Raw genomic sequence first — 164,468 nt, forward strand, 5'->3', positions numbered from 1 at the left:
ATCGTCGAGCTGCTCTCCACGGCGAGGCAGCGGATTTTTGCGGAGGTGGGGAAGGTGATCGTGGGGCAGCTGCATGTGATTGATGAGATGCTGATCGCGCTGCTGAGCGGGGGGCATTGTTTGATTACCGGGGCGCCGGGGCTGGCGAAGACGCTGCTGATTAAAACCGTGGCGGATGTTTGTCATTTGAGCTTTCAGCGCATTCAGTTCACGCCGGATTTGATGCCATCTGACATCACGGGGACGGAGATTTTGGAGGACAGCCCGGAGGGGCGGAAGCTGGTGTTCAGCAAGGGGCCGGTGTTTGCGAACATGATCCTGGCGGATGAGATCAACCGCACGCCGCCGAAGACGCAGGCGGCGCTGCTGGAGGCGATGCAGGAGCATCAGGTGACGGTGAACGGGAAGACGATGCCGCTGCCGGAGCCGTTCTTTGTGCTGGCGACGCAGAACCCGATCGAGCAGGAGGGGACGTATCCGCTGCCAGAGGCGCAGCTGGACCGGTTCATGCTGAACATTGTGATCGACTACCTGAGCGAGGATGATGAGGTGGCGGTGGTGACGAAGACGACGGCGGGGAAGGGCGAGCCGGTGCAGCGGCTGTTCAGCGGGGAGGAGATGCTGGCGTTTCAGCAGACGGTAAGGAAGGTGCCGATCGCGGAAGATGTGGCGCGGTATGCGGTGCGGATCTCAGCAGCGTCGAGGCCGGGAAGAGATGGCGTGCCGGATTTTGTGAACCAGTGGGTGAGCTGGGGCGCGGGGACGCGTGCGAGTCAGAACCTGGTGCTGGGGGCGAAGACGCGGGTGCTTTTGCACAACCGGACGCATGTGACGGTGGAGGATATTCGGGCGATGGCGCTGCCGGTGCTGAGGCACCGTATTTTGGTGAATTACAAGGCGGAGGCGGAAGGGGTGACGGTGGAGAAGGTGATACAGAGGCTGCTGGAGCATGTGAAAGCCTAGGGAGAAAAAATGACGAATGAGTAAATCCGAATGACTAAATAAATCTGAATGCCGAATGACGAAGATGAGCGCTGGGGGTGACAAGAATTTCGATGTGGAGGAGCGCACTGCGGTGTTTGGCGAAAACGTGATCGATTTTGCCAAGGCGGTGTCACGCAACGAAGTGACCAAGCCGCTTATCTCGCAGATCGTTCGGTCGGGAACCAGCGTCGGTGCCAATTATGGAGAAGCGGATGATGCCATCTCGAACAAAGACTTCCGAAACAAGATCGCCACCTGCAAAAAGGAGTCGCGGGAAACCAAGCATTGGTGCCGCATGATTGTCCGTGCGGAGCCTGAGATGCGCGAAGCGGCCAAGCCGATCTGGCAGGAGGCCAAGGAGCTGCATCTCATTTTCTCGGCTATTCTGCGGAAAGCGCCTCCTCCCAAGTGACGAGGTTTGCCAGCGTTTCGTCATTATTTCGTCATTCGGATTTACTCATTCGTCATTTTTCAACCCGATGCCTGCTCAGACCACCACGTTTCTCGATCCTGCCGCGCTGATGCGGATCAAGTCGCTTGAGCTGCGGGCGAAGGTGGTGGTGGAGGGGCTTTGGAAGGGGATGCACCGGAGTCCTTATCATGGGTTCTCGGTGGAGTTTTCGGAGTATCGGGCGTATGTGCAGGGGGATGATCCTCGGTATATTGACTGGAAGGTGCTGGCGAGGAGTGACCGGACTTATATCAAGAAGTTTGAGGATGAGACGAACCTGCGGTGTCAGCTGGTGATTGATCACAGCAAGTCGATGGGGTTTGGATCGGCTGGCTATAAGAAGGCGGATTATGCGGCGACGCTGGCGGCGACACTGGCTTCGTTTTTGATGAAGCAGGGGGATGCGGCGGGGCTGACTATGTTTGCGGATGGGATTGAGGAGCATCTGCCGGCGCGAAACCGACCGGGGCATCTGCGGCGGATCATCACGGAGCTGGAGAGGCCGGCGAAGGCGGCGGGGACGTCGCTAGCGGTGTCGGTGGGACAGCTGGCGGAGCTGCTGAGGAAGCGGGGGATGATCTGCCTGATCACGGATCTGCTGGCGCCGGTGGAGCTTCTGGAGAAGCAGCTGGCGCTGCTGAGCGCGATGGGTCACGATTTGGTGCTGTTTCACCTGATGGACCGGGCGGAGATTGATTTCACGTTTGAGAAGTCGACGTATTTCCGGGATGCGGAGACGGGGGCGGAGCGGTTCATTGATCCGCTGCTGGTGCGTGAGAATTATCTGAAGCGGCTGCAGGCGCATCGCGAGGCGGTGCTGCAGGCGACGGAGCGGCACAATGTGGAGTATCACTTCTGCCCGACGGACCAGCCGCTGGAGGAGGTGCTCTTTGATTTTCTTTCTGCGCGGCAGAGGAAGAAGGCTTCCAAGTCTGCAGCGGCACGCATAGCCACCTAGCTCGTCATTCCCATGTCCTGGCTTTTTCCCATCTACCTTGCGGGTGCTGCGGCGATCATTGCGCCGATACTTTTGCATCTGAGACGCAAGCCGCCGCAGGACAGGGTGGAGTTTAGCACACTGATGTTTCTGGATGCGAGCACGCCGGTGCCGGTGAGCAAGAGGCGGCTGGAGAACTGGCTGCTGCTGGCGCTGCGCTGCCTGGCGCTGATCCTGCTGGCGCTGATGTTTGCGCGGCCGTTTTTGCAGGGGGAGAACTCGGTGGCGAAGTCTGCGGATCGGGCGACGCTGGTGCTGCTGGACCGCAGTGCGTCGATGCGGCGGGAGGATCTGTGGAAGCGTGGGGTGGAAGAAGCGGTGCGGCTCTTCAAAGAAGCGAAGATCACGGACCGTGTGGCGCTGGCGGTGTTTGATCGCGAACTGACGGGGGTGTGGAGTTTTGAGGAGGATCGGAACACGCCGGGGAATCGTATGGCTGCGTTGCAAAGCCGGCTGGCTGAGATGTCGCCGGGCTGGAGCGCCACGCAGCTGGACCGCTCATTGATTGCGGCGGTGCCATCGTTTGATGCGAGCACGGCGGGGCTGAAGAAGCGGATTCACCTCATCTCGGATCTGCAGGAAGGGACGCGGCTGGATGCGCTGAGGACGATCGCGTGGCCTGCGGAGCTGAGTGTGGAGGTGCATCGGCTGGAGCCTGCGACTAATGACAACTTTTCTATAGCTCTGGCTGCACGTGATGATGAGAGCGGCGCGGATGCGCTGGTGCGCGTGCGGGTGAGCAACACGCGGGATTCGGCGCTGCGGGATTTCACGCTGGCGTGGCAGGGGGCTCCAGCGGCGGGCGGGATTTCATCGCAGATGCCGCCGGGGGCTTCGCGCATTCTGGTGGCTCCGCCGAATGAGGCGAAGGCGACGACGCTGGTGCTCAGCGGTGACAGGCATGATTTTGACAACCGGCTCTTCATCGCGCCGCCGCAGCCGCGAGCAGTGCGCATTCATTTCCTGGGAGAGGAGAGCACGCGGGATGAGGCGGCGGCTCCACTGTACTACCTGGCGCGTGCGCTGCAGCCCACGGCGACGCTGGCTCCGGCGCTGACGGCAAGCCCGGCGCTGCCGAAGCAGAGTCCCGATCTGCTGGTGGTGTCGGGACCGACGCCGCCTGCTGCGATGCATGCGGGGCTGCGCGACTTTGTGAGCGGGGGCGGGTTTCTGGTAGAGGTCGTCACCTCCGCCGCCGATGCTGCTCTGCTACAAACTCTCACGGGCATACCTGGTATCACGGTCAAGGACGGTGGCGGGGAGGGGGACTACCGGATGCTGGCGGAGGTCAAGACGGAGCACCCGCTGCTCAGGCCGTTTGCGGATCCGAAGCTGCGGGACTTTACGAAGCTGCGCTTCTGGAAGCAGCGCGAGATTGAGGTCAAGGACGCAGGCGGCAAGCTGGAAACGCTGGCGAGTTTTGACAACGGGAAACCCGCGATCCTCAGCGCACGGATTGGGCAGGGGACGCTCATTGTGCTGGCGTCGGGATGGCACCCGGGAGACAGCCAGCTGGCGCTCAGCACGAAGTTTGTACCGCTGCTGTACGGCTGGCTGGCGGCGGCGGGATTCAGTCATGATTCGGCGGGTGCGCTGGTGGTGGGGGATGTGCTGCCGCTGGACAGCGGGGCTGCGCATACGGTCACGGAGCCGGATGGGAAGGTGCATGCGCTCAAGACGGGGGAGACTTTTACGGCGGCGCAGGCGGGGCTGCACCAAGTGCAGGGTGGGACGCATATGCGGTCCGTGGCGGTCAACCTGCCGCCGGACGAAGGGCGGGTGCTGCCGATGCCGCCGCAGAAGCTGGCGGAGTATGGGATCAAGCTGGCTGGCAGCGACGACAAGGCCGGGGCTGGAGAAAGTGCGGAGCAGCGGCTCACGGCCACGGATACTGAGCAGAGGCAGCAGTCGTGGTGGTATATTCTTCTGGTGCTGCTGGCTGTTCTTGTGCTGGAAACTTGGGTTGCGGGGCGAAGCGGCAGCTCAAAGTGGTCCGCACAGTCCCCTGTGCGGGACTCCGCAGCATCCCATGGCTCCGCCTAAACGAATGAGTGTTTTTGAATGCTGTGATGCCCGAACGTTTTCAATTTTTCAATCCGGTCGCGGGTGTCACCGTCACCCGGGGCAACCTGCCTCATTGGGATCAGGCTCAGTCCACCTACTTCATCACCTGGCGTACTGCGGATTCCATTCCGCGTGTGGTCTGGCAACGGTGGAGACAGGAAAGAAACAGTTGGCTGCTAGCGCACGACATCAATCCAGCGTCCAGAGACTGGCGGCTCGATTTTGAAATGCTCGACGAGGCCGCGCGGGATGATTTTCGTCAGTTTGCCCGATCTTTGGAAAGCGAGCTTGATGGTTGCCACGGTGAGTGCGCACTGCGTGATCCTCAAATTGCACGACTGGTGGCCGATGCTTTGCATCATTTTGATGGCAGCCGGTATGTGCTGGGCGATTATGTGGTCATGCCCAATCATGTGCATCTCCTGGTCGGCGGACTCGCGCGGGAAGCCATGCTCAAGCAAGTGGAGTCGTGGAAGAGATGGATGGCCATAGGGATCAATCAGACTCTTGGGCGCAGCGGGCGGTTTTGGCAGGACGAGAGTTTTGATCATCTTGTGCGCAACGAAGCTTCGTTTGAGAAGTTTCGTGCTTACATTGCCCGGAATCCTGTGATGGCCGGGCTCAAAACGGACCATTTTTTATTATGGCAGCGACCAGCAGCTTAGAAACCGAACGGGTGGGACCGTGCAAACTTAGGGGAGTGACGAACTCTTTGGACAGGCATTTGCGGGGCGGCTGGGTGTGGCGGAGCGCCGCACAGGGGACTGTGCGGACCACTTTGCTGGCGCCTGGCTCGCACGATTTCTCGTTCTTATACCGTTAATGACACTATCATGATCGCTCGCACCATTCTTGAAGCCCGGATTGCTGAGGTACGGGAGATCCTGCGCCGGGCGCGGCTGATGAGGCATCTGGCGGTGGTGCTGGTGGCGGGTATTGTGGTGCGGGGGGCGTTGCTGCTGGCGACGCTGAATGGGTTTGAGATTTCCAAGAGGGTGGACCGGTGGTCGATGCTGGGGCTGGTGGTGCTGGGACTGGTCGCGTGGATCAAGGGGCGGCGGAATGTGTGGAGTGATCGGGAGATTGCGCGCCTTATTGAGAAGCGGCATGCGAGTCTGGATGCGCTGCTGCTGACGGCGATCGAGCATGAACCGGGTGCGGATGAGCCGGCGGGTTTTTTGCATGAGAGGCTGATCGACCGCGCGCTGGCGCATGCGGCGACGCAGCCGTGGCAGGTGACGGTGGCGCAGAAGCCGTACATGCGGGCGTTGGTGGGGGCGTGCCTGGCGGTGGTGGTGTTTCTGGTCACGGAGATCGCGCTGAGGGTACAGGAGCACCGCAGCCAGATGGTGGCTGTGCAGAAGAAGACGGAGGAGCCGACGAAGCCGACGGAGTTTAAAGCGATGCTGACGCCGGGAGATACCGAGCTGGAACGCGGCATGCAGCTGATCGTGGAGGCGAGGTTCAACGGGCCGGTGCCTGCGGATGCCACGCTGGTGGTGAGCGAGGCTGACGGCCAGGAGCGTGAGCGGCTGCCAATGCGGCTGACGGTGGACGAGCAGGTGTATGGCGGGATGATTCACAAGGTGGCGCGTGATATGAAATACCACGTGGAGTTCAGCGGGCAGAAGTCGGAGGTGCACACGATCTCGGTGTTTGACTATCCGGCGCTGGTGAGCAGCGATGTGACGGTGACGCCGCCGGAGTACACGAAGCTGCCGGTGAAGGAGACGAAGAACACGAAGAAGGTGACGGCGCTCGAGGGAGCGAAAATCGTGTGGCGGATCAAGGTGAACAAGCCGCTGATCGGGAGCGGCGAGGCGGGTGGCGCGGGGCGCAAGGATGTGAGCCCCTTTGCGCCGCATCTGACGGCGGCGGAGCTTTTTGGCGAGGACAAGACGGTGATCCCGCTGACGGCTTCAGCCGGAGATGCCACGGTGCTGGAAGGCGTGATGATGGCGGAGAAGACGCTGAAGTACCGGCTGCATCTGGTGGATGAGGCGGAGAGGGGGAACAAGAATCCGCCGTGGTTTTCGGTGACGGTGCAGTCGAACCAGCTGGCGAAGATCGAGGTGGTCTTCCCGAAGCGGGATCTGCAGGTGTCGAGCCTGCAGGAACTGCCGGTGGAGGCGAAGGTGTCTGACGACCTGGGGGTGGTGAAGTCGGGGGCGGTGTTCAGCATCAACGGGAGCAGCAAGGAGATCGTGTTCAAGCATGCGGTGACCGAGCCGCTGAAGAAGCAGGATGTGCGGGCTGAGCTGGTGCTGGAGAAGGAGCACGCGGAGCCGAGGCAGCTGGTGAGCTACTACCTATGGGCGGAGGACACCGGGCCGAAGGGCGAGGTGCGGCGCAACATGAGCGACATGTTCTTTGCCGATGTGCGGCATTTTGAGGATATTTTCCGCGAGATGGAGGCGCCGCCCAGCGAGCCGGGGCAGCTGAAGGCGCAGAGCGACGAACTGGTGGACCTGGTGAAGCAGCTGGTGAACGCGACGTGGAAGATCATCCGAGACACGAACGCGGGGCGCGTGATCGAGGCGGCGGTGCCTGACATCAACGTGGTGCATCAGTCCACGGGGATCGCCCTGGAAAAGGTGAAGGAGGGGATGGAGAAGGCGGAGGATTCGCAGGTGAAGCAGTACCTGACGGAGGCGTGGAAGAGCCTGAAGGATGCCGAGGGGCCGCTGCAGCAGGCGGCGGAGGAAAAGAAGCGGTCGCCGCTGAACCAGGCGCTGACCTTTGAGCAGACGGCGCTGGAGTGGCTGCACCGTGCGCAGAGCCGCGAGCACCAGGTGGTGCGGCAGGACAAGCCGCAGAAGGGGGCCGGGCAGCAGGCCAACAAAAACCAGATCATGGACCTGGAGCTGAAGCAGAAGGAGCAGCGCTATGAGGAGGAGAAGCAGGCGACGGAGGAGCAGACCGCGGAGCAGCAGGAAAACCTGCAGGTGCTGAACCGCCTGAAGGAGCTGGCGCGGCGGCAGGAGGCGATAGCGGAGAAGATCAAGGAGCTGCAAAACCAGATGGCGAATGCGAAGACGGAGGAGGAGAAGCAGGAGCTGGAGAACCAGCTGAAGCGCCTGCAGACGGAGCAGGAGCAGCTGCTGAGCGACATCGACGACCTGAAGGAGCGCATGGAGAAGCCGGAAAACGCGCAGAACATGGCGGAGGCGAAGGAGAAGCTGGACCAGGCGCGCGAGAAGGCGATGGAGGCGGCCGAGCAGCTGAAGAATGAAAAGCTGACGGATGCCGCGAACTCGACCACCCGGGCGCAGCGTGAGCTGGAAAAGATGGGGGAGGATTTCCGGCAGAAGACCTCGAAGAAATTTGCGGAGGAGATGAAGCAGATACGCCAGCAGGCGCGTGACGCGGCGGAGAACCAGAAGAAGATCAGCGAGGCGCTGGAGAATCAGAAGGAGGCGGGATCAGACATCGAGCGGAACATGCAGAACGCTGCACAGAGCCGGCAGGTGGCGGGGCAGCAGGAGCAGGTGCAGAAGCTGCTGAACAGCATGAAGCAGCTGAGCGAGCAGGCGGAGCAAAGTGAGCCGCTGCTGCACCGCAACCTCTACGACGCCGTGCGCAAGGCGCAGACGAGTGCGCTGGAGGAAAACCTGCAGGAGGCGCAAAATCAGCTGCGGTATGGCACGCAGGCGGAGGCGAAGGATGCCGAGCGCAAGGCGGCGAATGCGGTGGAGGAGCTGAAAAAGGGCGTGGAGAAGGCGGCTGAGAGCGTGCTGGGCAACGAGAGCGAGGCGCTGCGTGTGGCGAAGAACGAGCTGGATAAGCTGATCAAGGAAGCGCAGGAGCAGGAGGCTGCGGGCAGTGAAGGTGAGAAGGGCGACAAAGGCGCCAAGACTGCGAATGCCGCCGATCCTCAAGGGCAGGGAGAGAAGACTGATCCCAAGGCTGCCGAGGGGCAGAAGGGCCAAGGCCAGGAAGGGCAGGGCCAGCAGACTGCTGAGAAGGGGATGAAAGCTGGTGAAGGTCAGAAGCCTAGAGAAGGACAGCAGGGCAAGGATGGCCAGGGCAAGGATGGCGAGGGGCAGCCCCAGATGACGATCCAGCAGGGCAAGCAGCCGGGCATGGGACAGGAGGGCCAGGAAGGCCCGGGCGCAGGCAAGGATGCGCAGACGGCGGAGAGCGGTCAGAAGCCCGGTCAGGGTGGCAAGCCGGGCGAGAAAGGCCAGGAGGGCCAGCAACCCGGAGCTGAGGGGCAAGGCCAGGGCCAGCAGCAGGCCTCTGCGCAGCAACCGAATGGCGAGCAGCCGGGACAAGGAGCTGGGAAGGAAGGCATGCAGCCTGGACAGGAAGGGCAAGGACAGGGACTGGGCGAGCAATCCGGTCAAACGGCGGACCGCAGCGGCAAGCCGGGTGAGGGGCAGCCGCAGCCGGGAGAGGGGGCGCGATCAGGCCGAGGGCAGGCGCAGCAGGCTGCCAACTCTGACATGGGCATCGGCACCACGGGGGACCGTGATTCGGACAATGACCGCAGGCGGCCGCAGATCGCGGGCGGAGCGGTGCCTGAGGCGCTGTTTTTTGAAGACGGCAAGGAGCAGCCTGACACGGGTGTCTTTACCGGCAACGGCTACGAGCAGTGGAGCGACCGGCTGCGCACGGTGGAGGAGCTGCTGGAGAACTCAGAACTGCGCAATGAAGCGGCGAAGGTGCAGGATCGCGCCCGGGCGCTGCGCATTGAGCTCAAGCGAAGCAACGAGGCGCCGCAGGTGTCGCACCTGAACACACGGATCACGCAGCCGCTGATGGAGCTGCGGGATCGGGTGGTGGAGGAGCTGTCGAAGAAGGATGCGGTCAAGAACCTGGCGCCGGTGGACCGTGATCCGGTGCCGGCGGAGTTCCGGGATCTGGTGAAGCGCTACTACCAGGAGCTGGGAGCCGGAAAGTGAGGAGGCAACCGATTGTTTGATGGAAAGCTGACTCGACGCTAAAGGGTTATTTAGCATACTTGGGCGATGGCCCTGACAGTTCTGACATTGCGAACGGGAGACGAAGAGCACCGGATCTCGTGCCCGCTGCATGCAACACTGACGCTGGGATGCGGGCCGGACTGTGAGGTGACTTTTGAGGGCGTGGGCATACAGCCGAGGCACTGTGAGATGTATCGCACCGGAGAGCGGACCTTTCAGATCATCGGGGTGCATGCTGCGGCGCAGTTCTCGGTGAACGGGGTGATCGCGAGCGAGCTGGAGGTGAATGCGCCGTTCAGGCTTGGGATCGGCGGGGAGGTGTTTGATGTGGATCTGGCTGAGGGTGAGGTGATGGCATCGCAGGAGGCGGTGGCGGGAGCGGCGGTGCCGGGGACGCGCCCGAGCCGAAGGGGCTATCTGCTGAGGCCGATCAGCCTGAAACCCAGGGCTGGTGAGCGTGTGGGCGGGGTGATTTTGGAGAGGCCTGCCGTGCCTGTGAGCGAGGTGCCTGCGCCGGTGCCGCCGACGATGCCAGCGACGCAGGCTGTGGCATGTGCGGTGGGTGCCGAGCGGGCTGTGGATGAAGAGAGGTCGCCCGTGCTGCTGCTGGCGGGGGTGATGCTGTGCGGGGCGATGGTCGCGGGGATCTTGTACTGGCCGCATCATCTGGACCATCTTGCTGATGCGAGGCCGGGCACGGTGGAGCGTGCTGAGGCTGCGCCTGAGCCGGAGAAGACAGTGAGGACGTGCGAAGACCTGATCTGGGCGGGAGCGCCCAGTCTGGCGGCGCGGGTGCTGATGCCGCTGGCGGAGCAGGGGAATGTGCATGCGATGCATGTGCTGGCGCTGGCGCTGAGGGCTGCGGGGCAGCGTGGGGAGGAGGTGGTGCAGCTGCTGCAGAGGGCCGCCGAAGGGGGGCGACGGGAAGCGCTGCGTGATTTTGTGAGCGTGATCGATGATGCGGAGAACCCGGGGCGCTGCACGGCGAAGGCTTTCAAGCAGCTGCAGATGGCGGCCAGGATGGGTGAGATGTCTGCGTGGATGCCTCTGGGAGAACGCTACGAGCACGGTGATGGCACCGCAGCGGACGTGAAGCTGGCGCTGGGGGCCTTTGAGAGGGCACGCATGGGCGGAGACAAGCGGGCTGCGGCGAAACTTTCTGCCACACAGGAGGCGCTGGAGCGTGCGGCTGCGTATGTGCGCTCGTGGAACGAGGTGTCTGTGGCGACGCTGCTGGAGCATGTGGCGGCGGGGCAGGGGAAGTTTTTCAAGCTGGACCGTCCGCCGATGGAGGTGCTGCTGCGCCAGGAGGAGGAGCTGCGCGCGAGGTGGCCGATGAGGCGGATCGGCGTGGTGGCGGGAGCTCAGGCGGAGGTGGAGACGTTTGACCGGATCAAAGTCACGCAGCCGTTTCAGTTTGAGGTGCAGCGGGGGGGACGCATCGCGAGAGGGAAAGGTGTGCTGGTGTGCACAGTGCGGCGCGATGCGGAGGGCCGCTGGCGCATTACCGATGCGAGCGATGCCATTGAGGCCGCCGAACTGCTGCCCGGGAAGGAGCAGTTTGTGAGTGCTGCGTCATTGCGCGCGTTGAGGCCTGCCTTTACGAGGGCGGAGCAGATGGAGGAGGCGCGACGGGGGATTTTAGAGCAGATGCGCGGGCTGGAGGCGACGGAGGACTTCAAGCCGGTGCTCCAGGTGCTGATGCAGGCGGTGGCAGAGTTTCCGCAGGAGACTTTCTGGCGGCCGTTTGCGGACAAGGTGTGCGACCGGATGGCGAGGCAGCTTTTCATGAGGAGCCGGTGGCTGGACGCGGCGTGGGCGGAGACGGTGCATCAACTGGCCGAGCATGGCAGTGTTTCGGCGATGCTGCTGGAGGGGCATCTTTATGCGGCGGGGTATGGGTGCGAGCGCGATCTGGCGCGGAGCGTGGCGCTGTATGAAAGGGCGTTTGAGGCGGGGAAGCGGCGGGATGCGCGCTTTTACTATGCGGAGGCGCTGTTTCAGGGACGCGGGGTGGCGCAGGACATTGAAAAGGCGGGGGAGCTGGCGCTGGCGTTCATGAGAAGGTCCAGGCATCCGCTGGAGGCGTATCTGGCGGCGCATCTGCTGTGGCGGAAGGCGGAGCATGACCCGGCGCTGTGGCAGGATGTGTATGACACGCTCTCGCGTGTGGCGGAGACCTTTCCGCCGGCCAAGAACCTGGCGGGCATGGTGCTCTTAAATCACGGGCAGACGACGAAGGAGCGCCGGACGGGTTTTGCGGCGATCAAGGCCGCGGCCGATGAGGGCGTGGTGGAGGCGATGAAGAGCCTTTCGCAGTGCTATCTTGAGGGAGTGGGCTGCGAGAAGGATCTGCATCTGGCCACTTTGTGGAAGCAGAAGGCGCTGGTGACGGAGCCGCCGAGGAGGAGGCACTACACGGAGCTTGAGGAGTGAGGGGAGATGGCATTTATGATTTACGATTTGTGATTTATGATTTCGGAAATGGGGGTGACGTGAAATCTGGAGGACGCGGAGAGACTCAGAAATTGAAATCACGGAATACACCGAATACACGGAATCGGGTAAAGGCTCTTGGTGGTATGGTGTGGTATTTGTTTGCAAAAGACAATGGCGATGGGGGCTGGGATGTGAGTGGTCATCCTGACAATGACTGACCTTTTGACGGCGCAGCCCTGACTGTGCCGGGTGTGGCTACTCGCCTGGGCGGAGGATGTCGCAGGTGATGAAGATGGCCTGGAGGATGTCTTGTTTTTCAAACTCGGGTTTGCCGGTGGGCTTGTAGAGGGAGAGGAGGCGGGCGGAGGTGGAGGGTAGGGTGATGGCGGTGGTGGTCCGGGTGGTGAAGAAGTCGGTGAGGGGAAACTCGAGGCGGTGGCCCTGGGTGTCGGTGAGGTGCTCGCGATGTTCGAGGGGAGGGGCAGTGTGGAATTCGTTGGAGAGGGTGAGTTCGACGGTGGCACCGTCGGAGCCTACGGAGGGTTCGAGCTCCAGGCGCAGGCCAACCTGCCGCATTTCCTGATTGAAGCTGATGCGTTGTTTGTCGTCGAGGCTGACATCAGCGATGAAGATGTGCTCGTTGTTCTGGGTGGATGAGGCGCGGGTGCCGGACCTGGTCTCGACGCGAGCCATGTTGAGATGCTGCACGGTGCCGGCTTTCACGGCGGTGAGGAGTTCATCGAGCTCGGCGCGGTGATTGCTTTTGCTGGAAGCCTGGGCGGCGAGCCGGCGCAGGAGCGGGCCGGGGCCCTGTAACACGTGGGCGGTGCAGGCAGTGGTGTGCCGGATGGAACCACAACCCCAACCCACATAAGCTTCCACCAGGTCGAGGTTTTCATTCGTGTTGGTGACCACCAGCCGTGTCGATGGCGGGCCGTAATAGGCGGCCGTGCCTGGGGGGAAGGTGATGCCTACGGCTTCAAGGATCTCCTTGGCTGTTTTGGGTTTCTTTTTGTCATCCGGGGTGGTGGCATCTCCTCCTGCGGAAAGAAAATCGGGAGGAACGCGATAGGAGCGGGTGTGGATTTCCTTGGCATCGCTCGCAGGCGGAGGAGGGACGAAGGAGTAAGGGGATCTGGCCACCTGTGGTATGACCTCACATTTGACAAAGGTGGCCCAGAGGACGCCGGTGTCTGGATGGCCGGCGGGAGGATTGAGCGCGAGGAGCTTGGTGCCGCCTTTGGTGAGGTTGATGCCCGTCACGATTTTGTGGACATTGAAGTCGGTGAGGGGCTGGTCAAAGGGCTGCTGAGAGGCGGGATCGCGGAGCTGCGCTTGGCGTGTGACCGGCGGCGTGGGATGGAGTTCGTGAAAACAGGTGAGCTCCACCGTGCGGCTGTCTGCGCCGACGGTGGGCTCGACCTCGATGACGGAGCCCACCCGTCGGGTGTCGAAGATGATGCTTGGATATCCCTGGCCGTCGGAGCCCTCGCTTTCGAGGTAGCAGTGCTCGTGCGCTGAATGATGAGCGGCTTTGTTGCCGGACTTGGTTTCGATAAAGGCGGACTGGATGAACCTGGCCTCTCCACGGGCGACTGCGGCTTCTACTGCGGCGAGCATGGCGGAGTCGTCGGTGGAGGCGAGTGTCTCGCGGGTGAGATCGCGCAGCAAAGGGGCGGGTGCCTCGAGGGTGTGGAAGGTGAAAGCGACTGTTTTGGGAAAGACGGCCAGGTCATGCTCCAGCATGGTGCTGATGAGCGCGATGTTGTCCGGGGTGTTCACACAGCGCAGCACGCCCTCGCGGTGTTCAAGGAAGGAGCCTGGGGGAAAGGTGGCGCCGGCTTTGGCAAAATGGGTCTGGAGAGTGGGGGGCTTCGAGAGACGCGGTGGTTCTCCAATCTCATTTTCAAACTTGGGGCGCAGGGCCTCGTCAAATACTCCGTCCGGGGCATGCATGGCGGCGAACTGCATGCCTTTGGGAATGGTTGAGGGTGATGTCACTTTGGGCTGCGGAGCGGGGAGTGCCTCAACGCGGCGGACCGTGGCGGTGAGGAACACGGCGCAGAGAAGGTCTGAGTTTTCGCGTGGTGTGCCGACTGGCCGGGTGATGCCGAGGAGTCTGGTGCCGCCACCCAGGAAGCTGACACTGGTATTGATCTGAGTGCCGGGGAGATCGGTGAGGGGAAACTCCGTGGCGTGGCCGGTGAGGGGATCGCTGATGCTGAGCTGACGCGTGGTCGGAGGTGCTGGGTAGAAATCCAGGGCGAGGGAGGTCTCGATGAAGGCGCCGTCCGTACTGACGGAGGGCTCGATCTCCCAATGCAGGCCGAGGTGGCGAGTTTCTGCGGAGATGGCGGAACGGCTCTTGGCATCGAGGGACACATTGCTGACATAGCGATGCTCGAGGCCTGCATCGAGCGTGGCGCGGGTGCCGGATTTGGTTTCGAGAAAGGCATCGCCTACGACGCGGACCTTGGAGCCGGGTTTTTGGGCGTGATCGAGCAGCAAGGCGAGCGCGGGCGCGGCATCGAGGCTGCGGGAGGCCAGGGCATTGGACTGGCGGATGAGGTCGCCAGGAGCCTCGATGATGGTGAGGGTGAAGCCGACATTGGCAGGCGCCTGCTGAGTGATCGAAGCCACAAACGCCTCGGTGATCTCGATGTTGGGCACCGAGTTTGTGACGGTGAGGAGGCTGGTGAACGGATTGAAGCTGGCACTGGCTCCCTCGGGAAAAGTGACGCCGATGGATTCGAGGATCTGCCGTGGTGTCTTGAGCTTTGGATGAGCCGGTGAATCGAGCGCTGGACTGGTGGCGGGCTCGCGTGTGGCAAAGGGATCTTTGTCTGCCGTTGATTCAGGTGACGGAGCGCTTTCGCAGGAGATGAAGTCGGGCGGGAGTTTGAATATGCGAGTGAGGAGCGCCGGCTTTTCTGCGTGTGTGATCGCGGTGCAGACGAGGGTGATCAGCAGGAAGAAGCAGCGTGCGCGGAACGACATGGCGGTGAGGTTAGTGGAAGCGGGGGAGGGATGTCGAGACGGATGAGGGGCGCTCGCAGACGGGCGGGCTGTCGCCATGCCCATCCCACGTGGAGACATGCGGTGGGAGAGAGGCTACTTGATAACGGCCGGATCTTCGAGACGCAGGATGTCGCAGGTGATGAAGATGGCTTGGAGAATGTCTTCTTTTTCGAACTCGGCTTTGCCGGTGGGCTTGTAGAGGGAGAGGAGTCGGGCGGTGCCGGAGGGGAGGGAGATTTCGGTTCGGAGCCTGGAGGTGAAGTAGTCGGTCAGAGGGAACTCAAGGGGGCGGTTCTGAAGGTCGAAGGTACGTGCGCGATGCTCGAATGGAACGGTGGTGTCGAATTCGGAGGCGATGGTGAGTTCGCTCCATTTTCCGTCTGCTGCGATGGTGGGGGTGAGTTCGATTTTGAAACCAACATTGCGGTGATCGGAGACGATTTCCGGGGCCTCGTCTTTGGTGAGGAATGCCCCTGTCAAAGTTGTGTGCTCCACGCCCTGCTTCAAGGTGGAAAAGGTGCCTGATAAGGCCTCGAAACGAGCGGTGACGAGGTGGGTTGCCTCTCCGTCTTTTACGGTGGCGAGGAGTTGGTCGAGTTCGGCCCGGTGATCTGATTTTCGGGCGGCCTGAGCGGCGAGCTGACGCAGCAGCGAGCCCGGGGCCTGGAAGATGTGTGCGGTGATGACGGCGGAGCCGGGCGTGGGCTTGCCGAATGATATTTTGGCCAGGTTGGCGGGAGTGTTTCGAACGATGAAACCGCGAAATTGCTCCAGCATACGGACGTAGGAGCCTGGGGGAAAGCTGGCACCGTATGATTCGAATGTTTGCTGAAGATTTTTTTCGCGGGATTCGGCGGTGGTTAGCACCAGCGTAATGCCTTCCTTTGAAGGCGAGGGGGGGGAAGAAGGATCGGTGCCATTAGTGTGTGCAGGTGAGCCTAGCGAGGCTGACAGCACATCTTCAAGCGTGAAATATTTCACGATCATTTTCTCAGGCTGTGAAGACGACGCGAGGGACTGAGGTGAAGAAAGCTTGGGCTGCTTGATGAGGATTGGAACCACATCGCATTTCAGAAATGTGGCCCAGAGTTTGCCGGACTGCTCACGACCAGGGGGAGGAGTGAGCGAGATGAGCTTGATGCTGCCACTGGTGAGGGAGCTGGTGGTGGAGGTTTTGTGGAAGTGAAAACCGGCGGCGGGTGTTCCTGATGAATGCTGTGAGGCGGGATGCAATTCGTGCTCGTAGGTCACATGCAGGGTTTTGCTGTCGGCACCGATGTCTGCCGTAATGTCCAACATGGAGCCAACCATGCGTCTGTCGAAGCTGAGATGGCGAGGCTGCTGGGGTTTGGATTCGGTGTTGATGACCGAGCTTTGCTCACGTGCAGACTGGCGGGTGGCGAAGCTGCCGGAACGGATGGGAAGGAAGGCGGAGTCGATGAAACTGGCCTCCCCACGCGCGGCGGCGGCCTCGATGGCGGCGAACATGGCAGAATCGTCCGCCGAGGCGAGGGTGTGGTGAGCGAGATCGCGCAGGAAGGGGGCGGGGGCCTCCAAAGTATGCAAGGTACAGGCGATGTTTTTGGATGGGTGTCTGAGCAACTGGTCGATGAGAGATGAAATGCAGGAGATGTTGTCAGGGGTGTTGACGATCCATAGCTGGTCGCCGCGCTGCTCGATGGACGAGCCCTCAGGGAAGGTGATGCCTTTTTCAGTCAGCCAGTTCTTGAGACTGGTGGGAGGTGTGGCAGGCAAAAACTCATCGAACAAACCGGCTGGTGCATCGAGAGCGGTGAATTTCATGCCGGAGGGCATGGAAGCGTTGGGGGCTGGCTGAGGCTGCGGTGGGGGGAGGGCTTCGACCGTGCGGAGTTTGGCGGTGAGAAACACGGCGCAGAGGGTGTCTGCCTTTTCCTGTGGCATGCCGAGAGGGCTGGTGACGCAGAGCAGGCTTGTGTCGCCGTCTTTGATGACGGCATCGGCGCCAAGATGGATGACCGGAATGTCGGTGAGGGGAACTTCGGGTGTGTGATCTGCACCCGGGGTGGATTCAGAAGCCACTTTCTGGGGAGCGGAAGCGGGGGTGCTCAGGGTCAGGTTGATTGCAGCTTTGATGGTGCTGCGATCTTCGCATGTAGAGGGCTCGATGGAAAGCTGCAGGCCGTTCTTGCGTGGCTTGGGCGGGGCTGAGAGGGCGATGATTCCAGCGCCGAGTGGGGAGACGTGGGCTGGGGTGTGCTCATGCACGGTTGCAACAATGGAGCGGACGCCGGACTGAGCTTCTAGGAAGGCATCGCTGATGACGCGAACGTTTGAGCCGGGCTTTTGCGCCTGTGCGAGCAGATTGCTTAATTCCTTGAAAGCGGTTGTGGATTTTGCAGCAGTGGCGGCCTGGCGGATGAGTTCGCCCGGGCCTTCGATGACGGTGACGGTGAGAGCGATATTGACGGGAGCCTCACGGTGGATGGCATCGATGAAGCCTTCGACGAGATCGAGATTGGGCTGGGTGTTGGTGACAGTGAGATGACCTGTGAGGCAATTGAAGCTGGCACTGGTTCCTTTGGAAAAATGCACGCCCGCCGATTCGAGTGTCTGCCGGGCGGTGATGGGCATGAGGGAGGAATCAGCCTTGAAGTCGGCCGAGGTAAAGGGATCGAAGGGGGCGGCCTTGGAGTTGTAGGAAAGATCGCGGTTGGAGAGGAAATCTGGCGGTACTTTGAAGGTGCGTGTGTGCAGCTCAGTCTCGAATTCTGCCGAGATGGGGACGATGAGAACAGAGTTATGTTCGACTCTGTATTTGGTTTGCGTGAGCTCGGTGACGTAGCGGATGGCTTCGGAGAGCTGCAAATTTTTGACATTCAGATTGATGGGTGAGGTGTCTGGCGTGTCATCGAGGCGAAGGATGATGTTCACGCCCTTGCTGCCTGAGGGGGCGGATGACTTGTCCAGTTCACGGCTTTGCTTGCGGAGAAATTCAATCGCCTGCTCAAGGGTGGTGTTTTCGAAGTGAACTGTGGGGAGGATGATCTCATCCATTTTTTGCATCAGGCGGGCTCGGGCATCCAGGCCAACTGGCGCAGAGACTGGGGCGGGGCTTTGAGGGGATGCTTTGTCTTTGGCTGGCTCTGCACCATGGGCCAGAGTGATGATGGCCCAAAGCAGAAGGATGCTGCGGATGCGGTGCATGCGGATGAGATGACGGGATGAGATAGCTACGGAAAGAGGCTACTTGAGAACGGTCGGATCTTCGAGACGCAGGATGTCGCAGGTGATGAAGATGGCCTGGAGGATGTCTTGTTTTTCAAACTCGGGTTTGCCGGTGGGCTTGTAGAGGGAGAGGAGGCGGGCGGAGGTGGAGGGGAGGGTGATGGCGGTGACGGTTTTGGAGGTGAAGAGGTCGGTGAGAGGAAAATCGAGGCGGCGGCCCTGGGGGGCGATGAGGTGCTCGCGGTGATCGAGGGGAGGGGCTGTGTGGTATTCGGCGGAGATGATCAGATCCACGAAGGGGCTGTCTTTGCTGGTGGTGGGTTCGAGTTCGACATTGAGGCCAATGCAGCGGGGCTCTTTTTTGAAAAGGGGCAGTCCTTTGTCATCCAGGCTGAGTTCGCAGATGTATGGGTGCTCGGAGCCTTGGTTTACGGTGGCGCGGGTGCCGGGCTTGGTTTCGAGACGGGCGGTGTCAAGGTGGAGGACGGTACCTGATTTCACTGCGGCGAGGAGTTCGTCGAGCTCTGCACGGTGGTCGCTTTTGCGGGATGCCTGGGCTGCGAGACGGCGCAGGAGGGGGCCGGGGCCTTGCAGGACGTGGGTGGTGAACGCTACAGAAAAGGGCATGGAGCTGAGAATCTTGTCCACCACTGCTGTGATCAAGGCGTGGTTCGCCAGAGTATTGCGCATGATTAACGTGGAGGTCTTTGGGTTGTATGAAACGCTGGCTCCCTCTGGAAAAGTGACTCCGAGATCTTCTAGCGGGCGGGGCGGGCGCTCTCGTCTTCGCGGAGCTTGAGTGGCTTCGATGGCAAACGGATCTCCAGATGGTGCCGGGGAAGGAGCGCCGAGGGAAATGAGGCGATGCACAAAATCTGCGGGGACACGATAGGCTCTTGTTTCCAGTGCTTCCTTTCCTGCCTGTGGAGGAATTTGGTTTGCCAGGGCCTTTTTGGGTTTGGGAAAGTGAGGCACGGTGCAGCATTGCAGAAAGGTGGCCCAGATGTGGTCTGCATGGCTGCTGCTGATGTCCTGATGCAGGGCGATGAGTCTGATTTCTCCCTCATGCATGGTGGTGTGGCTGTGGGTTTTCAGCACTCGGAAGCTGGTGCTGGGAAGCGGGATGCTTTGGCCCTGAGCAGGATCATGGGGCGGAATTGCATCAGGGACACCAACTGGGACATGCAGCTCGTGGTTGTAGGTCACATCGATGGTCCGGCCATCGGCACCTATGGTGGGTTCTATTTTCAGAAAGGATCCAAGGGGCCGGCCCTTGATGGAAATCGCGGGAGGATTTTTTTCTTTGGGCGGCGTGCGATCAAGGAAATAGCAGTCGCGTGCGGCCACATGGGTGGAGCGAGTGCCGGACTTGGTTTCGAAGAAAGAGGACTCAAGGAACGCGGCCTCGCCGCGTGCGGCGGCTGCTTCGACTTCTTTCCATTCGGCCGACTGGTCGGCGGACGTGAGTGCGGCCTGGGAGAGCTTGGGCAAACTGGATGGGGGCAGGCGGACCGTGTGGAGAGTGACGGCGACAGTTTTGGAGGCCTTCTGAACGGCAGCAGCGATCAGCATGGAGATGGAGTCGATGTTTTCCTGAGTGTTGGTTATGCGAAGGAGGTCGTTTTCCAGCTTGATCACGGAGCCTGAGGGGAAAGTGACACCTTGGTCGATGAACCAATCCCGGAGCGGTTTGGGGGTGGGGTCCATGATGGACTCAAAGAGCCCCTCTGTGATCTGGAAGGTGATGCTGGACAGGCCCTTGGGTGGCGTGGATGTGGAGTGTGTGCCGAGAGCGAGATGGTGTGGAGGATTTTCCACATAACGAACGGAGGTGGTGAGGAACACGGCCCAGAGGATGTCGTCGGTTTTCTGCGGCAGGCCGGGGGGGCGGGCAATGCCTGCCAGTTTGGTGGTGCCGCTGCTAACCAGAAGGGAGGAGGTTAGGTTCACTTTTGGTATTTCTCTCGTGGTCTCCAAGGACGTGTTGTTTGCAGGCGGGGGGCTGAGATTGGGCTCTTCTGTTTTTGCGGATAAAGGCGGGCTCAGTTCTAGGTCGAGACTGAGGTCGATGGTCTGGCCATCTGCTTGAATGGTTGGTTCGAGCTGGATGCGCAGGCCGGTGGGTTGCCTGTCAGGATCTGGCGAGACGCTGTTTGAAAGCCTGGGGGCTGATTCGGCTTCTGTGGTGGCTGAGATGCCGGATTTTGTTTCGATGAAGGTGTGGCCTGCGACTCGAACGGAGGAATCGGGCTTTTGAGCCAGATCACGCAGGGAGGTGAGTTGCTTGCTGGCATTGGCAGTCTTGGAGGCCTCGGCATTGATCTGGCGGATGAGATCGCCCGGAGCTTCGAAGATGGTCAGGCTGAAGGCGATGACTTTGGGCGGATTGTAGCAACATGACTCAGTGTATGCCTCAACCAGATCGAGATTGGGCTGGGTGTTGGTGACTCTGAGGAGGTTCGTCAGTGGATTGAAACTGGCGCTGCTGCCTTCGGGGAAGGTGATGCCTGAAGCTTCGAGGATTTGTTGCGCGGTCTTTCGTGGTATCAAGCCGGCCGAGGGGGGAGGGTTGGGCGCAGATGGTGCGAAGGGATCTGCTGGAGCATCTGAAGCCTCGCCTCCTCCGACCGAAAGAAAGTCTGGTGGTACTTTGAAGGTGCGGGTGTGCCGCTCGTGCCGGTAGGCATGCATGTCAGTGAGAACGACTCCCTGAGCCTCCACGCGGTACACCAAATTGGTGAGTTCGGCTACATAGCGCAGGGCTTCAGACAAAGGCGCTTCTTTCAAATCCAGAGTGATGCGGATCTCCTTTGGCGGAGCGGGTTCGCGAAGGGTGAGACTGACGCCTTTGGTGCCATCTGGAGCAGGTGACTTGTCCAGTTCACGGCTTTTTTTGCGGAGGAAATCCAGCGCTTGCTCAAGCGTGGCGTTTTTGAAATGAACCGAGGGGATGATGATCTCATCCATCTTTTGTATCAGCCGTGCTTTTGCATCCAAGTCCACTAGGGCGGGGGCCGGAGTAGGGCTTTGAGGGGATGCTTTGTCTTTGGCTGGCTCTGCACCATGGGCCAGAGTGATGATGGCCCAAAGCAGAAGGATGCTGCGGATGCGGTGCATGCGGATGAGATAGCTAAGGAAGGAGGTTATTTGAGAACGGCCGGATCTTCGAGACGCAGGATGTCGCAGGTGATGAAGATGGCCTGGAGGATGTCCTCTTTTTCGAACTCGGGTTTGCCGGTGGGCTTGTAGAGGGAGAGGAGGCGGGCGGAGCCGGAGGGGATGGTGATGCCGGTGGTGATCTTGGAGGTGAAGTAGTCGGTGAGGGGGCGTTCCAGTTTGCCGCCCAGGGTGTCGATCACCTCCTCCCGATGCTCGAGCGGCTCTGCGGTGTGGAATTCGATGAGCGGTGCAAGTTCCACCAGGATGCCGTCCGCGCCGACGATGGCTTCGAGTTCGATCTTGAGGCCCACGTTGCGCATCTCCTGCTTGAAGAATGGCTCGCCCTTGTCGTCCACGCTTACGCCGAAGACTGCACTGTGCTCGCGGCCCTGACGGGTGGTGGCGCGCTCTCCGGAGCGGGTCTCGATGCGTGCGGTATTGAGATGCTGCACGCTGCCTGCCTTTACAGCGGCGAGGAGTTCGTCGAGTTCGGCACGGTGGTCGCTCTTGCTCGCGGCTTGGGCAGTGAGGCGGCGCATGAGAGAGCCGGGGCCTTGGAGGATGTGAGTGATGAACACGACGTTCTTCGGAGCGGTTCTTGTGATGGACTCCACATAAGCGTCCACCAGCGCGAGGTTCTCATTGGTGTTCTTTACGAACATGATGGAGACTGCCGGATTGTAGGAAGCGGCGGCTCCTTCAGGAAAGGGAATGCCTATGCCTTCGAGGATGTATCTGGCCGTGATGCGCGGCCGTGGCTCAGGCGTTGCCGGGCCGGATGAGGAGAGAAAATCTGGCGGCACGCGGTACTGCCGGGTGTTCCAGGCTTTGGGATCGAGCTGGGGCTTGGGCTTGCCCACTGAGGCGGGGTCGGGTCGGGCTTTCGCGACTTGCGGCACGAGGTCGCATTTCAGGAAGGTGGCCCACAGCATGCCGGGCTCATTGCAGCCGGTGGGTTTGTTGAGGGCGAGGAGCTTGATGCTTCCCCTGGGCATGATGCTCCCGGTGGTGATTTTGCAGTAATGAAAGTCTTCCAGAGGCATCTCAAAAGCTTGCTTGGAGCCGGGGTTACGGAAGTGACCGCGGCGCGCCATGGGCGCGGAGGAATGCAGCTCATAGCTGTAGCTGATATGAACATCGTGGCCGTCGTTGCCCACTGTGGGCTCGATTTCGAAGACCGAGCCCACAGGGCGCATCTCAAAGGCAATGCTGGGCTGGCCCTTGTCGCTGGTGCCAAGCGCGGAAACATACTCGTGCTCGCAGGTGGCGGCGTGTGTGGCGCGGGTGCCGGGCTTGGTTTCGAGAAAGGCGGAGTCGATGATCTTTGCCTCACCACGGGAGATCGCGGCCTCCACTGCGGCCCACATTTCAGTCTGATCGCCAGAGGCTGCCGCTGCGCGGTGCGTGAGATCGCGCAGGAGGTCGGCAGGAGCCTGCACGGTATGCAGGGTGAAGGCCATGGTCTTGGGAGTGCGGCAGAGGCAGTCCTGGGTCAGAGCGGCGATACGCTCGATGTTGTCAGTGGTATTGATGACCTGCAGCACACCGCCCTCATGTGTGGCAGTGGCTCCCTTCACGGGCACGATGCCTTGGGTCTCAAACCACGGCTGCAGCGGCCCGGGCTTTTCCATCAGGCTTTCGAAAAGGTCTTCCGGGACATTGAAAGCGGCCACCATCAGTCCGGGAGGAACCTGCGCCACCTGTGCGGGAGTGACTGCTTTTGAAAAGGGAACGGGCTCTGCATGGTTTGCGGTCCCGGTGATAAAGGCGGCCCACAGGATGTCTTCTTTCTCCTGGCTGGTCCCGACGGGCTTGGTGATGCCCACGAGCTTGGTGGTGCCGCTGCTGGAGGTAACGATGGTGGTGAAGTGAGCACCGCAGATGTCGCTGGCTGGAAACTCCGCCATCTGGCCAGAGACGGGTTCGGTAAGGCTGATCTGACGCTCGAGCGGCGGCACGGGATGCAGCTCGATGCTGAGGGTGGTTCCAAGGGTGCGGTGATCGCTGCCAAGGGTCGGCTCCAGCACCAATTTTAAGCCGATCAGGCGTGTGTCCTGGGTCACGGAGGCACGGCTTTTGGCGTCCATGTTGAACTCGCTGGCATAGGAGTGTTCGCACACGGCTTCGGAGGAAGCGCAGTAGCCGGACTTGGTTTCAAGAAAGGCATCGCCAACGACGCGGACATTGGAGCCGGCGGTTTTCGCCTGCTCCAGCAGCAGGGCCAGCTCGGCGGCGGCATTGCTGCTGCGCGTGGCAGTGGCATTGGCCTGGCGGATGAGATCCCCCGGGCCTTCGATCACCGTGAGCGTGTAGGTGATCGTGGTGGGCCCCTGGACGCGAATGGAGTCTAGGAAGGCCTCTACAAGCTCAAGATTCTCTGGGGTGTTGGTGATGCTGAGGAGACCCGTGTTGGGATTGAACCTGACCATGGCCCCCTCGGGGAAGGGGATGCCTGCATGCTCAAGAATGTCCCGGGCTCTTTTGCGTGGCAGCACCGCAGCGGGCGCAGGTGGCGGCTTGTCTGAAAACGGATCACCGGGTGGCGTCAGCGTGGGGTCGCCAGGAGTGTATTCGCCACCGTAGTCGTTCGGTGTTTGGAAGACACGCGTGATCATCCCGGCCGGCTCAGCACCCAAAGTGGTGGTGAAGCCAAGGGTGAGAAGCAGGACTAGGCAACGGGCGCGGTGCATGGTGCGAGTTTACCGAAGGGGGCGGCGGGATGTCGAGAAGGATGTTTCGAGGGTGGCGGAAGTGGCTTTCGTGTGATTGGGGCGGACTTTGGTCTGGCGGGCTGGCGATGGAGTGCTGGCTGCCGCATTCGAGGGGGGTGCGCGTGAGTCAGTGAGGCCGTCGAAAGCGGCAGCGGCGCTCCTTCGTCGCTGCGCGACCGCAGTCCACCAAATGGGACGGTGGCCAGGCGGGGGGCTTTGGCGTGGGGGCACAAAAAAACGCCGCGCTTTTGAGGGCGCGGCGTTGAATTATCCAGACCAGTTGCGGCGCAACTGGGCAACTATAAGGTCTGATGGATGCGGCCGAGGGCCATGAGGATGTAGCTGGTGGTGAGGACGGGGTCGGACTCCATCCAGCGGCCTTCGGTGTTGGACCAGGAGCCGTCGCCTTTCTGGAGGCTGAGGAGTTTTTCGGTGATGTCTTTGCGCCAGTCGATGAGCTTGCCGTCCTTGGTCTTGATGTAGTCGATCCCGGCGATGCTGAGGGCCTTGCTCATGGTCTGGTAGTAGTAGTAGAGACCGGCGGCGCCGAGGCCGGGGTTTTCGTCGGGGTTGTAGTGGTTTTGGAGCCACTCGATGACGGCTTTGACGCGGGGGTCGTCTTTGTCCACGCCGGCATAGACGAAGCTGAGAAGGCCGGCGTAGCTGATGCTGCCGTAGCTGCGGAGAGCGATGCTGCCGTCGGGGTTGGTGACTTTGGCACCGCGGGTTTCGGAGGGGTTGTAGATGAAGCCACCGGCGTCGTCGGGGTCTTTGCTGACCCAGGAGGATTTGTTGCTTTCAGGGCGGTTCTGGCAGCGCTGGATGAAGTCGATGGCGGCAGCGACGTTGAGCTGAGGCTCGTTCTTGGCGGCGTCGCCTTTGTCTGCGAGGAGGGCCTGGGAGTAGTAAAGGGCTTCGAGGGCGAAGGTCAGGTTGGACATGTCTGCGTGCATGCCTTTTTCGTCGCCGTAGCCGATGCCGCCATCGAGGGGATTGTCCTGCTTGCCTTTTTCATCGAGATCCACCTGGCAGTGGACGAGGTAGCGGCGGGCCTTGAGCATGACTTCCTCGTTCTCGGGCTTGTTGTTGAGGAGGAGTGCGGTGAGGGCGAGGGCGGTGTTGTAGTTGCCACGGCCTTTGATGAAGATGCCGCCATCCGGGCGTGCCTGGGCGACGAGGAACTTGGTGGCTTTTTCGACTTCAGCGGGGACGGGGTCGCCGGGCTTGCGGTTGGGGTCGAGCATGAAGCCGATGATGGCGAGGGACGTCATGGCGACGGGCTCAGACTCACCCCACTGGCCGGTGGCGGGGTTTTGCTTGGAGCGGAGGAAGTTGAGACCACGCTCGACGCCGAGGCGGAGCTCCTGCTTGAGGGACTCGTTGCGAGAGGCCTGGGTGGCGGCCTGGGGAAATGCGGCGGTCGTTCCTAGCGCCAGGGTGAGAAGGAAGGCTGGGATTTTCATGGTACAGAGCACTGGATGTGGAAAGAGGGCGGCGTCAACGGGCAAGGGGCACCTCTTTCAGGCTGGGCGATTTCTGTCCATGCCTGAGCTGTGGTGGGCGTTTTTTGACCGCGCCGTTATTGAGTTTTTGCTCACCGCAGGGGTGCGTCGGTGGTTTGGAACTTCTAAAATCAAAAATCGATTGCTCGACAATCGTCAATCTTCTGGTTCTGAAGGCGTCGTGGCTATGCGCGATTGACGATTGATGAACAACGATTGTTGATTTTAGAAGTGTCGATCCTCCCCCTCATTCTGCGAGGCACTCACTGTTTCGCGGGGGTGATGATTAGGGTCACCTGGGTCCCTTCGGCAGGGATGTTGACGGGCATGCTGATCCAGAGGTCGTCGCGCTCGTTGCCTTTGGCGGCGGAGTTGATGATGGCGGCGCGGTCCACGTAGGTGGAGATGATGGAGCCGGTCTGCTCGGCGGCGAAGCCGGTTTCGTCGATGAAGGAGCCGTTGAAGATCCAGGTGTCGAGGTCGGGTGGCGTTTTGCGTGTCTCGATGTTCTGGATGAAGTCGGAGAGGGGGACGTTTTTGACTTTGTCGCCGTCCTTCCATTCGACGTGGATGGCGAGGCGGTTGGCGCCGGGGGTCTTGGGTTCGGTGTCCTTGGCCTTGTAGGGGCGCTCGGCTTTGGGATCGAGCTTTTCAAGGATGCCGAGGGTGGCGGGCTCGTAGCGGGCGAGGAGGAGGGCGACCTGGAGCTGGATGGGGCGGACCTTGGTTTCGAGGATGGTTTCGTGCACTTTCTCGCCGTTTTCATGGCAGAGGGCGTACTCGATAGGGAGCTTTTGATGGAGGATGGAGCAGGGGATGCGGAGCTCGCGGGTGGCGGCGGTGATCTGGATGCCGTTGAGGTCGAAGACGCCAGGGGAGACCTGCTTGACGAGCTTTTGTGCGGCTTCGAGCTGGGCTTTGGTGTCGGGCTTTGGCGTTTCGGCTTCCTGGGCGGAAATGCGGATGAGCGAGGCGAGGAGCCCCACGGAGGAGAGGAGTACGAGGCGGAGACGTGGGGCGGAAATCATGGGGAGAAGGGGGTGGAGGGCGGTTACAAAGGGGGGAGCTTGTAGGTGCCGGTGCGGAACATCTGCTCGACATTTTTTGGCATGATCACGACGGGCTGGATTTCGTAGGAGGGCTGGGGTTTGAAGGTTTTGTCTGTGCGCATTTTGGTGATGATGTGGAGGGCGAGGTCCACGAGGGCGGGCTGAACGACGGAGGCGTCGAGCTCTCCGAGGCGTACGAGGTCGAGGCCGCGCTTCTGGCCAGAAAGGCCGTCTGTGCCGACGATGAAGATGCTGTCGCGCTGACCGGCGGCTTCGGCGGCTTTGGCGGCACCGACGGCCATGGCGTCGCTCTGGGCGTAAATAGCGTCGAAATTTTTCTGAAGGCTGAAGGCTTCGGAGGTGCATTTGGCGGCTGTGTCGGTGCTCCAGTCTGCGGGGGCGTCATGGACGAGGATGATGCCGGGCTGGGTGCGGAGGCCTTCGCTGAAGCCTTCGGCGAGCTCACTGGAGGTGTAGCTGTCTGCGGAGCCGCGGAGCTGGACGACGCGGCCGGTGATTTCGGCGCGGTTTTCCTCTGCTGCCTTGCGCTTGAGGGCCTCGACCACGGTGTCTGCGGCCATGCGTCCGACGCGGCGCTGGTCGGTGAAGACGACGCTGGCGCAGCCTTCATTGAGCATGCGCTTGTCGAGGCCGATGACGGTGATGCCGTGGGTCTGGGCCTCGACGATCAGGGCGGCGAGGGCGGGGGGATCGATGGGGCTGAGGATGATGGCGGCGGGTTTGGCGGCGATGGCCTGGCGGAGCTGCTCGATCTGCTGAGTGCTGCTGCCAGCGGCGTCGCTGGTGGTGAGCTTGTAGCCCGCCTTTCTGCCGACAAGCATGGCGAGGCCGTTGCTCTGGAAGGCCTGCATGGCGATGCGGGTGTCTGGCAGGAGGAGGATGATTTCGGCGCGCTCATCTTTGGCACTGAGTCCGGTGGCGGACAGGATGGCCGGGGGAGTGCTGGCGGGTGTGGTCGGCTGGGGGGAGCTTTTTGGCGGTGCGGAATTTTGCAGCTTCTGCTTTTCCAGATCGCTGATGGCTTTTTCCACATCCGGAGCATCGGAGGGGTCGCATGCAGCGAGAGAGAGCAGCATGCCAAAGGAAAGTGCGGCGGAGCGTGGGCTGGGGAACGTCATGGTGCGGAAGTCATTGTAGGCGTCGAAATCGGAGATGCACAAGCCTTAGATGTCCACGAAATCCCTGCCTGTCTTTTGCTTGCACTCTGACGGGATTGTCACAGACTCCGCCCTCGCCGTCCGCGCCCCCTACCGAAATGAGCCATCCACTGAAGAATGCAGCAGTCTGTAGCCGGAGGTGTTGTTTGAGGACGGAAACCACCATGTGGTGACTGATTTTCGCGACTTTCTGCGAATCCCTGCTTGATGCGCAGGGTGTTTTGCTGATAAAACTTTAAAAATACAGGAACAACCACCCCGACAAAATGAAATCCCTCAGCTTGATTTTCGCATCTCTTCTCCTTGCCAATGCCGTTCAGGCGCAAGCGCCGGCGGCGGGTGACAAACTGCCCGGGGTGAAAGTGAAAATCAAAGGGGTGGAGGTGGCGGAACAGCAGACGCCGATGCTCGAGGTGAGCAACATCAAGATGAAGCGCTGGAATCCGAAGAACTGGATCGAGCTGGATGTGGAATTTGACATCAAGCTTCCGGAAGAGGCGGGTGGCAGAAAGGGCACGTATGCCTCGATGCAGCTGAACATTTATGTGGCGCTGAACCACACGACGAAGGAAGGCAAGCGTGAGGTGATCACGGGAACTCTGGATCTGGTGGACATCCCGGCGGACGAGCCCTGCCATGCGCTGGCCTACATCTCCCCCTCCACGCTCAAGTCCATCTTTCAGAAGGACTTTGTGACGGCGGCCTCCGATGTGCAGGGCTGGGGCATTGAGTTTGTGGCGGAAGGCAAGGTGGTGGCGGCGAAGTCGAGCATCGGGAACAAGCCCTGGTGGGAGAACAAGGAAACCTTTGCCATGCTGCAGGGGATGCTGCTGAACAAGCTGCAGACGCCTTTTGCGAATGTCTTTGGCGACTACGATGTGCAGGTCAAAGCCAAGTAAGCGCAGCCGTCCCGTCAGACCCTAGTTGTTCAGCGATTTTTTACCTTATCCAGCATGGCAGACCCAAACAGCATTGCAGTCATCAGTCTTGGCTCCCAGCGCGTCAGCGGAGCATTTTTCGGCAAAACGCCGGGAGGGGATCTCATCCTGAAGCGGTATGAGATCGTTGAACTGGACGGAGATCCTTCGGTGGATGTGAGCCGGCAGCCGCAGCTGAAAACGGCGCTGCAGGAGCTTGTGTCCAAGGCGAGGATCAAAGGGCAAAAGACCTGGTGCTCTGTGCCGGGGCATCCGGTTTTCAGCCGATTTGTGAAGCTGCCGCCTGTGCAGGGGGACAAGCTGTCGCAGATTGTGGAATTTGAAGCGCGGCAGAATGTGCCGTGGCAGCTGGACGAGGTCTCCTGGGACTACGAAGTGGTTTCCAAGTCTGATCTGGGCGAGATCGAAGTGGTGCTGGCGGCGATGAAGTGCGAGCCGCTGAACGAGATGCATGAGGAGGTGTCTGCCAGCGGTGTGAAGGTGGCGGGCATGGATGTGGGGCCGCTGGCGCTCTACAATGCGTTTCGCTACAGCTACCCCGATGTGGACGAGCCAGCCCTGATCGTGGACATGGGTGCACGCTCTACCAATCTGGTGTTTGTGGAGGGGGACCGCTTTTTCACACGCAACCTGCTGGTGGGCGGTGCCGCCGTGACCAACGCGATTGCGAAGGAGTTTGGGATTTCGTTTGCCGAGGCTGAGCAGCAGAAGCGCACGCAGGGCTTTGTGGCCCTGGGCGGAGCTGTGGAGGACCACCCGGACGAGGGAGTGAACGCGATGTCCAAGGTGATGCGCAACTCGATGACGAGGCTGCATGCCGAGATCATGCGCACGATCACCTTTTACCGCAGCCAGCAGGGAGGCAGCGCGCCGAAGCGGGTGTTTCTGGCGGGTGGCGGATCTGCGGCGGGCTACATTGCGGAGTTTTTCGCTGAGAAACTGAAGCTGCCGGTGGAGATCTACAACGGTCTGCGCGGTGTGCAGACCGACCGTGGAGTGAGCGCGGAGGCCGCCCAGATGGACGCGCCAGCGCTCGGAGAGCTGGTGGGGCTGGCCTTGAGAGGCATGGGCGCCTGCCCGTGTGAAATCGAGCTGGTTCCTTCGGCGCTGGCCTCGGCACGTGATGCAGCACGGCGTGCGCCTGCACTGATTCTGGCGGGTGTCTGCCTGCTGGGGGCTCTGGGAGCCTCGATTGTCTGGTTTAACAGCGCCAGGGCGGTGGTGGAAACCCGTGCGGCGACCCTGCAGGCGGAAAGCGCGCAGCTGAGCAGGCTGGCGAATGACATTCAGCGCCTGGATGCGAGACAGGAGGAACTGCGCCTGCGCAGTGCGCAGCTGGAACAGGCTGTGACAGACCGCTCCTGGTGGGCGCATCTGCTGAATGATCTGAACCAGCAGTTTGACAATGACCTGATCTGGCTGCCGGTGATCGAAGTGCTGAAGGATGGCAAGCCGATCACAAAGCCGCTGTGGGGTGGTGATGAAAACGGTGGCGGGTCTTCGTCCTCCACCTCCAGCACCACTGCGAACAACCGCAACGGTGTGCCTGCCGAGCCAGTGTACATGCTGCGCATGCGCGGCCTGTACCGCAAAAACGACAAGGGAGAGCAGAAGGTGGTGTATGACTTTGCCTCCAAGCTGGCCAAGCTGGATGCCTTTAACACGCCGGACTTTGAGACCAAGCGTGACAACTATGTGAAGGTGGACAGCGGCGTGGATGAAGAACGCTACGCCTACCACTTCGAAATCAAAATGCCTCTGCGCAATCCTCTGAAATTTCAATAAAGACTCATGGACTGGATACGTGAAAACAAACCATTGGCCGCCATTCTTGGCGTGATCGCCGTCGGCTCGCTGGCTCTTGGCTACCTGCTGTACGATGCGTGGAGCGTGTATGATGAAACCAAGGAGGGCTATCTCGGCCTGGGGAACCAGGTGGCCGGCCTGAAAGGCGCGCGGCTGGCGCCCACGAACGAAAACCTCGCTGCGAAACAGGCGGCGGTGGATGAGTACGCGAAGCTGGTGGACACCCTGGGCAAGACGGTACTGATCCTTCAGCCAAAGGTTGCTCCGATCAATGACATTGAATTCCAGGACAAGCTCAAGGCGAAGATCTCCGAAATCCGCAAGCTGGCGGGTGAGTCGAAGGTGCAGCTGCCGGCTGAGTTTGCGTTTGGCTTTGAAGACTACACGAGCACGCTGCCCAAATCTGCCGCTGCTGCCACGGAGCTTTCCGGCTATCTCGATGCGATGGAGAAGCTGATGAAGCTTTTCCTGGACTGCGGGGTGAAGGGTGTGGACCTGCTGGAGCGCTCCAAGCTGCCGGTGGAAGCTGCGACTGCGGCGAATGCGCAGGGGAACAACAATGCGGCGATGAGGGGGCAGGCTTCTGCTGAGATTTTGGAAAAACGCCAGATCTCGGCGGTGCTGACTCTGGACCAGGGGCCGCTGCAGCTGCTCGTCAGCCGCCTGACCAGCCCAAGTGACATGCCGTATTTCACGAGCCTGCGTGTGCTGCGCGTGGAGAACCAGATGCAGGATGGTCCGCTGACTTCCGAGGTCAGGCTGCCGACGCAGGAGACCAAGGTGCAGGGAAGCACTCCTGCGGCGGAAGAAGCCCCAACGGATGAGATCAAGCCGCCTGAGCCCGCCTTTCCGGATGCCATCTCCGTCTTTGGCAATGAGCTTCTGAAGGTCAGGCTTGAAATTGATCTGGTCAAATTTTTGGACGCTGCCGCAGGGATTGCGGCCCAGGCCCCTACCGGACGTTGATCTCACTTTATAAAAATCCGCAGCCTTAAAGCACCACCATGCAGAACCGACAGGGCAATTACGAAAAAACCATTTTGATCATTTCCTCCCTCCTCGCCATCGGGGTGGCCGTGTTTTTGATCCTCCAATCGCAAGGGCTCGAGGAGAGCCTGATCCTTCCGCAGGGATTCTCCAAGAACGACCTGAACGCACCCGCCAGCCAGAAGGTGGTGGATGCCACCGAGACCATGAAGAAGAAGTATTCCTGGGTCTCGCCGCTGCGGAATGGCAAGGCGGTGCCTTTGAACAAATCCGTGATGCTGGTGATGAAGGACAGCAAGCTGTTCGATCTCCTGCTGCCGGAGCCGAAGCTGCGTGAGCCGATGACGAACATCTTCCTCACCGGCGACCCGAGCAAGAGCCCGCCTGAGGCGCCGCTGCCGAACATTTTCTCCCCCAATGTGGGCGACCTGGATGCTGACAGCGACGGGTTTTCCAATCTGGAGGAATTCAACGGGAAGACCGATCCACGTGATGCGAGCTCCCTGCCGCCGCATACGAACAAGCTTTTCCTGATCAAGCGGATCAGCCACGACTACATCCTGCAACTGAAGGGCGGCAGCGACGGCACCTTCCAGATCAAGCGCCTGGCCCCCACTGTGAGCAGCGTATTCAAGCCGCTGAACGAAGAGTTTGGCTTCGACAAGGGCACCCTGCGTTTCAAGATCCTCTCCGCCGAGAAGAAAACCATCACCACCAAGTTCGGCCCGAAGGACGCCTTTGCTCTGAAGATGTACGACATGTCCACGAAGAAGGAGTTTACGCTGGAGGAGGGCACGGATGTGAACCTGGCGGAGTATGAGGCCGAGTTCGAATTCCGCTGGAAAAAGCGCCGGGTGATCCCTGGGCTGAAGGAGGGCGGGACATTCCAGCTTCCCGGCCTTGGCAAGAGCTATTACATTCTCAAACTGGAAGAAAACAAGGCTGTCATTTCCCCACTGGGAGCTGATGGCAAACCCACCAAAGAAACCATCGAAATCAAGCAGGGGTGAACGAGGCGTAATTTTCTCCCGCGCGGAAAAAATTAACTCGCCAAAGCTCGCCGTAATCTGTTAGTAATCTCTCTTTACCACTAAATATTGTCAGTTTGCCCTATGACCCATCACTCTCGTCTGGTGTTCAACCTTTCCCTTCTCGCCTTGACCGCGGCATCGCCAGCGGTCATGGCCCAGAGCCCAAGTACCGTCTCTGGAATGGCCAACCGCGAAATCGCGCGTCGCTATGCCCGCATTGAAGATGCCCGCACAGCCATGGACCGTGGCGACAAGCTGTTCAGCGAAGGGGACTACGAAGGTGCGCTCAGTGCCTACAAAAACGCCATTGATTCGCTGCCGAACGCACCTCTGACCAGTGACTGGCTGGATCTGGCCAAGCTCAAGTATGCCGACTGCAGTGTCACGGTGGCGCAGGAGCGCGCCAAGGCAGGCAATTACAAGGAAGCCCGTCAGCTGCTGGAAGGCGCGACGAGCTACGTGCCAGGGCACAAAGGCGCGCTGGTTTTCTCCAAGCAGCTGGAAGATCCTGACCGCTGGCCGCCAGGACTCACGGCTGAGCACGTGACCAATGTGGGCAAAGTGCAGTCGGGCCTTCTGCTGGGCAACAGCTCTGTTGAGCTCGGCAACTATGACGCTGCCATTGCGCAGTATCAGGACGTCCTGCGGACAGACCCCTACAACACAGCCGCCCGCCGCGGGATGGAAAATGCCGAGCGCAAGCGTGAGGCCTATTTCAAGTCTGCCTATGATCATCAGCGTGCCAAAATGCTGGCCCAGGTGACCGAGACATGGGAAGACAAGGTGCCGGTGCAGGGGCAGGCAGTGAGCTTTGAGTATGGCGTGGGCCGCAGCCCTGGCGCCTACCTGACGGAGAAAATGAACACGATCATTTTCCCAACGGTGCAGTTTGAAGGTGCCACCATTCAGGAAGCCATCGAATACCTGCGCATCAAGAGCCGTGACCTGGACACTACCCAGGACAAAAGCGGCGTCAAGGGCGTCAACATCATTCTCCGCACCGGTGACGCTCCGAGCAACGCCTCCATCAGCCTTGACCTGAAGGATGTGCCGATGTCCGAAGCTCTTCGCTATGTGACCGAGCTGGCGCAGATGAAATACAAGGTGGAAGCCCACGCCGTGCTGGTGGTGCCGCTTTCTGAAAATGCCAGTGAGCAATACACCCGCAGCTACCGTGTGCCGCCAGATTTCCTGAGCACCGGCGGTGGTGACCCAGGTGCCGGCCCAGCTCCTGCTGCCAATGCCGACCCGTTTGCAAACAACGGTGGAGCAGCTGCTCCTGGCGCAAGCAATCTGATCGCCCGCAAGACTGCACGTCAGATCCTTGAAGCCTCCGGCATTCTTTTCCCTGAAGGTGCCTCTGCTAGCTACAATCCGGCCAACTCACAGCTGGTCGTCAGAAACACCCAGCCGAACCTTGATCTGGTGGAAGCCTACGTGGAATCCATCACCAAGCTGGCTCCGAAGATGGTGGTCATCACCTCCAAGTTTGTGGAAGTCACCCAGAAGAACACCGAAGAGCTTGGCTTTGACTGGCTTCTCGGCGGAGTGGGCATCGGCAACCTTGTCATGGGCGGTGGCAGCACCGGCAATGGCAACGCATACAACGCAGCCAACTATCCTTTCCAGGCTTCGAACCTTGTCATTCCTGGCTACTACGTCGGCACGGAGCAGGTGTTCCCCAACATCCCGGTGGCTGCAGCCTTTGCGGGCTCGATCCCTCTGGGTGCCGTTCCTGGAAACAGCGTCAGCGGAGCCAATCCTAACGGTACCTCTCCCTTCCCCTACGGTGGTGGGCCGGTCACTGCCGGAAATCGCAGCGGTGGCTTTGCCATCAGCAACAGCAGCATCGACAACCTTCTGACCACAGGCTCAACGACTGCCACGACCAGCGTGGCGCCTGGGATCTTCTCCACGGCAGGCATCTTCTCCGATCCAGCCTTCCAGACCGTCCTTCGCGGCCTGAGCCAGAAGAAGGGTGTGGACCTGATGAGCGCCCCGAGCGTGACCACCAAGAGCGGTACACGTGCCACGATGGAAGTGACTCGCGAATTTATCTATCCGACCGAATTCGATCCTCCCCGTCTTCCCCAGGGTGGTGGCGGTCTGAACGTTGGTGGTGGCGGTGGTGGTGGTCAGCAGATCGCAACTCCCACGACTCCGACGGCGTTCGAAATGCGCCAGACCGGTGTCCGTCTTGAGGCTGAGCCTACCGTGGGTGCAGATGGCAACACGATCGAGCTGACGCTGGCTCCTGAAGTGGTGGAGTTCGATGGCTTCATCAACTACGGTTCTCCGATCATGTCGCCTTCGAGCCAGTCGGTTCTGCCGATTCAGCTTTCGACCGGAACGATTGGTTATGTGCCCCTGCAACAGCCAGAGCGTCTGATCACGCCTAACATCATCAACCAGCCAGTGTTCTCTGTGCGCAAGGTGACAACGGGTGTCTCGATCTGGGATGGCCAGACGGTGGCTCTCGGCGGCCTGATCCGCGAAGACGTGCAGGACGTGCAGGACAAAGTGCCGATCCTTGGCGACCTTCCCTTCGTGGGCCGCCTGTTCAAGAGCGAGTCTGAGCAGCACTACAAGCGTAACCTGATGATCTTTGTGACGGCTAACCTGATCGACCCTTCGGGCCAGCGTATCAAGCCAGCCAACGCAACCCAGGCTGCCGCTGCTGACACTGCTGCCGGCCCAGGCTCCGTCGGAACACTCCTTCCGACCGTGGCCCCAGGAAACTAAGCGTTACCACATAACAACTCCAAACCGACATCAGGCAGGATTGCGTCAAGCATCCTGCCTGATGTGTTTTTAACCACTGGCCGTTGCGCAGCGGAGGCAGAGCGGCCATTTAGAGAGATGAAATCTTGGGTGATCACTGGCGGGGCAGGATGTGGCAAAAGCTCACTGGCCAGATTGCTGCTGCAGCAGCTACCGGAGCCGAGCCGGTTCTTTTCCGCCGACCTGGCTGTGGCAGAGGTCATGAAGGAGGAGGCGACGATGCAGAAGCTCGTGGCCGCGTTTGGCACGCAGGTGCTGGTGAAGCCCGGGGAGGTGAACCGACAGTGGCTGCGTGATGTGGTCCTGCCAGATGAAGGGCTGCGCAGCAGGCTGGAGGGTGTGCTGCACCCCCCCGTTCTCGCTGCGCTGGAGTTGGCCCGAAAAGCGGCCGAGAAGGAGGGGGTGAATCTTTTCCTTGCGGAAATCCCCCTCCACTATGAGATTGGAGGCACAGTTTCAGCAGACTTTGTCATCGTGGTGGCTTCCAGCCGGTCGGTGCAAGTCAGGCGGATGATGGAAACCCGGGGACTCGACGAACAGACCGTTCAGAAGTTTCTGGAGGCCCAATGGCCCATCGAAGCCAAGGTTGAAAGAGCAGATGCCGTCATTTGGAATGATGGTTCTCTGACTTCTCTTGAAGCCCAGGTGCTGACGCTGGCAAGTCCACTCTTGCAAGCATGAACGACCTATCTACCGAATCCCCCGCCACGGTTGCGGCTACCGCCGCTCCACCCGTGCCGGAAACCATCCCTGCAGCCAATACCTCCCCGGTGAGCGCCGAGCCGCAGGCGGAATGTGCCCCAGCCGCCCAGGCTGCCGCCGAACCTGCAGAGCCGCAGAAGCCAGAAGGAGCGCAGCCGCCTTTCCCAGAGGAGGTCTCCATCAACGAACTGCAGAATGCGCCGCTTTCAGAGCTGCTGGAGCTAGCAGAGAAGGTGGGCTTCCGCCTGAATGCGAGCCGCACGAAGCACCAGCTCATCTATGACCTGTGCTCCTGGCTGGCGGAGCACAAAACGCGCCTTAAGGTGGAGGGCGTGCTGGAAATTGGCTCGGACAACTACGGCCTGATCCGATACCCGAAATACAGCTTCACCCCGCTGCCGGAAGATGTGTTTGTGCCGCTGTTTCTGGTGAGGAAATTCAACCTGCGTCCGAGCCAGAGAATTACAGGGATTGCGAAGGCACCGAAGGACCGGGACAAGTACCTGGCGATCGACCGGATCACGGAAGTCGAAGGCATCGCGATCGAAAAATGGGAGACGCCGGTGGAGTTTGACAAGCTTACGGCGACCTTTCCCAACAAGCGCATCATTCTTGAAACCGCGAAGCCCTGTGCGGTCAGCTCACGCATCCTGGACATCGTGGCGCCGCTGGGCAAAGGGCAGCGCGGGCTGATCTGCGCGCCGCCGCGTTCGGGGAAGACGGTGATCCTGAAGGACATCGCCAAATCCATAGCGCAGAACCACAAGGAGGTGACCCTGATCGTGCTGCTGCTGGACGAGCGGCCTGAGGAAGTGACCGACTTTGAGGAGACGGTGCAGGGCTGCGAGATCTACAGCTCGACGTTTGACGAGAGTCCGAAGCGGCACAGCCAGGTGGCGGAGATCGTGCGTGAGCGCGCCTGCCGTCTGGTGGAACTGAAGAAGGATGTGGTGATCCTGCTGGACAGCATCACGCGTCTGGCGCGTGGCTACAACTCCACGCAGGGCGGCAAAGGCGGGGCCTACATGGCAGGGGGCGTGGGAACGAAGGCGCTGCAAAAGCCCAAGAAATTTTTCGGGTCCGCACGCAATGTGGAGGAAGGCGGCAGCCTGACGATCATAGCCACGGCGCTGATCGAGACCGAGAGCCGCATGGACGAAGTGATCTTTGAGGAATTCAAGGGGACGGGCAACATGGAGGCCACGCTGGACCGGGAGATCTCCGAACGGCGGATCTACCCTGCGCTGCATCTGCTGAAGTCTGGCACACGGCGTGACGACCTGCTCTACCATCCTGACGAATTCCGGCGCATCACCCAGGTGCGCAAGCAGCTAGCCGCTGTCCCTGCCGTTGAAGCTCTTGAGATGCTCATCCGCAACATCAACCGCACCAGCAACAATGCGGAAATCCTTCTCATGGGCCTGAAATGAACGAGGAAGGACCAACAACGAAGGACTACGAGTTCATCGACACGCCAGCCCATCTTGAGCAGTGGATCGGCCAGATGCGGGCCTGGCTGGCTGAAAGCCCTGACAAGCGCTGCTGCCTCGACACGGAGGCGGACAGCCTGCACCACTACCATGAGAAGCTGTGCCTGCTGCAGGTGAACTGCGCGGGCAAGTACGCGCTGGTGGACCCGCTGGCGATTTCTGATGTTTCACCCCTGCTGGAGCTGCTGGATGCCCATGAGCTGTGGTTTCACGGAGCGGACTACGACCTGACGATGCTGCGCCGGACCTATGACTGGAGCCCGCGGGTGATCCGGGATACGCAGATCGCAGCGCGCCTGCTCGGGGCGAGGCAGTTTGGCCTAGCAGCGCTGGTGAAAAACGCCTTTGGACTGGAGCTGTGCAAAGCCTCCCAAAAAGCGGACTGGAGCCGCCGCCCGCTGCCGCCAAACATGCTCTCGTATGCGGTGGATGACGTGCGCTACCTGCTGCCGATCGCGGACAAGTTTGTGGCGGAGCTGAAGGAAAAGGGCCGCGAGGAGTGGTTTCACGAAAGCTGCCGCTCGCTGCAGGAAGATGTGGCTGCGAGAGACAAGGTCTCGCGTGAAGACCCCTGGCGTGTGCAGGGCTGCGGCAGGCTGCACCCCAAAGGCCTGGCGGTCCTGAAGGCGATGTGGGAATGGCGCGAGGGCATCGCCCGTGAGCGTGACACGCCCTGCTTCAAGATCATGTCCAACAAGCAGATGGTGGCCTATGCCGAGCAGTTTGAGGCCGGGCAGTCGCTGAATCCGCCGAACGGCTGGCGCCCGCGCTGGAAGAAGGAGTTTTTTGACATCGTTGTGGCGATCATGGCCTCCGCGCCTGCCGACTGGCCGCAGCGTGCCAAGAAGACGAAGGGACGCCTGAGCGACGCGCAGAGAGAGCAGATCGACAAGCTGTGTGCCTACCGTGAAAAGGTGGCGCAGGGGCTGGAGATCGAGGCCTCGCTGCTGGGATCGCGTGCCACGATTGAGGAACTCGTCATCGACGGAGATCCTGCCAGCCATCTGATGAGCTGGCAGCATGACCTGATGGCGCAGGGCCTGGAGCAGGTGCTGAGTGCGACGGAGCAGGCATAGGTAGAGGATTCGGTGGCCTATTTCCGCATCTGCAGAGGGTTTGCGGATCAGCGGTGATGCCGGGCGACGTGGGAGCGTGTGGGATCGGGACGATCCCACTCCCCCAGAGGGCTGGCAGATGGCCAGCAATGCGGGTGTCCGCACATGAGACCTGAGGCCCGTTTCATCTGTGCGTGTTCTGAGGTGCTCTCTTTGTGTTGAAAGTGCAGCGTTACTTCTGCTGCATCCAGGTGGGCAGGACGATGTCCGCGCTTTTGACGGGGGCGGTGTCGCCTTTCCAGGCGAAGCCAGCGCTTTCAAAGCTGGTGCGTTTTTCGCGCAGAAAGGCGAGCAGTCGCTGGCCGATCTGGTAGTTGGGGGAGTCTTTGCGGACGGCGAAAGGCTGCACAGCCTTGGATTTGTCCGCAGGGAGGGGGATGGCTTCGAAGTGGTCCTTGTCGTTGTTGATGTTGATGCCGTACACCACGGCGGCATCGAGAGAGCCGGTGCGCATCTGATTGACGAGGAAGTCGGCGGTGGGGACCTGGGATGAGGCGTTTTTGCTGACGCTTTCCAGGAGGTTCATGGACTTGAGAATGGAGCGGGTGAGGTAGCCGATGGTGGACTGCTCCGCATTGCACAGGCCAACGCGGAGGCCTGGGCGGGCGAGGTCTGCGAGGGTGTGGATGCCTTTGGGGTTGCCCTTGGGCACAGCGATGACGATTTCGGCCTCGGTAAGCAGGATGGCCTCGGGGAACTGCTCGGCCACGGGCGGGACGAAGCAGACATCGCAGGCATAATAGACGTCCGGGTACTTGGGATTGGTGCTGTCTCCCATGGTCTTCATGGCGGCGCAGAGGATGCCGCAGCCATTGAAGACGGTGGTCATGGTGATGCCCTCGTGAGAGGCGAATTCATGGAGGAGTTTTTCGATGGCGGGGCGGTTCACGCCGCCGCTGTAGAGGATGAGGTCGGGACGCATGGCCCATTTGTCTCCGGGTACGGCCTTGAAGCCCTGCTTTTGAAACACGGCCGCGCCTTTCTCAGGAGCGGTGAGGTAGCGGGCAAAGCGCAGCGCCTCCGCCGGATGCTGGCTGAAGGAGAGCACGGCGGCGGTGCCGGATTCGGTGTGCTTGGAAAGCTCCGGCAGCATGACGGCCTCCAGCCCTTTGAACTGCGGCACGACGGAGTCCCACACGATGGCGGCATCGACAGCACCGAGGGAGAGGTCGGCGGCGATTTCGGTGACGGTGGGTTTCATCACGGCGGCTTTGGCGGCGAGGGCATCCCAGTCCGGACCGAGGAGCTTTTTCACCACACGGCCGATGCTGGCGGCTTCGGGATTGGCGAGGGCGACTTTGATTTCGGGAGTCTTCAGTGCGGCGATGCTTTCGATGTGCTTCGGATTCCCTTTGGCCACGGCGACGACGGGCTGCTGCTTGACCAGAATGAACTCCTCACGGGTGACGCCGAGTTTTTTTGCATCGGCCAGCGCGCCGTCATCGGCGGCGATGAAGATGTCGCCCTGCTTGGCGATTTTGAGCTGGCTGAGGAGCGTGCCCGTTCCGCCGAACTGCAGGCGCACCTCGATGCCGGTTTCCTTTTGATACGCAGCGGCGATTTCTTCGACCGGCTTTTTCATGCCTGCGGCGCAGAAGACGGTGATGGGGGCGGAACTCGTCTTGGCGGATTTCAGCGCGACCCAGGCAGCACCTGCGGCAGCACCCAGGCAGATAACGGCGATCAGTTTCTTCAGCATGATGCTGCAACGTGTCAGAAGAGGAAAGCTATGCGATCAATTTCTCGATGACCTGGCCGCCGAACTGGCTGAGCTGCTTGAAGCGTCCGGCGTGGTAGAAGGTGAGCTTGTTGTCGTCCAGGCCGAGGAGGCGGAGGAGGGTGATGTGGAGATTGCGCACATGGTGCACCTCCTCCACGGCCTCCATGCCGCGGTCGTCGGTGCTGCCGATGGTGTGGCCAGCTTTGCAGCCGCCACCGGCGAGCCAGATGGTCATGGCCTTGGGATTGTGGTCGCGGCCATAGGCGGTGCCGCCGCGCACGCCGTTGTCCGGGGTGCGGCCGAATTCGCCGCACCAGACGATGAGGGTGTCGTCGAGCAGGCCGCGCTGCTTGAGGTCCTTGATGAGGGCGGCGATGGGCTGGTCCACCTGATGGATGAGATTGCCGTGGGCGCGCTCGATGTAGTCGTGGCTGTCCCAGGTGCCGGCGTAGAGCTGGACAAAGCGCACGCCTTTTTCCACGAGCTTGCGGGCGAGCAGGCACTTGCGGCCAAAGGCATCCGTGGCGTCGCTGCCAATGCCGTACATGGCCTTGGTCTTTTCGTCCTCTTTGCTGAGGTCGAGCGTCTCCGGAACCTGGGTCTGCATGCGGAAGGCGAGCTCGTAATTGTGCATGCGGGCCTGCAGCTCGTCGTGCCAGGGATGGGCCTCGGCGTGCTTGGTATTGAGCTGGGCGAGGAGGTCGAGATTGGCGCGCTGGTGAGCGGCGGAGATGCCGGGTGGGGGCTGGAGATCGAGAATCGGGGAGCCTTTCGGGCGGAGCGGGGTGCCTTGAAACTGGGCGGGGAGGTAGCCATTGCTCCAATTGGCGCTGCCGCCCTGCGGGTAGCTGATTTCTGGAAGCACGACGAAACCGGGGAGGTCCTGATTCACGGAGCCGAGGCCGTAAGTGACCCAGGAGCCGATGGCGGGATCGCCGCCGAAGCGGTTGCCGCAGTTCATTTGATACATGGCGGTGGGGTGGTTGACGGAATCCACCTGGCAGCCACGGAAGAAGCAGAGGTCATCGGCGACGGTGGAGAGGTGTTTCCAGGGCTCGCTCATCCATGCGCCGCTGTGACCGTGCTGGGCGAACTTGAAGGGAGACTTTACGTAGTAGCGCTTGCCGCTTTCCATGGCGGACTTCTGCTTTCCCTCGCGGACGAATTCCTTGAGGTGGAGTTTTTCGAGAGCGGGCTTGGGATCGAAGGTGTCGATGTGGGAGGGGCCGCCCTCCATCATGAGGAAGATGCAGCGCTTGGCCTTGGCGGGGACCTGCTGGGCCTTGGGGGCGAGAGGGCCTTGTGATTCGGATGCGAGCAGAGAGGTGAGCGCCACGCTGCCGAGCGAGGCACCGAGGCCATACACAAACTCTCGGCGTGTGGGGGCATGCAGTGCGCGTGATCCTGCACAGGGGAAGAAGTGAGGGTTCATGGCTCAGTAGAGGTAGGCAAATTCGTTGGAGTTCAGCAGGGCCAGGCAGACGTCTGCGAGTGCGCGGGTGCGGGCATCGACATCGGCGGGCTGGAGGTCGGGGACGAAGTCGGCGTAGGCGGGGAGCTTTTCCTGGAAGCTGAATTTCTCGCCGGTGTTTTCCTCCACAGCGTCACGCTTCACAGTGAGCGGCGGGGATGATTGGGGGAAGGTGAGGCCGGTTTGTTTCTTTTGCATGGCCTGCCAGTGAGCGGTGCAGGCGGCTTTTTCTTCGGCGGAGGGAGCGCGGCCGTAGGTGAGCTGGAAGATGCGGGTGATGGCATCGGGTGTCTTTTCTTGCAGCACGCGGTGTGCGAGTGCGAGGGCGCGGCTGTAGCTGGCCTGGCCATTGAAGAGGCTGAAGACCTGGGGCGTGACGGTGGAGACCTCGCGGGCTTCGCAGGAGAAGTCGGGCGCGGGCTCGTTGAAGACCTCCATGAAAGGATCGCGCAGGCCACGAATCTTGAGCGCGTAGAGGCTGCGGCGGTGGCGCTGTGCAGGCAGCGCATTCGGCACCCAGGCGGCGGCAAAGGTGCCCATGACCTGACGTGGCTGCATGGCGACCTCGATATTGATCTCGGGGCGGTTGGGTATGCCGCCGAGGGTGGGGTTCAATTCGCCGGTGATGCTGAGCATGGCATCGCGCAGCTCCTCGGCCATGAGGCGGCGGGGCTTGAAGACGGCGTAGGATTTTTCGGCGTCTTCGCGGTTCAACTTACCTTTGAACCCTGAGCTGCGCTGGTAGGCGGCGCTGGTCATGATGAGGCGGTGCATCTCTTTGATGGACCAATTCTTTTCCACCAGGGTGGCTGCGAGCCAGTCGAGCAGGGCGGGATGGGTGGGCTTTTTGCCGGTGCTGCCGAAGTTGTTGGGATTGCCCGCGATGGCCTGGCCGAAGTGCCAGAGCCAGAGGCGATTGACGATGACGCGGGTGGTGAGCGGGTTGTCGCGGCTGGCGATCCAATTTGCCAATGCGGTGCGGCGACCGGTGATGGCGTCTGGGAACTCGATGCTGCTGAGAACTGAGAGCACGCCGGGTTTGACCGGGAGTGTGGGGGAGAAGGGATCGCCCCCACCAAGGATGGCGGTTTTTTCCAGCTCGCCGTTGGCCATGGGATTTTGCGGCATGCGGATGGGCTGGTAAACGCTGACAACCTGCGGGGTGAGGCCGTCATAGACGCTGAAGGCAAAGGGCTCGTAGCGCTCCAGCTCCCACTTGAGGCGTTCGAGGCCTTTACGGGCCACGCGTTCGTTTCCGAAATCCTCGGGGGCAAAGCCGACGAGCTTGGGCGGGTATTGATCTTCGGGCAGGTTTTGCTTTTGAAGAGCGGCGCGGGCGGTTTCAAAGACGCCGGTGAAGCTGCGGCCTTTTTTCATTTTGCCACCGCCAGCGATGAAGGCGCGTGCGGAGGTCACCGCCTTGTCCCAGGCGGCGGGATCGAGCTTCTTTTCAGCATACCACTTTGCAGCATTGGCGAGCATCTTTTCATCAAGGCGGGCGAGCATGGCCAGGTGCTCGTCGCGGCGTGCCTCCAGGTATTTTTTCTCCTCAAAGCCGGTGGTGTTTTCCACGGGCAGGAAGGGAGCGGGGCGCTCCACGAGCTGGGTGGTGCCAAAGCAGGCCTGGATGGCGTAGTAGTCGTGCGTGGGGACGGGGTCGAACTTGTGATCGTGGCAGCGGGCGCACTGCAGCGAGTGGGCGAGGAAGGTCTCGCCGACGCTATTGGTGACGTCATCGAGGAAGCGCTGGCGGGCGATCTTGGCGACCTCCATGCCGGTGAGCTCCCAGGGGCCCATGCGGAGGAAGCCGGTGGCGATGAGGAGTTCGGGGTTCTGAGAGTTGCGGGCAGGAGTGCCTGCACCACTTTCCTGCATTTCATCTCCGGCGATTTGTTCTTTGATGAACTGGTCGTAGGGCTTGTCGGCATTGAAGCTGCGGACGACGTAGTCGCGGTAGCGCCAGGCGTTGCCGCGCTCGTAGTCGTTGGCAAAGCCACTGCTGTCGGCGTAGCGGGTGACATCGAGCCAGTGACGTGCCATGCGCTCGCCGTAGTGGGGGGAGTCGAGCAGGCGGTTGATTAGTTGATGGATGCTGGATGCCGGGTCTTTGCTGTAAGCGGCTGTGAATGCTTCAACTTCCTCGGGAGTGGGAGGGAGGCCGGTGAGGTCGAAGGTGGCGCGGCGGATGAAGGTGCGTGGATCGGCGGCGGGTGCGGGGTCTTTGACAGCGAGGAGGAAGTCGATGGGATGCTGGCCAGCGGGCACGGCAGGCTTTTTTACTGGCTGGTAGGCCCAGAGGCCTTCGGGCTTGTAGCGGCGGCCGGCCCATTCGGGGGAGAGTGCGCCGGAGGTTTTGACCACAATGCCGTCTTCGGCGCTCCATTTTTCGGCGTTGGCCTTGGCGATGGTGCTGCGTTTTGCCTCATCAGGCCAGGGGGCTCCGCCTTCGATCCAGTTTTTGATCCAGCCGAGCTGCTCGGCGTAGAGCTTGTCCGCCTCCTTGGGGGGCATAGGCTCCCAGTCGTCGGCGTGCTGACGAGTGGAGGCGAGGTAGAGCGGGCTGTCCTCGGGCCTGCCAGGGATGATGGATTTCTTTTCGCTCTCGCCGCCCTTCATGGCGCTCTCCTGCGTGCGCATGTCGTAGCCGCCTTTGATCTTCGTTTCGTCATTGCCGTGGCAGGCGAGGCATTTTTCCTGAAACAGCGGCCAGACGCGGCGGACGAAGAGCGCCTCGGCATCCTCGGCATGGAGGGAAGATGCGGCGAGCAGGCTGATGAAAAAGATTTGGCTCGTGGTCATTCGGGTTTGCCGTGGTCGTAGAGGTTACGGACTTCAGAAGCCTTTAATGCGGCGCTGTAGATGGCGAATTCGTCGACGGCACCGTTGAGATTGCGGATGGGGAACTGGTGGCCCTGGGTGGGCAGGCCCCAGTTGCCGATTTCGCAGGGGCCGAAAACGATGTCACGGCCGGGTTGGTGGAGTGTGGAGATTTCGCGGCCAACTTCCTGGCCATCGAAGTACTGGATGACCTCTCCGCGCGCGTTGTCATACGTGACTGCGAGATGGTGCCAGCGGCCGAGGCTGTCGGCGGTGAAGACAGGGCGGCTGAAGTACATCTGGTTTTGCTTGGCGCTCCTGGCTGCATCCGCCGGACGATACATGATGGAGAACATGAGGCTGCCGTCTTCGTAGATCTGCCAGTGGGGCTCGCCGTTGTCGTAGCCGTCGGTGAGGAGGAGGGAATTGTACTTTTTGTCCACGGAGTCGACCTTGACCCAGCAGGCGAGGGTGAGGGCGTCGTAGGTGCCGTCGAGGTTGAGCCGCACGCGGTCGCCGGGGCGCTTGAACTCCAGTGCCTCCTTTTTCTGCCAGCGGCCCTGGGTCCAGCTGGCACCGACCGCGCCACCGGCACGGCTGGGGCGGCGGGGTTCCGCGAAGTTGTTGACGAGGCGGTCCCAGCGGTCGTCCTCCCAGTGCTTGAAGGTGTAGTAGGCGATGAGGCGCGGGTCTTTGCGCGTTTCGAGCGACCACTGCTGCCATTGATCAAAGCGCTGGGTGTCGCGCTTTTGCACGAGGCCGTGAAGCTCATTGATGGAGAGGAAATCCTGCGGCGATGGGCTGGCGGTTTTAGTTGAGGAAAGGGACATGCCTTGCTTCAGACTCGCGGATGTCTGGGCATCGGTGTGGGCGATGACCTCGCCTTCGAAGACATGAACGGCGCTGGTGTTATCCTTCACATTGAGGGCGAACTCGGTGCCGAGGTCTTCGAGCTTCATGCCGGGGGCGTGCATGAGGAAGCCTTTGGCAGCAGGTGGCACATGCACACGCACGCGACCGCTGAGACAGCGCGCCTCCCAAGCGGAGAGGATTTCGATCTCGGCAGCGCCTTCGATCAAAGCGGTGGCTCCGCTATAAAACTCGATCTGCGCTAGGCCCTGGGTGAGCTTGACGGTGCCGGGCTTGAGGGTGTCGCCGCTGCGGAGTGCCGTGGCAAACTGTGCATCCATGGTCTGGCTGAGCATGGCGACGCCGTTGGAAGTGGCCTCGGTTTCCGCTGGGTGGCGGGGCCAGAAGAGGAAGGCGCAGGCGATGGCTGCAGCGGCTGCGGTGAGAGAGGGCCACCAGTGGCGAGGCTGGCGTTTGGGCGTGGTGGATTGCAGGCGGCCGGTATTGACGGCGGGCTGCTGCAGCAGGCGTGCATGCTGATCGACGAGCTCCAGGTAAAGGCGGCGTGCCTGCCAGTCGGAGCGCAGCAGGGCTTCGAGCTGCGCGTGCTGCTCGGGTGTGATCTCGCCATCGATCGCGGCATGGATGAGGGATTCGAGATTCATGTGATGCCCTCGGTTTGAAGCTGGCGCGAGACGCACTCGTGAAGGCGCTGGCGCAGCAGCTCCAGATTGCGGAAGAGGGTGCGGCGGCTGAGGGAGAAGCGGCTCATCATTTCCTCGGCACTCTGGCGCTGGGCGTAGCGGCTGGTGACGAGCTCCTGATCCTGCGGGGTGAGCTTTTGCAGACAGGCATCGAGCAGGCGCAGGCGCTCATCGAGCTGTGGCTCGATGTGGGAGCGCTCGCTGGCGAGGAGGTCCATGACGTCCTCGCTGAAGAGAAGGGGCGAGTGTGCGGATTTTTCGCGATGCTTCTGCACCTGGAGGTAGGCGAAGCGGTAGGCCCAGGGGAGGAAGGGGCGGGCGGGGTCGTACTCGGCGAATTTGCGATACAGAGCCAGGCTCGTCTCCTGCAGGATGTCGCGGGCGTCTGCCTCGCGCGGGACGAGGCTGAAGATGTAGCGAAACAACGGCTCCTGATGCTGCGTGAGCAGGAGGACGAGGGTCTCGGTGCTGGATGGAGAGTCTGGCATGGCCGCTTGGTATTCCCGGCGGGGAGGTGGGGAGTGCCAAAATTGTACCAGAAGGGTGGCCGGGGGAATACACAGAAGACGCGGAAACTGATCCGGAAGTTCTGATTTCCGTGTGTTCCGTCGGCGTGTGAGCAGGTGTTGTTGCGGTGCTGCGGGTTTGTTGCCAGTGTGTCGGAGTCGCCAGCATGAATCTCAAATCTCTCGCCCAGCATCTCGGCATTTCCGCCAGCACGGTCTCGCGTGTGATGGCGGGGCGGGGCGATGAGTTTCGAATCGCGAAGGAGACACAGAAGCACATTCTGGATGAAGCTGCGGCGATGGGCGTGCGCCCGGATGAACTGGCGCGCAGCCTGCGGCTGCAGAGCACGCGCACGCTTGGGCTGGTGATCCCGGACATCTCGAATCCGTTCTTTGCCGCGCTGGCGCGTGCGGTGGAGCGCCGTGCACGGGCGCTGGGCTACACGGTGCTGCTGGCCGACTCGCAGGAATCCGACGAGGTGGAGGCGGAGTGCATTCGCACGTTGATGGACCGTCGCATTGACGGGCTGATTCTCGCGCCGGTGGGCGGGGACAGCGCGCATTTGCAGCCGCTCATTGCCTCCAAGCTGCCGCTGACGCAGGTGGACCGTGTCTTTACGGCGCTGAAAACGGCGGCGGTGGTGGCGGACAATTTTACTGGGGCGCGAGAAGCGGTGAAGCGGCTGGTGAAGCTGGGGCACAAGCGCATCGCCTGCCTGCAGGGGCGGGAGGACAGCTCGGTTATCGTGGAGCGGGTGCGGGGGTATCGTGCGGGATTGAGCGAGGCGGGGCTGCGCTTTGAGGGGAAGTTTCTTGTGGGTGGTGAGCATTCGCAGGCCATCGCGCGTGAGCACACGCTGCGGCTGCTGGAGATGAAGCCGCGCCCGACTGCGGTGCTGGCGCTGAGCAATCAGCTGGCACTGGGCGCGCTGGAGGCGGTGCGTGAGCGGGGGCTCATCATTCCGGAGGATCTCTCGCTCATCGCCTTTGACGAACAGCCGTGGGCCACGCTGCTTTCGCCACCGCTGACGACGCTGGCGCAGCCGGTGGAGGACATGGGCACGGTGTCGGTGGACCGCCTCTGCGAGCTGATCAAGCGAGGCGGAAAGCCATCCCGGAAGGCGCTGACGACGCTGCCGGTGCGGCTGATTGAGCGCGCGTCCATCGGGACCAAGAAGAAAGATTGACCGAAAGTATTCCTTCTGCACAATCGTTTGCGCAAAATTGCCAATTTCCAACCATGAAATGCCTCGTTCCACTTCTCCTCGCCAGTCTCGCGCTGCTTTCCTGCAAGCCGGCGGGCGGACCTGCCAGCTCGACTGCCACTGGAAAACCCAAGGTGGCGCTGGTGATGAAGTCGCTGGCGAATGAGTTTTTTCAAACCATGGCCGAAGGCGCAAAGAAGCACCAGTCGGCGCATGCGGCGGACTACGAGCTGACCGTGAACGGCATCAAGAACGAGACGGATCTCGCTGAGCAGGTGGGGCTGGTGGACCAGATGGTGTCGCAGGGCGTGCAGGCCATTGTCATTGCACCGGCGGACTCCAAGGCACTGGTGACGGTGCTGAAACGTGCGAAGGCGGCGGGCGTGCTCATCATTAACATCGACAACAAGCTGGACGCCGACGCGCTGAAGCAGGCGGGGTTGAACATTCCCTTTGTGGGACCGGACAACCGCGCTGGTGCGAAGGCGGTGGCGGAGGTGCTGGCAAAGAAGCTCAAGGCAGGGGATGAGGTGGCGATCATCGAAGGTGTGACGACGGCCTTTAACGGACAGCAGCGCAAGGCGGGCTTTGAAGATGCGATGAATGCGGCGGGCATGAAGATCGTGGCAACGCAAAGCGGGCAGTGGGAGATGGAGAAGGCGAATGGCGTGGCGGCGGGCATCCTGGCGGCGAATTCGAATGTGAAGGCGCTGCTGTGCGCGAATGACAACATGGCGCTGGGTGCGGCGGCTGCGGTGCAGTCTGCGGGCAAGACGGGGCAGGTGCAGATCGTGGGCTTTGACAACATCGCCGCGCTCAAACCGCTGCTGGCGGATGGCCGTGTGCTGGCCACCTGCGACCAGCATGGGGATCAGCTCGCGGTGTTTGGCATCGAGGCGGCGCTCAAGGTTTTGAAGGACAAAACGGAGCCTGCGGACCAGCAGACACCGGTGGATGTGATCGCGAAGTGAACTCGCGTTTTTGATCATGCGCCGCTTCACCGACTTCTTCATCCTCATGGGCGTGCTGACGGCCATGATCGGGCTGTTTGGCGTGCTGCGGGAGAGTTTCCTTAGCCTGGGTACGCTGGGCACGGTGGCGAATCGCATTCCGGCGCTGGCGCTGGTGGCCACGGGGATGACGCTGGTGATGGTGACAGGCGGCATTGATCTCTCGGTGGGTTCGCTGCTGGGTTTTTGCGGTGCTGTGGCGGGTGTGCTGATGGCGGACATGCACTGGGGGCTGATGATGGCAGTGACGAGCTGCGTGGCTGTGGGAGCTCTGCTCGGTGGCACGACGGGGGCGGTGAGCGTGAAGCTGCGGCTGCCGTCTTTTATCGTCTCGCTGGGCATGCTGGAGATCGCGCGTGGGCTGGCGTTTTTGACGACGAACTCGCAGACGAAGTACATTGGCGCGGACATCGAGGCGCTGGGCGCGCCGTTTGGCGGGCTGGTGATTTCGCCTGCGTTTGTGATCAGCCTGCTGGTGGTGGCGGCGGGGCAGGTGATGCTCTCGCAAATGGCGTTGGGGCGGCACTTGATCGCCATCGGTGCGAACCGTGAGGCGGCGCTGGTTTCGGGGCTGCCGGTGGATCGTCCGCGGATCTTTGCGCATGCACTGCTGGGCGCGCTGACCGGACTGGCGGCGGTGTTTAACTGCTCGCGTCTTGGCTCGGCGGACCCGAATGCGGGCACGGGTTTTGAGCTGGGGGCGATCGCTGCGGTGGTCGTGGGTGGCACGAGCCTGATGGGCGGGCGTGGCTCTGTGGTGAAGAGCTTCATGGGCGTGCTCATCATCGCCACGCTGGAGGCCGGACTGATTCAGGTGGGTGCGACGGAGCCGGTGAAGCGTGTGGTGACCGGGCTGGTCATCGTGGCTGCGGTGCTGGCGGATACCTGGAGGAGAAAATGATCTGCATGAAATCGATTGTTCTTTTATTGCTTCTTGGTGCGTCGGCTTTCGCTGAAAAGCCGCGCATCATCTTTGACACCGACATCACCGGAGATGTGGATGATGTGCTGGCGCTGACGATGTGCCACACGCTGGCGGATCGCGGCGCGTGTGAGTTTCTCGGGGTGACGATCTCGAAGGACAATCCGCTGACGGCGAGTTTTGTGGATGCGCAGAACACGTTTTACGGAAGGCCGGACCTGCCGATTGGGGTGACGCGTGATGCTGCGGCGCAGAAGCGGCCGAGCAGTTATTTGAAGCTGGCGCATTCACCGGACTATCCGCATGATTTGAAAAAGAATGAGGACGCGTGTGAGGCGGTGGACCTGCTGCGCGAGCTGCTGGCGAAACAGCCGGACGGGAGTGTTTCGATCATCAGCGTGGGCATCGCCTCAAACATGGCGAACCTGCTCAAATCGAAGGCGGATGCGCATTCGCCGCTGGATGGACCGGCGCTGATCCGGAAGAAGGTGAAGATGCTTTCAATCATGGCGGGAGCGTTCGCTTTCTGCAATCGGACGAACTACCACCTGGAGGCGAACGTGATCAATGGCATCGGCTTCATGCAGACGGTGGCGAAGGAGTGGCCGGAGGAGGTGACGGTTTACTGGAGCGGGTATGAGATCGGCGAGGCGCTGCCATTTCCACGGGCGAGCATCGCGCAGGATTTTGGCTACATGCCGCACCACATCGTGAAGGAGGCCTACCTGCTGCACAGCGGGCCGGCGCATGACCGGCCGTGCTGGGATGAGAGCAGCGTGCTGCAGGCGGTGTTTCCTGAGCGCGGCTTTTTTGGTCTCTCTGACGCAGGCCGCGTGAGCGTGGGCGCTGACGGCTTCACCAAATTCACGCCGCCTGGCAAGGATGCCAAGGGCGGCAAGCGCGACCGCTTTCTCACGATGACATCGGTGCAGCAGGCGCGTGCGCTGGAGGCCATTGTTCAAACCACCGTCCAACCACCCAAGAAATGATGAAACGACTGCTCACTCTCCTTTTCTGCACGCTGTGCGGCCTGTCCCAAGCGGCGCCGGTGAAGCTCATCTTTGACACCGACATGGGCAATGATGTCGATGACCTCATGGCGCTGGCGATGATCCACAACCTGCAAAAACGCGGTGCGTGCGAACTGCTGGCGGTGACGATCACGAAAGACCATCCGCAGGCGGCGGCGTTTGTGGATGCGGTGAACACGCTCTACGGCTATCCGGACATCCCGATCGGCGTGGTGCGTGATGGAGCGGCGAAGGAGGCTGGGAAGTTCAATCTGCTGGCGGATGAAAAGAACGCCGATGGCAGCCTGAGGTATCCGCATGATCTCAAGAGCGGGGCGGATGCACCGGATGCGGTGGGCCTGATCAAGGACATCCTGTCGAAGCAGCCGGACAGCAGCGTGGTGATCGCGCAGGTGGGCTTCTTTACCAATCTGTCGCGTCTGCTGGATGACCCGGGCGGGAAAGAATTGGTCGCGAAAAAGGTGAAGGTGCTGAGCATCATGGCAGGTGCGTTTCAGACGGTGCAGTGGGACACGCGGCACCTGGAGTACAACGTGAAGCTGGATGTGCCTGCAGCGCAGAAGCTGGCCAAGGAGTGGCCTACCCAGGTGGTGTGGAGCGGGTATGAGATCGGTGTAGCGGCGGCGTTTCCGCATGTGGTGATCGAACAGGATCTCGACTACATCCCGCATCATCCGCTGAAGGAGGCGTATTATTTGTACAATCCGCCGCCGCATGACCGCCCGACTTGGGACCCGACATCGGTGCTGTATGCGGTGCTGCCGGAGCGCGGCTACTTTGATCTCTCGCCGCCGGGGACGGTCATTGTGGAAGATGATTCGGCCACGCTCTTCCGTGCCAACAAAAAGGGCAAAGGCAATCACCGCTTTTTGGTCATGAGCCCGGAGCAGGCGTCACGTGTGCGCGAGGCGATCGTGCAGCTCAGCGTGGAACCACCCCCCGCCGCGAAGAAGTGATGTCAGCACAGCGCCCCAGGATTGTCGTCGTCGGCTCGCTGAATGTGGACCACACGCTGCGTGTGCCGCATATTCCCGCGCCGGGGGAAACGCTGACGTCCAGCAGCATGCTGACATGCTTTGGCGGCAAGGGGGCGAACCAGGCCGTGGCGGCTGCGCGCGCGGGCGGGGCGGTGAGCATGATCGGCTGCGTGGGGCAGGATGACTTTGGGGCGCGGTATGTCGAGACGTTGGAGAGCGAAGGCATTGATACGACGGGCGTTTTGCGTTCGGCGCTGCCCACGGGCTCGGCTTTCATTGCCGTGGATGATCGTGGGGAGAACTCGATCATCGTGAATGCGGGTGCGAACCATGCGATCACGCCGGAGGACATCGACCGCCATGCAGAGCTAATCCGCGCTGCGGATGCGCTGCTGCTGCAACTGGAGTGTCCGCTGGCGGTGGTGCAGAAGGCGGCAGAGATCGCGAGAGAGGCTGGTGTGCGTGTGGTTTTGAATCCATCTCCGTTGAATACTGAGTATCTCGCGGCGCGGTTCGTGGTGGACACGCTGATCGTGAATGAGGGGGAAGCGGAGCAGATCACCACTGGCCAAAGTTTGCATGAAGCGATGTGTCGGCATCTCATCATCACACGTGGCGCGGAGAGCACGCTGAGCATCACGGAGGATGGTGTGGAGGAGTTCGCGCCGCCGCAGGTGACGCCTGTGGATACGGTGGGGGCGGGGGATACGTTTGCGGGGGCGTTTGCCGTGGCGAGCAGCGAGGGCAGAGTAGATGCGATTCCGTTCGCGAATGCGGCGGGTGCGCTGGCGACGCTGAAGCCGGGTGCGCAGCCGGCGATTCCGTTGCGCGGTGAGATTGAGGCATTCGGGCAGCCGCAGATGTGAGGAAAGAGGGGCGCGCTGCCTCCTACTGAGGATACGCTGCATCTCCGGGCGGGGGCCTCCTGTCTGCAGGCTTACCCTTCGACGGGGCATGGAGCGGCTGCGCTGATGGAGCCGTGGTTTTTTCCACGGTTTTCACCTCCACGTTCATCTGGCTCAGTGTCAGCGGTGCGCCCTCGGGGCGGTTTTCAAGGTTCTGCGCCGGGTCGTAGAGGTCCAGGCCCACGCTTTGCAGCATCCTACGGGCTTGGTCAGGCTGGTATTTTGTGGCACCGGCTATTTTCAACGTCCTGAGGCTGCCGTCCGGCTGCTGCACGTGCAGGGTGGGCTCGTAAACGACGCCGACACGAATGCCCTCCTCCGGATGCGGCTCCAGGTTGGCACGCTTGAAGACCGAGAAGTCCACATGCGAACCATACGGCACATGACGCGCCTGCTCGTGAGAGCCGATGCTGCTGAAGGCATTTTTTTCCGGGTGGTGCAAAATACCGTGCACATCCCGGTAGTAGCTGTGCGTGCGCTTGATGAGACCCTCGTTTTTCATGACCTCGTCCATCCAGGCCAGCGAGGTGCCTGCCATGTCGTTTGAGTCCTCATACCCGCCGCCGATGTCTGAATGTGCGCCGGGGAACCACACTTCGTAGACCTTGCATGAGGGATCGATCGGCGGGCCGACGATCAGCGGGTGGAACTGGCTGCGCTTCTCATCGAGGCTCAGCGCGTGCACGGTGAGCCGGATGTTTGGGTAGGGGCGCACCTTGTAGCGCTGCGGCCTGCCGGGGATGACTTCGCCATCGTTGCGCAGCTTGGTAAAGGGAAGCCCGGGCACTGTGTCCCAGATGCCCAGCAGCTGGATCGTGGGATCGTGAAACAGCCAGCCCTGGCAGAAGGGCTCTGCGTGCAGCCTGGCCTGGTTGGCCTTCAGGGTGTCATTCCAAACCTTCAGCGGGATGCTCTTCCCATCCTTGGGAGCGGGGTCGGTGAGGTGCAGGGCGCAGTAGTCATACACGGCGGTGGAGAGCGCCTTGAGCTTCTTCTCACGCAGCTTGTTCTGCGGCACGTCCTGGGTGAAGAGGTGCGAGGCGTCCGGCAGCCCGCAGTGCGCCATCATGCCCGCCAGCATGCGCGCCTCAAAGGCCCCGCGGCTGAAGCCAAAGATGTGGATCTTGTCCTTTGCGCCCGCATTCCAGTAGCGTGCCAGGAAAGCGTACGCATCGATCACGCGGTCCTTGATCCCCCAGCCAAAGGCCTTGCCCGTCAGAGTGCGCACACCCACGCCCTCCACGTAGATGCAGGGTGAGTGCGGGTCCTCCGCCACCGCCTGCTGCTCAAAGCTCCGCCGCACATTCGTGCGCGCCTGCCAGTTGTTGGATGTGCCGTCAAAGAAGACATTGATCTGCTTGGGCTCGTTCTGCTCCTCCGGGGCGTAGCGTCGGGGCGTGGCCGGGTTGGGCGCATACTGCACATTAAAGCGGTAGAGCTGGCAGCCTGTGAGAGACACTGCGACCAGCGCCGCCGCCATGCCTGCCATCAGGTGGGTGCGGCATGCCCTGTCAGAAAGATTTTTGAAAATCATGCGCCGTTTGTCCCGGGGAATGCCGGAGATGTCAACTCATTGCTGGGAGAGCTGATTTTTCAACGGCTCCGTGTCAGCCAGCCCAGACAGGCGAAATCCAAAGCTAAATCATTCGCAGCCGGTTTCCATAGGCTGCCGGGGCTTCTGCCTTTTGTGGATTACCTACGTCTCTGAACATTGACCATAAATTATTATGTAAAAATGATTCCCTGGAATTTTTGCGTTTACTTTCTCGTCTTGCAGAAATAAGACATGGTTAAAACAAGTCTTAACTTAAGACGTAAACTTATGCCTAAATACTGGATGATCAGCAACCGGCTCTTCCGCCAGGGGCAGCCAACTCACGAGATCGGCAAAGTGAGCTACTGGACCACCGACGACGACAAGGCGGACACCATCGACAAATGGACCTCCGTTTCCGCCGCCGCCTTTGAGACACAGCTCAAGCAGGCCGCGCTGGCTTTTCCCCTCGTCTCGCAGGCCACGGCCGCCGCCTTTACCGCGCAGAGCGGCCAGCCGGCGGATGCCATGCCCATGCTCAGCCAGATGGCCGCGCACCAGGAGCAGAAGCACGTGGGCTTCTTCATTCACGGCTACAACAATGGCTTTACCGACGCTGCCCAGCGCTACCAGCAGCTCACGCGGGACATCTACGCCGGACCGGACGGCCTCGGCCTCTGCATCTCCTTTGACTGGCCCTCCCTCGGCAGCATCCTCGGCTATCTGCCGGACCGCGACCATGCCCAGGCCTGCGCCGCCGATTTTACCGACATCCTGAGCCGCCTGCACGACTGGCTGCTGATCAAGCAGAAGGATGCGCAGAACGACCCAGCGGATGCCTGCCGCGCGAAGATCTCCATCATCGCTCACAGCATGGGCAATTTCCTCCTGCACCGTGCCATGGGCGCGTGCTGGAAGCGGCAGAACCAGCCACTGGCTGTCTCCCTGGTGAACCAGATCCTCATGGTGGCCGCCGATGTGGACAACGACCTCTTTGAGCCCGGCTGCCAGGACAGCGCAGATGGGGCCGCTCTCGCCAATCTCACCTACCGTGTCACCGCCCTGTACACCGGACGCGACAGCGTGCTGGGCGCGTCGTCCGGGCTCAAGCACTTTGGCACCCGCCGCCTGGGCCGCAGCGGTCTGGCCGTGCGCCCGCCTACCGACAGCGTCAGCGGCCGTGTGGACAATGTGTGGGACGTGGACTGCTCCACCTTCTTCCCTGCGCAGTATGACAGCATCCCGCTCATCGACGGCATCCCGATCCACGGCGCGTACTTTGTGTATCCGGGCACCGTCACGCTCATGAAGGAGATTCTCAAAGGCATAGACCGCAGCGCCCTCGATGCCCGTGGCCTGCTCAAAGGAAACGCCTGGCCCCAGAAGTAGCTCCTCACACGCCCAGCGTCCACGCCATGCGCGAGGACGGGGAAAAAATCAGATCACCGACCTCACACACACCAAGATACCATGAAAAAGCCACTGCCCATCGCTGTGCTCGTCCTCATTGCAGGCGCGCTCTTTTACTTCCGGTACTCCGCCGGACACATCATCGCCACAGGCACGCCAGTGGAGAACTCCAAGGACAACGCGATCAATCTGGAGCAGGGCTGGTCCGTCCGCACGCAGCAGGCCTACTACTTCACCAATCAGGGCTCGCGCATTCTGCCGTATGAATGGTTTCTCGCGCTCGAAATGCCCGACAGCCAGGCCCTTTTCCGAGGTGATGACAACATGCGCGCCCTGCGCTACCTGCCCACCGGCCCCGACTCCAAATGGAACCCCGACGGGCTCCCCGTCGGCTTTGTGCGCGGGGTCGATGAAAAGAAGCAGGCCTGGCTCGGCATGACCTGCGCGGCGTGCCACACCGGCCAGATCGCCTACAACGGCACGACCATCCGCATCGATGGCGGGCAGACCATCGCCGATGTGGACGCCTTTGACCTCAACCTGGTGGCCGCGATGAAAAAGACCGCCGAGGACGAGGAGAAATTCACCCGGTTTGCCACCGCCGTGCTGGGCCAAAGCGCAACGACCGAGGGCAAGACCGCGCTGCGCGACGCCCTCAAAAAGCGCACCGCCGCACTCAACGACCGCAATGTGGCCAACCACTACCAGAGCCCCAACATGCCCCAGTACGGCTACGGTCGCACAGACGCCATCGGCCAGATCTTCAACAAGGTGCTCGTCCACATGAACAACATGCCGGACAACGCCCTGGCCTCAGACGCCCCGGTTAGCTACCCGTTCCTCTGGGGCACCCACCAGTCTGACGTGGTGCAGTGGACCGGCTTTGCCCCGAATGGCCCGCTGAACATCGGCTCCCTCATCCGCAACGGCGGCGAAGTCCTGGGTGTGTATGGAGAGATGGAGATCCCCGACGACAAACAAGCCCACAAATACAAGTCCTCCATCATCGTCGAAAACATCGGCCTTCTGGAGCAGTGGGTCGCCACTCTGCGCTCTCCGCAGTGGCCGGAGAAAATCCTTCCGCCCATCGACAAGGCTCTCGCTGAAAAAGGCCGCGTCCATTACGACAAGCACTGCGCTTCCTGCCACGCCGTCGTCACCCGCGAAAACGAAGGCATGAACTACAAGTCCGTCCTCGTGGACATCGAGAAAGTCGGCACGGACTCCCGCGAGTACGACAACATGATCAAGCTGCGCAAGGCTGGCAAATTCGCCGGGCGCAAGCAGGCTGGCGTCGTGGGCAATGAAATCCCAGCGGAAACGAACGGCCTCGATCCCCTCATCAACTCCGTCGTCGGCGGCCTGCTGGAACACCCGCTGGAGTCCATCAAGGCCAACATCACCATCGCCAAGGGAGAGATCACGGCGGAGACCATCGACGCTGCGGCCAAGAGCTATGTGCCCGGCGCACCGGGAGAGGACAACACCAGCGTGCTTGACCGCATTTTTGCCGACTTCAACCAGCGCCGGGAAAACCTCCGCACCAATCCCGTGGTCAACACGAGCCTGCCCATGGCGCCCAAGAAGTACAAGGCGCGTCCGCTCACCGGCATCTGGGCCACACCGCCCTACCTGCACAACGGCTCCGTCCCCAACCTCAAGGAAATGCTGCTCCCCGCCGCACAGCGCTCCAAGACCTTCCACCTCGGCACCCGCGAGTATGACCCCGTGAACGCAGGCTACAAGGACATGCCCGAATTTGACGGCAAGCCCTCCTTCACCTTTGACACAGCCCTCCCGGGCAATTCCAACGCCGGCCACGAATATGGCACAGCCGAACTCAACGACGACCAGCGCAAAGAACTGCTCGAATACCTCAAGAGTCTCTGAGGCAGCGGGGCAGGGGCAAAGCTCAAAAATAAAAGCTCAAAGATAAACACCACCGCTCCGCCCATCCATCATGGCGTGGTCCGCACACTGCGTGTGCGGACTCCAGCGCCCTCAACAGCTCAACCATCCAGCGCCCCACCCCAATTTTCAGTTCTCAGTTTTCAATTCGCAGTTTGCAGTCCCGCACGCTCCCGCATTCACCCATCGCCCGCGCATTGATCGAGCAGGAGGACGAGGACGAATCCAGAACGACGAGCCACACCGCCCCCCACTTATACTCTCACGCGCTCCTATGAAACTCAAGCCCGCCACCGCACTCACCCTCGCCGCCGCCGCCTGCGTCGTCTCCTGCTCCATCGTAGCTCCCATTGACCGCCTGCATCCCAAGGGCTCGCAGGCCTTCCTCAAAGACTACGACCGCCAGTGGCTGGAGGTGCTCAAGCTCAAGACTCTCTTCAGCTGGCTGCAGGACAACTCCATCGAGACCTTCAAGGAGATGCGCGCCCATCGGCCCACCATCACCACCGCACCTGTGCCCACCAAGGCCGGGCTCAAGTTCACCTCCACGGTGCTCGTCGCCAACCGCAAGGACGTCGTCGAAGTGCTCGACAACTGGGACACCTTCAGCGTGCGCCTGTATGGCTCCAAGATGGACGACTGCATGGGGGCCTTCATGCTTGGGCGGGATCACACACGCTACAACCTCGTGGAGAAGCCCTACATGCGGCATCTTATGTCGCCTGCCGACTTCCCGCGCATCAGGAGCCAGGTCGTCTCCCTCGCGCACAAGGCCATCGCCGAAGGTACGCAGACCACCACGGACAAGAGCGGCAAGGCCATCGGCCGCATCGAGATCGTGAACAAAGTGGCCCGTCGCGTGCCCATCCTGCTCACCGGCACCTATGGCGGCTTCCCCGGGCCGGACGAGGCATCGATGTTCCGTTGGTCACGCGCCACGCAGGCCGACTTCTTTAAAAACATCAAGGCCGAGCCTCCCATCCACGCCGATGCCATCCGCGCCGGCCACGAGATGACCGCCTACATCGGCGGCCTCATTCAGGAGAAACGCGTGCTCCTCACCAAGAACCCCGGTGCTGAGGACACCATCCTCGCGCGCATGCTCAAAGAAGGCACCAACAAGGTCCAGGGCATCACGGACGACCGCATGATCATCCTCACCGCCGGCCTGCTGATCGGTGCCGGAGAGACCACCCAGGCCGCCGTGTGCAAATGCCTCGCCGAGCTTTTCACCCGCCCCACGGAACTGCAGGGCGCCATCAAGGCCGCACGCGAAAACAACGACGACCTCCTCGGCCGCTATGTCTGGGAGGCCCTGCGCTTCCGCCCGGGCAACTCCGTCCTCCCACGCTACGCCGAGCAGGACTACGTCCTGGCCAAAGGCACCCCGCGCGAAACCAAGATCGCCAAAGGCTCACTCGTGCTGGCTGGGACGCAGTCCGCCATGTTTGACGAGACCTTTGTCAAAAATCCCGAGGAGTTCCGCCTCGACCGTCCGCAGAGCATGTACATGATCCTCGGCTACGGCTGGCACCGCTGCCTGGGAGACCACATCAGCCTCATCCAGGTGCCGCAGATCATCAAAGCCCTGCTGCTCAAGAAAAACCTCCGCCCGGCTCCTGGCAAAGACGGCGAGATCAATCAAAAAGGCGGCCCATTCCCAGAGCAGTACATCCTCGAATACGACCTAGACTAAAGCAGCCCAACTGATGTGCGGCTGGAACCACCTCCCTGAATCATTCCTCCGCACCTCATTGTTTTCCGGCCAACCACCACGGAGCAGCCAGCTTCCGCTTCATGATCTGGGACGAGTTTGAGCGGGTGGACGACACCTGTCCATCCACACACTCTCCACCACCTGCACACCTTATGGACCTTTACGCCTCTGCCTTCAAAATCTGCAATTTCTATGTTGCGCCCTTCTGGCTTAGCATGGTCTTTCTCCCACGCTGGAAAGGCACCGAGAAGCTCATGCGCCCGCTGTGGCCCATCTTTCTCATCTGCCTGCCCTATGCGCTGCTGAACATCCCGTACTACCTCACCAACCTGCCCATTTTCGCGCGCGGAAACTTTGTCGAGATCACCAAGCTCTTCGCCGATCCCCACTGCGTTGCGCTCGCGTGGATTCACTTCCTGGGAGTCGATCTCTTCGTCGGCCGCTGGATCCACTTTGACAGTCTGGAACGTGGCTACAACCGCTGGCTCGTCGCGCCCTGCCTGCTGCTCACCCTGTTGGTCGGTCCCACGGGCACCTGCGCCTACCTGCTTCTGCGTGCACTCAAAGCTCCATCGGCGCCTTCGCAGGCTGTCTGATAACAAGGGGGGCTTTTACGCCAGCATCTGCTTGATCACGTGGCCTTCGACGTTGGTGAGGCGGCGCTGGACGCCGTTGTGTTCGAAGGTGAGGCGCTCGTGATCGAGGCCGAGGAGGTGCAGTATTGTGGCGTTGAAGTCGTAGAGGGGATGGATGTCCTTCACGGCTTTCTGGCCGAGGTCATCGCACTCGCCTGTGCTGACGCCGGGCTTCACGCCTGCGCCGGTCATCCAGCAGGTGAAGCCATCGGGATTGTGGTCGCGTCCTTTGGCGCCTTTTTGGAAGAAGGGCATGCGGCCGAATTCGGTGCACCAGACGACGAGGGTATCGTCGAGCAGACCTCGGGCTTTGAGGTCGCGAATGAGCGCAGCGGCGGGCTGGTCGAGGATGGAGGCGTGAACGTCATACTGCTCCTTGAGGGCGTTGTGGCCGTCCCAGTTGAGCTTGCCGCCGCTGGCGTAGGCTCCGTTGAAAAGCTGCACAAAGCGCACGCCTTTTTCGATGAGGCGGCGGGCGAGGATGCAGTTTTTGGCAAAGGCGGCTTTGTCGGCGTTTTGGGTGTCGTCGGCTCCGTAGAGCTTGAGGATTTGCGCAGGCTCGGTGCTAATGTCGCTGATTTCTGGGACGCTGAGCTGCATGCGCGCAGCGAGCTCGTAGCTGGCGATGCGTGCGGCGAGTTTGCCATCGCCGGGATGGGCGGCGAGGTGGCGGGCATTCATGCGCTGAAGCAGGGAGCGTGCGGCCTGATCTGAAGCGGGAGTGATGCCGGGGGCGGCGAGGTGGCGCACGGGGGCCTTGGAGCTCATCGTGGTGCCTTGAAAGGCGGCGGGGAGAAAGCCGGGACCCCAGTTGTTGGCACCGTTTTGCGGCACGCCGCGAGGATCGGGGATGGCGACGTAGGAGGGCAGATCCTGGTTCTCGCTGCCGAGCGCGTAGGTGGTCCAGGCGCCGAGGGAGGGAAAGCCGTCGAGGTTGAAGCCAGTGGAGAGGAAGTTTTCGGCGGGGCCGTGGGTGTTGGACTTGCTGGTGAGCGAATGGACGAAGGCGATGTCGTCGGTGAGCTCCGCGAGATGCGGGATCATGTCGCTGACCCATTTGCCGGTCTGGCCGCGCTGGCGGAAGGTGTATTGCGGGCGGGCGAGATTGCCAGCGGGCCCTTGGAAGGTGACGGCGGGTCCGCCAGGGAGAGGCTTGTCGTCCCACTTGATGAGCTCGGGCTTGTAGTCCCAGGTTTCGAGCTGGCTGACGGCACCCGCGCAGAAGATGACGACGACGTTTTTGGCCTTCGCAGGGAAATGCGGCTGGCGTGGGGCGTAGGGGCGCGCGGGGTCGATGATGGGGCCGTTTGACTGAGCTGCCAGCAGGCCATCGAGGCCGAGGAGGTTGGTCAATGCGACCGAGCCGAGAGCCGTGGCGCTGCTGGAGAGAAAGCGGCGGCGGTCGAGCAGGTGATGGCCTGCAGGGGAGAGGTGTTCGGCGTGGGGGCTCATGGCACAAAGAGAAACTCGTTGCTGTTGAAGAGGGCGCGGCAGAGGGCGGTGAGGCCGTGTTCGCGGACGAGAGGCGTGGTGTCGGCGAGTTCCTCGGGAGTGGGCACGCGACTGAAGGCGAGGCGGTAGGCGTGGGTGATTTGATTTGCGAGATCGGGACCGGCTTCTTTTTTGGCGCGTTCAGCAAAGGCGGTGCTTTGCACGAGGGTGAAGCGGCTGTTGAAGAGATTGAGGGCCTGGATGGGCGTGGTGCTTTCGATGCGGCGGGCGGTGCTCTGGCCGGCATCCGGGCAGTCAAAGGCGCCGAAGACGGTTTCGGGCTCGCGGCGTACCTTGTGCGCGTAGATCATGCGGCGCTCGTTTTCCGGGGTGAAGGTCTCAATGGGATCAAAGCCGCTGAGGCCGCCGCGCTGGTCGAAGAAGTTGAAGCCACGACCGAACATTTTCAGGTTCAGGCGACCGCTGACGGCGAGCATGGAGTCGCGAATGGATTCGGCTTCGATGCGGCGGGAAGGATAGCGCCAGAGGTAGCGGACGTCGGCGTCGAGAAGGGGGCCTTCATTTATGATTTTTGATTTATGATTTATGATTTTGTCTTGAGGCGCGCTGGCTGATGGAGGCGTTGCCAAGTCGTGAGTCTGACTTGATTGCCCATAGGTCTCTGAGAGCATGATCAGCCGGTGCATGTGCTTCACGCTCCAGCCGCTGCGGATGAATTCGGCGGCGAGCCAGTCGAGGAGTTCGGGGTGGGTGGGCTTCATGCCCATGTGGCCGAAGTCGCTGGCGGTCTGCACGAGGCCGGTGCCGAAGTGGCCCTGCCAGATGCGGTTGACCATGACGCGCGCGGTGAGCGGGTTTTGCGGGCTGGCGATCCAGTCGGCGAGCGCGCGGCGGCGCTGCTGCTCAGCGCTTTCTTTGGGCAGCGTCAATTGGCCGAGGGAGCTGAGCACGGCAGGAGTCACGGATTCCTTGGGCTGCTCGGGATCGCCGCGATTGAGGAGGTGGATGTCGTCGGGGGCGCGGAAGGTGCCGGCGAAGGCTTTCTGGGCGTTTTGTGCCTGAGCGATTTTTTTCTCGGCGGCGGCCTTTTCCTGGATCAGCGGTTTGGCGCGTTTGGTTTCTTCGGCGGTGAGGCCGCTGAGGGTGGGCTTGGTTTTCTTGTTCTGATTTTTGGGGTCAAACTTCTGGCGGTCGCTGGCATCGGCCACGGTGTGCCAGGTGCCGGTGGCATCAGATATTTCAATCTGGTAGTCGGTGGGGAGGCGGTCGGTGAACCTGCCTTCGCGGTCGCGGCCCCAGACGACGCGCTCGATGGTTTGCTCCTGCGGAAACTCCAGCTCCACCCAGCCCTGGCCAGGCTTGTTGGAGAGCCAGCTGCGCGAGTTGCCGTAGCGACCGTCGTTGAGAAAGCGCAGCTCGTGGCGCTCGGCCACGCCGATGTCGCCGGAGGATTTGCGCTGGGTGCCGAGGGTGGCGAGGGCAACGTTTTCTCCGGCGGTGTTGAAGACTTCCAGCTCATCGATGCAGGGCTCCAGATTGGTGGTGGCCTTGATGGTGAAGCGCACACGTTTTGTTTTCACCGGAGGAAAGCGGTCGGCGTTTTCGCGGGCATTGATCATGGGGCGCTCGGTCCCGGATTTGGCAAGAGGCACAAAGCGGGCGAGTTCTTTGTCGATCTCTGCGAGGCGTGCCTTGAGCTTCTTTTCCTCGGCGCGTGCGGCCTCGGCCTCGGGCGTGTGCAGGTCGCGGTCGGCGTATTCGACACCGGCAACAAAGGCCTGCATGGCGTAGTAGTCTTTGGCGGTGATGGGATCGAATTTGTGATCGTGGCAGCGCGCGCAGCCGATGCTGAGGCCGAGGAAGGTCTGGCCGAGATTCACCACGATCTCGTCAATGGAGTCCTGGCGTGCGAGGCGCTTGGAGGCATCGTCTTTGCCGATCTGGCCGGGCAGCAGGACGGAGGCGGTGACGAGGAAGCCGGTGGCGGCGTCCTGGCCCATGGCATCGCCGACGATCTGTTCTTTGATGAAGCGGTCGTAGGGCGTGTCGTAGTTGAAGGAGCGGATGACGTAGTCGCGGTAGGGCCAGGCGTTGGGGCGCTCGGTGTTTACCTCAAAGCCGTGAGTGTCGGCGTAGCGCACCACGTCGAGCCAGTGCTGGGCCCAGCGTTCGCCGTAGCGCTCGCTTTGGAGGAGGCGATCGACGAGATGCTGGATGCTGGATGCTCGATCCTGGATGAACTCTTTTTCGAAGGCGGTGGTTTCTTCGGGTGTTGGGGGCAGGCCGGTGAGATCGAAGGTGATGCGGCGGATGAGTGAGACGGGATCGGCGGGCGGGGAGCGGCGCAGATGCTTTTCGGCGAGCTTGGCGTCGATGAATTTATCGATGCTTTGCGCAGAACTTGAAACTTGGATGGGTTTGAAGGACCAGTGATCGAGGCGGTTTTCGAGTTTGGCGAGGTCGATGCCGTCGGGCCATGGGGCGCCTTCGTTGATCCAGGTGGTGAGAGTTTCGATCTCTTTGGAGGAGATTTTGCCTTTGGGTGGCATGAGCTCGTCTTCATCGTCGGTGATGATGAAGTGGATGAGGGGACTGTCCTTGGCCTTGCCGGAGATGATGTCGGGGGCGTGCTTGTCGCCGCCTTTGAAGGCTTCTGATTTGATGTCGAGCCGCAGGCCGGACTTCTGCTTTTTCTCGCCGTGGCAGCTGTAGCAGTGCTGCTGGAAAATGGGGCGTACATCGCGCACGAAATCGACGGCGGCGGCGAGAGCGGAGGAGGCGAGCAGGAATGAGAGGGCGAGCTTCATCAGCGGTAGGGATTGCCAGCGGCGTGGAGGGCGTGGATTTCGGCGTCGGTCATGGCGCGGCCCAGCAGGAGCAGCTCGTCCACGCGGCCGCTGAGCTTGCGGTCCTGCTGGTTCCAGTTGCCGATCTGCGCGGGGCCCAGACGCGCGGGGGGGGCGGTCTGCAGGCGGGTTTCGCTGTCGAACTGGCCGTTGAGGTAAAAGCGCGCGGTTTTCTGCGCGGAGTCATAGACAGCGGCGAGGTGAACCCAGCGGCCCTGCTCCGGCAGCACGCCCGTGCGGGAGTCGGGGTGGCCCTGGCGCTCGATGGAGCCTGGGGCAAGCACATTGCCGATGAGCGCGAGGCGCATGGTGGTGTCGCGATTGATGATCCAGTGCACCTGGCCGGGGTTGTTCTGGCTCCAGCCATCGGTGTGCAGCAGGGACTGGTAGGGAGCGCCGAGGCGGTCGATGCGGACCCAGGCGGCGAGCGTGAGCTGTGGCCAGTCGCGGCCGCCGCCGACATCGAGCTTCAAATGATCGCCCACATTCACAAACTCCGGCGCGTGAGAGCCCGGCCAGCGGCCCTGCACGCGGCGGTACACACCGGGCAGTTCCTCGGCGGATTCAAAGTCGAGCAGCGCGATGAGCGCGGGATCTTTGCGCAAAGCTGCGAGCGCACCCTCTGCCTGGGCACGCTGACCGGCGGCGAGGCCTGCGGTGAGGCCGGGCATTTCATCGGGCTGGATGAAGGCGGCGGAGCGCAGCTCGCGTGCGGTGCTGGCACCTGCGGCGAAGGTCACGGCATCGCCGCCGCGCAGGCTTTGCCTGTCATGCGCGCCGGAGGCCTTGGTGATGACCTCGCCCTGAAACACATGCACCTCCGCCGCGCCGCTGGTGGGCACGTCCACACCGAAGCGGGTGCCCAGATCCACGGCGTCTCCGGAAGGCGTGATGACGGTGAAGCCTTTCGCTGTGGGTGGCACATCGGCTGCCAAACGACCGCGCTTCATATGCAGACGCTGCGCGGACTCAAAATAGAACTCCGCCGGGGCCTCGATGACGATGCGAGCGCCGCGTGCGGTGACGAGTGAGACGCTGCCTGCGCGGATGTCGTGAGTTTCGCCACGCAGTTCCGCGCCATCGGCCAGCTCCTGCACACCGGCGGCTTTGGACACGGTGGCGTAGGTGCTGTGGGCCTGCTGCCAGAACCAGGCACCGAGCAGCAGGGAGATGCACGCTGCGGCGGCGGTGATCCAGCGGGGGGAAGCGGTGAGCCAGCGCGCAGGCTTTGGCCGCGCCGCCTTGGGTGTGGAGGTCCAATCTGCAGCCAGCGCCGCGAGAGCGGAGTCCACGTTGAGAAGTTCGGCGAATTCGCGGCGGGCTTCCGCGTCTGCCAGCAGCAGGGCATTGAGCTGCTGCATCTGCGGCGGGGTGATGCTGCCGCTGAGGTAGGCGGCCATGAGCTCTGCCTTCATGAGGCCACCTCCTCTGCCAAAACGCGGCGGATGCAGTCCAGCAGCTTCTGCCGCATGCGGTGCAGCCACTGGTAAAAACCGGGCACGCTGCGGCCGCTTCCTTGGGCCACTTCCTGGATACTGGACTCGGGCTGGTAGGCCTGCATGAGGAGGCCGCGCTGCTCTGCGGGCACCTTTTGCATGCAGTGCTCCAGGGCCTCGCGCTGGCGCTCCAGCACGGGCTCCAGGGCGGTGGTCTCCTCCGCGATCTTGGAGACGACTTCTTCATCCAGCACCAGGCGGTCGCGCCCGCGATCTCTCAGCCAGGCCAAGACCTCGTAGCGTGCCACGCCAAAGGCCCAGGGCTTGAAGTCTGCGCCTTCGGCCAGGGTGTCGAATTTCTCCCACAGCACGACGCTGATCTCCTGCATGATGTCGTCCGCGTCCGCGCGTGCGGGGACCAGCCGGCGCACATGGGCGCGTAGGGCGGGCTCGTGCGCGGTGAAGCTGCGCAGAAAGCGGCGGTGGCGTTCGTGTTCGGTGGGAGACATGCGGTGGGCATGGTTCTATCTCCACCAGACGCGAGCTTTTTACGCTCGAACGTGTTTTTTTTGCAGAACGGTGTGGCAGAACTGCAGGAGCTTGTCGCCGCTGTGCTCCCAGAGGAAGTCGCGATTGATGCGGGCGAAGGCGTTTTCGGCGATGGTTTTGCGCAGGGCGGGATCGTCCAGCAGGCGGAGAATGGCGGCGCTGAGAGCGGGGGCGTCATCGGCGAGGAGGAGCTCGCGCTCGTCTTCGAGATACAGTCCCTCCGCCCCGATGGTGGTGCTGACCACGGGCACGCCTGCTCCCATGGATTCGAGAATTTTGTGCCTGACGCCGCTCCCGGCCCGCAGCGGCACCACCTGCACGGTGCACTCGCGCAGGAGGGGCAGCACGGCAGGGACGGTGCCGGTGATTTCGATGCCCGTATGCGAGGCGGCGAGCTGGTAGAAGGAGGGCGGCGGCTTGTGCCCGATGACGCGGAAACGCACGTCAGGGCGTGTCTTGCGGACGAGGGGCAGCACCTCCTGCATGAACCAGATGGCGGCGTCGGTGTTGGGCGGCCAGTTCATGGCGCCCACAAAAGCGATCCAAGGGGCGGGCTGCTGCTGGAGGACGGCAGGCGGGGGCTCGCTCTGGCTGGGAGGGGTGCCGGGGAGTACACTGCCCAGCACATGCGGGAGGCGGAAGACCTCGCGGTAGCAGTCGGCGTCGTAGGTGGAGTTGGTCAGCACGGCGTCAAAGAGCTGGCAGAGCCGCGGCTCCTGCCGCCGCATGCGGCGGGTCATCTCCTGGTAGAAGAGCCACATGAAGGGATTGCGCTGGAGCTGCGTCATGCGCTTCCAGATGCTGGCCTCCACATTGTGCTGGAGCAGGATGGAGGGCACGCGGCGTTCTGCTTTCCAGCCTTCAAAAGCAGGCGCCACGACCAGCTCATCTGCAATAACGAGGTCAAACTGGCCGCTCAGCACGCGCTCCCGCACGCGCTGCTTGAACTCCGCGTTTTCAAAGAAGGCGTGGATGAAGGGCCTGCGCGAGGCGAAGAGATTGCGCAGCACCGGCCCGATGTAATGCAAGAAGCGGCGCGGCGACCAGTCGCCCAGAAGCCGGGCATGGACGCACTCCAGCTTGTGCGCATAGGGCACGGAGTCCGGCGTCTCTTGCTCCTCGCGGCGGAGCTCCAGGGCATGCACATGGCAGTGCTTTACCAGATGCATGAGCAGGTGGTAGGAGTAGATGACCCCGCCGGAGGTCAGTGGCAGGCAGCCCCCGGCGCGAATCCATAAAATGCGGAGACGAGCGGGGCCTGGCGAGGAGAGCGGGGGCATGGGAGTCCCTATCAAGACACACGATCAGGTAAAGCGGGCTTCCAAAGGGGAGAGACAAAATTTTTACTTCCCGAAGTATAAAGAAAGGTTTATTATCAAGGAATTACGCCTTTGAGGTGTTCATCTGTCACGCCCAGCGCATGCCGCCTTTTGTCATTCAAGAACGTTATTCAGGTCGCAGAAACGACCTCTCGCCGCTGATGGAGTGCGATGAACTGCTGCGGGGAATGATCGCCAGCGGAGGGCCGGTGCCCAATGACTATGCGCATGTGAACCGCGCCCTGCGGCATCTGGGAGATGCGGTGCGCGCCGGGCTTGTGTCCCGAGAAGATGTGCTCAGCTACGCGCACGACATCACCAGCCGCCACCTGGAGGGCACCATGCAGGCCCGGGCGCTGGGGAAGAAATACGGCTACAGCGGCGACTTTGAGATCATCGAGGCCATCTACACGCTGCAGATCGCGCAGGAGCCGCATCTGAGGCGGTGGGACCTGTATTTCCACTCCCAGGCGGCCCCGAATGCGGTGCGCAACCGCAAGGCCTACTTTCATCAGCTGCTGCATTCGCACTCCGCCGGGCGCACCAAGGTGCCGCTGAATGTGCTGAACGTGGCCAGCGGTCCGGCCCGGGACGTGCGTGAGTGGGTGCTGGACAATCCCGAGTGCGAGGTGTTTTTCGACTGCGTGGACGCCGAGATCCACGCCATCGAGCGGGCGAAGAAGCTGTGCGCGCCCTTTGGCAAGCGGGTGGAGTTTTACCACCGCAATGTGCTGCGCTTTCTGCCTGCCAGGGGGTATGAGCTGGTGTGGTCTGCCGGGCTGTTTGACTACCTCACGGACCGCACGTTTGTGTTTCTGCTCAAGGCGCTGATGGCCGTGACGAAACGCGGCGGTGAGGTGGTGGTGGGGAATTTCTCCGACTACAACCCCAGCCGCGACTACATGGAGCTGCTGGGAGACTGGGTGCTGCACCACCGCACGCGGGACCACCTGCGTGCCCTGGCGCTGGAGGCGGGGGCGGCTGCGGACTCCATCGAGGTGATGTGGGAGCCGGAAGGCGTGAACCTGTTTTTGCATATCCGGCGGTAAAGGGGGGGCTGACCGAAGCTGCTGCGGCAGGAAACAATGTCATCAAATCGGGCTGGGCACCGTCTGCCGGAATCAGACCAACCAGAAGAACGCGATGGCGATGCCGGTCGGCAGCAGGGCGCCGAGGAAGAGCCGCAGGGGGCTGATGCCTTCGTTGCTGAAGGCTTTGGAGCTTTGCAGGATGCCGATGCCGGCGGGATTGGGCGCATTGGCGATGACGGTGAGGCCGCCGCCTGTGACGGCTCCGGCAACGAGGGCATACTGGAGCTTTGGCGAGATGCCTTCGACGAGGGAGCCGAGATAAGTCAGGGCGGCATTGTCGGTGAGGGCGGTGAGACCGGTGGCACCGAAGTACATGCTGGCACCATCGAGCCCGGCAATGAGGGGCTGAAGCCACCAGGACTGCAGCGAGCCGAGCGTGACCAGTCCGGCGAGGAAGTAGCCGACGAGGAGGCCTTCACGCAGGCGCAACTGGTCCTGGTATTCCTGCGTGGCGCTGACGATGCCGAGGAAAAGCATGAACACGCCAAAAAAGACGTCCGGATGATGTGCAAATAGGACGACGAGGGCCAGGAAGACGACATGCAGGGCTGTGAGCCATGCGGGCAGGGGGCGCACGGGCTGCTCCAGCACTGCCACACGTCCCAGCTCGGCACGGTAGATAAAGGTGACAAGCGCGGTGGCGACGATGCAACTGGCGATGGCGCGCCAGCCAAAGTGGGAGAGCATGAACCAGGTGTCCCACTGCCACTTGGAAGCGACCATGAGCACAGGTGGCGCGGCAAAGTGCGTGAGGGTGCCGCCGATGGAGATGTTGACGAACAGCAGGCCGAGCGTGGCATAGGCGAGGCCCGGGCCGATGCCGCAGTCGAAGTAACGGCGCTTGAGGAGGATGGCGATCAGCGTCATGGCCGCAGGCTCGGTGATGAAGGAACCAAGCAAGGTGCCGAAGGACAGGGCGGCGAAGTAGTAGGCCACGCTGGTCTTTAATGGCAGCAGGCGTGCGAGGCCAGTGATGCAAGCCTCCGCCAGCTGCACCACAGGGCGTGTGGCCGCCACGACCATGACGACGAAGACAAACTTGGGCTCCGTGAAATTCAGCCCGTCGATGTATGCCACGGCGTCATGAAGGGAGTGCTTCATGGCGATGATTCCGGCGAAGAGCGCCGCTCCCCAAAGGCCGAAGACCACCTCGGTCTCGGCCAGGAAATGGAGGATATTCTCCATGATGGAGCCTTCCGGATACCGCGCGGCCCAGTGGGCGAAGCGCTTGACTGCAAAAGTATGCAGAACAGCGAGGGCAAAGAGTGAGGTGGCGAGGATTTCGACGTGGGTAGCGGTCATGCTGTGGGTCTTTCAGGCTTTGGCAGATGAGGGCAAACAAGCAGTAACTGGCGCAACCGGTTTTGTCGTACATTACTGCGCAATGGGCGGCAGACGGGACGGCTGGACTGCCGGGAGCTTTATGATTTGTGAACGTGCCGCCAACCGCATAAGCTGGACAGGTGACCATGTGGATGACTTTTCCAAAAACAGCGCCGGTCAGGTGGATGGCGGCCTTTCTTTGCCTAGCGATGGCCAATGCCAAGGCGCAGCCGACGGCGGCAGCAACCGGGGGAAATGGGCGCTCTGAGGTCGCGCTGAGCGCACTGGCCGAATCGTTTCGGCAGGTGGACGAGGAGATGAAGGCTGTGCGTGCGCTGCTGAAGGCGAAGCTGCCCGAGGATGAAGAGACCAGACTGCAAGAGCGGGCGCTGGGGCTTAGCGCCAAGCGGGAAGCCCTGATGAAGGATCTGGAGCGGGTGGCGACGGGAGTCGAGCCGCAAACATTTGCCGCGCCTGAGGGGCTGGAACTGAACCTGCAGCAGGAGACGCGTGAGCTGCTGCTGCCCATCATCCAGGAGCTCAGGCAGCTCACCGCTTCGCCACGGGAGGTGGAAGGTTTGCGCCGGCAACTGGCGGCCTTGCAGCAGCGTCAGCAACTGGCCAGCACGGCGCAGAAAAATCTGGAGGGGCAGATGAAGCTGGCGACGGACCCGACTCTCAAACCGCTGCTGGGTGAGCTGCTGATACAGTGGAAGAAACGGCAGAATGACGTGGAGACGGAGCTGGCCGTGGCCGAGTTTAAGCTGGAGGAGCTGGAGGTGAAACGCGGCGGCACGCTCGGGACACTGAGGGATGTGGCTGCGGGCTTTGTCCGGCAACGCGGAAGAAACCTGATGCTGGCCTGCTTGATCAGCCTGCTGATTTTTGGAGGCATGCGCCTGCTCTGGAGGCGCCTGAGCAGGCTGCCCGCACTGAAGCGCAAGAACCGCTCATTCAGTGTACGCGTCGCGGCGGTGGGCTATCATGGCCTGAGCCTGCTGCTCTCGGTGTTTGCGGTGCTGCTGGTTTTTTACCTGGCGGGCGACTGGGTGCTGCTGGGGCTGGCGGTGATGTTCCTCATCGGCATAGCTTGGACGGGAAAGCAGACGCTGCCGGTGGTCTATGAGCAGGTGAAACTGCTGCTGAATCTGGGCTCTGTGCGAGAGGGAGAGCGGGTGGTTTACAACGGGCTGCCATGGGAGGTGCGGAGCGTGGGTGTCTTTTCAGAGCTGCGCAACCCGGCGCTGGACGGCGGGCACATCCGGCTGCCGCTGCGTGAGCTGACGACGCTGGTCTCCCGGCCTGACGAGGATGAGTCCTGGTTTCCGTGTGCGACCGATGAATGGGTGTGCCTGAGCGATGGCACGCACGGCAAAGTGGTGACGCAAACTCCGGACTGGGTGCAACTGGTGCTGCTGGGGGGCAGCCGCCGCACGTACCCGACCCAGATGTTTCTGAAGCTGTGCCCGGAAAATCTCACGAAGAGCTTCCGTGTCCGCACCATCTTCGGCATTGATTACCGCCATCAGGGCATCAGCACCACCGAGGTGCCGCAGAAGCTCAGGGCGCACCTTGAGCGCGAACTGCGCAGCCTCATCGGCGTGGAGCATCTCAAAAACGTGAGCGTGGAGCTGTCTGAGGCGGGAAAATCTTCGCTGAACTACACGGTTCTTGCAGATTTTTCAGGCGAGGTGGCGCAGCGGTACTCCTCGCTGAAACGTGCGATCCAGAGACTGTGTGTGGACGCCTGCAATCTGAACAGCTGGAATCTGCCGTACAACCAGCTCACGCTGCACAAGGGAGAGCCTGCCTTGGCATGAAAAAGCTGCTCCCACCCGCTGGGCGCTCGTGCGGCTATGGCTCGCCTCTGGCCGGATTTTCCAGCGCCGGGGCCAGAGGCAGCCAGGCGGCGGCGACCCAGTCGAGATACTGGGTGCCACGAAACTGCTTCTTGTAATCATACACGCTGGGCTCGCGGGTGGCGTAGCCGGGGTAGAGCCAGCGGAGCCCCGCCTCCCGGCAGTGCCGGATCTCCAGCAGCAGGGTGTAGATGCCGAGGCTGCGTTTGGAGCATTCGGGCTCAAAGATGCCGTAGATGCTGGAGGCGGCCTGCTGGCCGACGTCGAAAAAACTGGCGGCGATGAGCCGGTGGCCGTCAAACACGCGGAGCATGCGGCACTCGCAGGGGCCGTGGGCGGGGTCTGGGCCGAGAAAGGTTTCGAGGGTTTCCGGGATGTTGTGGGTGAAGCGCTGCTTGTGCCGCTGGAAGAGGGCGCGCAGCTCCGGGTCGAGGGCGGCGGGGGAGATCTCGGTGCGGAGGCCGGTGTTCTTGCTGAGCACACGGCGCTGGCTTTTGCTGAAGGAGCAGGACTCCAGATGGATGCGCAGGGGCGTGATGGTCTGCAGCCCGCCAGCGGGGGCCAGTTGGGTGCTGTAGCGAAAGAAGTAACGGCCAAAATGCCGCCAGCCTGCCGCCCACACCTGGTCCATGACTTCCGCAGGAACGGAATCGCAGATGAATGCATCGTCGAGTGCTGGCGTCATAGGAGGTCTCAATAATCCATTCGCGCAGATTGACAATCCCACGCGCGCCCGCACACTCCAAATCTGGCAGCCCCACACGCCCATGAACCTCCTCCAGCGCATCGAACGCGTTTTCTTCTGGCTCTCCTCAGCCTCCTCCGACAACCTCGATGACTGCCCGGCATGGGAGCGGCGGAAGTATGTGGCCTTTGGCGCGACGGTGCTGGTGCCCTCCACCTTTGCCATCATCGCCTGCGCGTATGCGCTGAGCACGCTCACGGACAACTGGATGATCATCGCGCCGGTGTCGCTGGTGTGGTCCTTCATCATCCTGACGGTGGACCGCGCGCTGCTGGCCACGTACCGCGCCTACCAGTCCATCTTCCGCAAGGCGGCGCAGTTTTCCCTGCGCATGGTGGTGGCGGCGCTGATGGGCATCACGATTTCCCACCCCCTGACGCTGCTGCTGTTTAAAGACACGATCACCTCCGTGGTGGAAAAGCACCGGCAGGGCGAGATCGAGGCCGCACGTGAAACCGCCAAGCAGCAGAAGGCCGCCGTGGAGGCACGGCTGGTGACGCTGGAGACAGACATCGCCAAACAGCGCGAGAACTGGAATGCGACCTTCAATGCGAAGTTTCTGGATGAGAACGGCAAGCCGGTGGAGAAGCCTCTGACGGAGGACGAGAAGGCGGCGAAGGCGGAACGTGAAGGCAAGATCGCCGAGGCGGTGGCGCCGGGCAAGGAACGCCTGACCAAGCTGGATGCCGAGATGGCCAAGCTGAGCCAGGACTACCAGAAGATCGCTGAAGAGCTGAACCACTGGCAGACGGAGTTTGAGCGCGAGGTGAACGGGCAGCGCAGCGGCATCATCGGCCTTGGGCCGCGTGCGAAGAGCATCCAGGAAGACCAGCTGACATGGCGGCGTGCGGAGAGCGCCCGCCTGAGCGGTGTGCTGGACACGATGACGAAAAACCGCGTGGTGCTGGTGGCGGAGATCAAGGCCGCTGAAGACGGCGTCAATGCCGCACTGGACGCCAAAGCACTGGAGGAAGCCGCACGCAACAAGGCGGAGCAGGACCGCATCACCGCGCTGAAGCAGAAGGTGCAGACGGAGCAGGCGGACCAGTTTGTGTCCCAGCAGAACGCCATCCGCGAGACGCTCAAGACGCAGATTGACGCGCTGCTGCTGCAGCAGAAGAACCTGCATGCGGAGATCGGCCAGCTGATCAAGGACGAGGACACGCGCATCTCCGGTATCCGCGCGGAGCCGAGGCGGGACATCCTGACGCAGACGCTGGCGCTGCACGAGCTCTTTGAGCAGGGGGCCGAGGGCGGCAGGTTTGCGCTGGTGGCGTATCTGGTGCTGACGCTGCTCTTCATGCTGGTGGACACTATCCCGCTGATCGTGAAGTTCTTCTCCAAGCCCGGCCCCTACGACACGCTGCTGGACCGTGAGGAGCGCCTCTACGATGGCGAGCGCAAGGCCTACCTGGAGGGCTTCAGCCGCCAGATGAAGGAGCTGAGCGAGAGCAAGGTGCTGAACCTCACGAGGAACAAGCCGCTGGAGCGCGCGCTCGTCACCGGTGTGGACGGTGCACGCTCCGCCAAGGAGTTCCTCGTTTATCTCATGGATCTGGAGCGTGAGTTTGAGGAGAAAAACCGCGTGGCGCGCGAGCTGGCTGCCAAGAGCGGAGTCTCCCACACGGCGGAGGTGCTGGAGGAGATGTCCCGCAATTTCTACGCCGACCTGCGCGAGCGCATGCAGACCTACTTCAGCGACGAAGACCGCCGCCGCAGGACTACCCCGGCCTCGGGCCGTGCGTGAGGTGGATTCACCTGCTGTGCCGATGAAGAGCTACCGACACTCGCCTATCGTGCATTTGATCGGTCCTGGTTTTCCGATTTTCATGGGCTGGATGATTTACCGGGTGAGTGCCGAGCCGGTGTTTCGCGGCGGCACGGAAGGGCGCGTTGCCTTCGCCGTGGTCTGTACTGTGCTGGCACTGTTTGTCGGATGGCTTTATTGGAGGACGGGGCTCAATCGCTATCAGGTGACAGATGAGGGGCTCGTGGTCTCACGCCTGCGGTCAAGCCGGCTGATCCCGTGGGGGGATATTGATGAGATGGTCTGGAACCGTCTCGCGCATTGTGTTTTCATCAAGGGGAAGGGCCGGACGCTGGTGTTTACCTCCAGCGACCAGTTTGATGATCTGCCCGAACTTATGGATGAAATATCGTGCCGTTCCCAATGCAAACTCAGCCCGAACCTTCAAGGCGTGCTGAAGTCATGAGGCCGACGGCGTGACAGAAGACTGCATGCCGTGGAGGAGCGGGCGGGACATAGGCTCGGACGCGGACTGGCAGAGGTGAGTGCCTGTGCACTTGGCCAGCAAGAGCTGGCGTGGTTTGTGCGTAGGTATGTGCAGTGATGAAAACCCCGTCTCCATTGCCGTATTTCAGCCGTCGTGAGATGCTGCGCAGCTCCTGCGCGGGCTTTGGCTATCTGGCGTTGCAAGGTGTTCTGGGACTGGAAGCTGCCAAAGCGGCAGTGGTGGACCCGCTGGCACCGAAGCAGCCGCATTTTCCGGCCCGGGCCAAGCGCGTGATCTTTCTGCTGATGAAGGGCGGTCCCTCGCAGGTGGACACCTTTGACCCGAAGCCGCTGCTGGACCGTGACAACGGCAAGCCGCCGCCTTTTGCGCTGCCTCGCGTGAAATTTGCGGAGACGGGCAATCTGCTGCGCTCTCCATGGAAGTTCCGCCAGTATGGCCAGAGCGGCCTGCCTGTGAGCGATCTTTTTCCCCATGTGGCGAAGCATGTGGACGACCTCTGCGTCATCCGCTCCATGCACGGCACGAATCCGGCGCACGGCGGCGCTCTGCTTAAGCTGCACACCGGCAGCGACACCTTTGTGCGGCCGAGCCTTGGCTCCTGGGTGAGCTACGGTCTGGGCACGGAAAATACCGACCTGCCGGCCTTCATCACCATCTGCCCGACGCTGGCACACGGTGGTGTGAACAACTGGGGCTCCGCCTTCCTGCCTGCGCACTGCCAGGGGACACCGCTGGGAAATGCCAGCATCCCTGCCGAGCAGGCGGTGGTGCGACATATTCACAACAAGATGGTCTCCCCGGAGATGCAGCGCGCGCAGCTGGATCTCGTGTCTCAGATGAACCACTCGCACCTGGAGCAGGCAGGGGCGAATGCGGCGCTGGAGGCACGCATCAACTCCTTTGAGCTGGCCTACCGCATGCAGTCCACCATGCCTGAGCTGCAGGACATTTCGGGCGAGACGGAGGCCACGCGCAAGATGTACGGCCTCGATGACCCGGTGACGGCGAATTTTGGCCGCCAGTGCCTGATGGCGCGGCGCTTTGCCGAGCGCGGCGTGCGCTTTGTGCAAGTGACGCACAGCGACAGCTTTGTGCAGTGGGACCAGCACAGCGATCTGCTCAAGGGGCACACGAAAAACGCGGCGGAAGTGGACAAACCCATCGCGGGCCTGCTGGCTGATCTGAAGTCCCGCGGGCTGCTGGATGACACGCTGGTGGTGTGGGGCGGCGAATTTGGCCGCACGCCGGTGGCGCAGGGCAGCGATGGCCGCGACCACAATCCGCACGGCTTTACCATGTGGCTGGCCGGTGGCGGCAGCAAACCGGGCACGGCCTATGGCGCCACGGACGACTACGGCTATTACGCCGCTGTGGATAAGGTACATATTCACGACCTGCATGCGACGATCCTGCACCTGCTGGGGCTGGATCATTTGAAACTTACCTACCGTTACGCCGGGCGTGATTTCCGGCTCACGGATGTGGCGGGGGAAGTGGTGAAGGGTGTGATGGCGTGAGAGGTTTCTGCTTCTCGCAGGCTTCCTTTCACGCCTCAATTGGGGCCGCTGCACTGAGCACATCGAGGGGTCACGGCTGTTCCAGCACCACCCGGAAGCCGATGCCGCTCAAGTCTTCTGGGCGGCGGCCCTGGCGGGCGCCGGCCCTCAGCATGTAGCGTGCGTTGAAGTAATAGTTTCCGCCGCGGGTCACGCGCACATCGCGCTTGGAGTTGTACCAGTCTTCACACCATTCGGCCACGTTGCCGCCCATGTCGTAGAGGCCAAGTTTGTTGGGCTTGTAGCTCATGACGGGCGCGGTGTCGGCGAAGCCGTCGTCGTAGTTTTCCTGGTCAGGCTGATGCCAGATGAGATGGTGCTTGAGGTAGCTGAGGTCGGCGTAGTTGCCCGCCCCGGCTGGAAGCGGCCAGTCGGTGCCCCAGGGGTAGATCTCCGCCACCGCTCTGTTGAGTTCCTCCGGGTTGCTGTCCTTGCCACGCTTTTCCTTGGCACCCATGCCGACGGCCTGGCTCCATTCCTCGTCTGTGGGCAGGCGGTACTTTTTGCCCTCCTTTTGGCTTAGCCAGACGCAGAAGGCGCTGGCTTCGTCCCAGTTGGTCATCACGGGATGGTCTTCCCAGCCCCACAGGGCGCGGACGTCATACCGGAGCCGTTTGGGGTGTGCCGGAGGAGTGGCTGCGATGTAGGGGGCAAAATCCTGGAAGCGGGTTTCATGCACGCACATGTGGATCTTGGTGCCGGGCACGGGGAGAAAGACCATGCCGAGGCTGTTCACTTTGGTGCCGGGCAGGTTGGTGGGGGCGGTGGTCTTCATGGTGGTGGGCAGCCGCGCCGGGACCTCGCGCCCGAGAGCGGCCAGCTTGCAGCCGAGGTCATAGGCTTCCTCCTGCTTCGTGGGCTTGCGGGGCGGGCCCAGGTCTCCGGGCTGGATCGTCAGCACCTGGCCGGGCTTGAGCTCGAGTTTTTTTCCTGCGCTCACTTCCTCCACGGTGAGGCTACCCTCAAAGACGCCCACGGTGCAGGCTCCCACGCTGGGTTCTCCTTCTTTGAGCTGGAGACCCTGGCTGTCCGTCATGAAAAAACGCCCGCCCAGGGTGGTGCACACCACGTTGGCTGTGGGCACGCCTTCTCCTGAGTTTGACTTGAACTTGTTTTTGAAGCGGAACACTGCGCCGCCTTTCTTGGCCATTTCTGCCGCATTGATGCTGAGGAAGAGCGTGGGCGTGCCGCTGATGTGGCGGTCGAAGGTGATCGTCATGCCATTCTCACCGGCCACAGGGAGGCGCAGGGAGGCACCGGAGCTGAGCACGCAGCCGCCTACTCCGGGCAGTGATACCACAGCATGGCTGGCGCTGGTATAGCCCACATCCAGCCGCGTGCCGGGGCTGAGGTGGGCTGGCTGAAACGGCTGCCCGGCAGCCGGCTCTGGCAACACGGTGGAGGTGCCACTGGTGTCCGTCTTGCCGGTGGTGATGCGGCCGCGAAATGAGGTGATGATGATCTCCGGCAGGGAGAGCACGGTCTGTGCTCCGGCGGATACCGGGAGGATGAGGCTGGCCAGGGCGAGTGACCGGAAGAGAGTGGGGAGTGTGGGTGGGGTGGGCATGGTGAGGTTCTTGGATCTTGGTTTTTGGTTCTTGGGCATGCGTGGCACAGGGTTACGGGGGGCAGGTGTTGGCTCCCCTGCCTTGCGCGTGGGTTTACTTTTCCAGGACGATGCGGAAGCCGCGGTCGGCTTCGCCGCTGTAGATGTTTTCCAGCCGTCGGGAGCTCAGCAGGAAGTCCTGGTCATTGTGCAGGAAGGATGCGCCGCGCAGGGCGAAGTTTTCCCGCGGTCCGCCTTGAGCGTCCACGGTGGCTGGAAGGGAGACCCATTCCCACACATTGCCGCCGAGATCGTACAGGCCGACGGCATTGGCGGTGTAGCTTTGTACGGGGGCGGTGGTGGGGTAGCCATCCTCGTAGCGTGGGAGGTAGGGGTCTTTCGGGCGCAGGCGGTGGTAGCTTTCGTCGCTGTAGTTGCCTGCGCCGCGCGGGGGAGGCCACTCGCTGCCCCAGGGGAAGCGGGGGGCGGGCTTCTTGGCATCCGGCCCGGTGGCGGGGCGTGCGGTGACTGCGGCGGTCCATTCCGCATCCGTGGGCAGGCGGTAGGTGCGGCCTTCCTTCAGGCTCAGCCAGGTGCAGAAGGACTGCGCGTTTTCGGGAGTGACGTGGACCACCGGGTGGTCTGGCGCGGGCCCGCCGAGGGAGTGCCCGCCGTAGGTCTGATTGGTCCAAGGAGCGGAGGAGCTGAGACGCCGTGTGTTGGCGTACGTCATGAAATCACGGAAGCGTGTCTCATGGGTGCAGAACTGCACCTTCGTGCCGGGGACGTCTACAAAGGTCATGCCGAGGCTGTTGACGAAGACGACGGGGCCGACCTTCCGGCTTGGAGGAGGTGGGGCTGTGGCAGGGGCAGAAGCGGTAGCCGGGGATGCGGGGGGCGGAGTTGCGGTTACGACAGGGGCTGACCTGGCCTGGGCTGCGCCGAGCATGCGTGCCTGGTTCTGGCTTTCGTCTGAAAGCGTGTGCAGCATCACGATGGTTTCCTTGCCTGAGATGCTGAACACGACTCTGTCCTGCTCCAGCCGCACAAATGCCGCCCGCATTTTGCTGCCTGCGCGGTCTGTCCATAGCTGGGGCGTGGTCGGGGAGGTGGCAGCGGATGGAGCGGCTGGGGCTGGCAGCGACCGCCACTCAAGATCCTTAAATTCAAAGGAGGTGGCGGGGTACAGGGCCACCACATGCCCCGGCAGCGTGATGCCGCGTGACTCCTTCATGAGCCTGCCACCCACCCATAGCTCCAGGCGGTCTGCCCAAGAGCGCAGCTCCAGCTCAAAGTCCTGCCCGGCAGGTACCTCGAGCACAGGCGGGGGGCCGTCGGTCTTGGGCTGGTCGCCTCTGGGCTGGAGCAGGCCGTTGATGACAGACACATTTTCGATCCACCGGGCGAAAATGCGTGTCGTGTTGGTATGCGTAGCATCCAACCCAAGGGTGAAGAGGTGGCCGTAGATGCCCTGCTCTGCAGTCTGGCCCCAGTGGGAGACGAGCTGCATCTCACGGGTACGAGCACGCATCCGCAGCGCCACATTTGGGCCTTCGATGACGGGCATGAAACCGTTCTGCATCACCTTCCAACCCGGTGTGGTGGAGTCGGTGATTTTCAGGTGCTGGATGATCTCCGGCTTGTCTGCGAGAAGAGAGCGCCACAGTCCGCCGGTGTCCATCTTGACGGGAGCGGTTGGCGGGGGCGTGGTGGACGCCGGCTGCCAGACGCGCAGACGCCGGAACCAGACCTCAAGGCCGGGCCCGGGGGTGCCCATGAAGAGGTTCAGCCCATGCGGGCTGGGGAGGCCGGTGGTGTCTGCATCTGCCACATGGAGCCCGTTGACAAACACACGCAGGCGACTGCCCACAGCCTCCATCCGCAGGGTGTCCCAGGCGTCTGCACCGGCGGGGTGGGCCGTGGTGACGGTGGGGGGCACGATGAATTTTTCGTCGTAGCGGAACACGTCCACCCGACCTTGGGAAGTCATGCCGACGCCGATCCACGGCATCTTCTGTGGGACGTGCAGCCCGATGCCCCATTTGCCATTCGCGGAGCGTGGCATGCGGAACTCTGCCTCGCAGACGAAGTCGGTCATTCTCAACTGGCTGAGCAGGGGCAGGCCGGGCCACCAGATGGCTTTGTCCATGGCCGTCATGCGGTAGCTTTGATCCTGCCACTTCATTTCGAGATGGGGGGACTTGGCATCGCGGAAGTGGGGCAGCGGCTGGGCGAAGTCGGCCTCCACCACGAGTTCCATGCCCGTGGTGGATGCAGGCAGTGGCGCAGATCCGGCCGGAGCAGCACCAGCAGGTGTGGCAGAAACCGCACCCGCAGGTGTGAGCTGCCGCCATTCAAGATCCTTGAACTCAAAAGGGAGAGCGGGATACAGCGCCAGCACCTTCCCCGGCAGGCTGATGTCACGCACCGCCTTGACCAGTTTGCCATCCACTAAAAGCTCCAGGCGGTCGTCCCAGGAGCGCAGCTCCAACTCATAGTCCTTTCCAATCACCACATCGAAGGCGGACGGCGGGCCGTCTGGCTGGGCGCGAATGTTGGGGGTGGGCTGCACCACTCCGTTTACAGAGGAGACTCTGTCGATCCAGCCCCCGAGCAGGCGGGTCATGGTTTCCGATGGCCGCTCCGGCGCCAGGCTGAGAAGGTGGCCATGGATGCCCTTTTCTGGAGTCTCGCTCCAGTGGGATACGAATTGGATGTAACGGCCCCGCGCGCGCAGCCGCAGCGCCACATTGCTGCCTTCGATGACGGGCATGAAGCCTTGCTGCATCATCTTCCACCCTGGAGTGGCGGGGGAGTCTCTGATGTCCAGACGCTCGATGATCTGCGGTTTTTCCTGCAGCAGCGGACGCCATGGGCCGGCGCCCGCTATCTCGCGGGAGGTTGCCGCGAGGGCAGGCACAGCAAGCACTTTGGGTTCAGGCAGCGGGGGCTGCACATCCGAGAGATGCCCCTCGCCCACATCCAGATATTCCAGCTTTTCCACAGTCATCCCGCCGAACAGCCGCACGCCCACGTGACCGCTCTCATACATGTCATCAAAGCCATGTGCTGCCAACACACCGTCTTTGAGAAGAGTGTATTCATGGCCGTCCACACGCAGCTCGATCTCAAACGGTGGCGGGTGGGCTGCCGCCACTCCTTGCGCGAAGGTGATGCTGCCCCCGTTGGCAATGGAGAGGACAGCCACCCCTCGAAACGCAGAGCCCTTCACGTGATGCAAATGATCCCGGTGGCGGACCATCATGTAGGGACAGTTTTCTCCGGTGCCGGAGATGCGTGCGCGCAACACGCCGTTTTTGTGCATGGTCTTGGTGTAGATCTCCACGCCGCTTTGCACTTTGTAGCGGGGGTTCTGATCGCCAGGGTTGGGCGGCATCAAGACCAAGCCGCTTGGTCGATCTGCCGACGCATCGAACTCCATGAGCTTGGTGGGATCGTCTCCGAGCAGATTGATCCACTGGGGCTGTGGCTTGGGCGCTGCCGCGGTCTTGCTGGCAGGGGCAGTTTCCCAAGGACGCTTCCCTACCAGCCATGCGCCCGTGGCGAGCAGGGCGACCAGCATGACCCAGAGCAGAGGGGAGCTCTTTTTTTCCTTTTCCCGATGCAGGGGGATGGTGGGACCTGCTGGCACCTGGGGCCGCTGAGGGCGGTAGGGCTGGCCGCTGGGGCGCTGGGGGCGTGCCTGGGTATCCAGCGCTGGGGGTGGTTTTACGTCATTCTCCTGCGCCTTCGTCACCGGTTGGGTGAGTAGGGCATCGAGATCATGCCGCATGTCCTGCGTGTTGGCGTAGCGCAGTTCGCGGTCTTCCCGCAGGGCCTTGGCGACGATGCCGTCATAGCGTGGGTCCAGGCCGGGGATCTGCATGGAAGGCAGCTCAAACATGCCCTGCGGCAGCTTGCCGGTGAGCATCTGGTAGAGCATGACGCCCACGGCATAGATGTCCGCCCGGTGGTCCACGCCTGCGCCGAGCATGAGCGCCTCCGGTGCCATGTAGTAGAGAGTGCCCATGGCCATGCCGCTCTGCGTGAGACCGGCCTTGTCCTCCTGCACCATCTTGGCGAGGCCGAAGTCTGCCACCTTTACCACACCGTTGTAGCCGATCATGATGTTGGCCGGCTTGATGTCGCGATGGACGATGCCGCGCTCATGCGCGTAGGAGAGTGCATCGCACACATGCGCGGTGATGGCCATGGCTTCGTTCGAGTGCAGGCGGCCGTTCGCGGCCATCATGCGGGCCACATCCGTGCCTTCGATGAACTCCATCACAATGTAGAGCAGTCCGTCTGAGGTCTCCCCGGAATCATACACGGCCACGATGCCCGGGTGGCTGAGGCGGGCCATGGCGCGCGCCTCGTTCTTGAAGCGCTCGGCGAAGCTGGCATCTGCCGAATCGAGATCGTGAGAGAGGATTTTGATGGCAACCGCGCGGTCCAGAGACTTCTGCCTGCCCTGATACACCGCGCCCATGCCGCCCCGGCCCAGCATGCGGGTGATCTCATACTGTGGGAGCAGCTTTGACAAATCGTCTGCCTGGGGCGGCTCCCAGCGTTTCTTTGGCTCGGTGGGAGTCTTTGCCTCCGTGGGCTTCATGGCCTCCTGCAGCAGGCACGCCGGGCACAGGCCGTTGGTGCCGTCTTCGGGCACCTCGGCCTGGCATTGCGGGCAGGTTCTGTGGGAGGGGGCAAAATGATCGCTCATGCCTGGAACTGACGATTTGGCCAAAAACAGTTGCCTCAAAACACGAAAATTTTTTTTGCGCAAATCGCGTGCCGCATTTTCATGCGTCTCATCTCATCCCGGACGCAGTGTGGCCAGCAGCACGGCCATCTCCTCCTCCACCGAGCCGCCCTCATTCAAAGTCGCCGCGATCTGAAGCTTGAGCAGTGTGCGGAAGCGGGAACGCAGCCGGCGGATCTGCGACTTCAATGAATTGAGGTTCATCCCGAGTTCCACGGCCAGCGCGCCCTGGTCTCCATGATCCGCGTCGCCGGTGAGCCAGGGCTGCAGTTTGTCAAATTCCAGCGCCCGGCCTTCAGCCGCGCATTCCTGCCGCAACCCTTCCAGAGTGAGACCCAGCAGCGTCAGCGCCCACTGGCGGTCAAACGCGGCGTCTGGGGAAGGCTGCGTGGCATCCGCCACGGCCCGTGTTTCATCATTTTCCAATGCTGACCACGTCAGGCCGCCGCCGCGCTTGATGCTCTGCCCCAAAGCGCGGTGATTTGAAAGGAAGTGTTTCACCGCCCCCAGAAGGTAGGAGCGGAACCTGCCGCGCTGGCGATCTGCCGCCAGCGGTGTTTCGCTGCCCAGCAGGTAGGCGAAGAACGCATGGCTTGCCTCACGCGCGGCGTCGGCATCGCGCAGCTCGCACCGCAGCCATGACACCACCGGCTCATAGTAAGCATCGCAGAGGTCCGCCAATGCGCGTTTGCCATCTTCAGAATCCGCCTGCGCCCGGCACACGTGAGACCACCGCGTGGTATGAAAACAGAACGACGTCTGAGGCGGGCTGTGCGGACGTGACAAAGGAAGGCTCATCAACGCCGATGATGGCAGACAGTTTTATCGAAACAACCTCAACCCGCCGTTGAAAAGTCGCAGGAGACTCTTTGACCAGATCTCGAAAAGCCTGGCTTCTCAAACGGGCCTGTTCTGCGCATCTGATGCGCCGTTCCTGCGTTGGTCCGTGTTCCTGGCTCCACGGGTGCCCTGCATGTGGCGGTGACACCGGATGCAGCACACGGGACAGGTGCGGTCCATTACTACTGAATGAAGAAGAACTGCCTCGTGTTCAGCACGGTCCAGAGGACGTCGCCGCGGTCGGTGGAGTCGGCGTTGTCGGCGATGGGCTTGAGGAGGGCTTTTTCCTCGGGGGTGGCTTTGCGGCTGAGAAGGCTGAGGTAAACGGTGTCAATAACCGACTCGGGGCCTTCGGCTTTGGCCTTGTCCATGGCACGAGCGATGACGGTGTAACGGTTCATCAGGTTGCTGAAGACCTTGCCGTTGAGCAGCATGAGGGCCTGGCCCACGCTGGCGTCATCATTGGCATTTTCCACGAGTTCGCGGTCGCTTTGGCCGAATTCGCGCAGGAAGTGGCCGTTGGGTGCAGGGCTGCGCAGGTCGGCGGCGCGGAGCATGTAGGTGTCGCGGAAGTTTTCCCAGGCCACGAGGGAGGTCTTTTCATTCTTGTCGTCCACGTCGAAGCGCTGGGCATCGGCGGCATAGCGGGCTTTGGCCTGCTCGTTGAGCTTGGCGCGGCGCTGCTTGGACAGGATGGCGAGCGCCTCGTCCATGCCGAGGTCTTCACCGTCCTTTTTCAGCTTGAGCACGGCGGCCACTTCCTTGGCAAAGTCTTCGTCCTTGGTGAATTCATCCAGCTTGCCTTCGCGGGCCAGCTCGGCAAAGCGCTTGAAGCCGGCGTCATAGACCACGGCGTCCACGGCTTCGTCGATGTGCTTGCGCTGGTTTTTGATGAGATCCCGGGCCTTGCGGATGGCGGCCTCGTCCTTGGACTTGGTGGCGGCCTCCATGCTTTCCTGGGCGGCACGGACTTCGGCTGCCAGTTCCTTTTGCTTCTGGGCCACTTTGATGGTGCATTCCTGCAGTTGCTGAGGGGAGAGGCTGTTGAGGGCGCGGTCCAGCCACTCGATGCGGCGCAGAGCTACCTCGGCCTCCACCTTGGTGGCGATGCTGGGCTGGTCGGCGTTGGGTTTGTAGAGGGCCACCATGCTGTCCCAGATCTGCTCGGCGCTCATGCGGCGGAGGAGGGGGCCGGGGAAGTTGTAGATCTCGCCGAGTTCGACGTCCTTGGTGTAGGCCTCGCGCTGGTAGGCCTGGGAGTTCAGGATGGCACGGATGACCGCCTTCATGTCGTAGTTGGCCGCCTTCATCGTGTCTTCCAGGAAGGTCATGAGCGCGGGATTGCTCGGCACGGTGCTGTCGGTGATTTCATCGACGGGCTCGATGATGCCCTGGCCCATGAGCTTTTTCCACAGGCGGTTGGCAATAACTGTGGTGAAGCGCGGGTTGTCCCTGCTGGTCATCCAGCTGGCGTAGGAGTCCACGGGCTTGACGCCGTCCTTCACGATCTTGCCGTCCTTGCTGAAGGAGGCGGGGATGACGGGGGCGACTTTCTGCTTGGGCTTGGCGTCGGTGTACTGGTAGTCGTGCGGCAGCGTCAGGGGCTTTTTGTCCGTCTGATCGAGGACGGCATTGTAACGCAGCGGGCGTAAGATTTCGGTCATGGCGCGGCCCACATCCTTGCGCTCGATGCCCGCGGGCAGGGGGAATTTGGAGACGGCGCCGCCGTAGCGGTTGGCCTTGTTTTTAGCGGCACCGCCGCCGTAGATGGCCTGGGCCAGCAGCGGGTTGGTGAGGCCGTTAGTGCTGGTCATCCCGTAGGTGTGGGAGGCCATCTGGTAGTAGTCCATCTGGGTCCACTTGTCGAAGGGGTGGTTGTGGCACTGGGCGCAGACCATGCTGGTGCCGAGGAAGATCTGGGTGGTCACGGCCATGTTATCCAGCGGCATGTTGTAGTCGCGGATGTAGAAGCCGATGGCGCCGTTCTCATAGGACTTGCCGTCGGCGGTCACGACCTCGCGCACCATCTGGTCGTAGGGCTTGTTGTCGCGCAGGCTGTCCTTCAGCCACCTGGAGTAGCCGTAGAAGGCGGGCAGGCTCTGGCCACCGCCGACCATCTGGCTCTTCATGCGGAGGATGTCGGCCCAGTAGTTGTAGAAATTCTGCACGTAGCCGTCGCTGGCGAGGAGCTTCTCGATGAGCTTGGCGCGCTTGTCGGCGTCGCTGCTTTTAAGAAACTCGATGGTTTCATGCAGGGTGGGGATGCGGCCGACCACATCCAGATAAACACGGCGCACAAAGACCTCGTCGCTGGCGGGCTTGTTGGGCTGGATTTTTTCCTTGGCCAGCTTGGCGTTGACGAGTTCGTCGATTTTGGCTGCGGTGGCCTGGAGGTCGGGGGCGGCCTGGGCCATGAGGGCGGAGGCGGCGAGCGATGCGAGGATGGCGCAGAGGGGATTCAGCTTCATGTGAATGGACAGTGGGGGATGGCGCGATAACGAGCTGCTTGCGGGGGTCTTTCAGCTTCTGCGCTATTCCTGAGTGCATTTCGCAGAGATTGACGGATTTTAGCTTTGACAATCCATGGTCCTTTCCGACAGAATCAGATATTCTATGAAATTGCTCCTGCCCCTTGTTCTACTCTCGACTCTTGCTTCCTGCACAGCCACGAAGAATCTGGTGAACGATCCGCGTCCCTCTTCTGTGCTGCCCTGCCGTGATGCACGTTATGTGAACCGGGGCCTTGGCTACGTCGGACAGGGAGTGGGTCAGGCTGAAACCAGCACGATGGACATCGTCGATGACGGCAGCAATTTCGTTGGCAAGGTGAGCGATCGCCAGGCCAGAGACTACACCAACATCGGCATGGATGCGGCATACCGCACGGACGATGTGGCTTTCCGCGAAACCAACCGCTATGCAGACTACGGCATGGACACTGTGGATGACGGAGCCAACTTTGGTGCCCGCGCGATCCGCCGCTGGCCCGGAGTGGTCACCGGAGTCATGCAGCGTGGCATGATTTCCACCAAGAAAGTCTATCAGAGTGCCATGTACTCCTACGGTGAAACCGTCAGCCGTGGTCTTTTCGGTGCTGTGGACATCATCACCCCACCGGAGCCAAAGCCCTACATGGTGGGCAGCCTGAATGATTTGAGCCCCGGTTATGCTCTTCCAGGATCCAGCTGGCATTGCCGCCTGCCTCAGCTCCCAGTGGAGCCCGAGCAGGAGCAGACTGCAGGCAAGAACCCCAAGAATCCGGTCACGGCTTCCAAGTAAAAGCACTGATTTCCCTGCGGGAGCGACTGCGAAGTCGCTCCCGTTTTTTTTTTAACCCCATGCCGTTGAAGACTTTGTTTTTTGACGCAGCCGGCACACTGATCCGGCCTGCGGAGCCCGTGGGACAAACGTACGCGCAGCATGCACGGAAGCATGGGCTGATGGCGGAAGAGGGGGCCATCATGCAGGCCTTTCGCGCGGTTTGGAAGGAGACTGCGCCGCCGCTGCACCCAGAGGGGCTGCCGCCGGAGGATGATGACCGCTGCTGGTGGCGCACGCTGGTGGGGAATGTGTTTGGCCGTGTGCTGGGCAAGCCGCCGGGGGAGGATGTGCTGGACAGGCTTTTTGACGAGCTTTACCGGCACTATGCCCAGCCTGAAGCCTGGAGTGTGTTTGATGATGCGGTTCCCGCCCTGGAAAAGCTCGCGCAAGACCACCGCATGCTGGTGCTGTCGAATTTCGACCGCCGGCTGCGCAACATCCTGGCAGGGCATGACCTGCAGCGCTTTTTTGGACAGATCATCATCTCAAGCGAGGTCGGGGCAGCCAAGCCGCATGCGCGTATGTTCCAGGCTGCGCTGACCGCCGCTGGCTGCCTGCCCCATGAAGCGTTGCACATCGGGGATGACGTCCAATGTGATTTAGGAGGGGCGCAAAGCTGCGAAATCCGGGCATATCATGTGAAACGGCCTGAGATGGGGCTCGACGGGCTGGTGCAAAAAGTCCGCTCCGGGGCATATTCAGGCTTGCGCTAAGCCCACATATGAATACATACCGGCCCCCGATTTGGGAATGCGCAGGTAGCTCAGCGGTAGAGCAGTTGGCTTTTAACCAATTGGTCGAGGGTTCGATCCCCTCCCTGCGCACCACTTCAACAAGAAGTGGTTATTACAGCTCCCAGGTAAATGGGGCTCGCTGGGAAACACAATGGAAGCCGGTGAGGCAGGGCACAGCCACCGTTTCTGCAAATGCGATTTATGGACACTTGTGGACATGCTGGCTGAGATGCAGTCGATGGATTTGCGCATCGTGAGAACTCCAGAGCCGAAGAGCCAAGCGAAGTGAAACGGCCCGGGAACACGGGAGCATTTCATTGAGTCCTTCCCATGGATTTCACGGCGGACGACCTTACTGCGTAAGCAGGCGAACGATGGAGGTGGAGGGGGGGGCGTACGCCTCGGCTTTTTTAATCATTTGAAGGGCGGCTTATTTCAGTAATAATCTTTCCCATATTACCTTATTGGCAGTTCATAAATTCACTGCTAAGTCGGCTGCTGGCCACGCATGAGCATTTCCGCATCGCAGCCTGCTTCCCATGATGTTTTTCTACCTACGGTGTGGAGCATGGTTCGACTCGCCGTGTTGCCGAACTTTAGGAACTCATGACAGCCAGCGCCTGATTTTGTTCCACCCAATTGCATCCGCCCGTCACCCATTGCGAAGCAGTTCCATGCAACCCTCAAATCTTCATCCCATGAGCCCCCGTTCCTCCCAAAGTCCCACCGTCAGAGTGTGTCCTGCTGTCCATTCTCTGGCTCTCGTCATTCATGCCATGATTCTGCTTGGTTCCGCCGCCATGGCAGCAACACCAGACATCGTAGGCACCTGGCGGAAATCCGACCGGTCAATTGTCGAATTCAAACCTGACGGCAGCGTCATGACAGGCACGGCTCCCGTCGGCAGGTGGGAGCGCCTGCGCGATTCCCCCAAATACGTGCTGCGTTTCAATGGTGCCAGCACCCGGGAGTTCTACTACGTGACAACGGGACGGCACAAGCGCCAGCTGACGCTTGAGCTGCCAAGCATAGGAACACGCACCAACCTGGACCGGGTGGACAACGGCCCCACCATCAATCCAGATGCTCCAGATGAAAGGGAGGCCATGGAGTTGGAGTACACCGAAGCCTTGGCTTCGATTGCACGGACCAGCGAAGCCCTCGGCAGGGCACAGGCGGAGGCCGCTGAAGCTTGGCAAAAACATTATTACGCCCGATCCATTGGCAGGATCAGTGGGTGGATCCCCATCGCACAACGGAAAGAAGCCGAAGCCAAAGGGTTGGAGAGCAGTCTCCACCAACAGCGCGAAAGCCTCAAAAAAATGGCGGTAAATCTGGGCAAACCCATCCCGCCGGAGGCATCCGCAAGCAACTCTCCAGCGCCAGCCGGCCAGTTTCAACCTGGCCAGCCAACTCAGGGGCGCATGCCCGTGCCTTCGAATCAGCGTCGGCCGGGCCAGCCGTCACAGAACCAGATGCCATACAATGTGATACCGCCTCAGCCTGGCCAGCCACAAATCCCGATGGTTCCAGTGGTGCGTCCTCCATTCATTACGAATTAGATTGGGAAAGTTCGTTTTCTCCGATGCCGGACAAAACCTTTCCTCCCTCTCATCTGGAGATTTCCCTGCTGGCCGCCGCCGAGACCGTAGGGCATTACTACCTTGAGCGGCCGGGGGTAGCAAGGGAGCGGGGTACCGTGGGCGGCAGGTGAGTCTGGGAAAGCGCCCGGCTACCATTTGAGATCTAGTGGCTGACTGTCGGCCATGTCCAGTGAGGAAAAGTTCTGCACGAATGGTTCGAAGTTTTCAGAGCATTTGATTCCGCCCCATGAACCCACATGACTGACGAAGACTTTTCTGCCTAAGCCGCCGATCCTTTGTCTGGCAACAATGTCAGCGACGCCATACAGAGCCAGCTCTGACTGGCGCTGCAAACAAGAATGATGACCGGTGAAACTTGAGGAGGTGCGATGCCGTTTACGGCTGCTCATGAAAAACGCTTTTGCTGCTGCCCACGTTTTACTGTTTGCCTCTGCTGCTTGGGCAGGTGACTGGAACCAGTGGCGTGGGCCGGATCGCAATGGGGTTTCACAGGACACGAGTCCGATTGCGGATGCTTTTCCAACTGAAGGGCTGAAAAAAGTCTGGGAGAGCGAGTTCATCCCCAGCAACGAGTATGGAGGCCATGGCAGCCCGGTGGTGAGCGGGGAGAAGGTGTTCATCAGTGTGGTGTGGCATGAGCGAGTGCCCTCTGAAACGCGTGAGATCGACACCGAGGTGATGCAGTCGCTGAACTACCGCGGCACTTCGCCCGAACTGGAAAAGAAGCTGGAGGAGGCGCGCCTCAACCTGCCCAAGCTGCGCGGGGAGAAATTTGATGAATGGGTGAACCAGTGGCGCAAGGACAACCTGAGCGAGAAGGAGGAGATCAACATTGGCTCCTGGGTGGCAAGCCGCTTCAAAGCGGGTAAAAACGCGATTGCCCTGGAGTGGCTGGGCAAGATGAACAGCCGCCAGGGCAAGCCGTTTGCCAGTGCGGCGGCGTTTGGCAAGTGGCTGGATGACGAGGGCTTTCCGGCGGACGTGAAGGAGAAAATGATCGCCCTGGTGCCGAACACCGTGAAGGTGGCGCAGGATGTGATCCTCTGCTTGGATCTCGCGACCGGGAAGCAGGTCTGGAAATACGCCCAGCCGGGGAAGCCGAGCGGACGCCAGTCCTCCAGCACGTGTGCGGTGGTGGATGGCAAGGTGTATGCCGCATGCAGCTCTGAGCTGCTCTGTGTGAATGAGGCTGATGGCAGGCTGGCATGGTCGGCTCCGCTGTCTGTGAAGGGGCCGGCCGCGTCGCCACTGGTGATGGGAGACCGTGTGTACATGGCCGCCGGTGGGACCTGCGCCTTTTCGAAAGCGGATGGCAAGCTGCTGTGGGAGCAGAAGGAGGCCAAAGGTTTGATCGCGAGTCCCACGTGGTGGGCACCGACGAGCGGTACACCTGTGCTGGTGATCAATGGCAACAATGCGCTCTATGGTCTTGACCCCGAGACTGGTGGCGTGAAATGGAAGGCGGAAGGCGGCAGCCAGAGCACGCCGGTGGCGAGCGGCGACTGGCTGGTGCTCTACAGCGGCACGGAGGGAGTGGGGCTGCGCGCCTACAAAATGCAGCCGGACGGCACGCCAAAAACTGCATGGTCCCATTTCTGGGTGACGCGCCGCTATACTGGCAGCCCGATCATTTACGAGGGCAGCGTGTACCACTGCTGTGGTGAGAAGCATCAGTGCATCGACCTCGAAACCGGAGCGGTGAAGTGGGTGGCAAACGAGATCAACAGCACCATTACCTCTCCGCTGCTGGCTGACGGCAAGCTGCTGGTCTATGAAAACAACGGCACCCATGTGCGGATGGTGAAGGCCACCAACACCGCCTACGAGCAGCTGGGCCGTGCCAAAACAGACGCCTTGGGCTGCTCCTCGCCTGCCATCGCCAACGGCAGGCTGATCGTGAGGCAGAAGGACAAACTCGTGTGCTTTGACCTGAGGCCGGTGAAATAAGCGGGCCGGGGCCTGAGCGGCCAATTTTAAAGCGGTGCGGGCGATGTGCCTTTGGGGCTGAAGATGATGATGTAGTTGTCCGGATAGACGTCGAAGCCGTACTCCAGACCCGCCTCAATGATCAGCAGCTTGAGGGCACGGAAGGTTTCGAACGAATCTGGATAGACGCTGAGACTGACGTAGCCCCCCCAGTGCTTGTAGCTGGCGAGGAGCTTGCGCACCGTCGCTGTGTCTGACACGGGAATGCCTTCGGATTTTTTGGGGATGGCTTCGAATTCCTCGTCTTTTTTTATGATGCGCGTGAGGCCGGGAAATTTCTCTCCCGCCGAATCTATCAGCGGGTACAGAGCGCCGTATTTGAGCAGGATGTTCATGGCCGACTTGGTGATCGCCCGCTCTTTGGGGAAGCGGACATGCTCGGTGTGCTTTTCATCCTCGGCGGCCATCCTGCTGCGGAGGTTCTGCATCTGAGCGGCGAGGTCGCGGGCTTTTTTTTCCGCAGCCTCCTTTCTGGCTTTGGCATCTTGGTGGCGTTCGTCCAGGGACCTGACCTCTGCGCGCAGTTTCGAGAGGTCACCAGCGGGATCTTTGGAGGTGCCTGAGGCGGCCTGCATCTGAGCAGACTTGTCATTGCGCAGCCTGTCCAGAGCGGCCTGGAGTTCGTTGCGCTCCTGCACGAGGGTCTGCAACTTGTCCTTGCCAGAGTCCTTCATTTTCAGGTTGAGCTTCTGGAGGCCTGCGAGTTCGCTTTTCGCAGCTTCGAGCCGTTCGGCCAGGAGCCGGCCCTGGGCTCCTGACATCTCCGCTGGGATGGCTGGGCTGGGTGGATGCTGATGGGTCAGGAGCGCGAGAAGGCAGGAGATGAGAATGATGCTGCCAAACACATTGCACAGAGTGTCGAGAAGCAGGTCGAGGCTTTGGTCCGAATGAGGGCGCAGTTTTCTCATGGGCTGTTACTCCTTGGCTTCAGCGGCCTCCAACTGGATGTTTTCCGGGATGAGATCGTAGCCGATTTCATAGCCCGCCCCACGGACCTTCCGGGTGACGTCCTCAAACTGCAGGGCCCCCGAGGGTTTGAAATAGAGGACGATGTAATGCTGCGCGGGGGCAAAGGCGGCCAAGGCCTGCATCAGGACCGTGAGCGTGTCCGCGTTTTTTGGCTTCGAGCCGTCAAAGAGCTGGATGAGGAAACCCGCCTTGTCGGTGACGACGAGGACAGGCTCTTTGTTGGTGGTGCTCTTCTCCGGAATGAGGCGGAGCACATTATGCCGGTCGTAGCTCTGCTGCAGGCGGCTCTGCATTTTTTTGATTTCGCTCTCCACCGCGGCCAGTTTTGACTCTGCCTCGGCGGCGGCCTTGGTGCTGTCCGGGAGCTGCTTTTTGAGCGAGTCGATGGCGGTCAGCAGCTTTTGCTTTTCGATACGGATCTCTCTTTCCAAGGGGGACTCGCCGGCGTTTTTTTGGGAGGGATCCGGCTGCGAGGATGGAGCGAGCCGCTCGATGGAGCGTTTCAGCTCATCAATCATGCGCATGACAGTTTCCTCCGTTTCGTTGGGGCTGAGCACGACGGCGGCGGCCTGCTGCTTGAGCTTCACGATTTCAGCGAGCGTGCTCTTCAGGGTGACTGAGAGCTCCGCATGGGGGTCTGCATCGCTGCTGACGCCGATGACGGTGTCGAGATTCAGCGCCAGAAAAATGGTGATGATGATGAGAAAGCCGGTGGTGCCCGTGATCACGTCCTGAAACGCGAAGAAACTCACGGCGCTGCCACTGGATTTGCTGAAACGGCCTCTCATACGGATGGGACTCAGGTGGTCTGGAGACGGAGTTTACCGGCGACCTGCCTGCTGCAGACGTCATTGCAGTTGTCCAGGAACTGGGATTCAAGGGACTGCATGAAACTGACGATGAGCTGCAGGATGAAAGCGCAGACCAAGGCGACCAGCGTGGTCTCGAACGCAGTCGCAAGCCCGGTGGTGACTGTTTTCAGGGAGGCGCGGATGGCGACGAGGTCACCGCCTGCCTGCAGGGTGTCGGTGAAGGCACCGATGGCCTGGCTGAGGCCGAGAACGGTGCCGATGAAACCCAGGACGGGAATGCCCCACATGAAACCCTGGATGATGCCGTAGCTGGAGGCGATCTGGGCTTCGTCATTTTCCGCCTGCACCTTGAGGATGGCGGCCACGTCAGCGGTGTGGCCGATGTTGTGGAGGTTGGCGAGCGCGAGGTCGATGCGGTTGAAGAGGACGAAGTTGTGAGGGTTGTCCACGAGCATGCACATGTGGTCGCGGACCTCACGTGCGGTGGCGGAGGTCAGCACAAACCCGGGCTCCTGCGGCATGACGGAGAGGCCAAAGGCCTTCTGCTGGAAGACGAGCTTGCGCCACTTGATGAAGAGCATGGACAGCGCCCAGAAGAAGAGAAGCATGGTGGGGTAGGGGCAGGGGCCGCGCTCAAGAAACATGGCGGCAAACCACTGCGTCTGCGGCCACTTCTGCTGCATCAGGATGATCAGGGTGTAGAAGGCGGCGGTCAGCAGCAGGGCGAGGATCAATGACAGCACATTGCCCGGACTGGTGAAGCGCCCGCCGTGAAAGCCAAGCCTGCGCTCAATGTCCGAGCGCGACCAGTCGAGAGATTTTCGTGGGTCCTGAAAGGGATTGCCGGACGGAATGGCCGTGGAACTTGATGGCGGGACCTGGGGCGTGCTCATGGGGGTGGATTGGGTTGAGGGCTGGTCGCTGAAGTTGATACGGTCATTTGTCCATCGTGAAAGAAATCGGCTTGATGCCGAAATTGCGTTCTTCCTCTATTGAAACAAGCCTGAACCGGACGTCTGACTGGCTTTGCAGCGTGCGGGCGTTTGCCTGAATGGTTGAAATGCCTACGTCCACGGCCTTGCCAAAAGTTTTGTAGGAGGCGTCATACTCCTTAAACTTGTCCTGGTTTGGCAGATAACCCAAATTTTTGACTTCTGTGATCTCATTATCTCCGAGCATGGTGGTCTCCAGACCGACTGGCAGGGCGGCACTGTCCGGTGTCAGGTCGAAAGCGAGGAAGCAGTGCCCGGGGATGATCACGAGATAAGAATTGATCCCGATCTTCTGAAGTACTGAGGCCATGAGTACCGAGCCGTCCACGCAGTTGGCCTGATGGTCGTTGATCGACTGGTCCAAAAAACGGACACTCTGACTGATCACTGTGTCGCCCGGGGTTGTGGCAGCAACATTGCTGTATTTGATCCCGCGGCGCTGCAGTGCGTTCCAAATGGCCCAAACCTGAAGAAAGACCTGTTTGGGATTCTCAGAGAGATAACCGTCGAACTGGTCCACAATGTGGCACTCGAGAGCCTCTTTGAGTATTTCCTGAACCTGCGGGTGGTTCTCATTGACGTAGGCTGCAAACAGGAAAGAGAGGCTGGTCATGTTCTTGCCCGATTTGTCTCTCGTGACGTAGAGCGGGCAGTCATTGATGGATCTCAGCGTGTAGATTTCGGTGGCCTCCGGAAGGGGAGTGCCATCCACGGAGACTGAGAAGATGACATTGATCGGACGCTGCTGGAGGGCTTTTCTCAGAGCTTCGTAGTCCCAGATAACCTTGGGTCTGATCATTGCACGGCCATGCTGGCCCAATGTGGTTACAGTGCCCTGCCATTTGCCTGACTTCATCAGGCCGTCTGATGTGATCTCGACACTGACCTGGGCCCCCTTGTTCAACCCAGAGATTTCTACGCCCAGCCAGCTGTTCTCATCGCCATAGATGGGGATCTCGCTTTTCCGTATTTGTGCGTCATCCTCGGTTTTCTTGTCTTCTGCGGACTGCTCGTCACCGTTCCAGTCCACACCAGCGGTGGACAAGAGTGCGCTTGGGAAAATTTCTTTTCCTGTGAAGGAGAACGGCTTGAACTTCTTTTCTGCGGGCTTTTCCTCGGGCTGGGTTTCGGCGGTGTGCGTGCTGCCCGAGGAACTGCCCGAACGTGTGGGCGCTGTGACTGACATGTAAATGAACACAACGCCCAGCAGCAGGCAGACGGTGGAGGAGAGGATGACGGCGGGCCAAAACCAGACGGGCTTTGGCGCTTTGCCTCCTGTGGCAAAGGCGGGGAGTGTGGGGACGGCCTTGCCCATGGGCGGCGGTGGCGGCACGGCTGAATGCAGCTCCGGCCGGGGCAGCGAATTTGAGCCTGGATGCTCAAAAGCCGGCTGCGGCGGAGCGGACTGTGACACAGGTGTGCGGGCGAGCAGGGGGCGCTGCTGTTCCAGAAAATCCCGGAGCACGAGCCGTCTGCCGTTGACCTGGATCTTGTACAAGGTGTGCAGATCACCTGAGACGAGCCCGGCCTCGATGTCGTCATACGAGAGGCCGGACTTCACGGTACCGCGCCACTCCAGCGAATAAGTTGCTTCGTTCATATCAGGGATGCGTTAGGAAGAGGGATTTGCCAGGAAGCGGTTTGAGATCGAGTCCATGGGCGGAGAGAGCATCTTGGTATTGCTTGAGCAGTGCGCGCCGGTCGGTGGTGACGAAGAACACCGGGCTTAAGGGCATGGAGTCGGGAGCTTGGATGGCTTTGGGGTTGTCTGCCGCGGCTTTGCCGGCGTCAGGATTGGCGACAAGGAGCGGTTTGCTGCCTTCCCGGCCGAGCACCCAAAGCTCGCCTGCGGAGCGTCCCTGAGGGTTGAGGACCAGGGACAGGTCCGTCTCGACGTAGCCAGCGAACTTCAGTCCGGCGGAAGTGGCTGCGCGAAGGTAGTTCCGATGAGCAAGCGCCTCCCGCAGATAGGAGCGCTCCTTCAATGTTTTGAAAAAGGTGGCCAAGGTGGCCTGCCATTTCTCCCGCATGGCAGGAACGAGCCAGTCCTCGCTGCGCAGAGAGGTGGTGCCGAGGATCTGGTGCAGGGAATGAAAATCCTGCTGCAAGGACGGGCAGCAGTGCAAACCCCACGCATGCGGGCGCAGACGCAGCAGGTCTTCAAACTTGAGCATGACGTATGCTTTGGCAATGGGGCTGCCGAGGGTGTCTTGGGCAAGCTTGTCACAGACCTCCAGGAGAGGCTTGAGCACGCGATCCCCTTTTTCATCGCTGATGCGGCCTACGTCCAAAGCGTTCATAAACTCGCTCGTCTGGCTGAGCCGGCTGGTGATCAAGGCGTCTCCCTGGTACTCGCCTGCTTCTCCTGCACGGGTGAAACTTTGCTGCACGAAGAGCACTGCGGTCTGCTCCAGGTCTGGTGCGTAGAATTTGGCGCTCCAACGTTTGGAGCCTCCAATGACAGTCTCCTCGGGCTTTCCCATGGACCACAGTGTGGAGCCCGTTTTTTTGCTGGAGTAATGGGTGACGTTGCTCTCGAAAATGTTGTTTAAATTTTCGTTGTGCAAAAGTGACATGATCACTTTCAACTCGGCTTCGAGCAGTGTGTCCGGCGCCATGTAGGAGCCGGATTTGTCATCGAGGACGGCCTGAAGCACCTCAAGGTCGCCGCCCGTGAAGAGCGCCGCCTGGAAGATCTTTTCTGTCGGCAGAGTGTCCAGCATTTTGAGCGAAGGGGTGGCTTCTGCAAATTTGACGGTCTGCCATTTGGCGACGGCTTTGCGGTAGTCGTCCAGCGAGGCTGCGGCGGCTGTCTCCCTGCGAATGGTGGCAAAGCTGCGAAGGTCTTCCTGGTAGGTGCTGAGCCGTTGGCGCAGAGTGCGAATTCGTGTCTCAAGATCTGCCGGGAAAGCGAGTGCAGGCACCTCGGGTTTGAGGAGGGCTTCGAGTGGCAGCAGCTCCTTGTCGATGGTGGTGCAACTGGCGCTGACACTGGACGCCAGTTTTTCGTGTGAAAGCTCCGCAGAGCCGCGCTTTTCGAGCTTTGCCAGGGTGGCTGAAGAGCTGGTGGTGAGCTTTTTCAGCACGGCTGCAAGGTGAAGATCAACCTTGGTCTTGAGTGCCGCGAAGCGGTTTTTCGGCTCGGTGGCCACGTCTCCTCCGAGTTGTTTGACCAGCGCGTCCGCATCGTTGAGCTGCCTGACGAGCTGGGTGGCGGTCAGTTTGGTCTGTTCCCCTTGGAATGAATTTTCCAGCGCGAGCAGAGCTTCGGCGGCCTGTTTGCCAGTGATGCGGGTTTTGGCGGCCCAAGAGCTGACATCTTCGATTTTGGCCAGCAGGTAGGGCCAGCGGAGCAGGAGCGCTTCTTCAGTGCGGAGTTTTTTGATCAGGTTTTCTGCCGCGCTGTAGTTTTCCCTGGCCTGGTATGAGGCGAGCTCCTGGGTGAGCGACCATGCTTTCCAGGCGTGCAGAGTGACGGCGGAAATGCAGCCCAGAAGGACCAGTGCCGCAGCGGCCAGGGAGATGCTGCCCAGGCGCTTGGTGCGTTGCATTTGCTCCAGCCGGGTCCGCAGCTCCTGGCCTGCTGCGCGCAGGCGCTGCAGGGATTCGGTGGCGACGGGGAGCTGATAGGCTTCCAGCTCCTTCCAGCGCTTGACGAAACTTTCGTCCTTGCCGGCTATCTCCTCAAAAGTGACACCCGAGCCGGTGAGCAGGCGGGTTTCCACATCGTCCACAAAGGCGAGGAAACTTTTGAGCGAGAGGTCAAAGCTGCGCTGCTTTTGATTGGCGGCCTTTTCCTTCTGATGGAAGCCGGTGAGTTCATCCAGGACGGCCTTCTGTGCTGCATCTGAGGGGGAGAGCTGGTGCTCTTTGAACATGGCGTCCAAGACGCCGAGCATCTGCCCCAGCTGGCGCCATTGGCCATCGGCCTTGAGCTTCTGCATGCTGAGCAGCATGTCCGGCACCCGGGTCTCAGCCTGCCTGCGGCGGAGAGACTGGCGGATGTTGTCTCCCTGCTCGAAGACATCGAGACGCTCCAGCTTGGAGGCAGGGGCCACAGCCTTAATGTCTTCGGTGAGCGTGGCGATGCGTTCTTCGTCATCTGTTTTGAGCGCCTCACGCAGCAGGTCGATTTTTTCTTGCAGCGCCTTGTTCTCCAGCCGCTGAAGTTCCTTGCGGGCGTTGTCGTCCTGCGGGTTGAGCTTGAGGATGGTTTTGACGATGCGCAGTGACTTTGAGTCATCGCGTGAGAGCACCGCCGCGCGAAAGTCTTTGTAGAGGGGGTGATTCGCAGAGATGCCGCGGGTGTAGAGGGCCTCCAGCTCCTGAATGATGCGGAGGTCCACGCGTGGCGCCACCTTCAGCCCGTGAGTGTCGCAGTAGATCTGCCAGTTTTTTTCTTCACCGAAGCTCACGGATGCCGCGAGATCGAGCAGAGGAGGGTCTTCTTCCGCCACCTGGAGGGCCTGGTAGTCGCTGCCTTTTTTAAGCATGGCCGAGACGAGGTCCAGACGCCGCTCCACGTCCGAGCAGAGCTGAGCGTAAATGAGGGCTGCCTCCTCCACGGCGGATGGCGGGACCTCCTCTTTGAGGGCGGAGCGTATGGCCTCGATGGCTTGAGAGAGAGATTTCACGGATTTGTAAGCTTCAGTGGAGAAGGGCTGGCTGGCGGGACCACATTCAGACGGCAAAGCTCAATCTGGTTCGGCTGTTCCAGAGCCAGGATGAAATTTCCTGGCAGGAGATCAAAATGCGGGGGGGCGTTCCCTTCGAGGCTTTGCAACTGTGTCTGCAATGCCTGCAGTTGGTTTTCCTTTTCAGCTTTGCTCTTCTCGTAGCGGTCTCTTTTTTCGGTTTTTATTTTCAGAGATTCCTTGCTGCTCTCATTTTCCGCCAAGTATTCAATGTCCTTTGCAATTCCAGCCTCAAGCACTTTGATCTTGTTCTCGATCTCCTTCCTGCTCACCACGGAACCGTTTTGGATTACCGGGGGGATGACTTGGAATGAAGAATCTCCCGTAGATTTCAGAGTGAAAAACTTCTTCTGGTTTGCGGGGCCGTCATGCCTCAGGGCATAGCGCAGTTCCTGCTGCCCCACAAAGTGCAAACGGCTGAGGAAACCTGGGGGGAGTTTTAGCGTTACGGCGGCGGCATTGATGACCGTGCTTTCAATTGCCTGTGTCAGCATGGGACGGGAAGAGGCGCTGCTGATTGGGATCAGTCGCAGATCAAACAGCACTTTTACTCCGTCCTTGCTGCGCGCCACAATCCTGACTCCATCGGGAGACTTGCGAAGTTCTTCAGGGAAGGCGGTCAGCATGCCGTCCTTTGAGAAGGCGATCATCTGAGTCAGTTGCGCAAGCAAGGTTGGGGAGAACTTGAGCTTCTCGCTGTCATCTGAGCTGACGCCCATCCACTTCTTCAATTCACCCTCTTTGGGCTGGGGTTTTCCATCAGGGGGCGGATGTCTTTCCCATGCGGTGCCGACGAACAGTTGCATGTCCGGCGACACTTGAAGTCCGTCGATTTTACCCGCCGGTTCTTCACTGGGCTGCAGCAGATAAAGATAGATGCCGTTTGTGGCAGAGACCGCGTCGGCATCTTCGATCACGATGGCTGGTTCCGGCGCTTTTTGAGCGGGCTTGTCGTCTGTTTTGACCGCCATCCTGGGCGCGTTTTTGCTGGTATGCGGCTGCTTTTTCTCGGCGACCCAGGCGCGCAGCCATTCCGGCAAGGAGGCGTCGGAGGCGGCTGTTTGCGCAGCGGCGTCGGAGCTGGCGACGGGATTCTCCAGTTCACCCCAAAGCTTCAGCCATTGCAGAGCTTCGAGAGCCGAGCTGTTCTGCGGGGCACCGGGAAGCGCAAATACCTTGGCCCAGCTCGGGCGGGAATCATGTGCGGGCTTGGCGCTGCGCAGCGCATCCCTGGCGGCGGTCATCAGTGACTGCAGCACATCCTCGCCAGGCGGGGGGAGGTCTTTAAGGCTGAGGAATGTGGACAGCCGGTTCCATGTGGAGGTGCGTGACTGCTGCCATTTGTGGTAGGCCTCGAGAATGCCCTGCGCCGTGACGGTGGCCTGGCCGGATTGCAAATCTGCCCAGGGGTTGACATGCAATGCAGTCCATTCAGCCAGCCGTTTTTTGAGATCTTCGAGATCATCCTGCGTTTGCGCAGGCAAGGGGAGCTCGGTTGGAGAGCCCGGCTGTTGCAGCGCCTGCTGCATGCCGCGGAAGAAATTTTCGTGGGACTTCAGCAGTGCCTCTCCTTCACCCAGGTCTGTCTGCTCTTCGAGCAGGCGGCGTGTTTCGCTAAGGATGAGCTGGTGATTTTGCCAGGTGCTGTCGATCTTTTGCTCATACTCCGCGCGAGCCTGAACCTTCAGGTTTCTCTGCCGCAGCAATGCGCCCAGAACGACAACGATCATGATGGAGGCAATGATGAGCGAGATGCCGATGAAGCTCCTGTTTGATTTCGCGGCTTTGCGACGTGGCTCCGGCGACCAACTGCCCATGGAGCTGATGGGGGCGGGCGCTGCAGGAGACGAAGGCAACGGCGCAGGGACCGAAGCCACCATGGGGTGAGCGGGTGCAGGCGTTCCGTGATTCACGGTCTCGATGAGAGGCGGCGGCGCCTGTTTTTTCGGCGGCTCTGGCAGCGTGGCGGGAGCGGTGAGATCAAGCACGAGACGGCTGGTGGTCTCCACCTGCGTGCGCATGGGGGAAGCGGATGTGAGCGCCACCCAGCGGAAGTCGGCGACATCGTCATTGGGTTCCAGGCATGTGGTGAAGCGGGTCTGCCAGGCCTGTGATGGCTCCACCAGCAGCGACTCGCGGAACAGCTCCAGAGTATTAATGCCAGGAGGTGTGATGAGATAGCAGCCCTTCAGCGCCTCACGGGACCACAGGATGCCTGCGGATGCGGGATTGCCGGTGACGGAGGCCCATGCATTGGAGGCCGAGGGGGTGAAGGACGCGAGGTTGATTTCTTCAGAGGGATCGAGGTAGCGAGGCCCTTCGCTCCATGAGGAGCGCCATGGCATGGCGAGCAGCACATCCGCCGGTGTCAGTCCTGCGGACGCCAGAGCGCGAATTTCGCGAGGTTCAGCGATGAGATGGTGGGCGATGTGATTGGTGCGGCCGGTGTAGTCCGAGCCGGCGTCCTGCAGGCAGCTGAGCACATGGTAGGTGGAGGAACCCAGAATCAGGATGCGGTGGGTGTGGACGATGCGCCGGGGATCGTGACCCGGAAGCCGTGCAAACTGGCTGAAGCGCTCCACCGAGGCGGCGAGCATGCCGCTGACGGCGCGATGTCTGGCCACGGTGCCGAAGCCTGTACGGCCAGCTTCGAGAAGGCGTGGGGCGCTGGTGTAGATGAGCTGCCAGGCCATGGGGTCAGTTTGCGGGGGTGGAGGGGATCATTTCAGGCGTGGCCTGCGCGAGCACCCAGAGCGTGGGTGCCTCCACATGGCGGGGATTGAGCTGCTTGGGGTCCGGGCCGATACGGGGAGTGCCGTCCCTGTCCAAAAACTCCACGGGTGAGGAGCCCAGAGGGCTGACGGCGAAATAGCAGACATTGGATGAAATGGCCTCCGCATTGGCCACGATGGAAGGGCAGATGCGCACCATGAGTGTGCGCACGCGGGTGGAGTTTGCCCTGATGTTGTCGAGTCTTACGGTGCCATCCTGAATGACCGGGAGCAGCGGTTCATCCCCCAGCAGGGACGACCAGGTGTCATATTTGCCCACCATGACTGCCAAAGGGGTGGAGACACGCTGGCGGGAGTCGAGGCCGAGCAGGCTTTTGATGCGGACTTCGGTTTCAGCGAGGATGACATCCTGCTGGTCGATGCGGTGGGTCTTGATCTGAGGATCTGTGACACCCTTCATCATGGCCCGGAACTCGGTGTTGTGCAGAGGATCAAAGAGGAAGAAAATGCCGGAGGCTACCGCGATGTGCTGGGCGCCTGGTGAATCGGCGCTGTTGCGAGTGGGCTCGAAATGCTCGCCCGCATTGTCGTAAAAGACCATGGAGAAGCCATTGTCCGGTGTCGAAGGGTGGGAGAGCTTGAAGATGAAGGGCTTTGGCAGGCGCACTTTGCGCCCCTGGCGGGGCAGGGTCTCGTAGAGCGCACCTTCAAGATCGGTCTTGGCCAGGAAGGCATCTTCTGGAGACGAGGATGAAAACAGCTGGGTCTTCATCTGAGTGAGGATGACGTTCTCCGAGGGGTCGGCATCGCGGAAGGTGATGCCAAAATTTTGAAACAGGGTGCTTTGCAGGATTTTGATCAGCACGCTGAGGTAGTAGGACTTGCCTGAGGAGGGGGCACCCACAATGGAGAAGATGTGATGGGGCAGGTCGAGGAAGCCCGGGGGGAGCTTGCGGCGGCAGTGGGGGCAGGCGAGGTCCGAGGTGGCGAGGCCCATGGCATCGAGGGCCTGGCCGCGGTCGTTGAAGCGCGTGGCGTGAAAGCGCTGCATGGCTTCGTCGCCGAGCATGGGGTCGCCACGCAGGCTGCTGTGGATGGCGATGTTCATGGCATCTCCACGGTCGAATTTGAACCAGCAGATCGGGCAGGTGAACTCGCCATATTCGCTGTTTACCTCTGCTGCTTCAGCGGCAGGTGCAGAAGAGCGTGACTGGACTGGCGCAGGTTCGGCAAGAGAATCAGGGGCAGAGCTGTAGCGGTCATACCACGCAGATTTTTCAGCCGGCGGTGTCATGGGAGGCGGTATTTTGAGGATCTCCATGGCGTCGTGCACATAGAAGCCCATCTGCTCCATGCCGTTTGGAATGAGGACGAGCCGCTTGCGGGCATTGGCGGAAAACTGGGCCAGCCAGGTCTTCAGAAACTCCGGGCCGAAGGGGCCGTTCCAGTCATGCTGCTCGCTGTTGTAAACGAACCATGAGTTGTCATTTCCCAGGGACATCCAGGTGCCCGGCTGAGGACTGTACTTGAAAGCCAGGAGCTGCCCGCCGCCCTTTACGGTGTGCTCTTCTCCAGGCATGGACCTGAAAAACGTCGTTTCAGTACCGTTCACGAGTGCCGGGCAGCTGAATTGGAAATCTATGCAGTCGCCGGTTTTTGTGACCTTGCACAGCACCTGAGGACATTGCGGCGAGCTGACTTTGAGGTCTGAGTGAGGTCCGGCACCGATCACAAAAGTGTCTCCATCAAATCTGGAACGATCTCCGGTGATACAGTTCAGTATGCAAAGAGAGCTGTGGTTGCCGTTCATGCTTGCCTGTTGCGTCATTGGTGGGGAATAATTAAAAAAATGAACCCGTGAAATTAAATGTTACTTTGGATTTTTGCTTAGAAAAGTCTGAGTTTTCAGGCGGGTCGGATTCATTTCGAATTTAACTGCCAGCGGTCACCGGGTGGCCGGGGCTTTGAGATGGCGGTCAAAAAAGGCCAGCATGAGCTGTTCGGTTTTTTCAGGGGGAACGCCTTTGAGGCCGTGGCCAGCACCCTCAAAGCCTATGAGCTCGGCTTCGACAGCGGCAGATTTGAGTTTGTCCACGATCCAGGTGGCCTGCTCATAGGCGACGTATTCATCCGCCGTACCGTGCAGGCAGAGGGTGGGGGCGGCGGCCGGGGTGACCCAATAAAGAGGGCTGGCGATGATGTGCTCGCGGCGCTTGGTGCTCAGGTCACCGCCCAAAAAGAGGGGCAGAACCTCCTTGGCGTCGACGCTTTTGTCGTAGCTTTTGGTGAAGTCGCTGGGGCCATAAAAATTGACGACGCAGCTGACGGCGCTGCTTTGATCCAGATTCCCGGCGCCTTCAAACTGAGGGAGACCTGCGGTGACGCCAAGAAACTGGGCCAGATGACCACCCGCCGAGCCGCCCATGGCACCGATGCGGGCGGGGTCCACGTGATATTTGGTGGCATTTGCACGCAGCCAGCGCACGGCTGCTTTGCAGTCATGGACTGCTGCCGGGAACGGGTAGGCTGGAGCCAGCCGGTAGGTGACGGTGATGGCGACGTAGCCGTGCTGGGCGAGGGTCAGCAGGAGCTTGTCGTAAGCCTCACGTTTGCCGGCGCGGAAGCCGCCACCGTGGATGCAGATGATGGCGGGGAATGGGCCCTGGCCTTCTTTGGGCTGAGAAAGGTTTATCTGGAGGTGCTGATCGTCAGGATTGGAAAACTCGATGCCCCGGGTGAAGGTGACGTTGTCCGGGATGGCGAGGTCGGCGCCCGGGAGTGAGACGGTGAGCAGCAGAGTGAGTAGGATGTGGCGCATGAGTTGGATAGGATCAGGGGGGAATGTGGGTGGAGCTAACGCCTCTTGCATGCGGGGAGTTTCAAGAGTGGCGGCAGGCGGGTGCGGCTGTGAAGAAACCTTTTTAAGGCCCGGGTGTTACAAGAGGTGATTGGTGCATCACCCCCTCATGAAGATCCTGACCTTCCCACTTCTGTTGCTTGTGCCTACGGGCCTGCGTGCCGCCGACGGCGCCGAGGCTGCGCATGCGGGCATCACCCCGGAGCAGATGCAGTTTTTTGAGAAGAACATCCGGCCAGTGCTGGTGCAGTCCTGCTACAAATGCCATTCGGCGGAGTCGGCGAAGGTCAAAGGAGGGCTCACGCTCGACACCAAGCAGGCGACCCTGCTGGGAGGCGAGTCCGGACACCCGGGGGTGACTCCGGGGGACGCCACGCAGAGCAGCGTGTATGAGGCGATGACTTGGAAAAACGAGGACATGCAGATGCCGCCGAAGCAGAAGCTGCCGGATGAGGTGATCGCAAACTTCAGGAAGTGGATTGAGATGGGGGCACCAGATCCGCGTGAGAGCAAGGTCGTGAATGCAAGCGGTGGCAAGCGTGTGATCGACATGGATGAAGGCCGCAAGCACTGGGCATTTCAAAAGCCGGTCAAGCATGGGCCGCCGGCGGTGAAGACGGAAGACTGGGCAAAAACGGAGATCGACCAGTTTGTGCTGGCAGGGATGGAAGCCAAGGGGCTGCACCCGGTGCGAGATGCGGACCGGCCGACGCTGATCCGCCGCATTGCGTTTGATCTGACGGGGCTGCCGCCGACGCCGGATGAGGTGAAGGCTTTTGTGGCTGATCCATCACCGGAGGCGGTGAAGCGAGTCATCGACATGTATCTGGACTCCGAGCGCTATGGCGAACGCTGGGCGCGGCACTGGCTGGATGTGGCGCGGTATGCAGAGAGCAGCGGCAAGGAGGTGAACGTGCTCTACCCGCATGCATGGCGCTACCGCGACTATGTGATCGAGTCGTTCAAAAAGGACAAGCCCTACGACCAGTTTCTGAAGGAGCAGATTGCGGGTGACCTGCTGAAGTTTGACGGCAAGCGCGATCAGGCAAACAAGATCGTGGCGACGGGATTTCTGGCGATCGGCCCCAAAGGGCACAACAACCGCGACCGGCGCCAGTTCGCGATGGATGTGGTGGATGAGCAGATCGACGCGATGTCGCAGTCAATGCTGGGCCTGACGCTGGCCTGCGCACGCTGCCACGACCACAAGTTTGATCCAGTGACGCAGCGCGACTACTACGCGCTGGCGGGCATCTTTCTGAGCAGCGAGACCTTGTTTGGCACCTATGAGCAGCTGCAGAACAACAACACGGCGGGGCTGATCGAGCTGGATCGCAACTCCGGGCAGACGGCGGCGCTGGCGAAAATTTCGACGGCAGAGGTGGCCGAGCTGAAAGGCAGCTACCAGAAAGCGAAAACCGCCGCTGAGGAGGCCCAGCGTGAAATATTTGCCATGCGGCAGCAGGACCGTGAGAAAGCGGGGGCAGCAAGCTTTTTGCGCATTCGCGGGGCGCGTGACCGGGCGGAGGAGGTGAAGGCGGATGTGGACCTTTTTTATGAGGATGGCACACCCCGCACGCTGGCGATGGGAGTGCTGGACCGCAAGACTCCCTATGACAGCCCGGTGCTGATCCGCGGTGACATCAAGCAGCCGGGAGATGTGGTGCCACGCGGACTGGTGGAGGTGCTCTGCGCCAAGGGGGAGCCTCTGAACATCAGCCCGCAAAGCGGCAGCGGCAGGCTGGACCTGGCGTTCTGGATTGCCTCGAAGGAAAATCCGCTGACGGCCCGAGTGATGGCCAACCGCGTGTGGTTGAAACTGATGGGAAGCGGCATTGTGCCCACGCCGGACAACTTTGGCGTGATGGGACAGAAGCCGTCGCATCCGGAACTGCTGGACTATCTGGCAGTCACCTTCATGGACAACGGCTGGTCGGTGAAGAAGCTGATCCGTGAGATCATGATGAGCCGGGCTTACCAGATGGGATCCGGCTATGATGCGGCGAACTATGCCGCCGATCCTGACAACAAGTACCACTGGCGCATGAACCAGCGCAGGCTGGAGGCTGAGGCGATCCGAGATGCGATGCTCGCCGTGGGGGGCACGCTCAACCTCTATCCGGTGGATGGTTCTCCTGTGGCACGCGCAGGTGAAGGCAGGCAGGGACTGATCTCCATCTTCCGTGGCGAGCTGACGAGCAAGGCGTACAACTTCCGCTCGATCTACATCCCGATCATCCGGGACCAGATTCCTGAAATGCTTTCGGTGTTTGACTACCCGGATGCGAGCCTGGTCAATGGCGACCGGGACACGACCAACGTGCCTTCGCAAAGTTTGTACCTGATGAACAATCCGCAGGTGCAGAACGCGGCGGATGCGTTTGCCGCGCGTCTCGTCAAGCACCCTGGCACGTCTGCCGAGCGGCTGAGCTACGCTTATGAGCTGGCATTTGGCCGGCAGCCCACGGCGCAGGAAAAGACGGCGATCAGCAATTTCTGGATGCGCTTTCCACAGCAGATTGCCAAGGGGGGCGGCAACAGCCGGGAGGCGAAGGAGCAGGCGGAGTTTGCCGCGCTTTCCGCCTTCTGCCAGAGCCTGATCGCCAGTGCCGAGTTTCGCTATCTTAACTAAAAACCACCTCAGCTATTTCCAAGGCATGAACACGAATCCTTTCTCCAGGCGCGAGTTTTTGAAGACCGGCTCCAACGGCTTTGGCTACCTGGCCTTTGCTGCGCTGGCGCAGCAGCAGGCTCTGCGTGCGAACCCGCAGTCAGCGGCCGGGCCGCTGGCACCGAAGGCGCCCCATTTCGCGCAGCGTGCGAAGCATGTGATCTTTCTCTGCATGCAGGGGGCTCCTTCGCATGTGGACACATTTGACTACAAGCCGAAGCTGACAGCGGACAACGGCAAGGGAGCGCCCTCTGCGGCGGGACGTTATGGCACGGCGAAGCTGATGGGATCGCCGTGGAAGTTCAACCGGCAGGGGAAGAGCGGCCTGTATATTTCGGAGCTTTTTTCCCATTTGGGCAAGCATGCGGATGAGATGTGCATTTTGAATTCGATGGCCACGGATCTGCCGGCGCATCCGCAGGCGTTCTCGCAGCTGCACACCGGCACGACGCAGTTTGTGCGCCCTTCGCTGGGATCATGGGCCTTGTACGGGCTCGGCACGATGAATGAGAACCTGCCGGGATTCATCACCGTGAATCCCCCGGGAAATGCGACGCGCACCTACGGCAGCGCGTTTCTGCCCGCGATCTATCAGGGTACGAAGATCGGTGGCAACGGTTTTCCGGGCGGGGGCGCTGCGGCACGTCGGTTTGGCGGCATGGACCAGCAGGCGTCTGTGGCGAACATCAAGAACAGCCGCTTCAGCACGGAAGAGCAGCGCACGCAGCTGGACCTGGTGCAGGCGCTCAACAAATCCCGCCTGCAGATGGACGGTGGAGTGAGCCCGGAAGTGGAGGGGGTCATTGAGTCATATGAGCTGGCCTTCCGCATGCAGGCGGAGGTGCCGAGGGTGATGGACCTCAGCAAGGAGACGGCGGCGACGAAGGCGCTTTATGGCATCGATGAGCAGGAGACGGACACGTTTGGAAAGCAGTGCCTCATGGCGCGCAAATTTGTGGAGGCTGGCGTGCGGTTCATTGAACTCACGAATGGCAACTGGGACCAGCACTTCAATCTGAAGGCGTCGCTGGAGCGCAACACGGGGGCGATTGACAAGCCGATCGCCGGATTGCTGACGGATCTGAAGCAGCGAGGGCTGCTGAAGGACACGCTGGTGATCTGGGGCGGGGAATTTGGGCGTACTCCGCACAGCCAGGGGGAGGACGGCCGTGACCATAACAACAAGGGCTTTTCCATGTGGATGGCCGGCGGCGGGGTCAAAGGAGGCATGAATTACGGCATGACTGACGACTACGGCTATGAGGCAGTGCTCAACAAGATGCACATTCACGACTGGCATGCCACGGTGCTGGCGCTGCTGGGCCTTGATCACGAGCGGCTTACCTACCGGTATGCGGGCCGTGACTTCCGCCTGACAGACGTTTACGGCACGGTGGCGAAGGAGATCATGGCATGAGCGAATTGGCCTCCAGTGTGACGCATGCGTTGCATCTGGCGTGATCCGTCTTATCAATGGCGCTGAGAATGGGAAATAGCGCCTCAGCATCTGCCTCGAAGGTGTCCTCCAGCCAAGTGCTGGAAGCGTCCTCCTGCGGAGCGATCGATGCAGAAACGATGCAACGCCTTGAGGCGATGATCGAGTCGAATCTGCCGGAAGAGCTGCGCGGGAGCGCCGTGGGGCTGCTGCGTGCAGTGGCCGGCAAGGTCGCCGTACCGGGGCATTTTGATGCGTTCTGCTGCCAGGCGTTTTCCAAGCCGGAGTGGGCGGCGGCGGGGAGTGTGCTGATCGCGGAGCTGTTTGAGCAGGACGAGGACCAGCTCGCAGAACTCGCGCGCATCCCCGATCTGGTGATCGAGATGGGAAGCGGTGAGGTCAATGTGACATGCATGGTGGCGTCCCGGTGGGCTGCACGTGGGGAGACGCACCGCCTATCCAGGCTCGCCGATGCGATCGTGGCCTCGCATGCCTCCAGAAATGCCTGTGCTGTGGATGTGATGCTGGCGCTGGCGGCCACACTGGCGGTGACGCGGTTCTCACGGGCAGAGCAGCTTTATAACGCCGCCCAGCCGCTGGCAGGGGAGGAGCACAAGGAAGCCCTGGCGGACGCCAAGCGCTGGCTGGCCGCCGGGCGCGTGGTGTGCAGCGTGGCGCAGGATGAGCGTGATTTCTGGGATGTGCGGCTGCGCAAACCCAAGACCGTGTGGACGTGGAAGACGAAGGCCGAGCTGGAGGCGCTGGAGCATCTGTCTGAATGCCTGACGCCGGACACAGAGGGGGCTGATCTGTTCAAGTCGGTGCTGCCCGAGTGCTGGTGGGTGCTGGCGCTGAAGTATGCCCAGCAGCATGAAAAGCTCGCGCATGTGAGCCAGAAGCTGACGGCTTCGAAACCGGACCATGGTGTGGCTCCGAAGGCTGTGCCTGAGCCATTGCCGGCTGCCGGGAGGCCCACCAAGGAATTCCTTCCGCATCCGCAGGCGGGACTGCTGGCCCGTTTCATTGTGCCATGGTTCTGCGGGTGTCTGGCCATGCTGCTCACGGTGCTGGTGCCGGTGCTGGTGCTGCCCAGAGAATTTGCGATTGGCATTCTGGACACTCTCAAGCCAGCGGCACAGCCACTCTCGACACCCGCCGAGCTGGAGGCATGGAGGAAGCAGGAGCTTCAAAAAAAAGCCGCTGAGATGAAGCCCTTTGAAGCCCAGCATGCACTGGCGAAAAAGGGGGGGTGGAGCGAAAACGAAAAGGTCCTTTCAGGAAAGAGCGAGGAACTGCCGTTCGATAGCCAGCAGTACATGAACCTTCTGGTGTGGCTGCATCTGGACCCGCCAGAGAACGAGGACGTGCGCCTGCGAGTGTGCAAGCTGCTTCTTGAACGGGTGAAGGGCGATGCCATTGCTCTCTGGGAGCTGCTGGCGTATCCCGGCTCCGCCAACGCCAAAGAGATCAAAGTGACGGCACGGAATGCATTGGCCGAGAAAGGCCTTAGCTGGAGCGAGGAGGAGAAAAAACGGCTCGGAGTCATTGCCGGAAACGGTCCTGAGGCTGAAAAGGCCGTGCCTGCTGCTGGCGGCAAAAAGTAAGTTTGGACGGTTTGTGACCGACTCAGATATGAGTTTTGGAGGCGCTAAGCATTCTCTTTTGTGTGCTCAGTTGGTATCCTTTGAGCTTCTGGAGAATGGCTGGGGAGAGCCATGATTTTGATGACCCCGTGGTTGAAAAGTGGGTCGCTTGTTAATAAAATCACTATATTTTTCACAATAGACTTTGCATTTTTGAGCCGCAACCCTTATAAATTAGAGTGTGCATATGAGGCTTTGTCCTGCTATTTCGAGTGGGCATGACTTCATACTGTAGTTCATTAACTTGTTATGATTGAAGAGCTTCAGCAATTTGGCAGCCTTTCTGTGGCACACCGCACCGGTGGTGCGCCGGTTGAGTTGGTGCGTTCCAAAGATGAGGTGGTTTTTCTGGCTTTCGACAATCGGATTCATCGACTGGTGGAACTTCATGTGCTGCGCGGCGGAAGCAGCCTGGATGCGGCGATGAAAAAGTCGGCCTTTGAACGTGCCCGGCAGGCTTCTGAGATCCGCGGGCATGCTTTCATGCGCATTCTGGAAGTGGGGGAGGACCAGGGGCTGGTCTATTACACGAGCAATCTGAATGATGGTGAGTTCGTCGAGCACTACACCCAGAGACGTGGCGCGGTGACGCCTGCGACTGCGCTGGCGTTGGTGTATCAGCTGCTGGATGACCTGCTGCAGTTGCAGGGATTTGAGCGCTTGGTTTCGCGCATGCACCTGGACCGCGTGCTTGTCACGACTCTGGAGGACACATTTTTGCAGCTCCGTGTGTTTGATTACGGGCTTTCGCAGATGGACGCGGGCACCGAGGTCCAGAGCGGCGGGCGGCTGGTGGTGGAGGCCAGCCGGCTGATTTTCCTGCTGCTCACGGGGCAGCCCTATGCCGGTGAAAATCCGGACCGGTTTCCTGCATTGACGCAGCTGCCGATGGGGCTGCGCACGGCCGTGAGGGGGGCTCTTACCGACCCGGTCAATGCGCCGACCTCGATCGAAAAGCTGCGTGATGATGTGCGCGAGGCCTTCAGCGCACTTTCGAGCAACATCAAGGCACGCAATTTCCGCAAGCACCTGGTGGTGAGCTCTTCGCTGCTGCCGCAGTCACAGCTTCAGGAACTGCTGCTGGAGGATGTGCCGGTCGAAACCATTCTGGGGACGCGCTTTCGTGTCGAGGATGTGGAGCATGCAAGACGCTACCCGTTTTCGATACCTGCGATCAACACAAAGCTCGGGCAGGAAGTCACGGTGCATCTGCTGCCGCCTTCGAGAATCGTGGACAAGTCCCGTTACGAAGCGGTGCCTTTGCAAATGTGGCGTTTCAATCCTGAACGGCACCCCAACATCCTGCGCTCCCTGAGCCTGTGGGAAAGCCCTGACTGGACTTTCCTGACAGAGGAACGCGAGCCCGGCTTTGCGCTCAGCCGGCTCATGGCGGAGCGCATTACGCTGAATCCTGCGGAGGTGACGGTGCTGATGAGGCAGATCCGCGCAGGGCTGGACCAGGCGGTGGAGTGCGGTGTGCAACGTGTGGACCTGCACCCCTCCAACATCCTGCTGCGAGTGGGCAAAAATGGCCCGCTGCTTTCACGTGAACTGGAAAGGCTGATGCAGAAACGTCTGGATGCGTGGCCTTCGTTTGTGGTGAAGCTGCGCCCGCACATGACCATGCGCAGCCTGTATGAACCGCTGCTGGTGGACATGGACCTTGCCGAAGGCCAGCTGGAGGAAGAACACCTGCAGAACCGTGACTTCCGCCACCGCTCCTTTGTGGCGCTTGCGGGCTACTTGCTGACTGGGGAGCGTCTGGGCGCAGGCGTGCCGATGTTTCCTGAAGCCATCCCTGAAGCCGCGGCCGCCTATGTGCGTGAGTGTCTGGAACTGACCCGTCGTGCGGGCAAGACTCCCAGCCCGGGGGATTTCATAGACAAGTTCGAAGGGCTGCTGTCTGCGCCAACGGTGGATCTTGCGACACGACTGCGTGGCGGCCGCACAGTGGCGCTGGAGGAAATGGAGAGCGTGGGATCCGTCTCTGACTTCGAAGATGACTGGAATACGAATGAGGCTGGAGGCCAGGCCTCGGCGCCGGAAGTCATCTCCCCCATCAGGCGCGGGATCAAAACGCATGACTTCAATACGCTGCTGCAGCCAAAGCGCAGCCTGCCCTGGGGAGCCATGGCTGCTGCCGCGGTCGTGGTGCTGGGCTTCGGCGCATGGATTTTCACGGGGAGCAAGAATGAGCCAGGTGTTGTTGCGCAGTCAGCGATGCCCGCCTCCGCCAAAGTCGAAGGATCTGCAGCAGATAAAGGCGACAGTGTGCCGCCGGTCGTGGCGAAGGTGAAGGCCATTGAGAGCCAACCTGCTGCTGTCCAAACTCAGGCCGTCAGGCCAGAAACTGCTCCTGTCTCAGCCAAGCCGGTGAAGGCTGTTGCAGTCATGAAACAGGCTGTGCCGAATCCTGCGCTGAAGCCTGCGCCAGCCGTAGCGGATGCGGCCCCCAGCCAGCCGGTGAAACCTGCGCTGGCTGAGGTGAAGGCTGAGCCGAATCCTTTGATGAAGCCTGCGCCTGCTGTCGCAGATACGGCGCCTAGCCAGCCGGTGAAACCTGTGCTGGCGGAGGTGAAAGCTGAGCCGAATCCTTTGATGAAGCCTGCGCCTGCTGTCGCAGATGCGGCACCTGGCCAGCCGGTGAAACCTGTGCTGGCGGAGGTGAAAGCTGAAACGAATCCTGTGGTGAAGCCTGCGCCTGCTGTCGCAGATGCGGCACCTAGCCAGCCGGTGAAACCTGCGCTGGCTGAGGTGAAAGCTGAAACGAATCCTGTGGTGAAGCCTGCGCCTGCTGTCGCAGATGCGGCCCCCAGCCTTCCGGTGAAACCTGTTTCGGCAGAGGTTAAGGCTGCGCCGAATTTAACAGTCAAGCCATCGTCGGCTGTTGTTGCCACTGCTTCAGAGGTTCCTGCGCCGTCTCCGAAGGCCCCTGCGGTAGGGGATAAAGTAAAGGCGATGGAAAAAGCAGTGGCCGAGAAGCCTGCAAGCACAGCCGTGAAAACGGTGGCTGCGACTGCAGAGACGCAGCTTGTGAATGCTCCCATCACCATTCGGCGTGCGATTCTTCCCTCCAAGGAAGAGATTGACCGCATGAAGCAAGGGCAGGTGGGAAACAGAACAGGGGAGCTTCCTTCGATTTACACAGCTTCACCGCTGAAGCCGAAACGCTAAGGACCGCTGTGAACTCAGCTTTCTGTTTTGCTGTCAAAGCGCTGGGCGGTGGAGCGCAGTTTTGGCTGGCCGGAACGCTCTAAACGTCTCTCAAGGGACTGCGAACGCCTGGCCTCGACTCTGACTGGCATGCACTGGCTGGCCTTCGCCGCTCTCTGCGCTCTTCTCTATTTGGCAAAAATGAACGACAGCCAAGGCGTTCTGCCACGCTGCTGTTCGACAAAAATTTTGTGATGGCGGCCTGATGTGAGGGCTCTCCCTCGTGAAGCACGGATGATCACAAGGGGAGCTTTGCATTTTGCAATGCGGTCAGACGCCAGTTCTTCAGTAAAGCTCCACTGGTGAGCGTTTGCCATCCTCGACGCTGAGATTCTTGGCTGCTTCCTCGCCGAGAGTGTCGACACGGAGCTGCCAGATGTCCCGGTTGATGGCTGCGAAGCGGTCGAGATCAAACTTATCAGGCTTTACGAGGCGCTTTTTGGTTTTCTCGATCCGTGTCAAGGCATCGTGAAGCGCTGGTGCTTCGACGCCTTCCAGATGCTGGCGGGCGAGTTCGACCATTTCGACGCGGTGGCAGATCATGACGAGGTCATTGCCGGCGCGAACGGCTTCCTGGATGGCCTGCTCAAAGGTGACTTCATTCAAAATGGCTCCCATGTCGAGGTCGTCGGTCATGGCCAGACCGTCGAAAGCGTATTGATGGCGGAGGAGCTTGGTCACGATGTTGTAGCTCAGGCTGGCCGGCCAGCGACCACGATCAGGATCGTAGGCGGTGTAGTTGCTATGGCAGGTCATCACGGAGTCGAGCTCGGGCAGCAGTGCGGAGTAGGGGAGGAGTTCGCTGCGCTCCATTTCTTCACGGCTTTTGGTGATGACAGGGAGGAACTCATGCGGATCACACTCGGCCGGGCCGTAGCCGGGGAAGTGCTTGCCGCAGCTGAGGATGCCTTCTGCGCGCATGGCGCGGTTGAAGATTCCGGCATTGTCGATGACCTGCTGCGGGTCGCGACCGTAGGTGCGGCCTTTGAGTGAGTTGTCTGCCGCGTCGTCGTACGAGATGTCGAGGACCGGGCAGAGATCGAGATTGAAACCGAAGAGGCGGAGGATCTGGCCGGTGAGCTTGCCGTGGCGCTTGATGAGGGCGGGGTCTCCTTTGTCACGCAGAGACTGGGCGTTTGGAGGTTCCTCTCCAATGAGGCGGAGGCGGGAGACTCGGCCTCCTTCCTGGTCGATGGTGATGAAAGGTTCGACGGTGGAGATGTCGCGCAGGTCATCGATGAGTTTGCGAAGCTGCGTGGGGGACTGGATGTTACGCCCGAACAAAATGAAGCCACCGGGCTGGAGTTTTTTAAGCCGAGCGGCGGTTTCCGGGGTGAGTTCGGCACCGGGAACACCCATGAGGAGAAGCTGGCCAAGGTCTTGTGAGGTAGGCATGGTGGAGATGTTCAGTTGATTAGTGGAAGGGCGAAAGTGACAGATGGGGTGTCAAGACTCGTTTTGCTAAAATTTTGAGAACAATTGTGGATTTTAGGCTCTCACAATTGCGACTCAGCGGTTTCTTTTTGCAAAAGAAGGGTGGGCAGGTTGACGGGAGGGACAAAACTTTTTAACATGGGCGTGTCTGTGAGGCAACTCGCAGGCCACGTTTGCAAGCTTCCTCAGCTAACGCATTTCGTGCCAATCGGTCCTCCATCGTTGTTGGTTGCTGGATCGCCAATGGAACCCCCCGGCTCCGCATGCCGGGGGGTTCTCTGTTTCTGAGTGATGCCGTCCGCGCATTGTGAGCAACTCTGTGATTAGCGTGTGAGCAACTCAATGAGCTCACGGATGGCTCAGCTGACGGGCCCATTGAATGGCCCGCAGCATGCCGGTGGCTTTGTTGATCGTTTCCTGGTACTCCGCAGCAGGGACAGAGTCTGCGACGACGCCAGCTCCCGCCTGTACATAAGCTTTGCCATCTTTGACGACGCAGGTGCGCAGGGCGATGCAGGAGTCGAGGTTGCCATCGAAGCCGAAGTAACCCACCGCGCCGGCATAAGCGCAGCGCTTGCTCTTCTCACACTCGTTGATGATCTCCATGGCGCGCACTTTGGGAGAGCCGCTGACAGTGCCGGCGGGAAAGGTGGCACGCATGACGTCGTAGGCGGTCTTGTCGTCGCGCAGGTGGCCGTCCACATTGGAGACGATGTGCATGACGTGAGAATAGCGTTCGATGATCATCAGGTCGCTGACACGGACGGTGCCATAGTCGGCGACACGTCCGACGTCATTGCGTGCGAGATCGACGAGCATGATGTGTTCGGCGCGTTCCTTGGGATCGTTGAGAAGCTCTTCGGCCAGCGCATTGTCCTCTGCGGTGGTCTTGCCCCTCCAGCGGGTGCCTGCGATGGGCCGGATGTCGATGCGGCCGTTCATGCACTTCACATGCACCTCAGGCGAGCTGCCGACGAGCGCAAAGCCCTGGGGGAAGTCGAGGCAGAACATGTAGGGGCTGGGGTTCACATGCCGCAGGGCGCGGAAGAGGTCCAGTGTGGAGCCGGTGTACTCCGTTTCGAAACGCTGGGAGGGCACGCCTTGGAAGATGTCCCCGGCGCCGATGTACTCCTTCATCTTGAGCACCATCGACTCGTATTCTTCCTGCGTGGTGTTGCTCACGGGCGGTGGCAGCTGCCCCACAGGTGCAAAAGTTTGCAGAGGCCTTGCGGCCAGCGGCTTCTCCAGCTTGGCGATGACCTCCGCAATCTGCTGGCGAGCCCAGTCATAGGCTTCTTCCAGCGTGGCATGCTCATCGGTGTGGACATTGGCCACGATGGAGAGGCGGCGGGTGCGGTGGTCAAACACCAGCACGGTGTCCGTGACCATGAAGACCATGTCTGGCAGGCCCAGCTCATCCTTGGGAGGGGGCGGCAGTGTCGGCTCGAAGAAGCGGACCATGTCATAGGCCAGGTAGCCGACGGCGCCGCCGTGGAAGACAGGCAGAGGCTGTGCTTCGAGCGGTGTGAAGGGCTTCATCAGCTCCTGCAGTTCTGTCAGAGGATCGCCCGCAGTGGTGTAGCTGCGCTTTTTGCCACGCTCCTCGATTTCGATTTCACGACCACGTGCGGTGAAGATGATGCGGGGGGAGCTGCCAAGCAGCGAGTAGCGGCCGGAGTGCTGGGTGAGCTCCGCAGACTCCAGCAGGAAAGCGCAGCGGCCGTCATGGATCTTTTGGAAAGCGGAGAGCGGGGTTTCGTAGTCGGCGGCGAGTTCCGCCATCACCGGTACGAGATTGCCCTGCTGCGCGAGCGTCTGGAAGGTGGCGAAGTCGGGCTGAAGATGGAGCTGTGGCATGCGGGGCGTGAAACGAGCGCGCATTCTGGACGCGGATTCGCATTGTGGCAATGGCGCTTCAAAGCACGGCGCGCATGGCGGCCAGGAGCTCGCCGTAGTCGTCGAAGGGCTTGAACTGCGGGAACTGCGTCTGGATGCTGGCCGGAGCGTGGAAGAAGAAGCCGACGTCTGCCTCGCCGAGCATGGTGGTGTCGTTGAAGGAGTCGCCGGCGGCGATCACGCGGTAGTTCAGCGCCTTGAAGGCGGCCACGGATTTCTGCTTTTGATTGGGCTGGCGCAGCTTGTAGTCCAGGATGCGGCCGTCTGGCGCGACGTCCAGCTGATGGCAGAAGATCGTGGGCCAGTCGAGCTGGCGCATGAGCGGCTGGGCAAACTCCGCGAAGGTGTCGCTGAGGATGATGACCTGGGTGGTGGAGCGCAGCTCATCCAGGAAGGCCTTGGCACCTTCCAGGGGAGAGAGGGTGCTGATCACCTGCTGGATGTCAGGAAGCTTGAGGCCGTGCTCATCGAGGATCTTGAGGCGGCTTTTCATGAGGACGTCGTAGTCGGGCTCGTCCCGGGTGGTGCGGCGGAGTTCGGGGATGCCGGTTTTCTCTGCAAAGGCGATCCAGATTTCGGGGACGAGAACGCCTTCGAGGTCGAGGGTGACGATGGTCTGCTGCTTCATGCGGAGGGATGTCATGCACGGGGCGCCGGTGCAGTAAAGCGGTGATCTGCAAAAAAGGCATGCTGAGAGGCAAGCGATGAGGAGAAGCAAAGAGGCATCTGGCGTTTGTTTAACCATGAAAATCGAAAATGAAGTCACTCGAGATGCCGCGCAGCTGGTGGCGAAGTGCCGCAGCGCCGTGCTGGCCACATCCGATGCCGAGGGGCATCCGCACTCTGCCTGGATGACCACGCAGGTGACCACGGACCTGGAAGAAATCATCTCGATCACGGCTCCGAATTCGCAGAAGGCCGCGATCCTGCGCGCGAATCCGCAGGCAGAGTGGATGTTTGCCTCCCCCTCCATGGAGACGATCGTGTATCTCTCCGGACACACGCGGCTGATCGAGGGCGACGCGGCGAAGCGCTACTGGGACCAGATGCCCGGAAAATCCAAGGCCTACTACCGCAAGTACTGCGAGACGGAGGACTATCACAAATTTGCCGTCATCCGCACGGATGTGAGCAAAGTCGTGCTGTGCAAGCCTTATGCTTACACCAAGTCCGTGCTGTGGGACAAGTCGGCGACGGCGGCCGCGTAGCAGGCTCAGCCAGCGGCCGGGCGGGGGGTCTCCACTGCTTCGCACTTCTCACGCCAGCCGGGGAAATTCCACGAATTGGGAAATCCTTCGCACTGAGCGGGCTTGACGGGCTGGATGCGGCATACGTTCACACCTTCCAGGAAAAGGCATTCGCCATTGGGCTTGTCGATGATGCTGAGGCCGGTGCGGTTGGCGTTCAGCCGTGTGCATTGTTCGACGAACTCGGCACGGGGCATTTCGAGGTATGCGGCGATGCTGGTGATCTCATCCTCTGTGACGCGTACATCTCCCGGCCAGCGGCAGCAGTTGCCGCAGCGCTGGCAGGCATACCAGGGGGCGGAGGTGTCAAGCGTGGAGGCGGTGTTCATGAAAAGTATTCTGTTCGCGCATTGCTGCGCGGGAGGCATATTTCGTGCGATGAACTGGTTCATGCAACGAAGGTTTGAACAACGCCGCCCATGGCAGCGGAGGGAGTGGCTGTCGAGATGAAGCTGCATCTGCTGCCGAGCATTACCCTGCTGCCCCCACCGCATGAGAAGGCGGATGACACGCAGATCATCGAAGACTGGGCCCGCGGTCTGGACTGGGTCAAATGGCTGCTGGGCAGCGTGCGCGCCCGTGTGGAGGTGCTGATGGTGGAGGAGCCTGCGGAGTGGGACCACTTTGCGCAACATCTGCTGCGCGAGGCTGTGGGGCCTGCGCTCAAAGCCGCCTGGCTGTGTGCGCGTGCGAACGATCTTGAAGGGCTTGCCGGCGCGGCGGAGCAGCTTTCAGCCCAGCTCCCAGCCGGGGCGTGCCAGCGCAGCCTGCAGGCCGGGGCTGTGCTGCTGAAATCGACCAAGCATGCCCGCTATCAGGGGGTGCTTGGCCGTTTGCGAGAGGCTGTGGACCAAGGCCGGTGCTGCAGCCATATTGCCGTCGTCTGGGCCACCGTAGGTCACTTTTTTCAGCTCAGTCTCACCAATGTGATCGCCGAGTATCTGCGGCTGGAGTGGGACATGGCCGCGCGAGACACCACCGCCCAGCTGCCGTATGCAGGAAAGTCCGGTATAGCCGGACTCACCAGCCAGGTGATGCGAGACACCACCACACAGGGGGAGCTGCGGGTGGTGGATGCATGAGAGCAGATGGCGGGTCAGAACTTCACGGTCACGCCCAGGTTTGCGCCGAAGCCTGGTTCGTTGGAGCCTGAACCATGGTAGCGGTAGGTTTGGTCCAGCAGGTTGTCGAGGGAGGCTGTCAGGATGAGGTTTTGGGTGACGGAGTAGCCGCCGCGCAGGGTGAGGACGCAGAATGAAGAGGTCCCATTTGGCGGGATTCTCTGGGTGTCGAGCTGGTCTGAGGTGTTCATGCGTCCCGCTTCGCCATAGGTCAGGCAGACAAATTCTGACCAGAAACGGCTGTCGGTGGTCTGCCAGCGCACGCCGGCATAGCCGACGAGAGGGGAGATTTTGCCCAGGGGCTCGCGGCGTTTCTGGGTCGTCGTGCCGATGAACTGATCCGCCTCACCTTCCACCCAGGCCACATGGCCAAAGACGCTCCAGTGCCTGTCGATCTGCCAGCGGGTGGAAAATTCAATGCCCTGCATGTAGCCGTCGCCGCCGTTGGCCTTGGTGTCCTGGAGCGGTACGGCGGTGGAGCGCCGGATGATCAGGTTGTCCAGCTTGGTGTAAAAGTAGCCAAAGGTGGCGGAGAGCGTTTCTGTGTGTGCCTTGAGGCCGATCTCGTAGGTCAGGTATTTTTCCGGGGAGAGGTCGGTGGCGGGTGTTTCTTTGCGTCCGGCGAGAGCGATGTCGAAGCGGGAAAGGTCGGAGAGATTGGGGGCACGGAAAGCCTGTGAAACACCGCCGTAGAGCGAGTAGCGGTCCTGCTCGTCGAGATCGACGACGAAGCGCAGGCTGCCTGAGAAGTTGTTCCAGCTGTTCTGATAGGACTGCTGTGCCAGCGTGATTGGATTTTGGAAGCTGCCGAGCCTGGCGGTGGCATGGGTGAAGCGTTCTCCGACGAAGATGTGCAGGCGGTCTCCGATCTCGATGGTGTCCTGGATGTGGACGCCGAGCAGACTGTAGGTGGAGTTGTCCGCCACGGCTCCCTGGTAAGGATTGTCCGTGGCGTGTGACTGCACAAAGTCCTCATAGAAGTCGACCCCATAAACAAGGGTGCCGATAGGGGAGTCGCTGGTGAACTGGAGGTCGGCCCCCAGGGTGCTGAGGTCCACTTTGTTGTAGGAGCGTGTGCCACCTCCGGTGACCCGGTATTGATTCTCTCCAGCCGTCTGCAGCGAAATGGTGAGGCTGGCGTCGTCGATCAAGCTGTTTAGGTCCTTGCCTGCCAGACGCACGTAGGAAAGGCTGCGCTCCTGGTCAAAGAGGCGCACGCGGTCAGTGCCCACGGCGGTGCCTTCAAAGGAGACCCCGGAGGTGGTGGAGTGTGTGCGCCACACATCATTCTGGCGCACCTGCTGATGGACGGCGGTGAAAGTCCACTGGTCATCCAGTGCCACATCCAGCCGCACATCAAAGGCCCATTGATCGTAACCAGTGTGTGGCTGCCGGCGTCCGCTGCCGTCCGTGACGTTGCCAAACTGGCTCAGGGTGACGCCTGCATGCAGGCCCCATTTCTGCCCCTCGCCAATGCTGGTTTCCAGATGCTCCACATTGCTGTGCTCTGCCGTGGAATAGCGGTAGTCTGCGCGGCCATGGGAGAAGAAGCCGCCTTCGGCTTCACTCAGATAGCCGGAGCCCTTGGTGAAGGCATTCACGGTGCCGCCGATGGCGTCGCTGCCATACTGCACGGATCCCTGGGAGGGCAGGACCTCCACCTTGTCGAGCCCGTATTGGTCGATGGTGTTCCAGTACTGGTTCGGCCCGTCGCGAAAGGTGGAGTTGTTGAAGCGGATGCCGTCCACCATCATCAGATTGCGGAAACCGGTGAAACCGCGGATGTAGGGGGAGCCCTGGCCGTTTGAAGTCTTCTGAATGGCCACGCCGGCGGTTTCTCTCAGGGCTTCGGGGAAGGTGCGAGTGAGGCGCTCCTCCATCTGCTTTTTGTCGAGGGTTTTTATCGCCGCAGGCACCTGGGAAAGCGGGGTGGCGCTACGTGTGGCGGTGATCACCACCTCGGGTATGTCGGTGGTCTTCTGGGGCTTTTGCTTCTTATTTACCTCATTTTCAGCGGCAAAGCTGGTGGTGGTGAGGGCGAGCAGAAAGGCGGGAAAGAAACGATGCATGGCGGTTGATAGGCGGAATGCCAATCAAGCATCGGTTGCTTCCTTGTCTCGGGATAGCGAGCGTGAATCGCTGAATGGTTAAGAATGGTGCGTTTGGGTGATGGGGTGGTCGAAAAATGTCCATCAATCCAAGCTGGGAGTTCCTCGCCGATGCGGCATCAGATGATGCGGACTGCTGAGCCTGCTTTTGATGTCACCGGCTGACCCACGGGCTACGGGGAGGCCTCTTGCCGCCTTATTTTCCGAACAGACCTTTCACACCTTCTTTCAGGCCGCCCGTGTTGAGCTTGGCAGCGCCGCCTTGCAGCATGTTTTTGAGTGCACCGCTGGCGCTGGCTTTCGCGGCCTCGGTATTCAGTTCGCGGAGGACGAGCGCTGTTAACTCTGCAGGAGTGATGCCTTCAGACCCGGAGCCGAGATTGGTGAGGCGGATCTCTGGCAGCGTGATTTTTGCGTCTGCGCCAGGGACGATCCCCGCTGCGCTGGCGCTGAGTCGGGCCCCCGTGATGAGCAGTTCGTTGATCTGCAGCTTGATGGTCTTTTTGTCCTTGCTGCCGGCTGGCGGAGCGGCGGCTGCCGGGGATGTGCCAGCGCCCGCCGGAGCGGTCTGCTGAGCGACAAAGCTTTTGGCATTGTCCGCTATGTGCTTGAGGTTTGTCCCGCCCAGACCGGCTTCGAGATTGATCTCCGGGTCGGTGATGCGGATGTGCTGGATCACGACTTTCTCCCTGCTGACGCTGTTGGTGTCCAGCGCGACCTCGGTGCGGCCAATGCGCATGGCATACGGGCCGGTGAAGCCTTTGGGATTGCCAATTTCGAAGCCTTCGATGATACCGCTGCCGGAGAAGGGGGAGAGTTTGACACTCTGCACAGACACGCTGGTCTGCACGACCGGGGGCGTCCCCTTTTCAATGCCGAAACGGACCAAGTTCCCGAGCTGGGACCAGCCAAACCACAGACCGGCACCAATGAGAAGCACGAGAACGATGACGATGCGGATGATCCATTTCATATGGTTGCCAGCATTCACAGGAGCTGCCGCCCTGTAAAGCATCAAAACACGTCAGTTAACCGGTGCGACCCAGCAAGCTGCTGCAAAGAAAACAGGATGGTGATATGGAGATCAGCCTTCGGTGAACTGACCGAGAGCGCGGAATTTCTGATAGCGCTGCTCCAGCAGCTGGGTGGTGGGAACGGCATTGAGCTCCTTGAGGGTGGCGAGCACGGCCTCTTTGAGCGCGCTTGCAGCAGCGAAATGGTCGTTGTGCGCACCTCCCAGGGGTTCGGGGATGATGCCGTCGATGATGCCGAGCTTGGAGAGATCCTGGGCGCTGAGCTTGAGTGCCGAAGCCGCTTCAGGAGCGTGTTCACGGTGTTTCCAAAGGATGGCGGCACAGCCTTCAGGACTGATGACGGAATAGTAGGCGTTTTCCATCATGAGCACCTTGTCTGCGATGCCGATGCCCAGAGCTCCTCCGCTGCCGCCTTCACCGATGACGATGGCGATGACAGGAGTGCGAAGGGTCATCATTTCGCGCAGGTTGAAGGCGATGGCCTCGGCGATGTTACGCTCTTCCGCACCGATACCCGGGAAAGCTCCCGGGGTGTCGATCAGGGTGACGATGGGCAGGCTGAACTTTTCTGCCATGCGCATGAGGCGGAGGGCTTTGCGATAGCCTTCGGGGTGGGCGCTGCCGAAGTTGCGCAGCAGGTTTTCCTTGGTGTCCCGGCCTTTCTGGTGGCCGAGGATGGCGACACGCTGGCCGCCGATGGTGGCAAAGCCTGCGGGCATGGCATTGTCATCGCCGATGTGGCGGTCTCCGTGAAGCTCGACGAACTCATCGCAGATGTGCTTCACGTAATCGAGCATGAAGGGACGGCCGATGTGGCGGGAAATCTGCACTCGCTGCCAGGGGGAGAGATTGGCGTGGATATCGCGCTGCAGGTTTTCGGCCTTGGCTTCAAGGTCGGCGATCTGCTGGGCCAGCTTGTCGCTGGGCTTGGCGGCGTGCTTTTTTCTGGCATCCTCGATCTCTTCGCGGATTTTGACGATGGGCTTTTCGAATTCCAAAACTTGTTTCATGGCGGTCTGTAGGGAGAAGGGGATGAGAGGGATTATCTCACGAGGCTCAACTTTGACCCTTTGCGAACGAGCGCAAAGAGTTCTTCGATGTCTTCGCGGGCGAGGAAAATGCCGGTCTCCGCAGCAGGGGAGGGGGCAGGGGGAGGCATGGCGGAGGGGGAAGCGGCTTTTTTTGAGTTTGGAGCTTTGGGCTCCTCCACGGGCTGTGCGCGTGCGACGGGGGGCGTGCGAATGATGATGCCGGTTTTTGTGGTGGCGAACCATTTCTCTGCGTCCACGTAGTTGGGGTCTGTGGAGAGCACGGGCTTGCCGTCAAAGATGGAGTTTTTTCCCGCGACGGTCATTTCCACCGGCAGCCGCATGCCAGGCGGGAGCCGAATGTCTTTTGCGTTATAGACTTTGAAGAGGTACTCTTTGTCTCCGACTTTGCGCAGCAGCATGAGCTGTTTTTTCGCGAAGCTGACGCCGAGGTGGAAATCCATCGGGATGATGGTGAGGTGATCGCCGGGGTGAAGATTGAAGCTCATCAAGCCGCTGGAGCGGATGATGGAGTCCACGGTGGTGTCGAACTTGGTGGCGATGAAATTCAGGGAATTGCCCGGCTGGACGATGTAGTCCTTTTTCCCCGCCGTGGAGTTGGCGGAGTAGAGCTGGTCCATGTTGATCTCCCCGATGATGCGCATGGCCTCAGGGCAGGTCTTGGAGTCCGGGAACTGCTGGCAGAGCTTGTAGAGAGCGTCGCGGCCTTCGTCGATTTTGCCCTGCTGGATGAGCTCGATCGCAGCTTCGAACCGACGGATGCCGGGGTCGATGCGAGGGCGGTCTGTGGCTTTCATGGAGGCGATGTCATGCTCCACCTGGCTCTCCTTGAGCAGGATGTTCATGTAAACCCAGTACCCCATCGCCAGCGTGCCCGCCACCAAGCCGACGGTGATGAGGAAAATCAGCAGTTTGATCTGGGTTTTTGCCATTGCGTGAGCCTACAAACGACCGCTCAACCCAGCAGGCCGCGGCGTTTGAAATCGAAGAGGTTGATGTTCTGGGACTTTTCGATCATCTCGACGGTGAATTTCAGAAGGCAGATCTCCCAGGTGTCGTCCACGCCCTGAATGACGGCCCGCATGGGATTGCCGGAGGTGCGGATGTTGTCCAGCAGCTTGCCGGTAACATGCTCCATGGGCTCATGGATGATCTGCTCGCTGATGTCTCCTTTGCGGAATTTGAAGCCGTATTTGAGGATGGCCAGCTTGTGGAGGTTTTCCCGCAGGAATTCGCCAAAACCGGCGGCTTCGGGGCCAAAGCCTTCGAAGTCAAACTGGCCGGGCATTTCCGGACGCAGGATGAGGGGCTTCTCGGCCTCGATGCGGCCTTCGCGCACGCGCACGGCGCCGACGGTGTCCATGAGTTCAGTGACGATCTGAAACTCGAAATGGGTGCTGCCGAAGGTGTCGATGCGGCGGTCCGGCTCATGGAGCACCTGGGTGTTTTCCAGGGCGTATTGAATGTCGAACTCGGTAGGCATGTCTTGGGGGTGGCGCAGACTAAGCTGCTTCCACGCTGGGGCCAGTGATTTCTTGGGGTCTGGACGAAGACGAAAACGGGCCGGATTCCGCCGGGCATGAAGGCTGCCGGGACAGCGGAACAGGCCAACGGCGGCCTCAGTTGGTGAGGGATAATCAAAAACATGCTTAGCAGAGGATGTGTGGGTCTTTGTCCCGTCCTTGATGAAACGACGCAAAAGTGAGCATTTGGACGAAAGGCCATGCAGGTTGACAGGCCATGAGCGGGCACTATCTAAACGAAAACCAACCTCATGATTCGTGACTTAGCGCCATCCCCCGGCGTTCGTCGGCGTGATCTCCGTAGCATATCGCTTTCTTTGTTTGCCGCACTGCTGGCATTTCCACTGAGTGCTGCGGATTTCAGCTGGACGGGCGCGACCAGTTCTGACTTTGCTGTTGGCACCAACTGGTCGGGGGGGGCTGCGCCTTCGCCGACGGGTGGTGACACGGCTTCTCCGGTGCCCTGGCGGCTGAATGTGCAGGGAGCGCAGACGCTGGTCTATGCGGCTGCGCAGGGGCACACGGTGCTTAGCGGCGGCTCTCTGGGCCGTTCGTTGTTCATTGCGAACGGTGCCAACGGAGCGATGTCGATCACAGGTGGCATCTTTGAAAGCACGAGTTCGGCTCCTGACGGAATGGTCAACGGGACGAATGCGGTGGGGGTGCTCAGCATCGACGGCGGCATCTACCGCAAGATCACAGGCACGGGAAGCGCATCCACCTTTGCGGTGTTTTACGGCGGCTTGGGCAACACCCAGGCAACCCTGGACATCAACAGCGGTTCGTTTGAAGTGACGACGTTGGATCTGCAAAACAATACCGGCAGTTCCACCCAGGCGGCTGGTGTCTATGAGTCGGTGGTCAATCTCGACGGCGGCACTCTGTCGGTGGGCTCCATTGTGCGAAGTGTAACCTCTGTGGGCATTGATGCGGCGCTGAATTTCAACGGCGGCACGCTGCAGGCGCGGCAGGACAACACCTTGTTTCTGGCGAATCTCGGCCAGTTCACCGCGAATGTGCAGGCAGGCGGGGCGATCATCGACACGCAGAGTTTCAATGTCGTCATCGCGGCGCCGCTGGTGCATGACGTGGCGCTGGGGAGCACGCTGGATGGTGGACTGACGAAGGTGGGCAGCGGCACGCTCACGCTTGCTGGTGCCAGCACCTACACTGGCGGCACGTTCATCAAAAATGGAAAGCTGATCCTGAGCTCTGGAAATGACCGCCTGCCTACCGGGACGGTGGTGACGCTGGGCGATGGCTCCACCAATGACAGTGGCGTGCTGAAGCTCGACTCGAACAGTCAGACGCTCGCCGGACTGCTGACAGCGGGGACGGGGACCGGCAACAGCGTGATCAACGGCAACGCCATTGCTGCCACGCTGACGCTCAATGTCAGCGGCACGAACACTTTTGGCGGCGTGCTGGGCGGGGCTGGTCTGAATGAAAACAATTTTGGCCTGACGAAGACCGGGGCGGGGGTGCTGACGCTCTCGGGCACCAACACCTACACCGGGGCGACGAACATCCTGGCGGGTACCCTGCGGGCTGGTGCGGCGGGCGCTGGCACGGTGTTTGGCGTCAGCTCTGCTGTGACTCTGGCCAATGTGGCGGGTGCCGTGCTGGATCTGAACGGCTTTAACCAGGCGGTGGGTTCGCTGGCAGGCGGCGGAATCACGGGCGGCGAGGTGACTCTGGGCAGTGCCACGCTGACCCTCGGGGGAAGCAATGCCAGCACGGTTTTTGCCGGAGTCATCAGCGGTGCGGGCGGTGCTTTGATCAAGACCGGCACTGGCACGCTGACGCTTTCCGGCACGAACACTTACACCGGGCTCACCACCGTGAGTGCCGGGGTGCTCACGGTGGGCAGCAACACGGCGCTGGGGGGCACCTCAGCCGGGACGAGCGTGGCCACGGGCGCGACGCTCTCGCTGGCGAACGGCATCAAGGTGACGGGAGAGACGGTGGGAATCTCTGGCAGCGGGGGCAACAGCATGGGGGTGCTGCAGGCAGTGACAGGTGGCGCGGCGGAATGGGCAGGCGTGGTGACGCTGGAGTCTGCCGGCGCGCGATTGGGCGCACAGGCAGGCGGTGTGCTGACTGTCAGCGGGGGCATTCAGAATGGTGCCGCAAGCGCTCTGGCCATTTCCGGAGAGGCCGGCACGGGCACGGTGATCATCAGCGGGACGGGAAACACCTACACCGGGATTACCCAGATCATCCGCGGCATGCTGAAACTCGGCAGTGCCAATGCGCTGCCGACGACGACGGTGCTGGATGTGGACTCCGTAGCGGCTGCAGGAGTGAATGACGACGCCACCTTTAATCTGAACGGCTTCAACCAAACTGTCGCCGGGTTGCAGCGGAGCGGTGCAAGCTTTGGCACGGGAGGCAGCTACATCACCAACAGCGGCAGCGCGGCGGCCACGCTCACAGTTTCAGGGACCAGTGTGACCACATACAGCGGCGTCATTCAAAATGGTGCTGGCGTAGTGAATCTGACTCTGGGCGGTGGCGGAAGCCTGACTCTTTCGGGAGCCAACACCTACACAGGGCTTACGACTTTGTCGGGCTCGAACACGGAACTCGTGGTGGCCAGCAACACCGCGCTGGGCGGGACTGCAGGCGGCACGACGGTCGGGGCTCTGTCCCGCGTGGTGCTGGCCAACGGCGTCGTGGTGACGGGGGAGACGATCACCATCACCAGCACCGGGGGTAACAATAATGGAGCGCTGCAAACTGCGGTAAACGCCACAGCCGAGTGGGCCGGGAATGTCATAGTCACGGGGACTGACGCGCGCATTGGGAGCGGTGTCGGTGGCACGCTGACGGTGTCTGGCGTCATCAGCGGCACCGCCCCGATCCTTTTCGGCCGTGCTGACACCTCGACGACGATCCTGAAGGCGGTGAACACCTACACGGGTGACACCCAGCTTTTCAGCAATGGGGGGGCAGGCTCGTCCCTCATCATCGCGGTGGACAATGCGATCAATGCCGCGAGCCGCCTGACCGTGATCAGCAGCACTCAGGCGACCAAGTCGATAACGCTGGATCTCAGCGGCCATGTGCTGACACTGCGTGCGCTGGACACCTCCGCCTTCCATGCCTCCGGCGCAGTTTTGTCCGTGGCCAACAACGCCACCGGCACCGCGTCCACGCTGACGATTTCGGACCCGGCCGCGAACACCACTTATTTTGCCGGCATCTTGAAGGATGGCAGCAGTGGTGCGGGCGGGCTTTCGCTGGTGAAGGGCGGTGCGAGCACGCAGGTGCTCATCGCTGCCAACACCTACACCGGCACCACGACTGTCAATGGCGGCACCCTTCAGGTGGGCGCTGCGGTCTCGACCTACGGTGCCAGCGGTTCGCTGGCCTCGACCAGTTTTTTCCTCAATGGCGGCATCTTCATGATCGACAACACGGGTGCCAGCAACAGCAACAACAACCGGCTGGCAGACACGGCTGACTTTGCCTTCAAAGGCGGCTCCTTTGTTTACAAAGGTTCGGATCAGGCGGGCACAAACTCGAGCGAGAGCCTGCGCAACCTCACGCTGAACTCCGGGCTGAAAACGCTCAGCGTGATCTATGGCGGAACCAACACGGCCACGCTGAATGCCAATCAGATCAGCCGGCTGGCGCAGGGCGGGCTGCTGCTGGTGAATGGTGTGAATCTGGGCATGAATGCGACCAGCACGTCCAGCGTGGCTCGGGTCTTTTTCACTGTCGTGCCGGATCTGGTGGGTGGCACAGACGCGCTTTCGACGGGCATCAATTCGGGGGCGCAGAACACACGCATCGTGCCCTATCTGCTGGGAGAGGCGTCGTTGCTCACCGGCGGTCTGGGCACGGCGACGGGAACGCCGAACACCTTTATGACGTACAGTGCCACGACGGGGCTGCGTCCGCTGAATCCCATCGATGAATTTACGCTGAATGCGATCGTGGCCGGGAACAACACGCGAGTCACCGCCGCCACGTCTGTCAACGCATCGGCTGCGATCAATTCGCTGATTCTCGACGGCGGCAGTATCACTGTGGCCTCCGGGCAGACACTGAAAGTGAGCAGCGGTGCCATTCTTTTCACTTCGGGCAACGGCGTGGGCATCAATGGCGGGACCCTCGACTTTGGCACCCGAGAGGGACTCATCACGATCAATTCCGTGGGCAACACGTTCATCAGCTCTGTGGTCACGGGCAGCGCCGGAGTCACCTATTCCGGCAGCGGCACCCTGGTCCTGGCGACGCAGATGAACACCTACACAGGCAATACGATGCTGCAGGTCGCACTGGTGATTCCGCAGTCCAGCTCAACCGGCCCGGCGGCTGCGCCGACGGGCGGTCCGTTCGGGCAGGGGACGGTGATTTTCAACGGCTCCTCCATCCGCGCCACAACGTCGTATGCCATCACGATCGGCAATAACATTCAGCTGAGCGCGGACACCACGGTGATAACCAGCGGGACGGCCAGCCAGGACAAGGTGCTCACGTTTACCGGAAATGTGACGCTGGCGGGTGGCTCACGCACGCTGACGCAAAACTCGGGTGCGAACACGGTCTTCACCGGCAGCATTGGTGATGGCGGAAACAATCTGGGACTGACCATCGCGGGCAGCGGCACCAGCGCGGTGGTGCTGTCTGGCACGAGCACTTACACGGGTGCTACCCAGGTCAATGGCAGCACGCTGCAGGTGGGCAGCAATGGCACAGGCACCTCGGGCACAGGGGCTGTGACGGTGGCCAGCGGTGCGACGCTGGCAGGCTCCGGCGTGGTGCAGGGAGCGACGGTGCTGAGGGCGGGGTCGGTGCTGCAGCCCGGTGATGTGACGACGGGGGGCACTGCGAGCACGACTGTGACCAGCAACAACACGCTGACCTTTACGGCGGCCAACACGGCGCTTACGGTGAATGACGGTGCGCAAATCCGCCTGGGTATCTCCAGCCCGACGGTGGCTGGGAATGTGATTTCCTACTCGGGCGGCCTTTTCCACTACAACGGGCACGACTACAGCAACGCGCAGGCTCTCTTCAGCAGTGAGGCGGGGGCGCTTGCGGCGTGGAATGTGGCGCCGGGCAGCGTGGGCAATCACGACTTCATCAATCTGACCGGGACGAATGCGACGCTGAGCATCGGGGACCGTGCCGGTGTCTCATGGGGGCAGGGCTCGGTGGTGGTGAACGCCAGCCTGGGCTCGGTGGCCGTCGGGCAGGTGTTCAATCTGGTCGACTGGGGCGGCGCGGCGATCAGCGGAAACTTTGACGTGGGTGGCCTGACCTTTGTGGATGCGAGCGGCAATGCCATCGCCGGAGATCTGGATCTTTCGGCGCTGGGGGCGGGGTTCGGCTGGGATGTGAGCGCCTTTCAGACCTACGGCATCATCGTCGTGGTGCCGGAGCCCGGGCGGGCGTGTTTGCTGCTGCTCGGTCTCCTAGGTCTTGTGGCGCGCAGGCGGCGCTGAGGAAAAAAGCGCACCTGCCTGGAAGAGCGCCATCCTCATCCCCACAGCAGGGGCAGGGACGTGTCCCGATAAGGAACCTTCTGCCGGACCCCTGTTGTCAGCTTGCATCGTGACGATGGGCGGACTATCGACGCAGGATGAAGCTCCCGCCCCATCTGCTCGACGAAATCATCCTCTCACTCGGAGAGGTGTTTGTGGGCAAAAGATATGCTGACAAGGTCATCGAATACACCTTTAAGCGGCATCGCAAGTGGGGCAGCCGGGACAGGCGCATCTTTGCGGAGTCCATTTATGAATGCGTGCGCTGGTGGCGGTGGTTCTGGCACCTGGCCGGACTGCCGGATGAGGAACACACGCAGCCGGAGAACATCACGCCAGAGCGTCTTTGGCGTGTGTGGGCGGCCTACTGGATCACCAACGGGCGTGATCTGCCCAAGGATGAAAACGCGCCTGAGGTGAAGCCGGGCGATGTTTTGAAGCGTGCGAAGGAGGGGGCGTCTCCGGCGATACGTGCGGCCATCCCTGACTGGCTGGACGCGCGTGGCAGCCGTGAGCTAGGGGATGCATGGCCCGCGCTGCGCGAAGCGCTGAACCAGCCTGCCGATGTCTTCATGCGTGTGAACACACTGAAAAACGACCGCCGTGCGCTGCGTGAGAAACTGGGACAGGAAGGCTATGAAACGGAGGCGGTGGAGCAGGTGCCCAGCGCGCTGCGCCTGAAGCAGCGGGCGAATTTGTTTGGCACTGCGGCTTACAAAGCGGGTTTGTTTGAGGTGCAGGATGCGGCCTCCCAACTCATCGCGCCTTTCTTGCAGCCGGAGCCGGGGATGCGGGTGATCGATGCCTGTGCCGGTGGCGGTGGCAAGGCGCTGCACCTTGCGGCACTCATGCGCAACAAGGGCCGCCTGCTGGCGATGGATGTGCATTCGTGGAAGCTGGCGGAACTGCGCAAGCGGGCTTCCCGTGCCGGTGTGGACATCATTGAGGCGAGGGAGATCGAAGGCTCCAAGACGGTGAAGCGGCTCGCTCAAAAAGCGGATCGTGTGCTGCTGGATGTGCCGTGCTCCGGCATGGGCGTGCTGCGCCGCAACCCGGACGCCAAATGGAAGCTGAGCGATGCGGAGATCGACCGCCTCATCGCCCTGCAGGCGGAGATTTTGGAGAGCTACAGCCGCATGGTCGCGCCCGGTGGCAAGCTGGTGTATGCGACGTGCAGCATCCTGCCGAGCGAGAATGAGAGGCAGGTGCAGGCCTTTCTCTCCAAGCACGGCGCGGAATGGACGCTGGAGGAAGAGCTGCACCGCACGCCGGAGACGGGCGCTTTTGACGGCTTTTATGCGGCGAGGCTGCTGCGCAATAAAGGCGAGACAAGTCCTGAGCAATCACAGCCTGCGGAAGACACCGAACCCAAGGAATAGCCAGCGGCCAGGGCTTTCGCGTCTGTTCATGCCCCGACTTCACCCAGAGGCTCTCCGGAGTGTGAATGCAGAACCGCGCGCACAAGTTTCTGCGGAGTCTGAGGTGACTTTGTTCAGCAGGGGGATTGCGTGCCGCTCAGAGGACTGAGCGGTCCACTATCCTGAGCAGGCCTTCTTAGTGGCACCCGCAGCCGCTGCCGCAGGAGCCGCCGCCGGAGGGCATGCTGCCACCACTGCTGCTGCCACCCATGATGCCGGTGCCGCCGATGGGCACGCGGCGGATGGGCTGGCCGCTGTCCGGATGCTGGGTGAGGGCGGCGTCCTTCATGCTCTGGCGGACTTCGAAGCGCTTGGTGGGCTCTCCTTCAAACTGGGGGATGGTTTCGTAAACGTAGGTGGGCATGGGGTGTTTGAGTTTCAGGTTTAAGGTTCAAAGTTTCAAGGTCCTTGCAAGGCGGGAAATAAAAACGGCGTCCCGGTGAGGGGACGCCGCGCGGGGAAAAGTGAGCGAAGGATCAGGCCTTGGCAGCTTCTTCTTCGGCGATGGTCAGGGGCTTGTAGCCGCCGATGGACTTGAAGTAGAAGAGCAGCAGGAGGTAGATCACAGCCATGCCGATGGGGAGCATGGCGTCTGTGCGCAGGAGCTTGCGGCAGCCGGCGATCTCAGCTTCGGCCATGGCCTTCTGTTCAGGGGTGCGCTTGTCTGCGGCGACGCTCTTGGCTTCTTCGAGCTTCTTGCCATCGAGTGCGGAGACGGCTTCGAACTCCAGCCACTGGCTGGGCTTCTCGGCCTTGTTGGCTTCGAGGATGGCGGTCTGGCCGTTGGCCTTCATATGCTCCGCAGTGAAGCGGTCTTTGCCATAGCCAAGGCCGGGGCCGCCGAGCTGACCGACAGAGAGCATGGCGATGCCGCCCATCATGCTGATGGCCACGGCACCGGTGCTGGGGAATCGGTCGGACACCACGGCGAGCATGGTGGGCCAGAAGAAGGTCTTGCCGATGCTGTAGATGAGCATGGCACCGAAGGCCATGCCGATGGCGGTCACGCCTGAGGCGGCATACAGGCCGGCGATGGCGAAGAGGGAGCAGACAAAGAGAATGGTGATGGGGGAGAACTTCAGCTTGTCCTCAATCCAGTGGGCGCAGAAGCGCAGGCCGAACATCATGGCCGAAGCAAAGATGAAGAGGATTTTGCCTTCAGAAGGGCTGAGGATGGTGCCGTTGATGGCTTCGATCCAGGAGTCGGTGCCGAGCTCCAGCGAGCCGATGATGGAATGGGCAAGGAAGAGCACGAAGAGCAGCCAGTGACCGATGGCAAACTTGGTGATGACCGCCACCCAGAGGAGGAAGCCTGCGCCTGCAGCCATGGAGATGTAGTTCCAGTTAGCGCTGACGAAGAAGTCAGAGCCTGTGAGGCCGCGGAGGATGTTGCCGCCCAGGGCATCGCGGGTGAAAAGATAGAGGAAGAAGCCGGCGACTGCGCCGCCGAGGATGCCGACGTCCTTCATCATCTCACCCAGGGAGAGGCCCTTGGCGGAGGCTTCGGAGCGTGGGAAGGACTGGCCGAAGAACATGAAACCGTAGATCACGGTGGGGACGAGGTAGAGGGCGAGCTGCGCCTTCCAGCTCCAGGAGGAGCCGACGGCGAGGGTGATGAGCGCGCCGAGGATCATGCCTGCAGGCCAGGAGGCGTGGAGGATGTTGAGGTAGTGTGTGCGGTTTTCAGGGAAGAGGGTGGCGACCAGGGGATTGGCCACGGCTTCCAGCGTGCCGTTTGCCAGAGAGAAGGTGAAGGTGCCGATGAAGAGGGCCAGGAAGGCGCTCTGCTGAGCCATGCCCGCAGAGGGGATGAGCGTGATGGCTGCGGAGAGGAGATGCAGCAAGAAGGCGGTGACGACGAGCTTGCCGTAGCCGATCCTGTCCACGATGACGCCGCCGATGATGATGCCGAAGCAGAAGCCGCTGAAGCCCGCCCCGCCAATGAGACCCACCTGCAGGCCGGTGAAACCGAAGAGGCTGGCCCACTGGCCTCCAATGCCGTTGCGGATGCTGAAGCCGACGCCGGCGGCAAGAATGGCCATGAAGCCGGCCCAGAGTAGTCTCATTCGATTTTTGTCGCTCATAGAGGAGTGTGTGATGTGCTGATGCGGGTGTGTTGTGTGGGTGAAAAAAACAGGGCGGCCGACCGCGAGGAAAGCCGCCCCGAAAAGAACGGTGGAGTGGTGCTAGTGGGAGGCGTTGATGTCCACTGCTTTGTAGCCTCCGCGGGACTTGAAGTAGAAGAACATGGCCAGATAGCAGGCGAGCATGAAGGTCGGGAACAGGGCCATTTTGCCCAAGGCGCTGAACTGGCCGTGCTTGGTGGCTTCGACGATGGTGGCCTTGTCGGCATCACTGGTCACGCCTGCAGCCTTGGCGGGATCGACGGCTTTGTAAGGGCCAAGCACGTAGCTCTGGTCCGTGGTGATCTGCTGCACCAGCGCCGGGTTCTTTGCGGCGATGAGCTTGGTGGTGGTGTCTTCCTGCAGGCCGCCGATGAAGGGGAAGCCAAGGATGCCGACTGCCAGCATGCCGATGCCGGACATGGCATTGAGTGTGAGAGCGCCGCCTTTGGGGCTCTGCTCTGCGGTGATGCCGAGCATGGTGGGCCAGAAGAAGGTCTTGCCGAAGGCATAGAGAGTGGCTGCCGCAAAGATGGCGAACAGACCGGAATTGCCGGTGTAGGAGAGGGCGGTGAGCCCGGCGATGGCGAGGATGGCACTGATGACGAGCAGGCCAATGGCGGAGAACTTGTGAACGATGGGGCCGGCGAAGAATCGGAGGACCATCATGATGGCGGACGTGTAGATCAGCACCCAGCCTGGATTTTTACCGGCGGCTTCCATGGGCTTTTCCATCAGACCACTGATCCAGCCGTCCGTGCCGATTTCCGTGGTGGCGAGCGGCATCATGATGACGATCATGAAAGCAAGCAGGGGGCGGCCAAAGCTCCTGGTTATGACGCCGAAGACGATGGCGACGATGGCGGTGTAGATCCACTTGGCGTTGGCATTGAAGAAGACGGCCTTCAATTCGGGCACCTGGTCAAGTTGGGCAAAGATGAGGGCAAAGGCGACGAAGGCACCAAACACGCCCAGCTCTTTCAGCATGTCCACGTAACCGACCCCTGCAGCTTCGCGCTCGTTCTTGGGGAACTTGGCGCCGATGAGCATGAAAAGGTAGACGACGGCGGGTGCGAGGACGAGGCCCAGCACGATGCGCCAGTCTCCCGTCTTGGCCACATCAGCCAGAGAAATGGTGCAAAGGCCGCCAACAACCAGACCGCCAGGCCAGCCTGCATGAAGGATGTTCAGCCATTTGGTCTTGTCTTTGCTGAACATGGTGGCCACGACCGGATTGATGAACGCTTCCACGGTGCCATTGCCAAGCCCGAGAATCACGCTGCCCCAGTAGAGAAGGTTGAAGGCGTTTTTCTGACCAGCCACCAAAGCCTCACCGGTCACTCCATGAATGGCACTGTAGGCCATGAATGCCATAGCGGCATAAATGAGGTAGCTCAGGAAAGAAAACAGCATCGCGATTTTGTAGCCGATACGGTCAATGATGAGGCTCCACAGAATGATGGAGATGGCGAAGGGCCAGATGCCCGCACCCTTGAGTGCCCCGATGGTGCCCTTGTCGATGTTGAGGTCGAGCCCCAGACGCACATCACAGAGATACATGCGTGAAAAGAACGCATATGAGGTGGTGATCAGGGCTATAAAACAGCCCCAGAACAGGGCCATTGAGGGTTTGCCGTCGTTGCTCATGTTTATGATTGCGTGTGGGTTGGGTGTCGGGAACGGGCGTGTTTTAGGTGGCTCGCCTGCGAGCGACAAGAAAAAAGTATTCTCAAGACTGAGAAGTTGCCAGGAGGCACAGCGGGAAGGTCCGCAAATGGCGTCCGGACAAACCTTTGCTGTGAGCTCTTTTGGGAGGCGCGCTGTAATCGCTGCGCCGTTACATGATCTTGCAACGAATCCACTCGTTCCACTCGAAGCTGCGAACGCAGGGGGATCAAATGAGGGAATCAAAAATGGAATCGCCCTTACAACCTCCTCAGCCCGTCCTCGGTCATGGGGCAGGGGATGGCGGCGTCGATTTCGTCGATGCGGGCGAGGGTTTCAGCGCTGAGGACGAGGTCGGCGGCGGCGAGGCTTTCATTGAGCTGGGCCACGGTGGTGGCGCCGACGATCGTGGAGGCCACAAAGTCGTGCTGCTTGCTCCAAGCCAGGGCCAGGGCGGTGACGCTGACGCCGAGATCGGCGGCGATGAGCTGCAGGCGGGCGGTGGTCTCAAGGCTGCGCGCATTCACAAAACGCGCGGCCATGCGCTGCTGGCGCGGGCCGCCGTTCTGGATGTAGTCGGTGAAGCGTGCGCCTTTGGGCAGGGCGCCACCGTTGTATTTGCCGCAGAGCACACCGCCGCCGAGCGGGGAGTAGGGCAGGAGGCTGACTCCTTCCTTGCGGCAGACCTGCGCCAGCTCGCTTTCGCAGCGGCGGTTGATGAGGGAGAAATTGTTCTGCACCGTGGCCATGCGGGCGAGACCGTGCTTTTCGGCCTCCCAGAGGTTTTTCATGACGCCCCAGCAGGTTTCATTGCTGCCGCCCCAGGCGCGGATTTTGCCCTGGTCGATGAGGTCGGTCAGTGCGCCGAGTGTCTCCTCCTGCTGCATGCCGTGGTCGGGCCAGTGGGTCTGGTAGAGGTCGATGTAGTCCGTCTGCAGGCGGCGCAAGCTGTCCTCGCAGGCCTGGAAAATCTGGCGGCGGTCCAGCGCGGTGAAGCCGCCGCGCACCGGTGGGCGGAACCATCCATGGCCTGGTCCGGTGACCTTGGAGGCGATGATGATCTCGCCACGTTTCTGCCCCTTGAGCCATTTGCCCACGATCTGCTCCGTCACGCCGAAAAGCTCGGCACTTGGTGGCACGGGGTAGAGCTCCGCGGTATCAAAGAAATCGATGCCGGCCTCCAGCGCGCGGTCCATGATGGCAAAAGAGGTCTTCTCATCGGCCTGCAGGCCAAAGGTCATGGTTCCCATGCAGATGTCTGTGACAACGATACCGGTGCGGCCGAGGCGTTTGCGATTCATAGAAGGCGGATGCTAGAGGGGGAGGTGCGATGGGCAAATGCGAAAGAATCGACAAAGAGCATGTGGTGGAAATCATGGCAGAGACACATGGCATTCGTGCTCGCGGCACCTTAAATTTAGTCAACTGAGTCGATTTGCAGAAAGGTTGGGTCGGTGGGTTTTTAACAGTCCGAAGAGGCTGGTTGCCGGTTGCCCACCCTAAGCACGGCAACCGGCAACCAGAGTGCCTCCGTCAGCGCTGGCTCGGTGCACTTGATGGCATTGAGGAGCATGGAGTTGCAGCGAAAGGCAGTTTGGCCCCCATTGGCCGTGGCATGCGTGGCAACCATGGCGTTCGTGCTGGTTGCCGCGTGAATATAAGATAAGAGCTGGGAGCACAGGCCGGCCGGGTGTTCATGGCGGTGGACAAGAGGGCTGACACACCCTTAGGATGACGCATTCATGAGTGTGGCGGTGAGTTACGACGATCAGATCCAGCGCATCCGGGCAAAGCTCAAGGCGGCGAAGAAAGCCGACGGCGGGCTGAAGGTCTTTGGGGCAGGCTCGCACCGGTATCAGCTGGACCCGCCTGCCAGCGAAGAAGAAGTGCGTGCCTTTGAGGCGGAGTACTCAGTGAGGCTGCCGGCGTGTTACCGCGCCTTTGTGACGCAGATCGGCAACGGCGGGCCATCGTCTCAGGGGAGTGGGGCGGGGCCATTTTATGGCATCTATCCGTTGGGCGAGTATGTGGATGAGATCGTGGATCATCCGTCTGTGGTTCTGAGCCAGCTGGCTATGCTCAAGCCTGGCATGACGGAGGAAGAGTGGGCGGCTCTGACCCAGGGGCTGGAGGAAGCAGGCAAAAGGTCGGATGAAGAATATGAAGCTGAGCTGGGCCGAATCTATGCCGGGGTGATGCCGTTAGGCTCCCAGGGCTGCTCCTACATTCATGCCTTGGTGCTGAATGGCGCACATGCGGGGCGGGTGCTGAACATGGACCTCGGTCAGAGGGTTTCATTTGCGTATGAGAACACGTTTCTCGACTGGTATGAGCGGTGGCTGGATGAGGTGATCTCTGGTGTGCTGAGGCAGGATGGGCCATCCTGGTTTGGCTACACCCTGGGCGGGGATGATGAACACCTCATGCGAGTGTATGCAGGTGCAAACAGCCGCACCCAAAAGCTGGAGGCTCTCAAGGGGCTGGCAAAACTGCTGACGGCGTCAAAAGCAACTTGCCAGAAGCTGCTGGAGCTCTGTGAAGATGATGACGCTGAAGTCCGCAGGTGCGCGCTGCGAATGCTGGCCAAGTTTGCCTGCCCGATGGCACAGGCTCCTCTCCATGCGCACCTCATGGCCGAGGATGAGGATTGTCTGGCGGCTTTGCAGAGCCTTCACTGGTATGCGAAGGGCCGGGTGGCAGAATGGGTAAAGCCGCTCAGAGGGCGCATGCCTTCCATCGACTCACTGGAAACGTTTCGATTTGCCTGCTACCTGCTGCAGGACGCAGGGGTGGATTTTGGCGAGGAACTCAGGCCATTCTGCAAACATGCCAATGAGGAAATCCGTTCGACCGCCATTTGGTCGCTGGGGAAACTGAAACGAAAGAACGAGAACGTGGATGTCTTCATTGCAGGGCTGGATGACCCTTCCCCGAATGTTGTGCGCACCACGCTTCAGGCTCTCGAAGGGGTGCGAGATCCCAGCCTGCCAGCGGCCTATGCCCGTGTCGCCGAACGATTCACGACGGAGGAGCACCATGTTCTGACCAATCTAAGGCTCCGATTGAAGGAGATGGGGCCGATGCCAGGGATTTGGGATAAGTTGAGAGATCTTAAGTCCTGGTTCGCTCCGGGCGCCAGACATTAGGGGGATTCTGGGCAGCCTCTCATGCGTGAGCATCTGATGAATGGTGTCCCGTGCCGCCACTCTCACTTTACTAAGCCGCTCACGGCCGGTTTTCCTCTTTGGTTGCCGGTTGCCGAGCTTAGGGTGGGCAACCAGCCCACCTGTTGAAGTTGCCACGTTTTTTCTGAGCTGGCGGCACGACGGATGTGTCTGCAGAGGGGCTACCTGCGGTGCTTGTCGTTGAAATTGGCCACGGTCCGGGCGGCTTCGCGCTTCTCGGCCTTGTCCTTGAGGTCCTGGCGCTGATCGCCGTGAGTTTTGCCCTTGCCGACACCGAGCTCGATCTTGATGCGCGGGCCTTTCCAGTAGGCACGCAGGACGGGGAGGGCTAGGCCCTTCTGCTGGGTCTGCGCCAGCAGCTTCATGATTTCGTTTTTATGAAGCAGTAGCCGGCGGGCGCGGCGTGGCTCATGGGTGGTGTGGCTGGCCTTGTCGTAGGTCTGGATGTCGCAGTTGTAGAGCCAGACCTGGCCGCGGTCCACACGGGCAAAGGCGTCGGAGATGTTCAGCTTGCCAAGGCGGATGGATTTCACCTCGGTGCCACGGAGCTCCAGACCGGCCTCGTATTTTTCGAGGATGTGGTAGTCTCGTGCAGCTTTGCGGTTCGTGGCGATCTCTGACATGGTGTCGCGCGGAAGGAACCGCTGAATTGTGGATGAAAACGGGCGGTTCTGCCGGGTTGGGGCAGGGCCTTAGTTCTTGTCCACGGATTCGATGGTGATCTTGCCTTGAATGATTTCCAGAAGAGCCAGATCTGCTTCGCGGAGGCCTGGGCGGCGTTCCACCAGGACAGCATGGCCTGCGACGATCTGACGGACTCGCTTGGAGACCATGTTGATCAGAACGGGGTGATCTTTAACGATTAGCGCGGCTTGTTCGACGAGGTCAGCTCTCATGATGTGATATTTGGGCTGGGATAGGGGGCACGGAGGATATAGGGCGTCTGGTGGGGTGCAACTGTTATGTTCCTGCTTTTCCCCTTGCGGAACGAGGGGTGGTATTGTCTTATCGGCGCTCGATTTGACTCATGAAAAAAGCGCTCATCACCGGCATCACAGGACAGGACGGCTCATATCTTACGGAACTGCTGCTCGAAAAGGGCTATGAGGTGCATGGGATCATTCGCCGGGCGTCGAGCTTCAACACAGGGCGTCTGGAGCACCTTTTTCAGCCAGATTCGCACCTGCCTTCGAAAAACCTGCACCTGCACTACGGAGATCTCATGGACTCTGTGGCGCTTGTGAAGCTGCTGTATGAACTGAAGCCGGATGAGGTGTACAACCTTGGCGCTCAGAGCCATGTGCGGGTGTCGTTTGATGTGCCAGAAAGCACGGGTGACATTGTGGGACTGGGGACTCAGCGCATCCTGGAGGCGATCCGTGACACGGGTCTTGTGGGCAAGGTGCGCTTTTACCAGGCGTCCTCTTCGGAGATGTTTGGCAAGGTGCAGGAGGTGCCCCAAGTGGAGACGACGCCGTTCTGGCCGCGCTCTCCCTACGCCTGTGCGAAGGTCTATGGTCACTGGCTCACGGTAAACTATCGCGAAAGCTACGGACTGCATGCCAGCAGCGGCATCCTTTTCAACCATGAGTCGCCACGCCGCGGGGAGACCTTTGTGACGCGCAAAATCACGCGCGCAGCCACACGCATCAAAATGGGGCTGCAAGACAGCCTGTCCCTCGGAAACATGGACTCAAAGCGCGATTGGGGCTACGCCAAAGATTACGTGGAGATGATGTGGATGATGCTCCAGCAGGATGAGCCGGATGATTACGTGATCGCAACGAACGAGACTCACAGTGTGAAGGAGTTTGTGCAGGAGACCTTCAGCGCTCTCGATCTCGACTGGGAAAAGTATGTCAAATACGACGCACGCTACGAGCGTCCGGCCGAGGTGGATCTGCTCATCGGCGACCCGGCCAAGGCCCGCAAAAAGCTGGGCTGGGAGCCGAAGGTGAAGTTCAAGGAGCTCGTCCAGATCATGGTGGATGCCGACCTGAAGCTGGCGAAGCATGAGCTGGCTGTGAAAAACGCAACCGCATCCTGATTGGGGTGGCGGGTATTCAGCCTGCCGGCCACGCAAAAAATCCATTGAACCCAGATGCCGCGGCAATGACCTTGCTGCGGGGAAATCTGCCCATGGCTGAGAAGAGGCCGCTCCCAAGGGCGGTGTCAGGGCAGGACTGTTTTGTCTGCTGACGCGATGATTTGCGGGTAGTCGGAAAGCTGGATGAGTGGGATGCCGTAACGGCCTGCGATCGCATCGGCCTCAGATTCGGGGTAATCGTCACGGAAATAAACCTCTTTGACGCCATAGGCGCATAGCATCTGCATGCAGCTGGTGCAGGGTTTTGTGGTGCAGGCCACCAGCCTGACATTTCCCCGGGTGAAGAGGCTGCAGAGATTCACCTCGGCATGGAGCATGTATTTGCGCCTGGCATCACGATCAGCCCAAAAATCAGGGTCGGCGTTGTAGCCCGGGGCCAGTCCGTTGTAGGCGGTTCCGATCACCCGGTTGTCAAAATCGATGGCTACCGCACCGACTTTTCGAAATGGATCTTCCGAGCGTAGGCTGGCGACGTGGGCCAGCGCCATGGCGTATTCGGGGATGGTTAACCTCGCGGCTGGGGTCGGGTGGGCTTCGATGGACATGGCCGCAGATGAACTTTTAAGGCTCCGGCGTCAATTGGAGACGAGGATTTTAAAAGCCGTGAACAAATCATTTGAACATGTTATAATGAACAGTATATGGGGTCGCAAGCAAACCTGATGATCTGAACCTGCCTATGAATACATTCAATTCGACCCGGCTGCCGATTGGAAAACTGTTTGGAAAACTGCGCAGTTTGATTGCGGTAGCCCCTGATGCGAACAGTCCCCGCCGGTCTTGGGACAAAGCATCATCGAGAGAAATCCAGCTCGAATTCGATTTTGAACTCAGGCGGCGTGCGCGGGATCCGCGGTGCACGGCTCCAGTTGCAACTTACAAGGGGTGAAGGAAAGAAGGTTGCTTAAGATGGAGGGAAGCCAAAATGCTGAATATCAAGGGGGAGAATGTGGCGAAAACGAGAGAAATTTGGTATGGACAAAAGCATTTAAAATTGCTTGTATCAGTGTTTAATTCCCGACCCAACTCTCCCGTCATGCTGATTAACCACTCTCGACACATCTCCATCAATGCAATTTTGATGGTGATTACCCTCACGACAGGCTGTTTGTTGCCGCTTCGCTCGAGCGCACAGTTCGGAGTCTCCCCATCTCAGACCAGCAACTTTTTTAATGACCTCCGTTCTCGCACAGGTCAGTTGAAAAAGACGAGTCAGGCGGCCGCGCGCAGCGGGGATGTTGTTTATGATTACGAAAAAGGGGCTTATGTCAGTCAGGAAGATCAGGAGGGGTATCAGAGTCTCCAGCAGCTGCTGCGTTCTGACCGTCAGATCTCGCAGCCTTCGGTGAGAAGCGGCAGTTCTGCATTCGCGGCCCGTTCCGTGGGTGACTACACCACCTACTCTGGCCAGTATTCCCAGGCGTTGAGCTACTTTGCCCCGACCTACACCTCGGATCCGTTTCTGACGGGCAAACGCAACCTGAAGCTTGGCCCTGTGAATATCGGTCTCGGGCTGTACCAAGGGATTGAATACAACAGCAACATCCGACGCACCGCCGTCCCAGTGTCTGACATCATCAGCAGCACACTGCTCAATGTCAGCGCCAACTACCGGATTTCACAAAACAACGTGCTGAGCTTCACCGGGGGTATTGGTGTTGACCACTACTTCAACCATCCGGAACTCGCGGCGTATGGCAATGGTAATTACCTGATCAACGTTCTGCCCGGTACGACGCTCGCTTTTGATATCAAGGCTGGCCCGGTCAACATCACCATCTATGACCGTATGTCCATGCGGCCTGCTCTGAACAACGCTTTCGTCGGGGCGTCAAACAACTCGAGCTTCGGCGTGTTCCAGAACGATTTTGGCGTGGCAGCCAACTGGCAGATCAACTCGGCGTGGGCTCTTGCAGTTAACTACACGAACACCATCTCCGAGGCACTGGGCAGCCAGAACAAGCAGTTCAGCCGTAGCATGAACACCGTGCATGCTTCCCTGACCTATAGCCCTACGGCCACATGGATTTTGGGAACGGAAGGTGGCGTGACTTTCCTCAACTACGTCAACCCGACGCTCAACGACGGCGTGCTGTTCAACTGGGGCGGGTTTGTCAGTGTTCCCCTCGGCAAATCCACCGTGGTCAAGCTTTCGGGTGGCTTGCAGTCGTTTAATTTCGACTCGCCGACCGTGTTTGCCCCCGCAGGACCTGGAGACAGCTCGGACCTGAACGGCTACTACTACAACTTCAGCATCACCAACCAGCTCAATGCTCGTTTCAGCCACACCTTGACCATCGGGCATGAATCTTCGATTAACCTGGCCTCAAACTTCATTACGGCTGACTTCATCAACTACGGTGTTTCCATGGTGGCTTGGAAGGGCGGGCGTTTCTCGATCTCCGGCTACTACGAAAACTCCAAGCCATCTCTCATCAACCCTGCTTTTGCAGGCACCGGCTACAAGCTGACTCAGTTTGGTTTGGACTTCTACTACACCCACCAGCTGACCTCCAAGCTCCGGGCTGGAACCGGCTACCACTTTGGCCGTGCTGATTACTACGGTGTGGTTGGAAGGGATGCGGACCAGAACGGTTTCTCCTTTGACCTGAACTACTCCCTGACTGCCAAGGCGGGTCTGAACCTGGGTTACCGTTACTTCGTTACCAATTACAAGCAGTCGAATGCGGACTCCACGCAGACTCGTGTGATTTTGGGATTCAATTACAATTTCTAACGAAACAGAACGTCCTTGGTCTATGAGTTTTGATCTTCGTCAGGCTTGAACAGCTCTGGCTCCGGAAGAAATCAAAATTCGTTCAAAATCGTTATGAAAAAGCTATCACTGTCGTTGCTCCTGGCTGCCATTGCTCTTCCAGCTCTGAACGCCCAAGATCCTGGATTTCGGATCCCTGAGTCATCCCGGTCAACTCGCCAGGCGGCTGCTGCCACAACCGGCGCCGTCAATGCCGGTGCGGCTGTGCTGTCCTCCATGGATGTGCTCGACAACAACCAGACAATCGCTGCAGGGGATACGATCAGCATCCGAATCCTTGAAGACCGCCGTGATGCCTTGCAGCAAGTTGTGGCAGTGACCGGTGAAGTGCAGGCTCCCTACGTAGGCTTGGTTAGCGCCAAGGGCAAAACCTGCCGAGATCTGGCCTTTACGATCAAAAAAGAGCTCGAGAAAAACTTCTTCCAGCATGCGACTGTGGTGATCGCGATCGATAAGATCAATGTCGATGATGCCATGCGGATGCGCGAGGTGGACCTGGAGTTCTACGTCATGTTTGGCATTGTCGCCAGGCAGGGCAAATATGACTTGCCGGCCAATGAGGACATCTCCATCAGCCAGGCTATCCTGCGTGCGGGCGGCTTTGCGCAGTTTGCCAACAAGGAGAAGGTGAAGATTATCCGCAAGACGCCGCAAGGAAACAAAACGATTTTGGTCAACGTTGACGGCATCATGCGCCAGGGCGACTTGGAGCGTGACGTGTTCATTCGCAAAGATGATGTCATCATCGTTGAGGAAAAGACCGTTAATTTTTAAAGCTTAGGCGGTTTTTCATAGTTGCCATGGCACCGTCGGGGAAACCTTTTTGTTAAAATCGAACGGTGCCACCGCTAAATAAATCCAATGGCTTAAGTTGTTTTTTTGAGCGATTCTGTCGGCCCAAAAAACGACAGTGATCGTCGGTGCTCCTGACAGGCCCAGAACAAGTTTGGATTTTTTGAAATCATGGAACAAAACCTCACCCTCCCAGGCACAGCGCAGTCCAGCACGCTGAGCCGCATTCACGAGGCATCAGCCAAATTTCAACGTTACAAAATCCTGCTGCGCCGCCGCTGGTGGTTCCTTCTGCTGACGGCGAGCATCGGTGTTTGTGTGCAGGCTCTGCGCATCACGGGCCGTCCGCAGGAGTTTCGTTCTCTGGCAAAGCTCGTGGCTGGCGGTCAGCTGGCCTTCAATGACAACCTGACCTGGCGTGAACAGCAGGCGGACTTTTACGGCACCATCATCGAAACGATTGAGAGTGCCGAAATGAAGCGTCGTGCCTTGGAACGCGTGCGAGCATTAAACCCTGACGTCAAGGATTCGGACGTCGAAATACGGGTGGCCCAGACCAAGGGCTCCGCGATCTTTAACATTCTGGCGACTGGCTCTGAGCCCAAGTACACGAAAATTTTCCTGGACGCCCTGCTTGATGAGTTCATCTCGTTCCGGCAGAGCATCCGTGAGCAGGCGCAGGGCAAGGTGCTGCAGCAGTTCCTTTCCGAGGTGGTGAACAAGCAGAAAATCATGGATGAGTGCCTCGACCGCCTCACCAAGTTCAAAGCTGCCAACAACATTCTGACCATCACCAACGGCAACAACCTTGCGGCACAGTATCTTGGCAATCTGGAGGCCCAGCGGGTGGCTCAGCGCACTGCGCTGGAGGATTTGAAGCTGGCGATTGCAAATGTGAACGCTGCCATGGAGGCGCGTGAACGCATGCTGAATGCGGCGGGTGCAGCGCCATCTGCGGCCGGTGGCAAGGGAGGCGAAAGCATGCAGCCATCGGGTACCATCAAGGAGGCTGAAACTTCTCCTGGACGCAACGGCATGACCATGGCTGAGCAGGATTATCTGCGGACCAAGTCAAAGATCACAGAACTGAAGACGAAACTGGATTCGCTGCTGATTCAGTTCAAGCAGCAGCACCCGATGGTGCAGGATGTGTCCGAAGAACTCGCGGCGCAGAAGGCGCTGCTGACCTCCTACGCAGAGCAGATCCAGCAGGAAATGCACACCCAGATGGCAGACATCCAGAGACGTGTGCAGGTTTTGGATGCGCAGATTCTCGAAAAACAGAAAGAGGCTCTCGATCTGGGCGGTAAAATTGCCGAGCACGAGAAACTGGAGAAGGCTGCGGAGTCGGCCAAAATGACTTACGACAAGCTGTTTGAAAAAGTCGAGGCCATCCAGAGCGTCTTCAACACCCAGGCCGATTTTGTCGCCATCCAGGAGCGCGCCATTCCGGCCTATGAAAATGTGGAAGACTGGGTGATGCCGATCGTGGTCGGTCTCGTCGGCGGCATGGGGCTTGGCATCGTCATCCTGCTGCTGTTTGACCGGTTGGATGACCGCATGAACTCCTTCAGCGAGTTCCAGACTCTGTTCCCAGGAGAAGCCGTCCTCGGGCAGGTGCCGGAGCAAAGGAATCGTGGTGACGTGGCTCTCCTCCGCCCGAATGATGACCGCCACCTCTATGCGGAGGCCTTTCGAAACATCCGTTCGTCCATTCTCTTCAAAAACTGGCAGGGCAAGCCTCCAAAGACGATTCTCATCACCAGTGCGGTCCCGAATGAAGGAAAAACAACGGTCACTTCCAATCTGGCTGTCACCATGGCGCTGGCGGGAGCGCGAGTTCTGCTGGCCGACTGTGACTTGCGCCGTGGCGGCGTCAGCGAGCTGTTCAAGCTGCCATCCACTCCCGGCCTGAGCGAAGCTCTTCGAGGCAAGCTGCACTGGCGTGATGCGGTGCAGGAGACCAGCACGCGAAACCTGGACCTGCTGGCCCGTGGTGATGTGTTTGACCAGACCTCGGAAATGCTGCTGTCCAAAACGGCTGAAGAGATGCTGCGTGAGATGGGTGAAGAATACGATTACGTGATCTTCGACAGCGCCCCGGTGCTGGTGGCTGATGATACGGCCAGCTTCGCGCCGAAACTCGACTCGGTGCTCTTTGTGGTGCGTATGTCCTCCACCATGGCCCGTCTCTCAGGCAAGGCGCTGGATCTGCTCTACGAGCGCCAGGTGAACATCGGTGGTGTCATTCTCAACCGCTCCAGCTCGAACCTGAAGGAGTACACTTACTACAACTACGCCAGCTACTACTATGCGCCGTCCAAGGCCGGCAACTCTCAGCAGACTGCTGAACCTGCTGCCGCAAAGTCCTGACCAGGAAGCTCCCGTCACTGCAAAAGCCTGCATGCCGATGCAGTGACAGGTGAAGCTGTGAATGGCATGGCGCGTGGCAAGGCTAAACAGTGCCGCGCGTTTTTTGGCGCTGGAATAGCTGGCTGGTCGTCAGCTGCAAGAAGGAGGCTGCCGCAGGTGACAAGGCACAGCCTTTCTGCCAAACAGCGGCGATCTGGCGCTGCATTTTTGGGGTGGTAAGGTTCACACTCACGATGTCCGGGGGCAGGTCTCCGGCTGCAAGGCGGGGGACGATGGCAAGACCGAGGCCGGCGGCGACTAGGGCGCGCACTGTTCCGAGTTCACCGCTCTCGCAGACGATACGGGGCTCAAAGCCTGCCTTGCGGCAGGACTCCATGGCGGTGTCGCGGGCTCGGCCTTTGTAGAAAACAAATGATTCGGAGCTCAGCTGCTCCAGCTGTACGGCTTTCTTGCTGGCTAGCATGTGCGATTTGCAGGCAAGGAGGACAAATGGCTCCGTGATGAGGGCGTGTGATCTGAAGGCAGACTTGCTCGCTGGCAACTGGAGGAATCCTATGTCTGCAAGGCCGGATTCGACGCAGTCGGCAACGCGCTCGGAGCTGTCCTCAATCAATTGCAGAGACACCTGTGAGTGCTGCCTGCTGAAAAGGTGGATCACTGCCGGCAGCAGGCACGCGCTCACGCTGGGAATGGCCGCGATGGTCAGTTTCCCGCCGCGAAGCTGTGCCACGTCTGAGACTGCTGCCTTGGCGGCATCGGCCTGGAGAAGGATGGCCTCCGCGCGCGGGTGGAAGGCTTTTCCGGCTGCGGTGAGCTGGATTTCTTTGCGGCCTCGGTTGAACAGCGGCGTGCCCAGTTCCTTCTCGAGGTTTTTCATTTGCTGGCTCAGCGCCGGCTGGGCCATGTGCAGCCGTGCGGCCGCCCGGGTGAAACTGCGCTGGCGGGCAATTTCCAGGAAATAGCCAAGTTGGTAGAGTTCCATGATGCGCGTCGAGTTTGGTCCATCTTGCATCGTTTCCAAGGGGGAACCCTGCCGGAACTGCATGAAAATCGGGGGCGCCATTTCCTCGTCGGGCCCGGCTTTGCTCCGCATCTTCGAAATCCGGATCGAGCTCCTTTGCAGCTCCGCCCACCCGAAGCCCGGGCATCATGATTTCCGATGGTGGTGATTGAAAAGAAATCTTTTCCTTATCGTCGGAGAAGTCTCAGTATCGGATCATGCAACGATTTTGCGTCCACACGATCACCACCAAACTCCTGAGCTTGGAAGAATGTCTGGTGGAGTTCCCGCGCCGAGGTGTCAGCGGTATCACCATCTGGCGACAGGCACTGGATGGGCGTGATCTGGGGGCTGTGGCGCGTCAGACGCGGGATGCGGGGCTGGAGGTGGTAAGCCTTTGCCGGGGAGGTTTTTTTCCTGCGGTGAGCGCAGCCGGCAGACAGGCGGCTATCGATGACAACCTGAAAGCTGTCGAGCAGGCGCATGCGGTTGGCGCTCCGCTGATCGTGCTGGTCTGTGGTGCCGTGCCGGGGCGGCCGCTGGCGGAGTCAAGAAAGCAGATAGCCGATGGAATTGCGGCTGTGCTGCCAGCGGCGCAGAAGGCGGGAGTGAAGCTCGCGATCGAGCCGCTACACCCCATGTATGCAGATGATCGCAGTGCGGTGAACACGATGAGGCAGGCGCATGAGATCTGTGATGTGCTGGGCTCTCCGGATGGGGTCGGGATCGCGGTGGATGTTTACCACGTCTGGTGGGATCCAGAGCTCAAGGCGCAGATTGACCTCGCGGGGCAAAAAGGCCGGCTGCAGGCATTTCACATCTGTGACTGGATGTCTCCGACGACAGATCTGCTGAATGACCGTGGCCTCATGGGCGAAGGCTGCATCAACATCCGGGAAATCAGCGACTGGGTGGATGCGACGGGATACACAGGGCATCGCGAGGTGGAGATTTTTTCCAATCGCTGGTGGGGCGGAGATCAGCGAGAGTTTCTGGACAAAATCAGCGCCAGTTACGCCGACCTTTACCCGGAAGACAAATGACCCACGGGACGTGGCACCTCAGAAACTTCAAACCTCAAAACAGCAACTCGGCAAAAAATGGAAACGAAACGCATCGGCATCATCATGAACGGCGTCACGGGACGCATGGGTACGAACCAGCACCTGATCCGCTCGATCAAGGCCATCCGTGATCAAGGCGGGTTGAAAGTGAGTGATGACCTCACCTTGATGCCCGACCCGATTTTGACGGGGCGGAGTCATGACAAGCTGAAAGCGCTGGCTGAGCGCACCGGGGTGACGCGCTATACCACTGACGTGGATGCTGCGCTGGCGAACAAAGAGGACGCCATCTTCTTCGATGCGTCCGGCACCTTGCAGCGCGCGGGGTTTGTGGAAAAGGCGGTGAGGGCAGGGAAGGCGATCTACTGCGAAAAGCCGACTGCTGTGGAGACGAGCGAGGCTTTGCGCCTGGCGAAGCTGTGTGAAGATGCCGGTGTGAAAAACGGGGTGGTTCAGGACAAGCTCTGGCTGAGTGGCATTCGCAAGTTTCGCACGTTGCGAGACCAGGGGTTCTTCGGCCGCATCCTCAGCGTGCGCGGTGAATTTGGGTACTGGGTGTTTACGGGTGAGGATGCTGACCAGCCGGTGCAGCGCCCTTCATGGAACTACCGCAAGGAGGACGGCGGTGGCATCATCGTGGATATGCTGTGCCACTGGCGCTACGTGGTGGACAATCTCTTTGGCAAGGTCAAGGCCGTGAGCTGCCTGGGAGCCACTCACATGCCCCGGCGAATCGACGAACGTGGCAAGCCATATGACTGCACCAGTGACGACGCCTGCTACGCGACATTTGAGTGTGAGGACGGGGTGATCTGCCAGTTTAACAGCTCCTGGACCGTGCGCGTGCGGCGCGATGACCTGCTGACCATGCAGGTGGACGGCACGCATGGCAGCGCCATCGTGGGACTGCGCAAATGCTGGGTGCAGAGCCTCGGTACGACCCCCCGTCCGGTATGGAACCCGGACATCGACCAGCCCATCAATTTCTTCAGCGGCTGGCAGGAGGTGCCGGATACGACCCCGTATGACAATGCGTTTAAGATTCAGTGGGAAGAGTTTCTCAAACACGTGGTGCTGGACACGCCGTTTCCCTGGACACTGAGGGAAGGTGCCAAAGGCGTGCAGCTGGCCGAGCTTGGCCTGCAGAGCTGGGAGCAGCGCAAATGGCTCCCTGTGGGGGACCTCTGAGTACAGCCTGCGAAGAATTATTGCCCTAGGGCGCGCTGCGACGTTGCGAAACTCCTGCACGTGGGTGAATGTCCACGCACCGAATGTTGCGCACCTTAGGTCGTTATTCACTCTCCATAGTCCATGAACTGGGCGATTTTGCTCTTTTTACAGGGCAGGCATTCAGCTCAGCGCTGGGAGCGAGGCGGCTCGGGAGGCGGATTGTCCGCGCCGGCTTTGAGCAGGGTGTGCGCTGCCTGCCGGTGATTTTGATTGTGGGCATGTTCACGGGGCTCGTGCTAGGCCTGCAGGGGTATTACGTCCTGAACCGGTTTGGGTCTGAGAGCCTGCTGGGAACGCTGGTTTCGCTCAGCCTAGTCCGCGAACTGGGGCCTGCCCTGGCGGCCCTCATGCTGGTGGGGCAGGCGGGGTCAGCTCTGGCTGCGGAGCTGGGCATTCAGCGCAACACGGAACAGATCGCCGCGCTGGAGACGATGGGGGTGAGCAGCCATGCATACCTGGTGACACCGCGCCTGCTCGCCGCGTTGGTGGTGTATCCGATGCAGACGGCTTTGTTCGTCACGGTGGGATTGTGGGGGGGGAGCCTCTCGGGATCGCTGCTGCTAGGCTTGGAGCCCGGCGTTTACTGGTCCTCTGCCGAGAATGCGGTCAAGTCCCAGGATGTGCGGGAGTGCCTGATCAAGGCGGCGACATTTGGGCTGCTGACGATAGCTCTGTGCGCCTATCATGGTTTTAACGCGCATCGTTGCAGCTCAGCCACAGGAGCACGCGCTGTCAGCGCTTCGACCACCCGTGCAGTGGTGCAGTCAAGCATCATTGTGCTGGCTGCCGACTATGTCATCACCTCCTTCCTTGTCTGATCACATGGGTGCTGACTCCAACCAACTGCTGCTAAACATCGAGAGCCTGCGCAAGAGTTTTGACGGGAACATGGTGCTGGACGGGGCGAGCCTGGCGGTGACGCGTGGTTCGCTGGTGACAGTGCTGGGGCGAAGCGGCGCCGGAAAATCAGTGTTTTTGAAATGCCTGGCGGATGTCATCCGGCCAGATGCTGGGTGCATCTACTTTGATGGCAAGCCGCTCGGCAGGGGAAATGACGGCGCACGGGCAGACTTCCGCCGGAGATGCAGTTTTCTGTTTCAAAGCAACGCGCTGTTCGATTCCCTGACCGCGCTGGAAAATGTAGCGCTGCCGCTGGAGCAGACGACGGACCTGGCAGACAAAGAAATTCGTGAGCGCAGCCTCGATGCGCTTCGGCAGATCGAGCTGGAGACCCACCAGGATCGCTATCCCAGCCAGCTTTCAGGCGGGATGCAGAAGCGCCTGGCTCTGGCGCGGGCCATTGTCACCCGGCCCGAACTGGTGCTGTTTGACGAGCCTACTGCGGGGCTGGATCCCCTGCGCCGGAACGCTGTCTTTTCCATGATCGCCAAATACCAGAGGCAGTTTGGCTTTACGGCGCTGGTGGTGACGCATGACCTGACGGAAGCGCTCATCGCGAGCGACCGCGTGGCGCTGCTTGACAAAGGACGCATGTGCTTTGAAGGCACGCCTGCTGAGTTTTCGGCCTCCGCCGACCCTGTGGTGGGTGATTTTCGCGACAGCGCGGAAGCACTTGGCCGTACACTTGCTGCTATTAGACGCGGCGAAGCCCTGCAATCTGAAGACACATGAAGCAATCCAAGCTGGAAATTTTTGTTGGCCTTTTCGTCCTTCTGGGGATCGCCGCCCTTGTTTACCTGACCGTGAAGCTCGGGGCCGGCTCCATGGTTGGCGGGGACACCTACATGCTGGAGGCGCGCTTTACCAACGCTGGAGGGCTCAATTCTGGCAGCAGTGTGCTGCTGGCGGGGGTGCCGGTGGGCCGGGTGGAGGGCGTCCGTGTGGATGACAAGGACTACAGCGCCATGGTGACACTGCGAGTTCAGGCGGGGTTGAAACTGCCCACGGACACGATGGCGTCCATCAAAACGACGGGTCTCATCGGTGACAAATACGTGGCACTTGCGCCCGGTGCTGATGATACCTACCTTTCCGCCGGTTCACTGATCACGATGACTGAGTCTTCGGTCGATCTTGAGTCGTTAATTGGCAAGATGGCTTTTGGCAGTGTTGAAAAAGGTAAAGACGCCCCCCCTCCCGCACCATGACCCTACGTATTCTGCTTCCTCTCATTCTTGCCGCTGCACCGCTGGCGGCCTCCGCCCAGCTCTCGGAGGCCCAGACCCGTCTCAAAACAGCAGTGACCGAGGTGCTTTCAGTTGCTGATCGCACAGGAAACCGCAACGCCCTCCCTGAAAGCCTGCGGCCAGTGCTGCAGAAGTACGTGAGCTTTGAAACGATGACCAAGCGTGCCGTCGGGCCAGGCTGGAGACAGTTCACCCCAGCGCAGCAGCAGCAGGCCACCCAGCTTTTTGCAACGCTGATCATCCGCAGCTACAGCAGCAAGTTCACCCCGGGAGAGCATCCGGAGATCTCCTACCAGGCAGCGACTTCACCAGCGGCTGAGAGAGTCGATGTGCCGACCAACATGGTGTACAAAGGCAGTCACTACAACGTCATCTACCGCATGGAGCAGATGCAGGGCTGGCGTATCACTGATGTGGTGATCGAGGGGGTGAGCCTGATCGCCAACTACCGCAGTCAATTGGACGCACAATTTAAAAAAGGTGGCGCAAACGCCGTCATAAGCTCTCTTACGCAGTCTGTCTCCCGCCCTCAATGAAATACCACGCACTCACACTCCGTCTGTTACTGCTTGCAGCCTCACCGCTGTTGGTTGAATGCAGCTCCCCCGCAAACAAGGCTGCTGTGAAAGCCTCGGCAGAGAATGCGGCCAAGCCAGCCTCAAAAAATGCTGCTGCTGACAAAGTGGGGCCGCCCAAGGGCGAAGAGGATGACGAGTATGCAACAGTGCCAGACATTGCCGACCCTTTGGAGCCCCTGAACCGCGGCACTTTCTGGGTGAACGACAAGCTCTACACGCTGATTTTCCGACCGATCGCCAAGGGGTATGAACTGGTTCTGCCCAAGCCTGTGCGCAAGGGGATCGACAACGCTTTTGAAAATGCCAAATACCCTGTGCGCGTGGTAAACTGCACGCTCCAGGGCAAGTTCAAACGTGCAGGGCAGGAGACTGGCAAATTCGTCGTCAACACCCTGGGCGGGGTGGTTGGCATCTTCCAGCCTGCGGAAAAAATTCCAGCTCTTGCCAACCTGCCGGAAGAAGACACGGCACAAACCTTTGCCAAGTGGGGCATTCCAAATGGTCCCTATCTGGTGCTCCCACTCCTGGGACCCAGCAGCGTGAGGGATACGGTGGGGCTGGCTGGAGACTATGCCCTCAATCCAGTCAACTGGCCTTACCTGTACTGGTTTGGCAGCCGTTCCAAGCATGACTGGATCATCGTCCCGCCTTTGTCCAACACGCTGCGCTCCATTCCGACTCAGATCGACAAGTATGACACGGTCACTAAAGATGCCGTTGACCCTTATCTTTCCGCACGCAGTTCCTACAGTCAGAACCGTGCTGAAGTCATCAAGAAGTAGAAAGCTTCGAGATGTTTCGGACCTGAGCTGACAGGACAAAAGATTCTGTCAGCTGAGGCTGCGAATGATGCAGCCTCGCGTGAAAACGTGAGCTTCGGCACTGGCATGCTGATCTCGTGTCTGAGCGTCCAGGGAAGCTTGTTTTTCGAGACAACTTGAGCCAACGTGACAGGCTCTTTGCGGAGCGGTGCCGCCGCGGGACTTATCGCGCAGGGAGAGCACGCGGGATGTTTTCAAGGCCTGGGGAGCCGAACCGCATGGACTCGTCGTAGATCTCGCTGCGGCCGCTCTCGATATTGTTCGAGGTGTCGAGCTGGTCGTTGGAGCGCACGATGCGCGGCTGGATGAAAATGAGAAGCTCTTCGCGAGTGGTCTGGTTTTGAGTGGTGCCGAAGAGATTGCCCAGGATCGGGATGCGCCTGAGCCCGATGACGCCGTTTTTGCCCTTGGTGACTTTCTCCGTGATGAGTCCGCCGAGGACGACCGTGGCGCCATTTTTCACGGCTACTTCCGTGAGCAGCTCCTGGGTGCCGATGGTGGGTACGGTGTTGCCGCCGATGGTCTGTGAACCGACGACGTTGTCATTGATCTGGGCGATGCGGAGTGTGACCTCATCATCGGAGTTGATGAGGGGGATGACCTCCAGTTTGAGCACGACATCTCGATAGGTGACGCTCACGCTGGTGTTGGCGATGCCGGCGGAAAATCCGCCATTGGTCAGGATATTGGCCGGAACGGCGATGCGCTGGCCGGAGGAGATGACGGATTTGGCGGCGTTCTTGGCATAGATGCTCGGGGTGGCCAGCACCTTGAAGTTGTTGTTGTTGTCGATGACTTTGATGTAATTGCTCAGCGAGCCGATCTGGCCGTAGAAGTTCAGCTGACCGAATTTCGCCGGGAACTGGACGATATTGGCGGCAGTCGATGCGGCTGAGGAGCCGCCCGAGGAAGAGCCGGAGCTGGTAACGCCGTTGCGGTTGACGCTGAAGTCCGAGAGGAGCTGGAGAAAATCGACGCCGTAATTGAAGTTTTTACCCAAGCTCAGCTGGCCGATGATCGCAGAAATGTAGATCTGCTGGGGGCGTATATCCATCTCTTCGAGCAACTGGTCAATGCGTGCGATGTGTTCTGGTGAACCCGAGACGATGAGGCTGTTGGACTGAGGGTCTCCGATGAGCAGGGTCTTGCCAACGACCATGGACTCAGGTGCGCCGACATCTTCGGGATTGTCGAGCAGGCTACGGTTTGCATTGGAGCCGCCCTGGGAGCCGGATGTGCCGCCAAAGCTGCCCCCAAGGCCCGCATTTGTGCCATAAGCGGAGTTGTTGCTGCCGGAGCTGTCTCGGTTGTTTGCGTCTGTGGAGGGTGTGTTTGAGCTGGCGCCGGATTTGCGGCGAAGCCCCCCGCCACTGGGAGGGCCTGAGACGGCACCGTCGTTGTTGCCCTGGATGTCGGTGTCTTTGGCCAGCGCATTGTAGGCCACTGAGAGGAAGTCCAGCACGTCGAGGTACTTCAGGCGGCGTTTGAGGAAGTTGGAGCCATCGCTCTGCTTGTCGAGTTTTTCGACGAGGCCCTTGATGTAGGTGATGTCCACAGGGCGGCCAATGACGAGGAGTTCATTGGTCCGGCGGTAAGGGAAGACCTTGACTCGTGCGGCTGCGGGGTTGGTCGCTGTGGTGCCCGAGCTGGCTGCAGGGCTGGCGGGCACGGCGGGAACTCCTGGCCGGGCGGCCGCATTTGGCGCTGCAGCGGCAGGAGCAGCTGCGGAGCTCTTGGCTTTTTCCTCCTGCTCGAAGATTTCATTGATGATCTCGGACACCAGCTCCACATCGGAGCGCTCAAGCTTGATCATTTCATTGGAGGTTTCCGTGGGCGGGACGTCGATGATCTGGGCGATCTCGCAGATGCTGCGGATGGTGGTGCTGTTTTCCGTGATGATGAGAGCTGTGTCATTGGAGACACCTGTCATGGCCCCGTAGCCATGCAGCTTGATGACTTGCTGGAAAGCTTTGGAGGCTTCATCGGCAGAGACGAACTGCAGCGGCAGCACGAAGTGGCAAATCTCCTCGTTCTGAGGCAGATCGCGCAGGGAATTGTACACCTTCAAGCCGTCGGCGGTCGGGCTTTTGCCTCCGGCCTGATTGATCAGCTTTGCGGTGGTCGCGTCAACATTGATGATAGCGTAGCCATTGAGCAGAAGGGTGGCTTCGATGAAGGCGATGGCATCCTTCTTCGTGAGCATCTGCGGGGAGATGATACGAAGCATTTCACCCTGAAGGGCGGAGTCGAGGATGAGTTTTTTGCCCGTGAGCTGGGTGTAAAAGGGAATGATGGCCTGGATGGGGGCGCTGGGGAAGTTGACCTTGATGGAGGCGCTTTCACCCACAGGCACATAAGTGCCAGCCGACGGCAATGGAGCGGGAGACTGGGCCTTGGAGGCCTGACGCATGCCGAGAATCAAAATCACCAATACCACGGCGAAGCGCAAGCGTGTGGGCAGGTGGGAAGGGAAATGCGACATATTATTGAAATTACACTCATTATATTGAATTTAGTCTTAGCGGCAAGGTTTTTAGTTAATATCTATTAAAATTCACGTTTGGTGCAGGGGCTTGATTGCTGTCTTGCAAGCGCAGGCAAGCCATGAATGATCGGGGGCATGATCTCCATTCAGGGCCTCACCAAGCGTTTCGGTACACAGACAGCCGTCGATCACCTGAACTGGGAGGTGCCTCCGGGCAAGATCGTGGGGCTGCTGGGACCGAACGGGGCGGGGAAGACGACCACACTCAAGATGGTGACAGGCATGCTGCAGGCTGACGAGGGAACGGCTCTGATCTGTGGGGTGAACGTGGCCACCCACCCCATGGAGGCCAAGCGGCTGCTCGGTTTTGTGCCGGACTCGGGAGCGGTGTATGAATCCCTGACGGGGCTGGAGTTTCTCCTGATGATCGGGGCCCTGTATGGCATTGACGAAGATGAAGCCCGGCCGCGCATCCGGCAGTTTCTCGATTTTTTTGAGCTGGATGAGCAGACACTGACCTCCAAGCTTCTGGGCGCCTACTCGAAGGGAATGCGCCGAAAGGTCGTCATAACCGCCGCACTGCTGCACAATCCCAAAGTGGTGCTGCTGGACGAGCCGCTGGACGGGCTGGACGCCAATGCGGCCGTCGGTTTCAAGGCGCTGCTGGAAACCCTGGCCCGCGAGGGCAAGACCATCGTGTACAGCTCCCATGTGCTGGATGTGGTTGAGCGCGTGTGTGACAGCGTGGCCATCATGGCGCAGGGCAGGCTGCTGGTGGAGGGCTCACCGAAAGAACTCCAGCAGCAGCATGGGACTGTTACCCTGGAGCAGCTTTTTACCCGGCTCACAGGACTGAGCGGCCTGGAAGCACGCGCGGAATCCTTTGCCAGAAACATGCTGTCATGAGCACCACTGCCGAAAGTCTGCAGGGCACCCCCCGTCACAAGGAGGCTGCGCCTGCGAAAGTGCTCCGCAGCCTGTTTTGGAAGCTGCTGTTCCGGGGGCGTGCTGCACAGCAGGCGGGTGTGCAGAAAACGCGGCGGCAGATGGGCCTGGGGCTGACCCTTGTCATCTACTCGCTGGTGGGGCTCATGCCTGCGCTGGTTTCCCGATACACGGACATCTTTGTGTTTGCCTGCACGCTGCATGGGTTCACGCTGATGTTTGCCTCCCTCACACTGGCATCCAGCGCAGGCACGATGCTTTTCATGAAGGAGGAGGCGGAAATTCTTTTGCACCGGCCGGTGACGCCGCAGCAGATGCTGCGTGCCAAGTGTGCTGTGCTTGCAGGGTTTGCCTTCGTGCTGGCTCTGGCTCTGAATCTGGCCGGACTTGTGACGGGGCTGTGGAGCCGAGGTGGTACATGGCGGTTTATTCCCGCTCATTTGTTTTCCACTGCGCTGCTGATGCTGTTCTCTGCCGCAGTGATTGTGCTGGTCTACAATGCCTGCCTCAAATGGTTCGGGCGTGAGCGACTGGACAATCTGCTGACCACATTGCAGTCGCTGCTCACCGTGGTGATGATTTTTGGCGGTCAGATCATGCCACGGCTGCTGCAGTTGGAAGCATTCAAAAAATTTGATCACATTGAAGGCTGGATGCTGGCCCTGCCGCCGGTCTGGTTCGGGGCTCTGGATGCGCTGATCTGCGGCACCTCGTCCAAGCCCACCATGCTGGTGCTGCCTGCGGTGCTTGCCCTGGTGGCCACGGCGGGCACGAGCTGGCTGGCGCTGGAAAAGCTCGGCGGAGCCTACGGCCAGGGGCTGATGAACCTGAACGAGTCCACCGGCTCCGCCAAGGAGAGCACCAAGCCGCGCGGCGTGTGGCTGGCGGCCATCGTCAAACTGCCGCCGCTCCGCTGGTGGCTGCGGGATCCGGTGGAGCGCGAGTCCTTCAAGCTCACCACCGCCTACCTCTTCCGAGACCGGGAAATCAAGCTGCGCCTCTATCCTGGCATTGCCCCCATGCTTATCATGCCGCTGGTGATGCTCTTTTCGGGTGGACGCGGTGGCGATGGCGGGACGATGATGGTGCAGGGCTTTGCCACCTGCTTCCTGGGAATGATCTCGCTGCAGGCCATGCTGTTTCTAGGATGCTCCGAGCACTGGCGTGCCTCCGCCTTCTTTTACCTGACGCCGCTGCCGCACTGGACGCCGCTCTTTCATGGCGCACGCAAGGCCGTGCTCTGCTGGCTCAGCTTTCCCGTGCTGATTTTGCAGACCATTCTGCTGGCCGGGCTGCAGCATTCATGGAAACCGCTGGCGCTCAGCCTGCCTGCGGTGCTGTTTCTGCCTGCTTTCTCGCTGATCACCGGGCTCATGGGGCAGTGGCTGCCGCTTTCCAAGCCCTCCGAGGAGGTGAAAAACTCCGCTGCCGGCTGCCTGATGATGGTCGTCTCCATGGGGGCGGCAGGCATCATCGGCGGGCTGGCCAGCTGGATGTGGCACATCGGGCACTTTGGGATCTACCTCGCCGTGGAGGCCGCGCTGATGCTAGGCCTTACCTTCCTCATGAAGTATCTCATGCGTGACATGCCGTGGGTGCCGCAGAACGAGTGACGGATTTTCCCGTTTCCTTGCGCCGCTTTGCAGCTATTCAAAGCGGCAACCATGACCCACGCCGAAGCCGCCAGCCGCGCCGCCTTTCTCAGCGCCGAACTCCACCGCCACAACCGCCTCTACTACGTGGAGGCTCGCCCGGAGATCAGTGACCAGCAGTTCGACGTGCTGCTCAAGGAGCTGCAGGACATTGAGGCGAAATTCCCCGAGTTGCGGACGCCGGACTCTCCCACGCTGCGTGTCGGTGGTGCGCCGCTGGAGGGCTTTACGCAGATCACGCACACAGTGCGCATGATGAGCCTGGACAACACCTACTCCGAGGAGGAGCTGAGCGCGTTCTTTGCGCGCGTGCAGAAGGGCCTGGGCCGCGAGAAGGTGGACTGTGTCATCGAGCCCAAGGTGGACGGCGTGGCCATCACCGTGCGCTATGAGAACGGTGTGCTCAAATACGGTGCCACACGTGGAGACGGCCAGACGGGCGATGATGTGACGAACAATCTCAAAACCATCAAGCGCCTCCCACTGCGCCTGCCGAAAGATGGGCCGCAGACCTTTGAGGTGCGTGGCGAGGTCTTCATGTCCAAGGCCGGCTTTGCCAAACTCAACCAGGAGCGCGAGGAGGCAGGTGAGGCCACCTTTGCCAATCCGCGCAATTCCACCGCTGGCACGCTCAAGCTGCTCGACCCCAAGATCGTGGCCAAGCGTCCGCTCGACATCGTCTTCTACGGCCTGGCCGAAGCCAGCGACGTGGAGTCTCAGAAGGAAGTCTATGCCCTGCTGGATGCCGCCGGGCTGCGCAAGGCGGACCTCATCTGGCATGCCGACAGCGCGGAAGGGCTGCTGCAGGCCATTCGTGAGCTGGATGAAAAACGCAAATCCCTGCCCTATGAAACCGATGGCGCGGTGATCAAGGTGAACAGCTTTGTCGATCAGCGAGAACTCGGCGTCACCAGCAAGGCTCCGCGTTGGGCCATCGCTTACAAATACCAGCCCGAGCAGGCGGAGACCAAGCTGCTGGCCATCGACATCCAGGTGGGCCGCACCGGCGCTCTCACGCCGGTGGCGCGGCTGGTGCCCGTGCTCGTCAGCGGCAGCACCGTCAGCAATGCCACGCTGCATAACTACGAGGAGATCGAGCGCAAGGACATCCGCGTGGGTGATGTCGTCATCATTGAAAAAGCCGGCGAAATTATTCCTGCCGTCGTCTCCGTGAAGAAGGAGCTGCGTAGCGGCGATGAAACCTCCGTCACCGCCCCCACCCACTGTCCCGTGTGCGGCACCGCCGTGCACAAGGACGAGGAGCAGGTCGTCATCCGCTGTCCCAATCCGCACTGCCCAGAAGTGGTCAAGCGCCGCATCGAGCACTTCGTCAGCCGTGGTGCCATGGACATCAGCGGGCTGGGAGAGGCGGTGATCGCGCAACTGGTGGATTTTAAGAAAGCCGATGGTTCGCGGCTGGTGGCCGATGTGGCTGATCTTTATGATCTCGATGAGCTGTCCTTGGCGCGTCTGGATCGCGTCGGCACCAAGAGCATTGACAACTACCTCAAAGCCATCGCCGCCAGCAAGCAGCAGGACCCGTGGCGCCTCGTCTTCGGCCTCGGCATTCTGCACGTGGGTGCAGGCGGTGCGCGCAAGCTCATCGAGCACTTTGGCGGCATCGATGCCATCGCCAAAGCCAGTCTGGAGGAGCTCGTTCAGTGCCCTGACATTGGCGAGATCGTGGCCGTCAGCATTCATGCCTGGTTCCGCGAAGATCATAACATCAAGCTGCTGGACCGCCTGCGTGCAGCGGGGCTCAACTTCACGCAGAAAGCCGTCGAAGCGGCGTCAGACAAACTCAACGGCACCACCTGGGTGATCACTGGTACGTTGAGCGAAGACCGCGAAACCATCGCCGACACCATCCGCGCCAACGGCGGCAAAGTCAGCAGCAGTGTCAGTGGCAAAACCACCTACCTCCTCGCTGGGGAAGAAGCCGGCAGCAAGCTCGATAAAGCCACCAAGCTCGGCGTCAAGATTCTCTCCGAGGCGGAGTTTCGCGCGATGATTTAAGAACGAGCCAGTCTTGTCGTCAATTTTCGTGGCTCTTCTTCAGTGAGCTGCTTGCCAGTGCGATGGCGAGAGAGACAATGCTCAATCCTGCCGCAATGCCAAAGGTGAATCGCATGCCAGCAGCGATGTCGGCAGCAGCAGCCGGGGCCATGAGATTTGTTCCTGCTGCGTGGCTGAACACGGCACCCATGACAGACGCGCCGGTGATGAGGCCCAGATTGCGTGACAGGTTGAGCATGCCGGAGGTGACACCCCGGTGCTCCGGGGCGGTCAAAGTCATGACGGCGGTGTTGTTGGAGGTTTGAAACAAGGCATAGCCAGACGTGATGATGACGAGGCCGGCGATGTAGCCGCCCACGCCTGTCGTTATTGGCAGCATGGATAAAATGAAGCCGCCACCCGCCATGCCGACCAGACCCGCAAGGGTCATGCGCTTTGTGCCCATTGTGTCCACAAAACGGCCAGCGGGCACCCCCGTCAGCGCTGCGACGAGCGGTCCGACGGACATCGTCATGCCTACCAGCGGGGCATCGAGTCCGAGTGCGCGTGAGAGATAAAACGGTCCGACCACCAGCGTCGTCATGATGACGGTCGAAACAAGTCCGCTCATGGCGAGGTTGGCGCTCATCCGGTGATCGCGAAACAGGGACAGCTGGACCAGCGGGAAAGCGGCTTTCATCTCAACGCGCAGAAACAGACCTACACCTGCGGCAGAAGCGAGCAGCAGCGAGACATTGAGCGGTCCAAATCGATCGCGCCCCAGTGTCATGGCTAGTGCATAAGCCGAGAGTGTCAAAGTCAGCAGTGCTGTGCCCGCATGGTCCAGCCGCGGACGGTTATCCCCGGCATTTTTGCGGTCAGCAGGCAGGTGATGCCGTGAGAGAAAAAAAGCCAGCACACCGAGCGGGAGATTGATGAGGAAGATCGCACGCCAGCCAAAGCCAGCGATCAAAAGCCCCCCGAGCGATGGGCCCAGAGCAGTGCCCACTGCGGACATGGTGCCTAGCAGCCCCATGGCATTTCCAGTTTTTTCCTTTGGCACGATGCTGCCGACAAAAGCCATCGTCAGAGCCATCATGATGGCTGCACCAACCCCCTGCATCGCTCGTGACACGATCAAAACCCCAAGGATAGTGGAGACTCCGCAGGCGATGGATGCCAGCGTATGGATGGCTATGCCTGCTTGCAGCAGCAGTCGTCGGCCGACGACGTCTCCCATTCGACCAACACCGACGATCAACGCAGTGATGACGAGCAGATAGGCAAGAACCACCCACTGCACCTCTTGAAATGAGGCTGCAAAAGCTCGGGTCAATGATGGTAGCGCGACATTGGCGATGCTGATGCCGAGAGAGGACAGCAGCATCGAAAGCGAGAGTCCGGTGAGCGCCCAGCGTGTGCTGGGCTGCTCCTGCGAAACTTCGGTGGTCTGCAGGTTTTGAGCATCGATCAAGGTCTTCATAAAGATGTGGGTGGCATGCTCCTGGGTGGAGGTGCTTGAGCGATAGTCCCCGAATAAAAATGCGTAAAACGCATGATTTGCACTTTGTTCGTGCGTTTGACGCCCTGTCTCAGGCGGGCAATACTGAGTGCATTCATGGCCAATCCCGATCTTAACCTGCTGTTCACGCTTGATGCCCTGCTTGCCGAGGGCAGCGTGGCACGGGCGGCACATCGCCTGCGACTCAGCCCCTCAGCGATGAGCCGTGCTCTGGGGCGCCTGCGTGATGCGACCGGGGATCCTCTGCTCGTCAGGGCCGGGCGCGGGCTGGTTCCCACACCTCGGGCGATTGAGCTTCGCCAGCGGGCCAGGCAGCTGGTGCAGGAGGCCGCTGCGGTATTGCGTCCTGCCGAGAAGCTGGATCTCAAGCGTCTGGTGCGTACTTTCACGTTGCGCACCAGCGAAGGCTGGGTGGAAAACTTCGGGCCTCAGCTCATCTCACGCATCACTGCCGAGGCTCCTGGGGTGAAGCTGCGCTTTGTGCCAAAGCCCATCAAAGACAGCCGCCCGCTCAGGGAAGGAGAGGTGGATCTGGAGACTGGTGTGGTGGACGAAACGACGGGGCCGGAAGTGCGCACGCAGGCCTTGTTCAGAGATCGTCTCGTCGGTGTCGTGCGGCAGGGGCATCCGCTGTGCCAGGGCCGCATGAGCGCCGCCCGTTTTGCGACTGGTCGGCACATTTTGGTTTCGCGGGATGGGCGGGACTCCGGGCCTGTTGATGATGCTCTGAAGCAGCTTGGGCTGGAGCGTGAGATCGTCTCGATCGTCGGCGGCTTTGCCACTGCGGTGGCCTTGGCACGAGCCAGCGATTTCATCGCGAGCGTTCCGGAGCGGCATACTGCCAGCTTGTGCACCGGCATGTATGTGTTTGCGCTGCCAATGTCGCTGCCTGATTTCACAGTTTCGCTACTCTGGCACCCACGGTTGGATGCCGATGCGGCACATCGCTGGCTGCGCGGTCATGTGCGGGCCGTTTGCGCAGAGGCCCGAGGGATGGCCAAGGCCCGCTAAGCTTCCATTTCCGCCTTAAACTGCTCCAGCAGCACATGCAGTTGGTGGGGGGCATGGGCGGCTTTGACGGCGGCTATCGCTTCGTTGGCCAGGGTGTCGCAGCGTTCGTTGTCGGCATGTCCTGCATGGCCTTTGACCCAGTGCCAGCGGATGGTATGCCGGGCGGTGGCGGTGTCGAGAGCGCGCCAGAGATCGGCGTTTTTCACCGGCTGCTTGGTGCTGGTGCGCCAGCCGTTGCGCTTCCAGCCCGCGATCCACTGGCTGATGCCCTGGCGCACGTACTGGGAGTCGGTGTGGAAGTCGATCTCGCACGGTTCCTTGAGAATGCGCAGGGCCTCGATGGCGGCCTGAAGCTCCATGCGGTTGTTCGTGGTGGCGGGCACGCCGCCTTTGAGTTCGCGAACATGCTTGCCATACACCAGCACCGCGGCCCAGCCTCCCGGGCCGGGATTGCCATGGCAGCCGCCGTCGGAGTGAATGACGACCTTTTTCACGCTTGCGTCTGGTTGGAGTCCTCCGCCGCCCACTCACGCATGCGGCGGTCGATGAAGAAAGGCACAAATGGCAGCAGCGAGACGATGAAAACAAATAGCGCGCGCTTGAAAGGCCAGCCCGTCTGCATCAGCACGCGGTAGAGGGCAAAGCAGAACACCACAAACAGGCCGCCGTGCACCGCGCCCGCGATCCTGACCGCCATCGGCATGCCCATGGCGTACTTCAGCGGCATGGCTATGAAGAGCAGGATCAAATAGGAAACGGCTTCCAGCAGGGCGACCGTGCGCAGGAATGAAACGGGGTTTTTCATGGGCCGTGGCTGTAGCACGTTTTTCCTGGTTCTGGAAAACAAAAACTCCGACTGCTTGGAAGGCAGTCGGAGTTTGGCATCTGAAATGTAGACGACTTACTTCTTCTTCAGCTCCTTTTTCTTGAGGTCGTTGTAGAGTTCGAAGGCCTTGTTGGCGTTCAGACCGCCGTGCACCACGCCGTGCACGGCCTGCATCATGGAGACGGGGGCGTCGCTCTGGAAGATGTTGCGGCCCATGTCCACACCGCTCGCTCCCTGCTTGATGGCGTTGGCGCACATCTTCAGCGCGTCGAGCTCTGGCAGCTTCTTGCCACCGGCGATCACGATCGGCACCGGGCAGCAGCTCGTCACCGTGTCGAATTCCTTCTCGGTGTAGTAGCACTTCACGATGTTCGCGCCGAGCTCCGCCATGATGCGGGTGGCCAGGCGGAAGTACTGCGGCGTGCGGGCCATCGCACGGCCCACGGCGGTCACGCCCATGACGGCGATGCCGTAGCGGCTGGCGGCATCCACCAGGTCGGTGAGGTTCTTGAGGGACTGGCGCTCATACGCGCTGCCGATGAAGACCTGCACGGCCAGCACGGAGGCATTGAGGCGGATGGCTTCCTCGATGTTGAGCGCGGTGCTTTCGTTGGAAAGCGGCTCAAAGCCGGGGCGGCCAAACTTGATCTTCTTGCCGTCGAGCTCGCCTTCCCACTCTTCCATGGGGCTGATCATCGAGGTGCCGCCGGAGGCGCGCAGGGCGATGGCCTTGGTGGTGGAGGCGGGGATGA

At 60.7% G+C, this 164,468-nt stretch carries 114 protein-coding genes and 1 tRNA gene (1 of these 115 running past the window's edge); 61 read left to right on the forward strand and 54 right to left on the reverse strand.

Annotated elements, in window-relative coordinates; translation table 11 throughout:
* The 7 genes from ACFQDI_RS08260 to ACFQDI_RS08290 all read left to right on the forward strand — a co-directional run.
* Nucleotides 1-963 carry the 3' portion of an AAA family ATPase gene (locus tag ACFQDI_RS08260; protein WP_377165337.1) on the forward strand. It extends 54 nt beyond the left edge of the window, so the window shows 963 of its 1,017 coding nt (coding positions 55-1,017); the start codon falls outside the window, past its left edge; the stop codon is at nt 961-963.
* A gap of 64 nt (nt 964-1,027) precedes the next feature.
* A complete protein-coding gene (locus tag ACFQDI_RS08265; RefSeq protein WP_377165339.1) occupies nt 1,028-1,396 on the forward strand; it encodes a four helix bundle protein in 369 nt (122 codons plus the stop codon).
* 67 nt (nt 1,397-1,463) lie between these two features.
* Nucleotides 1,464-2,393, forward strand: coding sequence for a DUF58 domain-containing protein (locus ACFQDI_RS08270; RefSeq protein ID WP_377165341.1), 930 nt, complete (start codon nt 1,464-1,466; stop codon nt 2,391-2,393).
* A gap of 12 nt (nt 2,394-2,405) precedes the next feature.
* On the forward strand, nt 2,406-4,475 hold the full coding sequence (locus tag ACFQDI_RS08275; protein ID WP_377165343.1) for a BatA domain-containing protein: 2,070 nt from the start codon (nt 2,406-2,408) through the stop codon (nt 4,473-4,475).
* 26 nt (nt 4,476-4,501) lie between these two features.
* The gene (locus tag ACFQDI_RS08280) at nt 4,502-5,161 is read left to right on the forward strand and encodes a transposase (protein ID WP_377165345.1); all 660 of its coding nucleotides are present in this window, start codon (nt 4,502-4,504) and stop codon (nt 5,159-5,161) included.
* Nucleotides 5,162-5,329: 168 nt separating this feature from the next.
* Entirely contained in the window at nt 5,330-9,400 is a 4,071-nt protein-coding gene (locus ACFQDI_RS08285) for a hypothetical protein (RefSeq protein ID WP_377165347.1), read from the forward strand.
* 66 nt (nt 9,401-9,466) lie between these two features.
* Entirely contained in the window at nt 9,467-11,857 is a 2,391-nt protein-coding gene (locus ACFQDI_RS08290) for a tetratricopeptide repeat protein (RefSeq protein ID WP_377165349.1), read from the forward strand.
* A 258-nt stretch (nt 11,858-12,115) separates the two neighbouring features.
* Here the strand turns inward: ACFQDI_RS08290 and ACFQDI_RS08295 are convergent, their stop codons facing one another.
* The 5 genes from ACFQDI_RS08295 to ACFQDI_RS08315 form a co-directional block, all read right to left on the reverse strand.
* Nucleotides 12,116-14,857, reverse strand: a complete 2,742-nt coding sequence (locus ACFQDI_RS08295) for a hypothetical protein (RefSeq protein WP_377165351.1) — start codon at nt 14,855-14,857, stop codon at nt 12,116-12,118.
* Nucleotides 14,858-14,971: 114 nt separating this feature from the next.
* Nucleotides 14,972-18,064, reverse strand: coding sequence for a hypothetical protein (locus ACFQDI_RS08300; RefSeq protein WP_377165353.1), 3,093 nt, complete (start codon nt 18,062-18,064; stop codon nt 14,972-14,974).
* A 39-nt stretch (nt 18,065-18,103) separates the two neighbouring features.
* Nucleotides 18,104-21,202, reverse strand: coding sequence for a hypothetical protein (locus tag ACFQDI_RS08305; protein ID WP_377165355.1), 3,099 nt, complete (start codon nt 21,200-21,202; stop codon nt 18,104-18,106).
* Nucleotides 21,203-21,228: 26 nt separating this feature from the next.
* Nucleotides 21,229-23,934 (reverse strand): hypothetical protein, encoded by a 2,706-nt coding sequence (locus ACFQDI_RS08310; RefSeq protein WP_377165357.1) that lies wholly within the window; start codon nt 23,932-23,934, stop codon nt 21,229-21,231.
* 320 nt (nt 23,935-24,254) lie between these two features.
* Complete coding sequence (locus ACFQDI_RS08315) at nt 24,255-25,418, reverse strand: prenyltransferase/squalene oxidase repeat-containing protein (protein WP_377165359.1); 1,164 nt, start codon at nt 25,416-25,418, stop codon at nt 24,255-24,257.
* A 79-nt stretch (nt 25,419-25,497) separates the two neighbouring features.
* Here ACFQDI_RS08315 and ACFQDI_RS08320 point away from each other — a divergent pair, with 79 nt between their 5' ends.
* Entirely contained in the window at nt 25,498-25,656 is a 159-nt protein-coding gene (locus ACFQDI_RS08320; protein ID WP_377165361.1) for a hypothetical protein, read from the forward strand.
* 64 nt (nt 25,657-25,720) lie between these two features.
* On the opposite strand, the gene ACFQDI_RS08325 is transcribed toward ACFQDI_RS08320, so the two are convergent.
* Together ACFQDI_RS08325 and ACFQDI_RS08330 are read right to left on the reverse strand one after the other, a co-directional pair.
* Complete coding sequence (locus tag ACFQDI_RS08325; RefSeq protein ID WP_377165363.1) at nt 25,721-26,485, reverse strand: YdjY domain-containing protein; 765 nt, start codon at nt 26,483-26,485, stop codon at nt 25,721-25,723.
* Nucleotides 26,486-26,508: 23 nt separating this feature from the next.
* Nucleotides 26,509-27,645 carry a substrate-binding domain-containing protein gene (locus ACFQDI_RS08330; RefSeq protein ID WP_377165365.1) on the reverse strand — a complete coding sequence of 379 codons (1,137 nt, stop codon included), beginning with the start codon at nt 27,643-27,645 and terminating at the stop codon, nt 26,509-26,511.
* A 305-nt stretch (nt 27,646-27,950) separates the two neighbouring features.
* Here ACFQDI_RS08330 and ACFQDI_RS08335 point away from each other — a divergent pair, with 305 nt between their 5' ends.
* The 8 genes from ACFQDI_RS08335 to ACFQDI_RS08370 all read left to right on the forward strand — a co-directional run bounded on the left by ACFQDI_RS08335 (nt 27,951) and on the right by ACFQDI_RS08370 (nt 38,495).
* The gene (locus tag ACFQDI_RS08335) at nt 27,951-28,583 is read left to right on the forward strand and encodes an Amuc_1102 family pilus-like protein (protein WP_377165367.1); all 633 of its coding nucleotides are present in this window, start codon (nt 27,951-27,953) and stop codon (nt 28,581-28,583) included.
* 54 nt (nt 28,584-28,637) lie between these two features.
* Nucleotides 28,638-30,407, forward strand: a complete 1,770-nt coding sequence (gene mul2B / locus ACFQDI_RS08340; RefSeq protein ID WP_377165369.1) for an Amuc_1101 family PilM-like pilus complex protein — start codon at nt 28,638-28,640, stop codon at nt 30,405-30,407.
* Nucleotides 30,408-30,413: 6 nt separating this feature from the next.
* Nucleotides 30,414-31,394: an Amuc_1100 family pilus-like protein gene (locus ACFQDI_RS08345; protein ID WP_377165371.1), complete on the forward strand. Its 981-nt coding sequence runs from the start codon at nt 30,414-30,416 to the stop codon at nt 31,392-31,394.
* 38 nt (nt 31,395-31,432) lie between these two features.
* Nucleotides 31,433-32,425 carry an Amuc_1099 family pilus-like system protein gene (locus tag ACFQDI_RS08350; protein WP_377165372.1) on the forward strand — a complete coding sequence of 331 codons (993 nt, stop codon included), beginning with the start codon at nt 31,433-31,435 and terminating at the stop codon, nt 32,423-32,425.
* Nucleotides 32,426-32,527: 102 nt separating this feature from the next.
* Nucleotides 32,528-35,188 (forward strand): Amuc_1098 family type IV pilus outer membrane protein, encoded by a 2,661-nt coding sequence (locus ACFQDI_RS08355; RefSeq protein WP_377165373.1) that lies wholly within the window; start codon nt 32,528-32,530, stop codon nt 35,186-35,188.
* A 117-nt stretch (nt 35,189-35,305) separates the two neighbouring features.
* On the forward strand, nt 35,306-35,908 hold the full coding sequence (gene coaE / locus ACFQDI_RS08360) for a dephospho-CoA kinase (protein ID WP_377165375.1): 603 nt from the start codon (nt 35,306-35,308) through the stop codon (nt 35,906-35,908).
* Nucleotides 35,905-37,359, forward strand: coding sequence for a transcription termination factor Rho (gene rho / locus ACFQDI_RS08365; RefSeq protein ID WP_377165377.1), 1,455 nt, complete (start codon nt 35,905-35,907; stop codon nt 37,357-37,359). Before coaE ends, rho begins: the two co-directional genes overlap by 4 nt.
* The gene (locus ACFQDI_RS08370; protein WP_377165379.1) at nt 37,356-38,495 is read left to right on the forward strand and encodes a ribonuclease D; all 1,140 of its coding nucleotides are present in this window, start codon (nt 37,356-37,358) and stop codon (nt 38,493-38,495) included. The genes rho and ACFQDI_RS08370 overlap by 4 nt, the downstream gene beginning before the upstream one ends.
* Nucleotides 38,496-38,706: 211 nt before the next feature.
* On the opposite strand, the gene modA is transcribed toward ACFQDI_RS08370, so the two are convergent.
* The 5 genes from modA to ACFQDI_RS08395 are packed head-to-tail and all read right to left on the reverse strand — an operon-like array spanning nt 38,707 to nt 46,583.
* Nucleotides 38,707-40,233 carry a molybdate ABC transporter substrate-binding protein gene (gene modA, locus ACFQDI_RS08375; protein WP_377165381.1) on the reverse strand — a complete coding sequence of 509 codons (1,527 nt, stop codon included), beginning with the start codon at nt 40,231-40,233 and terminating at the stop codon, nt 38,707-38,709.
* A 28-nt stretch (nt 40,234-40,261) separates the two neighbouring features.
* The gene (locus ACFQDI_RS08380; RefSeq protein ID WP_377165382.1) at nt 40,262-41,686 is read right to left on the reverse strand and encodes a DUF1501 domain-containing protein; all 1,425 of its coding nucleotides are present in this window, start codon (nt 41,684-41,686) and stop codon (nt 40,262-40,264) included.
* 3 nt (nt 41,687-41,689) lie between these two features.
* Nucleotides 41,690-44,524 (reverse strand): PSD1 and planctomycete cytochrome C domain-containing protein, encoded by a 2,835-nt coding sequence (locus ACFQDI_RS08385; RefSeq protein WP_377165384.1) that lies wholly within the window; start codon nt 44,522-44,524, stop codon nt 41,690-41,692.
* On the reverse strand, nt 44,521-46,056 hold the full coding sequence (locus ACFQDI_RS08390) for a LamG-like jellyroll fold domain-containing protein (RefSeq protein ID WP_377165386.1): 1,536 nt from the start codon (nt 46,054-46,056) through the stop codon (nt 44,521-44,523). Before ACFQDI_RS08390 ends, ACFQDI_RS08385 begins: the two co-directional genes overlap by 4 nt.
* Nucleotides 46,053-46,583, reverse strand: a complete 531-nt coding sequence (locus ACFQDI_RS08395; RefSeq protein ID WP_377165388.1) for a sigma-70 family RNA polymerase sigma factor — start codon at nt 46,581-46,583, stop codon at nt 46,053-46,055. Before ACFQDI_RS08395 ends, ACFQDI_RS08390 begins: the two co-directional genes overlap by 4 nt.
* Nucleotides 46,584-46,768: 185 nt before the next feature.
* Here ACFQDI_RS08395 and ACFQDI_RS08400 point away from each other — a divergent pair, with 185 nt between their 5' ends.
* From ACFQDI_RS08400 to ACFQDI_RS08425, 6 genes are read left to right on the forward strand one after another with little or no spacing between them, the layout of a single operon-like run.
* The gene (locus tag ACFQDI_RS08400) at nt 46,769-47,788 is read left to right on the forward strand and encodes a LacI family DNA-binding transcriptional regulator (RefSeq protein ID WP_377165390.1); all 1,020 of its coding nucleotides are present in this window, start codon (nt 46,769-46,771) and stop codon (nt 47,786-47,788) included.
* Nucleotides 47,789-47,841: 53 nt separating this feature from the next.
* Nucleotides 47,842-48,777: a sugar ABC transporter substrate-binding protein gene (locus ACFQDI_RS08405; protein ID WP_377165392.1), complete on the forward strand. Its 936-nt coding sequence runs from the start codon at nt 47,842-47,844 to the stop codon at nt 48,775-48,777.
* A gap of 16 nt (nt 48,778-48,793) precedes the next feature.
* Nucleotides 48,794-49,717 (forward strand): ABC transporter permease, encoded by a 924-nt coding sequence (locus tag ACFQDI_RS08410; protein ID WP_377165394.1) that lies wholly within the window; start codon nt 48,794-48,796, stop codon nt 49,715-49,717.
* 5 nt (nt 49,718-49,722) lie between these two features.
* Nucleotides 49,723-50,727, forward strand: coding sequence for a nucleoside hydrolase (locus ACFQDI_RS08415; RefSeq protein WP_377165396.1), 1,005 nt, complete (start codon nt 49,723-49,725; stop codon nt 50,725-50,727).
* Complete coding sequence (locus ACFQDI_RS08420; RefSeq protein ID WP_377165398.1) at nt 50,724-51,725, forward strand: nucleoside hydrolase; 1,002 nt, start codon at nt 50,724-50,726, stop codon at nt 51,723-51,725. Before ACFQDI_RS08415 ends, ACFQDI_RS08420 begins: the two co-directional genes overlap by 4 nt.
* On the forward strand, nt 51,725-52,612 hold the full coding sequence (locus ACFQDI_RS08425; protein ID WP_377165400.1) for a ribokinase: 888 nt from the start codon (nt 51,725-51,727) through the stop codon (nt 52,610-52,612). The genes ACFQDI_RS08420 and ACFQDI_RS08425 overlap by 1 nt, the downstream gene beginning before the upstream one ends.
* Before the next feature lie 22 nt (nt 52,613-52,634).
* Here ACFQDI_RS08425 and ACFQDI_RS08430 read toward each other — a convergent pair whose 3' ends face one another.
* Nucleotides 52,635-54,185 (reverse strand): phospholipase effector Tle1 domain-containing protein, encoded by a 1,551-nt coding sequence (locus ACFQDI_RS08430; protein ID WP_377165402.1) that lies wholly within the window; start codon nt 54,183-54,185, stop codon nt 52,635-52,637.
* A gap of 288 nt (nt 54,186-54,473) precedes the next feature.
* On the opposite strand from ACFQDI_RS08430, the gene ACFQDI_RS08435 reads away from it, so the two are divergent.
* From ACFQDI_RS08435 to ACFQDI_RS08450, 4 genes are all read left to right on the forward strand, one after another.
* Nucleotides 54,474-55,574: an alpha/beta hydrolase gene (locus ACFQDI_RS08435; protein WP_377165404.1), complete on the forward strand. Its 1,101-nt coding sequence runs from the start codon at nt 54,474-54,476 to the stop codon at nt 55,572-55,574.
* An 81-nt stretch (nt 55,575-55,655) separates the two neighbouring features.
* The gene (locus ACFQDI_RS08440; RefSeq protein ID WP_377165406.1) at nt 55,656-57,485 is read left to right on the forward strand and encodes a di-heme-cytochrome C peroxidase; all 1,830 of its coding nucleotides are present in this window, start codon (nt 55,656-55,658) and stop codon (nt 57,483-57,485) included.
* A 292-nt stretch (nt 57,486-57,777) separates the two neighbouring features.
* Nucleotides 57,778-59,199, forward strand: a complete 1,422-nt coding sequence (locus tag ACFQDI_RS08445) for a cytochrome P450 (RefSeq protein ID WP_377165408.1) — start codon at nt 57,778-57,780, stop codon at nt 59,197-59,199.
* 173 nt (nt 59,200-59,372) lie between these two features.
* Entirely contained in the window at nt 59,373-59,816 is a 444-nt protein-coding gene (locus ACFQDI_RS08450) for an ABA4-like family protein (protein ID WP_377165410.1), read from the forward strand.
* A 15-nt stretch (nt 59,817-59,831) separates the two neighbouring features.
* Here ACFQDI_RS08450 and ACFQDI_RS08455 read toward each other — a convergent pair whose 3' ends face one another.
* From ACFQDI_RS08455 to ACFQDI_RS08475, 5 genes are read right to left on the reverse strand one after another with little or no spacing between them, the layout of a single operon-like run.
* Nucleotides 59,832-61,307 (reverse strand): DUF1501 domain-containing protein, encoded by a 1,476-nt coding sequence (locus ACFQDI_RS08455; RefSeq protein ID WP_377165412.1) that lies wholly within the window; start codon nt 61,305-61,307, stop codon nt 59,832-59,834.
* Complete coding sequence (locus tag ACFQDI_RS08460; protein WP_377165414.1) at nt 61,304-64,114, reverse strand: DUF1553 domain-containing protein; 2,811 nt, start codon at nt 64,112-64,114, stop codon at nt 61,304-61,306. Before ACFQDI_RS08460 ends, ACFQDI_RS08455 begins: the two co-directional genes overlap by 4 nt.
* Nucleotides 64,114-65,568, reverse strand: a complete 1,455-nt coding sequence (locus tag ACFQDI_RS08465) for a LamG-like jellyroll fold domain-containing protein (protein ID WP_377165416.1) — start codon at nt 65,566-65,568, stop codon at nt 64,114-64,116. The genes ACFQDI_RS08460 and ACFQDI_RS08465 overlap by 1 nt, the downstream gene beginning before the upstream one ends.
* Nucleotides 65,565-66,098 carry a sigma-70 family RNA polymerase sigma factor gene (locus ACFQDI_RS08470; protein ID WP_377165419.1) on the reverse strand — a complete coding sequence of 178 codons (534 nt, stop codon included), beginning with the start codon at nt 66,096-66,098 and terminating at the stop codon, nt 65,565-65,567. Before ACFQDI_RS08470 ends, ACFQDI_RS08465 begins: the two co-directional genes overlap by 4 nt.
* A gap of 39 nt (nt 66,099-66,137) precedes the next feature.
* The gene (locus ACFQDI_RS08475) at nt 66,138-67,418 is read right to left on the reverse strand and encodes a glycosyltransferase (protein WP_377165421.1); all 1,281 of its coding nucleotides are present in this window, start codon (nt 67,416-67,418) and stop codon (nt 66,138-66,140) included.
* Nucleotides 67,419-67,558: 140 nt separating this feature from the next.
* Here ACFQDI_RS08475 and ACFQDI_RS08480 point away from each other — a divergent pair, with 140 nt between their 5' ends.
* The gene (locus ACFQDI_RS08480) at nt 67,559-68,506 is read left to right on the forward strand and encodes a class I SAM-dependent methyltransferase (RefSeq protein WP_377165424.1); all 948 of its coding nucleotides are present in this window, start codon (nt 67,559-67,561) and stop codon (nt 68,504-68,506) included.
* A gap of 72 nt (nt 68,507-68,578) precedes the next feature.
* Here the strand turns inward: ACFQDI_RS08480 and ACFQDI_RS08485 are convergent, their stop codons facing one another.
* Nucleotides 68,579-69,850, reverse strand: a complete 1,272-nt coding sequence (locus tag ACFQDI_RS08485) for a putative Na+/H+ antiporter (RefSeq protein ID WP_377165426.1) — start codon at nt 69,848-69,850, stop codon at nt 68,579-68,581.
* Between the two features lie 173 nt (nt 69,851-70,023).
* On the opposite strand from ACFQDI_RS08485, the gene ACFQDI_RS08490 reads away from it, so the two are divergent.
* Nucleotides 70,024-71,691, forward strand: a complete 1,668-nt coding sequence (locus ACFQDI_RS08490) for a hypothetical protein (RefSeq protein WP_377165428.1) — start codon at nt 70,024-70,026, stop codon at nt 71,689-71,691.
* 34 nt (nt 71,692-71,725) lie between these two features.
* On the opposite strand, the gene ACFQDI_RS08495 is transcribed toward ACFQDI_RS08490, so the two are convergent.
* On the reverse strand, nt 71,726-72,415 hold the full coding sequence (locus tag ACFQDI_RS08495) for a GNAT family N-acetyltransferase (RefSeq protein ID WP_377165430.1): 690 nt from the start codon (nt 72,413-72,415) through the stop codon (nt 71,726-71,728).
* Between the two features lie 82 nt (nt 72,416-72,497).
* Here ACFQDI_RS08495 and ACFQDI_RS08500 point away from each other — a divergent pair, with 82 nt between their 5' ends.
* The 3 genes from ACFQDI_RS08500 to ACFQDI_RS08510 all read left to right on the forward strand — a co-directional run bounded on the left by ACFQDI_RS08500 (nt 72,498) and on the right by ACFQDI_RS08510 (nt 76,247).
* Nucleotides 72,498-74,222: a DUF4407 domain-containing protein gene (locus tag ACFQDI_RS08500; RefSeq protein WP_377165432.1), complete on the forward strand. Its 1,725-nt coding sequence runs from the start codon at nt 72,498-72,500 to the stop codon at nt 74,220-74,222.
* Between the two features lie 22 nt (nt 74,223-74,244).
* Nucleotides 74,245-74,688, forward strand: a complete 444-nt coding sequence (locus ACFQDI_RS08505) for a PH domain-containing protein (protein ID WP_377165434.1) — start codon at nt 74,245-74,247, stop codon at nt 74,686-74,688.
* Nucleotides 74,689-74,825: 137 nt separating this feature from the next.
* A complete protein-coding gene (locus tag ACFQDI_RS08510; protein ID WP_377165436.1) occupies nt 74,826-76,247 on the forward strand; it encodes a DUF1501 domain-containing protein in 1,422 nt (473 codons plus the stop codon).
* A 70-nt stretch (nt 76,248-76,317) separates the two neighbouring features.
* Here ACFQDI_RS08510 and ACFQDI_RS08515 read toward each other — a convergent pair whose 3' ends face one another.
* The 4 genes from ACFQDI_RS08515 to ACFQDI_RS08530 all read right to left on the reverse strand — a co-directional run bounded on the left by ACFQDI_RS08515 (nt 76,318) and on the right by ACFQDI_RS08530 (nt 85,899).
* Nucleotides 76,318-77,853 (reverse strand): formylglycine-generating enzyme family protein, encoded by a 1,536-nt coding sequence (locus ACFQDI_RS08515; protein ID WP_377165438.1) that lies wholly within the window; start codon nt 77,851-77,853, stop codon nt 76,318-76,320.
* 94 nt (nt 77,854-77,947) lie between these two features.
* Nucleotides 77,948-82,552, reverse strand: a complete 4,605-nt coding sequence (locus ACFQDI_RS08520; protein WP_377165440.1) for a bifunctional serine/threonine-protein kinase/formylglycine-generating enzyme family protein — start codon at nt 82,550-82,552, stop codon at nt 77,948-77,950.
* A 93-nt stretch (nt 82,553-82,645) separates the two neighbouring features.
* Nucleotides 82,646-83,389 carry a sigma-70 family RNA polymerase sigma factor gene (locus ACFQDI_RS08525; RefSeq protein ID WP_377165442.1) on the reverse strand — a complete coding sequence of 248 codons (744 nt, stop codon included), beginning with the start codon at nt 83,387-83,389 and terminating at the stop codon, nt 82,646-82,648.
* Between the two features lie 224 nt (nt 83,390-83,613).
* Complete coding sequence (locus ACFQDI_RS08530; protein ID WP_377165444.1) at nt 83,614-85,899, reverse strand: DUF1549 domain-containing protein; 2,286 nt, start codon at nt 85,897-85,899, stop codon at nt 83,614-83,616.
* Nucleotides 85,900-86,044: 145 nt separating this feature from the next.
* Here ACFQDI_RS08530 and ACFQDI_RS08535 point away from each other — a divergent pair, with 145 nt between their 5' ends.
* The 5 genes from ACFQDI_RS08535 to ACFQDI_RS08555 all read left to right on the forward strand — a co-directional run bounded on the left by ACFQDI_RS08535 (nt 86,045) and on the right by ACFQDI_RS08555 (nt 91,037).
* On the forward strand, nt 86,045-86,710 hold the full coding sequence (locus ACFQDI_RS08535; protein ID WP_377165446.1) for a hypothetical protein: 666 nt from the start codon (nt 86,045-86,047) through the stop codon (nt 86,708-86,710).
* A gap of 59 nt (nt 86,711-86,769) precedes the next feature.
* On the forward strand, nt 86,770-87,465 hold the full coding sequence (locus ACFQDI_RS08540) for an HAD-IA family hydrolase (protein ID WP_377165448.1): 696 nt from the start codon (nt 86,770-86,772) through the stop codon (nt 87,463-87,465).
* 39 nt (nt 87,466-87,504) lie between these two features.
* Nucleotides 87,505-87,579: transfer RNA gene (locus tag ACFQDI_RS08545), tRNA-Lys, on the forward strand.
* A gap of 446 nt (nt 87,580-88,025) precedes the next feature.
* On the forward strand, nt 88,026-89,048 hold the full coding sequence (locus ACFQDI_RS08550) for a DUF2147 domain-containing protein (RefSeq protein WP_377165450.1): 1,023 nt from the start codon (nt 88,026-88,028) through the stop codon (nt 89,046-89,048).
* Between the two features lie 429 nt (nt 89,049-89,477).
* Nucleotides 89,478-91,037, forward strand: a complete 1,560-nt coding sequence (locus tag ACFQDI_RS08555; RefSeq protein WP_377165452.1) for a PQQ-binding-like beta-propeller repeat protein — start codon at nt 89,478-89,480, stop codon at nt 91,035-91,037.
* A 26-nt stretch (nt 91,038-91,063) separates the two neighbouring features.
* Here ACFQDI_RS08555 and ACFQDI_RS08560 read toward each other — a convergent pair whose 3' ends face one another.
* The 8 genes from ACFQDI_RS08560 to ACFQDI_RS08595 all read right to left on the reverse strand — a co-directional run bounded on the left by ACFQDI_RS08560 (nt 91,064) and on the right by ACFQDI_RS08595 (nt 104,093).
* Nucleotides 91,064-91,984: a hypothetical protein gene (locus ACFQDI_RS08560; protein ID WP_377165454.1), complete on the reverse strand. Its 921-nt coding sequence runs from the start codon at nt 91,982-91,984 to the stop codon at nt 91,064-91,066.
* A 6-nt stretch (nt 91,985-91,990) separates the two neighbouring features.
* Nucleotides 91,991-92,833, reverse strand: a complete 843-nt coding sequence (locus tag ACFQDI_RS08565; RefSeq protein WP_377165456.1) for a hypothetical protein — start codon at nt 92,831-92,833, stop codon at nt 91,991-91,993.
* Between the two features lie 11 nt (nt 92,834-92,844).
* Nucleotides 92,845-93,750 carry a MotA/TolQ/ExbB proton channel family protein gene (locus tag ACFQDI_RS08570; RefSeq protein ID WP_377165458.1) on the reverse strand — a complete coding sequence of 302 codons (906 nt, stop codon included), beginning with the start codon at nt 93,748-93,750 and terminating at the stop codon, nt 92,845-92,847.
* Nucleotides 93,751-93,793: 43 nt separating this feature from the next.
* Entirely contained in the window at nt 93,794-95,449 is a 1,656-nt protein-coding gene (locus ACFQDI_RS08575) for a hypothetical protein (RefSeq protein ID WP_377165460.1), read from the reverse strand.
* A gap of 1 nt (nt 95,450) precedes the next feature.
* Nucleotides 95,451-98,483, reverse strand: a complete 3,033-nt coding sequence (locus tag ACFQDI_RS08580) for a hypothetical protein (protein WP_377165462.1) — start codon at nt 98,481-98,483, stop codon at nt 95,451-95,453.
* Complete coding sequence (locus ACFQDI_RS08585; protein ID WP_377165464.1) at nt 98,480-101,236, reverse strand: GAP1-N2 domain-containing protein; 2,757 nt, start codon at nt 101,234-101,236, stop codon at nt 98,480-98,482. Before ACFQDI_RS08585 ends, ACFQDI_RS08580 begins: the two co-directional genes overlap by 4 nt.
* A 4-nt stretch (nt 101,237-101,240) precedes the next feature.
* Nucleotides 101,241-102,854 (reverse strand): hypothetical protein, encoded by a 1,614-nt coding sequence (locus ACFQDI_RS08590; protein ID WP_377165466.1) that lies wholly within the window; start codon nt 102,852-102,854, stop codon nt 101,241-101,243.
* Nucleotides 102,855-103,220: 366 nt separating this feature from the next.
* The gene (locus tag ACFQDI_RS08595) at nt 103,221-104,093 is read right to left on the reverse strand and encodes an alpha/beta hydrolase fold domain-containing protein (protein ID WP_377165468.1); all 873 of its coding nucleotides are present in this window, start codon (nt 104,091-104,093) and stop codon (nt 103,221-103,223) included.
* Between the two features lie 148 nt (nt 104,094-104,241).
* Here ACFQDI_RS08595 and ACFQDI_RS08600 point away from each other — a divergent pair, with 148 nt between their 5' ends.
* The 5 genes from ACFQDI_RS08600 (at nt 104,242) to ACFQDI_RS08620 (ending at nt 113,289) form a co-directional block, all read left to right on the forward strand.
* A complete protein-coding gene (locus ACFQDI_RS08600) occupies nt 104,242-106,764 on the forward strand; it encodes a PSD1 and planctomycete cytochrome C domain-containing protein (protein ID WP_377165470.1) in 2,523 nt (840 codons plus the stop codon).
* Between the two features lie 25 nt (nt 106,765-106,789).
* Nucleotides 106,790-108,220, forward strand: a complete 1,431-nt coding sequence (locus tag ACFQDI_RS08605) for a DUF1501 domain-containing protein (protein WP_377165472.1) — start codon at nt 106,790-106,792, stop codon at nt 108,218-108,220.
* 101 nt (nt 108,221-108,321) lie between these two features.
* On the forward strand, nt 108,322-109,842 hold the full coding sequence (locus ACFQDI_RS08610) for a hypothetical protein (protein WP_377165474.1): 1,521 nt from the start codon (nt 108,322-108,324) through the stop codon (nt 109,840-109,842).
* Between the two features lie 288 nt (nt 109,843-110,130).
* Nucleotides 110,131-113,055, forward strand: a complete 2,925-nt coding sequence (locus ACFQDI_RS08615; RefSeq protein WP_377165476.1) for a protein kinase family protein — start codon at nt 110,131-110,133, stop codon at nt 113,053-113,055.
* A 27-nt stretch (nt 113,056-113,082) separates the two neighbouring features.
* A complete protein-coding gene (locus ACFQDI_RS08620; RefSeq protein WP_377165478.1) occupies nt 113,083-113,289 on the forward strand; it encodes a transposase in 207 nt (68 codons plus the stop codon).
* A 90-nt stretch (nt 113,290-113,379) separates the two neighbouring features.
* Here the strand turns inward: ACFQDI_RS08620 and ACFQDI_RS08625 are convergent, their stop codons facing one another.
* From ACFQDI_RS08625 to thrH, 3 genes are all read right to left on the reverse strand, one after another.
* Nucleotides 113,380-114,489, reverse strand: coding sequence for a glycoside hydrolase family 3 N-terminal domain-containing protein (locus ACFQDI_RS08625; protein ID WP_377165480.1), 1,110 nt, complete (start codon nt 114,487-114,489; stop codon nt 113,380-113,382).
* 387 nt (nt 114,490-114,876) lie between these two features.
* On the reverse strand, nt 114,877-116,385 hold the full coding sequence (trpE, locus tag ACFQDI_RS08630; RefSeq protein ID WP_377165482.1) for an anthranilate synthase component I: 1,509 nt from the start codon (nt 116,383-116,385) through the stop codon (nt 114,877-114,879).
* A gap of 58 nt (nt 116,386-116,443) precedes the next feature.
* The gene (gene thrH / locus ACFQDI_RS08635; RefSeq protein WP_377165484.1) at nt 116,444-117,067 is read right to left on the reverse strand and encodes a bifunctional phosphoserine phosphatase/homoserine phosphotransferase ThrH; all 624 of its coding nucleotides are present in this window, start codon (nt 117,065-117,067) and stop codon (nt 116,444-116,446) included.
* A gap of 100 nt (nt 117,068-117,167) precedes the next feature.
* On the opposite strand from thrH, the gene ACFQDI_RS08640 reads away from it, so the two are divergent.
* The gene (locus ACFQDI_RS08640; protein WP_377165486.1) at nt 117,168-117,632 is read left to right on the forward strand and encodes a pyridoxamine 5'-phosphate oxidase family protein; all 465 of its coding nucleotides are present in this window, start codon (nt 117,168-117,170) and stop codon (nt 117,630-117,632) included.
* Nucleotides 117,633-117,637: 5 nt separating this feature from the next.
* On the opposite strand, the gene ACFQDI_RS08645 is transcribed toward ACFQDI_RS08640, so the two are convergent.
* Complete coding sequence (locus ACFQDI_RS08645; protein ID WP_377165488.1) at nt 117,638-118,000, reverse strand: YkgJ family cysteine cluster protein; 363 nt, start codon at nt 117,998-118,000, stop codon at nt 117,638-117,640.
* A gap of 90 nt (nt 118,001-118,090) precedes the next feature.
* Here ACFQDI_RS08645 and ACFQDI_RS08650 point away from each other — a divergent pair, with 90 nt between their 5' ends.
* Entirely contained in the window at nt 118,091-118,753 is a 663-nt protein-coding gene (locus tag ACFQDI_RS08650) for an urease accessory UreF family protein (RefSeq protein WP_377165490.1), read from the forward strand.
* A 14-nt stretch (nt 118,754-118,767) separates the two neighbouring features.
* Here the strand turns inward: ACFQDI_RS08650 and ACFQDI_RS08655 are convergent, their stop codons facing one another.
* The 5 genes from ACFQDI_RS08655 to ACFQDI_RS08675 all read right to left on the reverse strand — a co-directional run bounded on the left by ACFQDI_RS08655 (nt 118,768) and on the right by ACFQDI_RS08675 (nt 124,466).
* Entirely contained in the window at nt 118,768-120,861 is a 2,094-nt protein-coding gene (locus ACFQDI_RS08655; RefSeq protein ID WP_377165492.1) for a TonB-dependent receptor plug domain-containing protein, read from the reverse strand.
* 235 nt (nt 120,862-121,096) lie between these two features.
* The gene (locus tag ACFQDI_RS08660; RefSeq protein WP_377165494.1) at nt 121,097-121,873 is read right to left on the reverse strand and encodes an AsmA family protein; all 777 of its coding nucleotides are present in this window, start codon (nt 121,871-121,873) and stop codon (nt 121,097-121,099) included.
* 111 nt (nt 121,874-121,984) lie between these two features.
* Nucleotides 121,985-122,944 carry an acetyl-CoA carboxylase carboxyltransferase subunit alpha gene (locus tag ACFQDI_RS08665; protein WP_377165496.1) on the reverse strand — a complete coding sequence of 320 codons (960 nt, stop codon included), beginning with the start codon at nt 122,942-122,944 and terminating at the stop codon, nt 121,985-121,987.
* Nucleotides 122,945-122,976: 32 nt separating this feature from the next.
* Nucleotides 122,977-123,915 carry a LysM peptidoglycan-binding domain-containing protein gene (locus ACFQDI_RS08670; protein ID WP_377165498.1) on the reverse strand — a complete coding sequence of 313 codons (939 nt, stop codon included), beginning with the start codon at nt 123,913-123,915 and terminating at the stop codon, nt 122,977-122,979.
* A gap of 23 nt (nt 123,916-123,938) precedes the next feature.
* A complete protein-coding gene (locus ACFQDI_RS08675; RefSeq protein ID WP_377165500.1) occupies nt 123,939-124,466 on the reverse strand; it encodes a hypothetical protein in 528 nt (175 codons plus the stop codon).
* 291 nt (nt 124,467-124,757) lie between these two features.
* Between ACFQDI_RS08675 and ACFQDI_RS08680 the strand changes: the two genes are divergently transcribed.
* The gene (locus ACFQDI_RS08680; RefSeq protein WP_377165502.1) at nt 124,758-129,962 is read left to right on the forward strand and encodes a beta strand repeat-containing protein; all 5,205 of its coding nucleotides are present in this window, start codon (nt 124,758-124,760) and stop codon (nt 129,960-129,962) included.
* 137 nt (nt 129,963-130,099) lie between these two features.
* Complete coding sequence (locus ACFQDI_RS08685; RefSeq protein ID WP_377165504.1) at nt 130,100-131,380, forward strand: RsmB/NOP family class I SAM-dependent RNA methyltransferase; 1,281 nt, start codon at nt 130,100-130,102, stop codon at nt 131,378-131,380.
* 175 nt (nt 131,381-131,555) lie between these two features.
* Here ACFQDI_RS08685 and ACFQDI_RS08690 read toward each other — a convergent pair whose 3' ends face one another.
* The 4 genes from ACFQDI_RS08690 to ACFQDI_RS08705 form a co-directional block, all read right to left on the reverse strand.
* Entirely contained in the window at nt 131,556-131,783 is a 228-nt protein-coding gene (locus ACFQDI_RS08690) for an FmdB family zinc ribbon protein (RefSeq protein WP_377165506.1), read from the reverse strand.
* A gap of 112 nt (nt 131,784-131,895) precedes the next feature.
* Nucleotides 131,896-133,485: an MFS transporter gene (locus tag ACFQDI_RS08695; RefSeq protein WP_377165508.1), complete on the reverse strand. Its 1,590-nt coding sequence runs from the start codon at nt 133,483-133,485 to the stop codon at nt 131,896-131,898.
* Nucleotides 133,486-133,605: 120 nt separating this feature from the next.
* Nucleotides 133,606-135,102, reverse strand: coding sequence for an MFS transporter (locus tag ACFQDI_RS08700; protein WP_377165510.1), 1,497 nt, complete (start codon nt 135,100-135,102; stop codon nt 133,606-133,608).
* A gap of 365 nt (nt 135,103-135,467) precedes the next feature.
* On the reverse strand, nt 135,468-136,508 hold the full coding sequence (locus ACFQDI_RS08705) for an aldo/keto reductase (protein ID WP_377165512.1): 1,041 nt from the start codon (nt 136,506-136,508) through the stop codon (nt 135,468-135,470).
* Nucleotides 136,509-136,949: 441 nt separating this feature from the next.
* On the opposite strand from ACFQDI_RS08705, the gene ACFQDI_RS08710 reads away from it, so the two are divergent.
* Entirely contained in the window at nt 136,950-138,353 is a 1,404-nt protein-coding gene (locus ACFQDI_RS08710; protein ID WP_377165514.1) for a HEAT repeat domain-containing protein, read from the forward strand.
* A 200-nt stretch (nt 138,354-138,553) separates the two neighbouring features.
* Here ACFQDI_RS08710 and smpB read toward each other — a convergent pair whose 3' ends face one another.
* Both smpB and ACFQDI_RS08720 read right to left on the reverse strand, forming a co-directional pair.
* Nucleotides 138,554-139,015, reverse strand: coding sequence for an SsrA-binding protein SmpB (smpB, locus tag ACFQDI_RS08715; RefSeq protein ID WP_377165516.1), 462 nt, complete (start codon nt 139,013-139,015; stop codon nt 138,554-138,556).
* Nucleotides 139,016-139,084: 69 nt separating this feature from the next.
* On the reverse strand, nt 139,085-139,288 hold the full coding sequence (locus ACFQDI_RS08720; RefSeq protein WP_377165518.1) for a DNA-directed RNA polymerase subunit omega: 204 nt from the start codon (nt 139,286-139,288) through the stop codon (nt 139,085-139,087).
* A 131-nt stretch (nt 139,289-139,419) separates the two neighbouring features.
* Between ACFQDI_RS08720 and gmd the strand changes: the two genes are divergently transcribed.
* Nucleotides 139,420-140,439 (forward strand): GDP-mannose 4,6-dehydratase, encoded by a 1,020-nt coding sequence (gene gmd, locus ACFQDI_RS08725; RefSeq protein ID WP_377165520.1) that lies wholly within the window; start codon nt 139,420-139,422, stop codon nt 140,437-140,439.
* Nucleotides 140,440-140,564: 125 nt separating this feature from the next.
* Here the strand turns inward: gmd and ACFQDI_RS08730 are convergent, their stop codons facing one another.
* Complete coding sequence (locus tag ACFQDI_RS08730; protein WP_377165522.1) at nt 140,565-141,044, reverse strand: deoxycytidylate deaminase; 480 nt, start codon at nt 141,042-141,044, stop codon at nt 140,565-140,567.
* A 491-nt stretch (nt 141,045-141,535) separates the two neighbouring features.
* Between ACFQDI_RS08730 and ACFQDI_RS08735 the strand changes: the two genes are divergently transcribed.
* The 3 genes from ACFQDI_RS08735 (at nt 141,536) to ACFQDI_RS08745 (ending at nt 146,440) form a co-directional block, all read left to right on the forward strand.
* Nucleotides 141,536-143,236, forward strand: coding sequence for a hypothetical protein (locus tag ACFQDI_RS08735; RefSeq protein WP_377165524.1), 1,701 nt, complete (start codon nt 141,536-141,538; stop codon nt 143,234-143,236).
* 93 nt (nt 143,237-143,329) lie between these two features.
* Nucleotides 143,330-144,049, forward strand: a complete 720-nt coding sequence (locus ACFQDI_RS08740; protein ID WP_377165526.1) for a polysaccharide biosynthesis/export family protein — start codon at nt 143,330-143,332, stop codon at nt 144,047-144,049.
* 189 nt (nt 144,050-144,238) lie between these two features.
* The gene (locus ACFQDI_RS08745; RefSeq protein ID WP_377165528.1) at nt 144,239-146,440 is read left to right on the forward strand and encodes a polysaccharide biosynthesis tyrosine autokinase; all 2,202 of its coding nucleotides are present in this window, start codon (nt 144,239-144,241) and stop codon (nt 146,438-146,440) included.
* A gap of 82 nt (nt 146,441-146,522) precedes the next feature.
* Here ACFQDI_RS08745 and ACFQDI_RS08750 read toward each other — a convergent pair whose 3' ends face one another.
* Nucleotides 146,523-147,422 carry a LysR family transcriptional regulator gene (locus ACFQDI_RS08750; protein WP_377165530.1) on the reverse strand — a complete coding sequence of 300 codons (900 nt, stop codon included), beginning with the start codon at nt 147,420-147,422 and terminating at the stop codon, nt 146,523-146,525.
* Between the two features lie 236 nt (nt 147,423-147,658).
* Between ACFQDI_RS08750 and ACFQDI_RS08755 the strand changes: the two genes are divergently transcribed.
* The 7 genes from ACFQDI_RS08755 (at nt 147,659) to ACFQDI_RS08785 (ending at nt 153,241) form a co-directional block, all read left to right on the forward strand.
* The gene (locus tag ACFQDI_RS08755; RefSeq protein WP_377165532.1) at nt 147,659-148,483 is read left to right on the forward strand and encodes a sugar phosphate isomerase/epimerase family protein; all 825 of its coding nucleotides are present in this window, start codon (nt 147,659-147,661) and stop codon (nt 148,481-148,483) included.
* A gap of 57 nt (nt 148,484-148,540) precedes the next feature.
* Entirely contained in the window at nt 148,541-149,692 is a 1,152-nt protein-coding gene (locus ACFQDI_RS08760) for a Gfo/Idh/MocA family protein (RefSeq protein WP_377165534.1), read from the forward strand.
* Nucleotides 149,693-149,775: 83 nt separating this feature from the next.
* Nucleotides 149,776-150,552 carry an MlaE family ABC transporter permease gene (locus ACFQDI_RS08765; protein ID WP_377165536.1) on the forward strand — a complete coding sequence of 259 codons (777 nt, stop codon included), beginning with the start codon at nt 149,776-149,778 and terminating at the stop codon, nt 150,550-150,552.
* A 4-nt stretch (nt 150,553-150,556) separates the two neighbouring features.
* Nucleotides 150,557-151,366 (forward strand): ABC transporter ATP-binding protein, encoded by an 810-nt coding sequence (locus ACFQDI_RS08770; RefSeq protein WP_377165538.1) that lies wholly within the window; start codon nt 150,557-150,559, stop codon nt 151,364-151,366.
* A complete protein-coding gene (mlaD, locus tag ACFQDI_RS08775) occupies nt 151,363-151,842 on the forward strand; it encodes an outer membrane lipid asymmetry maintenance protein MlaD (protein WP_377165540.1) in 480 nt (159 codons plus the stop codon). The genes ACFQDI_RS08770 and mlaD overlap by 4 nt, the downstream gene beginning before the upstream one ends.
* Nucleotides 151,839-152,417 (forward strand): Tgt2/MlaC family protein, encoded by a 579-nt coding sequence (locus tag ACFQDI_RS08780; RefSeq protein ID WP_377165542.1) that lies wholly within the window; start codon nt 151,839-151,841, stop codon nt 152,415-152,417. The genes mlaD and ACFQDI_RS08780 overlap by 4 nt, the downstream gene beginning before the upstream one ends.
* Nucleotides 152,414-153,241, forward strand: coding sequence for an MlaA family lipoprotein (locus tag ACFQDI_RS08785; RefSeq protein WP_377165544.1), 828 nt, complete (start codon nt 152,414-152,416; stop codon nt 153,239-153,241). Before ACFQDI_RS08780 ends, ACFQDI_RS08785 begins: the two co-directional genes overlap by 4 nt.
* A 202-nt stretch (nt 153,242-153,443) precedes the next feature.
* Here ACFQDI_RS08785 and ACFQDI_RS08790 read toward each other — a convergent pair whose 3' ends face one another.
* Complete coding sequence (locus tag ACFQDI_RS08790) at nt 153,444-155,762, reverse strand: secretin N-terminal domain-containing protein (protein ID WP_377165546.1); 2,319 nt, start codon at nt 155,760-155,762, stop codon at nt 153,444-153,446.
* Nucleotides 155,763-155,900: 138 nt separating this feature from the next.
* Here ACFQDI_RS08790 and ACFQDI_RS08795 point away from each other — a divergent pair, with 138 nt between their 5' ends.
* From ACFQDI_RS08795 to ligA, 3 genes are read left to right on the forward strand one after another with little or no spacing between them, the layout of a single operon-like run.
* Nucleotides 155,901-156,671 (forward strand): ABC transporter ATP-binding protein, encoded by a 771-nt coding sequence (locus ACFQDI_RS08795; protein WP_377165548.1) that lies wholly within the window; start codon nt 155,901-155,903, stop codon nt 156,669-156,671.
* A complete protein-coding gene (locus tag ACFQDI_RS08800) occupies nt 156,668-158,323 on the forward strand; it encodes a hypothetical protein (protein ID WP_377165550.1) in 1,656 nt (551 codons plus the stop codon). The genes ACFQDI_RS08795 and ACFQDI_RS08800 overlap by 4 nt, the downstream gene beginning before the upstream one ends.
* A 51-nt stretch (nt 158,324-158,374) precedes the next feature.
* Nucleotides 158,375-160,378: an NAD-dependent DNA ligase LigA gene (gene ligA, locus ACFQDI_RS08805; protein ID WP_377165552.1), complete on the forward strand. Its 2,004-nt coding sequence runs from the start codon at nt 158,375-158,377 to the stop codon at nt 160,376-160,378.
* A gap of 19 nt (nt 160,379-160,397) precedes the next feature.
* Here the strand turns inward: ligA and ACFQDI_RS08810 are convergent, their stop codons facing one another.
* Nucleotides 160,398-161,840: an MFS transporter gene (locus ACFQDI_RS08810; RefSeq protein ID WP_377165554.1), complete on the reverse strand. Its 1,443-nt coding sequence runs from the start codon at nt 161,838-161,840 to the stop codon at nt 160,398-160,400.
* A gap of 135 nt (nt 161,841-161,975) precedes the next feature.
* Between ACFQDI_RS08810 and ACFQDI_RS08815 the strand changes: the two genes are divergently transcribed.
* Nucleotides 161,976-162,890 carry a LysR family transcriptional regulator gene (locus ACFQDI_RS08815; protein ID WP_377165556.1) on the forward strand — a complete coding sequence of 305 codons (915 nt, stop codon included), beginning with the start codon at nt 161,976-161,978 and terminating at the stop codon, nt 162,888-162,890.
* Here ACFQDI_RS08815 and rnhA read toward each other — a convergent pair.
* From rnhA to ACFQDI_RS08830, 3 genes are all read right to left on the reverse strand, one after another.
* Nucleotides 162,887-163,384, reverse strand: coding sequence for a ribonuclease HI (gene rnhA, locus ACFQDI_RS08820; RefSeq protein WP_377165558.1), 498 nt, complete (start codon nt 163,382-163,384; stop codon nt 162,887-162,889). The two genes, ACFQDI_RS08815 and rnhA, sit on opposite strands and share 4 nt — an antisense overlap.
* Entirely contained in the window at nt 163,381-163,695 is a 315-nt protein-coding gene (locus ACFQDI_RS08825; protein WP_377165560.1) for a DUF3817 domain-containing protein, read from the reverse strand. The genes rnhA and ACFQDI_RS08825 overlap by 4 nt, the downstream gene beginning before the upstream one ends.
* Nucleotides 163,696-163,791: 96 nt before the next feature.
* Nucleotides 163,792-164,468, reverse strand: a 677-nt coding sequence (locus ACFQDI_RS08830) for a beta/alpha barrel domain-containing protein (protein ID WP_377165562.1), incomplete at its 5' end; no start/stop codon positions are given.

It is taken from the genome of Prosthecobacter fluviatilis (genome assembly GCF_042655725.1).
Taxonomy (GTDB): Bacteria; Verrucomicrobiota; Verrucomicrobiia; order Verrucomicrobiales; family Verrucomicrobiaceae; genus Prosthecobacter; species Prosthecobacter fluviatilis.

Coding starts and splice junctions, on each gene's coding strand:
- ACFQDI_RS08390 (WP_377165386.1), bottom strand. CDS start 46,056: ATGAATCTCGAATCCCTCATCCATGCCGCGATCGATGGCGAGATCACA.
- ACFQDI_RS08355 (WP_377165373.1), top strand. CDS start 32,528: ATGACCCATCACTCTCGTCTGGTGTTCAACCTTTCCCTTCTCGCCTTG.
- ACFQDI_RS08410 (WP_377165394.1), top strand. CDS start 48,794: ATGCGCCGCTTCACCGACTTCTTCATCCTCATGGGCGTGCTGACGGCC.
- ACFQDI_RS08660 (WP_377165494.1), bottom strand. CDS start 121,873: ATGAAATGGATCATCCGCATCGTCATCGTTCTCGTGCTTCTCATTGGT.
- ACFQDI_RS08585 (WP_377165464.1), bottom strand. CDS start 101,236: ATGGCCTGGCAGCTCATCTACACCAGCGCCCCACGCCTTCTCGAAGCT.
- ACFQDI_RS08535 (WP_377165446.1), top strand. CDS start 86,045: ATGAAATTGCTCCTGCCCCTTGTTCTACTCTCGACTCTTGCTTCCTGC.
- ACFQDI_RS08590 (WP_377165466.1), bottom strand. CDS start 102,854: ATGCCTGGAGAAGAGCACACCGTAAAGGGCGGCGGGCAGCTCCTGGCT.
- ACFQDI_RS08480 (WP_377165424.1), top strand. CDS start 67,559: ATGCCGCCTTTTGTCATTCAAGAACGTTATTCAGGTCGCAGAAACGAC.
- ACFQDI_RS08800 (WP_377165550.1), top strand. CDS start 156,668: ATGAGCACCACTGCCGAAAGTCTGCAGGGCACCCCCCGTCACAAGGAG.
- ACFQDI_RS08385 (WP_377165384.1), bottom strand. CDS start 44,524: ATGACCACGAGCCAAATCTTTTTCATCAGCCTGCTCGCCGCATCTTCC.
- ACFQDI_RS08310 (WP_377165357.1), bottom strand. CDS start 23,934: ATGCACCGCGCCCGTTGCCTAGTCCTGCTTCTCACCCTTGGCTTCACC.
- ACFQDI_RS08445 (WP_377165408.1), top strand. CDS start 57,778: ATGAAACTCAAGCCCGCCACCGCACTCACCCTCGCCGCCGCCGCCTGC.
- ACFQDI_RS08290 (WP_377165349.1), top strand. CDS start 9,467: ATGGCCCTGACAGTTCTGACATTGCGAACGGGAGACGAAGAGCACCGG.
- ACFQDI_RS08785 (WP_377165544.1), top strand. CDS start 152,414: ATGAAATACCACGCACTCACACTCCGTCTGTTACTGCTTGCAGCCTCA.
- ACFQDI_RS08495 (WP_377165430.1), bottom strand. CDS start 72,415: ATGACGCCAGCACTCGACGATGCATTCATCTGCGATTCCGTTCCTGCG.
- ACFQDI_RS08455 (WP_377165412.1), bottom strand. CDS start 61,307: ATGAGCCCCCACGCCGAACACCTCTCCCCTGCAGGCCATCACCTGCTC.
- ACFQDI_RS08795 (WP_377165548.1), top strand. CDS start 155,901: ATGATCTCCATTCAGGGCCTCACCAAGCGTTTCGGTACACAGACAGCC.
- ACFQDI_RS08490 (WP_377165428.1), top strand. CDS start 70,024: ATGACTTTTCCAAAAACAGCGCCGGTCAGGTGGATGGCGGCCTTTCTT.
- ACFQDI_RS08265 (WP_377165339.1), top strand. CDS start 1,028: ATGAGCGCTGGGGGTGACAAGAATTTCGATGTGGAGGAGCGCACTGCG.
- ACFQDI_RS08690 (WP_377165506.1), bottom strand. CDS start 131,783: ATGCCCACCTACGTTTACGAAACCATCCCCCAGTTTGAAGGAGAGCCC.
- ACFQDI_RS08280 (WP_377165345.1), top strand. CDS start 4,502: ATGCCCGAACGTTTTCAATTTTTCAATCCGGTCGCGGGTGTCACCGTC.
- ACFQDI_RS08745 (WP_377165528.1), top strand. CDS start 144,239: ATGGAACAAAACCTCACCCTCCCAGGCACAGCGCAGTCCAGCACGCTG.
- ACFQDI_RS08735 (WP_377165524.1), top strand. CDS start 141,536: ATGCTGATTAACCACTCTCGACACATCTCCATCAATGCAATTTTGATG.
- ACFQDI_RS08525 (WP_377165442.1), bottom strand. CDS start 83,389: ATGAGCCTTCCTTTGTCACGTCCGCACAGCCCGCCTCAGACGTCGTTC.
- ACFQDI_RS08435 (WP_377165404.1), top strand. CDS start 54,474: ATGCCTAAATACTGGATGATCAGCAACCGGCTCTTCCGCCAGGGGCAG.
- mlaD (WP_377165540.1), top strand. CDS start 151,363: ATGAAGCAATCCAAGCTGGAAATTTTTGTTGGCCTTTTCGTCCTTCTG.
- modA (WP_377165381.1), bottom strand. CDS start 40,233: ATGCTGAAGAAACTGATCGCCGTTATCTGCCTGGGTGCTGCCGCAGGT.
- ACFQDI_RS08405 (WP_377165392.1), top strand. CDS start 47,842: ATGAAATGCCTCGTTCCACTTCTCCTCGCCAGTCTCGCGCTGCTTTCC.
- ACFQDI_RS08465 (WP_377165416.1), bottom strand. CDS start 65,568: ATGAAGGCAGAGCTCATGGCCGCCTACCTCAGCGGCAGCATCACCCCG.
- ACFQDI_RS08305 (WP_377165355.1), bottom strand. CDS start 21,202: ATGCACCGCATCCGCAGCATCCTTCTGCTTTGGGCCATCATCACTCTG.
- ACFQDI_RS08400 (WP_377165390.1), top strand. CDS start 46,769: ATGAATCTCAAATCTCTCGCCCAGCATCTCGGCATTTCCGCCAGCACG.
- ACFQDI_RS08570 (WP_377165458.1), bottom strand. CDS start 93,750: ATGAGCACGCCCCAGGTCCCGCCATCAAGTTCCACGGCCATTCCGTCC.
- mul2B (WP_377165369.1), top strand. CDS start 28,638: ATGGCAGACCCAAACAGCATTGCAGTCATCAGTCTTGGCTCCCAGCGC.
- ACFQDI_RS08510 (WP_377165436.1), top strand. CDS start 74,826: ATGAAAACCCCGTCTCCATTGCCGTATTTCAGCCGTCGTGAGATGCTG.
- ACFQDI_RS08430 (WP_377165402.1), bottom strand. CDS start 54,185: ATGATTTTCAAAAATCTTTCTGACAGGGCATGCCGCACCCACCTGATG.
- ACFQDI_RS08470 (WP_377165419.1), bottom strand. CDS start 66,098: ATGTCTCCCACCGAACACGAACGCCACCGCCGCTTTCTGCGCAGCTTC.
- ACFQDI_RS08685 (WP_377165504.1), top strand. CDS start 130,100: ATGAAGCTCCCGCCCCATCTGCTCGACGAAATCATCCTCTCACTCGGA.
- ACFQDI_RS08655 (WP_377165492.1), bottom strand. CDS start 120,861: ATGCATCGTTTCTTTCCCGCCTTTCTGCTCGCCCTCACCACCACCAGC.
- ACFQDI_RS08640 (WP_377165486.1), top strand. CDS start 117,168: ATGAAAATCGAAAATGAAGTCACTCGAGATGCCGCGCAGCTGGTGGCG.
- ACFQDI_RS08780 (WP_377165542.1), top strand. CDS start 151,839: ATGACCCTACGTATTCTGCTTCCTCTCATTCTTGCCGCTGCACCGCTG.
- ACFQDI_RS08755 (WP_377165532.1), top strand. CDS start 147,659: ATGCAACGATTTTGCGTCCACACGATCACCACCAAACTCCTGAGCTTG.
- ACFQDI_RS08625 (WP_377165480.1), bottom strand. CDS start 114,489: ATGCCTACCTCACAAGACCTTGGCCAGCTTCTCCTCATGGGTGTTCCC.
- ACFQDI_RS08315 (WP_377165359.1), bottom strand. CDS start 25,418: ATGAAAATCCCAGCCTTCCTTCTCACCCTGGCGCTAGGAACGACCGCC.
- ACFQDI_RS08540 (WP_377165448.1), top strand. CDS start 86,770: ATGCCGTTGAAGACTTTGTTTTTTGACGCAGCCGGCACACTGATCCGG.
- ACFQDI_RS08600 (WP_377165470.1), top strand. CDS start 104,242: ATGAAGATCCTGACCTTCCCACTTCTGTTGCTTGTGCCTACGGGCCTG.
- ACFQDI_RS08475 (WP_377165421.1), bottom strand. CDS start 67,418: ATGCCCCCGCTCTCCTCGCCAGGCCCCGCTCGTCTCCGCATTTTATGG.
- ACFQDI_RS08730 (WP_377165522.1), bottom strand. CDS start 141,044: ATGTCCATCGAAGCCCACCCGACCCCAGCCGCGAGGTTAACCATCCCC.
- ACFQDI_RS08320 (WP_377165361.1), top strand. CDS start 25,498: ATGCCTGAGCTGTGGTGGGCGTTTTTTGACCGCGCCGTTATTGAGTTT.
- ACFQDI_RS08350 (WP_377165372.1), top strand. CDS start 31,433: ATGCAGAACCGACAGGGCAATTACGAAAAAACCATTTTGATCATTTCC.
- ACFQDI_RS08705 (WP_377165512.1), bottom strand. CDS start 136,508: ATGAATCGCAAACGCCTCGGCCGCACCGGTATCGTTGTCACAGACATC.
- ACFQDI_RS08670 (WP_377165498.1), bottom strand. CDS start 123,915: ATGGCAAAAACCCAGATCAAACTGCTGATTTTCCTCATCACCGTCGGC.
- ACFQDI_RS08440 (WP_377165406.1), top strand. CDS start 55,656: ATGAAAAAGCCACTGCCCATCGCTGTGCTCGTCCTCATTGCAGGCGCG.
- ACFQDI_RS08450 (WP_377165410.1), top strand. CDS start 59,373: ATGGACCTTTACGCCTCTGCCTTCAAAATCTGCAATTTCTATGTTGCG.
- ACFQDI_RS08815 (WP_377165556.1), top strand. CDS start 161,976: ATGGCCAATCCCGATCTTAACCTGCTGTTCACGCTTGATGCCCTGCTT.
- ACFQDI_RS08695 (WP_377165508.1), bottom strand. CDS start 133,485: ATGAGACTACTCTGGGCCGGCTTCATGGCCATTCTTGCCGCCGGCGTC.
- ACFQDI_RS08700 (WP_377165510.1), bottom strand. CDS start 135,102: ATGTATCTCTGTGATGTGCGTCTGGGGCTCGACCTCAACATCGACAAG.
- ACFQDI_RS08345 (WP_377165371.1), top strand. CDS start 30,414: ATGGACTGGATACGTGAAAACAAACCATTGGCCGCCATTCTTGGCGTG.
- ACFQDI_RS08300 (WP_377165353.1), bottom strand. CDS start 18,064: ATGCACCGCATCCGCAGCATCCTTCTGCTTTGGGCCATCATCACTCTG.
- ACFQDI_RS08750 (WP_377165530.1), bottom strand. CDS start 147,422: ATGGAACTCTACCAACTTGGCTATTTCCTGGAAATTGCCCGCCAGCGC.
- ACFQDI_RS08555 (WP_377165452.1), top strand. CDS start 89,478: ATGAAAAACGCTTTTGCTGCTGCCCACGTTTTACTGTTTGCCTCTGCT.
- ACFQDI_RS08275 (WP_377165343.1), top strand. CDS start 2,406: ATGTCCTGGCTTTTTCCCATCTACCTTGCGGGTGCTGCGGCGATCATT.
- ligA (WP_377165552.1), top strand. CDS start 158,375: ATGACCCACGCCGAAGCCGCCAGCCGCGCCGCCTTTCTCAGCGCCGAA.
- ACFQDI_RS08710 (WP_377165514.1), top strand. CDS start 136,950: ATGAGTGTGGCGGTGAGTTACGACGATCAGATCCAGCGCATCCGGGCA.
- ACFQDI_RS08650 (WP_377165490.1), top strand. CDS start 118,091: ATGGCAGCGGAGGGAGTGGCTGTCGAGATGAAGCTGCATCTGCTGCCG.
- ACFQDI_RS08500 (WP_377165432.1), top strand. CDS start 72,498: ATGAACCTCCTCCAGCGCATCGAACGCGTTTTCTTCTGGCTCTCCTCA.
- ACFQDI_RS08675 (WP_377165500.1), bottom strand. CDS start 124,466: ATGCCTACCGAGTTCGACATTCAATACGCCCTGGAAAACACCCAGGTG.
- rho (WP_377165377.1), top strand. CDS start 35,905: ATGAACGACCTATCTACCGAATCCCCCGCCACGGTTGCGGCTACCGCC.
- ACFQDI_RS08330 (WP_377165365.1), bottom strand. CDS start 27,645: ATGACGTTCCCCAGCCCACGCTCCGCCGCACTTTCCTTTGGCATGCTG.
- ACFQDI_RS08425 (WP_377165400.1), top strand. CDS start 51,725: ATGTCAGCACAGCGCCCCAGGATTGTCGTCGTCGGCTCGCTGAATGTG.
- ACFQDI_RS08825 (WP_377165560.1), bottom strand. CDS start 163,695: ATGAAAAACCCCGTTTCATTCCTGCGCACGGTCGCCCTGCTGGAAGCC.
- ACFQDI_RS08420 (WP_377165398.1), top strand. CDS start 50,724: ATGATGAAACGACTGCTCACTCTCCTTTTCTGCACGCTGTGCGGCCTG.
- ACFQDI_RS08485 (WP_377165426.1), bottom strand. CDS start 69,850: ATGACCGCTACCCACGTCGAAATCCTCGCCACCTCACTCTTTGCCCTC.
- ACFQDI_RS08680 (WP_377165502.1), top strand. CDS start 124,758: ATGATTCGTGACTTAGCGCCATCCCCCGGCGTTCGTCGGCGTGATCTC.
- ACFQDI_RS08665 (WP_377165496.1), bottom strand. CDS start 122,944: ATGAAACAAGTTTTGGAATTCGAAAAGCCCATCGTCAAAATCCGCGAA.
- ACFQDI_RS08295 (WP_377165351.1), bottom strand. CDS start 14,857: ATGTCGTTCCGCGCACGCTGCTTCTTCCTGCTGATCACCCTCGTCTGC.
- ACFQDI_RS08460 (WP_377165414.1), bottom strand. CDS start 64,114: ATGAAGCTCGCCCTCTCATTCCTGCTCGCCTCCTCCGCTCTCGCCGCC.
- ACFQDI_RS08415 (WP_377165396.1), top strand. CDS start 49,723: ATGAAATCGATTGTTCTTTTATTGCTTCTTGGTGCGTCGGCTTTCGCT.
- trpE (WP_377165482.1), bottom strand. CDS start 116,385: ATGCCACAGCTCCATCTTCAGCCCGACTTCGCCACCTTCCAGACGCTC.
- ACFQDI_RS08810 (WP_377165554.1), bottom strand. CDS start 161,840: ATGAAGACCTTGATCGATGCTCAAAACCTGCAGACCACCGAAGTTTCG.
- smpB (WP_377165516.1), bottom strand. CDS start 139,015: ATGTCAGAGATCGCCACGAACCGCAAAGCTGCACGAGACTACCACATC.
- ACFQDI_RS08615 (WP_377165476.1), top strand. CDS start 110,131: ATGATTGAAGAGCTTCAGCAATTTGGCAGCCTTTCTGTGGCACACCGC.
- ACFQDI_RS08370 (WP_377165379.1), top strand. CDS start 37,356: ATGAACGAGGAAGGACCAACAACGAAGGACTACGAGTTCATCGACACG.
- ACFQDI_RS08530 (WP_377165444.1), bottom strand. CDS start 85,899: ATGAAGCTGAATCCCCTCTGCGCCATCCTCGCATCGCTCGCCGCCTCC.
- ACFQDI_RS08790 (WP_377165546.1), bottom strand. CDS start 155,762: ATGTCGCATTTCCCTTCCCACCTGCCCACACGCTTGCGCTTCGCCGTG.
- ACFQDI_RS08520 (WP_377165440.1), bottom strand. CDS start 82,552: ATGAGCGATCATTTTGCCCCCTCCCACAGAACCTGCCCGCAATGCCAG.
- ACFQDI_RS08380 (WP_377165382.1), bottom strand. CDS start 41,686: ATGAACCCTCACTTCTTCCCCTGTGCAGGATCACGCGCACTGCATGCC.
- ACFQDI_RS08595 (WP_377165468.1), bottom strand. CDS start 104,093: ATGCGCCACATCCTACTCACTCTGCTGCTCACCGTCTCACTCCCGGGC.
- ACFQDI_RS08515 (WP_377165438.1), bottom strand. CDS start 77,853: ATGCCCACCCCACCCACACTCCCCACTCTCTTCCGGTCACTCGCCCTG.
- gmd (WP_377165520.1), top strand. CDS start 139,420: ATGAAAAAAGCGCTCATCACCGGCATCACAGGACAGGACGGCTCATAT.
- coaE (WP_377165375.1), top strand. CDS start 35,306: ATGAAATCTTGGGTGATCACTGGCGGGGCAGGATGTGGCAAAAGCTCA.
- ACFQDI_RS08645 (WP_377165488.1), bottom strand. CDS start 118,000: ATGAACACCGCCTCCACGCTTGACACCTCCGCCCCCTGGTATGCCTGC.
- ACFQDI_RS08605 (WP_377165472.1), top strand. CDS start 106,790: ATGAACACGAATCCTTTCTCCAGGCGCGAGTTTTTGAAGACCGGCTCC.
- ACFQDI_RS08765 (WP_377165536.1), top strand. CDS start 149,776: ATGTTGCGCACCTTAGGTCGTTATTCACTCTCCATAGTCCATGAACTG.
- ACFQDI_RS08720 (WP_377165518.1), bottom strand. CDS start 139,288: ATGAGAGCTGACCTCGTCGAACAAGCCGCGCTAATCGTTAAAGATCAC.
- ACFQDI_RS08770 (WP_377165538.1), top strand. CDS start 150,557: ATGGGTGCTGACTCCAACCAACTGCTGCTAAACATCGAGAGCCTGCGC.
- ACFQDI_RS08550 (WP_377165450.1), top strand. CDS start 88,026: ATGATGTTTTTCTACCTACGGTGTGGAGCATGGTTCGACTCGCCGTGT.
- ACFQDI_RS08740 (WP_377165526.1), top strand. CDS start 143,330: ATGAAAAAGCTATCACTGTCGTTGCTCCTGGCTGCCATTGCTCTTCCA.
- ACFQDI_RS08505 (WP_377165434.1), top strand. CDS start 74,245: ATGAAGAGCTACCGACACTCGCCTATCGTGCATTTGATCGGTCCTGGT.
- ACFQDI_RS08575 (WP_377165460.1), bottom strand. CDS start 95,449: ATGAACGAAGCAACTTATTCGCTGGAGTGGCGCGGTACCGTGAAGTCC.
- ACFQDI_RS08335 (WP_377165367.1), top strand. CDS start 27,951: ATGAAATCCCTCAGCTTGATTTTCGCATCTCTTCTCCTTGCCAATGCC.
- ACFQDI_RS08565 (WP_377165456.1), bottom strand. CDS start 92,833: ATGAGAGGCCGTTTCAGCAAATCCAGTGGCAGCGCCGTGAGTTTCTTC.
- ACFQDI_RS08285 (WP_377165347.1), top strand. CDS start 5,330: ATGATCGCTCGCACCATTCTTGAAGCCCGGATTGCTGAGGTACGGGAG.
- ACFQDI_RS08270 (WP_377165341.1), top strand. CDS start 1,464: ATGCCTGCTCAGACCACCACGTTTCTCGATCCTGCCGCGCTGATGCGG.
- ACFQDI_RS08325 (WP_377165363.1), bottom strand. CDS start 26,485: ATGATTTCCGCCCCACGTCTCCGCCTCGTACTCCTCTCCTCCGTGGGG.
- ACFQDI_RS08395 (WP_377165388.1), bottom strand. CDS start 46,583: ATGCCAGACTCTCCATCCAGCACCGAGACCCTCGTCCTCCTGCTCACG.
- ACFQDI_RS08760 (WP_377165534.1), top strand. CDS start 148,541: ATGGAAACGAAACGCATCGGCATCATCATGAACGGCGTCACGGGACGC.
- thrH (WP_377165484.1), bottom strand. CDS start 117,067: ATGACATCCCTCCGCATGAAGCAGCAGACCATCGTCACCCTCGACCTC.
- ACFQDI_RS08560 (WP_377165454.1), bottom strand. CDS start 91,984: ATGAGAAAACTGCGCCCTCATTCGGACCAAAGCCTCGACCTGCTTCTC.